The 228,820-nt window shown below is 61.5% G+C and carries 207 protein-coding genes, 4 tRNA genes, 5 rRNA genes, 1 other RNA gene, 1 pseudogene and 2 riboswitches (2 of these 220 only partly in view); of the genes and pseudogenes, 73 read left to right on the top strand and 145 right to left on the bottom strand.

The window, feature by feature from the left end; genetic code table 11:
- From AC3IQ7_RS05955 to AC3IQ7_RS05940, 4 genes are all read right to left on the bottom strand, one after another.
- Positions 1–1,283, bottom strand: a 23S ribosomal RNA gene (locus AC3IQ7_RS05955) (it extends 1,593 nt beyond the left edge of the window).
- A 238-nt stretch (positions 1,284–1,521) separates the two neighbouring features.
- Positions 1,522–1,597 (bottom strand) — tRNA-Ala (locus tag AC3IQ7_RS05950).
- 19 nt (positions 1,598–1,616) lie between these two features.
- Positions 1,617–1,693: transfer RNA gene (locus AC3IQ7_RS05945), tRNA-Ile, on the bottom strand.
- 98 nt (positions 1,694–1,791) lie between these two features.
- Positions 1,792–3,322 (bottom strand): 16S ribosomal RNA (locus AC3IQ7_RS05940).
- Together the 16S and 23S rRNA genes with 2 tRNA genes alongside form the textbook arrangement of a ribosomal RNA operon.
- A gap of 638 nt (positions 3,323–3,960) precedes the next feature.
- Between AC3IQ7_RS05940 and AC3IQ7_RS05935 the strand changes: the two genes are divergently transcribed.
- Positions 3,961–5,949 carry a sigma-54-dependent Fis family transcriptional regulator gene (locus tag AC3IQ7_RS05935; protein WP_233516386.1) on the top strand — a complete coding sequence of 663 codons (1,989 nt, stop codon included), beginning with the start codon at positions 3,961–3,963 and terminating at the stop codon, positions 5,947–5,949.
- Between the two features lies 1 nt (position 5,950).
- On the opposite strand, the gene AC3IQ7_RS05930 is transcribed toward AC3IQ7_RS05935, so the two are convergent.
- From AC3IQ7_RS05930 to AC3IQ7_RS05900, 7 genes are all read right to left on the bottom strand, one after another.
- Positions 5,951–6,961, bottom strand: a complete 1,011-nt coding sequence (locus AC3IQ7_RS05930) for an FAD:protein FMN transferase (protein WP_489208598.1) — start codon at positions 6,959–6,961, stop codon at positions 5,951–5,953.
- A complete protein-coding gene (locus tag AC3IQ7_RS05925) occupies positions 6,951–9,062 on the bottom strand; it encodes a 4Fe-4S binding protein (RefSeq protein ID WP_489208597.1) in 2,112 nt (703 codons plus the stop codon). Before AC3IQ7_RS05925 ends, AC3IQ7_RS05930 begins: the two co-directional genes overlap by 11 nt.
- Before the next feature lie 48 nt (positions 9,063–9,110).
- Positions 9,111–10,271 (bottom strand): porin, encoded by a 1,161-nt coding sequence (locus tag AC3IQ7_RS05920; RefSeq protein WP_233516385.1) that lies wholly within the window; start codon positions 10,269–10,271, stop codon positions 9,111–9,113.
- Between the two features lie 287 nt (positions 10,272–10,558).
- The gene (locus AC3IQ7_RS05915) at positions 10,559–12,295 is read right to left on the bottom strand and encodes a PQQ-dependent methanol/ethanol family dehydrogenase (protein WP_322429412.1); all 1,737 of its coding nucleotides are present in this window, start codon (positions 12,293–12,295) and stop codon (positions 10,559–10,561) included.
- Positions 12,296–12,346: 51 nt separating this feature from the next.
- A complete protein-coding gene (locus AC3IQ7_RS05910) occupies positions 12,347–12,736 on the bottom strand; it encodes a DUF779 domain-containing protein (RefSeq protein ID WP_034756816.1) in 390 nt (129 codons plus the stop codon).
- A 54-nt stretch (positions 12,737–12,790) separates the two neighbouring features.
- Entirely contained in the window at positions 12,791–14,311 is a 1,521-nt protein-coding gene (gene adh / locus AC3IQ7_RS05905) for an aldehyde dehydrogenase (protein ID WP_425252509.1), read from the bottom strand.
- Between the two features lie 344 nt (positions 14,312–14,655).
- The gene (locus tag AC3IQ7_RS05900) at positions 14,656–15,612 is read right to left on the bottom strand and encodes a beta-propeller fold lactonase family protein (protein ID WP_489208596.1); all 957 of its coding nucleotides are present in this window, start codon (positions 15,610–15,612) and stop codon (positions 14,656–14,658) included.
- Between the two features lie 204 nt (positions 15,613–15,816).
- On the opposite strand from AC3IQ7_RS05900, the gene AC3IQ7_RS05895 reads away from it, so the two are divergent.
- Positions 15,817–17,955 carry a TonB-dependent receptor family protein gene (locus tag AC3IQ7_RS05895; protein WP_489208595.1) on the top strand — a complete coding sequence of 713 codons (2,139 nt, stop codon included), beginning with the start codon at positions 15,817–15,819 and terminating at the stop codon, positions 17,953–17,955.
- 118 nt (positions 17,956–18,073) lie between these two features.
- Here the strand turns inward: AC3IQ7_RS05895 and AC3IQ7_RS05890 are convergent, their stop codons facing one another.
- From AC3IQ7_RS05890 to AC3IQ7_RS05870, 5 genes are all read right to left on the bottom strand, one after another.
- Positions 18,074–18,907, bottom strand: a complete 834-nt coding sequence (locus AC3IQ7_RS05890) for a substrate-binding periplasmic protein (RefSeq protein ID WP_489208594.1) — start codon at positions 18,905–18,907, stop codon at positions 18,074–18,076.
- Between the two features lie 25 nt (positions 18,908–18,932).
- Positions 18,933–19,418 (bottom strand): cytochrome c-550 PedF, encoded by a 486-nt coding sequence (pedF, locus tag AC3IQ7_RS05885; protein WP_035824926.1) that lies wholly within the window; start codon positions 19,416–19,418, stop codon positions 18,933–18,935.
- 130 nt (positions 19,419–19,548) lie between these two features.
- A complete protein-coding gene (gene rtcA, locus AC3IQ7_RS05880; protein ID WP_489208593.1) occupies positions 19,549–20,568 on the bottom strand; it encodes an RNA 3'-terminal phosphate cyclase in 1,020 nt (339 codons plus the stop codon).
- 16 nt (positions 20,569–20,584) lie between these two features.
- Positions 20,585–21,820 carry an RtcB family protein gene (locus AC3IQ7_RS05875; protein WP_489208592.1) on the bottom strand — a complete coding sequence of 412 codons (1,236 nt, stop codon included), beginning with the start codon at positions 21,818–21,820 and terminating at the stop codon, positions 20,585–20,587.
- A 201-nt stretch (positions 21,821–22,021) separates the two neighbouring features.
- On the bottom strand, positions 22,022–23,590 hold the full coding sequence (locus tag AC3IQ7_RS05870; RefSeq protein WP_489208591.1) for a vWA domain-containing protein: 1,569 nt from the start codon (positions 23,588–23,590) through the stop codon (positions 22,022–22,024).
- A gap of 206 nt (positions 23,591–23,796) precedes the next feature.
- Here AC3IQ7_RS05870 and rtcR point away from each other — a divergent pair, with 206 nt between their 5' ends.
- Positions 23,797–25,404, top strand: a complete 1,608-nt coding sequence (gene rtcR, locus AC3IQ7_RS05865; protein ID WP_489208590.1) for an RNA repair transcriptional activator RtcR — start codon at positions 23,797–23,799, stop codon at positions 25,402–25,404.
- Positions 25,405–25,572: 168 nt separating this feature from the next.
- Here the strand turns inward: rtcR and rrf are convergent.
- The 5 genes from rrf to AC3IQ7_RS05840 all read right to left on the bottom strand — a co-directional run bounded on the left by rrf (position 25,573) and on the right by AC3IQ7_RS05840 (position 30,727).
- A 5S ribosomal RNA gene (gene rrf / locus AC3IQ7_RS05860) occupies positions 25,573–25,685 on the bottom strand.
- A 138-nt stretch (positions 25,686–25,823) separates the two neighbouring features.
- Positions 25,824–28,699: ribosomal RNA gene (locus tag AC3IQ7_RS05855) — 23S ribosomal RNA — on the bottom strand.
- Between the two features lie 240 nt (positions 28,700–28,939).
- Positions 28,940–29,015: transfer RNA gene (locus tag AC3IQ7_RS05850), tRNA-Ala, on the bottom strand.
- Positions 29,016–29,040: 25 nt separating this feature from the next.
- A tRNA-Ile gene (locus tag AC3IQ7_RS05845) sits at positions 29,041–29,117 on the bottom strand.
- A gap of 79 nt (positions 29,118–29,196) precedes the next feature.
- A 16S ribosomal RNA gene (locus tag AC3IQ7_RS05840) occupies positions 29,197–30,727 on the bottom strand.
- Between the two features lie 464 nt (positions 30,728–31,191).
- Between AC3IQ7_RS05840 and cobT the strand changes: the two genes are divergently transcribed.
- The 12 genes from cobT (at position 31,192) to AC3IQ7_RS05780 (ending at position 43,250) form a co-directional block, all read left to right on the top strand.
- Positions 31,192–32,232: a nicotinate-nucleotide--dimethylbenzimidazole phosphoribosyltransferase gene (cobT, locus tag AC3IQ7_RS05835; protein ID WP_489208589.1), complete on the top strand. Its 1,041-nt coding sequence runs from the start codon at positions 31,192–31,194 to the stop codon at positions 32,230–32,232.
- A 4-nt stretch (positions 32,233–32,236) separates the two neighbouring features.
- Positions 32,237–33,043: an adenosylcobinamide-GDP ribazoletransferase gene (locus AC3IQ7_RS05830; RefSeq protein ID WP_489208588.1), complete on the top strand. Its 807-nt coding sequence runs from the start codon at positions 32,237–32,239 to the stop codon at positions 33,041–33,043.
- Positions 33,044–33,049: 6 nt separating this feature from the next.
- Positions 33,050–33,604, top strand: a complete 555-nt coding sequence (locus tag AC3IQ7_RS05825) for a histidine phosphatase family protein (protein ID WP_489208587.1) — start codon at positions 33,050–33,052, stop codon at positions 33,602–33,604.
- 44 nt (positions 33,605–33,648) lie between these two features.
- A riboswitch (cobalamin riboswitch) is annotated at positions 33,649–33,889 on the top strand.
- Between the two features lie 10 nt (positions 33,890–33,899).
- Entirely contained in the window at positions 33,900–35,879 is a 1,980-nt protein-coding gene (locus tag AC3IQ7_RS05820) for a TonB-dependent receptor domain-containing protein (RefSeq protein WP_489208586.1), read from the top strand.
- 88 nt (positions 35,880–35,967) lie between these two features.
- Complete coding sequence (locus AC3IQ7_RS05815; RefSeq protein ID WP_489208585.1) at positions 35,968–36,993, top strand: FecCD family ABC transporter permease; 1,026 nt, start codon at positions 35,968–35,970, stop codon at positions 36,991–36,993.
- A complete protein-coding gene (locus tag AC3IQ7_RS05810; RefSeq protein WP_322426444.1) occupies positions 36,990–37,757 on the top strand; it encodes an ABC transporter ATP-binding protein in 768 nt (255 codons plus the stop codon). The genes AC3IQ7_RS05815 and AC3IQ7_RS05810 overlap by 4 nt, the downstream gene beginning before the upstream one ends.
- Position 37,758: 1 nt before the next feature.
- The gene (gene cobO, locus AC3IQ7_RS05805) at positions 37,759–38,397 is read left to right on the top strand and encodes a cob(I)yrinic acid a,c-diamide adenosyltransferase (RefSeq protein WP_099379793.1); all 639 of its coding nucleotides are present in this window, start codon (positions 37,759–37,761) and stop codon (positions 38,395–38,397) included.
- Positions 38,398–38,404: 7 nt separating this feature from the next.
- Complete coding sequence (gene cobU / locus AC3IQ7_RS05800; RefSeq protein ID WP_322426445.1) at positions 38,405–38,971, top strand: bifunctional adenosylcobinamide kinase/adenosylcobinamide-phosphate guanylyltransferase; 567 nt, start codon at positions 38,405–38,407, stop codon at positions 38,969–38,971.
- Positions 38,965–39,918: an adenosylcobinamide-phosphate synthase CbiB gene (cbiB, locus tag AC3IQ7_RS05795; protein ID WP_322426446.1), complete on the top strand. Its 954-nt coding sequence runs from the start codon at positions 38,965–38,967 to the stop codon at positions 39,916–39,918. The genes cobU and cbiB overlap by 7 nt, the downstream gene beginning before the upstream one ends.
- Complete coding sequence (cobD, locus tag AC3IQ7_RS05790) at positions 39,911–40,897, top strand: threonine-phosphate decarboxylase CobD (RefSeq protein WP_099379790.1); 987 nt, start codon at positions 39,911–39,913, stop codon at positions 40,895–40,897. Before cbiB ends, cobD begins: the two co-directional genes overlap by 8 nt.
- Entirely contained in the window at positions 40,894–41,793 is a 900-nt protein-coding gene (locus AC3IQ7_RS05785) for a cobalamin-binding protein (RefSeq protein WP_099379789.1), read from the top strand. Before cobD ends, AC3IQ7_RS05785 begins: the two co-directional genes overlap by 4 nt.
- On the top strand, positions 41,790–43,250 hold the full coding sequence (locus tag AC3IQ7_RS05780; protein WP_489208584.1) for a cobyric acid synthase: 1,461 nt from the start codon (positions 41,790–41,792) through the stop codon (positions 43,248–43,250). Before AC3IQ7_RS05785 ends, AC3IQ7_RS05780 begins: the two co-directional genes overlap by 4 nt.
- Positions 43,251–43,253: 3 nt before the next feature.
- On the opposite strand, the gene AC3IQ7_RS05775 is transcribed toward AC3IQ7_RS05780, so the two are convergent.
- Positions 43,254–44,408 carry a hypothetical protein gene (locus AC3IQ7_RS05775; protein WP_489208583.1) on the bottom strand — a complete coding sequence of 385 codons (1,155 nt, stop codon included), beginning with the start codon at positions 44,406–44,408 and terminating at the stop codon, positions 43,254–43,256.
- Positions 44,409–44,614: 206 nt separating this feature from the next.
- Between AC3IQ7_RS05775 and AC3IQ7_RS05770 the strand changes: the two genes are divergently transcribed.
- Both AC3IQ7_RS05770 and AC3IQ7_RS05765 read left to right on the top strand, forming a co-directional pair.
- Complete coding sequence (locus AC3IQ7_RS05770) at positions 44,615–46,087, top strand: DHA2 family efflux MFS transporter permease subunit (protein WP_233516285.1); 1,473 nt, start codon at positions 44,615–44,617, stop codon at positions 46,085–46,087.
- 73 nt (positions 46,088–46,160) lie between these two features.
- Positions 46,161–47,357, top strand: a complete 1,197-nt coding sequence (locus AC3IQ7_RS05765) for a type II secretion system F family protein (protein WP_489208582.1) — start codon at positions 46,161–46,163, stop codon at positions 47,355–47,357.
- A 368-nt stretch (positions 47,358–47,725) separates the two neighbouring features.
- Here the strand turns inward: AC3IQ7_RS05765 and cap2-3 are convergent, their stop codons facing one another.
- Positions 47,726–49,969, bottom strand: a complete 2,244-nt coding sequence (gene cap2-3, locus AC3IQ7_RS05760; RefSeq protein ID WP_489208581.1) for an anti-phage 6A-MBL system cap2_3 protein — start codon at positions 49,967–49,969, stop codon at positions 47,726–47,728.
- A gap of 4 nt (positions 49,970–49,973) precedes the next feature.
- Positions 49,974–51,167 carry an anti-phage 6A-MBL system MBL-fold protein gene (gene mblB / locus AC3IQ7_RS05755; RefSeq protein ID WP_489208580.1) on the bottom strand — a complete coding sequence of 398 codons (1,194 nt, stop codon included), beginning with the start codon at positions 51,165–51,167 and terminating at the stop codon, positions 49,974–49,976.
- 82 nt (positions 51,168–51,249) lie between these two features.
- Between mblB and AC3IQ7_RS05750 the strand changes: the two genes are divergently transcribed.
- Positions 51,250–52,140: a helix-turn-helix transcriptional regulator gene (locus tag AC3IQ7_RS05750; protein WP_489208579.1), complete on the top strand. Its 891-nt coding sequence runs from the start codon at positions 51,250–51,252 to the stop codon at positions 52,138–52,140.
- 4 nt (positions 52,141–52,144) lie between these two features.
- On the opposite strand, the gene AC3IQ7_RS05745 is transcribed toward AC3IQ7_RS05750, so the two are convergent.
- From AC3IQ7_RS05745 to AC3IQ7_RS05735, 3 genes are all read right to left on the bottom strand, one after another.
- Positions 52,145–52,381 (bottom strand): hypothetical protein, encoded by a 237-nt coding sequence (locus AC3IQ7_RS05745; RefSeq protein ID WP_489208578.1) that lies wholly within the window; start codon positions 52,379–52,381, stop codon positions 52,145–52,147.
- A 355-nt stretch (positions 52,382–52,736) separates the two neighbouring features.
- Entirely contained in the window at positions 52,737–53,504 is a 768-nt protein-coding gene (locus AC3IQ7_RS05740) for a hypothetical protein (RefSeq protein ID WP_489208577.1), read from the bottom strand.
- Entirely contained in the window at positions 53,495–54,607 is a 1,113-nt protein-coding gene (locus AC3IQ7_RS05735) for a ComEC/Rec2 family competence protein (protein ID WP_489208576.1), read from the bottom strand. Before AC3IQ7_RS05735 ends, AC3IQ7_RS05740 begins: the two co-directional genes overlap by 10 nt.
- Before the next feature lie 436 nt (positions 54,608–55,043).
- Here AC3IQ7_RS05735 and AC3IQ7_RS05730 point away from each other — a divergent pair, with 436 nt between their 5' ends.
- The 4 genes from AC3IQ7_RS05730 to yacG all read left to right on the top strand — a co-directional run bounded on the left by AC3IQ7_RS05730 (position 55,044) and on the right by yacG (position 57,620).
- The gene (locus AC3IQ7_RS05730; RefSeq protein WP_489208575.1) at positions 55,044–55,913 is read left to right on the top strand and encodes a prepilin peptidase; all 870 of its coding nucleotides are present in this window, start codon (positions 55,044–55,046) and stop codon (positions 55,911–55,913) included.
- A 31-nt stretch (positions 55,914–55,944) separates the two neighbouring features.
- Positions 55,945–56,592, top strand: a complete 648-nt coding sequence (gene coaE / locus AC3IQ7_RS05725; RefSeq protein ID WP_489208574.1) for a dephospho-CoA kinase — start codon at positions 55,945–55,947, stop codon at positions 56,590–56,592.
- Between the two features lie 62 nt (positions 56,593–56,654).
- Positions 56,655–57,410, top strand: coding sequence for a cell division protein ZapD (zapD, locus tag AC3IQ7_RS05720; RefSeq protein WP_034748811.1), 756 nt, complete (start codon positions 56,655–56,657; stop codon positions 57,408–57,410).
- 18 nt (positions 57,411–57,428) lie between these two features.
- On the top strand, positions 57,429–57,620 hold the full coding sequence (yacG, locus tag AC3IQ7_RS05715) for a DNA gyrase inhibitor YacG (RefSeq protein WP_034748814.1): 192 nt from the start codon (positions 57,429–57,431) through the stop codon (positions 57,618–57,620).
- Between the two features lie 13 nt (positions 57,621–57,633).
- On the opposite strand, the gene AC3IQ7_RS05710 is transcribed toward yacG, so the two are convergent.
- The 6 genes from AC3IQ7_RS05710 to secA form a co-directional block, all read right to left on the bottom strand.
- Positions 57,634–58,050, bottom strand: coding sequence for a PIN domain-containing protein (locus tag AC3IQ7_RS05710; RefSeq protein WP_322426454.1), 417 nt, complete (start codon positions 58,048–58,050; stop codon positions 57,634–57,636).
- A 3-nt stretch (positions 58,051–58,053) separates the two neighbouring features.
- Entirely contained in the window at positions 58,054–58,263 is a 210-nt protein-coding gene (locus AC3IQ7_RS05705; protein WP_070219361.1) for a FitA-like ribbon-helix-helix domain-containing protein, read from the bottom strand.
- Between the two features lie 120 nt (positions 58,264–58,383).
- Positions 58,384–58,806: an NUDIX domain-containing protein gene (locus AC3IQ7_RS05700; protein WP_099379783.1), complete on the bottom strand. Its 423-nt coding sequence runs from the start codon at positions 58,804–58,806 to the stop codon at positions 58,384–58,386.
- On the bottom strand, positions 58,803–59,684 hold the full coding sequence (locus AC3IQ7_RS05695; protein ID WP_322426455.1) for an ATP-binding protein: 882 nt from the start codon (positions 59,682–59,684) through the stop codon (positions 58,803–58,805). Before AC3IQ7_RS05695 ends, AC3IQ7_RS05700 begins: the two co-directional genes overlap by 4 nt.
- A complete protein-coding gene (gene argJ / locus AC3IQ7_RS05690) occupies positions 59,681–60,919 on the bottom strand; it encodes a bifunctional glutamate N-acetyltransferase/amino-acid acetyltransferase ArgJ (protein WP_322426456.1) in 1,239 nt (412 codons plus the stop codon). Before argJ ends, AC3IQ7_RS05695 begins: the two co-directional genes overlap by 4 nt.
- A gap of 154 nt (positions 60,920–61,073) precedes the next feature.
- Entirely contained in the window at positions 61,074–63,842 is a 2,769-nt protein-coding gene (gene secA / locus AC3IQ7_RS05685) for a preprotein translocase subunit SecA (protein ID WP_099379780.1), read from the bottom strand.
- Positions 63,843–64,121: 279 nt separating this feature from the next.
- Between secA and AC3IQ7_RS05680 the strand changes: the two genes are divergently transcribed.
- Complete coding sequence (locus tag AC3IQ7_RS05680; protein WP_099379779.1) at positions 64,122–64,634, top strand: DciA family protein; 513 nt, start codon at positions 64,122–64,124, stop codon at positions 64,632–64,634.
- A gap of 127 nt (positions 64,635–64,761) precedes the next feature.
- On the opposite strand, the gene lpxC is transcribed toward AC3IQ7_RS05680, so the two are convergent.
- From lpxC to AC3IQ7_RS05665, 3 genes are all read right to left on the bottom strand, one after another.
- Entirely contained in the window at positions 64,762–65,697 is a 936-nt protein-coding gene (gene lpxC / locus AC3IQ7_RS05675) for a UDP-3-O-acyl-N-acetylglucosamine deacetylase (RefSeq protein WP_099379778.1), read from the bottom strand.
- Positions 65,698–65,772: 75 nt separating this feature from the next.
- Positions 65,773–66,615: a DMT family transporter gene (locus AC3IQ7_RS05670; RefSeq protein WP_489210396.1), complete on the bottom strand. Its 843-nt coding sequence runs from the start codon at positions 66,613–66,615 to the stop codon at positions 65,773–65,775.
- Between the two features lie 165 nt (positions 66,616–66,780).
- The gene (locus tag AC3IQ7_RS05665) at positions 66,781–67,551 is read right to left on the bottom strand and encodes a helix-turn-helix transcriptional regulator (protein WP_099379777.1); all 771 of its coding nucleotides are present in this window, start codon (positions 67,549–67,551) and stop codon (positions 66,781–66,783) included.
- A 104-nt stretch (positions 67,552–67,655) separates the two neighbouring features.
- Here AC3IQ7_RS05665 and AC3IQ7_RS05660 point away from each other — a divergent pair, with 104 nt between their 5' ends.
- Positions 67,656–68,423, top strand: coding sequence for a class I SAM-dependent methyltransferase (locus tag AC3IQ7_RS05660; RefSeq protein WP_322426459.1), 768 nt, complete (start codon positions 67,656–67,658; stop codon positions 68,421–68,423).
- A gap of 45 nt (positions 68,424–68,468) precedes the next feature.
- On the opposite strand, the gene AC3IQ7_RS05655 is transcribed toward AC3IQ7_RS05660, so the two are convergent.
- From AC3IQ7_RS05655 to rnpB, 17 genes are all read right to left on the bottom strand, one after another.
- Positions 68,469–68,975 (bottom strand): peroxiredoxin, encoded by a 507-nt coding sequence (locus AC3IQ7_RS05655; protein ID WP_099379775.1) that lies wholly within the window; start codon positions 68,973–68,975, stop codon positions 68,469–68,471.
- 184 nt (positions 68,976–69,159) lie between these two features.
- Positions 69,160–70,368 carry a cell division protein FtsZ gene (gene ftsZ / locus AC3IQ7_RS05650; protein WP_034784974.1) on the bottom strand — a complete coding sequence of 403 codons (1,209 nt, stop codon included), beginning with the start codon at positions 70,366–70,368 and terminating at the stop codon, positions 69,160–69,162.
- A gap of 154 nt (positions 70,369–70,522) precedes the next feature.
- On the bottom strand, positions 70,523–71,755 hold the full coding sequence (ftsA, locus tag AC3IQ7_RS05645; protein WP_010394955.1) for a cell division protein FtsA: 1,233 nt from the start codon (positions 71,753–71,755) through the stop codon (positions 70,523–70,525).
- 34 nt (positions 71,756–71,789) lie between these two features.
- Positions 71,790–72,602 carry a cell division protein FtsQ/DivIB gene (locus tag AC3IQ7_RS05640; RefSeq protein WP_034784973.1) on the bottom strand — a complete coding sequence of 271 codons (813 nt, stop codon included), beginning with the start codon at positions 72,600–72,602 and terminating at the stop codon, positions 71,790–71,792.
- A gap of 1 nt (position 72,603) precedes the next feature.
- Positions 72,604–73,572, bottom strand: coding sequence for a D-alanine--D-alanine ligase (locus AC3IQ7_RS05635; RefSeq protein ID WP_489208573.1), 969 nt, complete (start codon positions 73,570–73,572; stop codon positions 72,604–72,606).
- A gap of 1 nt (position 73,573) precedes the next feature.
- A complete protein-coding gene (gene murC / locus AC3IQ7_RS05630; protein WP_102295549.1) occupies positions 73,574–74,977 on the bottom strand; it encodes a UDP-N-acetylmuramate--L-alanine ligase in 1,404 nt (467 codons plus the stop codon).
- A gap of 10 nt (positions 74,978–74,987) precedes the next feature.
- A complete protein-coding gene (gene murG, locus AC3IQ7_RS05625) occupies positions 74,988–76,082 on the bottom strand; it encodes an undecaprenyldiphospho-muramoylpentapeptide beta-N-acetylglucosaminyltransferase (RefSeq protein ID WP_489208572.1) in 1,095 nt (364 codons plus the stop codon).
- Positions 76,079–77,290, bottom strand: coding sequence for a putative lipid II flippase FtsW (gene ftsW / locus AC3IQ7_RS05620; protein WP_035824835.1), 1,212 nt, complete (start codon positions 77,288–77,290; stop codon positions 76,079–76,081). The genes murG and ftsW overlap by 4 nt, the downstream gene beginning before the upstream one ends.
- A complete protein-coding gene (murD, locus tag AC3IQ7_RS05615; protein WP_489208571.1) occupies positions 77,290–78,846 on the bottom strand; it encodes a UDP-N-acetylmuramoyl-L-alanine--D-glutamate ligase in 1,557 nt (518 codons plus the stop codon). Before murD ends, ftsW begins: the two co-directional genes overlap by 1 nt.
- Entirely contained in the window at positions 78,846–80,021 is a 1,176-nt protein-coding gene (mraY, locus tag AC3IQ7_RS05610; RefSeq protein ID WP_035824830.1) for a phospho-N-acetylmuramoyl-pentapeptide-transferase, read from the bottom strand. Before mraY ends, murD begins: the two co-directional genes overlap by 1 nt.
- A gap of 2 nt (positions 80,022–80,023) precedes the next feature.
- Positions 80,024–81,454, bottom strand: coding sequence for a UDP-N-acetylmuramoyl-tripeptide--D-alanyl-D-alanine ligase (locus tag AC3IQ7_RS05605; protein WP_489210394.1), 1,431 nt, complete (start codon positions 81,452–81,454; stop codon positions 80,024–80,026).
- A gap of 11 nt (positions 81,455–81,465) precedes the next feature.
- A complete protein-coding gene (locus tag AC3IQ7_RS05600) occupies positions 81,466–82,974 on the bottom strand; it encodes a UDP-N-acetylmuramoyl-L-alanyl-D-glutamate--2,6-diaminopimelate ligase (protein WP_489208570.1) in 1,509 nt (502 codons plus the stop codon).
- Positions 82,975–82,982: 8 nt separating this feature from the next.
- The gene (locus AC3IQ7_RS05595; RefSeq protein WP_034748891.1) at positions 82,983–84,761 is read right to left on the bottom strand and encodes a peptidoglycan D,D-transpeptidase FtsI family protein; all 1,779 of its coding nucleotides are present in this window, start codon (positions 84,759–84,761) and stop codon (positions 82,983–82,985) included.
- A complete protein-coding gene (ftsL, locus tag AC3IQ7_RS05590) occupies positions 84,761–85,030 on the bottom strand; it encodes a cell division protein FtsL (RefSeq protein WP_034748894.1) in 270 nt (89 codons plus the stop codon). The genes AC3IQ7_RS05595 and ftsL overlap by 1 nt, the downstream gene beginning before the upstream one ends.
- Positions 85,027–85,998, bottom strand: a complete 972-nt coding sequence (rsmH, locus tag AC3IQ7_RS05585; protein ID WP_225243812.1) for a 16S rRNA (cytosine(1402)-N(4))-methyltransferase RsmH — start codon at positions 85,996–85,998, stop codon at positions 85,027–85,029. The genes ftsL and rsmH overlap by 4 nt, the downstream gene beginning before the upstream one ends.
- A gap of 9 nt (positions 85,999–86,007) precedes the next feature.
- The gene (gene mraZ, locus AC3IQ7_RS05580) at positions 86,008–86,436 is read right to left on the bottom strand and encodes a division/cell wall cluster transcriptional repressor MraZ (protein ID WP_034748899.1); all 429 of its coding nucleotides are present in this window, start codon (positions 86,434–86,436) and stop codon (positions 86,008–86,010) included.
- Positions 86,437–87,098: 662 nt separating this feature from the next.
- Positions 87,099–87,438, bottom strand: an RNA gene (rnpB, locus tag AC3IQ7_RS05575) — RNase P RNA component class A.
- A gap of 198 nt (positions 87,439–87,636) precedes the next feature.
- Here rnpB and AC3IQ7_RS05570 point away from each other — a divergent pair.
- Positions 87,637–89,340 (top strand): thiamine pyrophosphate-binding protein, encoded by a 1,704-nt coding sequence (locus tag AC3IQ7_RS05570; RefSeq protein WP_489208569.1) that lies wholly within the window; start codon positions 87,637–87,639, stop codon positions 89,338–89,340.
- Positions 89,341–89,413: 73 nt separating this feature from the next.
- Here the strand turns inward: AC3IQ7_RS05570 and AC3IQ7_RS05565 are convergent, their stop codons facing one another.
- From AC3IQ7_RS05565 to AC3IQ7_RS05520, 10 genes are all read right to left on the bottom strand, one after another.
- Entirely contained in the window at positions 89,414–89,956 is a 543-nt protein-coding gene (locus AC3IQ7_RS05565) for a hypothetical protein (protein ID WP_489208568.1), read from the bottom strand.
- Positions 89,957–90,107: 151 nt separating this feature from the next.
- Positions 90,108–91,193, bottom strand: a complete 1,086-nt coding sequence (locus AC3IQ7_RS05560) for a porin (protein WP_099379765.1) — start codon at positions 91,191–91,193, stop codon at positions 90,108–90,110.
- A gap of 975 nt (positions 91,194–92,168) precedes the next feature.
- The gene (locus tag AC3IQ7_RS05555) at positions 92,169–92,606 is read right to left on the bottom strand and encodes a nuclear transport factor 2 family protein (RefSeq protein WP_322426466.1); all 438 of its coding nucleotides are present in this window, start codon (positions 92,604–92,606) and stop codon (positions 92,169–92,171) included.
- A complete protein-coding gene (locus AC3IQ7_RS05550) occupies positions 92,603–93,370 on the bottom strand; it encodes an SDR family NAD(P)-dependent oxidoreductase (RefSeq protein ID WP_489208567.1) in 768 nt (255 codons plus the stop codon). The genes AC3IQ7_RS05555 and AC3IQ7_RS05550 overlap by 4 nt, the downstream gene beginning before the upstream one ends.
- The gene (locus AC3IQ7_RS05545; RefSeq protein WP_489208566.1) at positions 93,367–93,927 is read right to left on the bottom strand and encodes a DUF3833 domain-containing protein; all 561 of its coding nucleotides are present in this window, start codon (positions 93,925–93,927) and stop codon (positions 93,367–93,369) included. Before AC3IQ7_RS05545 ends, AC3IQ7_RS05550 begins: the two co-directional genes overlap by 4 nt.
- Positions 93,915–95,195, bottom strand: a complete 1,281-nt coding sequence (locus tag AC3IQ7_RS05540) for an MFS transporter (RefSeq protein WP_489208565.1) — start codon at positions 95,193–95,195, stop codon at positions 93,915–93,917. The genes AC3IQ7_RS05545 and AC3IQ7_RS05540 overlap by 13 nt, the downstream gene beginning before the upstream one ends.
- Positions 95,192–95,740 (bottom strand): chalcone isomerase family protein, encoded by a 549-nt coding sequence (locus tag AC3IQ7_RS05535; protein ID WP_322426470.1) that lies wholly within the window; start codon positions 95,738–95,740, stop codon positions 95,192–95,194. Before AC3IQ7_RS05535 ends, AC3IQ7_RS05540 begins: the two co-directional genes overlap by 4 nt.
- Positions 95,741–95,742: 2 nt before the next feature.
- Positions 95,743–96,984, bottom strand: coding sequence for a class I SAM-dependent methyltransferase (locus tag AC3IQ7_RS05530; protein WP_489208564.1), 1,242 nt, complete (start codon positions 96,982–96,984; stop codon positions 95,743–95,745).
- The gene (locus AC3IQ7_RS05525; protein WP_489208563.1) at positions 96,981–97,778 is read right to left on the bottom strand and encodes a DUF1365 domain-containing protein; all 798 of its coding nucleotides are present in this window, start codon (positions 97,776–97,778) and stop codon (positions 96,981–96,983) included. Before AC3IQ7_RS05525 ends, AC3IQ7_RS05530 begins: the two co-directional genes overlap by 4 nt.
- Complete coding sequence (locus AC3IQ7_RS05520) at positions 97,768–99,078, bottom strand: NAD(P)/FAD-dependent oxidoreductase (protein WP_489208562.1); 1,311 nt, start codon at positions 99,076–99,078, stop codon at positions 97,768–97,770. The genes AC3IQ7_RS05525 and AC3IQ7_RS05520 overlap by 11 nt, the downstream gene beginning before the upstream one ends.
- 204 nt (positions 99,079–99,282) lie before the next feature.
- Here AC3IQ7_RS05520 and AC3IQ7_RS05515 point away from each other — a divergent pair, with 204 nt between their 5' ends.
- The 5 genes from AC3IQ7_RS05515 (at position 99,283) to rpoH (ending at position 104,406) form a co-directional block, all read left to right on the top strand.
- Positions 99,283–100,224: a MerR family transcriptional regulator gene (locus tag AC3IQ7_RS05515; protein WP_489208561.1), complete on the top strand. Its 942-nt coding sequence runs from the start codon at positions 99,283–99,285 to the stop codon at positions 100,222–100,224.
- A gap of 164 nt (positions 100,225–100,388) precedes the next feature.
- The gene (ftsY, locus tag AC3IQ7_RS05510; RefSeq protein WP_489208560.1) at positions 100,389–101,447 is read left to right on the top strand and encodes a signal recognition particle-docking protein FtsY; all 1,059 of its coding nucleotides are present in this window, start codon (positions 100,389–100,391) and stop codon (positions 101,445–101,447) included.
- Positions 101,448–101,455: 8 nt separating this feature from the next.
- The gene (locus AC3IQ7_RS05505) at positions 101,456–102,193 is read left to right on the top strand and encodes a cell division ATP-binding protein FtsE (RefSeq protein ID WP_152257691.1); all 738 of its coding nucleotides are present in this window, start codon (positions 101,456–101,458) and stop codon (positions 102,191–102,193) included.
- Positions 102,190–103,110, top strand: coding sequence for a permease-like cell division protein FtsX (ftsX, locus tag AC3IQ7_RS05500; RefSeq protein ID WP_489208559.1), 921 nt, complete (start codon positions 102,190–102,192; stop codon positions 103,108–103,110). Before AC3IQ7_RS05505 ends, ftsX begins: the two co-directional genes overlap by 4 nt.
- 402 nt (positions 103,111–103,512) lie before the next feature.
- A complete protein-coding gene (gene rpoH / locus AC3IQ7_RS05495) occupies positions 103,513–104,406 on the top strand; it encodes an RNA polymerase sigma factor RpoH (RefSeq protein WP_035824784.1) in 894 nt (297 codons plus the stop codon).
- Positions 104,407–104,495: 89 nt separating this feature from the next.
- On the opposite strand, the gene AC3IQ7_RS05490 is transcribed toward rpoH, so the two are convergent.
- Positions 104,496–104,762: a hypothetical protein gene (locus tag AC3IQ7_RS05490; protein ID WP_071079406.1), complete on the bottom strand. Its 267-nt coding sequence runs from the start codon at positions 104,760–104,762 to the stop codon at positions 104,496–104,498.
- Positions 104,763–104,941: 179 nt separating this feature from the next.
- Here AC3IQ7_RS05490 and AC3IQ7_RS05485 point away from each other — a divergent pair, with 179 nt between their 5' ends.
- Positions 104,942–105,394, top strand: coding sequence for a hypothetical protein (locus AC3IQ7_RS05485; protein ID WP_489208558.1), 453 nt, complete (start codon positions 104,942–104,944; stop codon positions 105,392–105,394).
- Here the strand turns inward: AC3IQ7_RS05485 and AC3IQ7_RS05480 are convergent.
- Positions 105,369–105,737: an antibiotic biosynthesis monooxygenase family protein gene (locus tag AC3IQ7_RS05480; protein ID WP_489208557.1), complete on the bottom strand. Its 369-nt coding sequence runs from the start codon at positions 105,735–105,737 to the stop codon at positions 105,369–105,371. The two genes, AC3IQ7_RS05485 and AC3IQ7_RS05480, sit on opposite strands and share 26 nt — an antisense overlap.
- Entirely contained in the window at positions 105,734–106,849 is a 1,116-nt protein-coding gene (locus AC3IQ7_RS05475; protein WP_489208556.1) for a cytochrome P450, read from the bottom strand. The genes AC3IQ7_RS05480 and AC3IQ7_RS05475 overlap by 4 nt, the downstream gene beginning before the upstream one ends.
- A gap of 76 nt (positions 106,850–106,925) precedes the next feature.
- Between AC3IQ7_RS05475 and AC3IQ7_RS05470 the strand changes: the two genes are divergently transcribed.
- The 5 genes from AC3IQ7_RS05470 to AC3IQ7_RS05450 all read left to right on the top strand — a co-directional run bounded on the left by AC3IQ7_RS05470 (position 106,926) and on the right by AC3IQ7_RS05450 (position 113,477).
- Positions 106,926–107,630, top strand: coding sequence for an ArsR/SmtB family transcription factor (locus AC3IQ7_RS05470; RefSeq protein ID WP_489208555.1), 705 nt, complete (start codon positions 106,926–106,928; stop codon positions 107,628–107,630).
- 134 nt (positions 107,631–107,764) lie between these two features.
- The gene (locus AC3IQ7_RS05465; RefSeq protein WP_233516287.1) at positions 107,765–108,619 is read left to right on the top strand and encodes a DUF3667 domain-containing protein; all 855 of its coding nucleotides are present in this window, start codon (positions 107,765–107,767) and stop codon (positions 108,617–108,619) included.
- Between the two features lie 89 nt (positions 108,620–108,708).
- Positions 108,709–109,434 (top strand): ABC transporter ATP-binding protein, encoded by a 726-nt coding sequence (locus tag AC3IQ7_RS05460; RefSeq protein WP_099379749.1) that lies wholly within the window; start codon positions 108,709–108,711, stop codon positions 109,432–109,434.
- Positions 109,431–111,752, top strand: coding sequence for a CPBP family intramembrane glutamic endopeptidase (locus AC3IQ7_RS05455; protein ID WP_489208554.1), 2,322 nt, complete (start codon positions 109,431–109,433; stop codon positions 111,750–111,752). The genes AC3IQ7_RS05460 and AC3IQ7_RS05455 overlap by 4 nt, the downstream gene beginning before the upstream one ends.
- Positions 111,753–111,824: 72 nt before the next feature.
- Positions 111,825–113,477: a patatin-like phospholipase family protein gene (locus tag AC3IQ7_RS05450; protein WP_489208553.1), complete on the top strand. Its 1,653-nt coding sequence runs from the start codon at positions 111,825–111,827 to the stop codon at positions 113,475–113,477.
- Between the two features lie 70 nt (positions 113,478–113,547).
- Here the strand turns inward: AC3IQ7_RS05450 and AC3IQ7_RS05445 are convergent, their stop codons facing one another.
- From AC3IQ7_RS05445 to AC3IQ7_RS05425, 5 genes are all read right to left on the bottom strand, one after another.
- The gene (locus AC3IQ7_RS05445) at positions 113,548–113,766 is read right to left on the bottom strand and encodes a hypothetical protein (RefSeq protein WP_034784905.1); all 219 of its coding nucleotides are present in this window, start codon (positions 113,764–113,766) and stop codon (positions 113,548–113,550) included.
- An 80-nt stretch (positions 113,767–113,846) separates the two neighbouring features.
- A complete protein-coding gene (locus AC3IQ7_RS05440; protein ID WP_099379746.1) occupies positions 113,847–114,428 on the bottom strand; it encodes a TerD family protein in 582 nt (193 codons plus the stop codon).
- A gap of 33 nt (positions 114,429–114,461) precedes the next feature.
- Positions 114,462–115,157 (bottom strand): TIGR00266 family protein, encoded by a 696-nt coding sequence (locus tag AC3IQ7_RS05435; protein WP_219330112.1) that lies wholly within the window; start codon positions 115,155–115,157, stop codon positions 114,462–114,464.
- A gap of 185 nt (positions 115,158–115,342) precedes the next feature.
- The gene (locus tag AC3IQ7_RS05430) at positions 115,343–115,918 is read right to left on the bottom strand and encodes a TerD family protein (RefSeq protein WP_034784897.1); all 576 of its coding nucleotides are present in this window, start codon (positions 115,916–115,918) and stop codon (positions 115,343–115,345) included.
- A gap of 130 nt (positions 115,919–116,048) precedes the next feature.
- Positions 116,049–117,128, bottom strand: a complete 1,080-nt coding sequence (locus AC3IQ7_RS05425; RefSeq protein ID WP_099379744.1) for a DUF475 domain-containing protein — start codon at positions 117,126–117,128, stop codon at positions 116,049–116,051.
- Positions 117,129–117,243: 115 nt separating this feature from the next.
- Between AC3IQ7_RS05425 and nhaR the strand changes: the two genes are divergently transcribed.
- The 3 genes from nhaR (at position 117,244) to AC3IQ7_RS05410 (ending at position 121,088) form a co-directional block, all read left to right on the top strand.
- Positions 117,244–118,158 carry a transcriptional activator NhaR gene (nhaR, locus tag AC3IQ7_RS05420; RefSeq protein WP_489208552.1) on the top strand — a complete coding sequence of 305 codons (915 nt, stop codon included), beginning with the start codon at positions 117,244–117,246 and terminating at the stop codon, positions 118,156–118,158.
- A 123-nt stretch (positions 118,159–118,281) separates the two neighbouring features.
- On the top strand, positions 118,282–119,616 hold the full coding sequence (locus tag AC3IQ7_RS05415; protein WP_489208551.1) for an MFS transporter: 1,335 nt from the start codon (positions 118,282–118,284) through the stop codon (positions 119,614–119,616).
- Between the two features lie 131 nt (positions 119,617–119,747).
- Positions 119,748–121,088, top strand: a complete 1,341-nt coding sequence (locus AC3IQ7_RS05410) for a hemolysin family protein (protein WP_034785374.1) — start codon at positions 119,748–119,750, stop codon at positions 121,086–121,088.
- On the opposite strand, the gene AC3IQ7_RS05405 is transcribed toward AC3IQ7_RS05410, so the two are convergent.
- From AC3IQ7_RS05405 to AC3IQ7_RS05380, 6 genes are read right to left on the bottom strand one after another with little or no spacing between them, the layout of a single operon-like run.
- Positions 121,085–122,164 (bottom strand): AI-2E family transporter, encoded by a 1,080-nt coding sequence (locus tag AC3IQ7_RS05405; protein WP_099379740.1) that lies wholly within the window; start codon positions 122,162–122,164, stop codon positions 121,085–121,087. The genes AC3IQ7_RS05410 and AC3IQ7_RS05405 overlap by 4 nt on opposite strands.
- Before the next feature lie 43 nt (positions 122,165–122,207).
- A complete protein-coding gene (locus AC3IQ7_RS05400) occupies positions 122,208–122,801 on the bottom strand; it encodes an SCO family protein (RefSeq protein WP_489208550.1) in 594 nt (197 codons plus the stop codon).
- Positions 122,798–123,697 (bottom strand): heme o synthase, encoded by a 900-nt coding sequence (cyoE, locus tag AC3IQ7_RS05395; protein ID WP_070258805.1) that lies wholly within the window; start codon positions 123,695–123,697, stop codon positions 122,798–122,800. Before cyoE ends, AC3IQ7_RS05400 begins: the two co-directional genes overlap by 4 nt.
- Positions 123,698–124,873, bottom strand: coding sequence for a COX15/CtaA family protein (locus AC3IQ7_RS05390; protein WP_489210391.1), 1,176 nt, complete (start codon positions 124,871–124,873; stop codon positions 123,698–123,700).
- An 18-nt stretch (positions 124,874–124,891) separates the two neighbouring features.
- Positions 124,892–125,521 (bottom strand): SCO family protein, encoded by a 630-nt coding sequence (locus AC3IQ7_RS05385; RefSeq protein ID WP_099379737.1) that lies wholly within the window; start codon positions 125,519–125,521, stop codon positions 124,892–124,894.
- Positions 125,502–126,215, bottom strand: a complete 714-nt coding sequence (locus AC3IQ7_RS05380; RefSeq protein ID WP_322426485.1) for an SURF1 family protein — start codon at positions 126,213–126,215, stop codon at positions 125,502–125,504. The genes AC3IQ7_RS05385 and AC3IQ7_RS05380 overlap by 20 nt, the downstream gene beginning before the upstream one ends.
- Positions 126,216–126,293: 78 nt before the next feature.
- Between AC3IQ7_RS05380 and AC3IQ7_RS05375 the strand changes: the two genes are divergently transcribed.
- The gene (locus tag AC3IQ7_RS05375; RefSeq protein ID WP_034748996.1) at positions 126,294–126,494 is read left to right on the top strand and encodes a twin transmembrane helix small protein; all 201 of its coding nucleotides are present in this window, start codon (positions 126,294–126,296) and stop codon (positions 126,492–126,494) included.
- Positions 126,495–126,619: 125 nt separating this feature from the next.
- Here the strand turns inward: AC3IQ7_RS05375 and AC3IQ7_RS05370 are convergent, their stop codons facing one another.
- The 7 genes from AC3IQ7_RS05370 to AC3IQ7_RS05340 all read right to left on the bottom strand — a co-directional run bounded on the left by AC3IQ7_RS05370 (position 126,620) and on the right by AC3IQ7_RS05340 (position 132,690).
- Positions 126,620–127,480 carry a cytochrome c oxidase subunit 3 gene (locus AC3IQ7_RS05370; RefSeq protein WP_099379804.1) on the bottom strand — a complete coding sequence of 287 codons (861 nt, stop codon included), beginning with the start codon at positions 127,478–127,480 and terminating at the stop codon, positions 126,620–126,622.
- A 40-nt stretch (positions 127,481–127,520) separates the two neighbouring features.
- On the bottom strand, positions 127,521–127,727 hold the full coding sequence (locus AC3IQ7_RS05365; protein WP_034749002.1) for a DUF2970 domain-containing protein: 207 nt from the start codon (positions 127,725–127,727) through the stop codon (positions 127,521–127,523).
- Positions 127,728–127,736: 9 nt separating this feature from the next.
- Complete coding sequence (locus tag AC3IQ7_RS05360) at positions 127,737–128,309, bottom strand: cytochrome c oxidase assembly protein (RefSeq protein WP_081344910.1); 573 nt, start codon at positions 128,307–128,309, stop codon at positions 127,737–127,739.
- 1 nt (position 128,310) lies between these two features.
- Positions 128,311–128,427: a cytochrome oxidase small assembly protein gene (locus AC3IQ7_RS05355; protein ID WP_216350353.1), complete on the bottom strand. Its 117-nt coding sequence runs from the start codon at positions 128,425–128,427 to the stop codon at positions 128,311–128,313.
- Between the two features lie 53 nt (positions 128,428–128,480).
- On the bottom strand, positions 128,481–130,079 hold the full coding sequence (ctaD, locus tag AC3IQ7_RS05350; protein ID WP_034749009.1) for a cytochrome c oxidase subunit I: 1,599 nt from the start codon (positions 130,077–130,079) through the stop codon (positions 128,481–128,483).
- Between the two features lie 13 nt (positions 130,080–130,092).
- The gene (coxB, locus tag AC3IQ7_RS05345; protein WP_489208549.1) at positions 130,093–131,301 is read right to left on the bottom strand and encodes a cytochrome c oxidase subunit II; all 1,209 of its coding nucleotides are present in this window, start codon (positions 131,299–131,301) and stop codon (positions 130,093–130,095) included.
- A gap of 465 nt (positions 131,302–131,766) precedes the next feature.
- A complete protein-coding gene (locus AC3IQ7_RS05340; RefSeq protein ID WP_489208548.1) occupies positions 131,767–132,690 on the bottom strand; it encodes a methyltransferase domain-containing protein in 924 nt (307 codons plus the stop codon).
- A gap of 57 nt (positions 132,691–132,747) precedes the next feature.
- Between AC3IQ7_RS05340 and AC3IQ7_RS05335 the strand changes: the two genes are divergently transcribed.
- Both AC3IQ7_RS05335 and trmL read left to right on the top strand, forming a co-directional pair.
- The gene (locus AC3IQ7_RS05335; RefSeq protein ID WP_489208547.1) at positions 132,748–133,509 is read left to right on the top strand and encodes a phosphoribosyltransferase family protein; all 762 of its coding nucleotides are present in this window, start codon (positions 132,748–132,750) and stop codon (positions 133,507–133,509) included.
- 27 nt (positions 133,510–133,536) lie between these two features.
- Positions 133,537–134,007: a tRNA (uridine(34)/cytosine(34)/5-carboxymethylaminomethyluridine(34)-2'-O)-methyltransferase TrmL gene (trmL, locus tag AC3IQ7_RS05330; RefSeq protein ID WP_489208546.1), complete on the top strand. Its 471-nt coding sequence runs from the start codon at positions 133,537–133,539 to the stop codon at positions 134,005–134,007.
- Here trmL and AC3IQ7_RS05325 read toward each other — a convergent pair.
- The 8 genes from AC3IQ7_RS05325 to AC3IQ7_RS05290 all read right to left on the bottom strand — a co-directional run bounded on the left by AC3IQ7_RS05325 (position 134,004) and on the right by AC3IQ7_RS05290 (position 144,068).
- Positions 134,004–134,750: a hypothetical protein gene (locus AC3IQ7_RS05325; protein ID WP_158301311.1), complete on the bottom strand. Its 747-nt coding sequence runs from the start codon at positions 134,748–134,750 to the stop codon at positions 134,004–134,006. The genes trmL and AC3IQ7_RS05325 overlap by 4 nt on opposite strands.
- 17 nt (positions 134,751–134,767) lie before the next feature.
- Positions 134,768–135,976 carry a hypothetical protein gene (locus AC3IQ7_RS05320; protein ID WP_489208545.1) on the bottom strand — a complete coding sequence of 403 codons (1,209 nt, stop codon included), beginning with the start codon at positions 135,974–135,976 and terminating at the stop codon, positions 134,768–134,770.
- Positions 135,977–136,009: 33 nt separating this feature from the next.
- Positions 136,010–139,708 carry a tubulin-like doman-containing protein gene (locus tag AC3IQ7_RS05315; RefSeq protein ID WP_489208544.1) on the bottom strand — a complete coding sequence of 1,233 codons (3,699 nt, stop codon included), beginning with the start codon at positions 139,706–139,708 and terminating at the stop codon, positions 136,010–136,012.
- A gap of 36 nt (positions 139,709–139,744) precedes the next feature.
- Entirely contained in the window at positions 139,745–140,185 is a 441-nt protein-coding gene (locus AC3IQ7_RS05310; protein ID WP_099379728.1) for a hypothetical protein, read from the bottom strand.
- 44 nt (positions 140,186–140,229) lie between these two features.
- On the bottom strand, positions 140,230–141,705 hold the full coding sequence (locus tag AC3IQ7_RS05305; RefSeq protein WP_489208543.1) for a hypothetical protein: 1,476 nt from the start codon (positions 141,703–141,705) through the stop codon (positions 140,230–140,232).
- Complete coding sequence (locus AC3IQ7_RS05300) at positions 141,702–143,186, bottom strand: hypothetical protein (RefSeq protein WP_489208542.1); 1,485 nt, start codon at positions 143,184–143,186, stop codon at positions 141,702–141,704. Before AC3IQ7_RS05300 ends, AC3IQ7_RS05305 begins: the two co-directional genes overlap by 4 nt.
- Positions 143,187–143,312: 126 nt before the next feature.
- Positions 143,313–143,795 (bottom strand): D-glycero-beta-D-manno-heptose 1-phosphate adenylyltransferase, encoded by a 483-nt coding sequence (rfaE2, locus tag AC3IQ7_RS05295; RefSeq protein WP_489208541.1) that lies wholly within the window; start codon positions 143,793–143,795, stop codon positions 143,313–143,315.
- A 33-nt stretch (positions 143,796–143,828) separates the two neighbouring features.
- Positions 143,829–144,068: a DUF3717 domain-containing protein gene (locus AC3IQ7_RS05290; RefSeq protein WP_489208540.1), complete on the bottom strand. Its 240-nt coding sequence runs from the start codon at positions 144,066–144,068 to the stop codon at positions 143,829–143,831.
- A gap of 134 nt (positions 144,069–144,202) precedes the next feature.
- Here AC3IQ7_RS05290 and AC3IQ7_RS05285 point away from each other — a divergent pair, with 134 nt between their 5' ends.
- The 8 genes from AC3IQ7_RS05285 to AC3IQ7_RS05250 all read left to right on the top strand — a co-directional run bounded on the left by AC3IQ7_RS05285 (position 144,203) and on the right by AC3IQ7_RS05250 (position 149,323).
- A complete protein-coding gene (locus AC3IQ7_RS05285; protein WP_099379724.1) occupies positions 144,203–145,141 on the top strand; it encodes a hydrogen peroxide-inducible genes activator in 939 nt (312 codons plus the stop codon).
- Positions 145,142–145,218: 77 nt separating this feature from the next.
- The gene (gene ubiA, locus AC3IQ7_RS05280; RefSeq protein ID WP_489208539.1) at positions 145,219–146,073 is read left to right on the top strand and encodes a 4-hydroxybenzoate octaprenyltransferase; all 855 of its coding nucleotides are present in this window, start codon (positions 145,219–145,221) and stop codon (positions 146,071–146,073) included.
- 108 nt (positions 146,074–146,181) lie between these two features.
- The gene (locus tag AC3IQ7_RS05275; protein ID WP_046683402.1) at positions 146,182–146,538 is read left to right on the top strand and encodes an ElaB/YgaM/YqjD family protein; all 357 of its coding nucleotides are present in this window, start codon (positions 146,182–146,184) and stop codon (positions 146,536–146,538) included.
- 45 nt (positions 146,539–146,583) lie between these two features.
- A complete protein-coding gene (locus tag AC3IQ7_RS05270; RefSeq protein WP_046683403.1) occupies positions 146,584–146,970 on the top strand; it encodes a phage holin family protein in 387 nt (128 codons plus the stop codon).
- Positions 146,967–147,314 (top strand): hypothetical protein, encoded by a 348-nt coding sequence (locus AC3IQ7_RS05265; protein WP_322426497.1) that lies wholly within the window; start codon positions 146,967–146,969, stop codon positions 147,312–147,314. The genes AC3IQ7_RS05270 and AC3IQ7_RS05265 overlap by 4 nt, the downstream gene beginning before the upstream one ends.
- An 89-nt stretch (positions 147,315–147,403) precedes the next feature.
- Complete coding sequence (locus tag AC3IQ7_RS05260) at positions 147,404–147,961, top strand: DUF3455 domain-containing protein (protein WP_489208538.1); 558 nt, start codon at positions 147,404–147,406, stop codon at positions 147,959–147,961.
- Between the two features lie 91 nt (positions 147,962–148,052).
- Positions 148,053–148,610 (top strand): sigma-70 family RNA polymerase sigma factor, encoded by a 558-nt coding sequence (locus AC3IQ7_RS05255; protein WP_489208537.1) that lies wholly within the window; start codon positions 148,053–148,055, stop codon positions 148,608–148,610.
- Complete coding sequence (locus AC3IQ7_RS05250; RefSeq protein ID WP_489208536.1) at positions 148,607–149,323, top strand: anti-sigma factor; 717 nt, start codon at positions 148,607–148,609, stop codon at positions 149,321–149,323. The genes AC3IQ7_RS05255 and AC3IQ7_RS05250 overlap by 4 nt, the downstream gene beginning before the upstream one ends.
- On the opposite strand, the gene proC is transcribed toward AC3IQ7_RS05250, so the two are convergent.
- Together proC and AC3IQ7_RS05240 are read right to left on the bottom strand one after the other, a co-directional pair.
- Positions 149,324–150,154 (bottom strand): pyrroline-5-carboxylate reductase, encoded by an 831-nt coding sequence (proC, locus tag AC3IQ7_RS05245; RefSeq protein WP_489208535.1) that lies wholly within the window; start codon positions 150,152–150,154, stop codon positions 149,324–149,326.
- Between the two features lie 16 nt (positions 150,155–150,170).
- A complete protein-coding gene (locus AC3IQ7_RS05240; protein ID WP_322426502.1) occupies positions 150,171–150,872 on the bottom strand; it encodes a YggS family pyridoxal phosphate-dependent enzyme in 702 nt (233 codons plus the stop codon).
- Positions 150,873–150,942: 70 nt separating this feature from the next.
- On the opposite strand from AC3IQ7_RS05240, the gene AC3IQ7_RS05235 reads away from it, so the two are divergent.
- The 4 genes from AC3IQ7_RS05235 to AC3IQ7_RS05220 all read left to right on the top strand — a co-directional run bounded on the left by AC3IQ7_RS05235 (position 150,943) and on the right by AC3IQ7_RS05220 (position 155,914).
- A complete protein-coding gene (locus AC3IQ7_RS05235) occupies positions 150,943–151,986 on the top strand; it encodes a type IV pilus twitching motility protein PilT (RefSeq protein ID WP_322426503.1) in 1,044 nt (347 codons plus the stop codon).
- A 3-nt stretch (positions 151,987–151,989) separates the two neighbouring features.
- Entirely contained in the window at positions 151,990–153,129 is a 1,140-nt protein-coding gene (locus AC3IQ7_RS05230; protein WP_489208534.1) for a PilT/PilU family type 4a pilus ATPase, read from the top strand.
- Between the two features lies 1 nt (position 153,130).
- The gene (locus AC3IQ7_RS05225) at positions 153,131–153,616 is read left to right on the top strand and encodes a glutathione peroxidase (protein ID WP_489208533.1); all 486 of its coding nucleotides are present in this window, start codon (positions 153,131–153,133) and stop codon (positions 153,614–153,616) included.
- Positions 153,617–153,802: 186 nt separating this feature from the next.
- Complete coding sequence (locus AC3IQ7_RS05220) at positions 153,803–155,914, top strand: putative bifunctional diguanylate cyclase/phosphodiesterase (RefSeq protein ID WP_489208532.1); 2,112 nt, start codon at positions 153,803–153,805, stop codon at positions 155,912–155,914.
- On the opposite strand, the gene glcF is transcribed toward AC3IQ7_RS05220, so the two are convergent.
- Genes glcF through AC3IQ7_RS05205 form a run of 3 tightly spaced genes read right to left on the bottom strand, consistent with a single transcriptional unit; the run spans position 155,907 to position 159,720 of the window.
- Positions 155,907–157,136 (bottom strand): glycolate oxidase subunit GlcF, encoded by a 1,230-nt coding sequence (glcF, locus tag AC3IQ7_RS05215; protein WP_489208531.1) that lies wholly within the window; start codon positions 157,134–157,136, stop codon positions 155,907–155,909. The two genes, AC3IQ7_RS05220 and glcF, sit on opposite strands and share 8 nt — an antisense overlap.
- Before the next feature lie 6 nt (positions 157,137–157,142).
- The gene (gene glcE, locus AC3IQ7_RS05210) at positions 157,143–158,213 is read right to left on the bottom strand and encodes a glycolate oxidase subunit GlcE (RefSeq protein WP_489208530.1); all 1,071 of its coding nucleotides are present in this window, start codon (positions 158,211–158,213) and stop codon (positions 157,143–157,145) included.
- 16 nt (positions 158,214–158,229) lie between these two features.
- Positions 158,230–159,720 carry an FAD-linked oxidase C-terminal domain-containing protein gene (locus tag AC3IQ7_RS05205; protein WP_099379711.1) on the bottom strand — a complete coding sequence of 497 codons (1,491 nt, stop codon included), beginning with the start codon at positions 159,718–159,720 and terminating at the stop codon, positions 158,230–158,232.
- A 151-nt stretch (positions 159,721–159,871) separates the two neighbouring features.
- On the opposite strand from AC3IQ7_RS05205, the gene AC3IQ7_RS05200 reads away from it, so the two are divergent.
- Positions 159,872–160,426, top strand: a complete 555-nt coding sequence (locus AC3IQ7_RS05200; protein WP_489208529.1) for a cob(I)yrinic acid a,c-diamide adenosyltransferase — start codon at positions 159,872–159,874, stop codon at positions 160,424–160,426.
- 50 nt (positions 160,427–160,476) lie between these two features.
- Here the strand turns inward: AC3IQ7_RS05200 and AC3IQ7_RS05195 are convergent, their stop codons facing one another.
- From AC3IQ7_RS05195 to AC3IQ7_RS05150, 10 genes are all read right to left on the bottom strand, one after another.
- Positions 160,477–160,677: a hypothetical protein gene (locus AC3IQ7_RS05195; RefSeq protein ID WP_489208528.1), complete on the bottom strand. Its 201-nt coding sequence runs from the start codon at positions 160,675–160,677 to the stop codon at positions 160,477–160,479.
- A gap of 83 nt (positions 160,678–160,760) precedes the next feature.
- Positions 160,761–160,961: a hypothetical protein gene (locus tag AC3IQ7_RS05190; protein WP_489208527.1), complete on the bottom strand. Its 201-nt coding sequence runs from the start codon at positions 160,959–160,961 to the stop codon at positions 160,761–160,763.
- A 91-nt stretch (positions 160,962–161,052) separates the two neighbouring features.
- Positions 161,053–161,244 (bottom strand): hypothetical protein, encoded by a 192-nt coding sequence (locus tag AC3IQ7_RS05185; RefSeq protein ID WP_099379707.1) that lies wholly within the window; start codon positions 161,242–161,244, stop codon positions 161,053–161,055.
- 31 nt (positions 161,245–161,275) lie between these two features.
- Positions 161,276–161,656, bottom strand: a complete 381-nt coding sequence (locus AC3IQ7_RS05180) for a glutaredoxin family protein (RefSeq protein ID WP_322426511.1) — start codon at positions 161,654–161,656, stop codon at positions 161,276–161,278.
- Positions 161,657–161,737: 81 nt separating this feature from the next.
- Positions 161,738–161,923 (bottom strand): hypothetical protein, encoded by a 186-nt coding sequence (locus tag AC3IQ7_RS05175; RefSeq protein ID WP_489208526.1) that lies wholly within the window; start codon positions 161,921–161,923, stop codon positions 161,738–161,740.
- Between the two features lie 283 nt (positions 161,924–162,206).
- Positions 162,207–163,346, bottom strand: a complete 1,140-nt coding sequence (locus tag AC3IQ7_RS05170) for a cytochrome-c peroxidase (RefSeq protein WP_489208525.1) — start codon at positions 163,344–163,346, stop codon at positions 162,207–162,209.
- A gap of 86 nt (positions 163,347–163,432) precedes the next feature.
- Positions 163,433–165,508 carry an FUSC family protein gene (locus AC3IQ7_RS05165; protein WP_489208524.1) on the bottom strand — a complete coding sequence of 692 codons (2,076 nt, stop codon included), beginning with the start codon at positions 165,506–165,508 and terminating at the stop codon, positions 163,433–163,435.
- Between the two features lie 191 nt (positions 165,509–165,699).
- Positions 165,700–167,568 carry a 1-deoxy-D-xylulose-5-phosphate synthase gene (dxs, locus tag AC3IQ7_RS05160; protein ID WP_489208523.1) on the bottom strand — a complete coding sequence of 623 codons (1,869 nt, stop codon included), beginning with the start codon at positions 167,566–167,568 and terminating at the stop codon, positions 165,700–165,702.
- Positions 167,569–168,468 (bottom strand): polyprenyl synthetase family protein, encoded by a 900-nt coding sequence (locus AC3IQ7_RS05155; RefSeq protein WP_099379800.1) that lies wholly within the window; start codon positions 168,466–168,468, stop codon positions 167,569–167,571.
- An 8-nt stretch (positions 168,469–168,476) separates the two neighbouring features.
- Positions 168,477–168,728 (bottom strand): exodeoxyribonuclease VII small subunit, encoded by a 252-nt coding sequence (locus AC3IQ7_RS05150; protein ID WP_046683420.1) that lies wholly within the window; start codon positions 168,726–168,728, stop codon positions 168,477–168,479.
- Positions 168,729–169,134: 406 nt separating this feature from the next.
- On the opposite strand from AC3IQ7_RS05150, the gene AC3IQ7_RS05145 reads away from it, so the two are divergent.
- From AC3IQ7_RS05145 to AC3IQ7_RS05135, 3 genes are read left to right on the top strand one after another with little or no spacing between them, the layout of a single operon-like run.
- A complete protein-coding gene (locus tag AC3IQ7_RS05145; RefSeq protein WP_046683421.1) occupies positions 169,135–170,235 on the top strand; it encodes an aromatic ring-hydroxylating oxygenase subunit alpha in 1,101 nt (366 codons plus the stop codon).
- A 56-nt stretch (positions 170,236–170,291) separates the two neighbouring features.
- On the top strand, positions 170,292–171,215 hold the full coding sequence (locus AC3IQ7_RS05140) for a DMT family transporter (protein ID WP_035824654.1): 924 nt from the start codon (positions 170,292–170,294) through the stop codon (positions 171,213–171,215).
- Positions 171,216–171,228: 13 nt separating this feature from the next.
- Positions 171,229–172,080 carry a sulfurtransferase gene (locus AC3IQ7_RS05135; protein ID WP_489208522.1) on the top strand — a complete coding sequence of 284 codons (852 nt, stop codon included), beginning with the start codon at positions 171,229–171,231 and terminating at the stop codon, positions 172,078–172,080.
- A 44-nt stretch (positions 172,081–172,124) separates the two neighbouring features.
- Here AC3IQ7_RS05135 and AC3IQ7_RS05130 read toward each other — a convergent pair whose 3' ends face one another.
- A complete protein-coding gene (locus tag AC3IQ7_RS05130; RefSeq protein ID WP_489208521.1) occupies positions 172,125–173,861 on the bottom strand; it encodes an ABC-F family ATP-binding cassette domain-containing protein in 1,737 nt (578 codons plus the stop codon).
- A 276-nt stretch (positions 173,862–174,137) separates the two neighbouring features.
- Entirely contained in the window at positions 174,138–174,872 is a 735-nt protein-coding gene (locus tag AC3IQ7_RS05125; protein ID WP_034785349.1) for a ZIP family metal transporter, read from the bottom strand.
- Between AC3IQ7_RS05125 and AC3IQ7_RS05120 the strand changes: the two genes are divergently transcribed.
- Complete coding sequence (locus tag AC3IQ7_RS05120) at positions 174,784–175,008, top strand: hypothetical protein (RefSeq protein ID WP_233516289.1); 225 nt, start codon at positions 174,784–174,786, stop codon at positions 175,006–175,008. The two genes, AC3IQ7_RS05125 and AC3IQ7_RS05120, sit on opposite strands and share 89 nt — an antisense overlap.
- Before the next feature lie 133 nt (positions 175,009–175,141).
- On the opposite strand, the gene AC3IQ7_RS05115 is transcribed toward AC3IQ7_RS05120, so the two are convergent.
- Positions 175,142–176,026 (bottom strand): dienelactone hydrolase family protein, encoded by an 885-nt coding sequence (locus tag AC3IQ7_RS05115; protein WP_489208520.1) that lies wholly within the window; start codon positions 176,024–176,026, stop codon positions 175,142–175,144.
- Between the two features lie 163 nt (positions 176,027–176,189).
- On the bottom strand, positions 176,190–178,940 hold the full coding sequence (gene polA, locus AC3IQ7_RS05110) for a DNA polymerase I (RefSeq protein WP_489208519.1): 2,751 nt from the start codon (positions 178,938–178,940) through the stop codon (positions 176,190–176,192).
- 292 nt (positions 178,941–179,232) lie between these two features.
- On the opposite strand from polA, the gene AC3IQ7_RS05105 reads away from it, so the two are divergent.
- From AC3IQ7_RS05105 to AC3IQ7_RS05095, 3 genes are all read left to right on the top strand, one after another.
- On the top strand, positions 179,233–179,628 hold the full coding sequence (locus tag AC3IQ7_RS05105; RefSeq protein ID WP_035824640.1) for a hypothetical protein: 396 nt from the start codon (positions 179,233–179,235) through the stop codon (positions 179,626–179,628).
- An 83-nt stretch (positions 179,629–179,711) separates the two neighbouring features.
- Complete coding sequence (locus AC3IQ7_RS05100; protein WP_489208518.1) at positions 179,712–180,668, top strand: homoserine kinase; 957 nt, start codon at positions 179,712–179,714, stop codon at positions 180,666–180,668.
- Between the two features lie 2 nt (positions 180,669–180,670).
- Positions 180,671–181,462 (top strand): BPSS1780 family membrane protein, encoded by a 792-nt coding sequence (locus tag AC3IQ7_RS05095; RefSeq protein ID WP_099379697.1) that lies wholly within the window; start codon positions 180,671–180,673, stop codon positions 181,460–181,462.
- 74 nt (positions 181,463–181,536) lie between these two features.
- Here AC3IQ7_RS05095 and AC3IQ7_RS05090 read toward each other — a convergent pair whose 3' ends face one another.
- Positions 181,537–183,840, bottom strand: coding sequence for a UvrD-helicase domain-containing protein (locus AC3IQ7_RS05090; RefSeq protein ID WP_489208517.1), 2,304 nt, complete (start codon positions 183,838–183,840; stop codon positions 181,537–181,539).
- Positions 183,841–183,949: 109 nt separating this feature from the next.
- Here AC3IQ7_RS05090 and AC3IQ7_RS05085 point away from each other — a divergent pair, with 109 nt between their 5' ends.
- Both AC3IQ7_RS05085 and AC3IQ7_RS05080 read left to right on the top strand, forming a co-directional pair.
- The gene (locus AC3IQ7_RS05085; RefSeq protein ID WP_489208516.1) at positions 183,950–184,225 is read left to right on the top strand and encodes a hypothetical protein; all 276 of its coding nucleotides are present in this window, start codon (positions 183,950–183,952) and stop codon (positions 184,223–184,225) included.
- Positions 184,222–184,746 (top strand): GNAT family N-acetyltransferase, encoded by a 525-nt coding sequence (locus AC3IQ7_RS05080; RefSeq protein WP_489208515.1) that lies wholly within the window; start codon positions 184,222–184,224, stop codon positions 184,744–184,746. The genes AC3IQ7_RS05085 and AC3IQ7_RS05080 overlap by 4 nt, the downstream gene beginning before the upstream one ends.
- Before the next feature lie 13 nt (positions 184,747–184,759).
- On the opposite strand, the gene AC3IQ7_RS05075 is transcribed toward AC3IQ7_RS05080, so the two are convergent.
- The 13 genes and pseudogenes from AC3IQ7_RS05075 to AC3IQ7_RS05015 form a co-directional block, all read right to left on the bottom strand.
- On the bottom strand, positions 184,760–185,614 hold the full coding sequence (locus AC3IQ7_RS05075; protein WP_158301309.1) for a hypothetical protein: 855 nt from the start codon (positions 185,612–185,614) through the stop codon (positions 184,760–184,762).
- 139 nt (positions 185,615–185,753) lie between these two features.
- Positions 185,754–186,722: pseudogene (locus AC3IQ7_RS05070) on the bottom strand (IS1595 family transposase).
- A gap of 140 nt (positions 186,723–186,862) precedes the next feature.
- Positions 186,863–187,969 carry an S-(hydroxymethyl)glutathione dehydrogenase/class III alcohol dehydrogenase gene (locus AC3IQ7_RS05065; RefSeq protein ID WP_322429304.1) on the bottom strand — a complete coding sequence of 369 codons (1,107 nt, stop codon included), beginning with the start codon at positions 187,967–187,969 and terminating at the stop codon, positions 186,863–186,865.
- Positions 187,970–187,995: 26 nt separating this feature from the next.
- Positions 187,996–188,628, bottom strand: coding sequence for an ANTAR domain-containing response regulator (locus AC3IQ7_RS05060; protein ID WP_100875564.1), 633 nt, complete (start codon positions 188,626–188,628; stop codon positions 187,996–187,998).
- A gap of 67 nt (positions 188,629–188,695) precedes the next feature.
- Entirely contained in the window at positions 188,696–189,319 is a 624-nt protein-coding gene (gene thiE / locus AC3IQ7_RS05055) for a thiamine phosphate synthase (RefSeq protein WP_489208514.1), read from the bottom strand.
- A gap of 10 nt (positions 189,320–189,329) precedes the next feature.
- On the bottom strand, positions 189,330–190,085 hold the full coding sequence (gene thiD / locus AC3IQ7_RS05050) for a bifunctional hydroxymethylpyrimidine kinase/phosphomethylpyrimidine kinase (RefSeq protein ID WP_489208513.1): 756 nt from the start codon (positions 190,083–190,085) through the stop codon (positions 189,330–189,332).
- 8 nt (positions 190,086–190,093) lie between these two features.
- Positions 190,094–190,888 (bottom strand): thiazole synthase, encoded by a 795-nt coding sequence (locus tag AC3IQ7_RS05045; protein WP_058050911.1) that lies wholly within the window; start codon positions 190,886–190,888, stop codon positions 190,094–190,096.
- 25 nt (positions 190,889–190,913) lie between these two features.
- Positions 190,914–191,117: a sulfur carrier protein ThiS gene (gene thiS / locus AC3IQ7_RS05040; RefSeq protein WP_071079564.1), complete on the bottom strand. Its 204-nt coding sequence runs from the start codon at positions 191,115–191,117 to the stop codon at positions 190,914–190,916.
- Between the two features lie 20 nt (positions 191,118–191,137).
- Positions 191,138–193,051: a phosphomethylpyrimidine synthase ThiC gene (gene thiC / locus AC3IQ7_RS05035; RefSeq protein WP_099379926.1), complete on the bottom strand. Its 1,914-nt coding sequence runs from the start codon at positions 193,049–193,051 to the stop codon at positions 191,138–191,140.
- A gap of 79 nt (positions 193,052–193,130) precedes the next feature.
- Positions 193,131–193,246: riboswitch (TPP riboswitch) on the bottom strand.
- 83 nt (positions 193,247–193,329) lie between these two features.
- The gene (locus tag AC3IQ7_RS05030) at positions 193,330–193,599 is read right to left on the bottom strand and encodes a hypothetical protein (protein WP_489208512.1); all 270 of its coding nucleotides are present in this window, start codon (positions 193,597–193,599) and stop codon (positions 193,330–193,332) included.
- Positions 193,600–193,638: 39 nt separating this feature from the next.
- Positions 193,639–194,445 (bottom strand): response regulator, encoded by an 807-nt coding sequence (locus AC3IQ7_RS05025; protein ID WP_322429300.1) that lies wholly within the window; start codon positions 194,443–194,445, stop codon positions 193,639–193,641.
- A 28-nt stretch (positions 194,446–194,473) separates the two neighbouring features.
- Positions 194,474–196,378 (bottom strand): hybrid sensor histidine kinase/response regulator, encoded by a 1,905-nt coding sequence (locus AC3IQ7_RS05020; RefSeq protein ID WP_233516299.1) that lies wholly within the window; start codon positions 196,376–196,378, stop codon positions 194,474–194,476.
- Between the two features lie 49 nt (positions 196,379–196,427).
- Positions 196,428–197,168, bottom strand: coding sequence for a Crp/Fnr family transcriptional regulator (locus AC3IQ7_RS05015; protein WP_099379930.1), 741 nt, complete (start codon positions 197,166–197,168; stop codon positions 196,428–196,430).
- 235 nt (positions 197,169–197,403) lie between these two features.
- Between AC3IQ7_RS05015 and AC3IQ7_RS05010 the strand changes: the two genes are divergently transcribed.
- Positions 197,404–199,488 (top strand): putative bifunctional diguanylate cyclase/phosphodiesterase, encoded by a 2,085-nt coding sequence (locus tag AC3IQ7_RS05010; RefSeq protein ID WP_099379931.1) that lies wholly within the window; start codon positions 197,404–197,406, stop codon positions 199,486–199,488.
- Here the strand turns inward: AC3IQ7_RS05010 and AC3IQ7_RS05005 are convergent.
- Both AC3IQ7_RS05005 and AC3IQ7_RS05000 read right to left on the bottom strand, forming a co-directional pair.
- Positions 199,485–200,564 carry a porin gene (locus AC3IQ7_RS05005; protein ID WP_489208511.1) on the bottom strand — a complete coding sequence of 360 codons (1,080 nt, stop codon included), beginning with the start codon at positions 200,562–200,564 and terminating at the stop codon, positions 199,485–199,487. The two genes, AC3IQ7_RS05010 and AC3IQ7_RS05005, sit on opposite strands and share 4 nt — an antisense overlap.
- Positions 200,565–201,005: 441 nt before the next feature.
- Positions 201,006–204,827, bottom strand: a complete 3,822-nt coding sequence (locus AC3IQ7_RS05000; RefSeq protein ID WP_489208510.1) for an ankyrin repeat domain-containing protein — start codon at positions 204,825–204,827, stop codon at positions 201,006–201,008.
- A gap of 170 nt (positions 204,828–204,997) precedes the next feature.
- Between AC3IQ7_RS05000 and AC3IQ7_RS04995 the strand changes: the two genes are divergently transcribed.
- From AC3IQ7_RS04995 to AC3IQ7_RS04980, 4 genes are all read left to right on the top strand, one after another.
- Positions 204,998–207,805: a valine--tRNA ligase gene (locus tag AC3IQ7_RS04995; protein WP_099379934.1), complete on the top strand. Its 2,808-nt coding sequence runs from the start codon at positions 204,998–205,000 to the stop codon at positions 207,803–207,805.
- Between the two features lie 115 nt (positions 207,806–207,920).
- Entirely contained in the window at positions 207,921–208,376 is a 456-nt protein-coding gene (locus AC3IQ7_RS04990; protein ID WP_489208509.1) for a DUF2147 domain-containing protein, read from the top strand.
- A 275-nt stretch (positions 208,377–208,651) separates the two neighbouring features.
- Complete coding sequence (locus AC3IQ7_RS04985; RefSeq protein ID WP_489208508.1) at positions 208,652–210,169, top strand: ice-binding family protein; 1,518 nt, start codon at positions 208,652–208,654, stop codon at positions 210,167–210,169.
- 13 nt (positions 210,170–210,182) lie between these two features.
- Positions 210,183–211,322, top strand: a complete 1,140-nt coding sequence (locus AC3IQ7_RS04980; protein WP_489208507.1) for an OmpA family protein — start codon at positions 210,183–210,185, stop codon at positions 211,320–211,322.
- Positions 211,323–211,363: 41 nt separating this feature from the next.
- Here the strand turns inward: AC3IQ7_RS04980 and AC3IQ7_RS04975 are convergent, their stop codons facing one another.
- The 11 genes from AC3IQ7_RS04975 to tyrS form a co-directional block, all read right to left on the bottom strand.
- Positions 211,364–211,840 (bottom strand): YaiI/YqxD family protein, encoded by a 477-nt coding sequence (locus AC3IQ7_RS04975; protein ID WP_099380012.1) that lies wholly within the window; start codon positions 211,838–211,840, stop codon positions 211,364–211,366.
- 32 nt (positions 211,841–211,872) lie between these two features.
- Positions 211,873–212,928, bottom strand: coding sequence for a Holliday junction branch migration DNA helicase RuvB (gene ruvB / locus AC3IQ7_RS04970; protein WP_489208506.1), 1,056 nt, complete (start codon positions 212,926–212,928; stop codon positions 211,873–211,875).
- 6 nt (positions 212,929–212,934) lie between these two features.
- Complete coding sequence (gene ruvA, locus AC3IQ7_RS04965; RefSeq protein ID WP_099379938.1) at positions 212,935–213,513, bottom strand: Holliday junction branch migration protein RuvA; 579 nt, start codon at positions 213,511–213,513, stop codon at positions 212,935–212,937.
- A gap of 35 nt (positions 213,514–213,548) precedes the next feature.
- The gene (gene ruvC / locus AC3IQ7_RS04960) at positions 213,549–214,088 is read right to left on the bottom strand and encodes a crossover junction endodeoxyribonuclease RuvC (protein WP_099379939.1); all 540 of its coding nucleotides are present in this window, start codon (positions 214,086–214,088) and stop codon (positions 213,549–213,551) included.
- 98 nt (positions 214,089–214,186) lie between these two features.
- Entirely contained in the window at positions 214,187–215,773 is a 1,587-nt protein-coding gene (gene purH, locus AC3IQ7_RS04955; protein ID WP_489208505.1) for a bifunctional phosphoribosylaminoimidazolecarboxamide formyltransferase/IMP cyclohydrolase, read from the bottom strand.
- A 107-nt stretch (positions 215,774–215,880) separates the two neighbouring features.
- Entirely contained in the window at positions 215,881–216,114 is a 234-nt protein-coding gene (locus tag AC3IQ7_RS04950; protein ID WP_008445162.1) for a helix-turn-helix domain-containing protein, read from the bottom strand.
- A 168-nt stretch (positions 216,115–216,282) separates the two neighbouring features.
- Positions 216,283–217,335, bottom strand: a complete 1,053-nt coding sequence (gene dusB / locus AC3IQ7_RS04945) for a tRNA dihydrouridine synthase DusB (RefSeq protein WP_489208504.1) — start codon at positions 217,333–217,335, stop codon at positions 216,283–216,285.
- Between the two features lie 118 nt (positions 217,336–217,453).
- Positions 217,454–218,098: a histidine phosphatase family protein gene (locus tag AC3IQ7_RS04940; RefSeq protein ID WP_489208503.1), complete on the bottom strand. Its 645-nt coding sequence runs from the start codon at positions 218,096–218,098 to the stop codon at positions 217,454–217,456.
- 3 nt (positions 218,099–218,101) lie between these two features.
- Positions 218,102–218,740, bottom strand: a complete 639-nt coding sequence (locus AC3IQ7_RS04935) for a YbhB/YbcL family Raf kinase inhibitor-like protein (protein WP_322429292.1) — start codon at positions 218,738–218,740, stop codon at positions 218,102–218,104.
- 26 nt (positions 218,741–218,766) lie between these two features.
- Positions 218,767–219,216 (bottom strand): D-aminoacyl-tRNA deacylase, encoded by a 450-nt coding sequence (gene dtd, locus AC3IQ7_RS04930; protein WP_034784767.1) that lies wholly within the window; start codon positions 219,214–219,216, stop codon positions 218,767–218,769.
- On the bottom strand, positions 219,213–220,478 hold the full coding sequence (gene tyrS, locus AC3IQ7_RS04925; protein ID WP_322429291.1) for a tyrosine--tRNA ligase: 1,266 nt from the start codon (positions 220,476–220,478) through the stop codon (positions 219,213–219,215). Before tyrS ends, dtd begins: the two co-directional genes overlap by 4 nt.
- A gap of 154 nt (positions 220,479–220,632) precedes the next feature.
- On the opposite strand from tyrS, the gene AC3IQ7_RS04920 reads away from it, so the two are divergent.
- Positions 220,633–222,000: a M23 family metallopeptidase gene (locus tag AC3IQ7_RS04920; RefSeq protein ID WP_099379945.1), complete on the top strand. Its 1,368-nt coding sequence runs from the start codon at positions 220,633–220,635 to the stop codon at positions 221,998–222,000.
- Between the two features lie 122 nt (positions 222,001–222,122).
- On the top strand, positions 222,123–223,214 hold the full coding sequence (locus AC3IQ7_RS04915; RefSeq protein ID WP_489208502.1) for an anhydro-N-acetylmuramic acid kinase: 1,092 nt from the start codon (positions 222,123–222,125) through the stop codon (positions 223,212–223,214).
- A gap of 74 nt (positions 223,215–223,288) precedes the next feature.
- On the opposite strand, the gene erpA is transcribed toward AC3IQ7_RS04915, so the two are convergent.
- From erpA to rplM, 5 genes are all read right to left on the bottom strand, one after another.
- Positions 223,289–223,651, bottom strand: a complete 363-nt coding sequence (gene erpA / locus AC3IQ7_RS04910; protein ID WP_029496047.1) for an iron-sulfur cluster insertion protein ErpA — start codon at positions 223,649–223,651, stop codon at positions 223,289–223,291.
- A 98-nt stretch (positions 223,652–223,749) separates the two neighbouring features.
- Entirely contained in the window at positions 223,750–224,139 is a 390-nt protein-coding gene (locus AC3IQ7_RS04905) for a bactofilin family protein (RefSeq protein WP_035828615.1), read from the bottom strand.
- A 90-nt stretch (positions 224,140–224,229) separates the two neighbouring features.
- Positions 224,230–225,267, bottom strand: coding sequence for an N-acetyl-gamma-glutamyl-phosphate reductase (gene argC, locus AC3IQ7_RS04900; protein WP_322429289.1), 1,038 nt, complete (start codon positions 225,265–225,267; stop codon positions 224,230–224,232).
- 170 nt (positions 225,268–225,437) lie between these two features.
- Positions 225,438–225,830 (bottom strand): 30S ribosomal protein S9, encoded by a 393-nt coding sequence (gene rpsI / locus AC3IQ7_RS04895; protein WP_010393285.1) that lies wholly within the window; start codon positions 225,828–225,830, stop codon positions 225,438–225,440.
- A gap of 9 nt (positions 225,831–225,839) precedes the next feature.
- Positions 225,840–226,268, bottom strand: a complete 429-nt coding sequence (gene rplM / locus AC3IQ7_RS04890) for a 50S ribosomal protein L13 (protein ID WP_010393282.1) — start codon at positions 226,266–226,268, stop codon at positions 225,840–225,842.
- 225 nt (positions 226,269–226,493) lie between these two features.
- Here rplM and AC3IQ7_RS04885 point away from each other — a divergent pair, with 225 nt between their 5' ends.
- Entirely contained in the window at positions 226,494–226,916 is a 423-nt protein-coding gene (locus AC3IQ7_RS04885) for an OsmC family protein (RefSeq protein WP_034749235.1), read from the top strand.
- A 38-nt stretch (positions 226,917–226,954) separates the two neighbouring features.
- On the opposite strand, the gene coq7 is transcribed toward AC3IQ7_RS04885, so the two are convergent.
- Both coq7 and AC3IQ7_RS04875 read right to left on the bottom strand, forming a co-directional pair.
- Positions 226,955–227,599: a 2-polyprenyl-3-methyl-6-methoxy-1,4-benzoquinone monooxygenase gene (gene coq7, locus AC3IQ7_RS04880; RefSeq protein WP_489208501.1), complete on the bottom strand. Its 645-nt coding sequence runs from the start codon at positions 227,597–227,599 to the stop codon at positions 226,955–226,957.
- Between the two features lie 87 nt (positions 227,600–227,686).
- Positions 227,687–228,118: a hypothetical protein gene (locus AC3IQ7_RS04875; RefSeq protein ID WP_099379949.1), complete on the bottom strand. Its 432-nt coding sequence runs from the start codon at positions 228,116–228,118 to the stop codon at positions 227,687–227,689.
- Between the two features lie 148 nt (positions 228,119–228,266).
- On the opposite strand from AC3IQ7_RS04875, the gene AC3IQ7_RS04870 reads away from it, so the two are divergent.
- Positions 228,267–228,820, top strand: partial view of an ABC transporter ATP-binding protein gene (locus AC3IQ7_RS04870; RefSeq protein ID WP_322429288.1) — the 5' portion only. Its footprint extends 226 nt past the window's final position; only the first 554 of its 780 coding nucleotides appear in the window; the start codon lies at positions 228,267–228,269; its stop codon lies off the right edge, out of view.

Genomic DNA, 228,820 nt, shown 5'->3' with positions numbered 1-228,820 from the left:
TGGAGGCTTTTCACCCCCATTATCGCTACTCATGTCAGCATTCGCACTTCTGATACCTCCAGCATCCTTTACAAGACACCTTCGCAGGCTTACAGAACGCTCTCCTACCATATATATTGCTATATATCCGCAGCTTCGGTGACTGGCTTAGCCCCGTTACATCTTCCGCGCAGGACGACTCGATCAGTGAGCTATTACGCTTTCTTTAAATGATGGCTGCTTCTAAGCCAACATCCTGACTGTTTTAGCCTTCCCACTTCGTTTTCCACTTAGCCAATCTTTGGGACCTTAGCTGGCGGTCTGGGTTGTTTCCCTCTTGACGCCGGACGTTAGCACCCGACGTCTGTCTCCCAAGCTCGCACTCATCGGTATTCGGAGTTTGCAATGGTTTGGTAAGTCGCAATGACCCCCTAGCCATAACAGTGCTCTACCCCCGATGGTGATACTTGAGGCACTACCTAAATAGTTTTCGGAGAGAACCAGCTATTTCCAAGTTTGTTTAGCCTTTCACCCCTACCCACAGCTCATCCCCTAATTTTTCAACATTAGTGGGTTCGGACCTCCAGGGCGTGTTACCGCACCTTCATCCTGGCCATGAGTAGATCACTTGGTTTCGGGTCTACACCCAGCGACTGATCGCCCTATTCGGACTCGATTTCTCTACGGCTTCCCTATATGGTTAACCTTGCCACTGAATGTAAGTCGCTGACCCATTATACAAAAGGTACGCAGTCACGGAACAAGTCCGCTCCTACTGTTTGTATGCACACGGTTTCAGGATCTATTTCACTCCCCTTCCGGGGTTCTTTTCGCCTTTCCCTCACGGTACTGGTTCACTATCGGTCGATTACGAGTATTTAGCCTTGGAGGATGGTCCCCCCATATTCAGACAGGATGTCACGTGTCCCGCCCTACTTGTCGTACGCTTAGTATCACCGGTCCGATTTCACATACGGGGCTATCACCCACTATGGCTCCTATTTCCAGAGGATTCTGTTATCGGTCCGACTATCACGTACAGGCTCTTCCCATTTCGCTCGCCGCTACTTTGGGAATCTCGGTTGATTTCTTTTCCTGCAGCTACTTAGATGTTTCAGTTCGCCGCGTTCGCCTTGCATACCTATGTATTCAGTATGCAATACCCTAAAAGGGTGGGTTGCCCCATTCGGAAATCTGCGGATCAAAGTGTGTTTGCTCACTCCCCGCAGCTTATCGCAAGCTACTACGTCCTTCATCGCCTGTAATCGCCAAGGCATCCACCATGTGCACTTATTCGCTTGTCCCTATAACGTTAGCCTCTGATTACCTAAATAATCAAAGAGCGCTACAGGGATAAGAAAGTACAACGTTGTTGCTTGTTTGTTGATACATACAATCATTACCCATCGATTTACTTTTTACGGCAAACCGATCAATAAATAATCTTTACTTCTTCCAGATTGTTAAAGAACGAAACAGCTTTGATCGCTAAAAGATCAAATCTAAACCCACAGGCTTACATTTGTACTTTCGAGTAAAACGTGGTGGAGGATGACGGGATCGAACCGACGACCCCCTGCTTGCAAAGCAGGTGCTCTCCCAGCTGAGCTAATCCCCCTGAGATTTTACTAATTAGCTGGTAGGGCTGGTTGGACTCGAACCAACGACCCCCGCGTTATCAACACGGTGCTCTAACCAGCTGAGCTACAGCCCCAACGCGGAACTACTACGACTACTGTTTCTTCTTAATTAAACAGCCGATAAGTGTGAACATTTGATGCGTGAATCATTGCTGATTCGTGCAAACTCTAGAAAGGAGGTGATCCAGCCGCACCTTCCGATACGGCTACCTTGTTACGACTTCACCCCAGTCACGAATCCTACCGTGGTAAGCGCCCTCCTTACGGTTAAGCTACCTACTTCTGGTAAAACCCGCTCCCATGGTGTGACGGGCGGTGTGTACAAGACCCGGGAACGTATTCACCGCGACATGCTGATCCGCGATTACTAGCGATTCCAACTTCATGCAGTCGAGTTGCAGACTACAATCCGGACTACGATACACTTTCTGCGATTAGCTCCCCCTCGCGGGTTGGCGGCGCTCTGTATGTACCATTGTATGACGTGTGAAGCCCTACCCATAAGGGCCATGAGGACTTGACGTCATCCCCACCTTCCTCCGGTTTGTCACCGGCAGTCTCATTAGAGTGCCCTTTCGTAGCAACTAATGACAAGGGTTGCGCTCGTTGCGGGACTTAACCCAACATCTCACGACACGAGCTGACGACAGCCATGCAGCACCTGTGTACTGGTTCTCTTTCGAGCACTCCCCAATCTCTCGGGGATTCCAGCCATGTCAAGGGTAGGTAAGGTTTTTCGCGTTGCATCGAATTAATCCACATCATCCACCGCTTGTGCGGGTCCCCGTCAATTCCTTTGAGTTTTAATCTTGCGACCGTACTCCCCAGGCGGTCTACTTCACGCGTTAGCTGCGTTACCAAGTCAATTAAGACCCGACAACTAGTAGACATCGTTTAGGGCGTGGACTACCAGGGTATCTAATCCTGTTTGCTCCCCACGCTTTCGTGCATGAGCGTCAATCTTGACCCAGGGGGCTGCCTTCGCCATCGGTGTTCCTCCACATATCTACGCATTTCACTGCTACACGTGGAATTCTACCCCCCTCTGCCAGATTCTAGCCTTGCAGTCTCCAATGCAATTCCCAGGTTGAGCCCGGGGATTTCACATCAGACTTACAAAACCGCCTGCGCACGCTTTACGCCCAGTAATTCCGATTAACGCTTGCACCCTACGTATTACCGCGGCTGCTGGCACGTAGTTAGCCGGTGCTTATTCTTCAGGTACCGTCATTAGCAAGAGATATTAGCTCTCACCGTTTCTTCCCTGACAAAAGAGCTTTACAACCCGAAGGCCTTCTTCACTCACGCGGCATTGCTGGATCAGGCTTTCGCCCATTGTCCAAAATTCCCCACTGCTGCCTCCCGTAGGAGTCTGGACCGTGTCTCAGTTCCAGTGTGGCTGGTCGTCCTCTCAGACCAGCTACTGATCGATGCCTTGGTAGGCTTTTACCCTACCAACTAGCTAATCAGATATCGGCCGCTCCACGAGCATGAGGTCTTGCGATCCCCCACTTTCATCCTTAGATCGTATGCGGTATTAGCGTAACTTTCGCTACGTTATCCCCCACTCTAGGGTACGTTCCGATATATTACTCACCCGTTCGCCACTCGCCACCAGAGCAAGCTCCGTGCTGCCGTTCGACTTGCATGTGTAAGGCATGCCGCCAGCGTTCAATCTGAGCCAGGATCAAACTCTTCAGTTTAATCTCTGTTTAATGTCATTTCTGACAGGTCGGACAGTATCACTACCATCCAAATCTTTTGCATTGCAAAAGATTTGCTCACTCAAAAAACTGACAGGCTACTTCCGAAGAAGTATCCTATTTCATTATTTCTTGTGAACATTTGATATTTTAAGTTTTACGCCAATCCGAAGATTGACGCTGCACTTACATCAAATGCCCACACTTATCGACTGTTAATTGTTAAAGAACTGTATTCGGTTACTGTTTTCGCGCTATCGACAAAGCGTTGTGTTTGTCAGCTGCGAAGAAGGAAGAGTATGAAGCATTTCGCTAAATCCGTCAACTCCTTCTTTTTCTCGTCTCACTCGGCATTTGCATGCGTCGTTCAGCGAGGGGGCGAATTATAGCCCTGCCCCGCGCGCGCCGCAAGGGCTATTTTTTGTGCCAGATCAGATGCCATGGGCCTGGCACCGCACTTGCTTATACAACCCTATGCATTGTCCACTGAAAGGGGGCAACTCTGGGCCTGGCAACAACACTGGGGATAGCCCGGTTCGCTTTGCTTTGCTCCCATCTGTGACAGGTGCTACATTATGGAACACTCTCGATATTCAAAAGAGCGCCGCAGTACAGGGCCCAACGGAGGCAACGAGATCATGTATCAACCGTCAGCTACTTACCGTAGCGCACCGTTTTCGTCCATCGCGGACGCGAACATTTTGCCGGCAGGACAGGACAACGTCCCCGTCATCATTGAAACTTCCCATCAGCGTTCTGTCGCCTTTGGCCTGTCGCCCACGGCCACGCCCGACTTTACGCCTGCCGGCAAATCCGACCTCTCCTTGCTGATCGAGCAAAACCGCATGCTGCACACGCACGCGCTGCCGGCGATGGAAACCCTGTACCAGCAAATCGTCAATACGCACAATATGGTGATCTTGACGGATGCCAACGGCGTCATCGTGCATTCGCTGGGCGACGATGATTTCCTGGAGAAGGCCAACCGGGTGGCCCTGCAGCCAGGCGTGGCATGGTCGGAACAAAGCCGCGGCACGAATGCCATCGGCACGGCCATCACGGAGAAAGTGCCGACCCTGGTCCATGCGGACCAGCATTACCTGGCCGCTAATCATTTCCTGACGTGCTCCGCCGCCCCCATTACCGACCACCGGGGCAATGTCATCGGCGTGCTGGACGTGTCCAGCGACCAACGCAGTTTCCACAAGCATACGATGGCCCTCGTGCGCATGTCGGCGCTGATGATTGAAAACCAGCTGTTTTCCGCCACCTTCGAAGATGCCATCACCGTGCACTTCCACGCGCGGCCCGAATTCATCGGCACCTTGATGGAAGGCATCGCGTCGTTCACGCCGGGTGGACGGTTTTTATCGGCCAACAAAAATGGTCTGTTCCAGCTGGGCCTGTCATTTGCTGCGCTGCAATCGCACACGTTCAGTTCCCTGTTCGGCTTGCCCGTGTCCGCCCTGTACGACCATTACCGCACGGCCGCACCGGGTTTGCTGAACCTGTGCATGCACAGCGGCGTGCGCGTGTACGGGCGCGCACAGTTGCGCCTGTCCAATAGCGTCTTCCAGCACGGCTTTACTGCCAGCACCGACCATAGCGACATCAACGCCGTGCCGGCCCAGGTTCCCGCGTCGGCCAGCCATGCGGCCAACGCGGCGCGCCGCCTGTCCGGCTTGCGCTATCTGCGCACGGGCGACCCGCAGCTGGAACTCGTGATCGAAAAGGTCAACAAGGTATTGGGACGCGATATTCCCATCCTCGTCATGGGCGAAACGGGCACGGGCAAGGAATTGCTGGCACAAGCCATCCACAACGATTCACCGCGTGCCATGGGACCGTTTATCGCCGTCAACTGCGCCTCCATTCCGGAAACCTTGATCGAATCCGAACTATTCGGCTATGAAGACGGGGCATTTACGGGCGCGCGCAAGAAAGGGGCGATCGGCAAGATATTGCAAGCCAATGGCGGCACCCTGTTCCTCGACGAAATCGGCGACATGCCCTTCGGCTTGCAGGCGCGGCTGTTGCGCGTGTTACAGGAACGCATGGTCACGCCCTTGGGCAGCAGCAAATCGATCACAGTGAATGTGGAACTCATTTGTGCCACGAATCACAACTTGCGCGAACGCATGGCCAAAGGGTTGTTTCGCGAAGACTTGTATTACCGCCTGAATGGCCTAGTGGTAAAACTGCCGCCGCTGCGCGAGCGCACGGACCTGGACACGGTCGTCAAAAAAATCCTCGCAACGGAAGCGCCCGACACGCGTTACACAGTGGCGCCGGACATCCTGCGCATGTTCCATCAGCATAAATGGCCGGGCAATTTCCGCCAGCTGACCAATCTCTTGCGCACGGCCATCGTCATGGCGGGCGATGAACATGAAATCTGTTTGCGCCACATGCCTGATGATTTCCTCGACGATATTGAGATGACGCAAGCGACTGCCGCCAGCGCCAGCACGGACCGCATGATCGCGGCAGGCGCCAACCTGGAAGAAATGGAGCAAAGCGTCATTCTCAAGTCGCTCGATGCCCACGGCGGCAACGTCTCGGCCACGGCGCGAGCCCTGGGCGTGTCGCGCAACACGATCTATCGCAAAGTACCGCATCTGAAATAGCCTAGAGTAGACGGGAAAAGCCGGGCGACATCTCGCGCCGGCCGTGCTTGTCGATGGTCATCAGGTCGACGCCCTCCATTTGCGTGGCCATGGCATGCGCACGCGCCGCGCCCGTCACCATGAAGGTCGTGGACAAGCCATCAGCCAGCAAGCCCGTGGGCGCCAGCACGGTCACGCTCGCCAATTCACGCGGCGAATCGCCCTTCGCGGGGTCGAAGATGTGGTGATGCGCGAAGTCGGGCGTGAACGTACATTCGTAATCGCCCGACGTGGCCACGCTGCGCCCTTCCACTTTTAAGCTGGCCGCCAGGATTTCTGCGTCACGCGGATCCTGGATGCCCAGGGTCCACGGACGGCGCACGGAACGCTGTCCCCGCGCAACGAACTCGCCCGTGTCGAGCAGCGCGTGCCGTATGCCGCGTGCCTGCACGGCTGCCAGCGCCATGTCCGCCGCATAGCCTTGCGCCAGGCCATTCAAGGTCAGCGCCATGCCGGGTCGGAGAAAACGCACTTCCCGGCTATCCCACGCCAGTTGCCGCCAGCCTACCCGCGCCTGCGCTTCGCGCCGCAATGTGTCCGTCGGCAAGCTTACCTCGTCTGCCGCCGCGCGAAACAGCTGCCACAAGGGTTGCACGGTAATATCAAACGCGCCATCGCTCCATTGCGACAGGGCTTGCGCCTGCGCCAGCACGGCCAGTAAATGGGCGTCCGGCCGGGCCAGGCGGCCGTCGCGGTTCAGCTGAAAGACTTGGCTGGCGGGACTGTAAATGCTCATCAGGCGGTCGATATTCCTGGCCGCATGCAAGGCGTCTTCAATGGCCAGCTCGGCCTGGCGCTGATCGTGGTGCAACACGGTGACGGCGATCGTCGTGCCAAACGCCAGCGCGGCGCCTTGATAAGGGCACACGCCGGACGCCGTGGCCGTGCCGCGCGCCATGCTGCCAGGCAAAGACAAGCCCGCTATGCCGGCAACGCTGCCTATCGCTGCGGAAATAAAGGTTCTACGCTGCATTGCTGCTCTCCTCTGCCGTGGCCCGGACAATCGGGATGGTGCGGGCACGCTTGATTTCCAGCATCAAGGGTGCGCATTTTTCATCGCTGGCGTAAATCACCACGCAATCCATGCATTGGAAACACTCACCATAATCGACTTTCCCGCTGGGCGCGATGGCGTGATAATCGCAGCGGTGCCGGCAAGTCTGGCATGGCGTGCCGCATTCCTTGCGACGCGGAATCCAGTTGAACAGGCGAAACCGTCCCAGCAGCGCCAGCGCCGCGCCAAACGGGCACAGGTAGCGGCAAAAGAATTTGTAGGAAACACTACTCAGCAGCAGCAAGCCCATGGCATACGCGACAAACGGCCAGGCGCGCACGAAGTTCAGGGTAATGGCCGTCTTGAACGGTTCCAGCTCCACCAGCTTGTCCGTGACCTGGCTGGAAAAGATGCTGCTGCCAAGTATGGCCGCCAGCAAGCCATACTTGATCCATTTCAAGCGCCCGTCCAGGCGCGGCTTGATCTTCCACTGCGGCAAGTAAAGCCACTGGCCCAGCTTGCCCATGAATTCCTGCAGCGCACCAAACGGACACAGCCAGCCGCAAAACGTGCCGCGTCCCCAGATAAACAGCGTGAGCAGCACGAAAGCCCACAGGATCACCGTCATCGGATCGAACAGGAAGAAGCCCAGGGTGCGCCCCGCCAGCAGCGCCTGGAGGGCGCCCGTGATATTGACAATCGATAACTGCCCCTGCGCGTAATAACCAATAAAGCCGATGGTAAACAACAGGAACAGCCGGCGGAACCAGGCAAATTGGCGGCCATCGCGCACCAGGCGTTTCTGCCATGCCAATGCGCCGGCCAGCAGCGCCAGCCCGGCGAGCAAGAGCAGCAACTCAGCCTTGCGGTTTTTCCACGTGCCGCGCCACGTGGCATCGTCGCCTTGCGGCGTCATATAAAAATCAGCCGGCAAACGGTAGCTGAAATCGACGTTGCGCGCGATGCGTTCCGGATACACGATGCCCTTGCTGCGTGTGATCGGCATGGTAAAAGCCAGCGGACTGGCCGCATCGAGTCCCGCCTGGCTGATGATCCGAAACACGGCGACATTTTCCGTCGGCAACGTAGCCGTATCGGACAAGCTCAATTCCAGGTCCAGGTCGCGCATGTCGATGGGCAAGCCATCCTGCTTCAGCAACAAACGATCCGGCACGGTGCCGCGCACGAAATCGTCGCCCAGCACGCTGTAGCGCCCACGCGACGTGACGAGGATGGCGTGGTCACCTTCGTCTAGCCGGTTGCGCAATTTGTTCCAGCTGCGTTCCGTCAACAGGTTGCGTCCCACCGTGGGCACGGACACATAGGCCAGGTACAGGTCGATGAACACGCCGTCCGGCTCACGCGTCGCTTCCACATCGAGTCCCGCGCCGGGGCTGCCGGCAAACAGTCTCTCCACATCCTTGTTGCTCAGGCGCACGTGCTGGATCAAGCCCTGTTCGAGCATCTGCGTCACGCCGAGTTTCTCAAATACCTCCATGCGGATGCGGGCGATCTGGTCCGGATCGCGGCCTTGCGCAAACCCCAGTTTTTTGCGCGACACTTTCAAGGCCGAGGCCAGCACGCTCTGGTTGATGATGCGCACGGAAGCCGTCGCCTTCGACACGCCATCGATATCGGCATGGCTCGCATCTGGCGCGCGTTTGGTTCGCGCATCGATGGCGATATTCTGTTTCAGCGACAAGCCCTGGTACTGTTTGACGAATTGAAACAGGGGCGCTTCGCCCAAGCCATCGAGAAACACGGGTTCGTGTTGCGATAGAACAGACACATCCAGAAAACTGCCCTGCGGATTGATGGCGATCAATAAATTGACGGGCACGCCGGAAAAGCCGGGAATCGGTGCCAGGTCCACCGACTCAAACACGTAGCCGACCAGTTCCGTGGCCGTGGCGTTTTGCCGGAACAAGGGCCAGATGGGCAAGTCGGCCTCCTTGTCACCAACGATGATGGGAGCAGGAAAGCGTCGTGCCAGCTCGGCCTTGGTGAGCACGCCCGCCCACGCCTGTCCCAGGATAAACAGGAATAGCCAGCAGGCTATGAATAACCGCAGTATCCGCATGCATTGCACTCCATGCGGCGCCCTGTCGCAAGGCGCCGCATTTATTGGTTAGAAGAAAATGATGCCGCCCAGCGACACGCCATTCATCTTCGCTTCGCTGCCCGCAAAGCCTTTCGAGCGCGTCTGGCCCAGTTCGCCCACCAGGGTGATCGCGCTGTTGAGCGAGTAATACGCGCCCAGGGTCAGGTTGGCGTTCGACTTCAAGCCGCCCGTGCCGGCCGTGTTGTCGTCGTTCTTGCTGATGCCATAAGACAGGCCCAGCTTCAGCTTGTCCGTCGTTTTATACGTGCCTTGCAGCAACCAGTTCTTCGACTTGGTGTCGCCCTGGTCTGCATCGGACAAGATACCGAGCCCTTTGCCGCCCTGGAAGTTGACCAGCACGCCGGCCGGGCCCATCTGGTACGAGCCGCCCACTTCCACGCCGCGCATGGTCAGGTCATCGACACCTGGCGTTTTCGACGTGAATTTTTGCGACTTCACGCCGAGCCACGCCTTCAAGCCTTCCTGCGCATACGTCACTTGCGCCTGCACTTGCGGACTCGACTTCGAGGAATAGGTCGAGCCTGCCACGATGGGCGTATCGGAGACGGGGCTGACCAGCGCCACGTCGGCACCAAAGCCACCCGACTTCGGCGTGCTGTACATGATCTGGCCATAATTGCCCAGATACGTGTAGCCGGCGCCGATATGGCCCAGGGTCACCCTACCCCGCTGCGTCGCTTGCACGGGTGCGCCCGAGCCCAACAAGGTCATGTCGGACAAAATCGCGTTCGCGCCGAAGATGCCGTAGTCGCGGCCCAGCTTGAAAGTACCCATCTGCTCATTGCCGAACGTAAAGAAGGCCTGGCGCACATCGACCACGCTGTTCTGGCTGATGGCGCTGTCGGTGGCCGTCGAGTTGTAGATGCCGATCAAGGCTTTCACGTCGTACTCGCCCAGGCGCGAGCTTGCCGAAGTGATCAAGCCATTCGGCAGCAAGCCGTTGCCGATGGTGGTACGGTCCTTTTCGCCGCCGCAACCGAGCGCCTGGCCGCCCAGCGCCAGCCCGCCCACCGCATCGCCTGAACACGACACTTGCGTGTAATAGGCGTTGACGATGCCACCCACCGACACGGTCCAGTCGCCCGCCTTGATATCGACGGCTTGTGCCTGCCCCATCGCTGCGATTGTCATGACACCCAGGCTCCCCAGCTTGCTCAATGTGTTCATTGCGTCTCCTCTTTCTTCTCTGTTTTTAGTGTGCACACCAATGATTGATGTATCTCAAGCTTTGGCAATAAGCGTGCCCAGCACGGCTCAGAGGGAGAAAGAGAAAATATGTGTTTAACATGTGCAGCTGCGGATCAATCGCCACTGACAGTGTTCATTTTTTGACCGCAAGTATGCGTATCGGGCATCCAGGTAAACAAAAAACTGACGGCCTGGGCCGTCAGCAAAAAGAAAACACCCGGCGGACAGGGAGACACCCATCCGAGTGGCCCGGATGCTTCACCCCGTTACTTCGATGCCAGCTTGAAGACCCACACGGAACCGCCCTGCTCCAGGAAGTTGACTTTCTTCGCCACTTCGCCACCCCACAGCGGCACCGCGCCACCCCAGCCGGATACGACGGCCACATATTGCGTGTCGCCATCCTGCCAGGTGACGGGCGGCGCCACGACACCGGAGCCCGTCTGGAATTTCCACAGCTCCTTGCCCGTCTTCGCGTCGACGGCTTTCAGGAAACCTTCCGGCGTGCCGTAGAACACCAGGTTGCCGGCCGTGCTCATCACGCCGCCCCACAGCGGCGCGTTGTTCTTGATTTCCCAGACGATCTTGCCCGTCTTCGGATCGACGGCGCGCATGGCGCCGATGTAGTCGTCAAACAGGGGCTTGATGGTAAAACCGGCACCGAGGAAGGCGCCGCCCTTCTTGTAGCTGATCGGCTCGTTCCAGATGTCCATGCCCCATTCGTTCGCCGGCACATAGAACAGCTTGGTTTGCGGCGAGTACGCCATCGGCATCTGGTTTTTGGCGCCGAGGAAAGCGGGCGCGGCAAACACGGTCGTGCCCTTCTTGCCCTCCTCTCCCTTGGTCGGGTCGCCAGGACGGCCGGCGGCGATGTAGTTCGGCCGGCCCGTCTTCAGGTCGATGCTGCTGGCCCAGGTGATTTTCTTCACAAACGGAAAGGCGTTCTGCAGCTTGCCCGTGCTGGCGTCGATCACATAAAAGAAACCGTTGCGGTCGGCCTTGCCGCCGTAGCGTTTGCCATCCATGTCGAAGGTAACGAATTCGTTGGCGCCATCGAAATCCCAGGCATCGTTCGGCGTGTTTTGATACGCCCACTTGATCTGCCCCGTTTTCACGTCCAGCGCCACGGTGGACGACGAGTACAGGTTGTCGCCGGGACGCAAGTGGCTGTTCCACGGCGCCGGGTTGCCGGTGCCGAAATACGCCAGCTTGGTTTGCGGATCGTAGGTGCCGCCCATCCACGTCGAGGCGCCGCCCGTTTTCCAGAGGTCGCCCGGCCAGGTCTTGTTCACCGTTCCCGAAATGCCGTTATCGATGGCCTTGCCATCCTTGTCGTAGCGGTGGCCCATATGGCCCTCTACCGTCGGACGGCTCCACACGAGGTCGCCCGTCATCGGGTTGCGCGCCTCGACCCGGCCGACGATGCCGAATTCGCCACCCGACACGCCCGTCAGCAGCAAGCCTTCGGCGATCAGCGGTGCGGCCGTCATCGAGTAGCCTGCCGCATAATCGTCGACCTTTTCCTTCCAGACGATCTTGCCCGTGTTCTGGTCCAGCGCCACCAGATAGGCGTCGAGCGTGCCGAAAATCACCAGGTTGCCATACAGGGCGGCGCCGCGGTTGACCACGTCGCAGCAGGGCATGATGCCGTCCGGCAAGCGATGCTCATACTTCCACAGCTTGGCGCCCGTTTTCAAGTCGACGGCAAAGATGCGCGAATACGATGCCGTGACGAACATCTTGCCGTTATGAATCAGCGGCTGCGATTCCTGCCCACGCTGTTTTTCGCCGCCAAACGAGAACGACCAGGCCGGCACCAGCTTGGCCACGGTCTTGTCATTGATTTGCGTCAACGGCGAATAGCGCTGGCCCTGCGTGCCCATGCCAAACGACAGGACACTGGCCGGATTCTTCGCCGTGCTGTCGAGCATGGCATTCGTGACATTGCCCACGTCGGCCGCCTGAACCAACGAGGCGACACTCAAACCGACGACGATCCCCATGATTTTTTTCTGCACAATCATCTCCCTCTGTTTTATTAGTATGTGTGTGTATCAGGTCTTGCGGTGCTCATGCGGCTGGGCATGCAACAGCGCGCACTCTTCATCGGTGAACAGGCGCGAGCGCGTCAAAAAGCGCTTGCCCGTGCCGTTGTCGAGTGAAAACATGCCGCCATTGCCATCGACCACATCGATAATCAACTGGGTATGCTCCCAGTACTCGAATTGCTCGAGTCCCATGTAAAACGGTGTGCCATTCAAATTGCCGAGATAAATGTCGGTGTCGCTGACATCGAACTCGCCCAGCGCGTAGCACATGGGCGCGCTGCCATCGCAGCAGCCGCCCGACTGGAAAAACATCAGCGGGCCGTGACGCTGGCGCAACTTGTCCATCATTTCCAGCGCCGCATCGGTGGCGACCACCCGGGCGATTGCTGCACTCATGGCATCCCTTTCTGCGCGCCCCGCCCCGGTTGCAGGCGCGGCGCGTGTACCGGTTTAGAAGAAGCCCAGCGCTTTCGGGCTATAGCTCACCAGCAAGTTCTTCGTTTGCTGGTAGTGGTCGAGCATCATCTTGTGGTTTTCACGGCCGATACCCGACTGCTTGTAGCCACCGAACGCGGCGTGGGCTGGATACAGGTGGTAGCAATTGGTCCACACGCGGCCCGCCTGGATGGCGCGTCCCATGCGGAAGGCGCGCGAACCGTCGCGCGTCCACAAGCCGGCACCGAGGCCGTACAAGGTATCGTTGGCGATCGCCAGCGCTTCAGCCTCATCCTTGAAGGTGGTCACGGACACGACCGGCCCGAAAATCTCTTCCTGGAAGATGCGCATCTTGTTATTGCCCTTGAACACGGTCGGACGCACGTAGTAGCCGCCCTCCAGGTCGCCCGCCTGCGTGTTGCGTTCGCCGCCGGCCAGCACTTCCGCGCCTTCCTGGCGGCCGATGTCGAGGTAGGACAGGATTTTTTCCAGCTGCTCCTGCGACGCCTGCGCACCGATCATGGTGGACGAGTCGAGCGGATTGCCCTGCTTGATCGCGGCCACGCGCTTCAGGGCCCGTTCGATGAATTTCTCGTAGATCGATTCCTGGATCAGCACGCGCGATGGGCAGGTGCACACCTCGCCCTGGTTCAGCGCAAACATGGTGAAGCCTTCCAGGCACTTGTCGAAATACTCGTCGTCGGCATCCATCACGTCTTCAAAGAAGATGTTCGGCGACTTGCCGCCCAGCTCCAGGGTGACGGGAATCAGGTTTTGCGCGGCGTAACCCATGATCAGGCGGCCCGTGCCCGTTTCGCCCGTAAAGGCGATCTTGGCGATGCGCTTGCTCGACGCCAACGGCTTGCCCGCTTCCAGGCCGAAACCGTTGATGATATTCAGCACGCCCGGCGGCAGCAGATCACCGATCAGCTCGATCAACACCATGATGGATGCCGGCGTCTGCTCGGCTGGTTTCAAGACGACACAATTGCCGGCGGCCAGGGCTGGCGCCAGTTTCCACACGGCCATCAGAATCGGGAAATTCCACGGGATGATCTGCCCCACGACACCCAGCGGCTCATGGTAGTGATAGGCATAGGTTTCCGCATCGATTTGTGCGACGGAACCTTCCTGCGCGCGGATGCATCCGGCGAAGTAACGGAAATGGTCGATGGCCAGCGGAATGTCGGCATTCATCGTTTCGCGGATCGGCTTGCCGTTGTCGATGGTTTCCGCCGTGGCGATCAGGCTCAGGTTCTGTTCGATGCGGTCGGCGATGCGGTTCAGGATATTGGCGCGCTCGGCAGGCGAAGTCTTGCCCCAGGCATCCTTGGCGGCATGCGCGGCGTCCAGCGCCAGCTCGACGTCTTCGGCCGTGGAACGGGCGATTTCGCAAAACGGCAAGCCCGTGATCGGCGTAATGTTGGGAAAGTATTCACCTTTTACTGGTGCAACGAATTTGCCGCCGATGTAATTGTCATAGCGTTGTTTGAAGGGATTGGCTACGCCCAGTTTGCTGATGTCTGCGAGATTCATGTCGTCCTCTATCGGGTTAATTAGAATGGAATTACTTAATTAAAATCAAACGTCCTGGTACAGATGGGGGGAGTACACGGAGTCTTCCGCAAATGCCGTGCCAGCTCACCATCCCACTACAAACTTAGCCGGTTTTACCCTTGTTACAAGGGCGTGGCGTCAACACCGGCGCGCTTTTCAGCGCACGCCCCGGGCAAGAAGGCAGGCGTGGGTGTGTGTGCGTTTTGAACAAGGTGGCGCCGTCCTGTTCCAATCCGCGCCAGCCCTGCTGCACCGCTCCGTCGCCGCTGCACAATGGAACAGGTGTACCAGACTGGAACACCTGCGCCAGTGCCACCAAGGCATCAACGAATCACCACGCCCCAGGGCAATTCACCCACGGTAATATCGGCCACCTTCTGCGCGCTGGCCGTGTCGATGACGGAAACGCTGTTCGAACGGCCATTGGCCACGTACAGCTTGGCGCCATCGGGCGTGAGGGCCATATTCCACGGGCGCTTGCCGACGGGAATGGTGGCCGTCACCTTGTTGCTGGCCGTATCGATCACCATCACCGTGCCGTCGATGCCGTTCGAGACATACACCTGCCTGCCGCTGGGGTGGACGGCGATACCATTCGCATTCTTGCCAGCTGGAATGGTGGCAATCGCCTTGCGCGCGGCCATGTCGATCACATACACGGCATTGACCAGTTCACACGCCACATAGGCGCGGCCCGAGTCCGGACTGAAGCCGATGCCGCGCGGACGCAATCCCACGGCGATGGACGCCACCTGGCGGCGTTGCGCCACATCAATGACATCGACTTGCTCGGCCTCTTCCGCGCTGACCAGCAGCCAGCGCCCATCGGGGCTGAAGACGGCGTGTTCCGGATTGCGTCCCTGCACCTGGATGTCGGCGAGCAAGCTACCCGTATGGCCGTCGAGCAAGGCCACGCTATTGTTTTCCTCGACGGCCACGGCCACATGACTACCGTCTTGCGAGGCGCTGACGCCTTCGGGCGACTTGCCCAGCGCCACCGTGCGCACGGGCGCGCCGCCAGTGTTATCGATCAGCAGCAAGGCGCTGCTGGCTGCGTCAGTGACAAACAATTGCCGCCCGCTGGGGTCGGCGGCGATACCGCGCGGACGCTTGCCCGCCACGATCTGGCGCACGACCTGGTCGGTGGCCGTATCGATCACGCTCAAGGTGCCCGACTTTTCATTGGGAACATAGGCAAAGGGAGCGGCTTGGACGGCGGTGCTGGCGAGCGCCGGCAACAGCCAGCACACCTGGCGCAAGCGCGAGAAGAAGTTGGGCATAATCACCTTTTCAATGGAAAAACACAGGAAAAGCGCGCTGCATCGGCGCATCTGAACATTGCTGTATGCAAACGCCGTGCCACTGACACGCGTATAATTTCCGCCCACCAATGGAGACATGGCAGGCATATTGCTTGATACAACTATGCAGACCTGTGGCGCTCACGCGCTCAAGCAGGCTTTTATTCACATTGGAGAATCCGCATGCAGCATCGTTTCCGCCTGAACACCATCGCCAGCCTGTTTGTCGCCGGCAGCGCCACCCTGGCCCCCCACGTCTTTGCCGCCGAGGCAGCTGACCCGGCCAACGGGCAACTGATGGATACGGTAGTCGTCAGCGGCAGCCGCATCGCCCACCCCAGCCAGGAAGTGCCGGCGTCCATCGACGTGGTCGACAGCGCCCGCATCCAGGATGGGCAAATCCGCGTCAACGCGTCAGAAGCGCTGGCGGCCGTGCCGGGGCTGGTCGTGCAAAACCGCCAGAACTACGCGCAAGACTTGCAAATCTCGTCGCGCGGCTTCGGCGCACGCTCGGCCTTTGGCGTGCGCGGCGTCAAGCTGATCAGCGATGGCATTCCTGCCAGCATGCCGGACGGCCAGGGTCAGGCCGCCACCTTCAACCTCGATACGGCCGAGCGCATCGAAGTGCTGCGCGGACCGTTTTCTGCCATCTACGGCAACCATTCGGGCGGCGTGATCCAGCTGTTTTCCATGGATGGGCAAAATCCCCCGTCCGTCGAACTGAATGTCACGGGCGGCAGCTACGGCACCAGCAAGGTGGACTTGACGGCACAAGGCCAGGCAGGCGGCATTGGCTACGTGCTCGACGGCTCGCGTTTCCGCACGGACGGCTTCCGCGACCACAGCGCCGCCACGCGCGAACAGGCATTCGGCAAGATCACCGTCAAGCCCACGGCGGACAGCAAGCTGACCATCGTCGCCAACAGCCTGCATCAAGGCAACACGCAAGATCCGCTGGGTGCCACCTGGCCCACGTTTGCCGCCGATCCGCGCGCCGGCGAAATCGACGCGACGGATACGCAAAATCCGAAACGCACCCTGGCCGAACGCTACAACACGCGCAAGAGCATCGACCACCAGCAAATCGGGGCCACCTATGAACAATCGTTCGGCGATGACCGCCTGCATGTGATGGTGTATGGCGGCAACCGCGACGTGATCCAGTACCAGGCTTTTACCAAAGGCTTCCAGGCGCCGCCCAGCCATTCAGGCGGTGTGGTTGACTTCCAGCGACAGTTCTATGGCATCGATACCAACTGGCTGCATGTGAACCAGCTGGCTGGCGGCAAGCTGAGCACGACCATCGGCATCGACTATGGCCGCTCCAGCGATGATCGCACGGGCTATGAAAATTACGTCGGCAACACGTTTGGCGTAAAAGGCAAGCTGCGCCGCGACGAGCAGAATGTCGTCTCCAGCCTCGATCCCTATATCCAGGCGGAATGGCAAAGCGGCCCATGGCTGCTCAGCGCAGGTTTGCGCTACAGCAAGATGAAAGTGGCGGTCGATGACCACTATCTCAGCAATGGTGACGATAGTGGCAGCCTCGAGTTCAGCCATACGACGCCGGTGCTGGGCCTGCTGTACAAACTGACGCCGAACGTCAACGTCTACGCCAGCGCCGCGCGCGGCTTCGAGGCGCCTACCCTGAACGAACTGTTTTACTCGGGCACGGCCGGCGGCTTCAATTTCAACTTGAAACCGGCCACCAGCACCAACCTGGAAGCGGGTATCAAGGCCAGGATCAATAACAACACCCACGTGAACGCGGCCGTGTTCCAGATCAAGACCAGCGACGAACTGGTGGTCGACAAGTCCAGCGGCGGGCGCACCAGCTATCGCAATGCGGGTAAAACCTTGCGCCAGGGCATGGAAGTGTCGCTGGATTCGAACCTGCCGTATGGCTTCACGACAAAAGTGGCCCTCACCAGCCTGCACGCCGTGTATGACCAGGCGTTTGGCAGCGTGCGCGAAGGCAGCCGCTTGCCGGGCGTGCCCAGCGCCAACCTGTTCGCGGAACTGGCTTGGAAAGACACGTTCGACCGCTTTGGCGCGGCGCTGGAAAGCGTGGCAAGCAATCAGGTCTACGCGGAAGACAGCAACATCGAAAAACCGGCACCCGGCTATACGGTGTTCAATGCGCGCTTCAACGCCAAACAAAACGTGGGTAATTGGCGCTTCAAGGAATTTGCCCGCCTGAACAATCTTTTCGACAAGACCTACGTGGGTTCCGTCATCGTCGGCGACAGCAACAAACGCTACTATGAAGCGGCGCCGGGACGCAATTGGTTGCTAGGTGTCAGCGCCCAATACTCCTTTTAAGAACACCTGAGAAAAAGTCCATGGCGGCGTTGCATTGCCCTGAACATTTTTCAGGCGTTCTCATGAAAAAGCCCGTGCGTCTTCCGATGCGCGGGCTTGTAAACTCAAGCAAGCTACTTCAAGGCCGCGCTTCCTTCACGCCATATTTCTCAAAGATGGTTTTTAATTCGCCGCTGGCCGCCATCTCGTTCATGGCTGCCTGCAGCAATTTCGCCACGTCGAGCTGCTGACGGCTGACGGCAAGGCCAACGGCCCAGCCAGCACGCGGCAAGCGGGCGAACGCCACTTCGCTCATGGGGAAAGCGGGATCACTTTTCAGCACCGATTCGATTTCCGAACGGTTGGCCAGCACGGCGTCGAGCTGACCCGCCTGCAATTGCTGCAAGGCTTCGGCAGCCGTGTCGAAAATACGCACATCGTCGCGGTACTTGCCATTGTCTTCACCCAGCATCAGCATGGCCGCGATCGAGACCTTTTCCACGCCGATGCGCTTGCCAGCCAGCGAAGCGACGCCATCGAATTGCGGCACGGCTTGCGCACTGCGCGCCAGGCGCACGGTTTCCACGTAGTATGGCGCGAATATCTCGACCTTGTCGTTATCCGCCATCAACTTCTTGTCGACCGGCACATGCAGCATCACATCGGCGGGACCATAACCGAGGTAATGCCCCTTCCACACCATATTGCGCAAATCGTCGTTCAGGTTTTCGCCGGCGGGAAATGGCAGCAAGCTCAGTTTCAAGCCCAGCTTTTTCGCCAGCGCTTCGGCGATGTCGATATCGATGCCCGCCCCCTTGTCGGAAAATGGCGCGAACTCGTTGTACACAGCCACTTTCAGGCTGCCCGACTGCTGCACTTTTTGCCAGTCGGCGCGCGCCGGCGCGGCTGCGCACAGCGCCAGGCAAGCGAGCGAGATCATCGCGCGCGCACCCCGGAGTTGAAATGAACGCATGGGACTCCTTCGTGATCAATTCGACTTAATTAGATTCGCGGCGGGTTTCCAGATAGGTCTTGATGGCCCACATGGCTTCCTGGTTGAACACGCCTTCGAACGGCGGCATGTACACGGCGCCATTGCGTACTTTACCGTGGCGGATGGTGGTCAGGTAGTAATTGTCCGTCTCCTTGTAGCATGCCTGTTTCTTTGTCTCATTCTTGATACCGAAACAATCGCGGTCCAGCTGGCGCAAGTCCGGCGCGATACCGCCCGAGATGGCTTCGATGCCGTGGCAGCGGGCGCAATTCTGGTTGTAGGCCGAGGTGCCCACCGTCAAGGCCAGCTTGTTGCCCCGATACGGGTTTTGTTCGAGCCACTTGTCGCCCACCTTGGGCAAGCCCGTGGTGTCGACGCCTTGTGGCGTGACATTGCCGTGCGCATAGGCATGCGGCAAGGTCAGCAGGGAAGTGAGGGCAACGGCGCCGGCGGCCGCCACGCCGAGCAGGGTACGAATGGAATAGGTCATGCTGGTCTCCTTGGTTTTTTAGTCAATATCCAAGAAGAGCAAATGCCATGCCATGCACATATGCCCCACATCCGGCCGCCCATGTATCAATTTGGAACAGCTGCAACACGTAGTTGTGTCACCACGCGCGTCAGGCGGCGGTCACCGTGCAGATGCTGCCCCGCTCCTGCTGCTCGAAAGTGATGCGCACGGGCAAAAATCGGGCAATCACTTCCGCATTCGTCAGCGCATGCTGCGACACCTTGTTGCAACTGAAGCTACCGCCACCGGCCAGCGCCATCGGCAGCAAGAGCTGGTCAGCCAGGTGCTCGCCGACAGCCGCATCCGTCTTGAGATAGGCGCGCACCTCGTTCAACAGGCGCTTGGCCACCGATTCGGCCAGCAAGGACTTTTCGCCGAAAGAAGTAAACACTTCCGTGACATGCTCATGCTCGAGCGTCAACAGCAGGACATTGCCCGGTCCCTGCTCCGCCGGCAAGCCGACAAGGTGCAGCTGCTTGCCACTCCAGCCCATGACGCTGGCGACACGCTCGAGCTCGCGGTGCGCCACCTGCACATGCACGCCCGCCACCACGCTTTCCGCATACCCTGCCTTCCGTTCACCGCGCTGCAGCAACGCGATGGGCCGCAAGCGCTGGCACGGTTGCACGGTGGCCATCACCTCGCCGCCGCCGGCAGGATGAAAACCATAGCGTTGCAGCGTAATCTCCATCTCGGCGCCCATCTGTTCCAGGACACGGCCGTACGCACGCTGCAAAAAATGGACGGACGGCGCCATGGCATTGTGCGTGCCGCCACTGATGCGCACGGTGGATGGCCCATCCGCATGCAGCAGGGCCGGCAGCAAGGTTTGTAATACCAGAGTGCAACTACCGGCGCTGCCGATGGCAAAGCGGTAATCGCCGCCGCGAATGGGGCCCGGCGCGAATTCCAGGCTCGCTGCGCGCAGCGCCACCGGCGTCGTACGCGCCCCGCAAATGGCGGCTGCCGCCTGCACGGCCAGCAGATGCTGGCGCAGCAAGCCGGGCTTTTCCCGCCCCGCGCGGATATTCGTCAGCCGGAATGGCTGCCCCGTAATCATCGAAAGGCTTAGCGCCGAGCGCAAAATCTGTCCGCCGCCTTCGCCTTGCGCTCCATCAATTTCTATCATTTCTTCTTTCTCTCTATTAACCTTTGACGCAGACGACCTGCTTCAGGATATGCACGACATCAACCAGTTCGCGCTGCGCCAGCATTACCGCATCGATATCCTTGTAGGCCATCGGAATTTCATCGATCACGTTTTCATCCTTGCGGCATTCCACGCCTTGCGTGGCGCGGATCTGGTCGTCCAGGCTGAAGCGCCGCTTCGCTTCCGTGCGGCTCATCGTGCGTCCCGCACCGTGGCTGCAGCTATGGAAACTCTCCGCATTGCCCTTGCCGCGCACGATAAAACTCTTCGCGCCCATGGAACCGGGAATGATCCCCAGTTCGCCGGCGCGGGCCGACACGGCACCCTTGCGCGTGACCAGCACGTCCTTGCCAAAGTGGTGCTCCTTCTGCACATAGTTATGATGGCAGTTAACGGCTTCCACGTGCGTCTGGAACGGTTTATGGATGACCGTGCGCACGGCTGCGATCAGGTTCTGCATCATCACTTCGCGGTTGTTGCGCGCAAACCGCTGCGCCCAGCCAACCGCTTCCACGTAATCGTCGTAATGCTGCGTGCCTTCGGCCAGGTAAGCCAGATCTTGGTCGGGCAAGTTGATGAAGTGGGTGCGCATATCCTGCTTGGCCAGTTCGATGAAATGCATGCCGATGGCATTACCCACGCCGCGCGAACCGGAATGCAACATGAACCATACGGCACCCTGTTCATCGAGGCAGACTTCAATGAAATGGTTACCGCTGCCCAAAGTCCCCAGGTGACGATAATTATTCGTGTTCTTCAGCTTCGGCGTCTTCAGGCAGATTGCATCGAATTCGTCCTTCAATTGCAGCCACGCGGCATCGACCACGGAAGGCGGCGTATGCCAGGAACCCACGTCGCGGCCACGGTGGCCACGCGTCTTCGGCGACATCCCATGCGGAATGGCGCGTTCGATGGCGCTGCGCAGCGGCCCAAGATTATCGGGCAGATCATTCGCTGTCAGCGTGGTTTTCGCCGCCATCATGCCGCAACCGATGTCCACGCCCACGGCCGCCGGGATCACGGCGCCCAGGGTGGGAATCACGCTGCCGATGGTCGAGCCTTTACCCAGGTGGACGTCGGGCATGACGGCGATGTGCTTGTAAATGAACGGCAGGGTCGCCGTATTGCGCAATTGTTTTTTGGCCGCTTCTTCAACAGGCACGCCACGGGTCCACATTTTCACGGGACGGCTGCCTTCGGTATGCAGGACTTCGTATTCTTCTTTCTTCATCGCTTCTCTCATCTTGTATTTTAATCAGTAGGACAACCCGACAAGGTGGGACAGGATTTTCTGCCAGGCTCACTGCACCTGGCAGGCCGGTTTGACGCGGCTGATCGATGTAATCCTGTCGGCATTCGGGGCACTGCAGCGCATGACAAGGTTGGACAAGACGTCTGTTATGTAGTCTTGTCCGTATTCATGCACTTTACTTCAACAACCTGGCGCCATATCGATGGCGGCAATTTCTCCCGCCCAGTGAGCGGGGTCCAGCTGGCCGGAAGCAAAGGCGGCGATGATCTTGAAGACGTCATCGGAAAAACCGCCGATGTTCAGGATATCCTCGCGCTCCATTGCCTGCGTGGTGGCATGCGGCGAAATATCGATGCACACCAGCTTTGCCCACGGATTGCGCTGCTTGAAGACATTCCACTGTCCCATCGTCGCCGTGGCGCCGCTGCGTTTGGCATCGATCCACGATTCGTTATCGGACACATAAATCACCAGGTCCGCCAGCTCCTTCTTGCTGTTCATGCGCAGCAGCGGTGCGCTGCAATTGGTGCCGCCGCCACCGATGGCCGCCAGCCTGGCCGCGTTGGCCATCACGCTACCATGCGCATCGAGACCGCACTGCACCACGCTATGCTCGAACGGCAGCACCGTGGCATCCGGGTTCTTGCGCAGCATGGCCGCCGCCACAAGCGCCGCCACATCGATGCAGCGCACGCTCGACGTGGCGCTGCCGCGAAAACCGCTGACGGGCGAAGACATCGAGCCGGAAACGTCAGGACATACCACCACCTTGCCCGCGATCCGCGGCACGTTCAGCAGCGATATTTCCAGCGCCTGCTCCAGCGCATCGCGCACGATGGCCGGCACGTTCTCGCCGGCCGCGATGTAAGCCGACATCAGCTGATACGGAAACACCCGTGCCCGGCCAATCGCCTCGGGATCGCGCAGCTTGGCCGCAATCAGCTCAGGCATCCCGGCTATCGCATACACGCCATGGCGGCCAAAGGTATTCAGATTCATGCGCACCATCTGCCAGCTGCCCTGGGTCGCGATCTGCGCCCAATCCTGCGCGCTCAAGGGCAGCGCCGTCAGCATTTGGAATGGCACCTCCGGTATCGCTTGCGCCGGGTCTGCCTTGTACGCCTCGAACGCGGCCAGCGCAGACGGCAGTGCCTTGGCATCGTACGGCTTGCCGATCAGCCAGGCAAAGAAGGCCGCGCGCCACGCTTCCTGCGGTTTCGGATGCACCATCTTCACCACGTCGGCCAGCGATGGCGCGTTACCGACGGCGGCGGCCAGCAAAGCCTGTTCCGAAGCGCCGTTCAGCCATGCCTGTACCAGCTTTTTCGGACGCGATCCCAGCGACTTGCGGCCCACTGCGCCCGAGCGCATGATCTGCACGAAGTTACGCAGCATCTTGCCGTTGTTAATCACACGCTGGAAGGCCGGCGCGAACTCTGCAGCGCCCTGCCCCGCCAGCACGGCCACCAGCAGGGCCGGCATGTCTTTCATGTAGCCCCGTTCGCGGCAGTACACGGCCGTCTGCGCGATGAAGGCCGGCTCGACCGCCTGGCACAACTCGAGTACGTGTGCCAGTTGCGCTTCGGCACTGGCATAAAACGTCGTGTTCAGGCAGCCGGTGGCCGCATATTGCGCCAGCTGATGCCGGGGCGTCAGCGCGTAGGCTGGTGCGCCTTCGGCATTGCGTGCCAGGGCCGTTGGCACGGTTCCGGTCTGTTGCGCGTTCTGGAATAACTGGGCGTTGGCCATTTTTCGTTCCTCTCTGCTCTCTACGTTTATCTCGTTGCTATCTCCTCTATTGCAAGCGCTGTGCCAGCTTTCAATATTTCATCAAAAATAAACATAACCCATTGATTTTATTAAACAATAATCTAATACATGCTTTGCATCGAAAATATCCCTGTCATTGCGATTTAGAATACAATTATCTTTTTAGATAAATATTTATCTCATATATGCAAGCAAAACGTACCGTCGTCATCGGCTTTCTCGGCACACAGCTCGACAATGGCAGGGGAGCGGCACGCTGGGAAAAGTGGCGACCCAGCATCGCCCTGACCCAGCACGAGGACAAGATCATCGACCGCTTCGAGTTGCTGTACGCGGGCAGCCAGTTCGACAACCTGGTGCGCCAGGTATCGCAGGATATCGCCAGCGTCTCGCCCGAAACCAGGCTGATCACCCATGAACTGCCCATCAGCGATGCCTGGGACTTCGAGAATGTGTATGGCGCGCTCTATGATTTTGCCAACAGCTATCCCTTCGATCCGGACAAGGAAGACTACTGGATCCACATCACCACCGGCAGCCACGTGGTGCAAATCTGCATGTTCCTGATGACGGAAGCACGCTATTTTCCTGGCCGCCTCGTGCAAACGTCGCCGCCGAAGCGCCAGGCCACCGGCAATCCTGGCAGCTATGCATTGATCGACCTCGATCTGTCGCGCTACGACCAGATCGCCCAGCGCTTTACGCACGAGCAGGCCGAAGGCGTGGCCTTCCTGAAGTCCGGCATCGCCACGCGCAATGCGAAGTTCAACGGCATGATCGATGAAATCGAGCGCGTCGCCATCAAATCCAAAGCCCCCATGCTGCTGATGGGACCTACCGGCGCCGGCAAATCCTTCCTCGCGCGCCGCGTGTATGAACTGAAAAAATCGCGCCACCAGATCGATGGCAAATTCATCGACCTTAATTGCGCCACCCTGCATGGCGATGGCGCGGCCTCCACCCTGTTCGGCCATATCAAGGGCTCCTTCACGGGGGCAGGCTCAGATCGGCCGGGCTTGCTGCGCAGTGCGCACAAGGGCTTGCTGTTTCTCGATGAAATCGGTGAACTGGGGCTCGATGAACAGGCGATGCTGCTGAAAGCCATTGAAGAAAAGCGCTTCTTCCCCGTCGGTGCCGATACGGAGGTGCAGAGCGACTTCCAGCTGATCGCCGGCACCAACCGCGACCTGGGCAAAGAAGTGGCGGCCGGCCGCTTTCGGGAAGACCTGTATGCGCGCATTAATCTGTGGACGTACGAATTACCGGGCCTGGCGCAGCGCCCCGAAGACATCGAGCCGAACCTGGAATACCTGCTGGCACAATACAGTGCCGAAACGGGGGAAAGAGTGCGCTTCAACAAGGAGGCGCGCGAACGCTTCATGCGCTTTGCCACCTCGCCATCGGCCGCCTGGAAAGGCAATTTCCGCGATTTATCCGCCGCTGTCACGCGCTTGGCCACCTTGTCGGAAGCGGGACGCATCACGGATGACGTGGTCGACGAGGAAATCAAGCGCTTGAACCGGATGTGGCAGCATCATGGCGGACGAAGCGATAGTGTGGAAGTGGATCTGCCAGGGATCATGGGGGAGCAGGAGGCCGCGCAGCTCGACCTGTTTGATGCGCTGCAGCTGAGATCGGTAATTCAGGTATGCCAGCAATCGAACACTTTGTCCGATGCGGGCCGCAAGCTGTATGCCATATCGCGTGATGCGAAGGCCAAGCCGAATGACGCCGACAGGCTGAAAAAATACCTGACGAAGTTTGGCGTGAGCTGGGAAGACGTGAGTCGATAAAACCCAACAACAGCCAGAGTCAGTCCCTCGATGCCGCGAACGCCAGATGCGACGCCAACACGCGAGGGAGCTGCCCCCAGTCTTTGCTGTTTGCTTGGCCGCGCAAACCAGCAGACGAAAAAAAACCCGACCATTGCTGATCGGGTTTTTCTCTACTGCGAATAACAAGCCTGACGATAACCTACTTTCACACTGGTTGCAGCACTATCATCGGCGCAAAGTTGTTTCACGGTCCTGTTCGGGATGGGAAGGGGTGGGACCAACTTGCTATGGTCATCAGGCATAACTTGTACTGGCGTTTGTCCTCAATGGAGCGACAAAGCCTGAATCTGGAAGAAGCAAAGATTGGGGTAATGACTGGTAGTATCAACACACACGCAACGTTGTACCGTCTTATCCTCTGTACCTGCTAAGGTTATAGGGACAAGCCGTACGGGCAATTAGTACTGGTTAGCTTAATGCATTACTGCACTTCCACACCCAGCCTATCAACGTCCTGGTCTCGAACGACCCTTCAAAGAGCTCAAGGCTCTGGGAAATCTCATCTCAAGGCAAGTTTCCCGCTTAGATGCTTTCAGCGGTTATCTCTTCCGAACTTAGCTACCCGGCAATGCCACTGGCGTGACAACCGGTACACCAGAGGTTCGTCCACTCCGGTCCTCTCGTACTAGGAGCAGCCCCCTTCAAATTTCCAACGCCCACGGCAGATAGGGACCAAACTGTCTCACGACGTTTTAAACCCAGCTCACGTACCACTTTAAATGGCGAACAGCCATACCCTTGGGACCGGCTACAGCCCCAGGATGTGATGAGCCGACATCGAGGTGCCAAACTCCCCCGTCGATATGAACTCTTGGGAGGAATCAGCCTGTTATCCCCAGAGTACCTTTTATCCGTTGAGCGATGGCCCTTCCATACAGAACCACCGGATCACTATGTCCTACTTTCGTACCTGCTCGACTTGTCAGTCTCGCAGTTAAGCACGCTTATGCCATTGCACTATCAACACGATGTCCGACCGTATCTAGCGTACCTTCGAACTCCTCCGTTACACTTTAGGAGGAGACCGCCCCAGTCAAACTGCCTACCATGCACTGTCCCCGATCCGGATAACGGACCAAGGTTAGAACCTCAAACAAACCAGGGTGGTATTTCAAGGTTGGCTCCACGAGAACTAGCGTCCCCGCTTCAAAGCCTCCCACCTATCCTACACAGATTGGTTCAAAGTCCAATGCAAAGCTACAGTAAAGGTTCATGGGGTCTTTCCGTCTAGCCGCGGGTAGATTGCATCATCACAAACATTTCAACTTCGCTGAGTCTCGGGAGGAGACAGTGTGGCCATCGTTACGCCATTCGTGCAGGTCGGAACTTACCCGACAAGGAATTTCGCTACCTTAGGACCGTTATAGTTACGGCCGCCGTTTACTGGGACTTCAATCAAGAGCTTGCACCCCATCATTTAATCTTCCAGCACCGGGCAGGCGTCACACCCTATACGTCCACTTTCGTGTTTGCAGAGTGCTGTGTTTTTATTAAACAGTCGCAGCCACCAGTTTATTGCAACCCTTTCACCCTTCCACAGTAAAGTGGTCAAGCTACCGGGGCGTACCTTTTCCCGAAGTTACGGTACCAATTTGCCGAGTTCCTTCTCCCGAGTTCTCTCAAGCGCCTTAGAATACTCATCTCGCCCACCTGTGTCGGTTTGCGGTACGGTCTCGTATGACTGAAGCTTAGAGGCTTTTCTTGGAACCACTTCCGATTGCTTCGTGAACAAGTTCACTCGTCTCAACCCCTTGAATTCCGCGCCCGGATTTGCCTAAGCGCCTTCTATGAGCCAAAAACCAACTATTCCAACAGTTGGACAACCTTCCGCGATCCGTCCCCCCATCGCATCATACGACGGTGCAGGAATATTAACCTGCTTCCCATCAGCTACGCATCTCTGCCTCGCCTTAGGGGCCGACTCACCCTGCTCCGATGAACGTTGAACAGGAAACCTTGGGCTTACGGCGTGGAGGCTTTTCACCCCCATTATCGCTACTCATGTCAGCATTCGCACTTCTGATACCTCCAGCATCCTTTACAAGACACCTTCGCAGGCTTACAGAACGCTCTCCTACCATATATATTGCTATATATCCGCAGCTTCGGTGACTGGCTTAGCCCCGTTACATCTTCCGCGCAGGACGACTCGATCAGTGAGCTATTACGCTTTCTTTAAATGATGGCTGCTTCTAAGCCAACATCCTGACTGTTTTAGCCTTCCCACTTCGTTTTCCACTTAGCCAATCTTTGGGACCTTAGCTGGCGGTCTGGGTTGTTTCCCTCTTGACGCCGGACGTTAGCACCCGACGTCTGTCTCCCAAGCTCGCACTCATCGGTATTCGGAGTTTGCAATGGTTTGGTAAGTCGCAATGACCCCCTAGCCATAACAGTGCTCTACCCCCGATGGTGATACTTGAGGCACTACCTAAATAGTTTTCGGAGAGAACCAGCTATTTCCAAGTTTGTTTAGCCTTTCACCCCTACCCACAGCTCATCCCCTAATTTTTCAACATTAGTGGGTTCGGACCTCCAGGGCGTGTTACCGCACCTTCATCCTGGCCATGAGTAGATCACTTGGTTTCGGGTCTACACCCAGCGACTGATCGCCCTATTCGGACTCGATTTCTCTACGGCTTCCCTATGCGGTTAACCTTGCCACTGAATGTAAGTCGCTGACCCATTATACAAAAGGTACGCAGTCACGGAACAAGTCCGCTCCTACTGTTTGTATGCACACGGTTTCAGGATCTATTTCACTCCCCTTCCGGGGTTCTTTTCGCCTTTCCCTCACGGTACTGGTTCACTATCGGTCGATTACGAGTATTTAGCCTTGGAGGATGGTCCCCCCATATTCAGACAGGATGTCACGTGTCCCGCCCTACTTGTCGTACGCTTAGTATCACCGGTCTGATTTCGAATACGGGACTATCACCCGCTACGGTTCCTATTTCCAGAGGATTCTTCTATCAGTCCGACTATCACGTACAGGCTCTTCCCATTTCGCTCGCCGCTACTTTGGGAATCTCGGTTGATTTCTTTTCCTGCAGCTACTTAGATGTTTCAGTTCGCCGCGTTCGCCTTGCATACCTATGTATTCAGTATGCAATACCCTAAAAGGGTGGGTTGCCCCATTCGGAAATCTGCGGATCAAAGTGTGTTTGCTCACTCCCCGCAGCTTATCGCAAGCTACTACGTCCTTCATCGCCTGTAATCGCCAAGGCATCCACCATGTGCACTTATTCGCTTGTCCCTATAACGTTAGCCTCTTCATTCTTTCAAACGAAAAGAGCGCTACAGGGATAAGAAAGTACAACGTTGTTGCTTGTTTGTTGATACATACAATCATTACCCATCGATTTACCTTTTACGGCAAACCGATCAATAAATAATCTTTACTTCTTCCAGATTGTTAAAGAACATACAGCACTTGGTCTCGAAAAGACCAAACCTAAATTCAATCACCGATGTGATTAACTTACGTTTGAACTTTTGGTGGAGGATGACGGGATCGAACCGACGACCCCCTGCTTGCAAAGCAGGTGCTCTCCCAGCTGAGCTAATCCCCCTATGGGCAATACAGACTACAGAAACTGGTAGGGCTGGTTGGACTCGAACCAACGACCCCCGCGTTATCAACACGGTGCTCTAACCAGCTGAGCTACAGCCCCAAATGCTGTTCTTTATATTAACAGCCGATAAGTGTGAACATTTGATGCGTGAATCATTGCTGATTCGTGCAAACTCTAGAAAGGAGGTGATCCAGCCGCACCTTCCGATACGGCTACCTTGTTACGACTTCACCCCAGTCACGAATCCTACCGTGGTAAGCGCCCTCCTTACGGTTAAGCTACCTACTTCTGGTAAAACCCGCTCCCATGGTGTGACGGGCGGTGTGTACAAGACCCGGGAACGTATTCACCGCGACATGCTGATCCGCGATTACTAGCGATTCCAACTTCATGCAGTCGAGTTGCAGACTACAATCCGGACTACGATACACTTTCTGCGATTAGCTCCCCCTCGCGGGTTGGCGGCGCTCTGTATGTACCATTGTATGACGTGTGAAGCCCTACCCATAAGGGCCATGAGGACTTGACGTCATCCCCACCTTCCTCCGGTTTGTCACCGGCAGTCTCATTAGAGTGCCCTTTCGTAGCAACTAATGACAAGGGTTGCGCTCGTTGCGGGACTTAACCCAACATCTCACGACACGAGCTGACGACAGCCATGCAGCACCTGTGTACTGGTTCTCTTTCGAGCACTCCTCAATCTCTCGAGGATTCCAGCCATGTCAAGGGTAGGTAAGGTTTTTCGCGTTGCATCGAATTAATCCACATCATCCACCGCTTGTGCGGGTCCCCGTCAATTCCTTTGAGTTTTAATCTTGCGACCGTACTCCCCAGGCGGTCTACTTCACGCGTTAGCTGCGTTACCAAGTCAATTAAGACCCGACAACTAGTAGACATCGTTTAGGGCGTGGACTACCAGGGTATCTAATCCTGTTTGCTCCCCACGCTTTCGTGCATGAGCGTCAATCTTGACCCAGGGGGCTGCCTTCGCCATCGGTGTTCCTCCACATATCTACGCATTTCACTGCTACACGTGGAATTCTACCCCCCTCTGCCAGATTCTAGCCTTGCAGTCTCCAATGCAATTCCCAGGTTGAGCCCGGGGATTTCACATCAGACTTACAAAACCGCCTGCGCACGCTTTACGCCCAGTAATTCCGATTAACGCTTGCACCCTACGTATTACCGCGGCTGCTGGCACGTAGTTAGCCGGTGCTTATTCTTCAGGTACCGTCATTAGCAAGAGATATTAGCTCTCACCGTTTCTTCCCTGACAAAAGAGCTTTACAACCCGAAGGCCTTCTTCACTCACGCGGCATTGCTGGATCAGGCTTTCGCCCATTGTCCAAAATTCCCCACTGCTGCCTCCCGTAGGAGTCTGGACCGTGTCTCAGTTCCAGTGTGGCTGGTCGTCCTCTCAGACCAGCTACTGATCGATGCCTTGGTAGGCTTTTACCCTACCAACTAGCTAATCAGATATCGGCCGCTCCACGAGCATGAGGTCTTGCGATCCCCCACTTTCATCCTTAGATCGTATGCGGTATTAGCGTAACTTTCGCTACGTTATCCCCCACTCTAGGGTACGTTCCGATATATTACTCACCCGTTCGCCACTCGCCACCAGAGCAAGCTCCGTGCTGCCGTTCGACTTGCATGTGTAAGGCATGCCGCCAGCGTTCAATCTGAGCCAGGATCAAACTCTTCAGTTTAATCTCTGTTACTTTGCCCTTTTACAGGCACCATCATTGCTGATGGGTCGCTCACTCAAAAAACTGACAGGCTACTTCCGAAGAAGTATCCTATTTCATTATTTCTTGTGAACATTTGATATTTTAAGTTTTACGCCAATCCGAAGATTGACGCTGCACTTACATCAAATGCCCACACTTATCGACTGTTAATTGTTAAAGAACTGTATTCGGTTACTGCTTTCGCGCCATCGACAAAGCGTTGTGTTTGTCAGCTGCGAAGAAGGAAGAGTATGAAGCATTTCGCTAAATCCGTCAACTCCTTCTTTTTCTCGTCTCACTCGGCATTTGCATGCGTCGTTCAGCGAGGGGGCGAATTATAGCCCTGGCCCGAACTCCCCGCAAGCGCTATTTTGCATCTGGGCAAATATTGCTGTGTGATATCGTAGTGCCGACCATACCCAGCCTTATCCATATAGATTCCCATGCCTATCCCACACATTACCTCCACCGCCAATCCCGCCCTGTCCAGCGCACTCGAACACGCCATCAATAGCAAGACCAAGCCGCTGGGCAGCCTCGGCATGCTGGAAACCCTGGCCCTTCAGATCGGCCTGATCCAGCAAGGCACGCAACTGGCACTGCACCAGCCTGCCATCATCGTTTTCGCGGCTGACCACGGGGTCGTCGCCGAAGGCATTTCCGCCTATCCACAAAGCGTGACCTGGCAAATGGTGGAGAATTTCCTCGGCAACGGCGCCGCCATCAATGTCTTCGCCCGCCAGGCCGATTGTGCCCTCTATATAGTAGACGCTGGCGTGAACCATGATTTCGGCCCGCGCGACGGCTTGCTTGACCGCAAGCAAGGCCCCGGCACCCGCAACTTCGCCAAAGAGCCCGCCATGAGCAAAGAGCAATGCCTGGCCGCCATGCAAGCAGGGATGGACCTGGTCGCCACCCTGGATGGCAATGTGCTGGGCTTTGGCGAAATGGGTATCGGCAACACCACCGCTGCCGCTGCACTGATGCACAAGCTGACGGGCACGCCCGTCGCCGATTGCGTCGGCGCCGGCACCGGCCTGTCGAAAGATGGCGTGTTGCATAAACAACGAGTGATCGAAGCGGCCGCTGCCCATCACGCGGCAGTCAATGAGCCGCTCGACGTGCTGGCCACCTTTGGCGGCTTCGAGATCGCCATGATGGCCGGCGCCATGCTCAAGGCGGCCGAACGGCGCATGATTTTGCTGATCGATGGCTTCATCGTCAGCAGCGCCCTGCTGGTGGCGGCCCGTCTGCAGCCTGCCATCCTCGATTACTGTGTGTTTTCGCACTGCTCCGATGAAAACGGCCATCGCCAGTTGCTGGCCAGCCTGGGCGCGCGTCCGCTGCTGCACCTCGATTTGCGCCTCGGTGAAGGCACGGGTTCGGCGCTGGCCTTGCCGCTGCTGCACGCGGCCGTCAACTTCATGCGCGAGATGGCGACGTTTGCCTCGGCCCAGGTCAGCGAAAAGTCCACGCCAGACTAAGACGATGACCAATCCCGTTTCTGCCGCAGTCCACCAGTGCCGATTGTTCTTCATCGCGCTGCAGTTCTTCACGCGCCTGCCAATACCGCGCTGGGTGGGTTTCGAGCCGGCCTGGCTCCAGCACGCCTCGCGCTACTTTCCACTGGTCGGCGTGGTGGTGGCGGCCATCAGTGGCGCCGTGTATCTGGTGGCCAGCTGGCTCCTGCCCTCGGCGGTGGCCGTGCTGCTGGCCGTCGCCGCCGGCATCTACCTGACAGGAGCCTTCCATGAAGACGGTTTTGCCGACATGTGCGACGGTTTCGGCGGCGGCATGACGCGCGAGCGGGTGCTGGAAATCATGAAGGATTCGCGCATCGGCGCGTATGGCGCCATCGGCATCCTCTGCCTGCTGGCCATCAAGTGCGCGGCGCTCGCTTCGCTGCCGCCTGCCACAGTAGTGGCGACATTATTCATCGCCCACCCGCTCTCGCGCCTGGCTGCCGTGTCGCTGATCTGGCTCATGGACTACGCGCGCGACGAAGGCAAGGCCAAGCCGATGGCGCAGGAGATGACGACGAGAGAATTCATCATCGCCACCCTCTGCGGCCTGCTGCCCGCCACCGCCTGCGGCCTGCTGGGGATGTTTTACTGGGCCACGCTGGTCTTTGCAGTCGTAGCGGCGGCAGCTGCCGCATTCTGGCTGGGCCGCAAATGCCAGCACCGCCTGCAAGGCTACACGGGCGACTGCCTGGGCGCCGTGCAGCAGGTGGCGGAAGTGGCGATTTACTTGGCCATCCTGTCCAGCTTTCAACCTCCATTGCGCTTCTACTAAACAAGCATGCGCCTGATCCTCGTTCGCCACCCCACGCCGCAGGTAACCAGCGGCACCTGCTATGGCCGCAGCGACGTGGCGGTGGCGCCGCACGAAATGGCCGCCGTGCGCGCCAGCCTGCAAGCGACTTTGCCGGCCGGCGTGCCGCTCTACGCCAGTCCGCTGCGCCGCTGCGCCAGCCTGGCGTCAGCCTTGGCGCAAGACCTGCCTTCCAGCGCCCTGCGCCTTGACGCGAGGCTGGCCGAGATGGATTTCGGCGCGTGGGAAATGCAGCCCTGGCACGCGATTGCGCGCGCGGACATCGATGCCTGGGCGGCCGACCTGGCCTGGTACCGCCCCGGTGGAGGCGAGAATGTGCTGGCGATGGCCACCCGTGTCGATGCGTTTTTAGGCGATCTGTTGCGCGAACAACACGAAACGGCCATCCTCATCTGCCATGCGGGCACCATCCGCCTGCTATCGGCACTGCAAGCCCGGCTGCCATTGGAGGAAGCGGCCCTGCTGGCCGCCCGTTCCGCCCATAAAATCGCCTACGGTGCGACGGTCGTCGTCGATTTCTGATATCGAATCGTCCAGCCAGCCATTTCAGTCCACGCCTGCTGCACGTATAATGGCGGGGTTTTGGTGCCCGCGTTCATGTCCATGAGCGCAGTTAAACGGGAAACACGATGCCGCAGTCGCGGCGAACGTGTGCTGCCCCCGCAACGGTAAGCAAGTGTCCCCCTCCCGACAGGGAGCGGGCGACAAGCTATCTCTGACAACCACTGTGCTTGCAATCATCGAGCATGGGAAGGTGGGATAGCCGCACTTGCCAGCCCGGATACCGGCCAGGACAGGTGGAAGTGTGCGAACGGGGATGTTCGCGATCCGAATGGCCCATGGCCATCTTCGATCGTCATCTTCAGTTCCCACTTCTGTTCAATCTGGCCTACGGGGACGTCGGCTGGTTGCATATTACTTACTGAAAACTATCATGACCCATGCTGTTTCCCGCCACGCGGCGCTCACGTCGCTCGCGCTAGCCATTGCCGCGCCTGCCGCTTTCGCCCAAGCCACGCCGGACACCTTCGATCCCATCGTCGTTACCGCCAACCGTTACCCGCAGCACCTGAGCGAAGTATTGAGCGATACGCAGACCATCAGCTCGGAAGACATCGCGCGCTCGGGCGCCGGTACGCTGATCGATCTGCTACAAAAGCAGCGCGGCATTGAAGTCAATCGCTATGGCGGCCCAGGCACCGATTCGAGCGTATTCATCCGCGGTGCGAACGGCAACCAGAATATCGTGCTGGTCGATGGTGTACGTATCGGCTCCGCCACATCTGGCACTGCCAGCTGGAGCGCCCTGCCGCTGTCAAGCATCGACCACGTTGAAATCGTCTACGGCCCACTGAGCACCATGTATGGCGCCGATGCGGTCGGCGGCGTGATCCAGATCTTTACCAAGAAAGGCGACGGCGCGACGCGCTTTTCCGCCTTCGCCGGCTACGGCCGCGACAACACCCGCCAGCTGGAAGCCAGCGTTGCCGGCTCTACCGGTGGCAACAACAGTTTCAGCTACGCGCTGACTGCGGGCAAGGAAAAATCGGATGGAAATTCCGCCACCAAACCTGGTAATTTTTCCTATAACGGCGATAAAGACGGCTACGACAAGGAAAGCGTCAGCGGCCAGTTTGGCTACCAGATGGCCAAGGGACATGACGTCGGCCTGGTTTTCCTGAACAGCAAACTGGATGCACAATACGATGCGGGCTTGAACTTCGACGCGCGCAACGACAAGAAGCAGGAAAGCATTTCGGTCTTCACGAAGAACCAGTTCTTGCCGAACTGGACCAGCGAGCTGCGCTACGCAGAATCGAAGGACAAACTGACCGCAGTATCCGCCGCAGGCACCTCCGGCAGAAGCCAGTTCGACACCAAGCAAACTGACATCAGCTGGCAAAACGATATTCTCCTCGGCCGCGACACCCTGCAACTGCTGGGTGAATACCGTGACGAAGACGTCGTGAGCTCGCTCGAAGGCCTGTCCGGCGGACGCAATACAAAGTCTTTCGCGGCATCGTACAACCTGGTGCGCGGCGCTCACCTGGCCAGCATCAGCGGCCGTCGCGACGACAGCTCGGTGTACGGGACGCACAACACGGGCAGCGTCGCCTATGGCTACCGTTTCAGCAACGCTTTGCGCGCCAGCGCCAGCTATGGCACCAGCTTCCGCGCACCGTCCTTCAACGATCTGTACTACCCTGGTTTTGGCATCCCCACGAACAAGCCAGAAAAAGGCCGCAATGCTGAAATTGGATTGCACTACAACGACGGCCAATCGCAACTGAGCGCGATCTACTATCATAACAAGATTACCGATATGATCAACTACGTAGCGGCTTGCCCAGTTATTGGCTGGAAACCAGGCTATGGCTGCAGCACGAATGTCGACAAAGCTCTGCTCGAAGGCGTGACACTGGCTGGCGCGCATAAATTCGGTGCATTCAACGTCAGCGGCAATATCGACCTGCAAGATCCGCGCAATGAATCCATCGACAAGCAACTGGCGCTCCGCGCGAAAAAGCACGCCAATTTCGCTGTCGATTACACGACCGGTCCTTTGACCGCCGGTACGGAATGGCAGTTGTCGGGCAAACGTTTTGCAGATCCCGCCAACACAAGCACCCTCGGTGGCTATGGCTTGCTGAACCTGTACACCACCTACCAGTTCGCGCGTGACTGGTCGGTGCTGGCACGCTGGAACAACATCACCAACAAAGACTATGAACTGAGCCGTTTCTACGCGACGCCACGCTCGAACCTCTTCGTCGGTGTGCGCTACGGCATGAAATAAGCACGTAGTAATGATGTAAGCTGCGGGCGATGGCATGCCGCCGTCGCCCGCAGATGCAGTTCTGCAGTCCCCGTTTTTAAGGCAGTACATGCACCCATTTTTCCGCAATATGCGCCACCGCGCCACCGTGATCCTCACGGTGCTGATCGTGTGCGCGATTGCCAGCCTGATTTTCTCGGGCATGATCGGTTCGATCGCCATTCCGCTCGCCGACCTGCCTTCCGCCCTGTTCCATGTCGTGCAGGGCAAGACCGACACTCTCGCCGCCACCCTGCTCGACCTGCGCCTGGGCCGCGCGCTGACCGCGTTCGTCACCGGCGCGGCGCTGTCGCTGGCCGGCGTCATGATGCAGGCGCTGCTGCGCAATCCCCTGGCCGACCCGTACGTGCTGGGCATTTCCGCCGGCGCCTCCGTCGGCGCACTGGCCGCGCTGCTGTTCATGTGCGCGCTGTGGGTGGTCGATGCGGCCGCCTTTGCCGGCGCCGTCGGCGTATCGATGCTGCTGTACTTTTTTGCCCGGCGCGACCTGCGCGGCGGCACGGCGGCCGAAGGCGGCGCCTCGCTTTTGCTGCTGACGGGCGTGATCCTGGCCTCGGCCTGCATGGCCATCGTCACCCTGATGCTCTCGATTGCCCCGGAAAGCCGCTTGCGCAGCATGGTGTTCTGGATGATCGGCGACCTGTCCGGCGCACCGGCGCGGCTGATGCCATGGCTGGTCCTGACTGGCGCCCTGGTCTTCGCCTTGCGCTGCGCGCGCTCGCTGAACGTCATGGCGCTGCATGCGGAAGCGGCCAGCACCCTGGGCGTGCGCGTGGGCGCGCTGCGCAAGGGCCTGTTCTTCTGTTCCGGCCTGCTCACGGCCAGCGCCGTCACCAGCGCCGGCAGCGTGGGCTTCGTCGGCCTGATCGTGCCGCATGCGCTGCGCTTTGCCTGCGGCCCCGACCACCGCCTGCTGATACCGGCCGCCGCGCTGGCAGGCGGCACCTTCCTCGTGCTGGCCGATACCTTGGCGCGCACCGTGCTGGCGCCATTGCAGTTGCCCGTCGGCGTGGTAACAGCCATGATCGGTGCGCCCGTCTTCCTGTACCAATTGCACCGATTACGCCGCACATGATACGCACCTACCAACTAGGCCTGAAGGCGGGCACGCGCTGCCTCGTGGAAAACCTCATCTGGCACATCAGGGATGGCGAATGCTGGAGCGTGATCGGCCGCAATGGCGCCGGCAAAAGCACCTTGCTGCGCACCCTGGCCGGCTTGCGCGAACCGGATACGGGCCACGTGACGATACAGGGCCGCGCCCTGATCGACTGGCCGCTGGACGCACTGGCGCGCGAACGGGCTTTCCTGGCGCAGGCGCGCCACGACGCGTTCTCGTACCGCGTCATCGAAACCGTGCTGTCGGCGCGCCACCCGTATCACGACAACCATTACTGGGAAGGCAGCGACGACCAGCGCATCGCCCTGGCGGCGCTGGCCTCGATGGAAGTGGAACACCTGGCCGAGCGCGATGTGCGCAGCCTGTCCGGCGGTGAACGCCAGCGTGTGGCGATCGCCGCCATGCTGGCGCAGGACACGCCCTTGCTGCTGCTCGATGAACCGGCAAATGCGCTCGACCTGGCGCACCAGGTCAGCGTCATGGGCCTGCTGGCTAAGCTGTGCCGCGAACAGAATAAAACCGTGGTGATGGTGGGGCATGACCTGAACCTGGCGCACAGCGTTTCGACCCATGCGCTGCTGCTGATGGGCGACGGCGGCTGGCTGGCCGGTCCCGTGGCCGACGTGATGCAGGCATCCATCCTGAGCGACTACCTGGGCCACCCGATCGAGATCATCGATCACGGCAAACGCAAGATATTCATACCGAAAGAGGACTGACATGAGCGACAACATCGACGCGGACACCGCAGCCAATACCGCAGCTATCAACGAACGCCACCGCGTGCGCATGGAGCGCAAGAAGGCCATCATCGACGCGGCCATCGCCAAGGCCGACAAGGAAATCGGCATCATCATCGTCAACACGGGCAATGGCAAGGGCAAGAGTTCGAGCGGCTTCGGCATGGCCATCCGCGCCATGGGCCACGGCATGAAGGTAGGCGTGGTGCAGTTCATCAAGGGCGCCATGTCGACGGGCGAAGAAAAATTCCTGCGCCGCTTCCCCGACGAAATCAGTTTTCATGCGATGGGCGAAGGCTATACCTGGGAAACGCAGAACCGCGAGCGCGACATCGAAAAGGCCGAACTGGCCTGGGAACAGGCGAAGACCTTCCTGGCCGACCCAAGCTACGGCCTGGTGCTGTTCGACGAACTTAATATCGCCCTCAAATACAACTACCTCGACGTCCATAAAATCATCGCCGACCTGCTGGAACGCCCGGCCATGCAGCACGTGGTCATCACGGGCCGCGGCGCGCCGGACGAATTGATCGCGATCGCCGACACCGTTACCGAAATGGCCGTCGTCAAACATGCGTATGCGGCCGGCATCGGCGCGCAACTCGGTACCGAGTGGTAACAGCGCCATGACGCGCACACTGGTCTTCGGCGGCGCCCGTTCCGGCAAGAGCGCTTATGCGGAAACGCTGGCCCGCGAGTCCGGCAAGGAAGTACTCTACCTCGCCACGGCGCAGGCGGGTGACGGCGAGATGGCCACGCGTATCACGCATCACCGCGCGCAGCGCCCGGCCGGGTGGGTGACTATCGAAGAACCGCTGCGCCTGGGCGACGCCATCCTGCGGGAAGCCCGGCCCGGCAGGCTGCTGCTGGTCGACTGCCTGACCCTGTGGCTGACGAACCTGATGTTTTCCACTGGCGAGACGTATCCGGATGTGGGCGACATCACCCTGCCCGAACTGTTCCACAGCGAGCGCGCGCACCTGCTGTATGCGCTGGCGGAAATCGAAGACACAGCTTGCGACATTGTGCTGGTATCGAATGAAGTGGGCATGGGCATCGTGCCCTACGGCGCCATTTCGCGCTGCTTCACCGATGAAGCGGGCCGCTTGAACCAGGCCGTGGCGGCCGTTTGCGACAAGGCTGTCTTTGTCGCCGCCGGCCTGCCCCTGTACCTGAAAGGCGGTCCATGCTGAGCGGCTTGTCGCTGCCCATGCTGGCCGCCTTGATGACGGCCGGCGTGCTGCTCGACCTGCTGCTGGGAGAAACGCGCCGCTGGCATCCGCTGGTGGGTTTTGGCCGCTTCGCCAGCGCTCTGGAACGCCTGCTGAACCGGGGCCGTGGGCGTTTGCTGCGCGGTGCGCTGGCGTGGTTGCTGGCCGTGCTGCCCATCAGCTATGCCGCCTACTGGCTGTGCGGCCTGGCCGGCGCCGCCCTCCACGTCGTCCTGCTCTATCTTTGCCTGGGCCTGCGCAGCCTGCGCGACCACAATCAACCGATCGCCGACGCCCTGGCCATCGATGACCTGGACAACGCGCGCCTGCTGACGGCGCGCATCGTCAGCCGCGACACGGCCAATGCCGATGCGGCCAGCCTGGCCAAGGCCAGCACGGAATCCCTGCTGGAAAACGGCAACGACGCCGTCTTCGGCACACTGTTCTGGTTTGCCGTGGCGGGCGGCCCCGGCGCCGTGCTATTCCGCCTGTCGAATACGCTCGACGCCATGTGGGGCTACCGCAACGAGCGCTACGACTGGTTCGGCTGCTGCGCCGCACGCATCGACGACGTCTTGAATTACCTGCCGGCGCGCCTGACGGCCCTGTCGTATGTCATGCTGGGCAAGAACATGGCCGACAAAAAACGCGCCTGGCACTGCTGGCGCACGCAGGCGCCCAGCTGGGGCAGCCCGAACGCGGGACCCGTGATGGCCAGCGGCGCCGGCGCCCTGGGCCTGGCTTTGGGCGGCGACGCCATCTACGACGGTGAACTGGAACAGCGTCCGCCACTGGGTAGCGGACGCCCGGCCGAAGCGCGCGATATCGACCGCGCCTGGCGCCTGGTGGCCGAGACGGCCGTGTTGTGGCTGATCTGGATGGCACTGCTGGCGGGCCTGTTCTACCTGAAAGGGAAATACCTTGCTTGAACATGGCGGCAACCTGCGCGACGCCGCGCGCGAATATGGACGACCACTGGCCGACTGGATCGACCTGTCGACCGGCATCAATCCGCACGGCTATCCCGTGCCCGCCAGCAGCGCCAGCGCCTGGCACCGGCTGCCGGAAGCCGATCCTGCGCTGGCGGCAGCCGCCTGTGCCTATTACGGTGCACCAGCCATGCTGCCGATCGCCGGCACGCAAGCTGCCATCCAGGCCCTGCCCCGGCTGCGCGCGCCGTCGCGCGTGGTGGTCGCCGCGCCGTCGTATGCGGAACACGCGCACCACTGGGGCCAGCACGGTCACGAATTGCGACAAGTGCCGTATGCGCAGCTGGCCGATGCCATCGACCACTGCGACGTGCTGGTCATCTGCAATCCGAACAATCCCACCGGTGAGCGCATCGCTCCCGCACTGCTGCTGGAATGGTCGGGCAAGCTGGCCGCGCGCGGCGGCTGGCTGGTGGTCGATGAAGCGTTCGGCGACACGGAAGCGCAAGCAAGCCTCGGGCCGCACACAGGCCAGCCGGGCCTGATCGTGCTGCGCTCGGTGGGCAAATTCTTTGGCCTGGCGGGATTGCGCCTGGGTTTTGTCGCCGCCCATCCCGCCCTGCTGGTGCAACTGGCCGACATGCTTGGACCGTGGACCGTCAGCGGTCCGGCGCAGCAGGTGGCGCTGGCCGCCTTGAACGATACGCACTGGCAGGAGGCGATGCGCGAACGCCTGCGCGGCGATGGCGAGCGCCTGCGCCAGTTGTTGGCCGCGCACGGCATCGCCAGCAACGGCACGGCGCTGTTCCAGTGGTGGCCGGAAGCACGCGCCGAAGCGTTCTGGCGCCACATGGCAGAATCGGGCATCTGGGTGCGCCTGTTCCGCCACGCGGCCCATGGCATCCGCCTGGGCTTGCCCCCCGACGAACACGCCTGGCTGCGCCTGCAGCAAGCCCTCACCACATGGAAGCACACATGAACCACTTGAAAACAGCACTGCTGCTGGCCGGACTGGTCTCGCTGCAAACACACGCCGCCATCACCGTGCGCGACGACGACGGCAATACCGTCACTTTGGAAAAACCGGCGCAGCGCATCCTGGCGCTGGCGCCGCATGTGACGGAGCTGCTGTTCGCGGCCGGCGGCGGCGAGAAGATCGCCGGCGTCGTCAGCTACAGCGACTATCCGGAAGCGGCAAAGAAAATCACGCAAGTGGGCGACAACCGCCAGTACGACATGGAGCGCATCATTGCCTTGAAGCCGGACCTCATCGTCGTGTGGATGCATGGCAGTGCCGAACGTCAGATCGCCATGCTGCGCCAGCTGAAGGTGCCCATCTATCACAGCGAACCGCGCAAGCTGGCCGACATCCCCGACAGCATGGAGCGCCTGGGCCAGTTGATGGGCACGGAAAAAGTCGCCAAGCCGGCCGCCGCCCAGCTGCGCGCCAAGCTGGCCAGCTTGACGGCGCAATACGCGCAGCGCCCGCCCGTGCGCGTGTTTTACCAGGTATGGGACAAACCGTTATATACCTTGAGCGGCGCGAGCATCATCAGCGACTCCATGCGCGTATGCGGCGCGCAGAACATCTTTGCCGCGATGAAGGTGGTAGCGCCCGTCGTCACGCCGGAAGGTGTGCTGCAGGAAGACCCGGAAGTCATCTTCGGGACAAGCGAAAAAAGCGATCCGCGCAGCGAAGGCGGCCTGGCTATGTGGCGCGCCTTCCCGTCGATGACGGCCGTGCGCAAGAATAACCTGTTCCGCCTGAATGGCGACCTGCTGAACCGCGCCGGCCCGCGCATGATCGAAGGTACGGCCGCCATGTGCGAGCAGCTGGAAGCGGCCCGCCAGCACCGCACGAAAGCCGTCCCATGACGCAGCAAGTGCCGTTTCCAGCGCTGATGGTGCAAGGCACGACGTCGGATGCGGGCAAGAGCACCATCGTCGCGGCCCTGTGTCGATTGTTGAAACGCCGTGGCGTGATGGTAGCGCCGTTCAAGCCGCAAAACATGGCCTTGAATAGCGCCGTAACGAGCGACGGCGGCGAGATCGGCCGCGCGCAAGCCTTGCAGGCGCTGGCGTGCGGCATTGCGCCGCACACGGACATGAATCCGGTACTTTTGAAACCATCGTCGAACACGGGCGCGCAAGTGATCATCCACGGCAAGGTGCGCGCCGAGATGGATGCGCGCGACTACCAGCAATACAAGACCATCGCCATGGGCGCCGTGCTGGAATCCTACACGCGCTTGCGCCAGCAGTACGACGCAGTCGTCGTCGAAGGCGCGGGCAGTCCCGCCGAAGTCAATTTGCGCGCGCGCGACATCGCCAACATGGGCTTTGCCGAAGCCGTCGACTGTCCCGTGATCCTGGTGGCCGACATCGACCGGGGCGGCGTCTTCGCCCACATCATCGGCACCCTGGCCTGTCTGTCCGACAGTGAGCGGGCGCGCATCCTGGGCTTCGTCATCAACCGCTTCCGCGGCGACGTCTCGCTGCTCACGCCAGGCATCGAGTGGCTGGAACAGCAGACGGGCAAACCCGTGCTGGCCGTGCTGCCCTACCTGCAAGGCTTGTTCCTCGACGCGGAAGATGCCGTCGAAGCGATGCAGGCCGAACGCGGCGCCTTCAAGGTGGTGGTGCCGCAACTGCCGCGCATCAGCAACCACACGGATGTCGACGCGCTGCGCGCCCACCCCGATATCGACCTGCAATTCGTCCAGCAAGGGCAGCCGATTCCGCCGGCCGACCTGGTAATCCTGCCTGGCAGTAAAAACACGCGGGGCGACCTGGCCTGGCTGCAGCAGCAAGGCTGGCCCGCCTACCTGGCAAAACACCTGCGCTACGGCGGCAAGGTGCTCGGCATCTGTGGCGGCTTCCAGATGCTGGGGCAAAGCGTGCGCGATCCGCTGGGCGTGGAAGGCGCGGCGGGAGAGTCAACGGCGCTGGGATTGCTGGACATGGTGACGGAGCTGACGAGCGAAAAACGCCTGGAACAAGTGAGCGGCTACTGCGCGTTTTCCGGCGCGGCCGATGCGCCCGTGGCAGGCTATGAAATCCACATGGGACTCTCGCATGGCGCGGCGCTGGCGCAGCCGGCCTTTGTCATCGATGGGCGGCCGGAAGGAGCCATGTCGGGCGACGGGCAAATCCTCGGCAGCTATTTGCACGGCATGTTCGACACGCCCGCCGCGTGTTCGGCGCTGCTGCGCTGGGCGGGGCTGGACTCCGGCCACACGGTGGACACCGCCGCCCTGCGCGAGGCCAGCCTGGAGCGGATTGCCGATGCCGCCATACCGCTGCTGGCTGCGCTGGATCACATCAAACGCTAGCGACTAATTTTTCAAGCACATGCCCATGTACGAGCGGTCGGTCGAAAACTCAACCGCCATGCTCGACGACACAGGCATGAACATCGAATAATCTGCCGGCACGTCGGCCGGATCCTTGAACACGGCGATGCCATCGAAATCGACGGCCAGCGCGCCCAGGCCCAGCTTGTTGGTGGTGATGGTTTCGGCGTGCGTCTTGCCAGCGGTGTTGTTGGTGATGGTGGCGGTGCTGCCGGCAACGACGATGTTCGCGCTGATGCCCGACGCCGCACAAGCGTAACTGCCGGCGATTTCGGTGCCGATCTTTTGCTGTTTGGCCGCCACGATGGTGCCCACGCGCAGCACGTTCTGCTGGTTGCGGCTGTAGCGGTCGATGAACAGCGCCAGCCCCCGGTCCCCCGCATGCACGTGCACGATGCCGAAGTCCTGGTCACCCTGGCGGGCGACGAGCAAGCCGTTCTTCGCATCCTTGACCAGGGTCAGGCTGGCGTTTTCCGCTTCCAGCTGCGGCGATACCGCAGAACACACGCCTTGCGCATTGAACGCGCCGCCATTGCACAGTTGCGCGCTGCCATCGGCCGCCACCTTGAGACTGCCTTTCGGATTGAAACGTTCGCCGCCGTTCGAGGCATTGCGCATGGCGCCCAGGAAGATATAGCTGCCGGCCAGCTTGGCCACATCGCTCACCGCATAACCGGTGCCGCTGACGGTCGAGACCATATTACCCAATTTGATATTGCCCGACAGGAGACGCGTGCGCGCATCGACGGTGACGCTGAAATCCGTTGCCGTGTAGGTGGTGAGATTGCCAACGGTGGTGGCGCTGAACGTACCGCTGCGGTCGCTCAAGCCGAACTGCGTCGACAGCACGCGGATGGCGTAAGTTTTCTTGACGTTGTCGAAGGTGATGCGCCAGGTGTCGCCGATATCGGCGGCCACGTCATACACGCTTTCATCGGCGCTGGCGCCCGCAATGACGCTCAAGCCGGCCTCCTTGGCCACGGCGGCTGACGCCACGGCCACGCTGTCGACGGGTGTAACAGGAGGCGTGACCACGACGGGCGGGGTGATGGGCACCTCAGGCTTGCCGCCATCGCTGCTGCCACCACATGCGGACAGGGCCGCGCCCAGGACAAGGAACGTAAATGCATTTTTCATGTGGTGTGACTTTCGAGGAAAAGAGGCCGGAGCTGCCGGAAAACACATGTTAGCCTTGCCGGCAATCTATTGCCATGGAACAAATGTTCCATGGACTAAGCCCGCGGCACGCTGCCAAAATGAATGGCGTGGGCGGCACGCCTGCGCCATTTATGTGACAATTCGTCGTACTGTCGGCTCCGTTTTTTCTCCTCAGGCTCGCATCCATGACCAGTTCCCCGATCAAAAGCTACCTTCCCTGGGTGGTCGCCACCGCCCTGTTCATGGAGCAACTCGACTCCACCATCGTCAACACCGCCATCCCCGCCATGGCCGCCAGCCTGAACGTGACGCCACTGAGCCTGAAGGCCGTCGTCACCAGCTACATCCTGAGCCTGGCCGTGTGCATTCCCATCAGCGGCTGGATGGCCGACCGCTTCGGCACGCGGCGCGTGTTTTCCGCCGCCGTCGCCATCTTTACCCTCGCCTCCATCCTGTGCGGCCTGTCCGTGAATGCGCCCATGCTGGTGGCTGCGCGCCTGCTGCAAGGGGTGGGCGCGGCCATGATGATGCCGGTGGGCAGGCTCACCATCATCCGCACCTTTCCCAAGTCGCAATTGCTGGCGGCCATGAATTTCGTCATCATCCCCGCCCTGATCGGCCCCCTGCTGGGACCCACGGTGGGCGGGCTGATCGTGCACTGGCTGTCGTGGCGCGAGATTTTCTTCGTCAACGTACCTGTCGGCCTGGTGGCGCTGTACCTGGCGCACCGCTACATGCCCGATTACTATGGCGACAAGCCCCGTCCGCTGGACCTGATCGGCCTGGTGCTGTTCGGCACGGGCATCGCGCTGCTGTCGTGGCTGCTGGAAATCTTCGGCGAACACCGCATCGACGGCACCTCGTTTGCCGTGCTGCTGTTCATCTCCATCAGCCTGCTGGCCGCGTATGTCTGGCATTCGAGTGAAGTGCTGCATCCGCTGCTGCGCCTGACCCTGTTCAAGATCCGCACCTTCCGCGTCTCCGTCGTGGGCGGCTTCGTCACGCGCCTGGGCGTGGGCGGCCTGCCCTTCCTGCTGCCGCTGCTGTACCAGCTGGGCCTGGGCTTGCCCGCCTGGCAATCGGGCTTGCTGATGATGCCGTCGGCCGCGGCCGCCATGGGCATGAAATTCATTTCCGCGCGCGTGTTGGCACGCTTCGGCTACCGCCAGGTACTGATCGTCAACACCGTGCTGATCGGCGTCACCATCGCCATGTTTTCGCAGGTGGGCGTGGGGACGCCCCTGTACGTGATCGTCGCCATCAGCCTGTGCATGGGCTTTTTCAATTCGCTGCAGTTTTCCAGCATGAACACCATCGCGTATGCCGACGTCGACAAGAGCGATTCGAGCATGGCCAGCACCATCGCCAGCTCGATGCAGCAACTGTCGATGAGCTTTGGCCTCGCCTTCGGTTCGCTGATCACGGGCTGGTACCTGGGCGACATGCCGCAGTCGGACCGTGCAATGCTCAGCACGGCCCTGCACCACGCCTTTCTGACCCTGGCCGCGCTGACGGTGCTGTCCTCGCTGACCTTCTGGACCTTGCGCCGCGACGATGGCGAAAGCATCAGCAAGGGCACGGACAGCGACGAGGATGATGCGGCCGACGTGAAGGCCCAGGCCGTTGTGCAGACGGAAGTACAAACCACAAAAGGCTGAGCCACATCAAGCTTGCCGCCAGCGCCGCTGGTGCTTTTGCCCCACGCTGCTAACGTGACGGCAGGAGGTGCACATGGCGGCCGAGCGGCGCTTTGCGTGGAAGGGCACGGACCGCCATGGCAAGGCGGTCGATGGCGTCTTGCGCGCCGCCGACGCCAGCGCCGCCAAGGCCGCGCTACGACGCGAAGGCATCCTGGCTACACGTGTGCAGGCAGCGCGCAGCGCGCCCGGCAAGGCCATCACGCGCAAGGATATCGCCCTGTTCACGCGCCAGTTGTCGACCATGATGGCAGCCGGGGTGCCGCTGCTGCACGCCTTCGACATCGCCGGCAAGGGCCACGCCAAACCCGCCGTCACCGAGCTGATGCGCGACTTGCGCCACGATATCGAAGCGGGCAGCAGCCTGCAGCAGGCGTTCCGCAAGTTCCCCCTGCTGTTTGACGAACTGTATTGCAATCTGCTGGCGGCAGGCGAACAGGCCGGCATCGTGCAGGACTTGCTGGCGCGCCTGGCCACGCACCAGGAAAAGGCCATCGCCCTGCGACGGAAGGTACGCGGCGCGCTGATGTATCCGCTGGCCATCGTACTCGTCGCCATCGTTGTCACGGCCATCATCATGAGCGTGGTCGTGCCCGCTTTCCGCCAGGTCTTCGACAGCTTTGGCGCACCGTTGCCGCTGCCCACCCTGGTCGTCATGGGCGTGTCCGCCTTTGTTGTCCGCTACTGGCTGGCCTTGCTGGCGGCGCTGCTGCTCGCTTGCCTGCTGCTGCACCTGGCCTGGCGCCGCTATCCCGCGTGGCGGCGCAACACGCAACTACGGGCGCTGCGCCTGCCCGTCTTCGGCCCCCTCTTGCGCAAGGCGGCAATCGCCCGCTGGACGCGCACCCTGGCGGCCATGTTCGCCGCCGGCGTGCCACTGCTCGACTCTCTCGGCCTGGTGGGAGCCGCCTCCGGCCACGCGCTGTACCAGGAAGCGACGACGCGCATCGAACGCGAAATCCGCGCCGGCGGCAGCCTGGCCCTGGCCATGGAACACAGCGGCGTGTTTCCCCCGCTGCTGACGCAACTGACCCTGATCGGCGAGGAATCGGGCGCCCTCGACGCCATGCTGTCGCGCGCGGCCGACATCATCGAGGCCGACATCGACGCCACCGTGGCCGCCCTTTCCACGCTGCTGGAACCGGCGCTGATGGTGGTGCTGGGCGTGCTCGTCGGTTCCCTCGTGATCGCCCTGTATTTGCCGATTTTCAAGCTGGGGGCGGTGATTTGACTACGCGCCTGTAGGTTCTCAGTGATGAGACATGATGGAAGCGTTCGATGAGCCAGCACTCGGTGCAACATACCGTATCACGATGGGCGTTCGAAGCAGAGCTTAGACGTACCGATGCCCAAATCAATGTCGCCAGTCCTCATGCATCGCCAGGGCGACGGTGTCCCAATCGACTACGTAGCCGCAAGAATGTGGTTCTTACGAGCTACTGAGCAAGGCCATGCCGTCGCTTGATACAACTTAGGCTCACATGGCGCGTTGCCGCTCGGAATCAGCTAGCAACTTGGTTGTTTTCCAGCACCCATCGCTTAGCAAGGTAGTGACTTCTCTCCACATATTACGGCATCGCTCCTCCAGAGTCCGACAGATCACCACATCCCTACCTCGCCGATCAGGCCCTGTGGTGTCCAGACAAGCGAAACCATAGGCAAGCCGGGACTATTGATACATAGACGTGCGAGTGTTTCACGGTCCAATTCAGAGTGCCTGCCTCCCATCGGATGGCTGTGCCAGGATCCTACAAAGTGGAGGTGCCCAGCAGAGTCTGCATGCGCTGAACGAAGAATTTTCTCAAGATTCTCAACCCCCAGAACGAACTTGGCGTCTTCTCTAATACTGTCCAGCGGAGCTTCGATCACCGCTGCGATGATCATCGTTCGCGTAGCTTGATCGACGTGCCCGATAAGAGCGCCGCCAGTTTCGAGCGGATGCCACTTCGCCACATCTTTGTCGATTTCCGCGACTACAGTGTCCAGAACTCGAACTGTCCACCCGTCCTCAACTCTCGGTCGCAGGACGACCGTCGGGCCGGATAAGCGTTCAAACCAGGCTGCACCGATACCACCGGCATCCGCAATACTGAAGCACATCTGGCCCTGGTCAGGCAATCCGTCTTGCAACCATTGCTCGATCCGTATCGATACCATTGATGCCGCGCGCGAAACCAAACTATCTGGCATTGGGGTTGTCAGGGAGCTGCAATTATCTCCAACAAAAAGCCTTGTTGCATCCGCAGACTCTCCAACCACTGCTGCGCGTAGTTCCGGCGACTGGCGGCACTCGTTGAAAAATGCCGCCGTCAAGTCGTCCACGCGAGACGAACGGTGCCCCCCTTCAAGAAGTACAAGCGCACACCTACCCTGCCCGTACATGAGCGTCCGAATGAGGCGTGCTGGCGAGGAATCGAGAGGACCAGGAAGAGTCTCTGCCGTGAGTACGGCAAGTGATGCAGTAGCATCGATGAAAACTGCTTCGTCCATGCCACCGAGCTCGCGCAATGAAGCCTCATCGCGGAGCGCCTCGCCGAAATCCTTTACGAATGCTTCACAGTCCCGGTGCGACAGGATCGCAAAAGCCTCCTTCATTAACTCCGCTTTCTGTGGGATCCTCGTGGCGAAGTTATTGCTTAGCAGAGCATGGCGGGCCATATTATGAGGCGCCAACCAATCCGTGTCGACAAAACGAAAATTACCAAAGCCAGCACGTCCCATATGCATCCCGATCTTCGATCCTAAGCTGCCACATCCGGCCAGGATGATCGTTCGACGTGGATCAGTGCCCTTGAAGCCTGACGTACGCATCAGCAAGCTCGGCGACAAGGCGTAAGCGTGATAGGCCGCCTTCACATCGATCGTATACGCCCTCAGATTACCGAAAAAACGTACGACGTAGGGAATAAATTCAACATCGCGCTCTCTTGCGCCGACGAGCTCGACGGGACGCCGAGCTGCCAGAACGACCAGAGCGAAAATTTCATTGTCTGTCTCTCGATTGAACGAAATGGTTGAATCAGCCGCTTTTAGAAAGCCAACGACCGCAGCTTCCAATGCAGCGCCATCTATGCCCAGGGAAGTCGCACGTTCGACCAGCGAAGCGATATCGACAACGGTATCGGGTCTGTACTGATCGAAAACAGGGGCCTTCCCGTCTACATTCTGAGCACGTGCAATGAATGTAAGGGTGATCCCATGCGACCACCGCCCATCCGCGTTCTTGATTAACTCGGTACTCAGGCGAAACTCTTCTGGTCGGACCGCATCGTCGGCTAAAATCTGACCAAGGAGGAAACGCTCACTACCAAAATAGTTTGTGGACAGAGCAACAATGCCTCCATCAGTTGGCAGCCGAGACAGCAAATCGTCCGCATCAAAGACCAACTGTGCCGACACATCATCCCGCCTGGTTGGCTCCCATCCATGTTGATCATCGATCAGCTGCCCCGCCGCAGCCTTCTCAAGCCAGTCCACCAGTTGATCTAGTACCCCAGCCAAACCAAACCGACTTTGCAACTCGTCAATCGAGCCGTCAAAAAGGCAAGGCGACACAGGCTGCCCGGCACGATGCGGATTGATATGAGGAAAGTTGACGGGGAAATCCGGTCGCAACCTAATCCGCGGGGCGCGAAGTGGCCATTCGGCCGTGAAGGGAAACGTGCACCGTTCCACTGCACGTACCCCTGTCAAGGACTGCCCTATACGCACAGCGCGGCTAGGTAACGAGACAGCGACGTCCGCTTCCACCGTAAGAAACTGATCGTTGCGAGCAACTAACGTGAGGTTGCTGACAGCCTTGTGATTGCGGAGTTGCTCAAAAGCGATATCGAACAGGCTCATCAGCTCACCCGTGTGGCATCGGAACAGATGCCGTGCTTGCTAGGCCCGCCAGTTTTGCCGCCGCATCCTTGCCAGTCGGTTTTCTCGCCCCTTGCTCACTCACGGTCAGTACGTATGACTTAGTCGCCTGCGGATCCGGGTACTCGCCAGTACAGATGAAGGTACCGCCTGCCTCGTCCACAATGGCTTCATATTCGTCTTTCGCACCCATGCACGGTGGATCGCAATCGTCATCAGCGATCGGCTTGCAGCTCGCGACAACGATGGCGCCGTCGCGCGCTTGACTAAGGGCCTTGCGCGCGCTTTCGTCGACCTTCGCGTCTTTTTCTTTTTTTGACCAACTATCGTACGAAAGCGAGTGCCAAGAACAGTGATGCGGGGTTTGCAGCACATCGTATTCAAGTATCTCCGGGGTGTTCTTATATTGATCCCAGAGACGGCTCCAGATCAACACCTCAGCGTCGCCGCCGGTCAGGAATTTGACTCCATCTCGTTGCATTGCACCTGACCAGAGCATGAAGTTCATGATCACACTGGAATGGTTCTTTGAAAAAGCGGCTTCAAGCTCCGGATCATCTTCGGCGTCCAGCGGGGCCAACAACCGTGCTTTGAAATAGCTGGAGAAATCGCGTCCGCAGATCATGGATACCTCGTCGCCGACCTTCGTGACGATACCTGGAATCCCCTCAGTCTTTCCGTCAATGTCCTCCCCGAGGATCCGGACGCGATCGCCGTCCAATACCTGACACGAGGTTTGCTTGTTCAGGTTAACGCGTCGTTTGGCCTCCGTATTAAAAGCTGCGGCATCGTCGGACAGTTTATGCACGCTCGAGCGTCGGCGGAAGACAATCGGCGAGGACCAGATTTCACGGATCACGATTCTTTTCTCACTATCCGGTTTTTTATCGTCAGGATAATCCTCGAGCTTACCAAGGTGGAAGTGGCGCTCCAAGCCGCGGCAGTGATCAAGATCCGGGTGACTCAACATGAAGACGTCAACATAGGGGCGTCCCTTGGCATCCCTGTTGATCCTGGCACGCAAATCTACCATTACATCTGGCGTGTCATTATCATCAGGATTGTCTGCGGCAGTCCTGACGTTAACGTCAATGAGAATCGTCGTCGCTGCTTGGTCGAACAGTGTAATCAATGTCATATCCCCATTATCAACAGGGAAAAATGTTAAGGTGGTTGGCATTGGGGACACACTCCATGAGAATTAACGTACAATAACTATACGCCTATAATTTATACGCGTCTACTTATTAGATGGATTGTTTATGAAAGAAATGCAAGACCGGGGCCCTCAAGAAGGCAAACCGATTTCCAAAGTCCAAGAACGACGTCTACAGTTCATCGACTTTCGGCTGCGCTGGCAGGGGCAACTGAATCGCATGGACCTAATGGAGCACTTCGGCATTTCGACACCTCAGGCTTCTCTTGATGTTGCGCTCTACATAAGTCTTGCCACAGATAATCTTGAATACAACAAGACGTTGAGGGCCTATGTAGCTACCGAACACTTCCAGCCCCTATTTGGAAGAACTTCGGCCAGACGCTACCTGGCCGAACTCTTTGCGCTCAAAGAAGGAATACTTGAGCCGTCGGCTAGTTTCATCGGCAGTCAACCTGCATGCGAAATCGCCCCCTCACCTGCCCGTGTACTAGACGACCGCACGCTGGCGCGAATTAACAGGGCAATTCTGGAAGGAAAATCAGCGCATGTGCTGTATCAATCCATGTCATCGGTTGATCCATCAGAACGATGGATTACACCACATGCACTCGCTTATGACGGCTTTAGGTGGCATGTGCGCGCGTTCTGCCACAAGCGGGAGGAATACACGGATTTTGTTCTTGCCCGCATCCTTGACTTGATTGGAACCGACACGAAACCTGTACCGAAAACGGACCATCAATGGGATACGATCATCGATCTGATTCTTACCCCTCATCCCGATCTCAGTCTCGGCGCCAAGAAGGTAATCGAGCTCGACTACGGGATGACCGATGGAACTCTCAGCTTACCATGTAGGCAAGCATTGCTCTATTACACACTCAAGAGACATGGTCTTCTCGTATGCAATCCTACCGACTGTAGAGAATTTCAAATCATCTTGAAAAACCGCGCGGAAGTACAGCCATTCATCGATGCCGCACTTTCGCGCTAACGGGCTAGCTAGGTATGGAAGGCGTGCCAGTATTAACTGGCGTGCCGCCCTGTCGGGGATCTGAACCGCTCGCAGCCCGAGATTTTTCAATGCCCCACACAGCATAGGCGACACTCTCGATCTTTTGCACGAACTTATCGACGTTGAGTCCGGCGACAAACGCAAGGGCATAGAAGCCAACCTCTGTCGCGCCGCCTTGCGTTTTAGACTCAAGAACAAGCAGACCAGCTTTCAGAAACAAGCAGCTCGCTCCACCGCAAATGAAGCTTGCGAGAGGCCTAAGAAAGTACCACCAGTACCAATCTGGACTCCAATCGTTGCGGACAGCGCGACTAAGATACACGGCCCTCAAACAATACAATGCAATGCACCACCGATTCCGGCGGTCGCGGAGCAGGCCAAGCCAACGCGGATTGCCTCGTAAGCGGGAGTTACCTGGCCGAGAAGCGTGGCTGCAACAAACCAGGCACAAGCTGCGGTAATAACTAACAAATACACGACGATCATAAAAATCATATTTACCTCAAACTTTCATTGGGACGCGCGAGCCCTGCGGGCTTGCCTGCGCAGCAATCTGATCCTACCCAGGCAACCTGTTACCGCTTTTTGGGCAAGGTATCGCAGCTGCGAAGCAGGAAGTCGGCATAGCTGATGGATGAGGTCTTAACCGTCTCTTCCGTAAAAAACAACATCCATACTGCTATACTGACAACGGAAATAAGCATTGCAACATTCCCCCCTATGCCTAAGCGCAGAAGACTCTCCGCATGTAAACCAGTGTGATTCACAACATCGCGGGCGACAAGAATCCAAAGAATGCTGAGCAGGGAAATGCAGATCGCAATCCACCGAATGCCATAGCAGTTCCTCCGGAATCCATACGACACGTTTTCATTGAAGAGCATGGCGTATTTTATTTTGTCTCGCGTTTTTCCAAGAAGCCAGCGCACAGCGGCCTGATAAATTTCATCTGCGGCATCCGGGGCGGATCGCTCTTGCTCTGCAGTCGGAAAAGAGGAGTCTATCCAACGCTCCAGAAAACGGTGATAGCGTCCCTTTGTTGTCCCATCCAGGAACGTGTCAGTATGACGCAGTAGCCGGGTCGACGGCTTCCCACCCCACTTCTTGAAGAGGTGATCCTCATGCCGCTTTCCCATTTCCCTGCAAAGGTTGGCCAGAAAATAGAAGACGCCGAGAAATCCGAACAAGCTGAGCACCGCTACATTCAGTTTCATTTCAGCGTGATGTAGGCCGATGACGATCGCCACCACCGGAAGCAGCGCAAGTAAGGCCGGCGTGAGCCTGGCCCGAACATCGTAAGCGTCAGGAAGTCTTGTAAGCTTCGAAAAATAGTCTAGTCCCATGCCTGCACCTTTGTAGAGAACTGCATATGCTCCACGGCACGCCAACCATCGCGCCCTGGCATGTTCCGTTGGTGTCTGATCATCTTGCCCTTCGTTTGGACAACTTTGAACCCACGGCGAATGAAGGCATTCACGACTGTCGCGCGAGGATGCGTTTCCGATTCCTTGCTTGCCGAGACAAAGGCGATGCGGCGCGTCTCACCAGGTTGAGTGGCATGCGCAGGGCCGAAAATGCGATCCAGCACGGCACTCGTCACGTTGTTGCGGCTCCCGTGATGCGGAATTTGCGCGAACGTCACCAGCTTGCACAGATTCAGACCGACGTTTTCCGCATGCTCAGCGGCCGCAGTCAGCGCGCGAACCCCGGCGTCACCGGTCAATAGAACCCCACTAGAGCCAAACTGTCCGAACAAGATGACGCTACTTTCGTTCTCGGCACTTGTGCAGACGTCGCTACGCAAAGTCTCGACATCCCAAGTTTCATCAATCCATTCAGTTACTTTGGCGATAGCGGACTTGAACATATCGGCTATGCCAAATGCCTCGTTGGCTGCGGTGATTTTTTTCTGAGCCGGCGTCTTAGCAAATTCCTGAATCAGCTCATGCACATAGCAGTTCTTTTCGGGCGAGAGCACTGTGAACACACCAGCGATGGTTTGGCCCGCGAATGGCTCGTACACCCGTACCCCTTTTTTCAGTGCTAATACTTCAAGTTCGTGGGCAGCACTCATTTTTTCTTGAAAACGGCGCGCAAGACTCATATCAGTGATCCGCCCGTCGTGGAAATAGTTACGGATCTCTGCGCTGTATGCCCATGGCCGGTGTAACCAAAGTTCGCCGACATCGAGCTGCTCCAATACAACCGACAGTCCGGATGCGTGGTCTCCGTCAGGGTGCGAGTTCACCAGATAATCCACGCGTTCGACACCATAGTGCTTGCGGACATGGTCAACGATAGCCTGCCCCGAGGTTTTGGTGCCACCGTCATATACCAGCACCTTATAGTTACCTGGCGTGCCGAACCGTACTGAAATGGCATCGCCACTTCTCTTTCCCTCACCAACGGCGAAGAACTCAATCTCAATACCTATTTCAGTGTCCATGCTCCACCTTGCAATTTATTTAAGAAAATGCCCTTTAAGCAACTTTGGGCCGGAACTTTAATATTCAATAGGAAACTTTAATTTATTTTTAGCTATGCCAATTCACTCGCATAAATGAGGGCGCGCACGGCGCGATACTGCTTGAAAAATGGGTCTATGTTAGGTCATCGCCTAGAAGTTGTAATTGCACAAAATATTGCAAACATTAGATAGCATTCTTCAAACGCCATTGCTGAAAAAACTGCGAAATTTTATGAGAAGAAACACAGCGAGCCACCTAAGAACTACTTAGCAACAGGCAGGGAGGACACTGAGGGATATTGTGTTTTCCTACACGCCCTGCGCAAAACATCCCCATGCGCCAGCAGATGTTTTACACTGCGGCAGTGCCAGGCAATGTTTGCGCGGCAACATCATCACCTCAGACAAATCCACCATGCTGCAAGATACCCTGCTGTTCGCCGCGCCCGGCAATCTGCCCGTCGCCCTCGTCGCCGCCCTGTTCGGCCTGATCGTCGGCAGCTTCCTGAATGTGGTGATCCACCGCGTCCCGAAAATGATGCAGCGCGAATCTGATAATTATGTGGCGGAAGAAAGCGGCTTGCCCTTGCCGCACACGGACCGCTACAACCTGATGCTGCCGCACTCGAATTGCACCGCTTGCGGCCACCGCATCACGGCCATGGAAAATATCCCCGTCCTCAGCTATCTGCTGTTGCGTGGCAAGTGCAGCGCGTGCCAGGCGCCGATCTCCGTGCGCTATCCGCTGGTCGAGCTGCTGACTGGCGCGCTGTCGGCCCTGCTGGTCTGGCACTTCGGCAGCGGCTGGACGGGCCTGGCCACGCTCGTGTTTGCCTGGCTGCTGATCGCCATGACCTTCATCGATGCCGATACGCAAATGCTACCCGACGACCTCACCTTCCCCCTGCTGTGGGCGGGCTTGCTGGTCAATATCAACGGCACTTTCGTGCCCCTGCAGGAAGCCGTCATCGGCGCGGTCGCCGGCTACTTGGCCCTGTGGGCCGTGTACTGGGCCTTCAAACTGGCGACAGGCAAGGAGGGGATGGGCTATGGTGATTTCAAATTGCTGGCGGCGCTCGGTGCGTGGCTGGGCTGGACGATGCTGCCGACGATCATCTTATTATCGTCGCTGGTCGGCGCCGTGGTCGGCATCGGCCTGATCGTGTTTGCCAAGCGGGGGCGCGACAAACCGATTCCGTTCGGCCCCTACCTGGCGGCGGCTGGCCTGATCGCGCTGCTATACGGCACGCCCCTGTCGCGCCTCACAATGGGCCTGACCAGCTGACCCGCGCAGCAGCGCCCCTATGGATAAACACATGCAACTACACAACGTCCCTTATTTCAGCGTGGGTCTCACCGGCGGCATCGGCTGCGGCAAGAGCACGGTAGCTGACCTGTTCGCCGCGCGCGGCGCCTCCATCGTCGACACCGACCAGATCGCGCACAACCTGACGGCACCGAATGGCGCGGCCATGCCGGCCCTGGTGGCGGAGTTCGGCGCCGACTACGCCGATGCGCGCGGCGCCCTCGACCGCACAAAAATGCGCAACCTCGTGTTTGCCGACGCCGCCGCCAAGGCCAGACTGGAAGCCATCCTGCACCCGCGCATCCGCCAGGCCACTCTGGCGGCGGCCGCCGAGGCAACAGGCAGCTATGTGATCTTTGCCGTTCCCCTGCTCGTCGAGTCCGGTGGATGGGTGGAGCGGGTCAACCGGGTGCTGGTCATCGATTGCCTGGAAAGCCTGCAAGTATCGCGCGTGATGGCGCGCAATGGCTTATCGGAAGAACAAGTCAAAGCCATCATGGCCACACAGGCCACGCGCGCCATGCGCCTGGCGGCGGCGGACGATGTGATCGACAATAATGGCGATTTGGCCGCCCTGGCGCCGCAGATTGCCCAGTTGCACGATTTATATCTGACATTTTCAAAAAGAATGGCCGGAATCGGGTCGCAACGTTTGTAATTTGTCGACGCTTGGTTCAAAATCACGGGATTGTTTGCAGGTCCTTACTTAAGGGAATTATTTTGATTGTCTACGAATACCCTTTCAACGAACGCATACGTACCTTGTTGCGGCTGGAAGACCTGTACGACAAATTCAAGTTCTTCATCCAGCAAGAGCATGCAATGCAGCACCATGTTGCCTTGGCAACTATTTTCGATATGCTCGAAGTGGCCGGCCGCGCCGACCTGAAGTCCGACCTGCTGCAGGAACTCGAGCGTCAGCGCCAGAGCCTGCTCGGCTACCGCAGCAATCCCAACGTGGAACCGGAAACCCTCGATGCCATCCTCGGCGAACTCGACAGCGTCAGCGGCGCCCTGGTGGCGGCGCAAGGCAAGACGGGACAGAATATCCGCGACAATGAATGGCTGATGAGCATCCGCGGCCGCACCATCATTCCGGGCGGCGCCTGCGAATTCGACTTGCCGTCATACTTTGCCTGGCAAAAACGCAGCTCGGAACAGCGTCTGACCGATATCCACGCCTGGTTCGCCCCGCTGGCACCGCTGTTCGACGCGCTGGCCCTCGTATTGCGCCTGCTGCGCGATTCCGGCGGACCCGTTAAACTGATCGCCAATGGCGGCAGCTACCAGCAAATGCTGCAAGGCAAGGTCTACCAGATGCTGCGCCTGAGCCTGGATGAAAACAGCGGCGCCATCCCGGAAATTTCCGCCAACAAATACATGCTGTGGGTGCGCTTCACCACCCAGGGCGGCGACTTGAAACCCAAGCCGCTGGAAGAAGATGTCCCGTTCGAGCTCACGCTCTGTAATTTTTAATTGTTACTTATTTGCCCCATCATGACCGTCGTTAACTGCCCTACCTGTGCCGCCAAAGTCGAATGGACTGAAGCCAACAAATTCCGCCCCTTCTGCTCGGAGCGCTGCAAGCAGATCGACCTGGGTGCCTGGGCCGAAGAGAAATACACGATCCCCGCGGCCGACCCGTTCGAAGATCCCCTGGCAGACGAAGACAACAAGCCGCAATAAGCCGCAATTAGCTTCAATTAAACGGATTTTCCAGGCGCAGCCCCTGCGCCGCGAAACTGTCAAGCCTGCCACTGACCACCGTCAAGCCATAGGCGATGCCCATCGCCGCGATCTGTCCATCGATGCCATGCGCATGGCCGCGACCATGCAGGCGGGCGCACACGAGCGCGCAATCGAGGTCGAATTCCAGCAAGCGGGGCGCATACTCTGCCAGCACGGCTTCCAGCCAGCCTTCCAGCGCCAGTGCTTCCAGCGCCGCTTCGCGCCGCCAGCTGCGCTGTATGCCTGCGCGCAATTGCGCGATCACTTGCACCGGCACATAGCGCATCTCTGGCGTCACCCGCTCGAAGAAGGTAGCCACGCCTGCTGGCGCGGCGCCGCCCTTGCGCGCCGCAACGATCACATCCGTGTCGACCAGATAGACGGGCATGACTCAAGGGCGGCGCTCAAAATCCGCATCCAACCCCACGTCGGGCATGCCGCGCAGAATATCGTCGAGCGGGCGCTTCGGCAGCGGCCGCAAGGCGCTGCGCAAGATGTCGCGGTGCTCGTCCTCGATGCTGCGTCCATGCGCGCGGGCACGCTTGTGCAAGGCGGCGATCAGCAATTCATCGGTATCGGTAAAGGTCAGTGTCAGCGGCATGCGAGACTCCCCTGTGCGTGATGAAAGCACTGTAGCGCAAAGCGCCGACTATACAAGGAAAGTCACAGGAAAGCTTGCGCCAGCACGCAGCGTGATGCTGCCCGCTGGCACAAGTAAAGATTATGCAGGCGCCAGGGATTCGCGACGTACCTCATCTAACCATTCCAGCAGGGGAATGGTGGCCGGCAGCAAGGGTTCCACGCCGACCGTGCCTTGCCAGGCGAACGCCTGCCCTTCCAGGCTTTGCGGCTCGCCCCGCCATTCGCGGCTGATATAGAAATGCAGGCGCACATGAGCGTGCGGATACACATATTCGACGCCGCACCAGGGTTCTGCACTGTCGATATATAGCCCCAGCTCTTCGACAAACTCGCGCTTCAAGGCGTCAAGAATGGCTTCGCCGGCTTCGACTTTACCGCCAGGAAATTCCCAATAGCCGTCATACGGCTTGCCGGCCGGGCGCTGGCCCAGCAGCACGTCGCCGTTCGGCTTCATCAGGATGCCGACGGCGACATCCACCGGTGTAATTTTCACTTCGCTCATTGCGGCAACTTTCCCGCAGGAAGTTTCCCCGCATAGTCGCGCGCGAATTGCCACGCCACCCGGCCCGAACGGGAACCGCGCTGCAAGGCCCAGCGCAGGGCGTCGCCGCGTGCTGCCGCAATCTGTTCCGGCGTGCAGCCAAACGAGGCCAGCCAGTGCGCCGCGATATCGAGATAATCATCCTGCTTGAACGGGTAGAAAGACAACCACAGGCCGAAGCGCTCGGACAGCGAGATTTTCTCTTCCACCGTCTCGCCCGGATGCAGATCGCCATCGTCGTCCGTCTTGTAGCTGGTGTTATCCGACATGCGTTCCGGCATCAGGTGACGGCGGTTCGAGGTGGCGTAGATCAGCACATTGTCCGATTGCGCGGCGATGCTGCCGTCGAGCGCCACTTTCAGCGCCTTGTAGCCGCTCTCGCCCTCTTCGAACGACAGGTCGTCGCAAAAGATGATGAAACGCTCGGGGCGCGCCGCCACCAGGTCGACGATGTCGGGCAAGTCGGCCAGATCGGCCTTGTCGACTTCGATCAGGCGCAAGCCCTGGTCGGCGAACTGGTTCAGGCAAGCCTTGATCAAGGAGGACTTGCCCGTGCCGCGCGCCCCCGTCAGCAGCACATTGTTGGCGGGGCGGCTGGCAACGAACTGGCGCGTGTTCTGCTCGATCTGCGCCTTTTGTGTGCCGATATTGTGCAAGTCATCCAGAGCAATGGACGAGACATGCGCCACGGCCTGCAAATAAGGCAGCGCGCCCTGGCGCCGGCGCCAGCGGAAGGCAAAGCTGTTCCAGTCGGTAGCCGGCAAGGCCGGCGGCAAGATCGACTCGAGCCGCGCCAGCACCCGCTCGGCGCGGATCAGGAATTGATCGAGACTGGTCATGAGCGGTAGTCGGCGTTGATCGACACGTAGTCATGCGACAGGTCGCACGTCCACAAGGTGGCCGTGGCATCGCCGCGCGCCAGCTTGACGCGGATGGTGATTTCGCTTTGCTGCATCACGCGCTGGCCATCCTGTTCCTGGTAGTCCGGGTTGCGGCCGCCATTCTTGGCCACCCACACGTCGTCCAGGTACAGGTTCAATTGGCCCACGTCGAGGTCGTCCACACCGGCGTAGCCGATGGCGGCCAGGATGCGGCCCAGGTTCGGGTCGGAGGCGAAGAAGGCCGTTTTCACCAGCGGCGAATGGGCGATGGAATAGGCGATCTTGCGGCACTCTTCCACGTTGCGGCCGTCTTCCACGGTCACCGTCATGAACTTGGTCGCGCCTTCGCCGTCACGCACGATGGCTTGTGCCAGGAAGGTCGACAGTTCGGTGACGGCGGCCGACAGTTCCGCATAGTGCGGCGAGTCGATGGAATCGATCACCAGGCTGCCGGCGCCTGTTGCCACCAGCATGAACGAGTCATTGGTGGACGTGTCGCCGTCGATGGTGATGCAGTTGAACGATTTGTCGGCTGCCTGCTTCACCAGCTGGTCCAGCACCGGTTGCGCCACGGTGGCGTCAAACGCGAGGAAGCCCAGCATGGTGGCCATGTTCGGCTTGATCATGCCGGCGCCCTTGCTGATGCCTGTCAGGGTGACCGCGTGGCCACCGATGGTGACCGTGCGCGAGCCGGCTTTCGGCTGCGTGTCGGTGGTCATGATGGCTTCGGCGGCCGAGAACCAGTTGTCCGACGTCAGCGCTGCTACCGCTTGCGGCAAGCCGGCGACCAGGCGCTGCACAGGCAGCGGTTCGAGGATCACGCCGGTGGAAAACGGCAGGATTTGCTGCGGCGTGCAGCCCAGCAGCTCGGCCAGCGCGGCGCAGCTGGCCTGCGCGTCGGCCAGGCCCGATTCGCCCGTGCCCGCATTCGCGTTGCCCGTATTGACCAGCAGCGCGCGGATCGGCGCGGCGCCGGCCGTCACGGCCGCCAGGTTGGCTTTCGAGATTTGCACGGGCGCGGCGCAGAAGCGGTTCAAGGTGAACACGCCGGCCACGGTGGCCGTCGGCGCCAGTTTCAATACCAGCAAATCCTTGCGGTTGGGTTTCTTGATGCCTGCTTCGGCAACACCGATTTCAATGCCGGCGACGGCTTTCAAGTCGGCGGCGACGGGCTTGGGAGAATTGACGGCCATGGTGATTTCTTCTGCGAGGGAAAAGGGAAGCGCTATTGTAGCGCCTTCGCGGCGCCGGTGAACATGCGTGCCGGTAGATGCGCGCGCGCAAATTGAAAAGGCATAAAAAAACGGAGACCGCGGTCTCCGTTTTTTGTCAGGCAGTCAAACCGCCTTATGCCAGCTTGCCGTGGCAGGCCTTGTACTTTTTGCCGCTGCCGCAAGGGCATGGGTCGTTACGACCGACCTTGACACCCATGCTCACGCTCATGTCGTCGACGTTGTCCATGTTGCCGCCGGCAGTAGGCGCCAGCAGCTCTTCCGGCGCCGCGTTCGGGTCGAATTCGGCGTGCTGGTAGTGCACGTTTTCCACGTGCGACTGCTGCATCGCCTGTTCGGCCGCATCGACTTCTTCACGCGACTGGATGCGTACCGTCATCACGTGTTTCGTGACGTCGTTCTTGATCATGTCGAGCATCTGGCCAAACAGTTCAAACGCTTCGCGCTTGTATTCCTGTTTCGGGTTCTTCTGCGCATAACCGCGCAGGTGAATACCCTGGCGCAGGTGATCGAGCGCCGCCAGGTGTTCGCGCCAGTGGCTGTCCACGCTTTGCAGCATGACATTGCGTTCGAAGCCGCCAAACGATTCCTTGCCGACGATATCGATCTTCGACTGGTACACGGCATCGGCCGCGACCAGCACTTTTTCGAGGATCTCGTCGTCCGTCAGGGTCGCATCGGCTTCCAGCATTTGCTGCAGCGGCAAGTCGAGCTGCCATTCGCTGGCCAGGGTGTTTTCCAGACCCTTGATATCCCACTGCTCTTCCACCGATTCATGCGGCACATACTCGTGCACCAGGTCGGTGAACACGCCATGGCGCAGCGAGCCGATCATGTCGGAAATATCGGTCGTTTCCAGCAGCTCGTTACGCTGCTGGTAGATGACTTTACGCTGGTCGTTGGCGACGTCATCGTATTCCAGCAATTGCTTGCGGATGTCGAAGTTGCGCGCTTCGACCTTGCGCTGGGCCGATTCGATCGAACGCGAGACGATGCCTGCCTCGATCGGTTCGCCTTCCGGCATTTTCAGGCGGTCCATCACGGCGCGCACACGGTCGCCGGCGAAGATGCGCAGCAGCGCGTCGTCGAGCGACAGGTAGAAGCGCGACGACCCTGGATCACCCTGGCGGCCGGCACGGCCACGCAATTGATTATCAACGCGGCGCGATTCATGGCGTTCGGTGCCGATGATATGCAAGCCGCCCGCATTGACCACATGGTCGTGCAAGGATTGCCATTCATCGCGCAAGGTCTGCGACTGGGCTGCCTTGTCGGCGTCGCTCAGTTCAGCATTGGCTTCGATGAACTTGATCTGGTTTTCGACGTTACCGCCCAGCACAATGTCCGTACCGCGGCCAGCCATGTTGGTGGCGATGGTGATGGCTTTCGGACGACCTGCCTGGGCGATGATTTCCGCTTCGCGGGCATGCTGCTTCGCGTTCAGCACGTTGTGCGGCAAATCGGCCTTGGTCAGGATGCCCGACAGCAGTTCCGAGTTCTCGATCGAGGTCGTACCGACCAGCACGGGCTGGCCGCGCTCGTAGCAGTCGCGGATGTCGTTCAACATCGCGTTGTATTTTTCCGCCGACGATTTGTAGACCTGATCCTGGCGATCCTTGCGCTGCAGCGGACGGTTTTGCGGGATCACGACCGTTTCCAGGCCGTAGATTTCCTGGAATTCGTACGCTTCGGTATCGGCCGTACCGGTCATGCCGGCCAGCTTGGCGTACATGCGGAAGTAGTTCTGGAAGGTGATCGAGGCCAGGGTCTGGTTCTCGTTCTGGATCTTGACGCCTTCTTTCGCTTCGACGGCCTGGTGCAAGCCATCGGACCAGCGGCGGCCCGTCATCAGACGGCCCGTGAATTCATCGACGATCACCACTTCATTGTTCTGCACCACATAGTGCTGATCCTTGAAGTACAGCGCATGCGCGCGCAGGGCCGCATACAGGTGGTGCACGAGAGTGATGTTGGCCGAATCGTACAGCGACGCGCCTTCCGGCAGCAGGCCCATCTCCATCAGGATGCCTTCTGCCTTTTCGTGGCCGGCTTCCGTCAGCAGCACCTGGTGCGCCTTTTCATCCTTGGTGTAGTCGCCCGGCACGTCAACCTTGCCCTTGCCATCCGGCGTTTCTTCACCGATCTGCAAAGTCAACAACGCAGGCACTTCATTGATCTTGTGATACAGGTCCGTATGGTTCTCGGCCTGGCCCGAAATGATCAACGGCGTACGCGCTTCATCGATCAGGATCGAGTCGACTTCATCGACGATGCCGAAGTTCAGGCTGCGCTGTACGCGCTCGCGCGCTTCGTAGACCATGTTGTCGCGCAAGAAATCGAAACCGAATTCATTGTTCGTGCCATACGTGATGTCAGAGTTGTACGCCTGCTGCTTGGCGCTGTGCTCCATCTGCGACATGTTCACGCCCGTCGACAGTCCCAGCCAGGCATACAGGCGGCCCATGGTCTCGGCATCGCGCTGCGCCAGGTAATCATTGACGGTGACGATATGCACGCCCTTGCCCGACAGGGCATTCAGGTAGGCTGGCAAGGTTGCCATCAGGGTCTTGCCCTCGCCCGTGCCCATCTCCGCGATCTTACCGAAATGCAAGACCATGCCGCCGATCATCTGCACATCGAAATGGCGCATGCGCAGGACGCGCTTGCTGGCCTCGCGGCAGACGGCAAAGGCTTCCGGCAACAAGGCATCGAGCGATTCGCCAGCGGCGATGCGTTCCTTGAAGGCAGGCGTCTTCGCTTGCAGCTCGGCATCCGACAGCTTTTCGATGGCCGGCTCGAGCGCATTGATCTCGCGTACCGTTTTTTGGTATTGCTTGAGCAGCCGCTGGTTGCGGCTACCGAAAATCTGGGTCAGTAATGACATGCTTGAATTCTTGAAAAAACGCCGTTAAAAAAAGCTCGGTAGGGAACAACGAGGTAGGTATCGCGTCACCGCACGGAGTTCGACTATGGCAAAAGACGATGATTTTATCATGCGTTCCCGACATGGTTGGGGTAATGCGCCATATAACAATAGCTTAATGACAAACAAATGGCAGAAATTGCGGACATTTTCCATACTGTAAGGCAATACGGCCCGCCCGCCTGCGCCACACCCACCGCCGCACTCGTCATGCGCGGGCGAGTGTGCTATGTTTCGGCCATGCGATCTCCCATTTATTCTCCGGCACCGCGCCGCGGCTACGGCTTTGCCCGTTCAGGCCCGGCCGTCACGGGCGCAACCGATTTTCTGCGCGGCAACGCGACGATGGCCTCCCTGATGCCCACCGTCACGCGCCTGGCCGCCCTGCAAAAAGATTGCGCCAAGGCCCTGCCGGCCATGTTCGAGCATTGCGACATCCTGCAATTCGAGGGCGGCCAACTGGTGCTGGCCACGCCGAACGCGGCGCTGGCGGCCAAGCTCAAGCAGCAATTGCCGAAGTTACAAGGGGAACTGGAAAGAAAGGGCTGGCAGATTTCAGGCATCAAGCTGAAAGTGCAAGTCATCAAGAGCATCGCGCCCATCGTGCATACGCGGGCGCTGGTCTTGCCGGAAAAAGCCATGTCAGCCCTGGAAGAGCTGAGCACGGCCCTGCCGGCGTCGAAGCAGAACGAACAATTGATCGCGGCGCTGCGCAATATGGTCCGCCACCACCGCGAACCTGGGAACACCTGAGAAAAAGTCCATGGCGGCGTTGCATTGCCTGGCCGTACTATTCGTACTGCCTGCGGCAATGCGCCTTGCCCTGAACATTTTTCAGGTGCTCCCTAGCCCTAAAATTATTTAAAAACAGCAACGGCCGTCAAGTCAAGGACCACTCGCGTTCCATCTGGCGCAGGTAGGATTGCGGCGCCGCCTCGTTCGTGGCGAACGAGACGATTTCATAGGATTCCGGCTGTTCCAGCAGCGCCAGCAGCAGCTGGTTGTTCAGCGCGTGGCCGGACTTGTGCGCCGTGTAATAGGCCAGCAAAGGGTGGCCCACCAGGTACAGGTCGCCGATGGCGTCGAGTATCTTGTGGCGCACAAACTCGTCTTCATAGCGCAAGCCATCGGCGTTGAGGATGCGGTATTCGTCCATGACGATGGCGTTTTCCAGCGAACCGCCACGCGCCAGGCCCATGCCGCGCAGGCTTTCCACATCCTGCATGAAACCGAAGGTGCGCGCGCGCGCCACATCGTGCACGTACGACACGTCGCCGAAATCGACGGAAGCGCGCTGCATCGTGCCATCGACGGCCGGATGGTTGAACTCGATGAAGAAATCAAGCTTGAAGCCATCGTACGGCGACAGGCGCGCCCATTTCTCCGCGTCGCCCTTGCCGTGACGCACTTCCACGGGCTTGATGACCTTGATGAATTTCTTCGCCGCCTGCTGCTCTTCCACGCCAGCCTGCTGCAGCAGGTAGACGAAGGACGAGGCGGAACCATCCATGATGGGAATTTCTTCCGCATTCACGTCGATATACATATTGTCCACGCCGAGGCCAGCCGCGGCCGACATCAGATGTTCCACGGTAGAAACCCTGGCGCCGTCCTTGATCAGCACGGAAGCCATGCGCGTGTCGCCCACGGCCATGGCGCTGGCGGGGAACTCGACGATGGGATCGAGGTCGATGCGGCGAAACACGATGCCCGTGTCGATCGCGGCGGGACGCAGGATCAGCTCGACCTTGGTGCCGGAGTGCAAACCGACACCGATGGTGCGGACCTGTTGTTTGATGGTGCGTTGTTTTAACATCTGTCGATTATATCTATTTGCCGGATTTTCGTTGCGGCGCGGCATGGCTGACGCCAGAAATACCACAACCGCTCATTAAGGATGTTCGCTTTCCGCATGCACGGCTTCACGGCGCACCAGATAAATACCGCTGCCGATGATGATGGCCGCGCCGATCAGCGTGTACTGGTCGGGCAAGGCACGCCACAGCAGCCAGTCCAGGGCCATGCCCCAGGCCAGGGCCGAGTACTCGAACGGTGCCACGCTGGACGCCTTGCCATGGCGAAACGCCTCCGTGATGGCCAACTGGCCCAGGAAGCCACTCAGTGACAAGCCCGCCAGCAGCCACCAGTCTTCGCGGCGGATGCTCACCCACTCGTGCGCCGAGAGGGCCACGCCGCCAAGGGCCATCATCACCATCAGCCAGAAGACCATGCTTTCGCTGGCATCCGTGCGGCTCAGGATGCGGCCCGTGACGGCGGAAATGGCATAACAGGCGGCCGAACCCAGCACGGCCAGGCCGGCCAGCGAAAAGAATCCCGAACCGTCGGGGCGCAGCGCCACCAGCACGCCCAGCAGGCCCACGGCGATGGCGCACCAGCGCGCCAAGTCGACTCTTTCCTTCAGGATAAAAACCGACAGGACCGTAATCAGCAAGGGCGCGACGAAGAACAGCGAATATGCCTCGGCCAGCGACATGCGCTTCAAGCCATACGCAAACAGGGTAATCATCATCACGCCCAGGGCGCCGCGCAGCACGTGCAGCGGCCAGCGCACCTTCAGCACGTTATTGAAAGCGCCGCGGTACAGCAGGTACAGGCACACGAGCGGCAAGGACGACAGCGCGCGCAAAGCCGTCACCTGCATGGCGGGGTAGTGGGCGGACAGCAGCTTCATGGCCGTGTCCATCAGGGAAAACATGGCGACGGCGACCAGCATCACATAGATGCTGCGCAGGTTGGGATTGCGGGGTAACAGGACAGACTCCTGGCGAAAGAGCGGGACCGTCATCATGGCGACGGCCGGAGCCAGGACAGCATGGCAAGGCCACACTATCAAGCCGATTATAACAAGCGCAGCCGTTTTACATTTTCAAAGGAGCAACTACACAGGCAACAACATCACCAGTTTCAAGTCATGCTGGCGCGCCAGGTGCAAGGTCACCTGGTTGAATGCCAGCAAGCCCTGCTGCGCATGCCGGAACTGGCGCAAACCGCCATCGCGGCCCTGCACCTGCTGCGCGCCCCACCATTGGCGAAATTCAAGGCTGGCATCGGCCAGTTCGGCGATCAGGCCGGCCAGCGGCGCGTGGTCCGCCTGCCGGCCGATATCGGCGCGGAACTCCGCCACCAGGCGCCGCGCCCGTTCGGGCCAGCCGATGACCAGGTCACGTGCGCCCGCGTCCAGGAACATGAAGCGCAACTGGTTCGGCGCAGCCGCGTCACTGCACAGCCAGCCTGTAAACAAGGTGGACGCCGCCCCGTTCCACGCCACGGCACTCCATTCCCGGTCGAGGATGTACGCAGGCGCGTCGATGGCGGCGACGATGGCGGCCAGCTCGGCGCTAGCAGGCCCACTACCCTCGCCTGTGCCATGGCTGGGGTCATGCTTGTCGGCCACTTCGAACAGATAGGCACGCTCGGCTGCGCTCAGCTGCAGCACCTGCGCCAGGCGCGCCAGCATCTTGGCCGACGCCGACACGGGCCGCCCCTGCTCCAGCCACGTCAGCCAGGTGGGACTGACGTCGCACAGCTGCGCCAGCTCTTCGCGCCGCAAGCCCGGCGTGCGCCGCCGCCCGCCGCCGGGCAAGCCAGCCATGGCGGGAGTGACGGCTTCGCGCCGGGCGCGGATGAATTCAGCGAGCTTGTTCGACATGAGATGCCTGCATGGTAGTAGATATACCAGTATAAGTTATGGTCTTGTTACAGGATAATTTTATCCCTATTCTGCAGGAACTCACCCATCAACAGGAGAAAATCATGCAGCAGCACGATGTCGTTACCGAACAGTTTGGCAAGACGGCGAATGCCTACCTGAGCAGCGCAGTCCACGCGCAAGGCGCCGACCTGGTGCTGATGCAGGAATGCGCGCGCCGCCATGGCAAGCCGGTGGTACTGGACCTGGGCTGCGGCGCCGGCCACGCCAGCTTCGCCGTCGCCCCCGTGGCAGCATCCGTCGTCGCCTACGACCTGGCGCAACCCATGCTCGACGTCGTCGACCACGCGAAGGTGCAGCGCGGCTTGCACAACATCAGCACGCAACAGGGCGACGTAGCCCGCCTGCCATTTGCCGACGCCAGCTTCGACATGGTTGTCACGCGCTTTTCCGCGCACCACTGGAACGACGTGGCGGGAGCGCTGGCCGAAGCGTGGCGCGTGCTGCGTCCGAACGGCACCTTATTGGTGGTCGACATCGTCGCGCCGAAAACGGCCCTGTACGACAGCACCTTGCAGGCGGTGGAAATGCTGCGCGACGCGTCCCACGTGCGCGACTACCGCACCTGCGAATGGGGCGCCAAATTCAATAATGCGGGATTCACGCACAGCTTGCGCAGCGTGTGGAAACTGACGATGCAGTTCGACGAGTGGGTGGCGCGCATGCGCACGCCGAACGAGCGCGTGGCGGCCATCCGCAACCTGTTCGATGGCGCACCCGAGGAAGCGCGCCAGTATTTTGCGTTGCAGGACGATTATTCGTTCAGCATCGATGCGGCCATGTTCGAGGCGACGAAACCGCAGGTGCAATAAAAAAAACGGCGCCGATGGCGCCGTTTTCATGCAAGCAGAAAGCTCTTAAGCCAATTGGCCCAGCAAGGTTTCCGCATTCGACACTTCAAACTTGCCGCCTTGCTCGATGTTCAATTGCGTCACGACGCCATTGTCGACCAGCAGCGAGTAACGCTGCGAGCGCGTACCCATGCCGTGCTTGGAGAAATCGGCGTCCAGGCCCAGTGCCTTGCTGTAGGCGGCATTGCCGTCAGCCATCATGCGCACGATGCCGGTGGCTTTCTGATCGCGGCCCCAGGCGCCCATCACGAACGCGTCGTTGACGGAGATGCACCAGATTTCATCGACGCCTTTGGCTTTCAGGTCGGCAGCGTGCTGCACGTAGCCTGGCACGTGCTGTGCGGAGCAGGTCGGGGTGTAGGCGCCTGGCAGGCCGAAGATGGCGATCTTCTTGCCCTTGACCAGATCTTGCACGTTGAACGTGTTCGGGCCCAGTGCGCAACCTTCGGTTTCGCTTTCGATGAATTCGGCCAGGGTGCCTTCTGGCAGGGTGTCGCCGATCTTGATGGTCATGTTGACTCCTTGTGTACTGTCGGTTGAGGATGCTGCCGGCATGATGCCGACACTGCGCGATAGTATGCCTGACTTGCCGTATTTGTGCAGAAAATGGCCGGAAAGGCAAAGTCAAAAGTCAAAAGCCGGCAAAAAAAAACGGCGACCCTCAGGCCGCCGTCATCTTTACTGACATCGGATCACCTTAGTCGGCTTGCTTGCGCAGGAAGGCTGGAATGTCGTACGTCTCCATGCCATTCTTTTCCATCGCGCGCACTTGCTCGGAAGCCGATTCGCGGCGCCATACTGCCGGCGCCTTCATGCCGTCGAAACCGGCTGCCGGCGTGGCCACGCCAACCGTCGTCGTCGCCGCCTGCGCGCTACCCATGGCAGCCGATGGGGTCAACGGGCTGTTGTGGGTACCGGTGCGCAGCACTTGCTGCGGTACCAGCTGGATGTTTTTCTTCGCACGGCCCAAGCCCGTCGCCACCACGGTCACGCGGATGTCGTCGCCCATGGCGTCGTCGTAGGCGATACCCTGCGCGATCGACGCGTCCGGCGCGGCAAACGCGCGCACGGCAGCCATGACTTCCTTGATCTCTTTACCTTTCAAGCCACGGCTGGCCGTGACGTTGACCAGCACGCCGCGCGCGCCGGACAGATCGATACCGTCCAGCAGCGGCGAAGCGACAGCCTGTTCGGCGGCGATGCGCGCGCGGTCGACGCCGGACGCCGTCGCCGTGCCCATCATGGCCTTGCCCTGCTCGCCCATGATGGTTTTCACGTCGTTGAAGTCGACGTTGATATGGCCAGGCACGTTGATGATCTCGGCAATGCCGGCCACCGCGTTGTTGAGCACATCATCGGCGTGCTGCATCCATTCCAGCATGCTTTCGTCTTCGTAGATCTCTTCCAGTTTTTCATTGAGGATGATGATCAGCGAATCGACGTGCAGGGACAGCTGCTCCAGGCCTTCGTCGGCGATGTCCATGCACTTCTGGCCTTCGTACGAGAACGGTTTCGATACCACGGCCACCGTCAGCGCGCCCAGTTCCTTGGCCACTTCGGCCACGATAGGAGCGGCGCCCGTGCCCGTACCGCCGCCCATGCCGGCGGCGATGAAGACCATGTGCGCGCCGCGCAGCGAATCGGCGATGCGCGCGCGCGATTCTTCCGCCAGCTGGCGGCCGACGGCAGGCTTCATGCCGGCGCCCAGACCGGTATCGCCGATCTGGATGATGTTGTGGGCCTTCGATGTCGACAGGGCCTGTGCGTCGGTGTTGGCGGCAATGAACTCCACGCCCGACATGCCTTTGTTGATCATGTGTTGGACTGCATTGCCACCCGCACCGCCGACGCCGACGACCTTGATGACGGTACCTAAAGCTGTGTTATCGACCATATCGAACTCCATGATGTGCTCCTATCAGATGCGGTTTCCAAGCGCCAGGCCTCATATTGGTAGGAGAACTGGAGATTGAAAACTGCGGTTAAATATAAAATAAAGTTATGTGTGTGTACCTGCGATGCTGCCAAAAAACCTGTGCTGCCGGGCGTAAATCAAGCCCTTAAAAATTCCCTAAAAACCATTCCTTCATGCGCTGCCAGACTGCCTTCACCGAGCCGTCCTGACGCGTCACGATGTGGCCGCGCAGGTATTGCTTCTTCGCTTCCAGCAGCAGGCCCAATACCGTGGCATAGCGCGGACTGCGCACCACGTCGGCCAGCTGGCCCCGATACTCGGGCGTGCCCAGGCGCGCCGGTTTCAGGAAAATATCTTCCGCCATTTCCACCATACCGGGCATGATGGAGGTACCGCCCGTGAGCACGATGCCCGACGACAGCACGCCTTCATAACCGGATTCGCGCACCACCTGGTGCACCATGGCGAACAGCTCCTCGACGCGCGGCTCGATCACGGCCGCCAGCGCCTGGCGCGACAGGTTGCGCGGGCCGCGGTCGCCCAGGCCAGGCACTTCCAGCGATTCGCCGGGATCGGCCAGGACCTGCTTGGCCACGCCATAGCGGATCTTGATTTCTTCCGCTTCCGCGGTCGGGGTGCGCAAGGCCATGGCGATGTCGTTGGTGATCTGGTCGCCGGCGATGGGAATGACTGCCGTATGGCGGATCGCGCCATCGGAGAATACCGCCACATCGGTCGTGCCGCCGCCGATGTCGATCAGCACCACGCCCAGTTCCTTCTCGTCGGGCGTGAGCACCGCATCGGCCGACGCCATCGGCTGCAGGATCAGGTCCGACACCTCCAGGCCGCAGCGGCGCACGCACTTGACGATGTTCTGCACCGCCGACACGGCGCCGGTGACGATATGCACCTTCACCTCCAGGCGGATGCCGCTCATGCCGATAGGCTCGCGCACATCTTCCTGGCTGTCGACGATGAACTCTTGCGGCACCGTGTGCAGCAATTGCTGATCGGTCGGAATGTTAACCGCTTTTGCCGTCTCGATGACGCGCGCCACGTCGGTCGCCGTCACTTCCTTGTCCTTGATGGCCACCATGCCGCTGGAATTGAAGCTGCGGATATGGCTGCCCGCAATGCCCGCGTACACATTGCGGATCTTGCAATCAGCCATCAGCTCGGCCTCTTCCAGCGCGCGCTGGATGGACTCCACCGTGGCCTCGATATTGACCACCACGCCTTTTTTCAGGCCCTTCGATTCGTGCTGGCCCAGCCCGATCACTTCGTGGCGCCCGTCGGACATCACTTCGGCTACCACCGCCACCACTTTCGAGGTGCCGATGTCGAGGCCGACGATCAGGTTTTTCGCGTCTTTTGTCATTTCTGTCGCCTAATGTATGGGCTAAATTATTAAGTTAAGTCGGTTTTTTAATCGGACTGCTGTTTTTCTTCTTCATGACTGGCTTTCCATCCTTGCCTTCGGCCGGTATCACCAGGCCGGCGGAACTGAGCGCCAGGCCATTCTGGTAACGCATATCGATCGTGTCGATATTTTCCAGCCGGCTCGCCAGCTGCGGGTAAATGCCCACCAGCCGGTCGACCCGCGCCTTCAGGGTCGTATGATTCTGCTCGCGTCCCAGCGCCACGCTCATGCCGTTATCCAGTTTCACGGTCCACGCATAGCGGCTCGACAGCGACAGGGTTTCCGGCACCATCTTCAGCGGCGCAAACCACTTGGCCAGCTGCACGTAGGTAGCCAGTACTTCCTTTTCGCTGCCATCGGGGCCGGCAAACGCAGGCAATTCATGGTCGTCTTCGGCTTCGGCCACATTGGCCGTAAACACGTCGCCTTTGACCGACAACAGGCGTCCATCCTCGCCCCAGGTGCCCAGCGCCTCGTGCTCTTCCAGCGCCACGATCAGCTGGTTCGGCCACTCGCGCCGCACGCTGGCGCGGCGCACCCAGGGCACCGATTCAAACACGCCGCGCACGCTTTCCAGGTTGGTCGTGAAGAAATTGCCCTTGATGCGGCCCAGGGTGCCGCTACGCAGGGTCAGGTAATTCACGTGGCGCAGGCCCTTGTCGTCCGCGCTTTCCACCTTGATCGTGCGCAGGTCGAACATGGGACGCTGCGACACCCACCAGACGCCGGCGGCCACGCACACGACCAGAACCGCGGCCAGCAAGCCGTTGGCAGTCGTATTGAGGCTTTTAGCGTCATGCCACATATCAGCGCTGTCCCTTGTGCATTTTCAGACGCGCGCCAGCGACGATTTCCAGGCACAGGTCTTCATAGCTGATGCCCACCGCGCGCGCCGCCATCGGCACGAGCGAGTGGCCCGTCATGCCGGGCGAGGTATTTACTTCCAGCAGGAACAGCTTGCTGTCGGCCGCGCGCAGCAGCACGTCCACACGTCCCCAGCCTTCGCAGCCGAGGGCGCGGTAGGCTGCCACGGCGATGCTTTCCATCTCGGCGATGATCGCCGGGTCCAGCTGCGGCGGGCAAAAATACTGCGTATCGTCCGTGAAGTACTTGTTCTGGTAATCGTAATTGCCTTGCGGCGCGACGATTTCGATCGGCGGCAATGCGCGCGCCGTGGCGCCCTTGCCCAGGATCGCGACGGTGAATTCGCGGCCTTTGATGAATTCCTCGGCCAGCACCGAATCATCGAGACCGGCGGCGATATCGTAGGCCGCCTGGAAGGCCGATGCCTCGTTGACGGTGGTGATGCCGATGCTCGAGCCTTCATGCGGTGGCTTGACGATCAGCGGCAAGCCCAGTTGCGCGGCGACCTTGGCCAGATCGGAGCTGTCATCGAGCACCGCGTACTGTGGCGTCGGCAGCTGGTGCATCAGCCAGATCATCTTGGTGTAAACCTTGTCCATGCCCACCGCGCACGCCATCACGCCGCTGCCCGTGTAGGGAATGCCCAGCTGCTCCAGCGCACCCTGCAGGCTGCCGTCTTCGCCGAAGCGGCCGTGCAGCGCGATGAAGACGCGGTCGAATTGTTCAGCGGCCAGTTCGGCCAGGCTGCGTTCACCCGTGTCGAACGCGTGCGCGTCCACGCCGCGGCTTGTCAAAGCGGCCAGCACGCCCGTGCCGGACATCAGCGACACTTCGCGCTCGGCCGAACTGCCGCCGAACAGGACGCCGACCTTGCCCAATTGTTTTACATCGATAGCTGAAGCTTGGTTCACATCAGGCCTTTACAGTGTTGGATTGATACGTAGTCAGTTGTTGCGGGATGCCGCTGATGGAGCCCGCGCCCATGGTCAGCACGACGTCGCCGTCGCGCGCCACGCTCATGATGGTGTCGGCCATGTCCGTCATGGACTCGACGAAAATCGGTTCGATCTTGCCGCGCGCGCGCAGCGCATGCGCCAGAGCGCGGCCGTCGGCGGCGACGATAGGCGCTTCGCCCGCCGCATACACTTCGGACAGCAGCAACACGTCGGGCGCACCGAGCACCTTGACGAAATCTTCGAACAGGTCGCGCGTGCGGCTGTAGCGGTGCGGCTGGAACGCCAGCACCAGGCGGCGACCCGGATAGGCGGCGCGCGCGGCGGCCAGGGTCACTTCCGTTTCCACCGGGTGATGGCCGAAATCGTCGACCAGCGCGAAGCTGCCGCCGTTCGGCAGCGCCACGTCGCCATAGCGCGTAAAGCGACGGCCCACGCCGGAGAACTCGGCCAGGCCTTGCTGCGTGGCGCTGTCGGCGATGCCGATTTCGCGCGCGATGGCGATCGCCGAGCAGGCATTCTGCACATTGTGCATGCCAGGCTGGTTCAGCACGACGTCGAGGTCCGGATAGCCTTCCTGCAGCACGGTGAAATGCATTTCCAGGCCCACGGCGCGCGCATTGACGGCGCGCACTTGCGCGTCTTCCGCGAAACCATAGGTGGTGACCGGTTTGGTCACGGACGGGATGATGGCGCGCACGTGCGGATCGTCGATGCACAGCATGGCGCGGCCATAGAAGGGCAAGCGGTGCGTGAACTGCACGAAGGCCTGCTTGAGCTTTTCGAAATCGTGCTCGTAGGTGTCCATGTGATCGGCGTCGATATTCGTGATCACTTCGATCATCGGCGTCAGGTTCAGGAACGAGGCGTCCGATTCATCGGCTTCGGCCACCAGATAGTCGCCCGAGCCCAGCTTGGCGTTCGCGCCGGCGCTGGTCAAACGGCCGCCGATGACGAAAGTCGGATCGAGACCGCCCTGCGCCAGCACCGATGCCACCAGGCTGGTGGTCGTCGTCTTGCCGTGCGTGCCGGCGATGGCGATGCCGCGCTTCAAACGCATCAACTCGCCCAGCATCACGGCGCGCGGCACCAGCGGGATCTTGCGCGCACGCGCGGCCGCCACTTCCGGATTGTCTTGCGGGACGGCGCCCGACGTCACCACCGCATCGGCGTCGCCGATGTTCTCGGCCGCGTGGCCCAGCATGACGGTCGCGCCCAGGCTCGCCAGGCGCTGCGTCGCCGCATTGCTGCCCAGGTCGGAACCCGACACCTTGTAGCCCAGGTTGACCAGCACTTCGGCGATGCCGCTCATGCCGCTGCCGCCAATGCCGACAAAGTGGATATTGTTTACTTTATGCTTCACAGAGCTAACCTCATGCCAGTTTTTCCAATACGTGTGCGATCGCCTCATTGGCGTCGCGCTTGCCTGCTGCCAGCGCCGCCAGCGCCATCTGCTGGCAAGTGTCGCGGCTCAGCGACGCCAGCAAGGCGCTCAGCGACGCCGCACTCATTTCCGTCTGCGGCAGATGAATCGCCGCGCCTTGTTTTGCCATCCATTGCGCATTGTCGCGCTGGTGGCTGGTGGTCGACGCTACCAGCGGCACGAGCACGCTGGCCACGCCGGCCGCCGTCAATTCCGACAGGGTGATCGCGCCTGCGCGGCAAATCACCAGGTCCGCTTCCGTGTACGCCCTGGCCATGTCGTCGATGAAGTCGACCACATTGGCTTGCACGCCCGCCTGCGCATACGCGGCATGCAGGGCGTCGATATTCTTCTTGCCCGACTGGTGCGTCACCAGCGGGCGTTCGCCCTCCGGCATCAGGGCCAGCGCGGCAGGCAGGCTGTCGTTCAGCGCTTTCGCGCCCAGGCTGCCGCCCACCACGAGGATGCGCAGCGGTCCGCTGCGGCCCGCGAAGCGCGCGGCTGGCGGCGCCATCGCGAGGATCTCGGCGCGCACGGGATTGCCCGTGACGACGGCCTTGCCGGCGGCACTGCCGAAATCGGCGGGAAAGCCGAAGCACACCTGCTGCGCCAGCGGCACCAGGGTCTTGTTCGACAACAGCAGCGCCGCGTCGGCATTGACCAGCACCAGCGGCACGCCCTTCAGGCGCGCCATCAGGCCGCCCGGCACGGTGACGTAGCCGCCCATGCCCATCACCACATCCGGCTTGCGGCTGGCGATGAAACGGCGGATGGCAAAAAAACTGGCCAGCATCTTGAAGCCGCCCTTCACCGTGTGCGCCAGGCCTTTGCCGCGCATGCCGGAAAATGCAATGGCATCCATGGGAATGCCGCTTTTCGGCACCAGTTCCTGCTCCATGCCGTGGGTCGTGCCCAGCCAGCTCACTTCCCAGCCGCGCGCGCGCATCGTCTGCGCAATCGCCAGGCCCGGGAAAATATGGCCGCCGGTGCCGGCCGCCATGATCATCAGTCTTTTCGTCGTTTTCAAGTTCGTCACGTTGTTCATAGCCGGCCTCCCCGCATCAGGATCCGGTTTTCATAATCGATGCGCAGCAAAATCGCCAGGCCGATACAGTTAATCAGTACACCCGTGCCGCCATAACTCATCAAGGGCAAGGTCAGACCCTTGGTCGGCAGCAGGCCCAGGTTCACGCCCATGTTGATGAAGGTCTGCACGCCGATCCAGATGGCGATGCCCTTCGCCGTCAGTCCCGCGAAGGTCTGGTCGATGGCGATCGCCTGGCGGCCGATGTCGAACGCCCGCTTGATAATCCAGTAAAACATGCCGATCACGACCAGCACACCCACCAGGCCCAGTTCCTCGCCGATCACGGCCAGCAAGAAGTCCGTATGCGCTTCGGGCAGGTAATGCAGCTTTTCCACGCTGCCACCCAGGCCCACGCCAAACAGTTCGCCACGCCCGAAGGCGATCAGCGAGTGCGTCAGCTGGTAAGCCTTGTTCAGCGCATTGTCTTCCTGCCACGGATCGAGATACGCAAAAAACCGCTCGCGGCGGAATTTCGACAGGGCGATGATGGTGACGAAAATCGCCGTCAGCATGGCGCCGATGCCGCCGAACCAGATGGCATTGACGCCGCCCAGAAACAGGATGCCCATGGCGATGCAGACGATCACGCCGAAAGCACCGAGATCGGGCTCCATCAGCAGCAGCAGGCCGACGAAGCTGACGGCCAGCGCCATCGGCATGAAGCCCTTGGTCAGCTTGTGCATGTATTCCTGCTTGCGCACCGTGTAATCGGCCGCGTACAGCACCATCACCACTTTCATCAGCTCGGAAGGCTGCGGCCGCAGGCCCGGCAGGTTCAGCCAGCGGCGCCCGCCATTGACCGACACGCCCAGGCCCGGTATCAGCACCATCACCAGCAGCACCAGGGTGCCGATGAACAGCCACGGCGCCATCTTTTGCCAGGTGGCGACGGGGATGCGGAATACCAGCGCGCCGACAATGATCGAAATACCGATGAACAGCGCCTGGCGCACGACAAAATAATTGTTCGTGTAGGCGGCGAACTTGCGCGCATCGGACAGCGAAATCGACGCCGAATACACCATCACCATGCCCAGCAACATGAGCAGCAGGACGACCCACACCAGCGGCTTGTCGTAGTCCATCATCTTCGACTGCCGCGCGCGGCTATCCAGCGGCTTGGCAGCCGAGCCGGAACCAAAGCTGAAGGGCAGTTGAAAGGCCATCAGATATCCTGTCCGTTTTCCAGGGCGATGTCGCGCACGGCGTCGACAAATACCTGCGCGCGGTGCGCATAGTTCTTGAACATGTCCAGGCTGGCGCACGCGGGCGACAGCAACACGCAATCGCCGGCCAGCGCCAGGCTGCTGGCGCGCTTGACGGCTTCCGGCAAGGTGGCGCAGTCGACGATGTCCACGCCGGACGGTTCAAGCGCCGCGCGCAAGGCTGGCGCATCGCGGCCGATCAGCACCACCGCGCGCACGTAGCGCGATACGGGTTCAGCCAGCGGAGAGAAATCCTGCCCCTTGCCGTCGCCGCCGGCGATCAGCACCAGACGCTGTTCCGCGCCGCCAAACGCCTTGCCCAGGCCAAACAGGGCTGCCACTGTCGCACCCACGTTCGTGCCCTTGCTGTCGTCGTAATACTCGACTTCATTGACGGCCGTGATCAGCTCCACGCGGTGCGGCTCGCCCTGGTATTCGCGCAAGCCATGCAGCAGCGGCGCGAATGGCAAGCCGATGGCGCGGCACAGGGCCAGCGCCGCCAGCGCATTCGAGGCATTGTGCTGGCCGCGGATTTTCAGCGCGTCGGCCGGCATCAGTTTTTTCGCCATCGTCGGCACCGGTTCGGGCGCCGGATCGTTCTTCCTGCGTTTTTTCTCGATCACTTCTTCGCTAGGCACGGCTTGCGCCAGCCAGAAGATGCCCCGTTCATTCACCAGGCCAAAGCTGTCGACTTCCGCCGACTCGCCCGTGCCGAAGGTGATCGTCTCGGCCAGCGGATCAGCCATGTGCATCACAAGCGCATCGTCGCGGTTCAATATGCGCACGGTCTGCTCGCCGAAGATGCGCGCCTTGTCAGCGGCATACGCCGCCATGTCGCCATGCCAGTCCAGGTGGTCCTGCGACAGATTCAAGACCGTGGCCGCATCGGCCTGCAGGCTGAAGGTCGTGTGCAGCTGGAAGCTCGATAGCTCCAGGATCCACGCCTGCGGCAAGGTGCTGGCCACGGGTTCGGCGACTTCTTCGCCTTCAACCACAGGCTGCGGCGCCGGTTCGGCGTCCAGCACTTCGCGCAGCACGTCCAGCGCGGCCGGGCTGATATTGCCGGCTACGCGCGTTAGCAATCCCGCGCGTTCGCACAGCAAGCCTACCAGGCTGGTGACGGTCGTCTTGCCATTCGTGCCCGTGATGGCGATGACTTTCGGCGCATAGCCGCGTTCCGCCTTGAGCGCGGCCAGCGCCTGCGCGAACAGCTCGATCTCGCCCCATACGGGGATATTTTTTTCCAGAGCGGCAGGCGCGATTGCCGACAGTTCGCGGCTAGGTGCCAGGCCAGGACTGACGGCGACGAAGTCGACGCCATCGAGCAGGTCGGCCGTGAAGGCGCCGGCGATGAACTGCGCCTGCGGCACGGCGGCCTGCAAGGCTGCCAGGCGCTCGGGCGCCTCGCGCGTGTCGGCTACCCGCACGGTCGCACCGCTGCGGGCCAGCCACAGGGCCATGGCCAGGCCTGACTCCCCGAGGCCCAGTACCAGTGCGGTTTTAGCGTCGTACATCATCAGCGCAGCTTCAAGGTGGTCAGGCCGAGCAGCACCAGCATCATGGTGATGATCCAGAAACGCACGACAACCTGCGTCTCCTTCCAGCCTTTTTGTTCAAAATGGTGATGCAATGGCGCCATCAGGAAGACGCGGCGACCAACGCCAAAGCGCTTCTTGGTGTACTTGAACCAGACGACCTGGATGATCACGGACAGCGTTTCAACGACAAAGATGCCGCCCATGATGAACAGGACAATTTCCTGGCGCACGATGACGGCGACGGTACCCAATGCGCCGCCCAGTGCCAGCGCGCCCACGTCGCCCATGAACACTTTCGCGGGGTGCGTGTTATACCAGAGGAAAGCCAGGCCGGAACCGGCCAGCGCGCCACAGAAGATCACCAGCTCGCCGGCGCCAGGGATGTGCGGGATGAACAGGTAGCGCGCATACGTGGCGTTACCCGTCAGGTAGGCGAACAGGCCCAGGGCCGTGCCTACCATCACGGTCGGCATGATGGCCAGGCCATCGAGACCATCGGTGAAATTGACGGCGTTACTGGTGCCGACGATGACGCAATAGGTCAGCGCGATGAAGCCCCACACGCCCAGCGGATAGCTGATGGTCTTGAAGAACGGGACGATCAGGTCGGCCTTCGGCGGCAAGTCCATGGCGAAGCCCGATTGCACCCAGGCGTAGATCAGATTCCACACCTGGCCGGCATTGGGCTCGGAGATGGAGACGGAAAACGCCAGGTAAAACGCGGCGGCGAGGCCGATCAGCGACTGCCAGAAGTATTTTTCGCGCGAACGCATGCCTTCCGGGTCCTGGTGCACCACCTTGCGGTAGTCGTCGGCCCAGCCGACGGCGCCAAAGCCCAGGGTGACGATCAGCACGGGCCAGATGAAGCGGTTCGACAGGTCGGCCCACAGCAAGGTCGAAATGCCGATGGCGATGAGGATCAACACACCGCCCATGGTCGGGGTGCCGTGTTTTTTCAGATGCGTTTGCGGACCATCCGTACGCACGGCCTGGCCAACCTTCATGCGCGTGAGCATGCGGATCACGGCGGGACCAGCGCACAGGCCGATCAGGATCGCCGTCAGGGTGGCGAAGACGGCACGGAACGTGATGAAGTTAAAGACCCGCAGTGGGCCAATGTCGTCCTGGAAATAATGAGCGAGCCAGAGCAGCATGATTAGTGAGCTTCCTTGTTATTGTTGTTTGAACCAATCAAATGCTGCACGGCCCGCTCCATCTTCATGAAACGGGAGCCCTTGATTAATACTGTTGCATCCGAACGGCCGGACAAATGCGCATCGAGCGCCGCCAGCAAACCGTCGAACTGTTCGAAATACTCCACGACCGTGCCTGATTCCTGGCTCGCGGCTTCCTGCGCCGGATTGACCAGATGGCGCGCCAGGCCGCCCGTCGCCAGCACGTGTTCGATGCCTTTGGTGGCGGCGTAGGCGCCGATCTCTTCGTGGAACTGCTGCCCCTGCGTGCCGACTTCGCCCATCTCGCCCAACACCAGGATGCGCGGTGCCGCTGCCTGCGCCAGCACATCGATGGCCGCGCGCGCCGAATCAGGATTGGCGTTATACGTGTCATCGATGATGGTGGCGCCATTGGCGGCACGTTTTTTCTGCAGGCGGCCATTCACGGGAGAAAACGCCTCCAGGCCCTGCTTGATCTGTTCTGGCGCGATGCCGGCGCCGATCGCGCATGCCACGGCCGCCAGCGCATTGCGCACATTGTGTTCGCCGGCCGCCTGCAAGCCGACAAAAAACTGGCGCAAGCTGCCGTCCGGTGCGCGCACGCTGACGAACAGGTCGCTGCCAAAATCCTCGGCCGCGCGGTGCGTGCAACTGACGTCCGCCTCTTTCGACAGGCCGAAGGTGATGACGGCGCGCGCGCCGGCAAGTTCGCGCCACACGGGCGTATATTCATCGCCATGCGGGAAGACGGCCACGCCGTCATGCGCCAGGGCTGCCAGCGCGGCGCCGTTCTCGCGTGCCACCGCTTCCACCGTATGCATGAATTCCTGGTGTTCGCGCTGCGCGTTGTTGACCATCGCCAGGGTCGGCGCGGAAATCGCGGCCAAACGGGCAATCTCGCCAGGATGGTTCATGCCCATCTCGATGACGGCCGCCTTGTGCTGCTCGCTCAGGCGGAACAGGGTCAATGGCACGCCGATTTCATTATTCAGGTTGCCGCGCGTGGCCAGCCGGCCCTCTTCGCCAAAGGCTGCCGCGAGGATGGCCGAAATCATCTCCTTGACGGTGGTCTTGCCATTGCTGCCGGTGACGCCGATGACGGGTAAATTGAAACGGCCGCGCCAGTGGTTGGCGATGCGGCCCAGCGCCACCAGGGTATCGGCCACCACGATGGCCGGCACCTTGCCGCTGTCCCAGCCTTCAGGCAAGCGCTCGACCACCACGGCGGCGACGCCGCGCGCTGCCACTTGGCCCAGGAAATCGTGGGCGTCGAAACTCTCGCCGCGCAGGGCAACGAACAGCGAACCGGCCTGGGCGCTGCGGCTGTCGGTGGAGACGCCATCAAAGGATGCGTCGCCCGTCAACTGTGCGCCGTCCAGCGACGGCATCAGTTCTGCCAGGCTTGCGTGCATCAGGCGATCCATCAGTTCGTCCTCATCATCGTCAGGCGCGCGGACAGGGCCAGCTGCGCATGGTCGGCATCGGAGAACGGCAGTTTCTTGCCCTTGATTTCCTGGTACGGCTCATGGCCTTTGCCCGCCAACAGGATCACGTCCGGCTTGGCCGCGTGCTTGATGGCCGACAAAATGGCCCCGGCGCGGTCTTCGATGGCTTGCGGCTGCGGACCGTCGGCACGCATGCCGGCGACGATCTGCGCGATGATGGCGTGCGGGTCTTCGCTGCGCGGATTGTCGCTGGTGACCAGCACGTGATCGGCCAGCTGCGCGATGGCGCCCATCTGCGGACGCTTGCCCGGATCGCGGTCGCCGCCGCAGCCGAACACGCACCACAGCTGACCGCCCCGCTCCTGCGCCACCTGGCGCAAGGCGGCCAGGGTTTTTTCCAGCGCGTCCGGCGTATGCGCGTAATCAATGACGACCATCGGCGCTTCCTGGCCGCCCACCTGCTGCATGCGACCGGGGGCCGGTTGCAGCGATTCGATGCCGTCGATGGCGGCGCGCAGGCCGGTGCCGTGCGCCAGCAAGGCGCCCAGCACCGCCAGCGCGTTGCTGATATTGAAGTGGCCCACCAGCTGCATCTTGACCAGCGCCACGCCGAGCGCGCATTCGAGGTGGAAGTCGGTGCCGGCATGGCGGCTGCGGAACTGGCTGGCGCGCAGCATCAGTACGCCCGGCAGGTCGGGCAAGGCGGCCGCATCCTGCAAGGTGTAGCCGATGACGGGATATTCGCCGGCCAGCTTGCCCTCCACGTGGCGCGCCAGGCGCAGGCCCATGGCGTCATCGAGGTTGATGACGGCCGTTTTCAGGCCAGGCCAGTCGAACAGTTTTACCTTGGCCGCCTCGTAGGCCGCCATGTCGCCATGGTAGTCGAGGTGGTCGCGCGTCAAATTGGTAAACATGGCGACATCGAAATGCATGCCCGCCGCGCGATCCTGGTCCAGGCCGATCGACGACACTTCGATGGCGACGGCCTTGGCGCCGGCGTCTCGCATTGCGGCCAGTTTGCGCGCCAGCAGCACGGCGTCCGGCGTGGTGTAGCCGGTCACGTCGAATTCGATGGCGCCGCGCGGCTTGCACAGGCCCACGCCCAGGGTCCCGATGACGGAAGAGGTTTCACCGAGGCGCGCCAGGGCTTGCGCCAGCCACAGCGCGCACGAGGTCTTGCCATTCGTGCCCGTCACGCCGGCGCTGAACATGGCGCTGTCGGGCATGTCGTAAAACGCATGCGCCACGGGGCCGGCCAGGCGTTTCAGGTCGCTGACCAGCAGGTGCGGCACGCCCCATGCGGCGTTCCACTCCACGGCGTCATGCACGATGGCGGCGGCGCCCTGCTCGATGGCGGCGTCGATGAAATGCGTGGCGCCCGCATAGGCGAAAAACACGTCGCCGCGCTGCACGCGGCGCGAATCGGACGTCAGCTGCCCGGATGGGGCGGCCGCTTTGATCCACAAACTGATGTCTTGTATGGTCATGAGTGACTTCACATGGCCTCCGGGCCGGCATTGGCCGGGACCACGATTTCGGTAACGGAGGAATCGGGCGGTACGTTCATCGCGCGCAGCGCATTGGTCGCAATCGCCGCGAAAGCGGGAGCGGCAACCTGGCCACCATAGTGGGCCGGGCCGGTCGGTTCATCGATCATCACCGCAATGATGAAGCGCGGCGCCGACATCGGCACCATGCCAACGAACGAGCCGATATATTTGCGCGGCATCGCATAGCGGCCGTTTTCCACTTTATAGGCGGTGCCCGTCTTGCCGCCCACGCGGTAGCCGGCGACCTGGGCGCGCTTGGCCGAGCCGTGCGCGCCGGAGACCACCAGTTCGAGCATGGCGCGCATTTCGGCGGCCGTCTTCGGCTTGATCACTTGCTGGCCCACGGGCAGTTCATTGACCTTCTGGAACGACAGGGGAATCGTGTCGCCATCGCGCGCGAACATCATGTAAGAGCGCGCCAGCTGGATCAGCGACACGGAAATACCGTTACCGTAGCTCATGGTCGCCTGCTCCACCGGGCGCCACGATTTATACGGACGCACCCTGCCGGCCACGGCGCCGGGGAAACCCCATTTCGGCTGCTGGCCGAAGCCCACCTTGGTAAACATTTCCCACATTTCCTGCGACGGCATGCCCAGCGCGATTTTCGAGGTGCCGATATTCGACGACATCTCGATGATTTCGGAGACATTGATCACGCCATGCGGCTTGGTATCGGTGATCGTGCGGTCGGCGATGGTATAACGGCCCGGCCCCGTGTCGATCAGGGTGCCCGGCTTGACCCGGCCCGTGTCGAGCGCCAGGGAGACGGTGATCGGCTTGAGGGTCGAACCAGGCTCGAAGGTATCGGTCATGACGCGGTTGCGCAGTTGCTGGCCCGTGAGCTTGCGGCGGTCGTTCGGGTCGTAGCTGGGGTAATTTGCCAGGGCCAGCACTTCGCCCGTGTGCACGTCGAGCACCACGGCGCCGCCGGCTTTGGCATTGAATTTTTCCACCGCTTCCTTCAGCTGCGTGAAGGCGATGTACTGGATCTTGCTGTCGACGGACAGGGTCAGGTCCTTGCCGTCGTGAGGTTCGTGGATGAAGCCAATGTCTTCGACGATGTGGCCCAGGCGGTCCTTGATCACGCGGCGGCTGCCGGTAGTGCCGACGAGGGTTTTCTGCTGCGCCAGTTCCATGCTTTCCTGGCCCACGTCTTCCACGTTGGTAAAGCCCACCACGTGGGTCATCACTTCGCCCTGCGGATAGAAGCGCTTGTATTCCTTGCGCTCGTCGATGCCGTCGATGCCGAGCTTAGAGATCTTGTCGGCCACGTCCATCTCGACCTGGCGTTTCAGGTAGACGAAGCTGCGGTCCGAATCTAGCTTCTTGCGCAATTCGTTGACGTTCATTTCCAGCAGGCCGGCCAGCGCATTGATTTTTTCCGGCGACGCCTGCAGCACGTCGTCAGGGATGGCCCAGATGGCTTTCACAGGGACGGACGAAGCGAGCACCTGGCCGTTGCGGTCGGTGATCTTGCCGCGCGTGGCAGGCAATTCCAAGGTGCGTTCATAGCGCGCCTTGCCCTGCTTTTGCAGGAACTGCGTCGACACGCCCTGCAGCCACAGGGCGCGCGCGCCCAGGCCGGCGAAAGCGAAGAACAGCAGGAACAGCACGACGCGCGAACGCCAGACGGGCAGACGCACCGCCAGTACGGGGTTCTTCGAGAATGGCACGCCTTTCGATGCCGCCACCCGGCCGTTGCTGTTACCGCCCAACTTCATTATTCGCCCTCCGTCAGGTATTGCGTACGCGCCGCCGTCAGCGGCGTCATGCTCAGATCGCGCCGTGCGATCGATTCGATGCGTTCATGCTTGCCCAAAGTGGACTGGTCCAGCTGCAGTTGCGCCCAGTCGATGTCGAGCTGGCGCGACAGCGCTTGCGCGCGCTCCAGGTCGATCAACAGGTGGCGCGACTGGTACTGCGCATTCACCAGCGACAGGCCGCAGCACACCAGCAGGGCCGACAGCACGACACACAGCTTGCCAGTCATCGGGAGCCGCCACTGGCTGGAATGGGCAAGCGCTGCGCCACGCGCATCACGGCCGAACGCGAACGCGGGTTGCCCTCGATCTCGGCGTCGGACGGCTTCATCTTCGAAATCAGCTTCATTTCCGGCTGCGGCAAGTCGACCGCGCGGATCGGCAGGCGACGGTCAGGCTGCTCCACGTTCGCCTTCGAGGCGAAGAAGCGCTTGACCATGCGGTCTTCCAGCGAGTGAAAGCTGATCACGGCCATGCGCGCGCCGGGCGCCAGGCAGGCATACGCCTGGTTCAGGCCGATCTCGAGATCCTCGAGCTCTTTGTTAATGAAAATGCGTATGGCCTGAAAGGTGCGGGTAGCGGGGTCCTTACCCTTCTCGCGGGTCTTGACGGCGCCTGCCACGATGCCGGCAAGCTGTCGTGTGCTTGAAATTGGCTGGACTGCCCGGCCAGCAACAATCGCCTTTGCAATCTGAAAAGCAAACCGTTCTTCCCCATAATCGCGTATCACTTTCTCTAAATTCTGCTCGGTTTCCACCGCCAGCCATTCGGCTGCGGAGATGCCGCGCGTGGTATCCATGCGCATGTCCAGCGGTCCGTCGTTGCGGAAGCTGAAACCGCGCGCCGCGTCGTCGACTTGCGGCGACGAGATGCCCAGGTCGAGCAGGATGCCATCGACCTGCTGCACACCGCGTTCGGCCAGGCTGGCCGTCATGGTGGCAAAGCTGTCATGGACGATCTGGAAACGGGGGTCGGCGATCTGTTCGGCCGTGGCGATGGCTTGCAAGTCCTTGTCAAAGCCGATCAGGCGCGCGTCGGGCGCCAGGCGCGACAAAATCAATCGGCTATGGCCGCCGCGGCCAAACGTGCCATCGACGTAAACGCCGTGCGCGCGGTCGCCCGACAGGTCGAGCGCATCGACCGCTTCATCGAGCAGCACCGTGCGATGCTGAAATTCCGGCACCGTGAGTTGTGTCATTACGGAGCCTTAGAAAGAAAAATTGGAAAGTACATCGGGGGTGCCGGCATCGATCGCCTGCTGTTCTTTGTCAGCCAATTTGGCGGCATCCCATATTTCAAAGTGGCTGCCCATGCCGATCATCATGACTTCGCGCGCCAGTCCGACGGCGTTGCGCAATTCGGGCGAGATCAGCACGCGGCCGGCCGAGTCCAGCTCGACGTCGACGGCGTTGCCGAGGAAGATGCGCTGCCAGGCGCGCGCCGACATGGGCCAGGCGGCGATTTGCTGGCGGTGGCTTTCCCACACGGGACGGGGGAAAAACAGCAGGCAGCCATCGGGGTGTTTGGTCAAGGTCAAGCGGCCTTCGCATTGAATCGCCAGCGCGTCACGGTGCTTGGCAGGGATAGACATCCTGCCTTTGGCATCGAGATTGATTGCGGACGCGCCTTGAAACACGGAAGACCTTTTTTGAGCTTGGGTTGCGACGCTTGCGCATCACGATGAAAAGGGAAAATTTCCCACAAAAACACACTTTTTCACACAGTTGCCCACTTTAGAGGAAGCAAAGATAGTGGTCAAGCGGTTTCCGATTGGCAAAACAGGAATTTTATTAATGAAATTAAGGACTTAGCGCATATCGTTGAAGGAGTCTCAAATAAAAATATATCGATAAATTAGATACTTATGAAAGATAGTGAATGTGCTACCTCATCTGCACACATGTGTTTTCCTACCGTAAACATCGAAAAAAACGAAATCGAAAAATTGAATTTTTTACAGTTAGTTGACACATGACAATACTTTCGTCATCCAGACACAACAGCAATCAGCGGCCGCGAAAGACTTGGTTTAAAGCAAAAAATAATCGTCCAAGGCGCGTATCGCCCCTGTTTTCCGGGGCTGGCCTGACGCAGGAAAACTATTTTTGCAATGCAGCAATTAATTGTAGGTAGGAAACTTTAACCATTTGTTCATTTTTAGTTGTATATACAACTTTATCTTAAGTGCTATATTTTTAGAAACAAAAAAAGCCCCTTTACGGGGGCTTTTGAGTGGCGCGCAGCAGGCAAAGGCGCCGCGGCCGGGATGCTCCCTGGCAGACCAGGAAGCAGGAATTCAAGTGAAGCAGGCCGGTAGGCCGGATTTTGTTACGGCGCCTTCCCTTGCAGGTCGGCGCTATGACAGTCATTCCTCTAGGCGCCAGATTACTCGGACGCTCAAGCTTTCTACCCGCACGCTCCGCGAGCAGCATCATCGCGTGCCTATTTGAAATTGCACCAGGTGGAGGTTACCGCGTTTCACCGTAACTTAATACGCTCGTCTCTGTGGCCCTATTCCTCGCCTTATACCTTGCGGCTTTCAGCGGACGGCCGTTAACCGTCACCCCGCTCTATGGAGTCCGGACCTTCCTCCCGCCAGCGCATTGCTGCGCCGGCCAGCGACTGTCTGGCCTGCTTCACCCGCCATTGTACCGCGCCGCAGCAAGTTTCTGCAAAAACGCGGCGCGCCAGTCGGGGGATTGTGTAATTCGGTGTCGCCATTTCAAAAGCCGGGCCAAATCGGCTCACATAGAATGAGGCAAGCTGCTTGCATGCAGGCACATGCGCACCGCTTGCCCCATTTCTTTGCCACCCACTAGAATATAAAGAGCCGAACATGACGCAACAACCCCGTACCGGCGGCCAGATCCTGGTCGATGCCCTGCAGATCCACGGTGTCGACACCGCCTTTGGCGTGCCTGGCGAAAGCTACCTCGACGTGCTCGACGCCCTGCACGATTCGGGCATCCGCTTCATCATCAACCGCCAGGAAGGCGGCGCCGCCTTCATGGCCGAAGCCTACGGCAAACTGACGGGCAAGCCGGGCATCTGCTTCGTCACGCGCGGGCCGGGCGCCACCAACGCCTCGATCGGCGTGCACACGGCCTACCAGGATTCCACGCCGATGATCCTGTTCATCGGCCAGGTGGGCAATGATTTCGCCGACCGCGAAGCGTTCCAGGAAATCGACTACCGCCGCATGTACGGCCAGATGGCCAAGTGGGTGGCGCAGATTGACCGCGCCGAGCGCATTCCCGAATACCTGGCGCGCGCCTTCCAGGTGGCCACCAGCGGGCGCCCCGGCCCCGTCGTGCTGGCCCTGCCGGAAGACATGCTCATTTCCATGGCGACTGTCACCGACACGCGCGCCTACCAGCCCGTGCAGGCGGCGCCGTCCAGCGTCCAGCTGCAGCAGTTGCGCGGCATGCTGGCGACCGCCAAGCAGCCACTGGTCTTGCTGGGCGGCACCACCTGGACGCCGCAAGCGTGCGCCGACCTGCAGCAGTTCGCGGAAAGCAACCACCTGCCCGTCGCCTGCGCCTTCCGTTTCCAGGACTTGCTCGACAATGCCCACCCGAACTATATCGGCGACGTCGGCATCGGCATCAATCCGAAACTGGCAGCGCGCGTGAAAAATGCCGATCTGGTCATCGCCATCGGCCCGCGCCTGGGCGAAATGACGACGGGTGGCTATACCCTGTTCGATTCGCCCGTGCCGCGCCAGCGCCTGGTGCACATCCACACGGATGCCGAGGAACTGGGCAGCGTCTACCAGGCCGAACTGATGATCAACAGCGGCATGCCCCAAGTGTGCGCCATGCTGGCCGCCATGGCGCCCGTCGATGCGTCCGCCTGGCAGCATACGCCAGCCGAAGCGAAGGCCGAGCTTGCAGCCTACCAGGAGCAGCCGCCCATCTTCCAGGATGGCCAGGCGCCGCTGGACCTGTGGCAAGTGACGCAAGAGATCATGACGCAAGTGCCGGCCGACACGATCCTGACGAACGGCGCCGGTAACTACGCCTCGTGGGCGCACCGTTTTTACCGCTACGGCGGCCTGCGCACGCAGCTGGCGCCGACAAATGGCGCCATGGGCTACGGCGTGCCTTCGGGCGTGGCGGCGAAGATCGTACATCCCGAGCGTACCGTGATCACCTTCGCCGGCGATGGCGAATACATGATGAATGGCCAAGAACTGGCCACCGCCGTGCAATACCAGGCGGGCGTGGTCATCATCGTCTTCAATAATCAGATGTTCGGCACCATCCGCATGCACCAGGAACGCGATTATCCGGGCCGCGTGTCGGGTACGACCCTGCACAACCCGGATTTCGCGGCGCTGGCGCAAGCGTATGGCGCGCATGGCGAAGTGGTGAATACGACAGAAGAGTTCGCCCCTGCCCTGCAACGGGCGCTGGCGCACGCCAAGGCGCACAATCTTCCGGCCCTGATCGAGCTGCGCTACGACGGCAATCTGATCACGCCGAACGCGACGCTTGCCACCATCCGCGCCACGGCGGAAAAGGCGCAGGCGGTCAAATAAGTCCCTTGCAACGCTGAAAATGACAAAGGCCCGGTCGATACCGGGCCTTTTTCTTTTTGTCAGCGGCAATCGCTCAGGCGGCGGGCGCTGGCGCGCTTTCTTCGGCAGGCACTGTCTCGGCCGGCGCTTGTGGCATCGGCGGGCATGGCGTGCAGTTTTTCAGGGGACGGCCGAAATCGCGCACGCGGCTCAGTTTCATGGGCATGCGCACGTTGCCGCCGCAATAATCGCCTTCCAGGGTCAGGGTCTGCCCATCCTTCGAAAACTTGCCGACGATGGTGCGTTCTTCGCTGTCGGCACCGGCGATGGTGAAGTCGAAGGCGCCCGTGGCCGCGTCCAGATTGACGTCGTTGGCCACGATGGGCCAGCTCAGGGCGCCTGCCGTGAATTCATAGATGACTGAATCGGCCTCGGCAAAGCGGTGCAGGGTGATGCGCTGGCCGCCGATTTCGCCGCTATCCTTTTGCAGGCACAGGTCGGAATAGACGGCCACGCCGTAGCGCTCCAGTCCAGCCGGCTTCTTGCCCTTGACGGCCGCGACAGCGGTGCCCGTGGCGCCAGCAAGCAGCAGCGCGGCCAGCAAAGCGGCCAGGCGTGGCGAGGTGTATGAATACATGGCATTCCTTTACTTGAGTAACGGCGCCATTATAACTGGCGCCGCACATGCAAAAACGCGCCGCCAGGACTAGCCTGGAGACGCGTTTCCTTGCTTATCAGCATCCCCGAAGGGATGCTGGCAGCGGTACTAAGCTTCGCTTGCGCGAATATTAGAACGAGTGACGAACACCAACGTTGAACGCTTGGTCGCCCGAACCAACATTGCTGTTGTTACCAACGGTGTAACCAGCGTTGTTTTTGTTCGAGATCTTGGCGTACGAAGCGTAGGTGCTGGTGCGCTTCGACAGAGCGTACGAGTAGCCCAGTGCGAACTGGTTCGCATCGGCGTTGATGCCCGATTTGTCGTTGACGTGGATAACCGAAGCCATCACGGTGCCAGCTGGACCAACTGGTACGGTTGCGCCGATCAGGGCGGTGGTGCTGTCGTTGGTCAGACCACCGGTCGATGCGGTGTTGAACAAGTTACCAGCGTTGGCGTTGTTACGGATCGAGCTGTTGTCGCCTTTGTTGACGCCGTATGCAGCATACGCTTTCACAACGGTGAAGTCGTAGTTAGCGGCTACCAGCCAGTTACGTGCGCTGCCAGCATCGCTGATTGCGGTTTCGTTGCTGGTGGTGTTGTAAGCAACACGTGCGTTCAAAGGACCGTTAGCGTAGCCAACCGATGCGCCCATTTGGCGACCGATTTTGCTGGATACCAGGCTCTCTTGGCCGTTGCTGGCGGTGCTGTAAGCAACGTCAGCATCGAAACCGCTGAAGTTAGGCGAGGTGTACAGCACGGTGTTGCTGGTACGGGTGGTGTTCGCTGGGAACAAGTTCTTGGCCGAACCCGAGTAACCAACTGCGAATGGATCAGCAACTTTCGACAGGGTGTTGTACCAAGGGGTGTATTGACGACCCAGGGTTACGGTACCAGCCGTTTTGCTGCTCAGGCCAACGTAGGCTTGACGACCGAACAGGCCTTCGTTTGCATTTTGCGCGCCGGTGTCAACGTTGAAACCCGATTCCAGAACGAACAGTGCCGACAGGCCGCTGCCCAGATCTTCGGTGCCTTTGAAGCCGATACGCGAAGCCGAAGCAACGCCGCTATCGATTTTGTTGACGGTGCCGGCTTTGCCGCCGCGCTCGCTGACGAAACCAGCGTCAACGGTACCGTAGATAACAACGCTCGATTGAGCTTGGGCTACGCCAGTGGCTGCTGCCAGGACTGCCAGGGTGATCAGAGTTTTTTTCATTGCGATTTCCTTTAATTTTGAAGCAAAAAGTAATACAGCCTATGCATCTCGAGCTGCGCTCTAACAGAGCGCTTTTTATGAGTGAGGGCAAGGTCTCCACCTGCCACATTGCTGTTCCGGTCAGGGGAACAATTCATATCGGTATCGGCACGCTATTGCACCGATAAGCTTGAAGGCTGCAGAGCGACCGTATTTTCATGCGCCGGTTCGGTGCTCAAAGGGCACCGGAAGCGGCACTATAACGACCGTTTCACATTCCATCAAGTTCCAACATGTTACTTCCGGTACCAGGCCGAGTGCTTTTTCAGGCATCCCGGTCATCGCCAACCGTACTACGCGATAGAGCCAGTGCCCCTTGCCAACCAATGCATTGGCCTGATTGACCATTCCATCATAGCGCATGCCTTGTCGACACCCGTTGTATTAGTGCAACAGTATCAGGCGCATGATTAAAACATCAACATGCTTTACCCATCATTTGTCCTGCATCATTTACGCGACAAAGCGCACAATTTGTCAGGCGATAATGGATAAACGGGACGAAGCATACACGGCATCGCCAATGTTTGCTGCCGCACGCCCGAAAACGGGAAATATTGCGCCCTGTTTTGGTGCGTTGCCGCATTATTCAGGGGCGTAGACGGGATTTTCGACGTCGGCGCGCGCGCCAGGAAAATAGGCAGAGTAGCAACACAATTACTGACTTTCCGGTAATTTAAATTGCTCACATAGAAATGTTTTTCATGTTTTCCAGCATGCGGGTCGGGTGCCGGCCTGGAACGGATGAGGACGACTCTTGCTTGCAAATTCCGCATCAGTTGAAACAATTTCTTACAATGTTGCCTTCTCAATATTTTGAGATATTTGTGTCTGAAAAACGACACATTGACCGAAATCAAGTTTTTGCCAGCTCAATTCCACACAATTTACTTTTTCTTTTTCGCATTTTTTGCTTAAAAGCATCAGAAAACACGTTTAGCGCTGGCTTGCGCGCCGGAGCATGCGCATGAAAGCACCGAGCAGCGGCAATTTTTCATACAATTCTTCCGCCGCATCCCAATAATCGCGGTGCAATACCACCCGCCCCTGCCCATCGAAACGCACATGTGTTGCTCCGCGGATACATTGTTCGCCAGATACCAGGCGTTTCATGCGAAAGCGAAACTCCCACGTGAGGAAAGCTTGCTGCCCCTGTCCCAGGCTTTCCAGCACGACAAACCGGGGCGCATCGACTTGCACGAACATGTGCTCGAAGATGGCCAGGATGGCGGCATGCCCCTCCACCTCGTTAAACGGGTCCTTGAAATGGGCGTCTGGCGCGTACACGGCGCCCAGCTGGGCCAGGCTCTCGATGCTCAGGTGCTCGTAAAACGCCACCAGGCGCGCCAGCGCACCTTCCATGCTTGCGCTCATAAGCCCGTCACCTTGCGGATCAGCCAAAAATAGGCGCGGTACGGCAACAGCCGCGCCAGGCGCATGGTATTGGTAAAGCGTTTCGGAAAGTGGATGTGGAACTGGCCCCGCTCGATACCGTCGAGCATGGCAGCGGCCGCGTCCCGCGCCGTCATCAAGGCCGGCATGGTGAAATCGTTGCCCGCGGTCAAGGGCGTGGCGACAAAACCCGGGTTGATCTGATACACGCCGATGCCCCGCGGATGCAAATCCAGGTACAAGGATTCCGTCAGGTTGATCAGCGCCGCCTTGCTGGCGCCATACGCGAGCGCCTTGGGCAAGCCGCCATAGCCGGCCACCGAGCCGACGATGCCGATGCCGCCGCTGCCCTGGCGCAACAGCCACGGCAAAGCCTGCTCCAGGCAATTGAAGACGCCGCCCACATTCAGAGCCAGCAGACCCTGGGCCGCCGCGAGGTCAAAACTATCGGCGCGCATGGCCTGATAACCGCCAGCGACTACCAATATCAGGTCGATATGCGTCCACTGCCCCTGCAATTGCGCGCTGACGGCCCGCAGCTGCGCATGCTGGGTGATATCGAGCGGCAAGGCCAGCGCCAGCGGCTGCCCCTCGCATAACCGTTCGAGACTGGCGCGGTGGCGGGCAGACAAGGCTACGCTGGCGCCCTGCTCCAGCAGCAAGGTGGCGCACGCGGCGCCAATGCCGCTGGACGCGCCGATGATCCACACGCGCTTGCCGGCCCAGCTGGTGATCTTGCGGTTCATGGGACCGCCTGCGGACGCTTGCTGAACGACAAGGTGACGGAGCCCAGGCTGAAGCCGAACTTGCTCATGGCGGCGCGGTTGAGCATGACCTTGTCATCCATCAGGAACATCCAGTCCTCGAAGTCGACGTGGTAGACCGTGCCATCGACGGGCAAGGCCAGCACGTATTGCCAGCGCAGCGCATTGCCGGCCACTTCGCCGACGGCTTCCCCGATCACGTCGGGCGCCGTGCCGATGAAGCGCCCGGGCGCCGTCTTGCGCAAGGTCCACACGCGCCGTTGTTTGCTGCCGTCCGCATACGTGAAATCCTCGTCCAGGGTGCCAATATCGCCGACCCAGCTGGCCCGCATCACGACCGTGAAGCGCTTGACCACCTTGCCGGAGCGGTCCTGGAAAATGCCGTGGGCATCGAGCGTGCCATTGAAGTACTGTTGCAAGTCCAGTACGGGCAATTCCTGCGCGTACGTGGCCGGCGTGGGCGGCGTGGAACAGGCGGCCAGCGCCAGCAACAAGGCCGCCAGCGGCAAGCAACGTTGGCAATAGGTCATGAAACGCATGCGCGATTCTCCAGGTGGTCACTATATATATGTTGCAGGGGCGCGCGCCACAGCAATAACGCCGCCAGCAGTTTCAAAACACAGGGCAGCAAGGCGTAGGCGGCGGACAGGGCCGGCAAGCCGCCGCTGCCGCCCGGCACATAGCCGAGCCAGGCCAGCAGGGGCAAGGCGATGCCGGCCGCCAGCGCCAGGCTCATCTGCACGCCCCAGTTCCACCAGCCAAAATACGCGGCTTCATGCCGCCCGCCATGACCTGCCGCGCCGATCAGCCCTGCCAGCAGGGCCGGCGGCAAGGCCAGGTCGGCGCCCAGCGCCAGGCCCGACAGCAGGCAGATCGCGGCAAAACCCCAGGCCGCGCCCGCGCCCAGGCCGTACGCCCAGACAAACACGGTCGCGGCCAGCAGCATGGCGCCACCCCAGGCACGCGCCTCGCCAAAGCGGCGCGCCAGGGCCACCCACACGGGCATCGAGGCGGCCGCCGCGCAAAAATAGACGATCAGGAACGGCCCCGCGTATTGGCCCAGGCGCAAGTAGTCGGTGGCAAAGAACAGGAACAGGGTGGCGGGAATGGCGGCCGCCACGCCATTGACGAGCAGGACGGCGAACAGCCAGCGAAACGCGCACTGGCGAAATGGCAGGCGCCAGGCGCCGGCGGGCAGCGCCTCCGTGCCTTGGCGTAAAACCGGACGCGGCGCGCGCGCCAGCAGCAGAGCGCCCGCCGCCAGCAGGCAGACGGCAAAGGCCAGCGACAGACCGTCATAGCCGAGCACGGACGTCAGCCCCGCAGCCAGGATCACGCCCAGCAAGCCGCAGCCTTCGCGCATGGCCGCCACGCGCGCCCGCTGCCCGCGCGCCTGGGTCAGGGCCGCGCCCCAGCTCTGGTGCGCGATGCCGGCCAGGCCATAGGCGGCGTAGACGAGCAACAAGGCGGCCAGGAACCAGGCCAGGGTGGCCGCTTGCTGCATGGACGGCGGATGGAACAGGGCGCCAAAGCCCAGCAGCAGCAAGGGCAGCGAGACGGCGACCAGCACGGCATAGCTGCGCCCGTCACGCGCCATCCAGGCGCCGAGGACAGGATCGATGAAGGCGGCGGCGATGCGGGCCGCCAGAAGCACGGCGCCGATCTGCGCCAAATCAAGACTGCTGCGCTGCGCATAAAACGGCGCAACATATATATAGATGGGCAGCGCCAGCATGGCCAGCGGCAAGCCGAACAGGCCATAGCTGAACAAGGCAGGCAAGCTCAACGCGCTGGCCCCGGCGTTCATGGCAGTGGTGCCGCACTTTGCAGCAAGGCTGCGCGCAGCTTCGGCGCCGTGCTCGACGGCGACAGCCAGATGGCAAAGAAGGCGCGCGCGAAGTCGCCATCGTTCACGTCGGCCAGTACCTTGCCATCGAGATAAAAGCGCACGCCGGGCGCGATGCCAGCACGGTAGGCGCCCGCGATGCGCTGGTCTTCCTTGACGTCAGGAAAGATACGCTGCATGGTAGCCAGCCACGCCAGCCGCTGTGCTTCCGTGCCGGCGCCGATTTTCTGCATCTGTTCATAACTGGCTTCGGCGATTTTCCTGCCGTCGAGCGAACGCGCGTAGCGCAGTTCCAGTACAAACGGCGCGGTTGCCGATGCCGCGCCCTGGTAGCCTTGCGGGCCCACCCACAGTTGCGCCCGATAAATACGCATGCCGAACCACGTGTAGTCGCCCTCACCCGCCAGGCGGGCTTCGGGCACGTCGGCAGCGACAAAGGCAGGCGGCGCGGCCGCAGCGCCCAACATGGTCAAGGACAGCACAACAGTGGCAAGCAGGCGGCGCATGGTCAGTCCTTGATCAGGGTAAATTGCATCACATCTGTGTTGTGCGCCTGAAAGGCGGCCTCGCAATACGCGAGGTAAAATTCCCAGGTCAGCAGGAAACGGCCATCGAAACCCTGCTTTTCCAGCGCCGTGCGCTGGGCCAGGAAGCTGGCGCGCCACTGGCGCAAGGTTTCCGCGTAATCGAGGCCGAAGCTGAAGGCGTCTTCCACGCGCAAACCCTGCGCTTCGGCGGCGCGGCGAAACTCGGCCGGCGACGGCAACATGCCGCCCGGAAAAATGTACTGTTGAATGAAATCCGTGCTCTTGCTGTAACGCTCGAACAAGTCATCGGCGATGACGATGGTCTGGATGCAAGCGCGTCCGCCCTGCTTCAGGTTGCGCGCCACGCATTCGAAATAGCCGGGCCAGTAGCTTTGCCCCACGGCTTCGAACATCTCGATCGAGGCGATGGCGTCGTACTGGCCGGCGCTGTCGCGGTAATCGCACAGCTGCAGATCGGCCTGCCCTGCCAGCCCCGCGTCCTGCAGGCGCTGGCGCGCATAGGCGAGCTGTTCGGTCGACAAGGTCAGGCCCGTCACGTGCGCGCCGTAGCTGTGCGCCGCCGTTTCCGCAAAGCCGCCCCAGCCGCAGCCGATTTCCAGCACGCGCTGGCCCGGCTGCAGCTGCAGCTGATCCGCAATACGGCGGTACTTGGCCACTTGCGCCTGTTCCAGGCTGGCGCCTTCGGTGAACAGCGCGCTCGAATACGTCATCGACGGGTCCAGCCACAGCTGATAAAAGGCATTGCCGATGTCGTAATGGGCGTGGATATTCTTCTTGCTGCCGGCGCGCGAATTGCGATTGAGCAAATGCCGAACCTTGTAGACCAGGTTGCCCCACCAGTTACCGTAGATCAGCGATTCGATGTGCGCGCGGTTGCGTATCATCAGCTCGATCAAGCCCGGCAAATTGTCCGTGCGCCAGTCGCCGGCGATAAACGTTTCCGCAAAGCCAATGTCACCCGAGCGCAGCACGGCCGCACACAGGCGCCAGTTATGCAAGTCCAGGGTGACGGGGTGGCTGCCGTCGCCGTACAGCAAGATGCTGCCGTCAGGCGTGCGCAGGCGCAGGGCGCCATATTGCAATTTTTCCAGCAGGCGCACAATCATGCGCCCGGCGGCGGGCATGTCCAGGTGCGCATGCCCATGCAAGGGAGGGGAACTGCTGCGCGCATGCAGGCCGGTCGGCAGGGAATCGGAGCTCATCGGGACACCTTTTCTTGTGGGGGAAGGGGTTTGCTGAAAAACGGCACGCGGCGCAGCCACAGGCGCAAGGCTTGCCAATGAATGCGCGCCATCACGCCTAACGTCATCAGGGGATAGCGCAACAAAGCCCAGGCGATGGCGCCATCGCGCAGCGGCTGGGCCGTGCCGGATAAACTCGTCTGTAGCAGCGGACCGTCGAGGTCGTCGTAGTCGACTCTGGCCAGGTGGCGCTCATCGCCCTGTTCGCCATTGCGCAGGAAACGGAAGCGGTACCGGCCCTCCACCTTGCAAAATGGCGACACGTGGAAAATCTTCTGGGCGACCAGTTCGCTGCCATAGGTGATGGCGCCGCCCTGTTCGAGCAGGTACAGATGGCGCTCGCCGAAGGTATTGCGCACATCGCAGACCACGGCGCGCAGCGCGCCATCCGGGCGGTGGCAAAACCAGAAACTGACGGGATTGAAGACATAGCCGAACATGCGCGGCATGGTTTGCAGCCAAATTTCGCCGCCCGCGTCCGACACGCCATGCTGGCGCAGCAAGCCGTCGATCCAGTCCAGCAGCGGCGTCGCGCCATCGCCATGGTCGCTGTCGCGGAAGGACAGCACATTGGCGCCGTTGCGCGAAATCAACCTGGCAGGAAAATCGTGCGCGCCCAGGCTGCGCAGGGGCAGGCGCAGATAAAACATGCCATAACTAAAAGCATGCGCGCGCGGACGCAAGCGCGCATGGCGCACCAGTCCCAGGCACAGCTGGGGCTGCGGCTGGGATGGCTGGGTAGGATCACGCGGCATGGCCGAGCTCCGCCGCCGCCATGCTGTTCAGCGCTTCGGCCACCGCCAGGCCCGACTTCAAGCCGTCTTCATGGAAACCATATCCCGTCCAGGCGCCCGCGAACCACGTGTGCTGCGCGCCCTGGAAACCGGCCAGGCGCACCTGGGCGGCAATGGCCGCGCCATCGAACACGGGGTGGGCATACGAAAACTCGTCGATGATGCTGGCCGGAGCGGGCTCGTCGAGCGGATTGAGCGAAACGATGACGGGCGTGCTGAAGGGCAAGGGTTGCAGCTGGTTCAGCAGATAATGCACGCACACTTGCGGCGCCTCGCCGTGCGCGGCCGGCCGGCCCTGATAATTCCAGGCGGACCAGGCACGGCGGCGCTGCGGCAGGCAAGACGCATCCGTATGCAGCACAGCGCGATTCGGCTGGTAGCGCACGGCTTCGAGCACGGCGCGCTCGTCGTCGCGGATATCTCCCAGCAGGGCCAGCGACTGGTCACTGTGGCAAGCGAGCACGACATGATCGACATGCTCGACGCCGGCGGCCGTCTGCAGCTCGACCATGCGCGCGCCGCCGTGGGCCTGGCGGCGCACGGCCAGCACGGGGCACGCCAGGCGCTGCTGCGGGATGCCCGCCAGCAGTTTTTTCACGTACACGCGCGAGCCGCCGCGCACCGTGCGCCATTGCGGCCGGTCGCTCACTTGCAGCAAGCCATGGTTGTGGCAGAAACGGATGAAAGTAGCCAGCGGAAAGGCCAGCATCTGGCGCGCCGGGCATGACCAGATGCAGGCGGCCATCGGCAGCAGATACCAGTGCCGGAATTCGTCGCCATAGCCGTGCAGGTCGAGAAACTCGCCCAGCGACAGGGCCGGCGCCGGCACGCTGGCCGTGGCCAGGGCGCTGGCCTGGCGGTTGAAACGCAGAATATCGCGCAACATGCGCAGGAAGGCCGGGCGCAGCAGATTGCTGCGCTGGGCAAACACGGTATCCAGGTTGGCGCCGGCCCATTCCAGCACGCGGGCATCGGACGCCCTGCCCAAAGGCATCTTCACGGAAAACGACATGTCGCTGTCGGCCGCCTCGACGCCAAGTTCGTCAAACAGTTGCACCAGGTTCGGATACGTGGCGTGATTGAACACGAGAAAACCCGTGTCGACGCCATGCGTGACGCCATCGAGCGTCACATCGACCGTATGGCTGTGGCCGCCAAAATAATCGCCCGCCTCGTACAAGGTGACGTCCTGGCCGGCCTGCGCCAGGCGATAGGCACACGACAGACCTGCGATTCCTGCTCCGACGACGGCAATTTTCATGAATGCACCTGTATTTGGTTTGTCCTGGACAAATAGATCCTCATGGATAATCGATGAAATCTTGATTTGTGTCAATGAGCGCCCTCAGCCGTTCAAAAACTTATACGCCGGCAATTTCTAATCGGATTCAGCTATTTGGTATGGGGCAGCGGAAGGCGTAAAATGCACTCCACGTTCTTTTGGCATGCGAGCAAGCCCCCTGGTATGGATACTGACCTGCAACCTACTTCCGCCTTCAGCATCAGCGATGTCGAACGCGACACCGGGCTGGCCAAGGAAACCTTGCGCGTGTGGGAGCGCCGCTACGACTTTCCCCAGCCACGGCGCGACGCCTTTGGCGAGCGCAGCTACCCGGCCGAGCAGGTACAAAAGTTGCGCATGGTCAAGCGCCTGCTGGATCTCGGATTTCGTCCGGGAAAAATCATGCAGCACAGCACCGCGCAACTGCAGCAGCTGGCCAGCGCCGGCAGCGCGGCGCCATCCACGCCGGCCCCCCAGCTCGAACATTACCTGGCCCTGTGCCGTAGCCACCAGATGGCGGAACTGGGCGACGCCCTGCGCCAGGCGCTGGCCGTGCTGGGCCTGAAAGCGTTCACCATCGACGTGATCGCTCCCCTCACCGGCATGGTGGGCGAAGCGTGGGCTTGCGGCGAACTGGCCGTGTATGAAGAGCACCTGTATAGCGAAACCTTGCAAACGGTGATGCGCCACGCCATCTTTTCCCTGCCGCAAGCAAGCAGCCCATCCATGCGCTCACCGCGCATCGTCCTCAGCACCTTGCCGCAGGAGCGTCACGGCCTGGGGCTGCTGATGGCCGAAGCCCTGTGTGCGGCGGCCGGCGCCCATTGCATGTCGCTGGGCGTGGAAACACCGCTGACGGACATCGTCGCGGCCGCCCGCGCGCAGCGGGCCGATATCGTCGCGCTATCGTTTTCCAGCGCCAGCAAGCAAAGGCAGACGCGCGACAGCCTGCAGCAGCTGCATGCAAGCTTGCCTCCAAGCATGGAATTGTGGGCTGGCGGACGCAGTCCCGTGCTGACCAGGCAGCCGCCGCCCTTTTTGCATGTGCTGGACTTGCGGCAAGTCGACGAAAGCATCGCCGACTGGCGTCGCCGCCACCAGGCGCAGGCCCTGCAAACCCATTGATCCGACTGGAAAGCGCGGCAACTGCGGCGATCTTCGTGGATAGCGGCGCAATGTTGCCAATCGAACAGTAAAGCATGAAGGGCCGGGCGCGCTCTGGTAGAATAGCCCGTAACACAGTGTCCGGCGCCGCCGGGCCTTAGGTCAGCACCCGCCACCACACATCCATGTTTAGTTTCTTCAAGAAAAAACCCATCGCTCCCGAGGCTGCACCAGCCGAGCCCCTCGTCCTTCCCGCCGCCACGCCGCCTGTACCGCAGCCTGTCGCTACGCCCCTGAGCGGCGCGCCGGCCGAGCTCGTGCCCGTGATCGTGGCCGCCGAACCCGAGAAAAAATCGTGGATGACGCGCCTGAAGGCGGGCCTGTCGAAAACCTCGAACACTTTGTCCGTGCTGTTCGTCGGCGCGAAGATCGACGACGCCCTGTACGAAGAGCTGGAAGCGGCGCTGCTGATGTCCGACGCCGGCATCGACGCCACGGAATTCCTGCTCACGGAACTGAAGAAGAAGGTCAAGGAAGACAAGCTGCTCGACGCGGCCGCCGTCAAGGCCGCCCTGAAAGTGCTGCTGATCGACCTGCTCTCGCCGCTGGAAAAGCGCTTCGAGCTGGGCCGCCACAAACCGCTGGTGATGATGATTTCCGGCGTGAATGGCGCCGGCAAGACCACCACCATCGGCAAGCTGGCCAAGCACATGCAGTCGAACAACCAGTCCGTGCTGCTGGCTGCGGGCGACACCTTCCGCGCCGCCGCGCGCGAGCAGCTGATGGTCTGGGGCGAGCGCAACAACGTCACCGTGATTTCGCAGGAATCGGGCGACCCGGCCGCCGTGGCCTACGACTCCGTGCAATCGGCGAAAGCGCGCGGCATCGACGTGGTGATGGTCGACACGGCGGGCCGCTTGCCGACGCAGTTGCACCTGATGGAAGAATTGAAGAAAATCAAGCGCGTGATCGGCAAGGGCATGGAGGGCGCGCCGCATGAAACCCTGCTCGTCATCGACGGCAACACGGGCCAGAATGCCCTCACGCAAGTGAAAGCGTTTGATGATGCCCTGCAATTGAGCGGCCTGGTGATCACCAAGCTGGACGGCACCGCCAAGGGCGGCGTGCTGGCGGCGATTGCCCGCGTACGCCCTGTGCCCGTGTATTTCATCGGCATCGGTGAGAAAATTGAAGACTTGCAGCCTTTCGTGGCTGCCGAATTTGTCGAAGCGCTGCTCGGATAAGCCTATACATGATTGAATTTCAGCACGTCTCCAAGCAATACTCCCCCGATGCCGTGGCGCTCAGCGACATTTCGCTCAGTATTGCCAAGGGCGAGCTGGTGTTTCTGGCCGGCCCGTCCGGCGCCGGCAAATCCACCTTGCTGAAAATGATCGCCGCCATGGAACGCCCCACATCGGGCAAGCTGATCGTCAATGGCCAGGACATGGCGAAGATCAAGCCGGCCGGCGTGCCCTTCCTGCGCCGCAACATGGGCCTGATCTTCCAGCAGCAAAAGCTGCTCAACGACCGCTCCATCCTGGCCAACGTCATGCTGCCGCTGCTCGTCGTCGGCGCCCACAAGGCGGCCGCGGAACAGCGCGCGCGCGCCGCGCTCGACAAGGTGGGACTGCTGGACCGCGCCATGGCGCGCCCCCTGTCGCTGTCGGGCGGCGAGCAGCAGCGCGTGTCGATCGCGCGCGCCATCGTCAACCGGCCGCAAATCATCCTGGCCGACGAACCGACGGCCAACCTGGACCGCGCCAGCGCCAACAAGGTGCTCGACGCCCTGAAAGCATTCCACTCCGTGGGCGTGACCTGCCTCATTTCCAGCCATGACGAACAGATGCTCGACGCGGCCGCCCGCGTGATCCACCTGAAAAACGGCCAGCTGGTGGCCATCGACAAGGCCACGCAGGCGCCCGTCTTCGCCCCGCCCGATCCCGATTTCGCGCCCGGCCTGGATGACGGCGAAGGAGAACAGGCATGAGAGGCTGGTTCCGTCAACACCGCTTCGCCCTCGGTTCGGCGCTGATTCACTTGCGCAAGTCGCCGGGCGGCTTTCTCTTGAACGTCGTCGTCGTCGCCATCGCCCTGTCACTGCCATTCGCCGGCTTGACCATGCTCGACAATGTCCGCCCCATGTCGGAACAGATGTCCGTCGACCCGGAAATCAGCGTCTTCCTGAAGATCGACACGCCGCGCGAGCAAGCCGTGGCCCTGGCCAGTTCCATGCGCAAGATCGTCGGCGAGCAAAAGGCGAAGATCGTCTTCATCGCGCGCGAACAGGCGCTCGACACCCTGAAAAATAAAAATGGCCTGGCAGATGTACTGAGCACCCTGGGCGACAATCCCTTGCCCGACAGCTATGTGCTGAAACTTGACGCCTTCAGCAGCGCCAGCGAAGCGCAGGATGTCGATGCCGTGGCGGAACAGTTGCGCCACTTGCCAGGCGTGGAATCGGCGCAAGTCGATTCGGCCTGGGTCAAGCGCCTGGCGGCCCTGCTGGGCGTGCTGCGCCTGGTGCTGCTGTTGCTGGCCATTACCCTGGGCGTGGCCGTGATCGCTGTTGTCTTCAATACCATCCGCCTGCAAGTGATGCAGCAACGCGATGAAATCAGCATCTCGAAATTGATCGGCGCCACGGACACCTTCATCCACCGCCCCTTCTATTACACGGGCGCCCTGCTGGGCCTGTGCGCCGGCGCGCTGGCCCTGGGCGCCGTGGCGCTGGCCATGCAACCGCTGAATACGGCGATTGCCGAGTTTGCCCGCCTGTACGCATCCGAATTCCAGCTGGTGCCGCTGGCGCCGCTGCCGATGGCCGGCTTGCTGGCCGTCAGCGCCGGCCTGGGCCTGATCGGCGCCTTCCTCTGCGTGCAGCGCCACCTGGCGCGCCTGAACTGACCTTCCTTTCCATGGCGGCGCTCCGGCGCCGCCATGCGCCCCCGTATTGCTGTCATCTTGATATTAAGCAAGTATTCTTAAGGCTCGCTTCAGCCAGAGGCCGTAGACTAGCCCTGTTGTCGTGAAGCGCTATCGCGCGATGTACAGACATAGATATCAAGCATTCATTCGCCATAGTATTTAGGCTATCAGGACGATTAAATGTGCTGATTGGCACTCTCAAGCAGAGAGTGCTAATATAGGCACATACCAACAGCAGAACCGCCAAGGACGCCAGATGAAGATGGTGTCGCGATCTGCAAAGTGCAAGACCGAATACGCAAAACCGAACAGACAAACGGACCACGTCGCGTGACGTGGCCAACTGGAACAAAGCAAGACTACGAGGGAGAAAACATGACTATGATGTCCGCAACGTCCGCATTGGTTCCGACCAAAAGTAATGCGCTGGGCCTCGGGTTCACTGGCAATCTGGGTAATATCGACGCCTATATTTCGGCCGTGAACCGCCTGCCCATGTTGACCCACGACGAAGAAATTTCGCTGGCGACACGCCTGCGCGAAAAAAATGACCTGGCCGCCGCGCAAGAACTGGTGCTGTCGCACCTGCGCCTGGTGGTCTCGATTGCCCGCGGCTATCTGGGCTATGGCTTGCCGCACGCCGACCTGATTCAGGAAGGCAATATCGGCTTGATGAAAGCCGTGAAACGTTTCGATCCGGACCAGGGCGTGCGCCTGGTGTCGTACGCCATGCACTGGGTGAAAGCCGAGATGCATGAGTACATCCTGAAAAACTGGCGCCTGGTCAAGGTCGCGACGACGAAAGCACAGCGCAAGCTGTTCTTCAATCTGCGCAGCCACAAGACGGGCCTCGATGCGATGACGCCAAAGCAGATCGATGCGCTGGCCAAGCTGCTCGACGTGAAACGCGAAGAAGTGATCGAGATGGAAACGCGTTTGAGCGGCCGCGACATTGCGCTGGAATCGCCGACTGACGATGAAGATGACAAGTTTTCGCCGATTGCCTACCTGTCGTCGGAGCAAAGCGAACCGACCAAGGTGCTGGAAGCGGAACAAGTGACGCGTTTGCAATCGGAAGGCCTGGAAACGGCTTTGAGCAAGCTCGACGCCCGTTCGCGCCGCATCATCGAAGCGCGCTGGCTGGCCAACGACGACGGTTCCGGCGCCACCCTGCACGCGCTGGCAGAAGAGTTCGGCGTATCGGCCGAGCGCATCCGCCAGATCGAAGTGGCGGCGCTGAAAAAAATGAAGGGCGCGCTGGCCGCCTGGGTGTAATCGAAAGCAATGCCGCAATGCAAAAGGCGCCGCAAGGCGCCTTTTAGTTTTATAAATGATATTTATCAACAGATAAACATTGTCAGCCCTTACGCTGCAGCCAAGCCCTTGGTGATCAGCTCGGCGACCAATTCATTCAGATCCGCGTCGCGTTCCTTGGCCAGGGTCTGCAATTGCAAGACCAGATCGCTGTTCAATTTGACGGCGAATGGCACCAGGCCCAGGGCCTGATCGCGCTTGCGCTGCTCGCGGCGGTCGACGACCACCGCTTCCTTACCGAATGCACCGGCGCCGGGAACATTCATCTTTCCCATCAGTTTCTTGGCATCGCTTTTCGCCAGGGCAGTTTTTTTCATGGTTGTTTCCTGATTTTCAAAACAGCCATTCTACGCAGTAATCGGCGCGCCGCGTGGCCGGCGCATCAATTCATCGGCAGCACGCCAATAGTGCGCCGGAAAAATATCATTTTGTTACTATCATTTTTATCCTCCGCGTGAACAAGCACGCCGGGGACGCTCCACCTGAAAGGAAAACCATGTCTACTCTGAACCGCTCTTACCGTACCGTGCTGCTGCCCCTGCTCATCGCTTGCCTGGCCATGCTGGCTGGCTGCGGCGCGGCCGGCAGCGCCGGCGACGCGGAAAACACGCCGCGCAGCGTCACCCACGTGCTGTCGCCAGGCGAACAGGTGGCCATCACGGCCACCGACACTCTGAAACTGGAGCGCGTCAACGACAGCCGCTGCCGCAAGGGCGCCGTGTGCGTGTGGAAAGGCTACGTCAGCTACAGTTTCAGTTTGCTCAACAGTGCGGGCGCCGCCGACATCGTATTGTCCGATTCCATGCCCGGTGCCGCCAGTTCCGTCACCGTCAACCACCTGACGTTTACTTTGCTCGACGTCGACCCGGCCACGCCGCCGGCCCTGAATGCGGCCGAGCCCACTTACCGGGTCAAAGTGAAAATCACGCAGGGCGCGCTGCCCCGCTAACGCCGTGGCGCTGGCGGCTGTCGGCCGGCGCCTGTTGCCGCTCCAGCATGCCGTAATCGCGCACGACGGCGGCGATGCGCAGCCGGTAATCGTCAAACACGCCGTGCCGGCCGGCCGATTGGGCCACGCGGTGCGCTTCCAGTTGCCGCCACTGCGCCAGCGCCGCCTCGTCGCGAAAGAAGGATAGCGACAGCAATTTGCCTGGCTCGCTCAGGCTGCTGAAGCGCTCGATGGAAATGAAACCGTCCACTTCGTCGAGCAAGGGCCGCAGCGCGGCCGCCAGGTCAAGATATTGCTGGCGCCCCTCGGCGCTGGGCCAGACTTCGAAAATCACGGCAATCATGCACTGGTCCCTTCCATAAACACGGGGATGCGGGCGTTCAGCGACGGCAGATATTCCCACCTCAGCGGCATGCCTTCCAATGCATCGGTCCACGCCTGCAGGCACGCCGTGGCGATGGTCAGCGCGATGGACTGGCCTGGACAACCGTGGCGGCCATGGCCAAAGCCGAACTCCGCATCGCAGGCGCTGGCCAGCACGACGACGATCATCTGCCCGGCCGGCACGCGCACGCCATGCAATTCCACGGCATCGGCCGTGTAGCGGCGCGTGTTGTGGATGGCGGGATCGCGCTGGCTGACTTCACGCAACATGGCCGGCCATCGCTGGGGTGCGGCGCGCAGTGACGGCAGCAAGTCAGGCTGCGCGCGCAAGGCCGCGATGGCATTGCCCAGCAAGCCGGCCGTGGCGTCGCAGGTCTGCGACAGCAAGCCCACGAGATTGGCCAGCATGCCGCTCCCCATGGCATCGGCCTCTGTCACGATACTGGCCAGCAGGCTACCGGGCCTCGCGCTGCCCTCGCGCAGCAAAGCGGTAAAAGCTTGCAGCAAGGCATCGGCCGCCACTTGCGCGCCAGCCAGTTGGCCAGCATTGCTCAACGGCGACAAACAGGCGACAAAAGCGCGCGTCCAGCCGGCCAGCGCCGGCCATTGCGCTGGCGCAAAGCCCAGCAAGTCGGCCATGGCGAACAGGGGCAGTTGAAAAATTGCATCGTTCAGCTGGTCGGCGCTGGCGGGCACGCGGTCGCCGGCAAGACGTGCGACCTGTTCCTGCAGGCGCCCCAGGTCCACCTGGCCCAGCGCGCGCGCCAGCACTTGCTTCGGCACCGCATGCCGTTCGCCCTCATTCATGCGCACCAGCTCGGCAAAAATCGCGCCGCACGGCATGCCCGCCAGGTTGTGCGGCACGGCCAGGTCCGGCGGCCGCACGCGGCAGGCGGGATGCGCCAGCACGGCTTGCACGCCGGCCGCGCCCGTCGCCAGCCAGCAGTCGAGCGACGCCTCGAAACGCAGCGGCGGGCCATCCGCCAGGCGGCGATAGTAATCATACGGCGCCGCGTGGATGACGGCAGAGAAAGGATCGGCGGGGTCGATAACAAAGTCGGTGGGCGGCATGCGCATTCCATTGCAGTGAGGTAGGGACACGAGTATGCTGGCCCTTCCACCACAACACTTCGCCCACGGACGAATCATGGATGACAGCCCTCAACATCGCTCGGCCGACATGGGCCTGGCGCAACTGGCCGGCGCCATCGCCGAACCGGCGCGCGCGCGCATGCTGTGCAGCCTGCTCGATGGCCATGCGCGCACGGCCACGGAATTGGCGACCTTGGCCGAGGTAGGCGCCTCGACGGCCAGCGCCCATCTGGCGCGCTTGCGCGAGGATGGCTTGCTGTCGATGCTGGCGCAAGGCAAGCATCGCTATTACCGCCTGGCCAACGCCGAGGTGGGCCGGGCGCTGGAAGCACTGCTGGTGGTGGCCGGTGTGGCGGCAACGCCCTTTACCCCCACCACGCCCGACCGCCTGCGCCATGCGCGCACCTGCTACGACCACATGGCCGGCAGTGTTGCCGTCACCCTGCACGACCAGTTGCACGCGCAAGGCTGGCTGCTGGACGATGGCGGCGAAGGTGAGTATTGCCTGTCGGAAGCGGGCACGGCCGGCATGGCGACCCTGGGCATCGACGTGCCGCAATTGCAGCGCCAGCGCCGCCGCTTCGCCTGTGCCTGCCTGGACTGGAGCGAGCGACGCGCTCACCTGGGCGGTGCGTTGGGGGCCGCCATCCTGCAACTGGCCCTGCGCCAGCGCTGGGCCGAGCGCGAACTCGACAGCCGCGCCCTGCGCCTCACGCCCGCTGGCGAACGGCGCCTGCTGGCCGCCTTTGCTGGCGCCTGAACGGCGCAGGCATTTTGTATCTCGAAAGCAACTACACAGAGAAAAAATGTGCTTTTACCATTCTTTTCCTTCATCATAGGCTACGCCCTTGAGCGATCATTTTTTGGCCATGGAAAGAGTTCATCTTGAAAACAGTGTCATCCAGCACGAGTCCCGCCAGCACCTGCCATAACTGCAATACCGATGCGCCAGGCAACTTCTGCAGTGCCTGCGGCCAGGCAACGACCCTGCACGTACCGAGCGCGCGCGAATTCCTGCATGAATTTGTCGCCCATTATGTGGCGCTCGAAGGCAAGCTCTGGCGTACCCTGGCCCTGCTGCTGTTCCGTCCGGGTGCACTGAGCAATGAATACATCGCGGGGCGCCGCGTGCGTTACGTGGAGCCGCTGCGCGTCTACCTGACCTTCAGCATCCTGTTCTTTGCCATCCTCAAATTCAGCAGCCCCGACATGTTCCTCACCGTCCACGATCAGCCAGCCCAGGTGAGCGCCCACGGCCCCCGTCACATTCCGGAAAATACGACCTCGCCCATGCAGCTCAGCATTCTGGGCCAGACACCCACCCTGCCGCAGCAATGGCAAGACTTTGAGCAACTGCCCACGGCGGAGAAACAAAAACTCGTGGTGGACAGCTTTTACCATTACGCGCCGTACGCCATGTTTTGCCTGATGCCGCTGTTCGCCCTGTTCCTGAAAATTCTCTACCTGGGCAGCGGACGGCGCTATGGCGAACATTTCCTGTTCGCCCTGCATACGAATGCCTTCGCCTTCATCACGATGGCGCTGATGACCTTGATCCCCGTCAACATTGTCCGCCTCGTACTCGGCGCCTGGCTGCTGGCCTATCTGCCCTGGGCCATGTGGCGCGTGTATCGAAGCGGCAAACTCGCCACCGTCTGCCGCTGGCTGTTATTGATGGCAGCCTACGGCATCGCCATGAGCCTGGCGATCCTGGCCTGCATTGCCATCGGCGTGATGTTGCGACATTAAGTTAAGCCACTAAGTTACGCCACCCAGTAGCGCTCTGGCGGCGCTATATCCGGCTATCATCCTGCACGCTATCTTTTTTGGGATGCACGATGATTGCCTTCGAAGGTTTGTCCAAACAGTACGGCACGTTCGAGGCCGTCAAGCCGCTGACCTTGCAAGTGGGAAAAGGTGAAGTCTTCGGCTTCCTGGGCCCGAACGGGGCCGGCAAGACCACCACCATCCGCATGCTGATGGGCATCCTCGTGCCCAGCGCCGGCCGCGTGCTGGTCGATGGCCTCGATTGCCAGCGCGATGGCGCCGCCGTCAAGCGCAAGGTGGGCTACCTGCCCGACACCCCCATCTTTTACGACTATTTGCGGGGTCGTGAAATCCTGCAATTCGTGGCCGAAATGCATGGTTTTTCGCGCACGGAAGCGGCCGCCCGCGCCGCTCGCCTGCTGACGGAATTCGGCCTGGACGAGGCGAGCGAGGATTTCGCCGTCAATTACTCGCTGGGCATGAAGAAGAAACTGGGGCTGGCGTGCGCGCTGATCCACGATCCGGCCGTGCTGATCCTCGATGAACCGATCAACGGCCTCGACCCGCGAGCTTCGCGCGACGTGCAGGAACGCCTGCTGCGCCGCGCCGCCGCCGGCACCACGATCTTTGTGTCCACGCATTTGCTCGACATGGCGCAAAAGCTGTGCAGCCGGGTCGCCATCATCCACCGTGGCGCTCTGGTGGCCACAGGCAGCCTGGACGATATCCGCCAGCAACTGTCCAGCGATGGCAGCCTGGAAGAGCTCTTCTTGCAACTCACCGATGAAACCACATGACAGCGGCGCCGCCCACTGCCTGGCGCGCCGTCTGGCTGCTGACCCGCTTGCGCCTGCAGCGCCTGCTCAACGTGAGCGGCCGGGGCTTTTCCTTCAAGAAAAACAGTAATAGCCGCCCCGCCACGCCTGGCAAGCGCGGCGGACGCTGGCTGCTGGGCGCGCTGCTCTTGCTGCCCATGCTGTTGTCCTTCGGCAGCATCGCCCGCCACAGCGTACTGAACATGCATTGTTTGCTGGACCAGGTCGCCGCCTGCCAAGCGCGCGGCAGCCTGCATACGGGCAGCGGCCTGCTCGACCCCGTCATCGCGCAATGGATGGCGGAGCCCTTCAGCGCGGTGCTGATCGGTGGCCTGACCCTGCAGCTGGCGCTGTTGTGGCTGGTCAGCGTCCTGCTGCCGCTGGGCATGGGAGAATTGTCGAAACCGGACTGGGACCTGGAATGGCTGGTCACCCTGCCCGCCGAGAAAAGCACCTTGCTGTGGGCGCGCGTGCTCGAACGCACGCTCGTCAATCCGGCCGGTTTGCTGGCCCTGTGGCCCAGTACGACCGTGATCGCCTGGTACTCGGGCCAGGCCTGGCTTGCACCACTATCCGGCCTGCTCGCCAGCCTCGTCCTGCTGGCCCTGGCCGCCATGCTGCGCACCCTCGTCGACACGGGCTTGCGCCTGTCGCTCACGCCATCCCGGCTGGGCAACCTGCAGGCGGTGATTTCGCTGGCGGGCCTGTTTCCCATGTATCTGGGTATGTCCTTCGGCATGGGCATGGGAGGCTTCGCCTATGACTGGGCGGCCGCCATGCCCGCCTGGAGCCACTGGACGCCGCCGGGCCTGCTGGTGCGCGTGCTCAATGCCGATGGCGTGGCCGCCTTGCTGCCCGCTATCCTGCTGCTGGCACAAACGCTGTTGTTGATGCTGCTGGGCATGGCCGTGCTGCGCCGCCAGTTGCGCCACGGCGTCGTGGGCGCGGGCCAACGCGAAGCGGCGCGCAAGCCGGCAGCGGCGCCATCGCCCACGCAGCGGTGGCGCCCGCGCCTCGGCACGGCGATCCAGCGGCGCGAGCTGACGTTACTCTTGCGCGACCGCAATTTTCTCGTGCAAACCCTGCTGATGCCCTTGCTGATCCTCGGCGGGCAAGCCGTGGTGACGGGCCAGGCGCGCGACCTGCACGCGCTGCTGGATCATCCCGTCCTGCTGGCCTCCACCGGCTTTTTCCTCGGCACCTATGTGCTGCTGATGTCGGCTTTCCAGACCCTCAACAAGGAAGGCGGCGCGCTGTGGCTGCTGTACACGTTTCCCGTCTCCATCGAGCAGGCGCTGCGGCAAAAGGCGCAGCTGTGGGCCGTGCTGGCCCTGCTGTATCCATTGGTTCTGTTCGGCGTGGCGCTGGTCTGGCTGCCCGCCTGGTCGTGGCAGACGGCGGGCCTGATGCTGCTGGCCCTGGCCGGCATCCCCCTGTATGCGCTGATCGCCGTGGCGCTGGGCGTGTTTGCCAGCGATCCGCTGGCCGCCGAAACGACGGCAAAGCTGCGTCCCATCTATACGTATCTGTATTTGCTGCTCACCGGCCTGTACATTGCCGCCCTGGCCGCCGGCAGCCTGGTGCAGCAAATGGTGTTTGTCGTGCTCACGTGCGCGCTGACCGCGGCCCTGTGGCAAAAGGCGCGCGACGCGCTGCCCTACCTGCTCGACTCTGCCGCCTCGCCGCCAGCGAGAGTAACGGCGGCGGACGGCCTGATCGCCGCCATGCTGTTTTTCATCTTGCAAACACTGGCCTTGATCCTGCTCAAAGGTAGCAATGCGGCGCCGTTGGTACAGCTGGTCATCGCCTTCGGCGCGGCCGGCGCACTCACGTATGCGCTGCTGCGCCTCGTCTACTGGCGCGCCGGCACGGCCGGCGTGCCGCGCATCGGCCATGGCCGCGAACCGTGGCGCCGGGGAATCGCGGGCGCCTGTGCCGCGGCGCTGTTCGGCATCGCATATGCGGCCCTGTTGCCGCCAAGCGCTTCAACATTGATGCAGATCAATAGCGACGGACTGTGGCTGTTGGCCCTAGGCGTGCTGGCCGCGCCCCTGTGCGAGGAATTCCTCTTCCGCGGCTTGCTGCAGGGCGGCTTGCGCCGCTCCCTGCCCGCCTGGCAAGCGATCGGCCTCGCTGCCGCGCTGTTTGCCATCATGCATCCACCGGCCACCATGCTGCCCGCCTTCGTGCTGGGCCTGTGCGCGGGCCATGCCTACGAGCGCAGCGGCGCGCTGCTGGCGCCCATGCTCGTGCACGCGCTCTACAACGCGGCCCTGCTCGGCTGCCAGCTGAATAGGTGATTGTTGCCGAGTTTGCTAGAATCGCACACGTTTCCGTCCGTATCCCAACCCCTGACTACGCACAGATCACGCATGAATCCACGCTTGTTCGTCCCATTTATCCTCGTGGCGCTGCTGAGCGGCTGCACGGTACTCGCCCTGCGCCCCAACCGCGGCGTCGAAAACCGCACGTTTACCGTGCAGGAAACCCCGCGCCTGCGCATCGACGCGCCCAAGGCGCGCATCCAGAACCCGATGCCCAACGACCATTTCATCGGCATCGCCCTGTCCGGCGGGGGCAGCCGCGCCGCCAATTTCTCGGCCGCCTCGCTGGAGCAGCTGGAGCAGTTCGGCCTCGTCAGCGGCGCCTCGGCCATCTCCGGCGTCTCGGGCGGCGCCATCGCGGGCGGCTACTATGCGCTGCATGGCAAACAGACGGACTGGCCCTTGCTGCGCAGCAAACTGAAAACGGATTTCTTTGGCCAGACCATCTTGAAACCGGCCAACCTGACGACGATGTTGTTGACGAACAAAACGCGCACCTCGTTCCTGTCCGACGTGCTGGACGATGTGCTGTACGACAAGAAAACCTACCAGGACTTGCCGCACGACGGCCCCATCTTCCTGGCCAACGCGACGGACGCCACCGATGGCGGCAAGCGCGTGGTGTTTTCCTACGAGTATTTCTACAGCACCCTGCATTCACCGATCCAGGACATCCGCCTGGCCACGGCCGTGGCCACCTCGGCCGCCTTTCCCGGCGTGTTCGATTCCGTCACCTTCGAGCGCTTCCGCCCGAAAAACAGTTTCGTGCCGGAACTCGGTTCCGAGTCGCGCGAATCGCCGTCGTACGTGCATTTGTTCGATGGCGGCGCGGCCGACAACCTGGGCGTGGAAACCCTGTGGGACGTGGCCCTGACGCAGCTGTACGGCAACGACATGGCCGTCGTGCCGCCACGCCTGAACAGCAAGCCCTTCATCCTCATTTCCATCGACGCCAACGCGCCCAATTCCAGCGCCGTCTTTGAAAAGATGTCGGACGAGCGCCAGCCGCTGGACCGCATCTTCAACAAGAATATCTACGACGCCGTCGACGCCCTGTTTTCGCGCCAGCGCAAGGAAAACCTCGTCAAGATGGGCTTTGGGCAAGCCCGCTTCGATACCATCACGCATGAAAGCTTTGGCGACCTGAGCCAGAAATTCGTCAAGGGCAAGCGCACCTCGGCCTTTGCCATCCCCGTGCTGTGCCGCCCCCACCTGGGCCTGTACCGCTGCGAAGTCGATGCGGCCGATCCCTTGCCGGGCCAGATCCGCACGCGGCTGGAAGGCTTTGCCTGGCATATCTCCATCGACCAGATCGCCTCGCTGGCGCTGCGCCTGGCCAGCGAAGACGTGCACGTCGACAGTGCCCGCAAGGAAGAGCGCGCCGCCCTCGTCAAGCTGCAACGCCTGGCCACGCAAACGAAAACCCATCTGAAGCTGACGGGCCCGGAAAATTGCAGCCCGGAAGTCTTGCAATCGGCCCTGTACAGCGCCGCGCGCGTGCTGATCCTCGACGACGAGGAGTCGCGCTTCGCCCTGTGCGACTACATGCTGGCGGGCCAGCTGATCAATGACGACACCGTCTGCAAGCAGCGCTATGTCCACGCCGTGCCCCGCTTTGCCATCGAAAGCGAAGATTTGCAGTACCGTAACCTGAGTTCGGACGGCAATTCCGTGAACGTGCCGATACGCTGCAAGAAGTGAGCGCCCACAAAAAAGCCCGCACGATCGCTCGTGCAGGCTTTAGCGCAAGGATTCCAAGCGCCCGGTTGATCTAGATCAACCGACTACGCCTGCGCATGTAGCTGCGGCTTAACGCCCCTTCCAGTTCCTGCTCCGTTTTATGCTGGTTTACCGTGTACAGGGCCCACAGGGCCGCCGGCGCCCAGCCGATCACAGTGCACTGCAAGATCAAGGCGGCGGCACCGGCCAGCGGGCGCCCCAGCATGAAAAACGTGAGACACGGAAGTAGCAAGGCTATCAGCAATCGCATCACGACATACTCTCCTTCAATATAGAGCAGCGGACAAGGGCCGGTATCCGGTCCGTCCCCCGCCCGCTGCGTACTGCTCCTTATAGATGCACGGAGATTTGCGGCATCAAGTCGTCAAACGTGCGACCGTTGCCGTTTTCTCCGATGGCGTGCATCTTCCATTCGCCGTTATGGCGGTACAGCTTGGCCATGATCTGTGCCGTGTGGGAACCTTGCACAGACAGGTTAAAACGCGCGACTTCCTGGTTATTGCTGGCATTCAAGATGCGGCAATAAGCGTTTTCCACCTGCGAGAAGTTCTGGCCAGTAAAGCTGTTGACGGTGAAGACGAGGCTTTTCACGTTCGCCGGCACTTTCGACAGATCGACATTGATCTGTTCGTCGTCGCCATCGCCCGCGCCCGTGCGGTTGTCGCCCGTGTGATTGACGCTGCCATCCTTGCTTTTCAGCTGGCGGAACCAGACGATATCGGACGTGCTCTTGTTCTCATCGAACATGACGCACGACGCATCCAGGTCGACGGCTTCCGTCTTCGAACCGAAACCGAGGAAACCCTTGGTCTTGGCCGCATCCCAGCCCAGGCCCATGGTGATACGGGTCAGGGTGGTACCAGCTTCTTTGTCCAGAGAAATCTTCTGGCCTTTGCTCAAATTGACAGACATACGCATAGCTCCTGTTAAGTTTTTACTGCTTGATTACGCCGGCTTGCTTTGGGTCCAGGCGAGGAAGGCCGCGCGGTTGCGCGAGCACACGAGGATTTTTCCCGTGCCTGAAAACTTCAGCACCATGCCTTCGCCGCTGGTCTGGCTATTGATCAAATTGCCCAGAAAGCCGCCGCTGCTGCCGGTCGTCATGGAAATTTCGTATTGCAGGCGGTTATCCCAGCACACGACATGCGAGTTATCGATCACCACGTCCTTGCCAGGCGTCACTTCCAGTATCGACATCGCGCCAAAACCGGACACCGCCAACTGGCCGCTGCCTGCCGTCTCGGTGATGAAAAAACCACCGCTCTGGGCAAACAGCGCATTGCCAAGGCTTTGCGTGCGCACCTTCAATTCCACGCCGGCACTGGCTGCCACGAAGGCGCCGTCGCTGATCATGTATTGCTGGGCGCCAACCTCGAGCACCCGCATCGCGCCGGGTAAGGTGGGTGACAGCAGACAATCGCCGTCGCCCCGCATGGCCTCGATATGCTGCTGAAAGAACGATTCCCCGTTGGCAAAGGTGCGCATCAGCGCGGCGCCTATGCCGCCCGTCATCTTGCCTTTCAGCTCAAGATTGGTTTCCATCATCACCATCGCATTGGATTCGCAATAAATCTTCTCGCCCTTGGCAAGCGACACATGCAGGAACGGGTCGACGTCCCCGGTAATATTGAAAACTGGCATCTGACGATTCCTTCCTTGACGATGATGATGGTGTCGGGCTAAACCGCCCTTACTACACAATAACGGTGCCGCACAAAACCGTAGCGAGCGGATGTGATTTGTGGCCGAGAAGCGCAACCGTACTTTAGTACGGTGAGCATCGCCGGCCGCAAAGCGCACCGCGCAGTAGGTTTGGTGTGGCTACCTTATACGCCGACGCCGAACGAGGCAGCCAAAGGACCTAAACCGCCCTTGTAGCCCTGGCCGATGGCCTTGAATTTCCAATCGGCGCCATTGCGGTAGATTTCACCGAAGACCATGGCCGTTTCCGCCGAACCGTCTTCCGACAGGTCGAAGCGGGCGATTTCCGTGTTGCCGTTGGCATTCACGCAGCGTACGTACGCCTTCGATACCATACCAAAGTTTTGCTTGCGCGCTTCGGCATCGTGTATCGTCACGCAGACGGCGATCTTGTCGATCTCGGCTGGCACCGTGGCCAGGTCGACGATGACGGTTTCATCATCGCCATCGCCGGCGCCGGTGGTGTTGTCGCCCGAGTGGGTGACGGAGCCGTCGCTCGACTTCAGGTTGTTGTAGAAAATCATGTCGACGTCGGCGCGAACCTTGCCGTCGGCCTTCAACAGGAAGACGGAACCGTCGATATCGAACGCGGCGCCATCGGTGGCGCGGGCATCCCAGCCCAGGCCGATGATCATCTTCGAAATGCCAGGGGCTTCCTTGCTCAGGTTGACGTTGCCGCCTTTTTGCAGACTGATTGCCATGATGTATTTCTCCTATGTGGGTTGTGTATGACCAAACACCTGGCGCCCTCCACCGGCCTGACTCCCCAGGCCGGCGGCGACGCTTGCTACAACTTGCCGACAAACGGGTGTAGCGTTTGTCGCGCATTCTTTACACTGCTGTTGCCTTGACCGCTTCCAGCGCTTCCGTCTGGCCTTCTTCGAGGGCCATCCTGCGCTTGTAGCGGATCGACGACCACAGCGAGGCGAGAATGAAGGCCACCCCGATCAGACCCGTGAAGATCTCGGGAATGTGGAACTTCATGCTGACCAACATGATCACAGCCAGGATACCGATCGCATAGTGCGCGCCGTGCTCCAGATAAACGAACTCGTCGAGCGTACCCTTGCGCACCAGGAACACCGTCATCGACCGCACGAACATCGCGCCGATTGCCAGGCCCAGCATGATGATCACGACATCCTTGGTGATGGCAAACGCGCCGATCACGCCGTCAAAGCTGAACGAAGCGTCGAGCACTTCCAGGTACAGGAAGCCGCCAATACCGCCGCGCTTGACGATGTCGCCCACGTTGCCGTCGCCGTTATCGCCTTCCAGCAAGCCACTGACCACATCGACGCCCACGTAGGTCAAGATACCCCACAGGCCGGCCGTCAGCACCACCAGTTTCTGGCCTTCTTCGATCATCGACAGACTGGCCATCAGCGTACCCAGCGCAATCATCACGGAAATCGAGGAGATTTTGCCCAGTGCGCCCAGTTTTTCTTCAATACGGCCCAGCCAGTGCGTTTCTTTTTCCGAGTCAAGCAGGAAGTTCAGGAACACCAGCAGCAGGAAGATGCCGCCGAAGGCCGCCACTTCCGCATGGTGATTCGTCAGGTGCATCGAGTACTGCTCCGGATTGCTCAGTGCCAGATTCCACACTTCCATCAGTCCCAGGTCAGCCGCTTGCGCCACGATAACCAGCGGGAACACCAGGCGCATGCCGAAGACGGCAATGATGATACCGACGCCCAGGAACAGGCCCTGCCAGAACTTGTCCCAGTTCTTCAGCACCGAGGCGTTGACCACCGCGTTGTCAAACGACAGCGAGACTTCCATCACGCCCAGGATCACCGCGATACCAAGCGCTGCCAGCATCGTCTGCACGCCACCGTGCGTGTAACCCCACCAGGCGGAAATGCCCAGGCAGATAAATGTCACTAGAAATGACACTCTGAAATGTTTCATCGATAGTTCCCCTTTATCCAAATTCAATGGAACGTAGTATAAGGACATGTGACACATTTAAAAATGGAAGATAATGGAAGTATTACTTCGTAAAAACAGAAGATAGGATCACGCGATGAAAACCACGGGTTTTAATTACCGCCATTTGTACTTCTTTTGGGTCGTCGCCAAGGAAGGCGGCGTGACGCGCGCGGCCGAACGGCTGGGACTGGCCGTGCAAACCATCAGCACCCAGCTGGCCCTGCTGGAAAAGGAACTGGGCAAGTCCCTGCTGCAGCCACAGGGACGGCGTCTGGTGCCGACGGAAGCGGGCCGCCTGGCGCTCGGTTATGCGGACCAGATTTTTTTGCTGGGCGAACAGATGCAGGAAGCGCTGGCCGACACCGACGCGGAAAAGATGCGCCTGACGGTGGGCATTTCCGATTCCTTGCCGAAACTGATGGCCTACCGCATGCTCGACGCCACGCGCAGCCTGGACAAGCCCGTCAAGCTCGTCTGCCTGGAAGATGAATTCGAATCCTTGCTGGCCGACCTGGCCCTGCACAAGCTGGACCTGGTGCTGACAGACCGGGCCGTGCCAGCCGGCGCCAGCCTGCGCGTCTCCAGCCACCTGTGGGGCGAGAGCGCCATGAAACTGTTCGGCATTCCCGCGCTGGCGGAACAATACCGCGAGAATTTCCCGCACAGCCTGCACGGCGCGCCGTTTCTGCTCCCCGCGCGCAACAATGCCTTGCGCGGGCGCATCGACGAATGGATGGTGCAGCAAGGCGTGCGGCCCGACGTGGTCGGTGAATTCGAGGACAACGCCATGCTCAACGCCTTCGGCCGCAAGGGCCTGGGCCTGTTCTTCGCCTCGGCCAGCCTGGCGGCCGACATCGAGGAACAATTCGGCGCCGTGCTGGTCGGTGACGCCTCTTCCCTGCGCGAGCAGTTTTACGTCATTTCCAACGAGCGCAAGATCATGCACCCGGCGCTCGGTGTGATCCTGGCGGCCATCCAGGCTTCCCCGAAGATTCACAAGGAAACCTGATAAATCCATTCGAAAATAACGTTTGAATAATCAATCAAAAGCGATTGTAATGAAGCCTGAGACAAACACGCGCCTGTCCCTCGCTGGAAGGGCGCGATCACCATAAAAAACAGGAGCGGCACCATGTCCACGGCAGGCAAGACGATCGATATTCCCGATCTCATCAATAACAACAAGATCGGCTCCTTCCAGATCGGCATGCTGATCCTGTGCGGGCTGTGCGTCATCATGGATGGCTTCGACGTGCAGGCCATGGGTTATGTGGCACCGGCCATCATTGCCGACTGGCATGTCAGCAAGGCCAACCTGGGCCCCGTGTTTGGCGCGGGCCTGCTGGGCATGCTGGTCGGCTCGCTCGTCTTCAGCATCACGGCCGACAAGTTCGGCCGCCGTCCCGTGCTGATCGGCTCGACCATCTTCTTTTCGCTGTGCATGCTGGTCACGCCGCTGGCAACGAATATCGAGCAATTGCAGCTGATCCGTTTCATCACGGGTCTGGGCCTCGGTGCCGTGATGCCGAACGCCATGGCGCTGGCCGGCGAATACAGCCCCCTGCGCAAGAAAGTCACCCTGATGATGCTGGTCTCGTGCGGTTTCACCCTGGGCGCCGTGCTGGGCGGATTATTGTCCGCCGCGCTGATTCCCGCCTTCGGCTGGCAATCCGTGTTTTACGTGGGCGGCGTGGTGCCCCTGGTCATCGGCGTGCTGATGTTCTTCCTGCTGCCGGAATCGATGCAGTTCCTGGTGCTCAAGAAACGCAAGCTCGATAAAGTCGCCAAATGGCTGAAACGCATCGACCAGACGGTGACCATCACGGCCGACACGCAATACGTCGTGCATGAGAAGGAACACAAGGGCGCGCCCGTGCTGCAATTGTTTACGGGCGGCCGCGCCAAGATGACGATTTTGTTGTGGGTCATCAATTTCATGAACTTGCTGAACTTGTATTTCCTGTCGAACTGGTTGCCGACGATCGCCAGGGAAGCGGGCTTGTCGACGTCCAACGCCGTGCTGGCCGGCACGGCCCTGCAAGTGGGCGGCACCATCGGCACCCTCGTCATGGGCCAGCTGATCGACCGCTCCAGCTTCCGCCGCATCCTGCTGCCATGCTTTTTGGTTGCCGCAGTCGCCATTGCCCTGATCGGCCGTCCTGACGTGTCGCTGGCCTTCCTGTTCATCACGATCTTCATCGCCGGTTTTTGCGTGGTGGGCGGCCAGCCTGCCGTCAACGCCCTGGCGGCCAGCTACTATCCGACCACCCTGCGCTCGACGGGCATCGGCTGGAGCCTGGGCATCGGGCGCATCGGCTCCATCATCGGCCCCGTGCTCGGTGGCGAGCTGATCCGCCTGAACTGGCCCAACAGCACGATTTTCCTCGTCGTCGCCATCCCCGCCATCGTCTCGGCCGTCATGGTCTTTGCCATGCGCGGCGGGCCGCAAACGGCGGCCAAGGGCTGAAAATAGCTGAAAAAACGTGAAAAACCGGCCGCGCCCGCCCGCCTGCACAGGCGGCGGGCGCGGCTAAATTAGGCTATGGCGCCCTTCGTCGTTTAAGATGACGTTTTTACAGCCCATCTTTTTGCGCCCCCATGCACAATGTCTTGCTAGTCCTGCTCGCCCTCTTCCTGGTCGCGCTGAACGGTTTTTTTGTTGCCGCCGAATTTGGCATCGTCACCTTGCGGCGCACACGCATCCGCGCCATCGCCAAGACACAGGGACTACGGGGCCGCATCCTGGCCAAGGTGCATGGCCAGCTGGACGCCTACCTGTCCGCCTGCCAGCTGGGCATCACCCTCGCATCGCTGGGCCTGGGCTGGGTCGGCGAACCGGCGTTTGCCGGCTTGCTCGAGCCGCTGTTCGGCGCCATCGGCGTCACTTCGCAAGAGCTGATCCACGGCGTCTCGTTCGTCGTCGCCTTCAGCGTAATTTCCTTCCTGCATATCGTCGTGGGCGAACTGGCGCCCAAATCGATGGCCATCCGCAACCCGGAAGCCGTCGGCCTGTGGAGCGCGATTCCCCTGTACGGCTTTTACTGGGCCATGTACCCGGCCATCTACCTGCTCAACGCCAGCGCCAACTGGGTGCTGCGCATGGCGGGCCTGTCCGGCAAGGGCGGCCACGATGCGCATTATTCGTCCGAAGAATTGAAACTGATCCTGCGCACCAGCCAGCCGGGCGAAAAATTTACGCGCGACGAGCGCAACATCCTGGCGCAATCGCTCGATTTCGAGCAGATGACGGTGTCGGATCTGATGCGCCCGATCAATGAAGTGATCGCCCTGCACGCCTCGAACACCCTGGAAGAAAATCTCGACACGGTGCTGCGCAACCGCTTCAGCCGCTATCCGTATTTCGACATGAATGAAGACGACGTGCTGGGCGTGGTGCACCTGAAAGACCTGTTCTTTGCCCAGCAGGCGGGCAAACCGATCACCTCGCTCACGCCGTTTTTGCGTCCAGTGGACATCATTTCCGCGCGCACGCCGGCGCTGGAACTGTTCCGCCGCTTCCGCGACGGCGCGCCCCACTTCGCCCTGATCGGCGAGAAGGGCAAGCGCCCGCTGGGGTTCATTACCCTGGATAACTTGCTCGGCGCCATGGTCGGCGAAATTCGCGATGAATTCCGCCGCAATGAAAACGACTGGCTCAAGCAAAGCGACGGCACCCTGATCGGCAAGGCCAGCCTGCCCATCTTCTCGCTCGAACGCATCCTCGGCATCGATATCGAAAACGAGGAGCTGGGCCTGGATGACGTGGAATCGGTGGGCGGCTTGATCATGGTCAAGCTCGGTGACATTCCGAAGCAGGGCCAGCGCATCACCTTCGTCGACTTCGACATCGTCGTCAAGAAGATGAACGGACCCCGCATCGTGCTCATCAAGGTGATCCCGAAGCAGGAACGGGACCTGGATGCGGACTTGCGCGATTAATCTTTTTTCAAGGTCAGCGTATCTTTGCCCTGTGGCACGGTGGTTTCGCCCACCGTCCACGTTTGCAGCAAGCTGTACAGCACCGCCAGCAGGGTTGGCCCGATAAAGATGCCGACAAAGCCGAAGGCCAGCACGCCGCCCAGCACGCCCAGCAGCACCAGCAGGAACGGCAGGCTGCTGCCGCGGCTGATCAGCATGGGTTTGACGACGTTATCCACGCCGCTGATCAGCAGCGCGCCCCACACCAGCATGAAGATGCCCCAGCCCGTCTGCCCGTCGGTAAACAGCCAGATGGCGGCGCCGCCCCAGATCAGGGGCGGGCCCACGGGGATCAGCGAAAAGATGAAGGTGGCCACGCCCAGCAGCGCCACGGCCGGCACGCCGGCGATCAAAAAGCCCACCACGGCCACCAGCGCTTGCGCCAGCGCCGTGCCCAGCAAGCCGTACATGACGCCGCGCACGGTGCGGCTGATGGTCAGGCCCACGCCAGGCGCGCTGTCGCCGATGATGCGGCCGGCGCCCGTCATCAAGGCGCGGCTCAGCTGCTGGCCGTCGCGGTAGAGGAAGAAGCTGACGAACACGGCCAGGCTGGTCTGCGCCAGGCCCGTGCCCAGCAGGATGCCGCCGGAAGCGAGGAAGTGGCGCGCCGGTTCCAGCATGGTTTTACCCAAATTCAATAATTCCTCGCGGTCGGCGAGCAGGCGCTCCACATAGCCAGCGATGGTTTCGCCCACCACGGGAATGCTGGCCAGCCAGGCCGGCGGATGCAGGCCGCCCGATTCCAGCGCCGCGCGCAGCTGTTCATAGATGCGCGACACATTGTCGGCCAGGTTGTAGGTGACGAGAGCCAGCGGCAGCACGATGACCAGGATCAAGGACACGGTCATGATGGCGGCCGCCCAGTTGCGCCGGCCTTTCAGGCGCTCGAGCAGCAGCAGGTACAGGGGCCAGCTGGAAATGCCCACGCAGGCGGCAAACAGCATGGCCGCGAGGAAGGGCCGCAAGACGAAAAAGCAGCCGATCAACAGGAAGATGATGGCTGCCAGGCGGGCGTGCGGCTCGAAACGTTTATCCATGTACTGCGTATCCTGAAGATGGCGCCTTGAAGGCGCGACCGGGTCAGGATAGCAGAAGTTTAAGATCGTGCGCGATGGCGGCAGGCTTTTCGCCATGGCGCACGAACAGGCGGATCTTGCCTTCGCGGTCGAAGACATAGGTGCCGGCCGTGTGGTCGACCGTGTAGCTTGCGTCCGTCTCGCCCTCGACCTTGGCGTAATACACCTTGAATTCCTTGGCTACCCTGGCTGTCGCGGCCGCGTCGCCATACAGGCCCACGAAACGCTTGTCGAAGGCGGGCACGTACTGCGCCAGCAAGGCTTGCGTGTCGCGCTCGGGGTCGACGGTGACGAACAGCACTTGCACCTGCTCCGCCTGCGGACCCATCTCCTGCATCACCTGGGCCATGTCGGCCATGGTGGTGGGACAGACGTCCGGGCATTGCGTGTAGCCGAAGAACATCAGCACCAGCTTGCCCTTGTAGTCGGCCAGGGTGCGCGGGTGGCCCGTGTGGTCCGTCAGCGCGAACTCGCGCGCGTAGCCGAGGCCCGTCACGTCCGTATTCTTGAAGGCCAGCTTGGTCGCGGCAGGCTTGCCGCAGCCGGCCATGACGGCGACCAGCGCGGCCGCCAACAACAGAGTCAGGGTTTTTTTCATGTGCCGAGGGGAATGTAGTGGTCGACCAGCAATGCCGCGAACAGCAAGGCCAGGTAGATGATGGAAAACGTAAAGGCTTTGCGCGCGATCAAGTCCGTGTAGTGGCGGTACATCTTCCACGCGTAATACAGGAAGCCGGCGTTGAGCACCACGGCCGAAGCCAGGTAGATCAGGCCGCTCATGCGCACGGCGTACGGCAGCAAGGTGGTGGCGGCCAGCGCGATCGAGTACAGCCAGACGTGAAATTGCGTGAATTTCAAGCCGTGCGTGACGGGCAGCATGGGCAAGCCCGAGCGCGCGTAATCATCGCGGCGGTACATGGCCAGGGCCCAAAAATGCGGCGGAGTCCACACAAAAATGATCAGGACCAGCAGCCACGCCTGCATCGGCACGTCGTTGGCGACGGCGGCCCAGCCCAGCGCGGGCGGCATGGCGCCGGACAGGCCGCCGATGACGATGTTTTGCGGCGTAGCGGGTTTGAGCACCATGGTGTAGATCAGGGCGTAGCCGACAAAGGTGACAAAGGTCAGCCACATGGTCAGCGGATTGACGAGGTGGTACAGAATCGCCATGCCCAGGCCGCCGATCACCAGCGCGAACACCACCGTCTGCTTGACGGTGATGTCGCCCATGGCCATCGGGCGGCGCGCCGTGCGGGCCATACGCGCATCGATTTCGCGCTCGGCCAGGCAATTGACGGCAAACGCAGCGCCGGCCAGCAGCCAGATGCCGATGGTGCCGAACACCACCGCATGCCAGTCCGGCAACTCCTCGCTGGCCAGGAACATGCCGATGACGGCGCAAAACACGGCCAGTTGCGTCACGCGGGGCTTGGTCAGCGCCCAATACTGGGCGATGCGGGGGGATGGTTTACGGCTGATGGTCTGAGTAGTCATTTATGCGATACGGGAAGGACTGGCTGGTGCCGAGGGCACTGGCGCGGAGGCGCAAGCGCGCTTAACATTGCGCGCAACATCGAGTTGGAATTTAGCCTTGTAGTTTAACATGGTCAGCAATAACACGAGCAGCGCCGCCCCGCCGTTATGCATGACGGCAATCGACAAGGGCCAGCTCAGGTAGATGGTCGCCAGGCCCGTGGCCGCCTGCAGGGTCAGCACCAGCGCCACCCAGCGTGCCGTGCCGCGCAAGGACGGCAGCTTCCACGCGCGAAACACGGTATAGCCAATGCCGGCTGCCACGATGAAGGCGAAATTGCGGTGCACCCAGTGGATGGCCGTCAGCGCGGAAAACGGCAAATAGTGGCCGGCGGCCGTCTTGCCCAGCTCGCGCCACAGATGGAAACCATGCTCGAAATCCATCTCCGGAATCACCTTGCCGCCGCACAGGGGGAAATCCGTGCACGCCAGGGTGGCGTAGTTGGTGCTCACCCAGCCGCCCAGCGCGATCTGCACGGTCAACAGCACCAGCGAAAAAATGGCCAGCGCGCGCACGGGGCGCAGCACGGACTCTTCCGCATCGGCGCGCAGCACGGGTTGGACGGCATGGTCCTGGCGCCCGCCCAGCCACGTCAGCATGGCCAGCAAGCCCATGCCCAGCAACAAATGGATGGTGACGATCACCGGTTGCAACTTCAAGGTAACGGTCCAGGCGCCGAACGCGCCCTGCAGGCAGACGAACAAAAACAGCGCCGTCGGCAGCGCGGGCGCGAATTCCGCGCGTTTGCTTTTACGCCACTGGCGCCACGCCTGCACCATCATCGCCACGATCAGCACGCCAATGGCCATGGCCAGGTAGCGGTGCGTCATTTCGATCCAGGCCTTGACCACCGTGACGGGCCCCGTCGGCATCAGGGTTTCCGCCGCCACGATGTGCTCGTGCGCGAGGAAAGGATTGGCCGAGCCATAGCAGCCGGGCCAGTCAGGGCAGCCCAGGCCGGAATCGGACAGGCGCGTAAAGCCGCCAAACATGATCAGGTCGACCGTCAAAAAGACGGCGATCCACACGAGTTTGCGGTATTTATTGGCGTCCGCGGACACCCAGACCATGGTCAGCGGCAGCAACGCCACCAGCAAACCAGTCAGACCCAGCTGGGCCAGCGCGGAGAGATGCATCGTCGGCATGCAGACTCCTCAACCGATCGCCGAAGCTTTGAGCAGCTTGGCGATGTCTTTCTTGATCTTGTTCGGGTCCGCATCCTTCGGGAAGCGCATCATCAGATTGCCCAGCGGATCGATCAGGTAGAAATGGTCGCTGGTCTTGCCGCCCGGCTCCACGGGCAGCCAGGCTTTCAAGGCATCGTTATTCACGCGCAGCATGCTGGTGCCATCGAATTCGCGCATCACCAGGGTGTCGAGCGGCTGGGCGTCAGTCACCAGCCAGACCCGTTCCAGGCGTTCGCGCTCCTTGCCCTGCATGAGGCGCAGTTGTTGCATGTCAAACAATTGCTTCTTGCATGCTTCCTGGCAGTCGGACGGCCCCGTTTGCAGCAGCACCCACTTGCCCTTGAACTGGGCCAGCGGCGACGCCTTGCCATCGAGTTCCGTCACCTGCAGCTGGGCTTCCGGTATCGGATGCAAACGGGGATCGATCAGGGCGCCGTAATTGTTGCGGCCCGTGGGCTTGATGATGTAATACGTGAAATACGAAGCGATGATGGGAAAGGCGCACACGGCCACGACGGCCAGCAATTTCCACCGTCCCGTATTCTGTGCCTGTTTATTGCTGCTGTCTTGCGTTGCGTCAGGGTTGTTTGTTTGCACGTCGAAATCCTGTAAAGACAAAAAATAAAAAAGCCATCAGTGCCAGTGCGTACCACTGGAAGGCATAGCCGCGGTGCTTGTCGGCGCCCAGGTCGGGCGCCGGCCAGTCGCGCACGGGAAGCTGGCTGGACGCTGGCACCGCTGCTGAATCGACTGGATTGACTGTTTGTTCGAGGATGAAAGGTTGCAAGGCCAGGCCGCTGGCCTGGGCCAGCTGGCCGATATCGGCATTCTGCACGATGGCGTGCGGTGCCAGGGGCGGCGCCGTGCCCAGCTCCATCACATGGCCCGCGTTCAGGCGCGCGATGCCGGAAATCGTCACTGTGCCAGCCGGTGTAACGTAGTCGGGAATGCGCGTGCGCTCGGCATTGTTGCGCGGCAGCCAGCCCTGCGCCACCAGCACGTGCATGGGGGAGCCATCGATCTGAAATGGCGTGAGCACGTGGAAACCTGCCTGGCCCTTGTAAGGACGGTTATCCAGGTACACCGTCCAGGCGGGCACAAAGCGGCCCGTCACGGTGACGCGGCGATACTCGATCGCCTGCGCGTCGGCCGGCAGCATGGGGGCGGCGCTCAATGCCAGCGGCGCGGCTTGGTTGCCAGCTTCCAGCCGGGCGGCACGGGCGACTTTCTCGTCGCCACGGCGCTGCTGCCATTGCGCCAGCGACACGCCCAGGGCCACCAGTAGCAACATTACAACAAATGGAATCCATCTAAAATGGAAGCGGATACGCATTACAATGAAACCTCCTCAAGCCTGGCGCTACCATCCATGAAAATCCTCGTTGCCATTGCCTTCATCCTGATCCTGGGCAGCCTGGGCTCGGCCCTGTTCTTCCTCATGCGCGACAAGGGCAAGAGCAACCGCACCGTGCAGGCGCTGGCCCTGCGCGTGGGCTTGTCGATCACCCTGTTTTTACTGATCCTGCTGGCGCACAAGCTCGGCTATATCCAGCCGACGGGAATTCATTAAGGCTCGACATTGCCTGATTGGCAAATTCTTCACACTAAGAAAAAAGCCGTACCCAGGATCTCCCGGTACGGCTTTTTTTATGGTGCCGGCGCGCCCTTCAACCACGCGCGCCCCCTGCCCCGCCATTATAACCAATACACGACCACGTACAGGCCCAGCCAGACGACGTCGACAAAGTGCCAGTACCAGGCGGCGCCTTCAAAGCCGAAGTGGTGATCGGGCGTGAAGTGGCCTTTCAGCACGCGGTACAGGATGACGGACAGCATGATGGCGCCCAGGGTCACGTGGAAGCCGTGGAAGCCCGTCAGCATGAAGAAGGTGGCGCCGTAGATGCCGGACGTCAATTTCAAGTTCAGTTCGCTGTAGGCGTGCACGTATTCATACACCTGGAAGCCCATGAAGATGGCGCCCAGCAAAATCGTGGCGAACAGGAACAGGGCAGTCATGCCGCGGTGACCGGCGCGCAGCGCGTGGTGCGAGATGGTCAAGGTGACGCCCGACAGCAGCAGCAAGGCCGTATTGATGGTCGGAATCCAGAACGGCGTCATGGTGGTAAATTCCTGCACCGTGCCGGCCGGGCCCGTATTGCCCCAGTGGGCGGCGAAGTCGGGCCAGATCACCTTGTGGTCCAGGTCGGCCAGCCACGGCATCGAGATGCTGCGCGCATAGAACAGGGCGCCGAAGAAAGCGGCGAAGAACATGACTTCCGAAAAGATAAACCAGCTCATGCTCCAGCGGAAGGAGTGGTCGATGCGCTCGCTGTACAGGCCCTGCTCCGATTCGCTGATGGCGTCGCCGAACCAGAAATACAGCACCAGCAGGATGCCGGCGATGCCCAGGTAATTCACGTACGGGCCCCAGGAGACGTCGTTGACCCAGGCCGAGGCGCCGATCATGGTCAGCAGCAGGCTGGCGCCGCCCAGCATGGGCCAGCGCGACGGGCCGGGCACGAAATAATAAGGTACGGCGGCGTGGTTGGAACTCATCATCATCTCCTCAAAAACTTATAGGGTGGTTTTTTATAATTTATAAAACGACGAATTTAACAATTGAAATCAGGATGCCGATCAGGCAAGCCACCACCAGGAAGCCGGCGATGACGATGTGCACGGGGTTAAGCTTGGCCGAATCCGTGTCGAAATCGCTCTTGCGGCGCAGACCCGTGAATGACCACACGACGGCGCGCAGCGAATACAGGAACGACGCTTTTTCAGGCTGCTTGGATTCGCCCATGGCACTCTCCTATTGGACGGCCGGCGTCTGAGCCTGGCTCAGACCGGCAATCTCGAAAAACGTGTACGACAGGGTGATGGTTTTCACCTCTTTCGGCAGGGCCGGATCGAGGAAGAACACCACCGGCATCTGCCGCGCCTCGTGGGGTTTCAAGGTCTGCTGCTTGAAGCAGAAGCACTCGACCTTCTTGAAATGCGGCGTGGCGCTCTGCGGCGCGTAGCTGGGAATGGCTTGCGCATTGACGACGCGGTTTTGCGTGTTGACCACTTCATACATGACGGTCACCAGTTCGCCCGGATGCACCTGCATGCTCGACACGGTCGGACGGAAGCGCCATGGCCCCTGCGCATTGCCGTCGAACTCGACGGTAATGCTGCGCGTCGTGTCAACCTGCGTATTGTTGTCGTAAGCTACCGTGCCATCTTTTTGCGTCAGCACGTTAATGCCCATCACTTCGCAAATCTGCTTGTAGACGGGAATCAGGGCATAGCCAAAGCCAAACATCAGGACGGCAATGACGATCAGCTTGCCCAGCATCTTGCGGTTCAGGCCGCGTGTTTCCTGTTGGTGGGGCGTCGTCACGTCAGAGCCACATGCGCTTGACGAACACGGACAGGAAGAAGAAGGCCGCCAGGGCCCCCAGTATCAGCCCGGTACGCAGGTTGTTCGGTTTTTTACGCTCAGTTTTCACTTCGGTCATGACAGGCACTTTATTCAAGACGGGCCGCGCAACACGCCGGCCCGGGATACCCATTATTTCACTGTCGGCGGCGTTTCAAACGTGTGGAAAGGCGCCGGGCTCGGCACGGTCCATTCCAGGCCTTCCGCACCTTCCCATGGTTTCGCTGGCGCAGCCTTGCCGCCGCGGATGGTCGGCAAGACCACGAAGAACAGGAAGTACACCTGCATCAGGCCAAAACCGAAGCCGCCGATCGAGGCGATCATGTTGAAGTCGGTGAACTGCGCCGGATAGTCGGCGTAGCGGCGCGGCATGCCGGCCAGGCCCAGGAAGTGCATCGGGAAGAAGGTCACGTTGAACGTGATCAGCGACAGCCAGAAGTGGATCTTGCCGCGCGTCTCGTTGTACATGTGGCCCGTCCATTTCGGCGACCAGTAGTAGAAGCCGGCGAACAGGGCAAACAGCGAACCGGCCACCAGCACGTAGTGGAAATGCGCCACCACATAATAGGTATCCTGCAACTGGATGTCGATCGGCGTGACGGCCAGGATCAGGCCCGTGAAGCCGCCCATGGTAAACACGAAGATGAAGCCCACCGAGAACAGCATCGGCGTCTCGAACGTCATGGAACCCTTCCACATCGTGGCGATCCAGTTGAACACTTTCACGCCCGTCGGCACGGCGATCAGCATGGTCGCGTACATGAAGAACAGCTGGCTGGTCACCGGCATGCCGGTGGTAAACATGTGGTGCGCCCAGACGATGAAGGACAGGATCGCGATCGACGCCGTGGCGTACACCATCGAGGCATAGCCGAACAAGGGCTTCCGGGCAAACGCAGGCAGTATCTGCGAGACGATGCCAAAGGCTGGCAAGATCATGATGTAGACCTCGGGATGGCCGAAGAACCAGAAGATGTGCTGGTACATGACGGGGTCGCCGCCGCCTGCCGCGTTAAAGAAGGACGTGCCGAAATGGCGGTCCGTCAGGGTCATGGTAATGGCGCCGGCCAGCACGGGCATGACGGCGATCAACAGATACGCGGTAATCAGCCAGGTCCAGCAGAACATCGGCATTTTCATCAGGGTCATGCCAGGGGCGCGCATGTTCAGGATGGTAACGATGATATTGATCGAACCCATGATGGACGAGGCGCCCATCAGATGCATGGCAAAAATGGCCATGTCCATGCCAGGGCCCATCTGCGTCGACAGCGGCGCATACAGGGTCCAGCCGGCAGCCGTGGCGCCGCCCGGCACGAGAAAGGACGTGGCCAGCAGCAGCGCAGCCGGCGGCAGCAGCCAGAACGAGAAGTTGTTCATGCGAGCAAAGGCCATGTCGGAGGCGCCCACTTGCAACGGGATCATCCAGTTGGCATAGCCGACGAAGGCCGGCATGATGGCGCCAAACACCATCACCAGGCCGTGCATGGTGGTCAGTTGATTGAAAAATTCTGGGTGAAAAAATTGCAAGCCTGGGTGAAACAGTTCCGTACGGATCATCAGGGCCAGTACGCCGCCCGACAGCAACATGATGAACGAGAACCACAGGTACAAGGTACCGATATCTTTATGATTGGTGGCAAACAGCCAGCGGCGGTAGCCAGTCGGGTGGTCGTGGGCATGGTCGTGATCGTGACCGGCGTGGTCCAAGGTGCTCGTGCTAGTACTCATATGCGGCTCCTAATTACTTGCGTGCAGCCACGACTTCGGCTGGTTGAACGATGTTCTCTGCGGCCTTGTTCGACCAGGTATTGCGCGTGTAAGTGATCACTGCGGCAATTTCCGTGTCGGACAGCTGTTTCCAGGCTGGCATTTCAGCGGGATACTTGCCGCTCTTTTGCCCGTTCAGCAAGACGTGGATCTGATCCGCTTTCGGACCGTTCACCACGGCCGAGCCGTCCAGCGGCGCGAACGCACCGGGCACGCCCTTGCCGGTCGCCTGGTGGCAAACCACGCAGTTGGCCGCATACACTTTCTCGCCCTTGACCTTCAATTCGTCGATGGTCCACACTTTGCTTGGATCATCGGCCAATGCCGCCATTTCCTTTTGTTTTACATCAACCCAGGCCTTGTAGTCTTCGTTGGACACGACCTTGACGACGATGGGCATGAACGCGTGCTCCTTGCCGCACAGCTCGGCGCAATTGCCGCGGAAGGTGCCAATATGGTCAGCCTTGAACCACGTGTCGCGCACGAAACCGGGAATTGCATCCTGCTTGACGCCAAAGGCGGGCACGGACCAGGCGTGGATGACGTCGTTGGCCGTCAGCACCACGCGGATCTTCTTGTTGACCGGCACGACGACTTCATTGTCGACTTCAATCAGGTAGTTTTCGCCCCGTTTTTCCGTCGGCGGCACGCCAGGCGCACCCACTTGCGAGCGCGGCGTGGCCAGGTTGGAAAGGAAGGAAATGCCTTCGCCCTCGCCTTTCAGGTAGTCATAGCCCCATTTCCACTGCATGCCGGTGGCCTTGATGGTGATGTCGGCGTTCGAGGTATCCTTCATGCCGACCACGGTGCGCGTGGCAGGCAGGGCCATGCCGATGACGATCAGGAAAGGCACGACGGTCCAGGCGATCTCGACGGTGGTGCTTTCGTGGAAAGTGGCCGGCTTGTGGCCCAGGGACTTGCGGTGCTTGAAGATGGAATAAAACATGACGCCGAACACGGCCACGAAGATCACCAGGCAGATGATCATCATCAGGGTGTGCAAATCGTAGATTTCATGGGCGATCTGTGTCGCCGGCGGTTGCAGATTCATTTCGAACGGCACGGGACCGCCGGTGCCGGGATAGGTGCCGGCAGCCGGTGCCGCCGTGGCCCATCGCCCGATGCCAAACGCTGTCAAAGACAGCCCGAGCAGCAACGATTGAAGTCGCTTTGCATGTGTCATGTTTTCCCCAACCACCCAAAAATAATGATATTTTAAACGGCTGCGGACTTCTCCGTACTGGACCGCTGCCGCTCCTCCATGAAAGCAACACGGCCAGAATGCGGCCATGTGCGTCAAGCACCAGCGAATTCCATGCTGGCTGTCGACGCCAAAACGCTGACGGACAACCATGCTGGAACCCTGTTTTTCTTCCCCACACTGAAATGGCCTTGTGTGGAAGATGGTTACTATACTAATGCAGTAACTTCGAATTAGTCTTGCTTTGTTTTTTTTATTTTGTATGCAGCCCTTGTTTTTTCTACTTAACAAGCTGACAAACAATCAACGATTATAATCAAGTAAACTTGAATCCATCAAGCAATAATCGGCTTTGTGCGCGCCCTTCTCCCGGCCGCCGCGCGCTTTGCAACGGTTGCTGCAACATCCATGCGCGGATGGCGACCAAGTGTCGGTTTCTTTACGCTTTTATTTGGGTTTTCGCGGCAGGTCGAAGCGGATGATCGCCTCGCCATTGCGCGTCACGCGCGGCGCGGGACGGAAGGCGTGGCCATAGATCACCTCGAAACTCAGACCCAGCTTGCCATCGGGACGGCGCATCTTTTCCAGCGCGGCCAGCATGCGCTGCCAGGCCGCCTTGCCCATCAGACCGCGCCGCCGCGTGGTCAGCGGATTGCCGCCAAAGGCGCGCACGTCCGCCAGCAATTTTTCCGCCGTGTCGTAGGTGACAGTGATGATTTCCATGTCCAGCACGGGCGTGGAAAAACCCGTCTCGACCAGCATGTCGCCAAAGTCGTGCATGTCGACAAAGGGCAAGACATGCGGATATAAATCGGCCTCGGCAAAGGCGTCGCGCACTTCGCGGAAGGTGTCGGGACCGAAACAGGAAAACATCAGCAAGCCATCGAGACGCAGCGCGCGCCGCCATTCGGCAAACACACGGTCGGGCTGGGCATGCCAATGCAGCGCCAGGTTCGACCACACGAGGTCGATGCTGCCCTGCGCCAGCGGCAAATCGCCGAGGTCGCCGCACAATAAATCCACGCCCGCCTTGGCCGGCAGCAGTTTGCTGAGGAACTGGTTCAGGCTCGCCAGTTTCGACGCGGGCGCGCGCGCCGCCTGCATCATCGCTTGCGCTGCATCGAGACCGATAATCTGCGCAGCGGGATAATCCTTTTGCAACTGCGCCAGATCCGCGCCAGGCCCGCAGCCAGCGTCGAGCACGCGGTGCGGCGTGATTTTCACCAGCTCCAGGCGCTCGTGCATGCGTGCCGACACTTCGCGGCGCAGGAAGTCCGATGGCGCGACGCGCGCCGGACGGGAAAAGAAATCGCGTACTTGCACCGCATCGATGGGCGCACTCATTTTGGGCGGACTGGTGGGAACTGGCATGTTGAATCGGGTGAGGTGAGATAATGTCGGCAGTGTACATGGAACGACGCCATCGCGATGCGGACGGCCACCCAACTCCGCCTTGAGGCCGCCTGGCAGGCGCTGCGCCAGTGGCTGGGCGCCACGGTGCTGCCGGCCCAGTGCGCGCTGTGCGGCATCGGCTGCCCGCAAGTGCTGTGCCCGCCCTGCCGCGCGCAGTATCTGGGGCAAGGACGCGGACAACTGCGCCCCCGCTGCCGCCAGTGCGCCAATCCGCTCGACGATGTGGCAACACTGTGCGGACGCTGTCTGCGCCAGCGCCCCGCGTATGACGCCACCGTCACGGCGTTTGACTATACGGCGCCCGTCGACCAGCTACTGCTGCAACTGAAATTCGGCGCGCGCCTGGCGCTGGCGCCCCTGTTGGCGGAGCTGCTGTATGTTGCCATTCAGCAACAACCAGCTTGGGAGGCGCCGCAACTGCTATGTCCCGTGCCGCTGGGCCCGACCCGGCTGGCCGAACGGGGGTTTAATCAGGCGCTGGAAATTGCCCGCCCGCTGGCGCGCCTGATGGACGTGCCTTTACAGCCCCGCCTGGCGCAGCGGGTGCGCGAAACCCAGGCGCAAAGCGGCGTGGCGCCGCAGGAACGGCAAGCCAACCTGGCGCACGCGTTCGCCATCGCGCCGGAACACGCGCCGTCATTGCAAGGGTGCCATGTCGGCATCGTCGACGACGTGATGAGTAGCGGCCATACCGTCAACGCGCTGGCGGCCGCTTGCAAAAGCGCAGGCGCGGCCAGGGTCAGCATATTGGTGGTGGCGCGCACGCCGCCGCATTGAATTAGTTATATATATGAGGAGAGCATTTTGTTTCACGTTGTTTTGGTAGAACCTGAAATCCCGCCCAATACGGGCAACGTCATCCGCCTGTGCGCAAACACGGGCGCGCAGCTGCATCTGGTCGAACCGCTGGGCTTTCCGCTCGACGATGCCAAGATGAAGCGCGCCGGCCTCGATTACCACGATTACGCCAAGATGAAGGTGCACAAGAACTGGGACGCGTTCCTGGCCGATACCCAGCCCGACCCGGCCCGCATGTTCGCCATGACGACGCGCGGCTCGCGCCCGTTCGGCGACGTGCCCTTCCTCCCGGGCGACGTGTTCGTGTTCGGCTCGGAAACAAAAGGCCTCGATCCGGCCCTGCGCGACGGTTTTCCTGCCGAGCAACGCATCCGCCTGCCGATGCGCCCCGATAACCGCAGTTTGAATCTGTCGAATACGGTGGCCGTGGTCGTCTACGAGGCTTGGCGCCAGCACGGCTACTCTGGGGGAGCTTAACGCTGCGCTAACTGCGGCGCGGCACCGTCCGCATCCAGCATCACCAGTTGCGTGCGCAGGTCGCGCGTGGCGGCCAGCTTGCCGTTCACGTACAAATTCGTCTTGACGCCATACACGCCCTGCGACACGCCGGCCGGCAAGGTCAGCTCGAACGAGTTTTCAAAGCGCCCGCCCGACTTGTTGTTGCTGGCCAGGGATTTCGAACCGGACTTGAATGGCTGGCCTTGCGGGTCGAGCACCACCAGCTCTTCACGCACGTCGTTGACGCTTTGCGCGCTGCCGTTGACCAGCTCCACCACCGAATTCACCTTGAACGGCTGGCCGCGCTTGACGGTCGACGCGCTCAGCTGCGGCGTGTACGACACCACTTGCGGTTCGCGCGGCAGCGCGCCGCGTGTGCGGATGTAGTCGCGGTCCGCCTGCGCCGCCGTCTTGGTCTGGCGCGAATTGACATTGATGGCCAGGCAACCGGCCGCCGCCAGGCCGCCGCCGATGGCCGCGCCCTTCAGCGCGCCATTCTTGCCGCCGGCCAGCGCACCCAGCAGCGCCCCCACGGCCGCGCCGGCCGCGGCCGTCGTGCCTACGCTGCACGGGTCCTCATCCGTGGCCGCCTGGCTTCCACCTTGCGGATAGGAAGCGTCCTGGCGCACGCCGTTCGGGCTCATCGGCGCCGTGGCGCAGCCGGCCAGCATGGCCGCGATGGTCAGCGCAGCGGCCGTCCGCAAGGTGGTGTGATTCAGCATGATGATTTCCCAGATTTCTAATTGATCGTTGTTTCCGTCTGCAGCACTTGCCGTTCGCGCTCGCGGATGCGGCGCGACAGATTGTCGATGCGCGCATTACCCGGATCGACGCGACGCGCGCTTTCCAGATACGTCTTCGCCGCATCGAACTTACCTTCCAGCAAAGAACGCTCGGCGTCGCGCAAGAACGATTGCGCCATTTCGTTACGCATGGCCGCGCCGCTATCGACGGACGGCGTTTCCAGCGGACGGCGTTCGGCCACCGCTGGACGTTCGACCGCGCGCGCGGGCGCAGGTTCCGTTGGCACGACGCGGGCCGGTGCCGTTTCCACGGGTGCCGGGGCAGGCTCCGCTGCCGCAGACAGTGCCTGCACATCGGCCTTCAACTGCGGCAATTCCGCCGCTTCGCGGTCGATGGCTTCCAGCCGGGCGATGCCATTTCTTGCCGCCGTCGCATCCTTGCCATCGAGCGCCTGGCGCACGCCCACCAGCACGGACGCGGCTGCCGCCTGCTGGCGCGCCAGCTGCTTGCGCAAGGAATCCACGCTCGATGCGCCCTCGCAATCAACGTCAAGCCCGGCAATGCCCCTGGCGGCGCTTTGCAATTGATGCCCATCAATATTGCGCTCGATGGCGCGCACGCCGCGCTGGCAACCGCCCGATGCGGCGCCGGCCTTGCCGATCGCCGCCTGCAAATCGTCCGCCTTGGCGCTGGACTTGCCCGTACACACATTCTTTGCCGTCGCCAGCTTCTGGCGGGCGCCGTCCAGGCTGCCATTTGCCACCAGTTTCAGGCCGCTGTCGATGGCGTCATTGCAGGCCGATTCATTCTTGCCGCCCGGCTTGCCATTCATGTAGACGATGACGGCTGCCAGCACGGCAAGGCCGCCCAGCCAGCGCAGCCACTTGCGCGGCGGCGATGACCGTTCGGTTGATGCCGGTGGCGCTGCCGGCACGGGCTTCGGCACGGCTTTCGGCTGGGCCGGCTTAGGCGGCGCTGGCGGCGGTACGGCCGCCGGCGCGGACACCGGCACCGGCGGTGGTTTCGGCTTCGGCGCAGGCGCCACCGGCACGGGCGGCGGCTTGGACGCTACTGGCGGCGGCACGGGCAGCGGAGGTGGCACTGCCACAGCTGGCCTGGCCGCGCCAGCCACCGCGTGGCCACAGTACGGGCAATGGCTGACAACGGTCCACAGGCCCGTCTTGCATTTGTTGCAGATATCCAAAACTAATCCTTCATTCCAACGTCATTCCAGCGTTCACAGAGGCGGCGGCATCAACGGTGGCGGCGCGCTGAGGAACAAGGGCGCCAGTTCGGGGAACTGGGCCAGGTCGGCCCAGGCCGGCAAGCCGGCGCGCCACACCTTGGTGGTGGCTGGCACGACCTGTCCCGCCTGCACGTATTGCACGATCTGCTGGGCCGTGAACGGTCCCTGCTGCTGGCCGTTTATGCCCAGAAAATACTGGTATTCCACCAGCGGCGGCGGCATGCCGCCCAGCGGTGGCGGCGCCATGCCGAACGCGGTTGCCGCCGGGGCAGCGGCGGCGCCGGCCGGGCGCAGCAATTGCTCGAGGCGCCCCGCTTCCAGCATTTCCCCCTTGATCGCATATTTCAAACGGGGCTGGCCGTCCGCTTCCGGCTCGCGCACTTCCCAGTCGTAGGCATCGCTGTCGGAGTCGCCGATGACGTTCGCCCACTCCTTCAGGCGGCCCAGCAAGGCTTGCACCGTGCGGTCGAGCTCATCGCTGGCCATGCCCTTGCGGCGCGCCGACTCGCGCAGACGCGCGCCCACTTCGGCGGAAATGGCGCTGCCAAAGCCGATGTAGGGCAGCTGCGAGCCGTCGGCCTGCGCCACCAGCTTGGGCGCATACACGCCCCGCTCATAGTATTTTGCCAGCGCCGCCATGGCCGCCGTCTGCACGGCATCAAGCGCCGTCAATTTTTCCTCGATGCGCAGCGCGATATTTTTCTCGTACGAGGCGGGCATGCCGTTCTGGCGGACGGCCCGTTCATTGCCGATACGGCGCAAGTCGCCCGGCTCGACGGCAAACTGGTACTGGCCCGGCGGCACGACGCGTCCCGTGTGGCGCGTCAGCACGCCCAGCATGATCGCTTGCAGGAACTCGCCGAAGTCTTCCGCCAGGCGCTTCATCTCGTCCGTGTTCGGCGCGATCGGGTGCGTGAATTGCGTTGGATCGATGTGCGTGTGGGTCGGCGCCTTGTCGTTATCGCCTTCCTTGCGGTAACTGGTGCGCCAGCCTTCCAGGCCGCGCAGCACCGTCATCGGCACGCCGGCCAGCTCGCAATAGCAGACGGCGCGCCCGCGGATGCCCGTCTCGACGATTTCCAGCTGGCTCACCGTGATGCCCACCTGGGTCGGCACGCACGATTCGAGCTCGGCGCCGAATTTCGCCTTGAAGGCGGCTGCATTGGCCACACCGATCACGCACTTGAACTGGTCCGACACGACCGTGAAATCGCCCGCCATGTTGGCGTCGATCCATGGCATGGAGCAGGCCAGCAACTTGCGGAAGCGGTCCAGGCGTTCGGATACATCCATCTGTTCCAGCGCCTCGAACAGCGGGTCGGGCATGCTCGTCGCGCCTTCCGCCAAGCCGGCCGTAGCGATCATGTTCTCCGCCATGCGCGTGACCTTGGCCAGGATCAAGCCCCGCTGCGCCGGTTCGGCCAACATGGGGAACAGGGCTTTCGAGCCGCCCATGTCCTTGAACGCTTCATCGGCCCACTGGCGCAAGGTGGCCGCCGATGGCAGCGCAATGTCTTTTTCCGTGACGGGAATGACGATCAGGGTCGCGTGTTCCTTGTCCAGATCCTTTTGCAGGATGGTATTGGCCGTTTTGAGTTCCGCCAGCATGGCCAGCACGCCTTCGCGGCCCGTTTGCAGCTCGCCCACCAGGCCATTCCACTGCGCACGGCCTTGCGCGTCGACGCCGACCCGGTTGCCCAGCCAGCGCGACAGTTCGCCCAGCAGGATGACGGACTCGTCCGCCGCCTTGGCGCGCAAATGGAATTTCAGGGCATTCGCCATTTCCGTGCGCAAATGGTCCATCACCACGCCGGCCTGCTTTTCCCCATTGCTGAGGAAGCCGAAGGTGCTGCGCGTCTGTTCCAGGTTGTTCAGCAGGCGCTCGTACTCGCGCGAGCGCACGGCTTCCTTGATTTCGCGATAGCGCTCGGCATTATTGCCGATCTGCGCCGTCAAGCCGCTGCCCGGCGCCTCGATGCGGTCCTTGATCTGCTCCACCAGCGACAACACGTATTCCAGGCCGCCAAATTCCTTATTATCAAGATAGCCATACAGCTGGTCGCGCACGACTTTCTTGACGTCCTCCAGCACTTCGCGGCGGCGCTTGCTGATGCGGTCTTCCGTCGTGTCGGCCGTGGAATCCTGGTCGCGCACGGCGTCGCGTTCCAGGTGCTTCATGGCGTCGCGCACCTGCGCCGGCCATTCGCTGCGGTCAAAGCCCGTGCGGATATCGTTGATGCGCGTATTGACTCGGTTTTCCACGCCGGCCAGCAAATGGCCGTGGCGGTCTTCCAGCAATTCGTCGACGACGCGGAAATCGATGAAGTCGCCGCTGGAACGCTTCAGTTCGATGCTCTTGTCGGAAAACTCGGGGAAATCGCTGAACGGCGTGCCCTTCAGGAACATATTGGCAGCGAGGAAATTATCGCGCTGCGTATCCGTGGCCCGGTTGGCGCCCGCATCCGTACCGCCCACGCCAAAGAACGCTTGCAGCATGGCGCCGGCCCAGCGGTGGGCCCGCTCGTCGCGCGCCGCTTCCTGGCGCGTGTCGAGCACGGCCATGCCGAACGAGGAAAAGCGCTTCGAGAAATACAGGCGCATGTCGCCGAAGCGGTCTTGCGGCACGGGCGCGTTGTACAGCGAATTCTTGTGCTGCGCCTGGTTGACGGCGATCGAACGCTTGGCGCGCGCGAAGTCGGCCGAGGCAAAATCCTCGAACAGCGAATCGGCCACCATGTGGTAGACGTCGCTGACATCCTTGGTATGCTGCTGGGCAAGGTTGCCCGAATCGATCAGGTAAACCTCGCTGTACGGCTCGCGCGTCAGTTCCGGGCGGTCATACGCATCCCAGCGTCCCACATAGCCCTTGTTGCCCATCATCGCCGATTCCAGCTCCATCAGCGCCGCGTAGCCATTGGCCTCGACCCGGTCCTTGTTGGCCTTGGTGTAGCCGGTCGGCAAGAACAGCATCAGCTCGACGTCGGCCGCGCCCACTTCGCTGCGCGCCAGCCAGCGCGCCAGCAAGCCCATGTCGAGGAAGGAACCGGAACCCGTGCCGCCCGCGACGGAACCGACGATGACGATGCGGAAACGGTTCGTTTCCATGCGTAAACCCAGCTCGGCCAGCTGGCGCTCGTGCGACAGGCCCGCCTTCAACGCTTTCAGCTTCAAGCGGATCTTGTCGCGGATTTTTGCATATTTATCGAAGAAATACAGGCGCGACACGGCGCGGATCTGGCCGGCGCCGCTGCTCATGTCGAAACGTAATTCGCGGATGCGCTGCGGCGTCAGCGGCAGCCATTCCTTGATGTGCGGATACTTCTCCAGGGAATCTTCATCGCGGCTGTACTTGTCCATGTCGAACGATTCGACCACCTTGTCGTCGTCCGTGAACTTCACCTGGTCGAACTGCAAGTCCTTCGCCTGCGACTCGCCGCTTTCGATCACGGCGCCATTGTCGAGGTCGAAATGGATGAACTGCGCGATGGGAAAGTCGGCCAAGCCCTCGATGCGCGTGCGGTTGCCCGCGCCGCCCCACAGGGTATTGAGGATGCGCCGGCGCACGCGCATCAGCACCTGCATGCCCGTGCCGCCGATGCCGATGAACAGGGTCGGGCGCAGTTCGATGATCTTGTCCTGCTTGCGCTCGCTGGCGCCGCCGGTGATGGTTTGGTTCAGGTTCTCTGCCATGGTGGTTCCTTCGATGATGCGTGTTACGGCGTGCTCTTAGCGGCGGCTCGAGGTGAATGTCAGCAACAGGGCGACCAGACCCACCAGCACCAGCGGTCCCATGAACAGTGGCGCGAGGAATTTATGCGCGTTCACGGCGGCCAGCACGACACCGGTCGCCAGGCTGGCCAGGAAGATGAACAGCCACCAGCCCGAGGCATTGGCCTTGTTCGGCGGCACGCGCTTGGCCACCAGGCCATTCGCGTAGGCATTCTTGGCAAAGAAAAAAGCGATGAACAGCAGCAACAGCACGACGCCGCCGACCAGGGTGTCGCGCGACGAGGTATCGGTCGTGCTGACAGGATCGAGCGCGGGCGCAGGTTCGGTCGTTGCGGTGGTAGCGGCTGCGCTGGCCGCCGGTGCGTCCGCGGCGGGTGGAGCAGACGCCGGGGCCGGCAGGGTAAAACCAGTGTTGTCTTTTGGAGTCTCTTGCGCCATGGTATGCCTCTGGTGGATTTGAATAGTTTAAAAGGAAATCGTGATCAGGCCAGGCTCAGGGTATGGCCTTCGGCCACGCGCACGACGGCCGGCTTGCCCATACCCCGCTTGAGTTCGCCAATATCTCGGCCGTCATCATCGCGGATCTGCACGCTCTTGAATGGTTTCAACAGCACTTGCCGCTGCACGCCGTCGGCCAGCACCTTGTAGCGCGTGGCACGCGTGCTGACCAGGCCCAGCGCCAGCAAACCCAGCACCAGCGCGAGGACGCCACCCAGTATCACCAGCACGGGCAGCAGCGGATACTGGATGCGCACCAGCAGCGGGATCGTCGCCTGCGACGCGCGCACGCTGTCGGGCGGCGTGAACATGCTGGATATCGGGTCGCCCGGGAACAGTTCCTGCAAATCCTTGCCAAAACTGGACGCCAGCGCCAGCCGCTGTTCCGACAGGCCCACCTGCGCCTGCATCGGCAGCATCACTTGCTTGCCCATGGCGGCGATCGCCTGCGCCGACCACGGCGACGGAATCTGCGCCATCGGCAGCGCAAACTGTACCTGCACGGACTGGCTGGCGCCCGGCTGCAGCTGGCGGATTTGATCTGGCGCAACGTGCAGGGGCGCGTTCTGGCCCGCCAGGCTGGCGTGCACCCTGGCGCTGTCGATCACGTACGGGAAAAACATGTTTTGCAGGGACGCCTGCAGCACCACTTGCGGCACCAGGTTGGCCGCATCGACGTCGAGGACGATGGTGCGCCCATCGCGGCCCAGGCTGGCGTGCACATTGGCGCTGTTCTTGACGGACTGGGGCACGATGCGCACGGCATCCTGGTCCACCGGTTTCAGGCGCGCGGGCGGGCGCGTCAGCACTTGCGACAAGCGCCCTTCTGCCAGGATGCGTGTCAAAGCCTCGGACGCAGGCTGGCCATACGCGAGCGCATACACCATCAAGCCCTTGGCGCTGTACAGCTTGCCCTGCACGGGCATGCGCAACGGAAACACCACCGTCTTGGTGATCGACGGTTCCAGGTGCAGCAGGCGGTAAAAGTCGCGGTTGCGCTCGGCCGTCTGGCTGTCGTTGTTGGGGCTGTTCTTGTTATTGGTAAAAATCCACACGATGCCGGAGGCGGACTGGAACGGGCCCGTGATGGTCTTGGTGACGGCTTCCTGGAAATCCGTGTCGGCCAGCGCGCCGCCGGCGCTCTTGCGCGCCAGGCCCAGGCTGGCCAGCTGGCCCGCCACGCTGGCGCCACCCTGCCCTTGCCCCAGCAGCGACGGCGACACGTGCGCGCCGCTGCTCTGGCTGAAGGCCAGCGTGTAGACCTTGTCGGACGGGCTCGTGGCGGCCTGCGCCACGGCGCCCACCAGGGCTTTCAGTTGCGAATGCTCATCCGTGTAAAACGGCTCCATCCAGCCCGAGTTTTGCACGAGGAACGCTTGCTGGATGCCGGCCGCCTGCACGCTGGCGGTGGCGAAGGCGAGCAAGGCGGCGCCGGCCGCGATCAGGGCGCGCGTTTTCATGCCTGCAAGGCCCAGCCATCGATGCGCGACAACAAGGGGTGATACGCCCACAAGGTGCCTTCATGCACAAACAGGCGCACCCGCCACGGCTCGCTGACGGCAAAGGTATGAAACACGGTTTCGCGCAACTCATCGTCCTGCACCAGCTGGGCCGCCAGGCGCTCGTTCGAGCGCAGCACGCTCGACAGGCCGGCGCTGGTAGCGAACTTCACGCCAAAGACGCTGTTGCCACCGCTTGACTCCAGCAGCGGCATGACGGCCTGGTTCTTGCCGCCATCGTCGCCGTGTTCCGGCTCTTCCCACGGCGCCGTTTTCAGCTTGGTGGCGAAGCGGTAATTGAAGCTGCCCGAACACAGGCGCGGCGCCAGCGCATCGGCCCGCTCGGACTGCGCGCCCAGTTTCACGTAGACATAGGTGCCGCGGCTGCGCTCGAAGCACAGCTGCCACAGGCCGCCATCGCGCGACACGTACGGGCTGCCGAATTCGAAATGCGGCACCAGCCCTTCGGGCCACGGTGTGAACGAGGCGGCCACGTTGCCGTCCGGCTGCAATTGCAGGCGCAGCTGGCCGTTGGCGCAAGGCCACACGGCCATGCGGTTGTAGGCGACGGGGGCGCTGACGGTGCCCAGGTCAACCACGCCGTCGAGCAGCACGTCGCTGCCCGGCTTTTGTTGCGCATCAAGGTTGACGAAGCGGATGCGGCCATCGTCGTCGCGCAGGGGCGCCCACAGGCGGTTCTGGAACCAGACGGGCGCGGCCACGCATGGCGCGCCGCCCACATGTTCGACCACGTAAGTCAGCGAAGGCACGTCGGGGCGGATGCAGGCCAGGCCATGGCTGGTCGGCAAGACCAGCACACTATTGAACTCCGGCACCAGCTCGGCGCGCCAGGCGCCGTGGGCCAGGTCCGATTCGGCCAGCAGGCTGCCATAGTCGGGATCCAGCGCCAGCCAGCGTTTCGAGGCGGGCAGCCAGGCGTGCAAGACGGCCTTGCGCGGGTCGAGCGCCAGCAGCGCGGCAGCGCTGGTGCCGAACTGGGCGGAAAAGAATTCGTATTCGCCGGGCGGCGGCATGGGCAGCGAGGCATCGGCCTGCGCATGCTCTTCACGCGCGCGCTGGTCGGCCAGTTTCAGGGGTACGCTGGCCTGGCGCAAGCCGGCCGGGCCGGTTGGCGGCACGTCGCTGACGGGATAGGCGCCGTAGGGCGGCACCCAGGGCGACGTGGCGGCCGCGTCGGGCGGCACTTGCAAGGCCGCGCCCGAGGCGGGGTCGAACGCAAATTCGGGCGGAAACTGCCGCACAGGCACGCCGGCCGCTGCGGGCAAGCGCCGCGCATGCATCAGCTTGCCGATATCGGCATGGCTCACCAAGGGCGAGACGTTCTGGCCGTCCGCGCTGCGCTGCATGCTCCACGCGCCCTCGTCATCCACGTGCCAGGCGCCGGAGGGCAGTGGCCAATCCCCAGAAGTTTTATGATCCATTTATTTTCTATGACTAGCAATGCATTCAGACGGTGTAACGTGCTGGGGCTGTCGAAACGAAGTCGCAGCCCTGGCAGTTCTCATAGTAACGTCTTTTTATCTGTATGGAAACATTGACGAGCTTCCTCAGCCTTGCTGCGTCCGCACTTTCGTCAACAGCTTGGTGGTCGAGCGGTCGTGCTCGAAATCGATGGCCACGGCCTGGCCGCCATACGCGAGCACGGCCTTGCCTTCCGGAATGGCCGCCATGTCGTAGTCACCGCCCTTGGCATAGATTTCCGGTTTGATGTCCTGCACCACTTCCAGGGCGCTGTTTTCCGAGAACGGCACCACCAGGCTCACCGCTTCCAGCGCGGCCAGCACGGCCATGCGGTCTTCGCAGTTGTTCAGGGGGCGGTCATCGCCCTTGCCCAGGCGTTTCACCGAAGCATCGGTATTCACGGCAACGATCAGCGAGGCGCCCAGCGCGCGCGCCTGCGCCAGATACGTCACGTGGCCACGGTGCAAAATGTCGAACACGCCGTTCGTCACCACCACCGGTTTCGGCAGGGCCGCGGCGCGGGCGCGCAATTCGTCACGGCTGCACAGTTTGTTTTCAAAATCAGGCATGAATATCTCTTGTAGGGTTAAATATGGTCACGCTCAGGCGTGGCTATCGCCTTGGATGCCGCCGCCATCCCGGCGCCAGGCGTCGATCAAGGCCAGGATGGCCGGTTCCAGGCCCTCTTCGGCGATGCAATCTTGCCGGTAGTAAATCATCAGCGCATACACGCCGGCCAGGCGGCTGACGGGCGGCGACAGCGCATATTCATTGCCGCGCGCCGGTTGCCTGGCACGCCAATAATTGATTGCCGCTTCCAGCGCCTGCATCTGCAATTCCATCGCCGTCTCCCTTCGCTGCCCGGTCCCGCATTATAGGGGGCGATCCGCTACAATACGCCATCGGCGCCACAGTTTCACGTTTGCGCCACCTTTCATTCATTGCAAGTAAGCACTTCCTGTGTTTCAATCAACCTATGACACTGACTGAACTGAAATATATCGTTGCAGTCGCGCGAGCGAAGCACTTCGGCCATGCCGCCGAAGCCTGCTTCGTTGCCCAGCCCACCCTGTCAGTGGCCATCAAGAAACTCGAAGACGAATTGGGCGTGGTTCTGTTCGAACGGGGCGGCGCGGAAATCTCCGTCACGCCCCTGGGCGCGCAGATCATTGCGCAAGCCGAGCGCGTGCTGGAACAGACGGCCGCCATCAAGGAACTCGCCAAGCAGAACAAGGACCCGCTGGCCGGCCCCCTGCGCCTGGGCGTGATCTACACGATCGGCCCCTACCTGCTGCCGCCCCTGGTCAAGGCCATGATAGACCAGGTACCGCAGATGCCCTTGATCTTGCAGGAAAACTTCACGGTTCGCCTGCTCGAATTGCTGCGCCAGGGCGAGCTGGACGTGGCCATCATGGCCCTGCCCCTGCCCGACCATGGCATGGCCATGCAGGAACTGTATGACGAGCCGTTCGTCGTCGCCATGCCGCGCCAGCATCCGTGGACGGCGCGCGAGAAAATCGCCGCGCAAGACTTGAAATCGGAAACCATGCTGCTGCTGGGCAATGGTCACTGTTTCCGCGACCAGGTGCTGGAAGTGTGCCCCGAAATGGCGCGTTTTTCCTCGCCCGGCAACGGCATGCAGCGCACCTTCGAAGGTTCCTCGCTGGAAACTATCCGCCACATGGTGGCCAGCGGCATCGGCCTGACGGTCTTGCCGCGCGCCTCCGTCGCCAATATGCACGCCACCGACGGCATGCTCGAATACCGGCCCTTCGCCGCCCCCGTGCCATCGCGCCGGGTGGTCATGCTGTGGCGCAAGAGTTTTACGCGCAAGGCCGCCATCGACGCCCTGTGCGCGGCCATCGCCAGCTGCAACTTGCCTGGAATAACGCCGCTCTGCGAAGACGACGACTAGCGCCCCAGGCGCAAAATAGTACATTTACATACTATTTGCGATAATCGACATTTCTCTTCAACAAGATCGAGTCTTCCATGAACAAGCTGGCGCTGTATTTCCGCCTGATACGGCTGGACAAGCCTATCGGTACCGTATTGCTGCTGTGGCCGACCCTGTGCGCGCTGTGGCTGGCGCAGCAGGGCGTGCCGGACTGGCGGCTGCTGCTCATCTTCACTCTTGGCACTTTCCTGATGCGCTCGGCTGGCTGCGCCATCAACGACTACGCGGACCAGGATATCGACAAATTCGTCAAACGCACCGCCGAACGCCCCATCACCAGCGGACGCATCAGCGGCAAGGAAGCGCTGGCCGTGGCCGGCGTGCTGACCGTGCTGGCCTTTTGCCTGATCCTGCCCTTGAATGCGCTGACCAAGCAGCTATCGGTGGCCGCCGTCATCATCGCCGGCACCTATCCCTACTTCAAGCGCTTCTTTGCCATCCCGCAAGCGTATCTGGGTATCGCCTTCGGTTTCGGCATCCCCATGGGCTTTGCCGCCATCACGGATGCCGTGCCCGTCGTCGCCTGGCTGCTGCTGCTGGGCAATGTCTTCTGGGCCGTGGCCTACGATACGGAATACGCGATGGTCGACCGCGATGACGACTTAAAAATCGGCATCAAGACGTCAGCCATCACCTTTGGCCGCTACGACGTGGCCATCGTCATGTTCTGCTATGCCGTTTTCCTGCTGCTGTGGCTGGCCTGCGGCTGGTATCTGGGCTTGCGTTACTGGTTCGTCGCGGGCATGGTAGTTGCGGCCGGTTGCGCCGTTTACCACTACACCCTGATCCGCGCACGCGAGCGTATGCCGTGTTTTGCGGCATTCCGGCATAATAACTGGCTAGGAGCGGCGGTGTTTGCGGGCGTGGCACTGGACTTTGCTTTCCGTTAAGCAATGACCCTTGCGCCGCAGTAGCCCTTGAGGCGGCGCAAGACTAGCCTGGCCGCAGCTGCCTACACTGGTATTTCACTGTGCAGTTTCACTTCCATGAGGTAATACATGAGCTCGATACATACCGGAAAATCCAGCAGCGACAGCATCCTCGCCGACGCCGACAAGGCCCGCGACAAACTGGTCGGCGACTTGAAAACCGTCATCAATGAAGCGGAAGGCTGGCTCGATGGCGCCAAGGATCAGACGGGCGAGAATGTCAAAGCCGTCAAGGACAAGTTCATCGCCACGCTGGAAACGGCCAAGAAAGACTTGATCAAGCTGGAAGAAGACTTGCTCGAACGTACCAAGAAGGCGGCCAAGGCCACCGACGAATACGTGCAGGACAATCCCTGGAAAGCCGTGGGCGCGGGCGCCGTCGTCGGCGTGCTGTTCGGCCTGCTGCTTTCCTCGTCACGCCGCTAGACAGTACCGACGGCCTTGGCCGTCTCCTGACGCGAAAGGCAGCATATGGCTATCGTGCACCATGTCGCCCAAGTCGCAGCGACCCTCGCCGCCATCGTCCAGACCCGTCTGGCCCTGGCGGCCGTGGAAATGGAAGAAGAGTCGCTGCGCTTCCTGTCCTATCTGGCGCTGGCCATGCTGGCACTGCTGTGCCTATTTGTCGGCCTCGTATTGATCGTGTTCCTCGTCATCGTGCTGTTCTGGGATACGCACCGCATCGCCGCCATCGCCATCACGGCCGCCGTCTTCATCGTCGCCGCCATCGCCACCCTGCTGGGCGTACGCGCCAGTTTCCGCAGCAAGCCGAAACTGCTGTCCTTCACACTTTCCGAACTGAACAAAGACCTGGACGAGCTGCAATTGCTGGCGCGCCGGGGATCGGAGCGGCCATGACCACGCATCCCACCAAGTTGTCGCATGTGCACACGGCCGCCAGCCTGGCGCAGCGGCGCGACGCCCTGCTGGCCGAATGCGCGCTGCAGCGGCTGGCCCTGGGCGTGCAGACGCGCCAGTTGCTGGAACCGCTCACGGGCGGCAATCTGCGCCACACCCTGGCCACGCGCTTCAAAATTCCCCTGATGATAGGGGGCGCCGTGCTGGGCTTGCTGCTGGTGCGCCCGCGCCGTTTCCTGCCGCTGCTGCAGGCCAGCGGCGCGCTGCTCAAGCATGCCACCACCGCCCTGCCCGTCGTGATGGCGCTGATGCAGCGTTTCCGCAAGAAAGAAACGCCGGACTAAAATATTTTCAGCTGGCTGCATCCAAATGGCAGACCCATGTGTAGTAATGGTATCAACCAGCCGGTTGAGCCAACTACCAGGAGTTCGCCATGCTTGCCTTCACCGCCCCACGCCACGCCATTCCCGCCCTCACTGTGCTGGGCGCCGCCCTGCTGCTGAGCGCCTGCGCCCCCATGAGCGCACGCTATTCGCAGGAACAATTGCCGAACGCCGTCAAGGTGCCCGATGGCCACCAGGTTGCCATGCAAACGGTGGGCGTGGGCAAGATTGCCTACGAATGCAAGGCCAAGAAAGACATGACGGGCCATGAATGGGTCTTCGTGGGACCGGACGCGGCCTTGAACGACCGCAGTGGCATGCAAGTCGGCACCTATGTCGGCCCACCGGCCACCTGGGCCAACCTGGACGGCTCGAAAGTGACGGCAACACAAGTGGCCGTGGCGCCGGCCGGCGCGGGCAATATTCCTTATCAGCTGGTGAAAGCCAACCCTGCCACGGGCAGCGGCGCCATGCAGGGTGTCAGCTACATCCAGCGCGTGGCCACCAGCGGCGGCGTGGCGCCAAGCAGCCCCTGCGGCATGGAGTCCATCGGCGCCAGGCAATGGGTACCCTACCAGGCTGACTATATCTTTTGGAAAGCCGCATAAGTCAGTGAAAACGACGGTTGGCAAGCTGGTTTCTGGCCTATACTCGGTCTTGAAAACTTGCTAACCGTTAACTCCAACGATTGCGCCGACCTTGCCAACCCTAGCCACTCCGTTCGATTACGATGCCGCCCTGCGCGCCTGCGCCAGGGGCGAGCGGCAGGCATTGCATGGCCTGTACCAGCAGGAAAGCCGCTATCTGCTGGGCGTGGCCCTGCGCATCGTGCGCCAGCGGGACCTGGCCGAAGACGTGCTGCACGACGCCTTCCTGAATATCTGGCGCCGCGCCGGCAGTTTCGACGCCACGCGCGGCAGCGGCAAGGGCTGGATCTATGTGGTGGTGCGGCACCAGGCGCTGAACGTGGCGCGCGCCCGCGCCCATGAAGTATCGGCCGACGAGGATACCGTGGAAACCCTGCTGCACCAACGCCACGGCGACGACGCCGGCGACGCCTACGCCCTTCAGGCGAACATGGGCAAGCTGCACGATTGCCTGGGCCACCTGAACGAATCCAAGCGCAACAGCATCCTGTATGCCTACGTCGATGGCTGTTCCCACAGTGAAATCGCGCAGCGCCTGCAAGCGCCGCTGGGAACCGTCAAGGCCTGGGTCAAGCGGGGCCTGACCGCCTTGCGGGAGTGCATGGGATGATCAACAGCGACGAGGAATTGCACAGGCTGGCCAGCGAGTACGTGCTGGGCACATTGGAACTGGCCGAGCGCGCGGAAGTGGAACAGCGCCTGCCGCGCGACGCCGCCTTGCGCGACGCCGTCGATGCCTGGGAACAGCGCTTGCTGCCATTGACCACCCTGGCGCCGCCCGAAACGCCCTCGGCGCAACTGTGGCCGCGCATCAGCGCCAGCCTGTTCACGCCGAAAGCCGTGCGGCAAGCGGGCGGCTGGCAAGCGTGGTGGAACAGCCTGGCCTTCTGGCGAGTGCTGGCTGGCGGCGGACTGGCGGCAACGGCTGTGCTGGCCGTGCTGGTCAGCGTGCAACTGCAGGCGCCAGGCGGCCCCGGCTATCTGGTGGTGCTGGTGGCGCCGCAGGACAAATCGCCGGGCTGGATCGTGCAGGCGGGCGGACGCGGCGGCAAGAACCGCGACCTGAGCCTGATCCCGCTGGGGCCGACCACCGTGCCGCAGCAGAAAGCCCTGCAATTCTGGACCAAGGGAAAGGACTGGGGTGCGCCTGTCTCGCTGGGCCTGGTCAAGCCGGGGCAAAGCCTCAAGTTGACCCTGGACAAGCTGCCGCCGCTGCAGCCCGATCAACTGTTTGAAATCACGCTGGAGCCGGCAACCGGTTCGCCGACGGGCCGGCCGACGGGGCCGATCCTGTATATCGGCCGCGCCGTCAAGGTGATCTGATTACTTGGACAACTCGTCGCCCATCTCGCGTCCGCGCTGCGCGGCCGCCTTGATGCCCTTGACGATGGCTGCCTTCACGCCGCTCTCTTCCATGCTGGTGAGCGCCGCATACGTCGTGCCGCCTTTCGACGTGACCCTCTCGCGCAGCAAGGACACGGGTTCGCTGGAGTTCGCCGCCAGCTGCGCCGCACCCGTAAACGTGGCAATCGCCAGTTGCGTGCCTTGCTCGGGCGTCAAGCCCAGCTCGGCGGCCGCCTGCTGCATCGCTTCGATAAAGTAAAACACATAGGCGGGACCGCTGCCGGACACGGCCGTCACTGGGTCGATCTTGGCTTCGTCATCGAGCCAGACGGTCTGGCCGACGGCGCGCAGGATGGCGTCCGCCGTCTTTTTCTGTTCTTCGCTGACGCCGCTGCTGGCCACCATGCCCGTGATGCCCATGCCGATCAGGGCCGGCGTGTTCGGCATGCAGCGCACGATGGCGGGATAATCGCCGAGCCAGCGCGACAGGTCTTGCGCGCGGATGCCGGCCGCGATCGACAAGATCAATGGCGCCCGTTTCCCGTCGAGGAAAGGCAGCAATTGCGCCGCCACCTCGCGCATGCTTTGCGGCTTCACGGCCAGCACGATCACGTCCACGCCGCGCAGCGCGTCGCTGGCGGAGGTCGCCGTCGTCACGCCGAATTGCGCCTGCAATTTTTCCAGCGCGGGGGCGTGCGGGTCGATCACGTGGATGTTGCCGCCCAGGGTCAATTTGCCCGCCAGGCCGGCGATCAGGGCGGCCGCCATGTTGCCGCCGCCTACGAATGCGATATTCAGTTCTGTCGTCATGCTTGTTCTCTCTTTTTCAGGAATAGTTGCGGGAACCGAAAATGGCGCTGCCCACGCGCACGATGGTGGCGCCTTCCAGCACGGCGGCGCGCAAGTCGGCCGACATGCCCATCGACAAGGTGTCGAGCGCCAGCCCTTCGGCCTTCAATTGTTCGTACAACACGCGCAATTGCGCAAAGGCAGCGCGCTGCAGCGTGATATCCGTTTCCGGTTCGGGAATCGCCATCAGGCCGCGCAAGCGCAAACGGGGCAGCTGCGCCACGGCATGCGCCAGCGCCGGCAAGTCAAATGGCGTCACGCCGCTCTTGCTGGCTTCGCCGCTGATATTGACTTGCAGGCAGATATTCAGGTCCGGCAAGCCGGCCGGGCGCTGCTCGGACAGGCGCACGGCGATCTTTTCCCGCTCCACCGTATGCACCCAGTCAAAATGTTCGGCGATGGGACGCGTCTTGTTGCTCTGGATGGGGCCGATGAAATGCCAAACGGGTGCGCCTTGCGGCAGCGCAAGCTTGACGGCGCTAATCTTGTCGAGCGCTTCCTGCAGGTAGTTTTCGCCAAACGCCGTCTGTCCCGCGTGCATGGCTGCCAGCACGGCGTCCGCGCCGAAGGTTTTCGACACGGCCAGCAGGGTCACGTCGGTCGGGGCGCGCTGCGCGTCAGCGGCGGCCTGCGCAATACTGTCTCGCACGGCTTGCAAGTTCTGTTCGATTGTGGACATAATCATTTTCTAGTGTATAGGGGCGGCGGCACAGTGCGCCAACCCATCAATGCAGGCACAGGGATTATAAATGGACATTTCCGAACTACTCGCTTTCTCCGTCAGCAACAAGGCTTCCGACCTGCACCTGTCCTCCGGCCTGCCGCCGATGATACGGGTCAACGGCGACGTGCGCCGCCTGAACGTGGCGCCGCTCGAGCACAAGGAAGTGCACGGCATGATCTACGACATCATGAACGACAGCCAGCGCAAGGCGTATGAAGAAGCGCTGGAATGCGATTTCTCGTTCGAGATTCCCGGCCTGGCCCGCTTCCGCGTCAACGCCTACAACCAGGAACGGGGCGCCTCGGCCGTGCTGCGCACGATTCCGTCGAAAGTGCTGACCCTGGAAGAGCTGAACGCCCCGCGCATCTTCGGCGAGCTGGCCATGCGTCCGCGCGGCCTCGTGCTGGTGACGGGGCCGACGGGTTCCGGCAAGTCGACCACCCTGGCGGCGATGGTGAACCACGTCAACGAGCGCCTGCACCACCATATTCTGACCATCGAAGACCCGATCGAATTCGTGCATGAACCAAAGAAATGCCTGATCAACCAGCGCGAAGTCGGTTCGCACACGCATTCTTTCAGCAATGCGCTGCGCTCGGCCTTGCGCGAAGACCCGGACGTGATTTTAGTGGGCGAATTGCGCGACCTGGAAACCATCCGCCTGGCGCTGACGGCCGCCGAGACGGGCCACCTCGTGTTCGGCACCCTGCACACCTCGTCGGCGGCGAAATCGATCGACCGCATCATCGACGTCTTCCCCGCCGAGGAAAAGGAAATGGTGCGCGCCATGCTGTCCGAATCCTTGCAAGCCGTCATTTCGCAAAATTTGCTCAAAACCAAGGATGGCGCGGGCCGCGTGGCCGCGCATGAAATCATGCTGGCCACGCCGGCCGTGCGCAACCTGATCCGCGAAGCGAAAGTGGCGCAAATGTATTCGGCCATCCAGACGGGCAGCAATGTGGGCATGCAGACGCTGGACCAGTGCCTTTCCGACCTGGTGCGGCGCGGCACGATCTCGGCGGAAACGGCCCGCTCGGCCGCCAAGTCGCCTGAAAACTTCCCCGGATAAGCCATGCAGACGACGCACGAACACTATGGCGCCATGCACGCGCTGCTGGCGCAGATGCGCGCACGGGGCGGCTCCGACCTGTTCATCACGGCCGGCTTTCCTGCCGCCATCAAGCTCGACGGCAAGCTGACGCCGCTGGCCGGCGGCGCGCTAACCGCGCAGCAGGCGGCCGGCTATGTGCGCGCCGTCATGAACGAACGCCAGGCGGCCGAGTTCGAATCCAGCCGCGAAGCCAATTTCGCCATCAGCCCGGAGGGACTCGGGCGTTTCCGCGTATCCGCCTTCGTGCAGATGGGCCAGGCAGGCATGGTCTTGCGATTGATCAATACCGCCATCCCCACCCTCGATGGGCTCGGTTTGCCCGCCATCCTGCAAGACATCGTGATGAGCAAGCGCGGACTCGTCATCATGGTGGGCGCCACGGGCTGCGGCAAGTCGACCACCCTGGCGGCCATGGTGGGCCACCGCAACGCGCACAGCCACGGCCACATCATCACCATCGAAGACCCCGTGGAATTCATTCATCCGCACGGCAACTGCATCGTCACCCAGCGCGAAGTGGGCGTCGATACGGACGACTGGGCCACGGCCCTGAAAAACACCTTGCGCCAGGCGCCCGACGTGATCCAGATCGGAGAAATCCGCGACCGCGACACCATGGACCACGCCATCGCGTTCGCCGAGACGGGCCATCTGTGCCTGGCAACCTTGCACGCCAACAACGCCAACCAGGCGCTGGACCGCATCATCAATTTCTTCCCCGAAGAGCGGCGCCAACAGTTGCTGATGGACCTGTCGCTGAATTTGAAGGGCATGATTTCGCAGCGCCTGATCCCGAACAAGGACGGCGGCGGGCGCAAGGCGGCGCTGGAAATCCTGCTCAACTCGCCGCTGATGAGCGACCTGATCTTCAAGGGCCAGGTACACGAAATCAAGGAATTGATGAAAAAATCGCGCGAGCACGGCATGCAGACCTTCGACCAGGCCCTGTTCGACCTGCACGAAGCGGGCGCCATCAGCTATGAAGACGCGCTGCGCAATGCGGACTCCGTCAACGACCTGCGCCTGACGATCAAGCTCAAGGGCGCCACGGTGCCGGAACCAGCCCCGCAAGCGGGCGCCACCAAACTGGGACTCCTCTGACATGACCAGCATCCACGATTTCCAGGCCGAGGCATTGGACGGCACGCCGGTCGACCTGGCGCGCTACAAGGGCAAGGTGCTGCTGATCGTCAATACGGCCAGCGCCTGCGGTTTCACGCCGCAATACCAGGGGCTCGAAACGCTGTACCGCGAATTCCACGAGCAGGGCCTGGTCGTGCTGGGTTTTCCCTGCAATCAATTCCGCCAGCAGGAACCGGGATCGAATGAGGAAATCAAAGCCTTTTGCGAAAAAAACTTCGGCGTCACCTTTCCCCTGTTTGCCAAGGTCGACGTGAATGGCCCGCATGCCCATCCCGTATTTGCGCAATTAAAACAGGCGGCGCCCGGCATATTGAGCACGCAATCGATCAAATGGAATTTCACCAAGTTTTTAGTGCGCAAGGATGGCAGCGTATTTCGCCGCTACGCGACGGCCAGCAAACCGGCCAGCCTGGCGGCCGACATACGGCAGTTGCTACAAGAGTAGAAACGAAATACTTTGATTTAAGACAACAATCATGCGAAATCCATAAAACCGTATTTATTTCATGCTTGATATCAATATTGTGTTTCAAATAGCAAATATCGGTGATAATGTTTACATAATTATTCGCAGATATCGATCAAAAAAACGATGCCAGTCTTTGGGAAAATATTATCTTCATGGATGCGGATGGGCAGCTATTCCCGCCTCTTCATCCCTATTACCTTCCTGATACTCGCCGTTTCCGCCGTTCGCTATCACGCCCTGCTCGGTACGGAAACGGCGCTGGCCAATGCGCGCTACCAGAGCGACGCGCGGCAACTCGACCTGTTCCTCGCCAATAGCGTGCTGCCGCTGGCCGTGCATACGGACCGTGATGCGATGCACGACAGCGTGCGGCAAGTACTGCGCAGCGCCCTGCCGCTGAACCGCAGCCTCGTTTCCGTGCGCTGGGATACGGCTGGCGCGCATGTCGAAGTGCTGGCCGACAACAAACCGGCCGGCACACTGGCCGATGGCGTGCCGGCCTGGTTTACGCGCCTGGCGGGCATGGCGGCCATCCGCAGCCGCCTGACGGTGGCGCTGCCGGATGGCGGCGACGGCATCCTCGACGTGCATTACGCACCCGGCCTGCCCCTGACGCAAGTGTGGCAAAGAGTGCGCGGGCAAGCCGTCCTCAGCACCATCAATATCGTCCTCGTCTTCGTCCTGCTGGGCTTGATCCTGGCTTCGCACCGCAAGCTGCTGGCGCGACTCGTGCAAGCGACGGACCGCTTCCGCGATGGCAACTTCGCCGTGCGCCTGGCGGCCGGCGCCACGCCCGAGGCGCAAGCCGTGTCGCAATCGTTCAACGGCATGGCCGGCGATATCGAAGAACTGCTGACCTCGCTAAAGACCAGCCAGCGCCAACTGGGCGAGCAACTGAACGAAACCGTGCACATGCAGCAAGCGCTGCAAAAACTGTCCTGGCAAAACTACAATGATGTGCTGACGGGCCTGCCCAACCGGGCCGCGCTGGCCGCCCGCTTCGAGCAGGAACTGTTCCTGGCGCGCGAACGCCAGCGCCTGCTGGCCGTCTGCCTGTTCGACCTCGACCACTTCCAGTCCATCAACGACCGCTATGGCGCCGAGGCCGGCGATGAAATCCTCAAGCAGGTGGCCGGCCGCCTGCACGGCTTTACGGGCCAGATCCATTACGCGGCGCGCCTGGGCGGCGATGAATTCGTCCTGCTGCTGTGCGGCCAGGCCAGCATCGCCAGCATCGAACAGAACATCACGCAATTGATGCAGGAACTGAACCGCCCCTACCAGTGCGACCAGCAGGCGCTGCACGTGACGGCCAGCGTCGGCATCGCCGTCTACGCGGGCAAGGACTTGAATACGGAAAGCCTGCTGCGCCACGCCGACCACGCCGTCTACCAGGCGAAATTGACGGGGCGCAACCAGTACCACTTCTTCGACACCAACCTCGATGAGGAGGTGCGCACGCACCACAACCAGCGCACGGAAGTGCGCCAGGCCCTGATCAATGGCGAACTGCGGCTGTACTACCAGCCCAAGGTGAACATGCGCGCCGGCACGGTGGTGGGCATGGAAGCGCTGCTGCGCTGGCAGCATCCGCGCCGCGGCGTGCTGGCGCCCGCGCAATTCCTGCCGCTGGTGGAGCAAACGGATTTGATCATCGATATCGGTGAATGGGTGCTGCGCCAGGCCCTGTGGCAGATGCAGCGCTGGGTGGCTTGCGGCAAGCACTGGGTCGTCAGCGTGAATATCGCGGCGCGCCACTTCCAGCAACCGGATTTCGTCTCGCGCCTGGAAACCATCCTCGGCGAATTTCCCGGCGTGCGCGCCAGCATGCTGGAACTGGAAATCCTCGAATCGTCGGCGCTGCACGACATCGAAGACGTGCGCCGCATCATCCGCGCCTGCCAGGCGCTGGGCATCACGTTTGCGCTCGACGATTTCGGCACCGGCTACTCGTCGATGTCATATTTAAAACGCCTGCCGGCGAATATCGTCAAGATCGACCAGAGCTTCGTGCGCAACATGCTCAACGACCGCGACGACCTGCACCTGGTGCGCGCCGTCATCGGCCTGGCCCGTTCCTTCAGCTTGACGGTGATCGCCGAAGGCGTGGAAAGCGTCGAGCATGGCGCGCGCCTGATCCAGCTGGGATGCGACCTGGCGCAAGGCTACGGCATCGCCCGCCCCATGCCGGCGGACGCCGTGCTGGAATGGGCTGCCAACTTCGTGCCAGCCCCCCAATGGCGCATTGCGCAGTACAGCGAAGTACCTATTTGATCGGAGACAAAGCTGAATCAATCAGCTCGATCCAGTGCCGCACGGGCGTCTCCGTGCCCGACTGCAAATGGCTCAGGCAGCCGATATTCGCCGACACGATCATCTCCGGCTCGCACGCTTCCAGGTTCGCCACCTTGTTGTCGCGCAGCTGCTGCGACAGTGCCGGCTGCAGGATCGAATACGTGCCGGCCGACCCGCAGCACAGATGGCTATCGGCGCACAGGCGCACGTCGACGCCGACGGCGCGCAGCACCTGCTCCACCTTGCCACGGATTTGCTGGCCGTGCTGCAGGGTGCAGGGCGGGTGATACGCCACTTTTTTGCCGATGCGCCCTTTCAGCAACGCCACCAGCTCGTTTTCAAACGCCGGCATGATCTCGGACAAATCGCGCGTCAGCGCCGCGATGCGCCGCGCCTTGTCCGCATACTGTGCATCGTGCGCCAGCAGATGGCCATATTCCTTCACCGTGGCGCCGCAGCCGGACGCCGTCATGACGATGGCTTCGGCACTTTCCACGTATGGCCACCAGGCGTCGATATTGCGGCGCATGTCGTCCAGCGCCGCGTCCTGGTCGTTCAGGTGATGGCGCAGCGCGCCGCAGCAACCGGCCTTGGGCGCGACGATCAATTGCACGCCGAGCGCATCGAGCACGCGCGCCGTGGCCGCGTTGATGTTCGGCGACATGGCCGGCTGCACGCAACCGTCGAGCAGCAGCATGCTGCGCGCATGCTGGCGCGCGGGCCATGCACCGGCGGCGGCGCCCGGACGCAATTTATCCTGCAAGCTTTTCGAGAGGAGCGGGCGCAGCGCCTGCCCCGCCTTGTACACGGGCGTAAACAGCCAGCGGCGCGGCAAGGCTTCCTTCAGGGCGAAGCGCAGCGCGCGCTCGCGCAAGGGGCGCTGCACGCGCTGCTCGACGACGTTGCGGCCGATGTCGACCAAACGCCCGTACTGCACCCCCGAGGGACAGGTCGATTCGCAGTTGCGGCAGGTCAAACAGCGGTCCAGGTGGGTCTGCGTCTTGGCCGTGACGGGCGCGCCCTCCAATACCTGCTTGATCAGGTAGATACGTCCGCGCGGGCCATCGAGTTCGTCGCCCAGCAGCTGGTAGGTGGGACAGGTGGCCGTGCAAAAGCCGCAATGCACGCAGGCGCGCAAAATGGCTTCGGCTTCGTCGCCTGCCGGCGTATTCTTGATGAAATCGGCGAGATTGGTTTGCATGCGCGCTCAATACATTCTGTGCGGGTTGAAGATGCCGGCAGGGTCGAACGCCTGCCGCAGGCGCTGGTGGATGGTGGCAATGGCCGGCGCCAGCGGGTGGAACACGCCCACGGCCTTGTCGTCGCCGCGAAACAGCGTGGCGTGGCCGCCGGCGGCCGCCACGGCCTGGCGGATGTGCCGCGCGCTGTCGGCATCGGCGTCGCCATCGAGCTTGAGCCAGCGCTGCGCCCCGCCCCACTCGATCAACTGGCGCCCCTTTAAAATCATGGCGCTGGCGTGCGGCGGCAGAGATAAGCGCCACAGGCTGCCCGCGCCCGCGAAGAATGTGTGCGTCTGCTCGCGCACGGCCAGCCAGAAGGCGGCCGCGTCATCGGCTGCCAGGGACTCGCCCCCCAGCGATTGCAGGGCCGCCGACACGGCCGCCTCGGCGCCGGACAGGCGCACCGTCAACACGCCATCGTGCCAGCAGCTGGCCGATATCGGCAGCGGCTTGCCCGCCCATTCATTGAGCATGCGCAAGGCGGCGATTTCCGCGCACGGCAAGCGGAACGTCGCTTCGCGCAGCGGCAAGGGCAGCACCTTCAGCGACACTTCCAGGATCAGGCCCAGTGTCCCCAGGGATCCCGCCAGCAGGCGCGAGACATCGTAGCCGGCCACGTTCTTCATCACTTGCCCGCCAAACGCCAGGCGTTCGCCATGGCCATCCATCAGCACGGCGCCCAGCACAAAATCACGCAGCGCGCCCGCGCTGGCCCGGCGCGGGCCGGACAAGGCGCTGGCGACGACGCCACCCACCGTGGCGCCGGGGCCGAAGTGCGGCGGCTCGAAGGCCAGCATCTGGTTGCGGGCGGCCAGCGCCGCCTCGATCTCGGCCAGCGGCGTGCCGCAGCGGGCCGTGATCACCAGCTCCGTCGGTTCATAGTCGATGATGCCCGTATACGCGCGCGTATCGAGCACCTCGCCTGTCAGCTGCTGTCCATACCAGTCTTTCGTGCCCCCGCCGCGCAGGCGCAAGGGGCTGCCCGCCGCGCTGGCCACCAGGATCTGCTGCCTGAATTGTTCCACGATTGCTTGCAAAGGAGTCTCCGGCAGATTAAAAACGGGGCAGGTTGGCGAACGGCAGCCGCCCCGCCGTCACATGCATCTTGCCGAATTCGGCGCAGCGGTTCAAGGTGGGGATCGCCTTGTCCGGGTTCAGCAAGGTATGCGGATCGAAGGCGCGCTTGACGGCAAAAAAGGCATCGAGTTCGGCGCGTGTAAATTGCACGCACATGGAATTGATCTTTTCCATGCCCACGCCATGTTCGCCCGTGATGGTGCCGCCCACGGCCACGCACAGGGCCAGGATGTCGGCGCCGAACGCTTCGGCGCGTTCGAATTCGCCGGGCATATTGGCGTCAAACAGGATCAAGGGGTGCAGATTGCCGTCGCCCGCGTGGAATACGTTGGCGCAGCGCAAGCCATGCGTCGTTTCCATGGCGGCGATGCCCGTCAGCACTTCCGCCAGTTTTTTTCGCGGGATGGTGCCATCCATGCAGTAGTAGTCGGGCGAGATGCGCCCGGCGGCGGGAAAGGCGTTCTTGCGGCCGGACCAGAATTTCATGCGTTCCGCTTCCGACTGCGAGACGGCAATCGCGCTGGCGCCCGCCCCTTCCAGCACGGCCGTCATGCGGGCGATTTCCTCTTCCACTTCCTCGTGCGTGCCATCCGCTTCGCACAGCAAAATGGCGGCCGCGTCGATGTCGTAGCCGGCCTTGACGAACGGTTCGACCATGCGCGACGACGTCTGGTCCATCATTTCCAGCCCGGCCGGGATGATGCCGGCGGCGATCACGTTGGCCACGGCGTTGCCGCCCGTGACGACGTCATCGAACGAGGCCATGATGACTCTGGCCGTGGCCGGCTTCGGTATCAGTTTCACCGTCACTTCCGTGACAATGCCCAGCATGCCTTCGGAGCCGATGAAGACGGCCAGCAGGTCGAGACCAGGCGAGTCCAGGCATTCGCCGCCCAGTTCCAGCACGTCGCCATCAATAGTAACAACGCGCACGCGCAGCACATTGTGCACGGTCAAGCCGTATTTCAGGCAATGCACGCCGCCCGAGTTTTCCGCCACGTTGCCGCCGATGCTGCAGGCGATCTGCGAGGATGGATCGGGCGCGTAATACAAGGCATATTGCGCCGCCGCCTCGGAAATGGCCAGGTTGCGCACGCCCGGCTGCACCACGGCGATGCGCGCATACGCGTCGACGCGCACGATGCGGTTCAAACGCGCCGTCGACAGCACCACGCCATCGGCGATCGGCAAGGCGCCGCCCGACAGGCCCGTGCCGGCGCCGCGCGGCACGATCGGCACCTTCAACTCGCGGCAGACGCCGAGGATGGCGATGACCTGTTCTTCCGTGTCCGGCAAGGTCACCACCATCGGCAACTGGCGGTAGGCGGCCAGGCCATCGCATTCATACGGGCGCGTATCTTCCGCGTCGGACAGCACGCAGCGGGCCGGCAGCACGGCCAGCAGGGCCGCGACGACGGCTTGCTGGCGCGCGGCGGTCAATCCGGATTCAGGGGCAGCATTGAGCATAAGATGGGAGGCAAATGGGCATGGGCGTGCAACGATTGTAAGCACAAAAGTGGCGCGCAGCGCATTTTTTGTCACAATGGCGGGCAAATGCGGGGCCAGGCGGCGCGCGGTGTCGTATGCTGCCCCCATTCTTCTTTACAGGATCGACATCATGGGCAACCGACTTTCGAAAATCGCCACGCGCACGGGCGACAATGGCAGCACCGGCCTGGGCGACGGCAGCCGCACCAGCAAGGACAGCGCCCGCATCCACGCCATGGGCGACGTGGACGAACTCAATTCGAATCTGGGACTGCTGCTGTGCGAAGCCATGCCCGACGCCTTGCGCGAGGAGCTGGTGGCCATCCAGCACGATCTGTTCGACCTGGGCGGAGAAATCTGCATTCCCGGCTACCAGCTGATCAAGGAAGAGCACGTGCTGCGCCTCGACGATTTGCTGGCGAAATACAATGCGGACTTGCCAGCCTTGAGTGAATTCATCCTGCCGGCCGGCTCGCGCGCCGCCTCGCTGGCGCATGTATGCCGCACCGTGTGCCGCCGCGCCGAGCGCAGCATCGTCGCGCTGGCCAATGCGGAAGCCCTCCACGAGCATCCGCGCCAGTACGTGAACCGCCTGTCCGACCTGCTGTTCGTGCTGTCGCGCGTGCTGAACCGCTTTGCCGGCGGCAGCGACGTGTTGTGGCGGCATGACCGAACGCGGGGTTAAAGCCGCCTATGCCGGTCTGGCCAGCGTAATGGCCAGCCGGCAATCATCATTTACGGCAAGATCGGATCGCAGCTTTTAGTGCACATCCGGTGAATCTTGGTGCACGCGCCTGGCGCCGTCGGATGATCCGTCATGCACTGCTCCAGATCGTCGTCACACTGCGCATAGCATTCCGGCTCGCCGCCGCCGGCGATCGCATACGAGGCGCTGACGCCCATGGCAAACAAAAAGAAACCCAGCTTTTTGAACATAAGTACTCCTTTGTGGAAACGAGGGACTGCGGATGGATGATTTGATTCAGCCAGACCTGCCAGGATACTGGCAAGCCGGTAATTTACGGCAAGTCTGGAGCGCAGCGGTCATTGCACAGCATGTATGCCTTATTGCAGATACCAGGCGACATCGGATTTTTAATCATGCACTGTTCCAGATTGTCATCGCAGGCGAGATAGCATTCCAAATCGCCGCCGCCAGCGATCGCATACGAGGCGCTGACGCCCATGGCAAACAAAAAGAAACCCAGTTTTTTGAACATAAGCACTCCTGTTGAATTGACAGACGATGAACAACAGCCATGGCGCGCCGTCTCTTACGCGCCATCCATAAGCGGATACTGCCGCCGCGCGTCAATTACGCGGTGGGCGCAGGCATTCCTTCTGGCAAGCCTGGTAATTTTCCATACAGGCCGGCTGGCCGAATTCCACGCAATCGAGCAGGTTGCGTTCGCAGACAAAGGTGCAGTCAGGGCCAAATGCCTGGGCACTGAAGGACAGGGCGGCACCGGCGGCAAACAGGAACGCGGCAATTTTTTTGAACATGGTCAGCCTTTCAAGTTGACAAGTTGAAACGTCAGATTTTCTTCAGCGCCGCTTCCAGCGCGCCCGTATTGAAACCCTGGATCTTGCGGTTGCCGATCAACACCACGGGCACGCCGCCTCCGCCCAGTTCTTCATGGGCTTTTCTTGCTTCCGGGGATTTTTCAATATCGAGATCGACGAAATCGATCTTGTTCTCCTTGAAGTACGCGCGCGTCTTAGCGCAATAGCCGCACCAGTCCGTGCCGTACAACACCACCTTTGCCTGGGCATTCGGGAAATACGCGGCGTAATTGCCCTCGGTGTAATTCGACTTGAGCAAGCCGGGCAACAAGGACAGGCCATAACCGCTGCCCAGGCCGGCGGCCAGGATCAAGCCATACATGGCGATGGTTTTAATTTTTTTCTGCATCATAAGTATTGTCAGAGGCTTCAATGATCGAAGGCGGCGGATGCAGCATGCGCTGGGCGGCCGCCTGGCAATGCAAAACGGCTATCAGGCGCCGGCTTGGCAGCCTCTCAGGCAGCCTTTATAACTGCTGTTGCAGAATGGGGATCTGTCGCCATACATCATCTGGCATTCCCGCAATTCCTCCTCGCAGCTGTAACAGCTGTTATCCGAAGCGATGGCATAGGAAGCGCTCAAACCCAGGGTAAAAATAAACGCGGCAATCTTTTTCATTTACTACTCTCCATGTTAGCGATTGCACCAGGCAAACCAGGCAATCGCATCAGACCAGTCGTAAAAATCCATACAGATTTCGTCTTTGCTTGCTACGAAAACGACTATAGACCGCACTTATTTTAGAGTCAACGTTTCCTTCCGATAAATTTTCAGTTTGGAAAATATATCGGGAAAGCCCATGAAATGTGGAATTTGGAGAGATTGGGAGACGCCAAACGTCTATACAATATCGGCGCCGCAAGCAAGTAAAGGCCGGTTGCGGGCGCAGCCGGCCGAGCGGCTACAGCACTTCAAGAAAACTCTTCAGCGCGATGATTTCATCGGACGTCAGCTGCAAACGCTGCAGCAGCGACGAGGTGACGGGAAACTTCGGATCGGCCGCCTGCTGTGCGTTGTGCGGCTCGGGGCGCGACATGCCCGCGTTGTACATGTTCAGCATGCCCACCATCTGCCCGAACGCGCCATTGTGCATCCACGGCCCCGATTGCGCCACGCCGCGCAAGCCCGGCGTGCGGAACTTGCCCACATCCTCATTCTTGCCCGTCACCAGGTAGCGCCCCAGGTCTTCATACTTGCGGCTGCCGTAATTGCTCAGCCCGAGATTGTGGAATTGCTGGTCCGTCAGCAAGGCGCCGCTGTGGCACGTCATGCAGCGCGCCTTGGTGCGGAACAGGTGCAGGCCCAGCAGCTCGCGGTCGTTCAGGGCCGTGCGTTCGCCTTCCAGGAAGGTATCGAAGCGCGTGACGGGCGGCAGCAGGGTACGCTGGTAATCGGCCAGCGCCGTCAAAATGCGCGGCAAGGTCACGCCATCTTCCTTGCCGAAAGCCGCCTCGAACTGTGCCGGGTAGTCATCGAGCGCGGCCAGCTTGGCGGGCAATTGCGCAGCCACGGCCGCCATTTCATCCGGATGCTGCAAGGGCCCCAGCGCCTGCTCTTCCAGGGTGCTGGCGCGGCCATCCCAGAACAGCGGTGTGAGCTGTCCCACGCCCAGCAAGCCCGGCACATTGCGCTGGCCCAGCCGCCCTTCGTGTCCCACGGAAACACGCTTGCTGTCGGCGAAGCTGTGCGCCGGACTGTGGCAACTGAGGCAAGCCACCGCGTTCGAGCGCGACAAACGGGGATCGTTGAACAGGCGCTGCCCCAGCGCCACGATGGCCGGCGCCACGGCCGGTACGGGCATGGCCGAGACGGGCGCCATTTCCGCTGCGGTCACGCCATCGGGCAGTTGCGGACGGGGCCAGCTGCTGACCGGTTGCGCGTAGGTCTGGCGCAGGCAGGCGAAATTCCAGCCATCCGGCGTGGCGCAAGCGACGGCATCGGCTTCGCGCGCCGCCGCATCCCCTCCTGCCGGCCATCCCACGGCCATGGCCAGCACGGCAGTGGCCACCCATCCATTCTTGCTTACTGTAAATCTATACACGTCGCCCATTCCTGTTTTGCACGCTGACATCGACAAATGATAACCATCAACATGGCAGCGGCACAGCGAAACCGGGCAAACGTTATCTATTCGGCGACCTGCGTCAATTTTTCCGCCTTCCCCTGCGCTTGCACATGCGCGCGCAGCAAGCCGCGCAGCAACTGCACCTGGGCCACGGCGTCGGCTTGCAGGGCTGTCAAGCCATCGCTGGCACAGGAGCCAGGCGTCGGGGCGCCGGACTCGCCGCGCAGCAAGGCATCGATTTCCCCGCTGACCTCGGCAATCCACCGTTGCAATGCGGGCGGCGCCGGCTCTGCCTCGGGACTCAGGCTGATGCGCGCCGTGCTGCCCGCCACGCGGCGCAGCAGCGGCAAGGTGCGCAGCGCCGCCAGGCCCACGCCGCTGCTGCGGTCCAGCCGGCGCTCGATGCGCAAGCGCTGCAAGACCTGTTCCGCATTATTGCTGGCCAGTCCCGCCTCGCGGCGCAGGCGCGCAATGGCGCTGTCCCATTTACCGCCGGCCGCCAGCACGGCCAGCAGGTATTTCAGGTTGGCCGACACGGCTTTCGCCAGGCGCTGGTCCAGGTCGTCCGCCTCGCGGTCGGGCCACAGGAAAAACGTGGCCAGCAAGGCCAGCACGCAGCCCAGCACATTGTTGCCGAGGCGACTCATCGCATACACCATCTCGCTGGCGGGCGCCGCATAGTCGGCCACCAGCACGAAGGCGGGCGTCATGAACAGCACATGCAGGCTGTAGCTGACGCGGCGCAAGGCCATGGTGGCGACGATCAGGGGAAACACCACCAGCGAGATGCCCAGCGGCGTGTAAATGACCAGGCCGATCAGCACGGCCAGCACGGCGCCCAGCACGCTGCCCGCGACCCGTTCGATGCCGCGCGGCCAGGTGGTCGACACGGACGGCTGCAGTATCAACAAGGTCGCCATCGTGGCCCAGTAGCCGAACGGAATGTGCAGCGCCTCGACCAGCAGGAAGCCGGCCGTCGTCGCCAGCGATACGCGCGCCGCATGGCGCCAGCTCAGCGACTGCGGCGTGGCGTTGACTTTCGCCGTTTGCCACGCCTGCCCCAGCGCCAGGAAAGCCGCCTCGCGCCACGGCAGCTGCGCCGCGCGCGGCAAACCCAGTTCCATGAAGTCCACATTCAGGCGCAGCGGCAGCAAGGCGCCCAGCGCCCCTTCCAGGCGCCGTCCACAGCCAGCCAGGCGGCGCTGCAAGGCCAAAGGCGGCGTTTCCGGCTGGCGCTGCAGGGCTTGCCCCAGGCGACGCAGCAGCACGGCCATCACTTCCAGGCTGCGCCGCGCGCGCGGGTCCTGGCGCAGGCGCTGCTGCTCGCGCTCGCACGTATGCGTGACGGCGATCAGATAAGCGAAGATGCGCTCGGCGTCGCTGAGCGCCAGCAGCAGGTTGTCGTACAGGGCACTGCGTCCCGCGCGCGCCGGCGGCACGGCGGCCAGCGCCACCCGCGCCGCTTCCAGCGCGGCGCGCGCCTGCGAACGGTAGCTGGCGCCATGCGCGGCAACACCCGCTTTCGCGGCGTCATGTTCGAGGAAGCGCGCATTGTCGCGCGCGATGCCGGCCAGGCGCGAATACGCGGCGCGGATGGCGCGTCTGGCGGGGCTGAACGGGTGGATGCGCCAGACGGTAAAACTGAGCACGGTGGCGAACAGGCAACCGAACATGTACAGGCCCAGGAAAGGCGCCGTCTGCGTCATCGATTCCAATGGGTGCGTGACCATCACCACGCAGGCCGTGGCGGCCAGGATGGCCACCTGCGCCGTGGCCGCGCCCCAGATGCGCGCCAGCGCGCCGGCCCAGGAAAACAGCAACACGGCGATGGCCGCCGCCGCCACGCCATGCCCGGCCGCCAGCGCCGTCAGGCCGCCAGCGACCGTCGACAGCAAGCCGAAGCCCACCATCGAGACAAAGCGCATGCGCCGCGTGCCAGCCGCGTCAGCCAGGCAGGTCCAGAAGGCGCCGATGGCGGCCCAGGAAAAATCGGGATGGTCGAATAGCAGGCCCAGCAGCAGCATGGCGCTGGAAGCGCAGGCGGCCCGCAAGCCCTCGGACAGATTCGTTTCGTCGATAGCCAGGCTGACCATCCACAGGGGACGGCGCTGTGCCAGGGTATCGGTATAGGAGTGCATGCCCGTCAGCCAGCGGCCGGCCAGTGCGCGTGTACGGCGGTGAAGTTTCCTGAAATGCAAGTTGGACTTTGAGAAGGTATCAAAGCGTCATCGTAGCATTCCCCGGCAGAAAATGTTGCAGTGCAACGTAAAATCCCGACAGGCGAAAAAAAAGCGGCACCGCAGTGCCGCTTCTCTGTCTGCAGGCAAACTTAGCTGACGACGGCCAGGCGCGGCTGGGTGCCGCCAAAACGCTGCTCGATCGACGCGGCGATGCCGGTGGCGTCCAGACCCACGCTTTTCAGCAACTGCACGGGGTCGCCATGATCGATAAAGGTGTCGGGCAAGCCCAGCATCAGGATCGGCTTGACGATGCCTTCCGCCGCCAGGGCTTCGGCCACGGCCGAGCCGGCGCCGCCCATGATGCAGCCCTCTTCCACCGTCACCAGGTAATCGTGCTCGGCGGCAAGCTGCTTCACCAACGCCACGTCGAGCGGCTTGACGAAGCGCATGTTGGCCACCGTCGCGTCGAGCTTCTCGCCCGCCGCCACGCTCGGCGCCACCATCGAGCCGAAGGCCAGAATGGCAATGCGCTTGCCCTGGCGCTTGATCTCGCCCTTGCCGATCTCGATGCTGGTCAGTTCCGGCACGATCGCCGCGCCGGCACCGGCGCCGCGCGGATAGCGGATGGCGGCCGGACCCGGATAGTGGTAACCCGTGGTCAGCATTTGGCGGCACTCGTTTTCGTCCGACGCGGCCATGACGACCATGTTCGGGATGCAGCGCAGGAACGCCATGTCGTAGTTGCCCGCGTGCGTGGCGCCGTCGGCGCCCACCAGGCCGGCACGGTCCAGGGCGAACGTCACGTCCAGGTTCTGCAGGGCCACGTCGTGGATCAGCTGGTCGTAGGCGCGCTGCAGGAACGTGGAATAGATGGCCACGACGGGTTTGAGGCCTTCGCAGGCCAGGCCGGCGCCAAACGTCACGGAATGCTGCTCGGCGATGCCGACATCGAAATAGCGGTTCGGGAATTGCTGTTCGAACTTGACCATGCCCGAGCCTTCGCGCATGGCTGGCGTGATGCCCACCAGGCGCTTGTCGTGGGCGGCCATGTCGCACAGCCAGTTGCCGAACACTTCCGTGTACGTCATCTTGCCAGGCGCCGTGGCCGGCTTGATGCCCTCGGCCGGATTGAATTTCGGCGTGCCATGGTAGAGGATCGGTTCCGCTTCGGCCAGCTTGTAACCTTGCCCCTTCTTGGTCACCACGTGCAGGAATTGCGGGCCCTTCAGTTGCTTGATATTTTGCAAGGTCGGGATCAGCGAATCGAGGTCGTGGCCATCGATGGGGCCGATATAGTTAAAACCGAATTCCTCGAACATGGTGGCGGGCACGACCATGCCTTTGGCGTGCTCTTCAAAGCGCTTCGCCAGTTCCAGCACGGGGCCGGGCAGGACGGACTTGCCGACATTTTTGGCGGCCGCATAGAACTGGCCCGACATCAAGCGCGCCAGGTGGCGGTTCAGCGCGCCGACGGGTGGCGAGATCGACATGTCGTTGTCGTTCAGGATCACCAGCAGGTTGACGTCTTCTTGCACGCCAGCATTGTTCATCGCCTCGAAGGCCATGCCGGCCGTCATCGAGCCGTCGCCGATCACAGCGATCGCGTGCAGCGGGTCGCCCTTGATTTTGGCGGCCTGCGCCATGCCCAGCGCGGCCGAGATCGACGTCGACGAGTGCGCCGTGCCGAAGGTGTCGTACTCGCTCTCGTCGCGCTTCGGGAAGCCGGAAATGCCGTCTTTCTGGCGCAAGGTGTGCATGCGCTCGCGGCGACCGGTCAGTATCTTGTGCGAATAGGTCTGGTGGCCCACGTCCCACACGATGCGGTCGTGCGGCGTGTTGAACACGTAATGCAGCGCGACGGTCAGCTCGACGGTGCCCAGGTTGGACGACAAGTGGCCGCCCGTCTTGGAAACGGAATCGAGCAGGAAGCTGCGCAATTCCTGCGCCAGCGGCACCAGTTGCGAGCGGGCCAGCTTGCGCACTTGCGCTGGTTCATTGATGGTTTCTAACAGTTTCATTTATGCCTTCCGCTGCACGACCAGGTCCGCCAGCTCGCGCAAACGGCGTGCCTTGTCCCCGAATGGCGCCAGCGCCGCATGGGCGTCGCACCGCAATTGTTCTGCCAGGGCTCTCGATGGTTCCAGCCCCAGTATCGATACGTAAGTAGGCTTGTTGGCGGCCGCATCCTTGCCTGCCGTCTTGCCCAGGGTGGCCGAATCGGCCGTGGCGTCGAGCACATCGTCGACCACCTGGAAGGCCAGTCCGACGGCGCGCGCATACGCGTTCAGCGCCGTCATATCGTCCGCCGTCAAGTCCTTGCCGGCCAGCGCGCCGAGAATCACGGCCGCGCGCAGCAAGGCGCCCGTTTTCAGTTGATGCATCTGTTCCAGCTGCGGCAAGGTCAAGGCCAGGCCGACGCTGTCGAGGTCGATCGCCTGGCCGCCGCACATGCCGGCCGAACCGGATGCGTGCGCCAGCAGCTTGAGCATCGCCATTTGCCGCGCAGGTGGAATGGCCGCGCCGTCGGCCAGCAGCATGAAGGCCTGCGATTGCAGCGCGTCGCCGACCAGCAGGGCCGTCGCTTCATCGTAGGCGATGTGCACGGTGGGCTTGCCACGGCGCAAGGCATCGTCATCCATGCATGGCATGTCGTCATGCACGAGCGAATACACGTGAATCATTTCCAGCGCACAAGCAGCGCGCGCGAGGGTGTCTTGATCCGCATCAAACAATTCGCCAGCCGCCATCACCAGCAGCGGACGCACGCGCTTGCCGCCGCCCAGCAGCGCATAACGCATGGCGGCATGCAGCTTGTGCGGCACCGCATCCGCCGAAGGCAGGAACTGGTCGAGCCGGCCTTCCACGCCCGACTGGGTGCTTTGCATCCAGTCGCCGAAGGTCACGCTGTCTTGTTGCATGTTCGCCATCATTGGGCGGCCTCGCCGGCATCCACGAACGGTTTCAACATGTCGCCTTCCAATACTTTCACCTGCGCTTCGACACTGTCGAGCTGGGTGGCGCAATACTTGACCAGTTCCGAGCCGCGCTGATACGCCGCGACCGATGCTTCCAGCGGCAACTGGCCCGCTTCCATTTGCGTTACCAGCTGCGCCAGTTCCGCCATTGCCTCTTCAAACGAGGCCGGCGCTGCGGCAGCGGCAGTTAATTTCTTCGACATAGACTCAGATCTCTTCGTGGCACGAGGGGCTTGTAGGGAGACGCCGGGGATTCCCGGCCAGCATAGAAGCGTTATTTTAGAACAAACCACACTATTAAGTGAAAACTTAAGCGCAATCGACGCGCTCAAAGTCAATAGCGTTGCCAGCTTGTCAGTGGATTTTAGCCGAATCGCCCCTCTCCGCCGGAAATTGCGCGCCAAATGACAATGTTTCTCATTAATAGCCTATTTGCCGGGGGGGTTTTGATAATGCCGAGGCCGATCCGCGCTATAATCGCCGGTTCTGTCCGAAATACCGTTTCAACAAATTTGAATTCAGGTCTTTGCGGATTCTTTCTCTCTGTAGCGGTTGCCCAGGGAATGGCCTGGGGCACTGCTGACCGTTGTACATTTATGGGGGGTTGGGATGTCCGATCTGGCTACTCACGCCAAGCTGGCGCGTTCAAACGCGCAACTTCCGGTCCACGTCTATTTTGACGAAACGCTGTTGCAGCGTGAAATGCAGCAATTGTTCCAAGCCGGCCCGCGCTATGTCGGGCATGCGTTGATGGTGCCGGAAACCGGCGATTTTGCGACCCTGGCGTCTGAGAACGAAGGGCGCATGCTCGTGCGCAACGCCAATGGCATCGAAGTACTGTCCAACGTGTGCCGCCACCGGCAGGCGCTGATGTTCAATGGCCGCGGCAATGCGAACCATATCGTCTGCCCGCTGCACCGCTGGACCTACGACCTCAAGGGTGAATTGATCGGCGCGCCGCATTTCCCCGAGACGCCGTGCCTGAACCTGTCGAAAACGCCGCTGCAAAGCTGGAATGGCTTGCTGTTCGAGCAAAATGGCTACAACGTGATGGAAAAATTGAAAGATTTGTCCGTCTCGAAAGACCTCGATTTTTCCGGCTATATGTTCGACCACGTGGAAATCCACGAGTGCGACTACAACTGGAAGACCTTCATCGAAGTCTATCTGGAAGACTATCACGTGGAACCGTTCCACCCGGGCCTGGGCAGCTTCGTCAGCTGCGACGACCTGCGCTGGGAATTCGGCAAGGATTACAGCGTGCAAACGGTGGGCGTGCACCGCGGCTTGCAGCAGGCCGGTTCGCCTGCCTACAAGAAATGGCAGGAGCAGGTGCTGCAATTCCGTGGCGGCGAAGCGCCGCCGTATGGCGCCATCTGGCTGACCCTGTATCCGAACATCATGGTCGAATGGTATCCGCACGTGCTGGTCGTCTCGACCCTGTGGCCCGATGGCCCGCAAAAGACGCGCAACGTGGTGGAGTTTTATTACCCAGAAGAAATTGTGTTGTTCGAGCGCGACTTCGTCGAAGCGGAACGGGCTGCCTACATGGAAACCTGCGTCGAGGACGATGAAATCGCCCAGCGCATGGATGCCGGCCGCAAGGCCCTGATGGCGCGCGGCGTGAGCGAAGTGGGGCCTTACCAGTCGCCGATGGAAGATGGCATGCAGCATTTCCACGAGTGGTACCGCAACAATATCGAACTGTAACTCCCTCAAGGGCCGCCTCATGCGGCCTTTTTCATTTTCATCACCAGGATTTACTCATGCAATCGCTTTGGATGTTATTCGCCAGTTTCATGTTCGCCATCATGGGCGTGTGCGTCAAATTGGCGTCGGATATGTATTCGACCTCCGAAATCGTCATGTACCGCGGCATCATCGGCATGACCGTCATGAGCTGCACGATTTTGTACCAGGGCGGCAGCTTTAAAACCACGATGCCGGGCCAGCATCTGTGGCGCGGCGTGGTGGGCGTGATCGCCCTGTGGCTGTGGTTTTATGCCATCGCCATCCTGCCGCTGGCCACGGCCATGACGCTCAATTACATGGCGCCCATCTGGATCGCCGTGATCCTGCTGGCCGGCGGCTGGTGGAAAGCGACGAAGCAAGTCGAGTGGCCGCTGGTGGCGGCCATTGCCATGAGCTTTGTCGGCGTGACCCTGCTGCTGCAACCCGTGTTCGAGACGGACCAGGCGGCCGGCGCCATCACGGCCTTGATTTCCGGCATGCTGTCGGCCCTCGCCTATTTGCAGGTGCGCAAGCTGGGCTTGCTGGGCGAACCCGAATACCGGGTCGTGTTTTATTTCTCGGTCGTCAACTTCCTGGCCGGCGTGATCGGCCACGTGGCCAGCGCCGGCGGCGGCCCCGTCGTCTGGCACGCACACACGAGCGGCTATGGCATCGGCTTGCTGGCCGCCATCGGCCTGTGCGCCACCATGGCGCAGATGGCCATGACGCGCGCCTATCGCCTGGGCAAGACCCTTGTGGTTGCCAATTTGCAATACACGGGCATCGTCTTTTCCAGCTTCTGGGGCGTGGTGATCTTTGGCGACCTGTTCGACTGGCATGGCTGGGCCGGCATCGGCATCATTCTCGCTTCCGGCATCGCGGCAACCTATTACAATACCCGCAACACGGCCCGAGGCGCGGCGATAGCGCGCACGGATCCGATTGCCAGCGAAGTGTAAAGGAGCGTTCCTGATGTACACCACCTTGTTACAGGCCAGCGAACTGGCCAGCCACCTGAATGACAGCAACTGGGTCATCCTCGATTGCCGCCACGATTTGCTCAACCCGACGGCCGGCAGCGACGCGTTTGCCGCCGGCCACATCCAGAACGCGCAGTTTGCCGATATCGACACGGCCCTGTCCAGCCGCAAGACGGCGCGCGGCCCGGCCTTTACGGGACGGCATCCCTTGCCCGAGCGCAACGCCCTGCTGGCCACCCTGCGCGGCTGGGGCATCAATGACGACACGCAAGTGGTCGCCTACGACGGCCAGGGCGGCATGTTCGCCGCCCGTGTGTGGTGGCTGCTGCGCTGGCTCGGCCATCCGAATGTGGCCGTGCTCGACGGCGGCCTGGCCACCTGGCAGGCGCAAGGCTTGCCGCTGGTCACGCCCGTGGCGCCCCGCCCTGTCGGCACCCTGACGGAAAAAGCCAGCCTGACACGCACGGTCAGCGTGCAGGACGTCATCGCCAACCTGGAAACCCAGGCGCTGACGGTGATCGACGCGCGCGCTCCCGACCGTTATCGGGGCGAGAACGAAACCATCGACCCCGTCGGTGGCCACATCCCCGGCGCTAAAAACCGTTTTTTCAAAGATAACTTGCAGGCGGATGGCCGCTTCAAGAGCGCGGACGAACTGCAGCGCGATTTCAGCGCATTGTTTGACGCACCGCAAGCGGCCATCCTGCAGTGCGGCTCCGGCGTGACGGCTTGCCACAACCTGCTGGCCCTGGAAGTGGCAGGTTTACCTGGCGCGGCCCTGTATCCGGGCTCGTGGAGCGAATGGTGCGCCGATCCGGCGCGGCCCGTGGCGACAGGAAATTAAAAAATGGCGGACCAGATGGTCCGCCATTTTTTACCAGTGGATAACTACGACGTTATCCCCAGCGATTGATTCAAGCGCTCCAGCTCCGCCTGCCATGCCAGCTGGCTGGCCGGCTTCTGGTGGCGCGGCTTGCGGGCCAGATCCTCGGCCAGCAATTGCTCCAGTTCGCACAAGCGCTCCAGCTGCACGTCGATGTCCGTCAGGACCGCAGACGCATGCTCCACGCGCGGCGCGGGCGTCAACGCTTGCCCATCTTCCGCGCTCAGCCGTGCATACGCGCTGGCCGCGTCAGGCCACTCTTCCAGTCCGCCATCGGCCACCACCCAAAACCGGTTGCACGCCGTCTCGATCAGGTCACGGTCGTGCGACACCAATAAACAGCCGCCGGCAAAGCCGCGCAAGGCTAGTCCCAGTTCCGCCTTGCCCTGCATGTCCAGGTGGTTGCTGGGCTCGTCCAGCAGCAGCAAGTGGTAACTGGCCATGGACAGCCCCAGAAACAGCAGCCGCGCCCGCTCGCCGCCACTCAGGGTAGCGACTGTCTGGCCATGGCGCGCATACGGAAAGCCAGCCGCAATCAACGCCTGCTTGCGCGCCACCTGGCTGCGCGCAGCCTCGTTTTGCACGGCAAACGGGTAGAGGGCGTCGGCCAGATCAGCCGTATCGGCCAGTTGCTTGAGCGACTGGTCGTAATAGCCGATGTTTGCCGCCTTGTGGTAGCGCAAGTCGCCCCGTTCCTCCTGTGCCTGGATCGCTTGCCAGCACAGGCGCAGCAAGGACGACTTGCCGCTGCCGTTGGCGCCCAGCAAGGCGATGCGATCGCCCGGTTTCAGCCACAGCTGGCCCACGTGGAACAGCAGCGGCGAGGCAGGCACGGCGCGCACGTCCAGGGCATCCAGCGCCAGCAGCTGGTCGGCCGCCAGCGCCTTGCCGCGCAGGCTCAAGCGCCACGGCGCGCCGTCGCTGACGAAGGACTGTTCATCCTGCAGCTTGTCGATGCGCCGCTGCATGCTCTTCGCCTTGCGCGCCATGCCGACGTTATCGTATATCTTGCCCCACAGGGCCAGGCGGGTGCTGCTCACGGCCAGGCGGTCGATTTCCTTCTGTTCGGCCGCATGGCGGGCGGCCGCGGCAAGATCGGCTTCGGCCAGCGCCGCCAGCGCGGGGCCGCACGGCAAGTCGAAGTCGTACAGGCGGCTATCGCGCAAGATCCAGCTGCGCGTGGCCACATTGTCGAGCAAGCGCTGGTCGTGCGAGACGAGGATGAAGGCGCCGCGCCAGGCCAGCAGGAATTGCTCCAGCCACAGCAGCGACGGCAAGTCCAGGTGATTGCTCGGCTCATCGAGCAACAGCACGTTCGGCTCCTGCAGCAGGGCGCGCCCCAGCAGCAGCCGCGTGTGCTGGCCGCCGGATAAGGAATGCACGGGTACTTGCGCCGTCTCGTGCTCGAAGCCTAACTCGGCCAGCAGGCTGTCGACGCGCCAATGCAGCTCAGGCTGGTCCAGCACGGGCGCCAGCAAGGCGTCGTACAGGCTCAGGCTGGCAAGTTCCGCCGGCAAATGCTGTTCCACATGCTGCAAGCGGCAGGCACGGGCGTAGTGGATGGTGCCGGCAGTGGCTTCCCGCGTGCCGCTGAGCAATCCCAGCAAGGTGGATTTGCCGCAGCCATTGTGGCCGATCAGGCCGATGCGGTCGCCCTGGCGCAAGGTAAAGGCGAGTTCATTGAAGAGGAAACCGTCGTGGGTATCCAGTTGTAAAGCTTGTGTCGAGATAAGGGTAGTCATGGCTCTTGTCTTTATTCAGGATGCAAGCATCCGCGTTAACAGGAGCGCTAACGACAACGGAGTACCAGGAAAGGACTCGTGTAGGAGGGTAACTTTGCTCTGGCCGGGTTATCGCAGCGCGATAGAACGTGGGCAAGAGCTGGCAAATGCGCTTAAAGAGCGTGCGCGCCACAAGGCGAGCAACAAATTTTCTTCCATGATATTTTCCTCCTTTCTGTGCAAGTTAGTCAGAAAGACAATATAGCATAGGTGGCACTGCGCCGACAGAACGGCGTATCAACCGCCGTGGCGCTTGTGCGTCAAAAACAGCACGATGCACACACCCAGCGCGATCAACAGCACTTGCGGGATGGTTTCGCGCAAGGTGGCGCGGCGCTGCATCTGCGGCATCAAGTCGGACAGAGCTATATAAATGAAGCCGGACGAGGCGAACACGAGCACGTACGGGATCAAATTGCTGGCGCGGTCCAGGGTGAAATAGCCGAGCAAGCCGCCCGCCACCGCCATCAGGCTGCACAGCAGATTGAAGATGTAGGCGCGCAAGCGCGAGAAGCCGGCATTGAGCAGTACGATGAAGTCGCCGATTTCCTGCGGGATTTCATGCGCGATGATGGCCAGGCCCGTCACCAGGCCCAGCTTCGGGTCGGCCAGGAAGGCGGCGGCGATCAGGATGCCGTCCGTAAAGTTGTGCATGCCGTCGCCGACGAGAATCATCCAGCCGGCCTTGCCCGCTTCGTGCTTGTCGTGGCCGTGCGCGTGGTGGTGGCCATCGCCTTCGTGGTGGTGCGAATGGCGCAGGATGGCGAATTTTTCCAGCATGAAAAAGGCCAGCAAGCCCGCCAGCAAGGTGGCGAACAGGCTGCGCGGATCCGCCTGCGATTCAAACGCTTCGGGCAAGGCGTGCAGCAAGGACGTCGACAGCATGATGCCAACGGACAAGCTGACCATGCGCTCAACCACTTTGGAGAGGAATGCAAACGAAAAGATCGCCGCCGCGGTAATGCTGAACACGCCCGCGATCGTGGTCGCGAGCAAAATGGATATAAGGACGGGATCGATGATTTTCTTACCTCAAAATGGCGCCGGGTCACTGGCGCCCGCGATGCTGGCGTCTGGCCTGATGAATGCGTTGTTATCTATTGTTTAATTTTTTGCGCGTCTGGCGGCAGCGTAGCGCGATGAAGATGCAATTGTACTGCATTGGCGCGCACCGGGCATTTTACAGCCCGGTGCGCCTTTCGCGCCAACTTCTGGAAGATGGGGTATTTTTCTGTTGCGGATCACGCCACGCCGTGGCGCTTGAACCAGGCTAAACAACGCGCATAGCCGTCCTTCGCATCGGCCGCCACATAGCTGGAGCGATAATCGGCATTGAAGGCATGGCCCGCATCGGGATACACGACAAATTCCGACTTGTTGCCGCCCTTGGCCAGCGCATCCTTCATCTTGCCGATCGATTCCTGGCTGATGCCCGTATCCTTGCCGCCATACAAGCCCAGCACGGGGACCTTCAAGGTAACAGCAATATCGATGGGATTGCTCGGCTGCAAGGGAGTCGGCTCGCCCACCAGGCGGCCATACCAGGCCACGCCCGCCTTGAGGGCCGGATTGTGCGCCGCGTACAACCACGTGATGCGCCCGCCCCAGCAAAAGCCCGTGATGCCCAGGCGGCTCGTGTCGCCGCCATTCTGTTTCGCCCACGCAACAACAGCATCGAGGTCCGCCATCACTTGCGCATCCGGCGTCTTGGCGATGATGCCTTTCATCAACTCAGGGATGCTGGCCACCTTGGTGGGATCGCCCTGGCGCACGAACAAATCGGGCGCCAGCGCCAGATAGCCCTGCTTGGCGAAGCGGCGCGCCATGTCAGCGATATGTTCATGCACGCCAAAGATTTCCGAAATGACCAGTACCACGGGCAATCCCGTCTTGCCTTCCGGCTGGGCCGCATACACGGGCACGGCCTGGCCATCGACCATCACCGACATGCTGCCCGTGACGAGACCGGCGGAATCCGTCTTGATGACGTTTTGCGCCGCCACGGGCAGCACGGCCACGGCAAAACCCGCGCCCAGCGCCACCTTCAGGAAACCACGCCGGCCATCCGGCCCGGACACACTGCTCTGGCCCAGCAAACTTTCACAATCGGTGATCATGTCGCTCATGCGTTTCTCCTGAAAATGTTGCATTAAGTGAAGTCAAATCTCTGGACCCAGACAAAATCGTAGCGAGCGGCCCCGAGTTCTGGCCGAGAAGCGCAACTGTGCCAGGGCACAGTGAGCATCGCAGGCCGGAAATCGCGCCGCGCAGTAGATTTGGTCTGGCGTCCTAGTGCGCTTCGTCCCAATTCTTACCAATACCGACTTCAGCCGTCAGCGGCACCTTCAGCGCGGCCACGCCGGCCATCAGTTCCGGCAGCTTGCGCTTGACCAGTTCCAGTTCCGCGTCCGGCACTTCCAGCACCAGTTCATCGTGCACCTGCATGATCATCTTCGTCTGCAAGCCATCCGTTTCCAGCCAGCCTTGCACGGCGATCATGGCCAGCTTGATCAGGTCGGCCGCCGTGCCCTGCATCGGCGCGTTGATCGCCGCCCGTTCCGCGCCCTGGCGGCGCGGGCCGTTCGGCGAATTGATTTCCGGCAGCCACAAACGGCGGCCGAACACGGTTTCCACGTAGCCGCGCGCCTTCGCTTGCTGGCGCGTGTCTTCCATATACTGTTTCACGCCGGAAAAACGGGCGAAATATCGGTCGATATAGCTTTGCGCGGCCGTGCGGTCCACGCCCAGGTTACCGGCCAGGCCGAATGCGCTCATGCCGTAGATCAAGCCGAAGTTGATGACCTTGGCGTAGCGGCGCTGCTCGCTCTGCACTTCCGCGGCCGGCACGCCAAATATCTCGGCGGCCGTGGCGCGGTGAATGTCGATGCCGTCGGCAAACGCGCGCAGCATGGCTTCATCGCCCGAGATGTGCGCCATGATGCGCAATTCGATCTGCGAATAGTCGGCCGAAACGATGTGGCTGCCCGGCGGGGCAATAAACGCTTCGCGGATGCGGCGCCCTTCCGCGCTGCGGATGGGAATATTCTGCAAGTTCGGGTCATTCGACGCCAAACGCCCCGTCACGGCCACGGCTTGCGCATAATTCGTGTGCACGCGTCCCGTCGTGACGTTGATCATCTTCGGCAATTTATCCGTGTAGGTCGACTTCAGCTTGGCCATGCCCCGGTATTCGAGCAGGACTTTCGGCAGCGGATAATCCTCGGCCAGCTTTTGCAGCACTTCCTCGTCCGTCGAAGGCGCGCCCGTCGGGGTTTTCTTAATTACCGGCAGTTTCAATTTCTCAAAGAAAATTTCACCGATCTGCTTGGGCGAACCGAGGTTGAACGGCTGCTCGGCCAGCTCATACGCCTTCTTTTCCAGCTCGAGAATTTTCACGGCCAGCTCGGCGGACTGGATGTTAAGCAACTCGTCATCGATCAGCACGCCGTTGCGCTCGATCTTTTGCAAGACCACAGCCGTCGGCATTTCAATCTTTTCATAGATGAAGGTGAGTTTTTCATCGTTCGCCACATTGCCCCACATGGCATTGTGCAGGCGCAAGGTGACATCGGCATCCTCGGCCGCATACTTGGCCGCCTGCTCCACTTCCACCTGGTTGAACGTGATCTGCTTGGCGCCCTTGCCGCACACATCCTCGAACGGAATCGTCGTGTAGTTCAGGTGGCGCAGGGCCAGGCTGTCCATGTCGTGCTTCTTGTGCGACTCGAACACATACGATTCAAGCAGGGTATCGTGGGCGATGCCGCGCAACGTCACGCCGTGGTTGGCGAAGATGTGGCTGTCATATTTCAGGTTCTGGCCCAGCTTGGGCTTGTTGGCATCTTCCAGCCACGGGCGCAGTTTCGCCAGCACGTGTTCGCGCGTCAACTGTTCCGGCGCGCCCGCGTAATCGTGGGCCAGCGGGATGTAGCAGGCGGCGTGCTCTGCAACGGAGAGGGAAATGCCGACCATTTGCGCAGTCATCGGTTCCAGCGACGTGGTTTCCGTGTCGACAGCCGTCAGGGCAGCCGCATCGATCAGCGCGATCCATTTGTCCAGCTGCTCATCGGTCAGCACGGTTTCATACACGGCCTCGACTGCTGGCACGGCATCGGCGAACATGTCGCCGGTCGTATTGCTCGTCGCTATCGGTGCGCCAACAGGCGACATCGGCGGCGGCGTGGCGCCCAGTTCGCGCAGCAGGGCCTTGAAGCCGTAGCGGTTGAAGAAGGCCAGCAGCGCTTCCTTGTCTTCGTGTTTTGCCACGAGCGAGTCGGCGATGGTTGTCATGTGTTGCGACAAATCGCAATCGGTCTTGACAGTGATCAAGGCGCGCGCCTGCGGCAGCCATGGCAGGGCCGTGCGCAGGTTTTCACCGACGGCGCCGCCCACACTGGCCGCGTTTTCCATCACGCCTTCCAGGCTGTCGTACAAGGTCAGCCATTTGACGGCCGTCTTCGGGCCGCATTTCGACACGCCCGGCACGTTGTCGACCGTATCGCCGATCAGCGACAGATAATCGATGATGCGGTTCGGCGGCACGCCGAATTTGACCAGCACGGCCGCTTCGTCGAGCTTTTCATTGCTCATGGTATTGATCAGCATCACCTGGCTGTTGACCAGCTGCGCCAGATCCTTGTCGCCCGTGGACACCACCACGTTCATGCCGGCACTAGCGGCCTGCACGGCCAAAGTACCAATCACGTCGTCCGCTTCCACGCCGTCGACCATCAGGATCGGCCAGCCCATGGCGCGCACGGCTTCGTGGATCGGCTCGATCTGCAGGCGCAAGTCGTCCGGCATCGAGGCGCGCGTGGCCTTGTATTCGGGATACATGTCGTCGCGGAAAGTTTTACCTTTGGCATCGAACACGCAGGCGATGTAAGCGGCCGGGAAATCGGCGCGCAAACGGCGCAGCATGTTGACCATGCCGTGCATGGCGCCCGTGGGATAGCCGTCCGGGCTGCGCAGATCGGGCAGCGCATGGAAGGCACGATAAAGATAACTGGAACCGTCGACTAACAGCAGGGTGTTTTGCATAATGCCAATAAAATAAGGTGAGCCGCGCCAGCCGGGAAGACACAGCGGCGAACGGGCGGAATATCGCACAATTATCGCAGAGTTTAGGGCCGCGCCACCGGCCGCCACGCGTGCCGTTCCTGGTGTTTTTGCCACCCTGGCGGCCCCGTGCGGGCGCGCAGGCAGCCACTGCGGGCCATTTCGCCTCATTTAAACAGCATTGCCTACCAGTTTGTTACAATGCCTTATAGATAAATTGACGGCATTACACCACTGCACGCGCTGCAGTCCCACACATGGAAGCGAACCCATCATGATGCGTACATCGACACTCTGGACATTCCTCGCCCTGCCCCTGCTGGCATGTTCGGCCCTTGCCAGCGCCCAGACGCCGGCCAAACCGAGCGACGCGCCGCCACAGCTCGAACGTATCGAGGAAATGGGCGAAGCGCCCATCACCGTGGCGCCAGCCGCGGCCAAGCAGCAGATTACCGAAAAACGCGAAGCGGGCGTGACGTCCGAAGTGAAAGTCACGAGCGGCGGCAGCACGTATTACATGAAGCCGGCCGCTGGCGCCGACCAGGCCCACGGCGGCGCCCTGCGCGGCCCGCAATGGAAAGTGCTGGAATTTGACCTGGGCAAGAAGAAACAGAAACAACGCGATGAAGAGGCAGCGGACGCACCAGCGCCGCCCGCACCAGCGAAGTAAGCAGCCACTCTCTTCTGCCCTGCCCCGGCCACCTGCGGGGCAGCCGGCTTTTTTTGACCTTTTAGACCATTCCCCTCTTTCCCATGGCAGTTTTTACCGCGCTACACCTGGACGATATCGGCCAGTGGATCACGCAATTTCCACTCGGCAAACCTCTGGCGCTCAAGGGCATCGCGTCCGGCATCGAAAACAGCAATTTCTTCCTGAGCACGGAGCGCGGCGAGTATGTGCTGACGATCTTTGAAAACCTCAGCTTCGAGCAATTGCCGTTTTATCTGCAACTGATGCGCCATTTGGCGGACCGGGGCGTGCTGGTGCCGGCGCCGATCGCCAATGCCGACGGCGAACTGGTGACGGCCCTGCAAGGCAAGCCTGCCGCCATCGTCAGCAAACTCGACGGCAGCTCGCAGATGGCGCCGCAAGCCGTGCATTGCGCGGCTGTCGGCGCCATGCTGGCAAAAATGCACCTGGCGGCGCAGGACTTCCCCCTGCAGCAGCCGAATCTGCGCGGTCTGGACTGGTGGAACACCACCACGCCGCTGGTCTTGCCGCACCTCGACGATGCCAAGGCGCATCTGCTGCGCGCGGAAATCCATTTCCAGGACGCCTTTGCTGCCTGCGATACCTATAAAGCCATCCCGCGCGGTCCCGTGCATGCCGACTTGTTCCGCAACAACGTCATGTTTGACGGCGAACAACTGACGGGTTTTTTCGACTTTTACTTTGCCGGCTGCGACACCTGGCTGTTCGACGTGGCCGTCACCGTCAACGACTGGTGCGTGGACCTGGCCACGGGTGTGCTCGACACGGCAAGAGTGCGCGCCCTGCTCGACGCCTACCAGGCCGTGCGCCCGTTTACGCATGAAGAACAGACGGCATGGCAACCGATGCTGCGCGCCGCCGCGCTGCGCTTCTGGCTGTCGCGCCTGTACGATTATTACCAGCCGCGCGAAGCGGAAATGCTGACCCCGCACGACCCCACGCATTTCGAACGCATTCTGCGCGAACGTATCGCCACACCTGCCCCGGAACTGTTTTAAACATGGAAAAATTACCTGCAAGTACAGGTTGGCAATGGGTGAAACAAGGCTTCGCCCTGTTTCGCAAGCAACCTGGCGGCATGTCGATGCTGTTTCTCGGCTATATGTTCTGCATGCTGGCCGTCAGCATCGTGCCCGTGCTCGGCCAATTGCTGCCCGTCATCCTGGTGCCCGTGTTTTCCGTCGCCTTCGTGCAAGGCTGCCTGAATATCGACCAGGGCAAGCGCGTCCTGCCCAGCCTGCTGATCTCGGGCTTCCGCAAGCCGGCCTTTCCTTCCCTGTTCGGCCTGGGCGTGCTGTACATCCTGATGGCCATCGTCGCCATTGGCGCCTCGACCCTGGTCGATGATGGCTTGCTGTGGCAACTGGTCACCGGGCAATTGACGGAGGAGGCGGCGCGCACCGCCATCCCCGAATCGCGCCTGGGCCTGGGCATCCTGCTGGCCATCGTGCTGTACGTGCCGGCCGCCATGGCCTTCTGCTTTGCCGCACCGCTGATCTACTGGAAACAAACGGGGCTGGGCAAGGCGCTGTTCTTCAGCTTTTTCGCCGTCTGGCGCTCGCTGTCGGCCTTCATCGTCTTCGCCGCCACCTGGTTCGCCATCAGCGTCGTCACCAGCCAGTTGCTGGCCGTCATCTTCGGCCGCACGCCGCTGATGATGCAACTGATGATGCCGCTGTCGATGATCTTGACCATCATCATGCATTGCTCGTTCTATGCCGCCTACCGCCAGATCTTCGGCCTACCCGTCGATGAGAGCAAGACGGTGTCGCTGGACAAGACCGGCGAGTGATCGCCGGCCAGATGTAAAAAGGGGCAGCCTGCGCAGGCTGCCCCTTTTTTATGGCCGCTGATTGTATATCAGCGTCACAGTCGTTCCAATTTGGCGATACCCAGGTCCAGCACCTTCATGCCGTGCTGTCCGAAATTGATCTGCGCGCGCGCATTGCCGCCGCCGCCTTCGATATTGACGATCACGCCTTCGCCGAACTTGGCGTGCGCCACGGATTCACCGATGCGCCAGCCGCCGCCCGTGGCTTTTTGCGCGATCTTTTGCGCGATCGCATTGTCCGAACCCAGGCTGGCCACGCGCGGCGCCTCGTCCCAGGCCGACTTGCGGTTGCCGAACCAATTCGCCTGCACCTTCGGCGACAGCCATTTCAGCGCTTCTTCCGGCAATTCGTCAAAGAAACGCGACTTCATGTTGTAGCGCGTCTGGCCGTGCAGCATGCGCGTCTGCGAAAAGCTCATGTACAGCCGCTTGCGCGCGCGCGTGATGGCCACGTACATCAGCCGGCGTTCTTCTTCCACGCCATTGTCTTCCTTCGAACTGCTTTCGTGCGGGAACAAGCCCTCTTCCAGGCCCGTGATGAACACATTGTCGAATTCCAGGCCCTTGGCCGAGTGCACCGTCATCATCTGCAGCGCATCCTGGCCCGCCTGCGCCTGGTTGTCGCCCGCTTCCAGCGACGCGTGCGACAGGAAAGCGGACAGCGGCGACATGACGGCCGGCAGCGGCGCGTCCGCATCGAGGATTTCGATGCCATCCTGGTTCACGACGGGCACGCCCGACTGCGCCTGGGCGGCTGGCCCAAGATGGGCTGGTGCCCCCTGGCCAAAACCCTCTTCGGAAATGAACTGGCTGGCCGCGCTGACCATCTGCTCAAGATTCTCGATACGGTCGGCGCCTTCCTTTTCATTCTGGTAATGCTGCAGCAAGGTACTCGCTTCCAGCACCACTCTGACCATTTCCGGCAAGGACAATTGCTGCGTTTCGAAACGCACGCCTTCGATCAATTTCACGAAACCGGCCAGCACGCTTCCCGCCTTGCCGGCCACATACGGCACGGATGCGTACAGGGAAATGCCGTACTGTTCCGAGGCGGCCTGCAATTGCTCGATCGAGCGCATGCCGATGCCGCGCGTGGGGAAGTTGACCACGCGCAAGAAGGCCGAATCGTTGTGCGGATTGTCCATCAATTGCAAGTAAGCAATGGCGTGCTTGACTTCGGCGCGCTGGAAGTAGCGCTGGCCGCCATACACGTGATACGGAATGCTGGCTGAAAACAACGCGTGCTCGATCACGCGTGACTGCGCGTTCGAGCGGTACAGGATGGCGATTTCACTGCGCGAAGCGCCATCGGCGATCAGGCTTTTCGCCTCTTCGATGATCCACTGCGCTTCCTGCAAATCGGAACTGGCTTCATACACGCGCACCTGCTCGCCATGGCCCGCATCCGTGCGCAGATTCTTGCCCAGGCGCTTGCTATTGTTCGCGATCAACACGTTGGCACTGTCGAGGATGTGGCCATGCGAGCGGTAGTTCTGCTCCAGCTTGATCAAGTTCTTCACCTGGAACTCGTGCTCGAAGGCGCTCATATTGCCCACGTTGGCGCCGCGGAAGGCGTAGATGCTCTGGTCATCGTCGCCGACGGCAAACAGGGCGCCGCCATCGCGGCTGCCGTGGCCAGCCAGCAATTTCAACCAGTTGTATTGCAAATTATTCGTATCCTGGAACTCGTCCACCAGAATGTGGCGGAAGCGCGCCTGGTAGTGTTCGCGCAGGGGCTGGTTGCGGCTCAGTAATTCATACGTGCGCAGCAGCAATTCGGCAAAATCGACGACGCCTTCGCGCTGGCACTGGTCGTCGTACAGCTGGTACAGCTCGACCATCTTGCGCTCGTGCGCGTCGTACGCTTCCACGTCCGTGGCGCGCAAGCCCTGGTCCTTGGCATTGTTGATGAAATACATCACCGTCTTCGGCGGGAATTTTTCATCATCGATGTTGTTTGCCTTCAACAAGCGCTTAATCACGGACAATTGATCCTGGGAATCGAGAATCTGGAACGTTTGCGGCAAGGCCGCGTCGCGGTAGTGCGTGCGCAGCAAGCGGTTGCACAGGCCGTGGAAGGTACCGATCCACATGCCGCGCGTGTTGATCGGCAGCATGGCCGACAAGCGCGTGAGCATTTCCTTGGCGGCTTTATTCGTAAACGTCACGGCCAGGATGCCGGGCGGCGATACCTGCTGGGTCTGGATCAGCCACGCGATGCGGGTGGTCAGCACGCGGGTCTTGCCAGAACCGGCGCCAGCCAGGATCAGCGCATGTTGTGCCGGCAAGGTGACGGCAGCCAATTGTTCGGGATTGAGGTTGTGAAGAAGATTTTGCATCCCGTGATTATACCGGCATGGCTAAAAATACTGTGCATTTGTCCAGCGGTCGCGCCAGTTTTTCATGTGCGCGCTACAATCGGCGTCCCGACACAGCGGCCTGTATCCCATGACACCACCCACTCACCTCGACGGCGCCCGCGTACTGGCCTGGGCCTGGTCCGACCTGCCCTTCGGCCATGTCGCCGATGCGCACGACACCGCCCCCATCGCCATCCACGGCCTGGCCGTGTGTCGCTACGGGGACGAAGCGCAAGTCTACCGTTTCAGCTGCGATGCGCGCTGGGAGACCGTACAGGATGACGTGTATGCCAGCGAGAATGAGGCCAGGGAGCAGTTGCCGGCACAATACCGCGCCGTGGCCGCCGCGTGGAACACGCCATGAGCAACACCATCCGCGCGGCCACTCGCGCCGACCTGCCGTTGCTGGCCCAGGTCGAGCGCAGCGCCGCAACCCTGTTTGCCCAGGCCGGCCCCGACCTGGCCTGGCTGGCGCATGGCGAACCCTTGCCACTGGACACCTTGCAGGCGCTGCAGCAGGATGGCGGCGTGTGGGTGGCCGCCGATGGACAGGACGCGCCAGCGGGTTTCCTGGCCGCCCAGCCGCTCGACGGCCAGTTGTTCATCGTGGAATTGTCCGTTGCACTGCCGCAGCAACGGCAGGGACTGGGCGCGCGCCTGCTCGACGCGGCGGCGGCCCATGCCCGGGCGCTGGGCTGCGCCTGGCTGACACTGAGCACGTATCGCCACCTGCCGTGGAACGCGCCCTACTATGCGCGCCATGGCTTCAGCGAAATCGAGGCCGTGGCGCTGGGCGCTGGGCATGCGCTCAAGCTGGCGCGCGAAGTGCAGGACGGGCACGATCCGGCGCTGCGCTGCCTGATGCGCAAGCCGCTGGTCCGCTGATTCGGCACGGCACTCAGCGCACCAGTTTTGCCTTGCCTTCGCTGAGCGCCTGGGCGATCACCTGGCGCGTGGTCTTGTCGGCGATCTTGACGACTTTTTCCTGCTGGCGGCCCAGGTCGCCCATTTGCTTGCCCAGCGCTTCCATCGGCTTGCTGCGCTGCTCCATCTGGCGCGACATCTGCTCCGCTTTCTCGGCCTCGCGCTCGTGCACGTCGGCAATGCGGTCGTTGATCTCTTCCATCTCTTCCTGTGCATCTTCCATCTGCTGCTGCAGGCGCTCCACGTCGCGCTCGGCCGCGCGGCGCGCCGTGTCGCTCGTTGCCAGCGCCTGGCGGCGCGAGGCGTCGCCAAGCTTGCGGCCCAGTTCCTGCTGCTGGCGGCCCAGCGCACGCAGCTGCTCCGACTCGCGCGCGCTGCCTTTTTCCAGGCTGCGGGCACCCATCTTGCGGCCCATTTCGCCCATGGCCTTGCCATGCGCGCCCATTTGATCGCCGAGCGCGCTCATTTCCTTGCTGAGCTGTCTCGATGGCTGCCATGCCGTGCGCACCTTGCCCAGCAAGGCCGCATCCTGCAGCACATAGGCCTGGCCCTGGTCGCGGAACCACAGGAACGGGCCCTTGATCGAGCGCTTGAGCTTTTCCACCTGCTGCGAGTGGATATCGCTGTCGACGACGATGACGCCCTCGCTATCCGTGGCGCCATCGACGAGCGCATAGCTTTCGCCCTTGTCGAGCGAACGGCTGACCTGCACGCTGGGTGCGGCTGGCGGGGCCGGTGGCGCGGGCGGCTGCGGCGGCTGCACGGCCAGCGCGCTGCCGCCAAGCAGGATACCGGCCAGGCTGAGGATCAAACGGTGGGAAGTGGACATGGCTGCCTCGTCGCAAAAGTAGTGGAGCATTGACTGTAGCGGCAACGGGACCTGGCCTCCAGCGCGCTGCGACAGGCTGCAAAAAGACCTGCCTGGATGGCAAACATGGACGATGGATGGCAAGCGGGCAAAAAAAAGGCTATGTCACCATCAAATGTGGGAATGCTCCCAGCGTTGCTTTCAATAACGTTTCTGGTGAACGGATGCGCCCGGCGTCGAGTATCCAGCGCCAGCCCAGGTAATTTGGCAGGTAGCGCGTCGCCACGCCATGAAACGGACGCAGCCATTGCCGCAAGCGGCTGTGATACGCATTGACGTTCTGCACGTGAGCGGCACCTTGTACACGGATGCCTGCGCGCAAGTTGACGGCCTCGTGGCTGATGCGCGCTTCCCTCGCAAACGCCCGGTAGGCCGCATGGCCATCCGTTACCAGCAGAACATCCTTGTCGATAACGGGCAACAAACATCGGTGCAGCTGCGCCTTCGTCAACGCGCCTTTGCCCGTGACGAAATCGAGGGTCTGGCCCGTGCGGTCGCGCGCCACTAGGATGCAGACTTGCTCATTCGAGATACCACGTTTAAAGGCATGGCCGCCACGACGGCGGGCCGGACGCGTCATCTACCTCGATCCCTTTTCCGATTCCAGCACGTAGAGTTCATCGGCCTCGGCGATGCCATGCAGGCCATGCGGCCGGTCCGTCTTCGCCACGCTGAGAAAGCGGTGGCGCCAGCGAAACGTGGTGTTGCGGTGTAATCCCAGCTGCTGAGCGGCCTGGCGCACCGACCTGGAATCAAGCAGGCAATCGGCATACGCGATCCATAGCGCCTTGTGACGCAAGCGGGCGAGCGGCGTGCCCGTCAAGGCATTGAAAGTGCGCCCGCAAGGCACGCAGCGGTAGCGCTGCAAGCCGTGCGCATGGCCATGCCGGTGCAGGTGAGGCGAGCGGCAGGCGGGACAGGCCAATCGCGGCTGCGCCACGCTTTCCAGCAACGCGACGGTCGCGTCGTGCGGTGCGTTGCCACGCAGCAGGGCGATGCCTGTCTGCCGCTGGCGTCGGTTCAGGTGAGCAAACTGGGTGATAAAACGGATCCATTCGGCTGGCTGCATGATCTGCTCCCTGTGTGGTAAGTATGCAGAGTCAGACAGCAATGCCAAGGGAAGATTCCGGCAGTTCCCCTATTTACCGATGACAGAGCCAAAAAAAACGGAGGCCGCAGCCTCCGCAAAAACGCCGGGGTACGGCGTAATTAATACAGTACGACGGAGCGGATCGATTCACCGCTCTTCATCAGGTCGAAACCCTGGTTGATATCGTCGAGCTTCAGCCTGTGCGTGATCAAATCGTCGATATTGAGCTTGCCTTCCATATACCAGTCGACGATCTTCGGCACGTCCGTGCGGCCGCGCGCGCCGCCAAAGGCGGAACCTTTCCACACGCGTCCCGTCACCAGCTGGAATGGACGCGTGGAAATTTCCTGGCCGGCCGCCGCCACGCCGATGATGATGGACTGGCCCCAGCCCTTGTGGCAGCACTCGAGCGACTGGCGCATGGTGGTGGTGTTGCCGATGCATTCAAACGAATAGTCGGCGCCGCCGTCCGTCAGTTGCACGATGGTGTCGACCACGTTTTCCACCTCGTTGGCGTTGACGAAATGCGTCATGCCAAACTTGCGCGCAATGTCCTGGCGCGCCGGGTTGATGTCGACGCCGATGATCTTGTCCGCGCCGACCATCCTGGCCGCCTGGATCACGTTCAAGCCGATGCCGCCCAGACCGAATACGACCACGTTGGCGCCCGCCTCGACCTTGGCCGTGAACAGCACGGCGCCCACGCCCGTGGTGACGCCGCAGCCGATGTAGCAGACCTTGTCGAAGGGCGCATCTTCGCGGATCTTCGCCAGGGCGATTTCCGGCACGACGATGTAATTGGAAAAGGTGGAGGTGCCCATGTAATGGAAGATGGGCTTGCCGTCGATGGAAAAGCGCGAGGTGGCGTCCGGCATCAGGCCGCGGCCCTGGGTCGAGCGGATCGACTGGCACAGGTTGGTCTTTTGCGACAGGCAGAATTTGCACTGGCGGCATTCCGGCGTGTACAGGGGGATGACGTGATCATCCTTTTTCAGGCTTTTCACGCCCGGCCCCACGTCGACGACGATGCCGGCCCCTTCATGGCCGAGGATGGACGGGAAGATGCCTTCCGGATCGGCGCCCGACAAGGTGTAGTAATCGGTGTGGCAAATGCCGGTGGCCTTGATTTCGACCAATACCTCGCCCTCGCGCGGGCCCGCCAGGTCGACTTCTTCGATGGTCAAAGGCGCGCCCGCCTTCCATGCAATCGCTGCTTTGGTTTTCATGTGTGTCCTGTGTATGGTTGAAACGCTTACTTGGCTTTCGCGCGGTTGAGGAAGGCGCCGTGCAGGCCGTTCAAGGTTTCCTCGGCCAGCAGCAGCTGGCTGGCGATTTCATTGATCTTGCGGCGGCTGGACCGGGCGTGGTCGCGCAACACTTCGAAAGCCGTGTTGCGATCCGTTTGGAACTTGCCCATCAGCAAACCGACGGCCAGGCTCGTTTCGCGGCCCGCGGCCAGGGCCGCGTTCAGGTTCAGCTCGGTGCGGCGCAGCTGGCGGATTTCGTCGGCACGGGCCAGGCCCGCTTCGAACGCGGGCATCAAGCGGCCTTCATCGACGGGTTTGACGACATAGCCGACAGCGCCGTAGGCGGCCGCCTGCTTGCCCGATTCGCTGTCGCCGCTGCCGGACAGGAACATGAATGGCACGGCCGTTTCGCCATGCAGGCGCTTGGCCAGTTCCAGCCCGGACATGCCCGGCATGTGGATATCGAGCAAGGCCAGGTCCGGCTCGCGCTGGGCAATCAGCTGCAGCGCCACTTCGGCCGAATGGGCCAGGGCTGTCTCGTAGCCGGCATGGCGCAGGACTTCGCCGAGGAATTCCAACAGGAGCTGGTCATCGTCAACGATCAGGATAAGGCGTTTCGCGGCGGCTGGCTGACTCATGGGCAAAGGGACCTCGGTAATGAATGATGCTCATATTATATGCCGATTATTCGCCAAATCCGTCCCCTCACGCCTCCCCTGCATGCGCAAATAGCAGATTGAATTGCTGCATCGCAATATCCACATCGTCTGCTTGATAGACGCTAGTGATGGCCGCCACCATGTCGGCGCCACGCGCAACCAGCGGCGCCGCGTTCTCCGGCGTCATGCCGCCGATCACCACGCAGGGCAAGGCAATCTCGCGCTTGGCTTGCAGCACGATATCCAGGGGCGTCGTGACCGGATACTTTTTTACCAGCGACGGATAAAAGCCACCGAAGGCCACGTAGCTGGCGCCGCCCGCCTCGGCCGTCCGTGCCAGGGCAAGGTCGCCATAACAGGAAGCGCCGACGATCTTGTCAGTGCCCAGGCGCGCGCGCACCTGCGCCACGGACGCATCCGTGCCGCCCACGTGCACGCCGTCCGCGTCGAGCTCTTCGCACAGCTCGATAAAATCATTGATGATGAAAGGCACGCCATATTTGCGGGCCAGCGCCAGCAAGGCGCCCGCCTGTTCGCGCCGCTGCTCCGCCTCGGCGCTCTTGTGGCGGTATTGCAGCAGGGCCACGCCTTCCTGCAAAGCTTGCTCGCTCACGTCGAGCAGGCGGTCGGTGTCGTCCCAGTTCGGGGTGACCAGATACAGTCCACGCATGATGTTTTCCTTATTGAATGAATCGTTGCGGCATGAGTTGACCTGGCGCAATCGCATACGCACCGGCCAGGGCCGCATGGCAATAGCGTTGCGCCAGATCAAGCGCTTCAGGCAATGTCTGTCCCAGTGCCAGGCGCGCAGCGATGGCGGACGCCAAAGTGCAGCCGCTGCCGTGGAATTCACCGGGCAGGCGCGGCCAGCGCCACTCGCGCTCGCCGCCAGCGCCGTCAAACCAGCGGTTGACGATCACCTCGCCGTCGCCATGGCCGCCCGTCACCAGCACATTGGCGCAACCTTGCGCGCGCAAGTTTTCTGCGCCACCCAGGGCCAGCGCTTCCGGCCCGTTCGGTACGATGACGGTCGTCACCGGCAGCAAGGGCGCCAGCGCCAGCACGGCGTCGTCCCGGCTGAGCACGTCGCCATGGCCGCTGGCCAGCACGGGGTCGAGCACGACAGGCAAGCTTGGGCGGGCCAGCCGCAATTGCGCGATCAGTTGCGCAATGACGGCCGCATTCGCGGCGCTGCCGGGAATGCCGATCTTCACCGCATCGATGGCGATCTTGTCGATCAGCGCCAGCGCCTGGCGGCGCAGCAATTCCGGCGCCACCGCTTCCACGCCAAAAACCCTGTCGTTGTCCTGCACCGTCAAGGCCGTGATGACGGGCAGCGCATGCGCGCCCTGCGCGGCAATCGCCACGATATCGGCGACGATGCCGGCGCCACCCGACGGGTCGGCGCCGGCAAACACCAGCACAGTGCGGCGCATCGGTACCATCACGCCAGGCGACCCGCCATCGGCGACGACGGCGACGCGGCGAATTTACGCGGCATGCGGCCGGCCAAAAACGCTTCGCGCCCGGCCCGCACGGCCAGCTTCATCGCATGCGCCATGCGCACGGGGTCGCGCGCGCCGGCAATGGCCGTATTCATCAGCACGCCATCGCAGCCGAGCTCCATGGCAATGGCCGCATCCGACGCCGTGCCCACGCCCGCGTCGACCAGCACGGGCACCTTCGCCTGGTCGATGATCAGCGACAAGTTCCACGGATTCAAAATGCCCATGCCCGAGCCGATCAGGGAAGCGAGCGGCATGACGGCCACGCAGCCAATGTCTTCCAGTATCTTCGCCTGGATGGGATCGTCGCTGCAATAGACCATCACGTCAAAGCCATCCTTGACGAGCGCTTCGGCCGCGACCAGGGTTTCTGGCATGTGCGGAAACAGGGTCTTTTCATCGCCCAGCACTTCCAGTTTCACCAGATTGCGCCCGCCCAGCAGTTCGCGCGCCAGCTGCAGGGTGTAGACGGCGTCTTTGGCGTTGTAGCAGCCGGCCGTGTTCGGGAGAATCGTGTACTGGTCGGGCGGCACGAAATCGAGCAGGCTGGGCGCGTTCGGGTCCTGGCCAATATTCACCCTGCGGATCGCCACCGTGATGATCTGCGCCTCGGCCGCATCCGTCGCTTCGCGCGTCTGCGGCAAATCCTTGTACTTGCCGCTGCCCACCAGCAAGCGCGATTGATACTGTTTGCCTGCGATGGTCAGCAGGTCGTTATGTGTTGCGGTATTCATGTGTTCTTCCTTGTCTATTCTGAACTTAGCCGCCGCCGATGGCGCGTACGATCTCAACCTGGTCTTGTACTTGCAAGACCTGTCCCGGCCACGCCTTGCGCGGCACGACATTGCGGTTGACGGCCAGCGCCAGCGCCTGGTTTTCCAGCGACAGCGCGGCGATCAGCTGGTCCAGGGTTTGCCCCGGCGGCACCTGGTGCGGCGCGCCGTTGAGCGTGATGGATATCAATACAGGCATCACGCTCTCCTTCAGACCTTGCGGTACAGCTCGGCGCCGTTCTTGATGAATTCGATAGCCTTGATTTCCATGCCCTGCTTGAGCGCCTTGTCTTCCGCGATGCCCATGCCGGCCGCATATTCGCGCACTTCCTGCGTGATCTTCATCGAGCAGAAGTGGGGGCCGCACATGGAGCAGAAATGCGCCACCTTGGCCGAATCCTTGGGCAGGGTTTCATCGTGGAATTCGCGCGCCTTGTCCGGGTCCAGGCCGATGTTGAACTGGTCGTCCCAGCGGAATTCAAAGCGGGCTTTTGACAGGGCGTTGTCGCGGATTTGCGCACCCGGATGGCCCTTGGCCAGGTCGGCCGCGTGCGCCGCAATCTTGTAGGTGATGATGCCATCCTTGACGTCCGCCTTGTTGGGCAGGCCCAGGTGTTCCTTCGGCGTCACGTAGCACAGCATGGCAGTGCCGTACCAGCCGATCATGGCCGCGCCGATGCCCGAGGTGATGTGGTCGTAGCCGGGCGCGATATCGGTGGTCAGCGGTCCCAGGGTGTAGAACGGCGCTTCGCCGCACTGTTCCAGCTGCAAGTCCATGTTTTCCTTGATCAACTGCATCGGCACGTGGCCCGGGCCTTCGATCATCACTTGCACGTCGTGCTTCCAGGCAACTTGCGTCAGCTCGCCCAGGGTTTTCAGTTCGCCCAGCTGCGCTTCGTCGTTGGCGTCATAGATGGAGCCGGGACGCAAGCCGTCGCCCAGCGAGAACGACACGTCATACGCCTTCATGATTTCGCAAATGTCTTCGAAATGCGTGTACAGGAACGATTCCTGGTGGTGCGCCAGGCACCATTTCGCCATGATGGAGCCGCCGCGCGAAACGATGCCCGTCAGGCGCTTGGCCGTCATCGGCACATAGCGCAGCAGCACGCCTGCATGGATGGTGAAATAGTCGACGCCCTGCTCGGCCTGCTCGATCAGGGTGTCGCGGAAGATTTCCCACGTCAAATCTTCGGCCTTGCCATTCACCTTTTCCAGCGCCTGGTAGATGGGCACGGTGCCGATCGGCACGGGACTGTTGCGCACGATCCATTCACGCGTTTCGTGGATATGCTTGCCCGTGGACAAGTCCATCACGTTATCGCCGCCCCAGCGGATGGCCCAGGTCATCTTTTCCACTTCCTCGCCGATCGACGAGGTGACGGCCGAATTGCCAATATTCGCGTTAATTTTCACCAGGAAATTGCGGCCGATGATCATCGGCTCGACTTCCGGGTGATTGATGTTGGCGGGAATGATGGCGCGGCCGCGGGCGATTTCTTCGCGCACGAATTCCGGCGTGATCTCGGCCGGGATGCTGGCGCCAAACGACTGGCCCGGATGCTGGCGGCCCATCAGCTCGGCCAGGCGCTCGCCCATGGGGCCGGAGGCTTTCAGCTCTTGCAGATACTCCTGGCGACGCATGTTTTCGCGGATGGCGACGAACTCCATTTCCGGCGTGATAATGCCGCGCCTCGCGTAATGCATTTGCGTCACGTTCTTGCCGGCCATGGCGCGGCGCGGCTTGCGGTGCAAATTGAAGCGCAGCTCGGCCAGCTTCGGGTCTGCCAGGCGGGCAATGCCGTAGTCTGAGGTCGGGCCGGGCAATTCTTCCGTGTCGGCCCGCTCCATAATCCACGGCAAACGCGGCGTATCGAGGCCGGAGCGGATGTCGATCTGCACGTCCGGATCCGTGTACGGGCCGGAGGTGTCGTAGACGTAGATCGGCGGATTCTTTTCGCCGCCGAACGACGCTTCCGTGTCGGACTGGCTGATCTCGCGCATGGGCACACGGATGTCGGGACGGCTGCCTTCAACATATATTTTGCGCGAATTGGGCAGCGGCGCGATGGCGGCTTCGTCGACCGTGGCGGTGGCGGAGAGGAATTTCGGGTTGGCGTTCATTTTGGCTCCTTGGCTAGACTATTTTTAAGCCTGGAGCCAGCTAAGGAGGTTCGGAATTACGCACGCGGAAAGGCGGGGTGCGTTCATCCTAAAGCTTCCCTTCGCTGGCATTATCCAGATCAGGTTCGGAGGGTATTTCTCACCCGCGCTTGCACCGTGTTTCCACAGCGAAAGGCAGGACCCCTAGCGTTTGCCGCCTTGCGGCAGCGAGCCAATTATACGCGGTTCACGCCGCGCGGCCAGATGATTTCTTGCAGGTGTCGTCTTTGTACATCGCGCTACTTCTTCTTGCCCCAGCGCCAGGTGGTCGGTTCGCCCTTCATCTGGCAGATGAAAATGAGCACGGCAACGATGGCCGCTTCATAGATGATGTACCGCGCCAGCGAGTCTTGCGGCGGGAACAGGAAGGCGCCGCAGGCGAACAGCGCCAGCGCGCTCAAAAAGACCAGCCAGCCCTGCCAGGTGATGGGCAAGCCCCAGCCCCAGCCATAGGTCTTGGCGGGGAACCAGTATTGCTGCGGCGTTGCCGGGGGCGATTTGTCAGCCATGATGCTTTCCTTGTGGATATGGATAGCAGCAAGTATAAATCAGGCGCTGCGATGGCGCTCCGTGACATCGAGGCCGATGCCGCGGTAGCCGATGAAGCGGCTGCCCGTGTCGAACATCGGTTCACCGCTCACCTGCAAGTACTGCGTGCTGCCGTCGAGGTTGGCGCGGCTGTAGATAAAATCGAGAAACGGTTCGCGCGCTGCGATTTTTGCATCGAGCAAGGCGCGCTCGGTGGCGTTCCAGCGCTGCGGCTCTTCCTCGCTGCCGATGCCCAGCATTTCAGCCACGGGGCCGGAAAAGCGCGTCAGGTTACCCTGCGCATCTTGCTCCCAGTACCAGTCGGACGACAGTTCCGTGAAGCGCTGGAAACGCGCTTCGCTTTCGCGCAACTCCGCCGTGCGCTCTTCCACCATCTGCTCCAGCGACTTGTTGTATTCGGCCAGCTTCTGGTACAGCAGGCGCACTTCCAGCATGTTATGGATGCGCGTCTTGACTTCCACCAGGTCGAAGGGCTTGCTGACGAAATCCTTGGCGCCGGCCTGCAGCGCGCGCAGCTTGTGGCCCGGCTGTGCCGTGATCACCAGCACGGGCAGATAGCTGCCCGCCTCGATGTCGCGCAAGCCTTCCATGACTTCAAAACCATCCATTTCCGGCATCTGCAAGTCGAGCAGGATCAGGTCATAGCGGTGCTGCTGGTGCAACGCGCGCACGGCTTGCGGATCCATGGTGGACGTGATGCGCGTATAGCCGGCATTGCGCAGCACCTGTTCCAGCAGCATGACGTTCGCCTCCTGGTCATCAACGATGAGGATGCTGGCGTTCAGGATCTCGGTGGCTTGAAGCATGGCGGTATTCCTAAAAATAAGTGCTGAATTAGCGTATTACGTGAGAGTCATCGGCCAGGCCGAGCGCGGCCGCGTGGTGCAGGGCCACATCGAGCGCATCCATGAATTCGACGACCTTGATCGGCTTGGTCAGGTAGCGGAAGAAACCCGCTTCCAGGCCTTTCTCGATGTCACGCGGCACGGCGTTGGCCGACAGCGCCATCACGGGAATGTGGCTGGTGAGCGGGTCGTTGTGCAGGATATGCAAGGCGCCGAAGCCGCTGATACCGGGCAGGTTGATGTCCATCAAGATCACGTCCGGCTGATACGTGCGCGCCAGGTCGATACCCAGGTGCGCATCGATGGCCGTGAGCAACTTCAAATCGCTGCGGCGGGCGATCAATTGCTCCACCAGCGCCAGATTGGCGGGATTGTCTTCCACGTACAGCAAGGTACGCTGGCTTTCCTGCGCTTCCGGCACCTGCGGCAGCGCGTCGCCGCGCCCCAGTACCAGTGCCGGCGCGCTGGTGGCGGCCAGCTCGAACCAGAACGTGGTGCCCACGCCGACCGTGCTGTCGACGCCGATGGTGCCGCCCATCAATTCGATCAGCTGCTTGGTGACGACGAGGCCGATGCCCGTGCCCTCTTCCGTGCTGTTTTCCTGTCCCAGGCGGTTGAAGGGTTGGAACAGCTGGGCAACCTGTCCCGCATCGAGGCCGGCGCCGCTGTCGCGCACGCTGACCCGTACCTTGGCGCCGCGCTGGCTGCAGTCGACAGTGACGGAACCGCCACCCTGGTTGTATTTGATGGCGTTCGACAACAGGTTGATCATCACCTGTTTCACGCGCGTGCGGTCCGCATGCACGAAATAGGCTTCGCCGCAGCGGGGGAAATGCAGGCTGATGCCGCGCTTTTCCGCCTGCGGCGCGATCATCGCCTGGCAATCCTGCAGCACGTCAAGCAGGGACATCGCTTCCTGCGACAAGGTAACCTTGCCCGATTCGATCATGGCCAGGTCGAGGATTTCATTGATCAAACGCAAGAGATACCAGCCGCCCTTGAGGATCTGTTCGATCGAGCGTTGTTGCGGCACGGTGGGCGGCGGCACGTCGGACGCCATCAGCTGCGCAAAGCCCAGCACGGCATTCAGGGGCGTGCGCAATTCGTGGCTCATGCTCGACAGGAATTCGGACTTGGCGCGGTTGGCCTTTTCCGCCACCAGGCGCGCCTTCTTCAGTTCGGCATTGTTGGTCTCGACCAGCGAGCGCGTGTACGCCTGCTGTTCGCGCAGGCGCTGGTCCAGCAGCGCCTGTTCCGCCTCGACCTGCTTGCGTGCCGTATTGTCAGTGCCGATCAGCAAGTAACCGATGACCTTGTTCTGCACGTCGCGCAAGGCCGTCACGGAAACGATGGCGGGGAAGCGGCTGCCATCCTTGCGGATGTAGGTCAGTTCATAAATGTCTTCGATGCCGCGCGTGGCCTTGAAGACGAGCGCTTCCACGCCGGGCGTGATGACCCTGTCGAGTTCGGCACTGAGGGCCGCCGCGCGCGCGACGATTTCTTGCGCATCGGAAATGCCGGCCGGCGTCAGCTTGTCGACCACGTCGCTCGCTTCATAGCCGAGCATGCGTTCGGCGCCCACATTGAAAATCTGGATCACGCCCTGCGCATCGGTGGCGATGCAGGAGAAATTGGCGCTGTTGAAAATCGCATCCTGCAAGGCGCCCGCCTTGAGCAGCTGGCGCGGCAGGCTGGCCGCCAGGGTGCGCCGGTATAGCGCCACGAGCAGCATCAGCAGCAAAAAGACCAGCGCGTCGATGGCGCAGGCCGTCTCGAACGGCGCGCGCCAGGCCAGCAGGCCGATGGCCAGCAGCACGATGGCGCTGAAGGAAAACGCCAGCGCCATGGGCCAGCGCGACGGTGCGCGCGGAGGAATTTTTTCGACAGATTGCATGGGGTAGCCCGGGCTGTGACAACGATAAGAATAAGAGGGAGTGCCGTGCTCAAGAAGCCTGGCGCTGGCGCACGTCCGACAGCAGGCGCGCGAATTCCTTTTTGACCACGCCATAGCATTCGCACACATGGCCTTCGAGGCCGCTGCGGTCCAGCACGGAAATATGGCCGCGCCGGTAACTGATGAAGCCGCGCGTCTGCAGGCGCCCGGCCGCTTCCGTCACGCCTTCGCGGCGCACGCCCAGCATGTTGGCAATGAGTTCCTGCGTCATGGTCAGCTCGCGGTTCGGCAGGCGGTCCATGGTCAGCAGCAGCCAGCGGCACAATTGTTGCTCCACCGTATGGTGGCGGTTGCACACGGCCGTCTGCGACATTTGCGTGATCAGGGCTTGCGTATAGCGCAGCAGCAAGCGCATGACGGGACCGGCGCGGTCGAATTCTTCCATCAGCAGATGCGCCTTCAGGCGGTAGCCGACGCCACCCGTCTGCACGACGGCGCGGCTCGGCGTCGAATTGCCACCCATGAACAGCGACACGCCCACGACGCCTTCATTGCCGACGCCGGCAATTTCCGACGAGCCGCCGTTTTCCAGCAGGTAGTGAATGGAAACGATGGCCGTGGTGGGGAAATACACATGCTGCAGCTTGTCGCCCGAATCGTAGATCACGTCACCGAGCAGCATCGACACTTGCTCCAGGTGGGGGGCCAGGCGCGCGAAATCGGCGTCGAGCATGGCGGCGAGCAAATGGTTTTGATTCGGGTTGTGCAGCTGGGCATGCGGACTCGACATGGGCAGGTTTCCTGGTTTCCAGTCGTCAGCTAGGGGGTCGATGAAAGGCGTCCGAACGAGGGCCGCCATGTGGTGCAGCGTAACACAGCGCTGGCACGGTGCCCCGACTATATTTCTTGCTGGCATGGCCGTCCGTTCGGTAGCGAACGGAGACATTTCGCCATGCGCCCTACAGTCAGTCACTGCCCGGCCTGCCTGATCATGGATCGGCACCGGCGCTGCCACGGGACTCACCATGCAATCATTCTTCAAGCGCATCTCCATTTCCGTTTCCACTTCGGCCCTGCTCACCCTGGCGTGCGGACTGTGCCTGACGGCCCTGTGCTACGCCTCTGCGCGCCAGATCGAAGCGGAAAGCGCCCGGCTGCTGCTGCAGTACCACGCCAGCGGGCACACCTTGGGCGCCGCCCTGCTGCCGGCCAAAGGCATGGGCCTGGACGCCAGCCATCGCGGCTCGCTGTATGTGCTGCTGGGTGGAATGCTGTCGAGCCTGCTGGCGGCCGCGTATGTGTATCAGCTGGTGTCGCGCAATTCCGTGATTGCCCGCATCACGGGCGAGCGCACGGCGGCGCTGCAGTTTGCCAATTTGCGCCTGTCCGAAGACATCGCCGCGCGCATGCACAATGAAAAGTCGCTGCGTTTGCGCGAACGCATCATCGAAGTGTCGGCCAATGCCATCATCCTGTGCAGTGCCGACGCGCCCGGCTACCTGATCGAATACGTCAATCCCGCCTTCGAACGCATCACCGGCTATGCGGCAAGCGAAGTCATCGGCCAGCGCCTGGAAGACTTGCAGGGTCCCGAGCAGGGCCGGCAAGACATGCACGCCATTACGGCGGCCCTGCGCGAACAGCGCGAAGGCAAGGCCATCGTGCGCAATTTCCGCAAGGATGGCAGCTGCTACTGGAGCGAGCTGTTCGTCGCCCCCGTGCGCGACGATGGCGATGGCGCACTCAGCCACTTTGTCGTGGCGCAATACGACATCAGCACCGTCATGCGTTTCGAACAGGAACTGGAATTCCAGGCCCGGCACGATATCCTGACGGGCCTCGCCAACCGGGCCCTGCTGCGCGAACGGCTGGAGCAGGCGATGGCCGTGACGCGGCGCAGCGGGCTGCCCCTGTGGGTGGTGTTCATCGACCTCGACCGCTTTAAATTCGTCAACGATACCCTGGGCCACGATGCGGGCGACCTGGTGCTGAAAAGCGTGGCCGAGCGCCTGCGCGACGCGACGCGCGAAGTCGACACGGTAGCGCGCCTGGGCGGCGATGAATTCGTGCTGCTGCTGCCCCAGCATGGCAATGGCGAACCGGGCGCGGCCATCCTGCAGCGCATCTTGGACGCCGTGGCGCAGCCGCTGCAACTGGGTGAATATGAATTTTTTCTCAGCTGCTGCATGGGCGTGGCCGTGTATCCCGACGATGGCGACGATGCCGACACCCTGATCAAGCACGCCGACATCGCCATGTACCGCGCCAAGGAACAGGGACGGGGCCACTGGCAATTCTATGCCTCGAGCATGAATGCGGGCACCCTGGAACGGCTGGGACTGGAGAGCGAGTTGCGCCACGCCCTGGAGCGGGGGCAATTCCACCTCGAATACCAGCCCCAGCTGGACCTGGCCAGCGGCGAAGTGGTGGGCATGGAAGCGCTGCTGCGCTGGCAACATCCGCAGCTGGGACGCATTCCGCCTGCCAGTTTCATCGGCCTGGCCGAGGAAATGGGCTTGATCACGCCCATCGGCGACTGGGTGCTGCGCACGGCATGCGCGCAGGCACGGGCTTGGCAACTGGCCGGCCATGGCCCGCTGCGCCTGGCCGTCAACCTGTCGGCGCGGCAATTCAAGCAAAAGAATCTGCTGCACGCGGTGGCGCAGGCACTGGCGGAAACGGGACTCGCCGCGGCCCACCTGGAACTGGAATTGACGGAAAGCATGGTCATGCATGACGTGGAGCAAGCCACGGCCATCATGGCCAACCTGAAGGCGCTGGGCGTGCAACTGTCCATCGATGACTTCGGCACCGGCTATTCCAGCCTGGCCTATCTGCGCCACTTCCCCATCGACGTATTGAAAATCGACAAAACTTTCGTCAGCGACATCACGCACAGCGACGATGACGCGGCCATCGTGCGCGCCATCATTTCGCTGGCGCACAGCTTGCGCCTGAAAGTCATCGCCGAAGGCGTGGAAACGGCGCAGCAACTGGCCTTCCTGCGCCAGCACGGCTGCGACCAGATGCAGGGCTATTTGTTCAGCCGACCGCTGGCCGCCGACGCATTCGAAACATTGCTGCTCGAAGGCAGCATGCTGCCCGCTTAAAACGCGTGGCGCAGGCCGACGTTGAAGGCGCGGTTGCCGCTGCCCACTTCGGTTGCATTACCCACCATGTAGGCGGCGTCGTTGCGGTTGCGGATATGCGCGTAGGCAACATACACCTTGCTGCGCTTGGACAGAGCATACGTGGCGCCGATGGCCAGCTGTTGCGCGTCGCGGTTGGCCGCATCGCGGTCATCCTTGTGGACGTACGAGGCGAGCAAGGTCGTCGCGCCGAGCGGCACGGACACGCCGACGATGGCGTCGCGGCTGTCGCTGGACTGGGCCGGCGCCTGCGCCGCGCCGTACGGATTCTCGGCAAAGAACATGCTGCTGCCATCGCCCGTGTTGCGGCCATAACCGGCAAACGCCGTGGCCACGCCGAAGTTGTAATTGCCGGCCAGAATGGTGTTGTTCACGTCGGCCTTGCCGGGTTCGCCAGCACGGCTCTGGCGCGCCAGGCGCAAGGTCAATGGACCGTTGACGTAGCCGAGGGCCAGGCCCAGCGAACGTTGATCTGCCGCAATCGCCGTGTGTTCGCCGGTACCATACATGACGGTGGCCGTCACGCCGCGCCATTCCGGCGAGGTATAGCGCACGGTATTGTCGATGCGCGTGGCCGAATAGCCGGCCAGGTTGGTCGCCGCGCCGGCCAGACCGCCCTCGAATGGATCGGCCACGTCGGTCAGCGCCTGGCTTTGCAGGTTGTACTGGCGGCCCACGGTCAGCATGCCCAGCGGACTGTTGAGGCCGACAAACGCCTGGCGGCCGAACAATTGGCCCGCCTGGTCCGAGCGGCCCGTGTCGCTCAGGACACCCGCTTCCAGGGTGAACACGGCTTGCAAGCCATTGCCCAGCGATTCCGTGCCGCGCAAGCCCAGGCGCGAGCCGGCCGAGACGCCGCTGGTGAGCTTGCTGACGCCGCCTTCCTGCACCAGGCCCGCATCCATCAAGCCATACAAGGTGACTGACGACGGGGTGACTGAAGACGGGTCGACGGACGACTGGGCGTGGGCGGCAGGCAAGGCGCCCATAGTGGCGATGGTCGAAACAAGGCCGACGGTGATCGAGATTTTTTTCATGCTGGTTTCCTTGTCAAGGCAAAACCGGGAAAGCGCGCGGCCATGGCGCAGCCACAGGCGCCAAAGGCGCGCTGGGGAGTGCCGTATCGAAAGACGACTGGCCAGGCAACGTGATTCCTGGCGAAGCTGTGGCGGCAGCGGCGTGCAATGACGCCGCTTTGATTCCGCCGTGAATGGTGCACCGCTGGCGGTGCGCGTGGCTCAGGCGCCCGGCCCGAAGGGGACGCTCTGAAGGTGGCTGGCATCGCGGATGCGCTGGCCTTGAGACGCGGACGAGTGCTGGATATGCAACGTGAATACAACCGCGTCTGCTGGCGCCGTCCGCAAGGATGAGGCAGGAAGCGCCGAGGCCGGCATTATAGCATCGGCGCCGCCCCTATCCCCGTTCTGTTGCGGGAAAACGACTCGCCAGGCCGCCAAAACACGGCCATACGGCCGCGTTCACTTCACCTTGTCGTATGACAGCATTTGCCCGTCGCGATCCCAGGCCAGTGCGCCATCCTCGATGCCAATGACGGCGTGGAAATCACGCATGCCCGAGCGCGGCGGATACAGCGCAAAACGCAACAGGCCTTGACGGGCCGGCAGCGTTACCGTGGCAAAGCCCGCTTCCGGATGGGACAGCGCCAGATGGCGCAGCGGCCCGGCAAACGGCACCTGCCACGGCTGTGTCCCGCTGACGCCTTTGGCAAACGCGGGTGCATCGCCGAGCGCCGCCAGGCCGATATCGGGCACGGCCTCGTTGCGATATTCGACGATGATGCGGGCCGGGCCGGTGGTGGTGTCGCCGGAGCGCGGCGGCAACAGCGCAAAGGGAGCGTCGGGCGACTTCCCGTCGCCCTGCAGCAGCAGTGCGCCGTCCCGCACCGACCAGCGTCCCTGCGCCGCTTGCTCATCGGCGCCGTACACCATCTGATAACTGAAACGCCCGTCGGCGCGCAGCACGATCTGCGACGCGACCTCGGTCCGGCGCCCCATGGTGTAGCGTCCCGGCAAGCGCTGTTGCAGCGCCAGGTCGGCTGCCTTGTCCTTGTGTGCGGGCGCAGCCGCAAGCTGCGCAGGCGGCACCCGCCAGCCGCCGGCCGCCAGGATGGCCAGCATGTCGGCGCGTCCCGCGGCTCGCAGCGCGCTCCAGTCCTGCGGCGCGAGTTGCCGCAGGCTGCCAGCCAGGCGCGGCAGGCGCGCGGCAAAGCGCTGGCCCAGCCAGCCGGCCAGGATCAACCCCGGTTCCTCGGCAAAGGCGGTGATCAGGCGCGGCGCCATGGCGTGCTCGCACTGCGGCGGCGCGCTGGAAAATCCATGCTTGAGCAGCAAGTCCCAGTACGCATCGGACGCGTTCATGACGATGTCGATCAGGTTCGGCGTGTCCGGCAGGCAGACCTTGTCCAGCGACAGCGTCCAGTCGCGCGTGACGAGCGCCAGCATATCGGTATTGAGACTGGCGGCGGCCAGGTCCAGCGCGCCACCCCATGCGTGCTCCGTGCCGTCATCGATCCGCGCGCCGCGCGCGAGGAACAGGCGCACGGCCTCGGTATTGCCATTGACGATGGCCTGCTCCAGCGCGCTCTTCTGATTGGCGCCGCGCCAGTTCGGGTCCAGCCCCAGGTCCAGCAGACGCGGCAGCAGATCGCCGCGCTGCGCCCGCAGCGCCTGCCGCAGCACCACCGCATCGCCCGGCGCGCGCCGCACACCGTCGGCGCGCCGCAACATGCCGTGCTCCAGCAACAGCGGCGCCAGTGCGCGCTGCGGCGACTGTACGGCGAGCACGGCGGCGTTGTTGCCCAACTGGCTGGCCGGCAGGCCGGCCGCCAGCATCAGGCGTACCCGCTCGACGCCGGCCGCATCGCGCACGGAACGCAGCGCCTCGTCCAGCGGCGACCACTTGATGTCTGCCAGCGGCTGGCGCGCCGCAACGGCCGCCAGCAGCAAGGTCAGCACGGTATTGTTTTCCGGCGTCGGCTTCAGTTTCAGCGCCATCCTCAAGACGGGGAACTCGCCGCCCAGCGGGTCGGCGCCCAGGCCCAGCAGCAGCTTGACCATCGCCGCGTCACTATTTTCGACGGCCGCCAGCAAGGGCGGACGATAGCCATCGCTGACGACGGGCGCGCCCATCGCGGCCAGGCGGGCGACCCAGTCGTGCCGCTGGCTGCGCACCGCATGCCACAGCAGTGTCTCCTTTTCCAGACGCCGCGAATCGAGCGCCGCCTGCTGTCCCTGGTAAGACTCTTCGGCAGCGGGTCCGACTTGCTGCCATGGCATGCCGGACACCACCAGTTGGCGCAGCACGTCCTCGGACGCCGGCTGGTAGTTGTACATGGCGCGCATCGCAGCGTCGAGCCAGCGGTCCTTTCCCTTCGCGTCATGCCGGGGCACGCGCTGCTTGAGCCAGTCCAGCGCGCCGGCGTTGCCCGCTTCGGCGGCGTAGGCGTACAGCGACTTGCCCTGTTCGTAGATCTCGGGCGTGGTGCCGGTGGCCAGCATTTTATCGAGCACTTCGGTGCCGCGCGTCAGGCCCAGCAAGCGCCCCCAGAGCATGTGATCAGCCAGCGGCCGTTCGGCTGGCGGCGCCGCGCCGTCTTTCGCCGTCTTTTTCTCTGCCTGGCGCAGCTCTGCCATGCGCTGGTCACCCACCAGATAGGGCAGGCCCGAACCAGCGTCCAGCAAGGCGATCATGTTTGCCGTGCGTTCATCCGCGTCGAGCAATTCCGGCAGCATGTCCGCGTCTTCCTGCTGCAGCGCGTATTCCAGCGGCGCCAGCGTTTCATTTCCGGCGCCGTAGTGCCGCACATCGGCGCCATGGGCCAGCAACAGGCGCACCATCGCGGCGTTGCCGTACATGGCCGCCAGATGCAGGGGCGCGACGCTATTGCCCCCGGTGCCTTCGCCGACCGGCACGCCGCGCTGCAACAGCAGCGTCATCATGCGCAGCCTGGCCGGCAGCAGCGCCGCGTGCCGCTCGCGTTGCGCCTCGCGGTGCGCCCGCCGCTGCACTTGTTGCAGCAGATGATCGTCCAGACGCGGCTGCGCCTTCTGCCATGCCGATTCGGCTTCGACCAGGCTGTACGCGGGCAAGATCAAGGTGTGCAGCAGGGTGCTCGAGCCGCTTCGGTAGGCGCCCGGCAGGGCGACGCCGGCGAGCAGCTGGCCGAAGGCGGCTTCATCGCCCTCGCTGGCGGCATCGAACAGCGCCCGCACTTCGGGCGTCGGCGGCAGCTTGTCGCGCGCCACGCGCACATAATGGATCATGCGTTCCATGCCGTGCACCGAGACCTGCGGCAGCGGCATGCCCACCTTCCACGCCCGCGCCAGCTGATCCGCCTCGGCGTTTTGCGCCGCGTTCATCGCCTTTGCCCAGCCTGCCACGCTGGCGGCGGCCCCCGGCTCCCCGCCCGCCGCCGCCAGCTGGCTCAGCATGGAGGCGAGCACATAGTCCTGCGGCACGCCCCAACCCATGCCGTACACCTTGACCAGTTGCAACTGGGCCTTGGCGTTGCCGCTTTCGGCCGCCTTGCGCAGCCAGCGGGCGGCCTGCATTTCATCCAGGCCGTCTGCTCCGTTGCAACACAGCATGCCCAGCTGGTAGGCGGCGTCCATGTCGCCGCCCTCGGCGGCGCGGAGGTACCAGTCCTGCGGCGAGCGCCGCCCCGTCAGCGACGTCGCCGGCAAGGGCATGCCGCGCCGCCAAAGGCCGGCCAGGCGCACGGCTTCGTCGACCTGGTCCGGCGACATCGCGTTGCGGCGTGCCGGCAGATACCTTTCCAGCTCGGCCGCGCCGCGCCATTCCTTGTCCTGCAGCGCCAGCAGTCTGAGCGCATACGACAACACCTTGTCGGCCGGCACGCCTTCGCCCTGTTCATACATTTTCGCCATTTGGGCCATCGGCTCGCCGGCGCCCTGCGACGCCAGGCTGCGCAGCCAGGGCAGCGCGCGCGCGGGATTGCGCATGCTGCCCAACATGATCGTATACAGAGAAACAAGTTCCTCCTGAGCAACGCGGTCGCCGCGCTTGGCCGCCAGCAGATACCAGCGCACGGCATCGGCATCGCTGCGCGCCACATCCGAACACCGCTCCGCGCCCGCGTAGATATCGCCGAGAACCTTTTGCGCCTTGATATTGCCGCCCAGCGCAGGTCCGCGCAATTGGGCCACGGCGTCAACGCAGCGCCCGCGCTGGAAAGACGCCATTCCTTCCGGAACGCCGGCGCACGCGCCACCGGCAGCCCATCCTGCGCCGAGCACGGCCAATTGCCACAATTTTTTCATGATTGCCTAAGCTTTCAAATAATGTTGCAAAGATGATAGCTTAGAAAAAATACAATGCAGCAATATTGCGCAATTGTGCGCGGCTTTTCGGGTCATCCAGGCCCGCTATTTGCTGCGCATGCTTTATGCACCCCTTATAATGGTTCCTTTTGCCAATCACACGCCAAATCATGGAATTAGCCAAGTCTTTCGAGCCCGCCGACATTGAACAATTCTGGCGCACCGAGTGGGAACAGCGCGGTTACTTCACCGCCACCCTCGATGCCGGAAAACCTTCCTTCAGCATCCAGTTGCCGCCGCCGAACGTCACCGGCACCCTGCACATGGGCCATGCGTTCAACCAGACCATCATGGATGGCCTGACCCGTTACCACCGCATGCTGGGCCACAACACGGCCTGGATTCCCGGCACCGACCACGCGGGCATCGCCACGCAAATCGTCGTGCAACGCCAGCTGGACGCGCAAAAGATTTCGCGTCATGACCTGGGCCGCGAGAAATTCGTGGAAAAAGTGTGGGAATGGAAAGAAAAATCCGGTTCCATCATCACCGGCCAGATGCGCCGCCTGGGCGCCTCGGCCGACTGGAAGCGCGAATACTTCACGATGGACGAGCCGCGCTCGAAAGTCGTCACCGACGTCTTCGTGCGCCTGTTCGAGCAAGGCCTGATCTACCGCGGCAAGCGCCTGGTCAACTGGGACCCCGTGCTGGGCACGGCTGTATCCGACCTGGAAGTGGTGTCCGAGGAAGAGGACGGTTCCATGTGGTACATCAAGTACCCGCTGGCCGACGGCAGCGGTTTCCTGACGGTGGCCACCACCCGTCCTGAAACCATGCTGGGCGATGTGGCCGTGGCCGTCGATCCGACGGACGAGCGCTATCTGCCGCTGGTGGGCAAGATGCTGAAACTGCCTTTGAGCGACCGCGAAATCCCCATCATCGCCGACGAATACGTCGACAAGGAATTCGGCACGGGCTGCGTCAAGATTACTCCTGCGCACGACATGAACGATTACGCCGTCGGCCAGCGCCATAAACTGGCACAGATCGTCATCCTGACCCTGGACGCGAAGATCACCGACGACGCGCCCGAAGCCTACCGCGGCATGGACCGCTTTGCCGCGCGCAAGCAGATCGTCGCCGACCTCGACGCGCAAGGTTTGCTCGAGCAAGTCAAGCCGCATAAACTGATGGTGCCGCGCGGCGACCGCACGGGCGTCGTCATCGAGCCGATGCTGACGGACCAGTGGTTTGTCGCCATGAGCAAACCGGCCCCGGAAGGCACCTTCTTCCCAGGCAAATCGATCGCCGAAACGGCGCTGGACAAGGTCGCCAACGGCGAAATCAAGTTCGTGCCGGAAAACTGGAGCACCACCTACAACCAATGGCTCAACAACATCCAGGACTGGTGCATCTCGCGCCAGCTGTGGTGGGGCCATCAAATCCCGGCGTGGTACGACGACGCCGGCAATATCTTCGTTGCCAAGACGGAAGCCGAGGCACAAGCCAAGGCGCAGGCGGCCGGCAGCACGGGCCCGTTGAAGCGCGACGACGACGTGCTCGACACGTGGTTCTCGTCCGCCCTGGTGCCGTTCTCGACCATGGGTTGGCCGGAAGAAACGCCGGACATGAAGGCGTTCCTGCCATCGTCCGTGCTGGTGACGGGTTTCGACATCATCTTCTTCTGGGTAGCGCGCATGGTCATGATGACGGCGCACTTCACGGGCAAGGTGCCGTTTGAAACCGTCTACGTGCACGGCCTGGTGCGCGATTCGACGGGACAGAAAATGTCCAAGTCGAAAGGCAACACCCTGGACCCGATCGACCTGATCGACGGCATCGACCTGGAAGGCTTGATCGTCAAGCGCACCACGGGCCTGATGAACCCGCGCGACGCGGAAAAAATCACCAAGGCGACGCGCAAGGAATTCCCGGAAGGCATTTCGGCCTACGGCACGGACGCCGTGCGCTTCACCATGGCCAGCTATGCCTCGCTGGGCCGCAACATCAATTTCGACCTGGGCCGCTGCGAAGGCTACCGCAACTTCTGCAACAAGATGTGGAACGCCACCCGTTTCGTCATGATGAATACGGAAGGCAAGGATTGCACGCCGAACGACGCCGACCTGTCGCAAGCGGACAAGTGGATCATTTCCCTGCTGCAAAAGGCGGAACTGGACGTGGCCAAGGGCTTTGAAGACTTCCGTTTCGACAATATCGCCGCATCGATCTACAAATTCGTCTGGGACGAGTATTGCGACTGGTACCTGGAAGTGGCCAAGGTGCAAGTACAACAGGGCACGGAAGGCCAGCAGCGCGCCACCCGTCACACCCTGCTGCGCGTGCTGGAAGTCGTGCTGCGCCTGGCCCATCCGATCATTCCGTTCGTCACGGAAGCCCTGTGGCAAACCGTGGCGCCTTTGGCCGGCAAGACATTGAAGGCGGAAGGCGATTCGATCATGATGCAACCGTATCCGATCGCCAACACCGACAAGATCGATGAGTCGGCCGAAGCGTGGATGCAGCAGCTGAAAGCCTTGACGGATGCGACGCGCAACCTGCGCGGCGAAATGCAAATCTCGCCTTCCGTGCGCGTGCCGCTGATCGTCGAAGCGGGCAATGCCAGCGAGAAAGAAGCACTGGCGTCGTACGCACCGTACATCCAGTCGCTGGGCAAGCTGGCCGACGTGCAGATCGTCGATGCGCTGCCGGACTCGCCAGCGGCCGTCGCCATCGTCGGCACCACCAAGCTGATGCTGAAAGTGGAAATCGACGTGGCGGCCGAACGCGAGCGCCTGGGCAAGGAAATCGCCCGCATCGAAGCGGAAATTGCCAAAGTAAATAGCAAATTAGGCAATGAAAGCTTCGTCGCGCGCGCCCCTGCCGCCATCGTTGCGCAAGAAAACGAGCGTTTGCTCAGTTTTTCGGCCACAATTGAAAAATTGCGCGAACAGTTTGCTAAACTAGCCAGCGCATAAGGCAAGTTTGGAAGGATTGCGCGGCCGTCCCCCGTGACGCCGCGCAATACCGCTGGTCTTGCCTTGGTATACACACTGTTCGTGATCCGATCAAAAAAACCAATGGAGACTAGCGATGCATAAAATATTCAAAGCAAGTGTACTGGTGGCCGCCCTGGCCATCGCCGGCAGCGCCACCGCGCGCGACGATAACCACACCCCCGTGGGTACGTGGAAAACTATCGACGACGCCAGCGGCAAGCCGAAATCCCTCGTTGTCATCACGGAAAACAATGGCGTCTTGCAAGGCAAGATCGAAAAGCTGTTCCGTGGCCCGAATGAAGATCAGAACCCCAAGTGCGACAAGTGCACGGGCGCCAACAAGGACCAGCCCATCATCGGCTTGGTCATCCTGACGGGTTTGAAAAAAGACGGCGATGCATGGACAGGCGGTGAAATCACGGACCCGGCCAGCGGCAAGGTCTACAAGAGCAAGGCCGAACTGCAGGAAGGCGGCACCAAGCTGCAAGTGCGCGGCTATGTCGGCGTGCCGATGTTTGGCCGCTCGCAGACGTGGGTGCGCGAAGAGTAAGCGACGCACGCCCTGCCCTGATGAAGCCGGCCCTGCGCCGGCTTTTTTGCGCCTGCGCTCCGCACACGGCCGTTGTTTTTCAGGCCGAATCGCACCCTTTGGAACCCATTTCCAGTCTAAGACAAGCTATGCGCGCCACCGAACATACTTGAAGTTTCCTAAATGAAATAGTGCATGCCTGTGACGCCATCGCCTGTAGCGACGGGCGGCATGGCTCTGCCGGATGACCTCATCCGCGGATGCCCGGCAATGACTGCCATGCACAAAGGAACACTATGAATCTCTTCAAGCGATATCTGAACCCGCTGCTCGTCTCGGCAGGTCTGCTGGCCATGGCCGCCCTCGCCGGCTGCGGCGGCGGTGACCAGGGGCGCGATCCCATCCTCGGCTTGCCGGGCGCTACGCTGTCCAGCCTGGCCGTCACGCCAGCCACTGCCACGGTCGCCATCGGCGCGGGCCAGCAATTCACGGCCATCGCCACGTATAGCGACGGCTCCTCGCAAGACGTCAGCGCCAAGTCGGCCTGGACGTCGGCCACGCCGGCCAGCGCGACCGTCAATGCCGCCACAGGCTTGAGCACCGGCATCGCTGCCGGCAGCAGCAGCATCAGCGCCGCGTTTGGCGGCAAGAGCGTCAGCGCCGTGCTGACCGTCACGCCTGCGACCTTGCTGTCGATCGCCGTCGCGCCGCAGAACCCCATCATCCCCGTCGCCGCGACGCGCCAGCTGGCCGTGCTTGCCACGTATTCGGATAACAGCACCGCTGACGTCACGGCCGGCAGCAGCTTCGTTTCTGCTACGCCCGCTGTCGCCACGGTCGCCAGCGGCGGCCTGGTTACCGGCGTTGCCTTTGGTAGCAGCGTCATGAATGCCAGCTTCAACGGCAAGACGGCCAGCACCACCGCCACCGTGCCTGCTGCCACCATCGTCAGCATCGCCGTCACGCCAGCCACCGCCAGCATCGCTGTCGGCGCCACGCAACAGTTCATTGCCACCGCAACGTATTCGGACAGCTCGAACGCCATCATCACCAACGGCGCCATCTGGACGTCAGGCACCGTTGCCAACGCCAGCGTGCTGAACACGGGCGTCGCTACCGGCATCGCCGTCGGCACCAGCAGCATCACGGCCACAGCCGGCGGCCAGTCGGGCAGCGCGCTGCTGACCGTCACGGCCGTCGCCATCCCGCCCGTCCTGAACCCGATCATCCTGGGCCGCGCGGCACCGTTCGGCGTGCTGGCCGGCACTTCGATCACGAATAATTCGGGCGGGACGACCCTGATCACGGGCGACGTCGGTGCGCCGTCGCAGACCACCGATCCGACCCAGGCGGCCGGCTTTACCAACTACAAGTCAGGTGCCATCCTGGCCGGTGCCATGACGGATCTGCAAGCGGCGATCACGGACGGCAACAGCCGTACCTGCGACGTCAGCTTTGCCGGCGGCATCGACCTCGGTGGCCAGACCTTCGGACCCGGCGTGTATTGCTACGCGGGCGCCATCAGCATCACGGGTAGCCTGACACTGAACGGTCCCGGCGTGTACATCTTCCGCACGGCATTGACGCTCGATTCGACCGTCAATTCGGTAGTTGCCCTGAACAATGGCGCCACGGCCGACAACGTCAGCTGGCTGCCCGTCGGCCCCACCACCTTGGCCGCGAACAGCGTCTTCAAGGGCAATATCCTGGGCCAGTCGGCCGCCATCACGGTGGGCGACAACACGACCCTGCTCAATGGCCGCGTGCTGACGGCTGCCGCCGTTACCCTGCGCAACAACCAGATCACCAAGTAACCGGGACATGACCATGACTATCGCACACACACTGGGCGCCCTGAGCGTCATCACCGGCGCCTTGCTGGCAGCCCAATCGGCGCAAGCGCAGGACAACACGTTCATCAACCCGGACTGGGCCAACAGCGCCTGGTATATCGGCGCGGGCGTGGGCCAGTCGCGCGCCACCATCGACGAGCCGCGCCTGCGCGCCAGCCTGGCCGCCAACGGCGAAACCGTCACCGGTTTCAGCAAGGACCAGCGCGATACCGGCTATAAACTGTTTGTCGGACGGCAACTGAACCAGTATGTCGCCGTGGAAGCGGGCTACTTTGACCTGGGCAAGTTCGATTTCCAGTCGACCACCAGCGGCAACGGCGTGCTGAACGGTCAAGCGGCCTTTCGCGGCGTGAACCTGGACTTGCTGGGCCAGCTGCCGCTGTCGCAGCGTTTGTCCCTGCTGGGCCGTGTCGGCATGCACTACACCAAGACCAACACGGAGTTCAGCGGCAATCGCCTGCTGGGTTCGACCAATATGCATGCCAGCGAGCGCAAGCTCAACGCCAAGCTGGGCCTGGGCCTGGAATACAAGTTCAGCGAAGCGCTGGCCTTGCGCGGCGAAGTCGAGCGTTATCGCCTGAACGACGCCGTCGGCAACCGCGGCGATGCGGACCTGTATTCCGTCAGCCTCGTGTATAAGCTGGGCCGCCCGACCAGCGCCGCGCCCGCCTACCAGCCGGCGCCCGAAGTCGCCCCGGTCGTCGCGATGCCGGCGCCGCTGATCGAAGCCAAGCCCGCACCGGTGCCCGTGGCGGAAAAAGTGTCGTTTGCTTCGGAGGCATTGTTTGATTTCGATCAATCGACGCTCAAGCCGCAAGGCAAGGCGGCGCTGGACCAGTTGCTCGGTCAGTTGAAGGGCATGGATCTGGAAGTCATCGTCACGGTCGGCCATACGGATGCCGTCGGCCCGGACGCCTACAATCAGAAACTGTCGCAGCGCCGCGCCGAAGCCGTCAAGGCCTATCTGGTGGCGCAAGGCGTGGAAACGAACCGCGTCTACACGGAAGGCAAGGGAGAAACGCAGCCCGTGGCCGACAACACGAGTGCCGCCGGCCGCGCCAAGAACCGCCGCGTGACGGTGGAAGTGGTGGGCACAAGAAAAGTGCTGCGCTAGATCAAACTGACGCGTAAAAAAACCGGCTTGCGCCGGTTTTTTTACGTCTGGCGCAAGACCGCCGCCGGCTTGCGGTGATGCTTGCTCAGATGCCGGTCCAGGCTGTTGGCGAACTGCTGCCGGTCGGACTGGCTGAAGGCGGCCGGGCCGCCCGTGTCGACGCCGCCGCTGCGCAATTCTTCCATGAAGGCGCGCATCGTCAGTTGCTGGGCGATATTATCCTTCGTGTAAAACTCGCCGCGCGGGTTCAGCGCAAAACCGCCCTTGGTCAGCACGTCGGCGGCCAGCGGGATGTCGCCCGTGATGACGAGGTCGCCAGGATTCAACAGGCGCACGATTTCCTGGTCGGCCACGTCGGCGCCGGACGGCACTTGCACGGTACGGATGAAACGCGAGGGCGGCACGCGCAAGCCCTGGTTGGCGACCAGGGTCAAGGGCAACTCCAGGCGGTCGGCGACTCTATACAAAATTTCCTTGATGACAACGGGACAGGCATCGGCGTCGATCCAGATCTGCATCCCCGGCGTGGCCTGCTGGCTGCCGTCCGCCATCACAGTTCCCACGCTTCGCCGCCAGGACCCATGCGCGGCGCGCTGACGCCGAAGTGCAGGTAGGCGGCTGGCGTGGCGACACGGCCACGCGGCGTGCGCTGCAAAAAGCCTTGCTGGATCAGATACGGTTCCAGCACGTCTTCGATGGTATCGGCCACCTCGCCGATAGCAGCCGCCAGGTTGCCAATGCCGACGGGGCCGCCGCCGAACTTGAACAGCACGGCTTCGAGCAGCTTGCGGTCCATCACGTCAAAGCCAGCGGAATCGACGTCGAGCATGGCCAGCGCGCGGTCGGCCACCACCTTGGTGATCTCGCCATTGCTTTTGACTTCCGCGAAATCGCGCACGCGACGCAGCAGGCGGTTGGCGATGCGGGGCGTGCCGCGCGCGCGCTGGGCGATCTCGTGCGCGCCTTCCGGGTCGATCGGTGCTTTCAGCAAGGCCGCGCTGCGCGTGACGATCTTCGTCAGTTCGCCCGTGTTGTAGAACTCCAGGCGCGCGACGATGCCGAAGCGGTCGCGCAGCGGGTTGGTCAGCATGCCGGCGCGCGTGGTGGCGCCCACCAATGTAAACGGTTGCAGATCGAGTTTCACGGAACGGGCGGCCGGGCCTTCGCCGATCATGATATCGATCTGATAATCCTCAAGCGCCGGATACAGAATTTCTTCCACGACGGGCGACAGCCGGTGGATTTCATCGATGAACAGGACGTCGTTCGCTTCCAGGTTCGTCAAGATCGCCGCCAGGTCGCCCGGGCGTTCCAGCACGGGGCCGGAAGTCTGGCGCAAATTGACGCCCATTTCGCGCGCGATGATGTGCGCCAGGGTCGTCTTGCCCAGGCCCGGCGGACCGAACAACAAAGTATGGTCGAGCGCTTCCTTGCGCTGGCGCGCGGCCGTGATGAAGATTTCCAGCTGGTCGCGGATCTTTTCCTGCCCCACATACTCGTCGAGCTGCTTCGGACGCAAGGCCCGTTCGATGGCCTCTTCGTTGTGCGAGATGGGCGCCGCGTCGATGATGCGCTGTTCCGTGAAGCTGTCGGTCTGGATGCTCATGCCCTATCAGCCTTTCGACAGCGCTTTCAGCGCCAGTTTGATGCCGTCCGACACGCCGGTGCCTGCCGGCACGTTTTTCACGGCGGCCAGCGCTTCCTTGTCCGAATAGCCGAGCGCGACCAGGGCATTCAAAATGTCCGATTGCGCATCCGGCGCCGCATGCGCGCCGCCGGCGCCGATATCGGCCCCCAGCTTGCCTTTCAATTCCAGCAGCAGGCGTTCGGCCGTCTTCTTGCCGATGCCGGGCACTTTCACGAGGCGGCCAGAATCCTGCAGGGTAATGGCTTGGGCCAGGTCGGCGATCGTCATGCCGGAGAGAATCGACAAGGCCATGCGCGCGCCCACGCCCGTGATCTTGATCAACTGGCGGAATACGGCCCGCTCGGCCGTATTGCCAAAGCCAAACAGCAAATGCGCATCTTCGCGGATGGCCTGGTGCGTGAACAGCACGACTTTTTCACCCACGTGGGGCAAGTTGTAAAAGGTGCTCATCGGCACGTCGACTTCATAGCCGACGCCCTGGCAATCGACCAGCAATTGTGGCGGATTCTTTTCAAGCAAAATACCGGAGAGACGGCCTATCATCGCGTGTTCCTAATGTTAAATTTCAGAGTGATGCCTTATCCAACGAGGCGGCCGCGCTTCATGCGCAAGCCCTGCAGTTGCGGCGCCAGCGCGCCGAGCATGGCCAGCGCGTCGAGGCTGTTGGCGTGGCAAATAGCCACGCCCAGGGCATCGGCCGCATCCGTGCCAGGCAAGCCAGGCAAGGACAGCAGCCGGGACACCATGTCCTGCACCTGCTCCTTGGCTGCCTTGCCATGGCCCGTGACGGCCTGTTTCACTTGCAGCGCCGTGTATTCGGCCACCGACAGGTCGGCGTTGACCAGCGCGCAAATGGCCGCGCCACGCGCCTGGCCCAGCAGCAAGGTCGATTGGGGATTGACGTTGACAAACACTTTTTCGATGGCCGCGCAATCGGGCTGGTAGGTGCCGACGATTTCGCTCACGCCCTGTAGGATGATCTTCAGGCGCGGCGGCAATTCCCCTTCGGAACCCGTCTTGACGGTACCCGAAGCGATATAGCGCAGCTTGTTGCCGTGTTTTTCAATGACCCCAAAGCCGGTCGTGCGCAGGCCAGGATCGATGCCAAGAATAATCATCGCCAGATTCTATAATGAATACGGCAGGCACCGGTGAATAACCGGTGCCTGCCGCTGAGTTACTGCTGGCCGAGTATGGAATCCCGGCCTGTTCCAGATCAATGACGGAAGTGACGCGTTCCGGTATAAAGCATTACGACGCCGCGCTCGTCCGCCGCATCGATCACTTCCTGGTCGCGCATGGAGCCGCCCGGGTGGATCACGCAGGTTGCGCCCGAGTCGACGACGACGTCGAGGCCGTCGCGGAACGGGAAGAAGGCGTCCGACGCCACCACGGAACCGGTCAGGCTCAGGCCGGCGTTTTGCGCCTTGATGGAAGCGATGCGGGCCGAGTCGATACGGCTCATCTGGCCTGCGCCCACGCCCAGGGTCATGTTATTGCCGCAGAAGACGATGGCGTTCGACTTGACGAATTTCGCCACTTTCCAGGCGAACATCAGATCGGCCAGTTGCTGCGGCGTTGGCTGCAGCTTGCTGACCACGCGCAAGTCGCCGATACCGACGTTTTTCGCGTCAGGCGATTGCACCAGCAAGCCGCCACCGACGCGCTTGAAGTCCATGGCATGCACGCCGCTGCCCAGCGGGATTTCCAGCATGCGCACGTTTTGCTTGCTCGACAGAATCTGTTTCGCTTCGGCGGAGAACGACGGGGCGATCAGCACTTCCACGAACAGCTTGGCGATTTCGCCGGCGGTAGCGCCATCGAGTTCCGTGTTGAAGGCGATGATGCCGCCAAATGCCGAGGTCGGGTCCGTCTGCAGGGCGCGCGCATACGCTTCCGCCGCATTCTTGCCCAGGGCCACGCCGCATGGGTTCGCGTGCTTGACGATGACGCAAGCGGCGCTCTGCTCGAAGCCGCCCATGCTCTTCACGCATTCCCAGGCCGCATCAGCGTCGGCGATGTTGTTGTACGACAATTCCTTACCTTGCAGCTGGCGATAGTTGGCCAGCGCGCCGTCGGTGGTGACGAGGTCGCGGTAGAAGGCGGCGCTCTGGTGCGGGTTTTCACCGTAGCGCATGTCTTGCACTTTTTCAAAGGCCACGTTCAGGATTTGCGGATAAGCGCCGCGCTCGGCGTGCACTTTCGTCGGGCCCAGGCTGGTCAGGTAGTTGGTGATGGCGCCATCGTATTGCGCCGTGTGCGCAAAGACTTTTTTCGCCAGCATGAATTTGGTGTCATAGCTGACGTCGCCTGCCTTGCCGTCGGCCGAGCGCATTTCCGCCAGCACCGCGTCGTAGTCGGTCGGATCGCAAATGACAACCACGTCCTTGTGGTTCTTGGCAGCCGAACGCAGCATGGTCGGGCCGCCGATATCGATGTTTTCGATCGCGTCTTCCAGGGTGCAATCGGCCTTGGCGACCGTGCCCTGGAACGGGTAAAGATTCACCACCACCATGTCGATGGTCGGCATGTCGTGCTCGACCAGTTTCGACATGTGCTCAGGGAAATCGCGGCGCGCCAGGATACCGCCGTGCACTTTCGGGTGCAGGGTTTTCACACGGCCATCGAGCATCTCCGGGAAACCCGTGTAATCGGCAACTTCCGTCACAGGAACACCGTTGTCTGCCAGCAATTTGGCGGTGCCGCCCGTGGACAGGAGGTTGACGCCGAGGGCGGACAGGGCGCGGGCGAATTCGAGAACGCCGGTCTTGTCGGAAACGGAGAGGAGAGCTTGTTTGATCATGGCTGTGGCTAGGTGGTTAAGTGTTCTTGGCGAATGGCGCAGCGGTCAGCTAACAGGCTGGGCCCGCTGCGGCGGATTCAAATCTTGGCGTCACTTGCATGCCGGCATTACAGCAAACCGTGCTCCTGCAATTTCTTGCGCAGGGTATTGCGGTTGATGCCCAGCATCTGCGCGGCGTGCGACTGGTTGCCATCGGCGCGTGTCATCACGACTTCCAGGATGGGCTTTTCCACGGTCAGTACGACCATGTCATAGATATTCGATGCTTGCTGTTCGCCCAGGTCATTGAAGTAATCTTCTAGACTTTTCTGTACGACTTCCTGAATGCTTTCTTTGCTCATTTTTATGCTTCAACCGGCTGAACACCTGGCTATCCGGTGCCGCGTCGCTCATGCGGTCCGCGTGCTGCCCTCTTGCCTCGGTGTTGTAATTAATATTGCATGACGCTCTGTATAGGCGCTCGCCCTTGTACTGCTGGTAACTGATTTACCCTGCTTGTTGCTATCTGCTCATGCTGCCGTGGCCATCGGTTTGATCACATCGATCAGGCCACTTTCACTGGATTCGGAGAGGCGGTATTGTAACCGTTCGCCAAATTTCCATTGCGACTCAAAAAATTGATCGACGGCCAGCAACTGCGCGTCCGTCGACTCCAGCAAGTTCATTTGCTGCCGGAACGCTTCGCCGCCTTCCAGATCCTTGACATACCAGCCGATGTGCTTGCGCGCCGTGCGCACGCCGAGAAATTCCCCATAAAACGCGTAATGGGCGCGCAAATGCTCATCCATCAGGCTACGCACTTCATCCACGTACGGCGCCGGCAGCAAGGTGCCGGTGCGCAAAAAATGGTCGATTTCGCGGCAAATCCACGGCCTGCCCTGCGCCGCGCGGCCGATCATGACGGCATCGGCGCCCGTTTGATCCAGCACAAAACGGGCCTTTTCCGGGCTGGTAATGTCGCCATTGGCCACCACGGGAATGCCCACCGATGCTTTCACAGCGGCAATGGTTTCATATTCGGCATCGCCCTTGTAGCCATCGGCGCGCGTGCGGCCATGCAGGGTCAGCATCTGGATGCCGGCTTGCTCGGCAATGCGGGCGATTTTCAGGGCGTTCTTGTTTTCGCGGTTCCAGCCCGTGCGAAATTTCAGGGTGACGGGCACGTCAACGGCGTTGACGACGGCGTGCAAGATCTTTTCGACCAGACTTTCGTTTTGCAGCAGGGCCGAACCACACCAGTTGTTGCACACCTTTTTGACTGGGCAGCCCATGTTGATGTCGATGATCTGCGCGCCCCGGTCCACATTGAACTTGGCGCAGTCGGCCAGGTCTTGCGGATCGGCGCCGGCGATCTGCACGGCTTTCGGTTCCATTTCGCCTTCATGGTCCGTGCGGCGCGAGCTTTTTTCCGTCGCCCACAGGCGCGGATTCGACGCCGCCATCTCCGACACGGCGTAACCGGCACCCAACTGCTTGCACAACTGGCGGAAAGGCCGATCCGTCACGCCCGCCATGGGAGCGACGAAAACGTTGTTGCGCAGAATGTGAGGGCCGATTTGCACTGAAGAACCTGGAATGGACGGAGGAACCTGCTATTTTAACCGATTCCCTGCCTAATTAATAAGCACTATTTTTTTAGCTCAGTGCGTCAGAGTGACGATGAGGCCGCTTGGAGCGCTCTTAGCCCAGATCGTCCATCGCGGGCGCGCTCAGGTGTTCGATATTTCCCCAGTGCACTAAATGCAGTTTGCCGTCGGCGTAAGAAAAACGGTTGACGCTGGCATTTTTGACCTGGAAGTCGCGCGGACTGTCGAGCGTCATGCCGACCGCCTCGCGGTAAGCGCACTCAAGCACGCCGCCGTGGGCCACGATGGCGATCGTCTGGCCGTCGTACTGCCGGGCCCAGCGGGCGATGGCGCCATTCGCGCGCGCATAAAACTGGCGGAAACTTTCGGCCTGGCGCTCGCCCGACGGCATCACGGCATCGATCTGGCGCGATTGCCACTGCGCATACTCGTGCGGATAGCGCGCGGCAATATCCGCATACAGCAAGCCTTCGAAGGCGCCATAACAGCGCTCGCGCAGCAAGGGATCCGTTTGCACGGGTAAATCTTTCACGTCGGCCACGGCTTGCGCCGTCTGCTGCGCGCGCTGCAAATCGCTGGCGAGGATGGCGGCCAGCGGTTCGTCCGCCAGCGCCTGCCCCAGCGCGGCCGCTTGCGCCAGGCCCGCCTCGTTCAAGGCGATGTCGATATGGCCCTGCAGGCGGCGGCCCGCATTCCAGGCCGTTTCGCCATGGCGTATCAGTAAGATCGTGGTGCTCATGCTTTATTTCTTCAGGGTAAGTGCCAAATCGGGATTGAGAGAATAGGCGACGACGAGCTGGGCTTCGTCGAGGATGTGGCCGTACAGGGCGGCATGCGCTTGCTGCCCCGTAAAACGCTCGGGCAAGGCCAACTGTGGCACGTCGAGCGCGTACAGACGGAAGATATAGTGATGGATGCGCTCGTCGTTCCACGGCGGGCACGGGCCATCATAACCGTAATAATCGCCGGCCATGGCCGCATCGCCGGCAAACCAGGCCGTGTAGTCGTTGAGGCCCTGACGCAGCCCTGTACCAGTGCCGGCAGCCTTGCCGCGCGGGGTGATGCCGCTGGAAAATTCTCCGGCGGCAATAACCCGCATGGCAGGCGGCAAGTCGAGCAAGCTCCAGTGATAAAAGTCGCCGCGCAGCGCCGTCAGCGGCAACGCCTGGTCATCGCGGTTGGCCAGGCTGGCGTCTTGCGGCGCATCGGGGTCGATGCAGAACAGGGCGAGCGACTCGGTACCGTTGGGCACCTCATCCCAGGCCAGATGGGGATTGCGGTTGCCTGCGAGGCGCACGCGGCTGGCCGGATCGATCTCGGCAAAAGTATATTCGGCCGGCATCAGGCCGCCATCACGAAACGTCTCGCTCCACAATTTCATCGCTTGCTCCTCTTTATAGTTTTTATTTATTGCTTGGCATTCACTTGCAGCCAGAAGGTCACCGGGCCGTCGTTCGTCAGCGACACTTGCATGTCGGCACCAAACTGCCCCGTTTGCACGGTCGCATGGCGGCTGCGCGCCTGGTCCACGAAATGCGTGAACAGGCGCAAGCCGTCCTGCGGCGCGGCCGCCGGCGTGAACGACGGGCGCGTGCCGGACTTGGTGTCGGCCGCCAAGGTGAACTGCGGCACCAGCAGCAGGCCGCCGGCCACGTCCGTCACGCTGCGGTTCATCTTGCCCGCCTCGTCGGCAAACACGCGGTAGCCGAGCAGCTTGGCCAGCAGGGCGTCTGCCTCCTTCTCGGTATCACCCCGCTCCGCGCACACGAGCACCATCAGGCCAGCGTCGATGGCGCCGATGGTGGCGCCGGCAACATCGACCTTCGCCTGCGTAACGCGCTGCAACAGCGCGATCATGCCGTCAAGGTGACGCGCGCGAAACTGCGCTTGCCAACTTGCAACACGAACTGGCCGGCGTCCACTTGCAAGCCCTTGTCGCTGATGACGGCGCCATCGATGCGCACGCCGCCCTGGTCGATCTTGCGCATGGCTTCCGACGTCGACGGACACAGGCCAGCCTGTTTCAGCAACTGCGGGATGCCCAGCGGTGCGCCGGCCAAGGTCACTTGCGGGATATCGTCGGGGATGCCGCCCTTCGAGCGGTTGACGAAGTCGGCCAGCGCATCTTCCGCCGCCTGCTGCGAGTGGAAGCGGGCGACGATCTCTTGCGCCAGCGCAACCTTGGCGTCGCGCGGATTGCGGCCTTCCTCGACTTCACGCTTCAGCTGCGCCAGTTCGGCGATCGAGCGCCACGACAGCAGCTCGTAGTAGCGCCACATCATGACGTCGGAAATGCTCATCAGCTTGGCGAACATGGTGTTGCCAGGTTCCGTGATGCCGATGTAGTTATTCTTCGACTTGGACATCTTTTCCACGCCGTCCAAACCTTCCAGCAGCGGCATGGTCAAAATACACTGCTGCTCCTGTCCGTACTGCTTTTGCAGTTCGCGGCCCACCAGCAGGTTGAACTTCTGGTCCGTGCCGCCCAGTTCCAGGTCCGATTTCAGGGCCACCGAGTCGTAACCCTGCATCAGCGGGTACAGGAATTCATGGACGGAAATAGGAATGCCGCCCTGGAAGCGCTTGGTGAAGTCGTCGCGCTCGATCATGCGCGCCACCGTGTAGTGGGAAGCGAGTTGGATGATGCCGCGCGCGCCCAGCGGATCGCACCACTCGGAGTTATAGCGGATTTCGGTCTTGCTGGCGTCCAGCACCAAAGATGCTTGCGCGAAATACGTCATCGCGTTAATCTCGATCTGTTCCTTGGTCAACGGCGGGCGCGTGACATTGCGGCCCGAAGGGTCGCCGATCATGGACGTGAAGTCGCCGATGAGGAAAATGACTTGATGACCGAGGTTTTGCAGCTGGCGCATCTTGTTCAGCACGACAGTGTGGCCCAGATGCAAGTCGGGTGCGGTCGGGTCCAGGCCCAGTTTGATGCGCAGTGGAACACCGGTTTTCTCGGAGCGTGCTAATTTTTGCGCAAATTCGCTTTCGATCAAGAGTTCGTCGACGCCACGCTTGGTAATCGCGAGGGCTTCTTGTACTCTGTCCGACAGCGGAAGCGCGGTCTGAGCGGCGTTAGCCTTTGTAGGCGATGCGGTGGTGTTGATTTCCATAAAATTTGACTGTAGATCTCAAAATGGTAGTAGGTTTGCGGAGTTTGCTATAATGCTCGATCCCATCAATCTTGCCGTATGAAAACGAACCAAAATAACAATAACAAAGAGCACTAGTTCACGAATCGTTCAAGGGCAAATTTTAACTGATTGCATGAACCCTATACATAAAATCACAGGCTCACGCTTGTACACACAGCTGACGACGACACGCAAGGCACGCATTATCGGCGCGTCCGCAGTGCTGCTCGCCGTGGCCGCCTTCGGCGCGGTCGCTGTGTCGCCCATGGCGCCCGATGCGTCTGACTTGCCAGTCACGTCCATCGCCCAGAACCTGGAAATGCCTGATCTCGCCTCGCAAATTTCCGCGATGGAACAGGTAGACCAGAATTTCACCCACGAAGAAAAAGTCCGCGCTGGCGATACCCTCGCCACCCTGCTGACACGTCTCGGTGTGGATGATCCTGTGGCCGCCAATTTCATCAAAACCGACAAGATCGCGCGCGGCGTGATGTTGCTGAAATCGGGCAAGCGCGTGCAAGCGCAAACGTCCGAAAACGGCGACCTCAACTGGATGCGCGCCACCCTCGTCGACGGCACGGACAAATCGGTCAAGAACATCCTGATCACCCGCAAGGGCGACAAGTTCGTGGCCACGGAAGTGGCAGCCCAACTGGAACGCCGCGTTGAAATGCACGCGCGCAAGATTACTTCCACCCTGTTCGCCGCCACCGACTCCAGCCTGGACGGCACCCGCCTGCCAGACTCGATTTCCGCGCAAATCGTGGAAATGTTCTCCACCAATATCGACTTCCGCTCCGACCTGAAACGCGGCGACTCGTTCAATGTTGTCTACGAAACATTCTGGCAAGATGGTGAATTTGTCCGAGCGGGCCGCATCCTGGCCGGTGAATTCACCAACCGCGGCACGACTTACCAGTCCGTTTGGTTCGAAGACCCAGCCAGCAAGCAAGGTGGCGGTTACTACAGTTTCGACGGCAAGTCCCTCAAAAAAGCCTTCCTGAAATCCCCCCTCGAATTCTCCCGCATCTCGTCCGGCTTCTCCATGCGCGTGCACCCGATTTCCGGCAACTGGAAAGCGCACAAGGGCATCGATTTCGCTGCAGCAACGGGCACCCCTATCCGCGCTTCGGGCGACGGCGTGGTCGATTCCGTTGGCAGCCAAAACGGTTACGGCAATGTTGTTGTCCTGAAACACTGGGCCAACTACACCACCGCCTATGCGCACATGAGCCGCTTCGCTTCGGGCCTGAAAAAAGGTCAAAAAGTCAGCCAGGGCGATGTGATCGGCTACGTCGGCACCACCGGCTGGTCCACGGGCGCCCATTTGCACTATGAATTCCGCGTCGGCGGCGTGGCACAAGACCCAAGCAAGCTGAACGTACAAGCCCAGGCGCCATTGACGGCTGCCGAGCTGAGCCGCTTCCGCATGGTGTCCAATGACATGATGCACCGCTTCACCCTGCTGCGTCCGAACGACACGGCGCTGGCGTCGCGTTAAGCAACACTGCCTTCGGGCAATATATAAAGGCACCGCCCATGCAGATGGCCGGTGCCTTTGTTTTATGTGCGCAGGAAAATGCGGCACAATGCATCCATCACTTACGCACGCGAGGAAACACCATGCTGTATATCGGTTTAATGTCGGGCACCAGCCTGGACGGCGTCGACGGCGCGCTGGTCGACTTTTCCGACGAGGGCACGCGCAGCCTGGGCGATGCGTACATTCCCTTCCCCGCCAGCCTGCGCGCCGACCTGATGGCGTTGCAAAGTGCCGGCCAGAATGAAATCGAACGTGAAGCGCTGGCGGCAAACCAACTCGTGCGCCATTACGCCGATTGCGTCGCCATGCTTTTAGGCAACGCGGGCATAGTCGCGGACGCCATCGTCGCCATCGGCGCGCATGGCCAGACCATCCGCCACCGCCCCGAGCTGGGCTTTACGCGCCAGCTGAACAACCCGGCCCTGCTGGCTGAACTGACGGGCATCGACGTCATCGCCGACTTGCGCAGCCGCGACGTGGCGGCCGGCGGCCAGGGCGCGCCGCTGGTGCCCGCTTTTCACCAAGCCATTTTCAATTTGCCCGGCCACACGCGCGTGCTGGCCAATATCGGCGGCATCAGCAATATCAGCGTGCTGCACGCGGACGGCACGGTGACGGGCTACGACACGGGTCCCGGCAATGCGCTGATGGATGGCTGGGTGCTGCAGCACCTGGGCCAGCCCTACGATGCCAACGGCGCCTGGGCAGCGACAGGCCAGGTCATCCCTGCCCTGCTGGCGGAATTGCTCAACGACCCGTATTTTGACTTGCCCGCGCCAAAAAGCACGGGGCGCGACCTGTTCCATGCCGACTGGCTGAATAGCAAGCTGAGCAACTATCCGCTGACCAAGCCTGCCGACGTACAGGCGACCCTGACGCAGCTGACGGCCGCCAGCCTGGCGCACGCCATCTTGCGCGACGGGGCACAGGCGGAAACGGTCTATGTATGTGGCGGCGGCGCGCAGAACGCCAGCCTGATGGCGGCGCTGGCCCGGCAATTGCCGGGCATGGCGGTGGAATCGACTGCAGCCCTGGGTGTGGCGCCGAGCCAGGTCGAGGCGCTGGCGTTCGCCTGGCTGGCCTGGCGTTTTACGCAACGCAAGCCGGGCAATTTACCTACGGTGACGGGTGCGCAGGGGCTGCGGGTACTGGGAGCGCTGTACCCACGTTGACATGGAATAACTATTCCAGAAACACAAATAGCGGATCATCGATCCGCTATTTTCTTGCTTGCCCAGTTTAGTACTTAAACGGAGAAAGACGAACCGCAACCGCAGGTCGACGTTGCTGTTGGGTTTTTAATCACGAACTGCGCGCCTTCCAGGTCATCCTTGTAGTCGATTTCCGCGCCGACCAGGTACTGGTAGCTCATGGAATCGATCAACAGCTGGACGCCGTTCTTGACCATGGTGGTGTCATCTTCGTTGACGATTTCGTCGAAGGTGAAACCGTACTGGAAACCGGAGCAGCCGCCACCCTGCACGAAGACGCGCAATTTCAGGTCGGGATTGCCTTCTTCTTCGATCAGCTGCGCGACTTTTTCAGCGGCGCTATCGGTAAAGATAATAGGGGAAGGGATCACATCTTGCATTTCAGCGACGGCATTCATATCAGGCACTCCTACTAGAAAACATTAAGTCATTATAGACTGTTGGCGCAACTCGCGCTGCGGCCGCCGCTGATGCGGCTGGACGGTGTTGTTCCTGCTCACATTTCCGATACGGCCAGGTGCAGCACGGGGTCGGCGCTGTCGTGCCGGCTGAGCTTGCCCTGCACCAGGGCGCCGCTGTGCATTTCCAGCACCTTGTAATAGACCTCTCCTACAATGCGGGCTTTTGGCTGGATTTCAAGCATTTCGGACACATACACGGGGCCATTGATCTCGCCGCTGACGACCAGGCTCGAGCAGCGCACCTCGCCATCGATGCGGCCCGCCTCGCCCAGCACCACATACGTGGGCTCGCCCGGCTCGCCCGTGACATTGCCGCGCACATGGCCGTCGATGCGCAGGCCGCCGCAAAACAGCAAGTCGCCCTCGATCCGCGTGGCAGCGCCGATCAGGGTATCGATGGGGTTTTTCGCGTTGCGCTCGAACATGAACGTCATCCTGTCGGGGTACGTGGCAGTCCAATTTATCACAGGTCCGGCAAAAAGGCGCCGGACCTGCGCAAGCACAGTCGCGTATCGTTACGGCAGCAGGGCGATGTGTTGCAAACCGGCCGTTTCTTTCAAGCCAAACATCAAGTTCATGCATTGCACGGCCTGGCCGGACGCGCCCTTGACCAGATTGTCCTGCACCACCAGCACGATGACGGTATTGCCGCCTTCAGGACGGTGCAAGGCCAGGCGCAACATGTTCGAACCGCGCGTGGAGCGGGTTTCCGGATGCGAGCCGAAAGGCATCACGTCGACGAAAGGCTCGTCCTTGTATTGCTCTTCGAACAATGCTTGCAGCTCTTCATTGCTGACATCCTTGTTCAGCTGCGCGTACAGGGTCGAATGCATGCCGCGGATCATCGGCACCAAGTGCGGCGTGAAGGTCAGCGCCACTTTCTCATCCGTGAAACGCTGCAATTGCGCCGTCGTTTCCGGCAGGTGGCGGTGGCCGGCCACGCCATAGGCCTTGAAGCTGTCGCTGCTTTCCGAGAACAGGATACCGATTTCCGCCTTGCGGCCGGCGCCCGACACGCCCGACTTGCAGTCAGCGATCAAGCCGCCCGCGTTGACCAGGCCCGCCTTGAGCAGCGGGTAAAAACCCAGCTGCATGGTGGTCGGGTAGCAACCGGGGTTGGCGATCAGCTTCGCTTGCTTGATGTCTTCACGGTTCAGCTCCGGCAAACCGTACACGGCTTGCTCGATCAACTCTGGCGCCGTATGGGGAATCTTGTACCACTGCTCGAACTTGGCCTGGTCTTTCAGACGGAAGTCGGCGGCCAGGTCGATGACTTTCACGCCGGCGGCCAGCAGGGCTGGTGCTTGCGCCATCGCAACACCATGCGGGGTGGCAAAGAAAACCACGTCGCACTGCTCCAGATTGGCTTTATCGGGCGAGGAAAACGCCAGTTTCACGTGGCCACGCAGGGAAGGATACATGTCAGCAACGGGCAAGCCATCTTCCTTGCGCGAGGTAATCGCCGTCAACTCGACATCTGGATGGGTAGCGAGCAAGCGCAGCAATTCCACGCCCGTGTATCCAGTGCCGCCGACGATGCCAACTTTGATCATGTTCTTTCCTTGTGTATAGAGTGCATAAAGATGAGGGGAAATGCTCCCCCTGCGGGTTTTCCGCGTATTTTACAGCGCAACGGCGTATCCCGCTGAAATGCAAAAAAGCCGCGAGACCGAAGTCCAGCGGCTTTTCGACCAGCACCCCGGAAGGTGCTGTAGCGTAGAAATTAACGCTTCGAGAATTGCTTTGCGCGACGTGCTTTGCGCAGACCAACTTTTTTACGCTCGACTTCACGTGCATCGCGGGTCACGAAGCCGGCTTTCGCCAGTTCCGGTTTCAACGCTGCATCGTAGTCGATCAGAGCGCGGGTGATGCCGTGACGAACTGCACCAGCCTGGCCCGACTCACCGCCGCCATGGACGTTGACTTTGATGTCGAAACGCTCGACATTGCCGGTCAGTTCCAGTGGTTGACGGATGACCATCAGACCCGTTTCGCGCGAAAAGTATTCGTTTGCTGGTTTGCCGTTAACAACGATCAAGCCTGTGCCAACTTTGATAAAAACCCGAGCCACTGCACTTTTGCGACGGCCGGTTCCATAATTGTAATTACCGATCATGTCAGTTCCTTAGAGAACAAGTGCTTTAGGTTGCTGAGCAGCGTGCGGATGGGAACCTTCCGCGTACACTTTCAGCTTCTTGATCATTGCGTAGCCGAGTGGGCCTTTAGGCAGCATGCCCTTGACCGCTTTCTCAAGCGCGCGACCTGGAAAACGCTGTTGCATTTTCTGGAAGTTGGTTTCGTAGATGCCGCCTGGATAGCCAGAGTGACGGTAGTAAATTTTCTCAGTAGCTTTGGTACCGGTCACACGCAGTTTGCCTGCGTTGATGACGACGATAAAGTCGCCGGTATCGACGTGAGGAGTAAATTCTGGTTTGTGTTTGCCGCGCAGTCGGAGTGCCACTTCGCTGGCAACACGTCCGAGGACTTTGTCCGTCGCGTCAACCACGAACCAATCGCGCTGGACTTCATGTCCTTTAGCGGAAAATGTTTTCATGTTGACTTCCTAATAGATTACACGCTCAAATGGTGGTTCCGCCGATGCTGCTATGCGGACTCTGCCTTATTTACTTTTCCTGAGCGAACGGAAAGCCGACAAGTATAAGCGGCTTTGGCTCGCCGCGTCAAGCCGAAATCGAGGCCGGCTGCGGGCCGGCGGGCGGCACATGGATGGGCATTCCTCTATTACAATACAAAACGCTTACAATTTTCGGAGAGTACGATGGAATGCAAAGTCAGCTGGAATGGCCCGTCGGGCATGAGTTTTCGGGCAGAAACGGGTTCCGGCCACCTGGTGACCATGGATGGCGCGCCCGATGGCGGCGGCCACAACCTGGCGCCACGCCCCATGGAAATGGTCTTGCTGGGCACGGGCGGCTGCACTGCCTATGACGTGGTGCTGATCCTGAAACGCGGACGCGAAGCCGTCAGTGGCTGCGAAGTGACCCTGAAGGCCGACCGCGCCGACACCGATCCGAAAGTGTTTACCAAGATCCACTTCCACTTCACCGTGCGCGGCAAGGCCCTGAAACCGACGGCCGTGGAACGGGCCGTGGCCTTGTCGCATGACAAATATTGCTCGGCGTCGATCATGCTGGCCAAGACGGCGGAGATTACACATTCCTTTGAAATCATCGAGGAATAATGCAGGGCGCTCCACGGAGCGCCTTTTTTATCGCTTATTTATATGTAATACGCGGTTTTCGTCATCACTTTACCCATGATGCCCATCAGCGCCTTGACGGGCGCCGGCGTATCGATGGCGCCCAGCCGCTGGGCGGCGGCGCCGTGCTCCACTTCGTCGATGGCCATCTGTTTCACGATGGCGCGCGACTTGGCGTCCTGCGGCGGCAATTCCTGCAAGTGGCTGGCCAGGTGCGCTTCCACCTGGCGTTCCGTTTCCACCACGAAACCCAGGCTGCGGTCGTCGCCCATGCGCGCGGCGATGGTGCCCAGCGCAAACGAACCCGCATACCACAGGGGATTGAGCAGGCTCAAACGCGAGCCCAGCTCCGTCAGGCGCTGCGCCGTCCAGGCCAAATGATCTTCCTCTTCGCGTCCCGCTTCGTCGAACTGGGCGCGGATGGCCGGGCTATGCGCATAGCGCGCCTGCGAGTTGTACAGGGCTTGCGCGCACACTTCGCCCACATGGTTGACGCGCATCAAGCCGGCGCTGTGGCGCTGTTCGGCCGGGCTCAGCTGCGCATCGGGCGCATGTGCGGCCGGCGTGGGGCGCGAAGCGGAGGCCACGCCAGCCATGACGCGCAGGGCCTTGTCGGCGCCAACAATCAAACGATCCAGGGGGTCAAAGTGGCGGTTCGCGGTCATCGTGGCTATGCTCATGAGTAGTAAAGCATGAATTATAGGACGATCAGGGCCAGCAGTCCCCACGCCGCGCGCAGGGTGAACGGGGCTTTATTGACTTGTGCGCGCTTTTTCCTGCTCGATCCAGTCCACCACGGGACCGACGGCGTCCAGGCCGGACAGGCTTTTCGCCACGCCCAGGTTCAGTGAAATCAGGAAAGAAATGCTATCGACGGGAATGTCCGGGCAGTATTCGGCAAACGCGGCGCGAAAACGCTCCGATTGCAGCACGCGCAAGACTTTCTCACCGCTCATGAATTGCAGCACGCTGGCAATGCTGTGCCCGCCACCCAGCGAGTGGTAGATAAAACGGTTGTACTTCGCGTCGATCTGCTTGAAATCGAGGGTTTCCTCCGTCATCAGGCCGGCCAGGTAGTACAGCCCCAGGCTGACGCGGAAGAAACCGATGGCTTCGGCACTGGTCATGCCGGCGCGCGCCACGGCCAGTACCTTGTCCTGCATCGCCTGATCGATCGTTTGCATTGCGCTCTCCCGCGCCGTCCGCCGGCGCCCACCGGGCCAGCTTGCATGAAGATGCTGTTTTTTTCAATAGACCAAACGATATTTCCACCTTGCAAGTTACATTTTTTGCATGCTACTCTCGTTCTTCACCGTTAAATGGATGAAGCACATGATTGAGGTCAAGCACCTGGCAAAACGTTTCCGCATGCCGCCCCACAAAGGCAAGGCCGTCCACGTCAGCGATCCGCGCGAACATGAGGGCTGGTTTCACGCCGTGCGTGACGTCAGTTTCAGCTGCGCTCCCGGCGAAGTGCTGGGCCTGCTGGGCCCGAATGGCGCCGGCAAGACGACCACCCTGCGCCTGCTGTCGACGGCCTTGCAAGCGGACGCGGGCAGCGCCCTCGTCAACGGCGTCGACGTGCTGCGCCAGCCGCTGGTGGCGCGCCAGAGCATCGGTTTCCTGTCCGGTTCGACAGGCTTGTATGGCCGCCTGACGGCGCGCGAGAACGTGGAATATTTTGGCCGCCTGCATGGCATGCCGGCCGACAAGCTGAAACGCCGCTGCGACGAACTGTTTTCCCTGCTGCAGATGGAGGAATACGGCGGCAAGCGGGCCGATCAATTGTCGACGGGCATGAAACAGAAGTGCGCGATCGCCCGCACCGTCGTGCACGAGCCGCAGGTGGTGATCCTCGACGAGCCGACCTCGGGCCTGGACGTGAT

The sequence above is a fragment of the Janthinobacterium sp. GL_088 genome (genome assembly GCF_057837845.1).
This window is presented reverse-complemented; position numbering and strand designations above follow the sequence as displayed.

Bases quoted from the DNA above. Each gene is read 5' to 3' on its own strand.
- AC3IQ7_RS05935 (WP_233516386.1), top strand. From the start codon at position 3,961: ATGTATCAACCGTCAGCTACTTACCGTAGCGCACCGTTTTCGTCCATC.
- AC3IQ7_RS05930 (WP_489208598.1), bottom strand. From the start codon at position 6,961: ATGCAGCGTAGAACCTTTATTTCCGCAGCGATAGGCAGCGTTGCCGGC.
- AC3IQ7_RS05925 (WP_489208597.1), bottom strand. From the start codon at position 9,062: ATGCGGATACTGCGGTTATTCATAGCCTGCTGGCTATTCCTGTTTATC.
- AC3IQ7_RS05920 (WP_233516385.1), bottom strand. From the start codon at position 10,271: ATGAACACATTGAGCAAGCTGGGGAGCCTGGGTGTCATGACAATCGCA.
- AC3IQ7_RS05915 (WP_322429412.1), bottom strand. From the start codon at position 12,295: ATGGGGATCGTCGTCGGTTTGAGTGTCGCCTCGTTGGTTCAGGCGGCC.
- AC3IQ7_RS05910 (WP_034756816.1), bottom strand. From the start codon at position 12,736: ATGAGTGCAGCAATCGCCCGGGTGGTCGCCACCGATGCGGCGCTGGAA.
- adh (WP_425252509.1), bottom strand. From the start codon at position 14,311: ATGAATCTCGCAGACATCAGCAAACTGGGCGTAGCCAATCCCTTCAAA.
- AC3IQ7_RS05900 (WP_489208596.1), bottom strand. From the start codon at position 15,612: ATGCCCAACTTCTTCTCGCGCTTGCGCCAGGTGTGCTGGCTGTTGCCG.
- AC3IQ7_RS05895 (WP_489208595.1), top strand. From the start codon at position 15,817: ATGCAGCATCGTTTCCGCCTGAACACCATCGCCAGCCTGTTTGTCGCC.
- AC3IQ7_RS05890 (WP_489208594.1), bottom strand. From the start codon at position 18,907: ATGCGTTCATTTCAACTCCGGGGTGCGCGCGCGATGATCTCGCTCGCT.
- pedF (WP_035824926.1), bottom strand. From the start codon at position 19,418: ATGACCTATTCCATTCGTACCCTGCTCGGCGTGGCGGCCGCCGGCGCC.
- rtcA (WP_489208593.1), bottom strand. From the start codon at position 20,568: ATGATAGAAATTGATGGAGCGCAAGGCGAAGGCGGCGGACAGATTTTG.
- AC3IQ7_RS05875 (WP_489208592.1), bottom strand. From the start codon at position 21,820: ATGAAGAAAGAAGAATACGAAGTCCTGCATACCGAAGGCAGCCGTCCC.
- AC3IQ7_RS05870 (WP_489208591.1), bottom strand. From the start codon at position 23,590: ATGGCCAACGCCCAGTTATTCCAGAACGCGCAACAGACCGGAACCGTG.
- rtcR (WP_489208590.1), top strand. From the start codon at position 23,797: ATGCAAGCAAAACGTACCGTCGTCATCGGCTTTCTCGGCACACAGCTC.
- cobT (WP_489208589.1), top strand. From the start codon at position 31,192: ATGCCTATCCCACACATTACCTCCACCGCCAATCCCGCCCTGTCCAGC.
- AC3IQ7_RS05830 (WP_489208588.1), top strand. From the start codon at position 32,237: ATGACCAATCCCGTTTCTGCCGCAGTCCACCAGTGCCGATTGTTCTTC.
- AC3IQ7_RS05825 (WP_489208587.1), top strand. From the start codon at position 33,050: ATGCGCCTGATCCTCGTTCGCCACCCCACGCCGCAGGTAACCAGCGGC.
- AC3IQ7_RS05820 (WP_489208586.1), top strand. From the start codon at position 33,900: ATGTTCGCGATCCGAATGGCCCATGGCCATCTTCGATCGTCATCTTCA.
- AC3IQ7_RS05815 (WP_489208585.1), top strand. From the start codon at position 35,968: ATGCACCCATTTTTCCGCAATATGCGCCACCGCGCCACCGTGATCCTC.
- AC3IQ7_RS05810 (WP_322426444.1), top strand. From the start codon at position 36,990: ATGATACGCACCTACCAACTAGGCCTGAAGGCGGGCACGCGCTGCCTC.
- cobO (WP_099379793.1), top strand. From the start codon at position 37,759: ATGAGCGACAACATCGACGCGGACACCGCAGCCAATACCGCAGCTATC.
- cobU (WP_322426445.1), top strand. From the start codon at position 38,405: ATGACGCGCACACTGGTCTTCGGCGGCGCCCGTTCCGGCAAGAGCGCT.
- cbiB (WP_322426446.1), top strand. From the start codon at position 38,965: ATGCTGAGCGGCTTGTCGCTGCCCATGCTGGCCGCCTTGATGACGGCC.
- AC3IQ7_RS05785 (WP_099379789.1), top strand. From the start codon at position 40,894: ATGAACCACTTGAAAACAGCACTGCTGCTGGCCGGACTGGTCTCGCTG.
- AC3IQ7_RS05780 (WP_489208584.1), top strand. From the start codon at position 41,790: ATGACGCAGCAAGTGCCGTTTCCAGCGCTGATGGTGCAAGGCACGACG.
- AC3IQ7_RS05775 (WP_489208583.1), bottom strand. From the start codon at position 44,408: ATGAAAAATGCATTTACGTTCCTTGTCCTGGGCGCGGCCCTGTCCGCA.
- AC3IQ7_RS05770 (WP_233516285.1), top strand. From the start codon at position 44,615: ATGACCAGTTCCCCGATCAAAAGCTACCTTCCCTGGGTGGTCGCCACC.
- AC3IQ7_RS05765 (WP_489208582.1), top strand. From the start codon at position 46,161: ATGGCGGCCGAGCGGCGCTTTGCGTGGAAGGGCACGGACCGCCATGGC.
- cap2-3 (WP_489208581.1), bottom strand. From the start codon at position 49,969: ATGAGCCTGTTCGATATCGCTTTTGAGCAACTCCGCAATCACAAGGCT.
- mblB (WP_489208580.1), bottom strand. From the start codon at position 51,167: ATGCCAACCACCTTAACATTTTTCCCTGTTGATAATGGGGATATGACA.
- AC3IQ7_RS05750 (WP_489208579.1), top strand. From the start codon at position 51,250: ATGAAAGAAATGCAAGACCGGGGCCCTCAAGAAGGCAAACCGATTTCC.
- AC3IQ7_RS05740 (WP_489208577.1), bottom strand. From the start codon at position 53,504: ATGGGACTAGACTATTTTTCGAAGCTTACAAGACTTCCTGACGCTTAC.
- AC3IQ7_RS05735 (WP_489208576.1), bottom strand. From the start codon at position 54,607: ATGGACACTGAAATAGGTATTGAGATTGAGTTCTTCGCCGTTGGTGAG.
- AC3IQ7_RS05730 (WP_489208575.1), top strand. From the start codon at position 55,044: ATGCTGCAAGATACCCTGCTGTTCGCCGCGCCCGGCAATCTGCCCGTC.
- coaE (WP_489208574.1), top strand. From the start codon at position 55,945: ATGCAACTACACAACGTCCCTTATTTCAGCGTGGGTCTCACCGGCGGC.
- AC3IQ7_RS05710 (WP_322426454.1), bottom strand. From the start codon at position 58,050: ATGCCCGTCTATCTGGTCGACACGGATGTGATCGTTGCGGCGCGCAAG.
- AC3IQ7_RS05705 (WP_070219361.1), bottom strand. From the start codon at position 58,263: ATGCCGCTGACACTGACCTTTACCGATACCGATGAATTGCTGATCGCC.
- AC3IQ7_RS05700 (WP_099379783.1), bottom strand. From the start codon at position 58,806: ATGAGCGAAGTGAAAATTACACCGGTGGATGTCGCCGTCGGCATCCTG.
- AC3IQ7_RS05695 (WP_322426455.1), bottom strand. From the start codon at position 59,684: ATGACCAGTCTCGATCAATTCCTGATCCGCGCCGAGCGGGTGCTGGCG.
- argJ (WP_322426456.1), bottom strand. From the start codon at position 60,919: ATGGCCGTCAATTCTCCCAAGCCCGTCGCCGCCGACTTGAAAGCCGTC.
- secA (WP_099379780.1), bottom strand. From the start codon at position 63,842: ATGTCATTACTGACCCAGATTTTCGGTAGCCGCAACCAGCGGCTGCTC.
- AC3IQ7_RS05680 (WP_099379779.1), top strand. From the start codon at position 64,122: ATGCGATCTCCCATTTATTCTCCGGCACCGCGCCGCGGCTACGGCTTT.
- lpxC (WP_099379778.1), bottom strand. From the start codon at position 65,697: ATGTTAAAACAACGCACCATCAAACAACAGGTCCGCACCATCGGTGTC.
- AC3IQ7_RS05670 (WP_489210396.1), bottom strand. From the start codon at position 66,615: ATGCTGGTCGCCGTCGCCATGTTTTCCCTGATGGACACGGCCATGAAG.
- AC3IQ7_RS05665 (WP_099379777.1), bottom strand. From the start codon at position 67,551: ATGTCGAACAAGCTCGCTGAATTCATCCGCGCCCGGCGCGAAGCCGTC.
- AC3IQ7_RS05660 (WP_322426459.1), top strand. From the start codon at position 67,656: ATGCAGCAGCACGATGTCGTTACCGAACAGTTTGGCAAGACGGCGAAT.
- AC3IQ7_RS05655 (WP_099379775.1), bottom strand. From the start codon at position 68,975: ATGACCATCAAGATCGGCGACACCCTGCCAGAAGGCACCCTGGCCGAA.
- ftsZ (WP_034784974.1), bottom strand. From the start codon at position 70,368: ATGGAGTTCGATATGGTCGATAACACAGCTTTAGGTACCGTCATCAAG.
- ftsA (WP_010394955.1), bottom strand. From the start codon at position 71,755: ATGACAAAAGACGCGAAAAACCTGATCGTCGGCCTCGACATCGGCACC.
- AC3IQ7_RS05640 (WP_034784973.1), bottom strand. From the start codon at position 72,602: ATGTGGCATGACGCTAAAAGCCTCAATACGACTGCCAACGGCTTGCTG.
- murG (WP_489208572.1), bottom strand. From the start codon at position 76,082: ATGAACAACGTGACGAACTTGAAAACGACGAAAAGACTGATGATCATG.
- ftsW (WP_035824835.1), bottom strand. From the start codon at position 77,290: ATGGCCTTTCAACTGCCCTTCAGCTTTGGTTCCGGCTCGGCTGCCAAG.
- murD (WP_489208571.1), bottom strand. From the start codon at position 78,846: ATGATGTACGACGCTAAAACCGCACTGGTACTGGGCCTCGGGGAGTCA.
- mraY (WP_035824830.1), bottom strand. From the start codon at position 80,021: ATGCTGCTCTGGCTCGCTCATTATTTCCAGGACGACATTGGCCCACTG.
- AC3IQ7_RS05605 (WP_489210394.1), bottom strand. From the start codon at position 81,454: ATGCACGCAAGCCTGGCAGAACTGATGCCGTCGCTGGACGGCGCACAG.
- AC3IQ7_RS05600 (WP_489208570.1), bottom strand. From the start codon at position 82,974: ATGACCATACAAGACATCAGTTTGTGGATCAAAGCGGCCGCCCCATCC.
- AC3IQ7_RS05595 (WP_034748891.1), bottom strand. From the start codon at position 84,761: ATGAAGTTGGGCGGTAACAGCAACGGCCGGGTGGCGGCATCGAAAGGC.
- ftsL (WP_034748894.1), bottom strand. From the start codon at position 85,030: ATGACTGGCAAGCTGTGTGTCGTGCTGTCGGCCCTGCTGGTGTGCTGC.
- rsmH (WP_225243812.1), bottom strand. From the start codon at position 85,998: ATGACACAACTCACGGTGCCGGAATTTCAGCATCGCACGGTGCTGCTC.
- AC3IQ7_RS05570 (WP_489208569.1), top strand. From the start codon at position 87,637: ATGACGCAACAACCCCGTACCGGCGGCCAGATCCTGGTCGATGCCCTG.
- AC3IQ7_RS05565 (WP_489208568.1), bottom strand. From the start codon at position 89,956: ATGTATTCATACACCTCGCCACGCCTGGCCGCTTTGCTGGCCGCGCTG.
- AC3IQ7_RS05560 (WP_099379765.1), bottom strand. From the start codon at position 91,193: ATGAAAAAAACTCTGATCACCCTGGCAGTCCTGGCAGCAGCCACTGGC.
- AC3IQ7_RS05555 (WP_322426466.1), bottom strand. From the start codon at position 92,606: ATGAGCGCAAGCATGGAAGGTGCGCTGGCGCGCCTGGTGGCGTTTTAC.
- AC3IQ7_RS05550 (WP_489208567.1), bottom strand. From the start codon at position 93,370: ATGAACCGCAAGATCACCAGCTGGGCCGGCAAGCGCGTGTGGATCATC.
- AC3IQ7_RS05545 (WP_489208566.1), bottom strand. From the start codon at position 93,927: ATGCGTTTCATGACCTATTGCCAACGTTGCTTGCCGCTGGCGGCCTTG.
- AC3IQ7_RS05540 (WP_489208565.1), bottom strand. From the start codon at position 95,195: ATGAACGCCGGGGCCAGCGCGTTGAGCTTGCCTGCCTTGTTCAGCTAT.
- AC3IQ7_RS05535 (WP_322426470.1), bottom strand. From the start codon at position 95,740: ATGCGCCGCCTGCTTGCCACTGTTGTGCTGTCCTTGACCATGTTGGGC.
- AC3IQ7_RS05530 (WP_489208564.1), bottom strand. From the start codon at position 96,984: ATGAGCTCCGATTCCCTGCCGACCGGCCTGCATGCGCGCAGCAGTTCC.
- AC3IQ7_RS05525 (WP_489208563.1), bottom strand. From the start codon at position 97,778: ATGCCGCGTGATCCTACCCAGCCATCCCAGCCGCAGCCCCAGCTGTGC.
- AC3IQ7_RS05520 (WP_489208562.1), bottom strand. From the start codon at position 99,078: ATGAAAATTGCCGTCGTCGGAGCAGGAATCGCAGGTCTGTCGTGTGCC.
- AC3IQ7_RS05515 (WP_489208561.1), top strand. From the start codon at position 99,283: ATGGATACTGACCTGCAACCTACTTCCGCCTTCAGCATCAGCGATGTC.
- ftsY (WP_489208560.1), top strand. From the start codon at position 100,389: ATGTTTAGTTTCTTCAAGAAAAAACCCATCGCTCCCGAGGCTGCACCA.
- AC3IQ7_RS05505 (WP_152257691.1), top strand. From the start codon at position 101,456: ATGATTGAATTTCAGCACGTCTCCAAGCAATACTCCCCCGATGCCGTG.
- ftsX (WP_489208559.1), top strand. From the start codon at position 102,190: ATGAGAGGCTGGTTCCGTCAACACCGCTTCGCCCTCGGTTCGGCGCTG.
- rpoH (WP_035824784.1), top strand. From the start codon at position 103,513: ATGATGTCCGCAACGTCCGCATTGGTTCCGACCAAAAGTAATGCGCTG.
- AC3IQ7_RS05490 (WP_071079406.1), bottom strand. From the start codon at position 104,762: ATGAAAAAAACTGCCCTGGCGAAAAGCGATGCCAAGAAACTGATGGGA.
- AC3IQ7_RS05485 (WP_489208558.1), top strand. From the start codon at position 104,942: ATGTCTACTCTGAACCGCTCTTACCGTACCGTGCTGCTGCCCCTGCTC.
- AC3IQ7_RS05480 (WP_489208557.1), bottom strand. From the start codon at position 105,737: ATGATTGCCGTGATTTTCGAAGTCTGGCCCAGCGCCGAGGGGCGCCAG.
- AC3IQ7_RS05475 (WP_489208556.1), bottom strand. From the start codon at position 106,849: ATGCCGCCCACCGACTTTGTTATCGACCCCGCCGATCCTTTCTCTGCC.
- AC3IQ7_RS05470 (WP_489208555.1), top strand. From the start codon at position 106,926: ATGGATGACAGCCCTCAACATCGCTCGGCCGACATGGGCCTGGCGCAA.
- AC3IQ7_RS05460 (WP_099379749.1), top strand. From the start codon at position 108,709: ATGATTGCCTTCGAAGGTTTGTCCAAACAGTACGGCACGTTCGAGGCC.
- AC3IQ7_RS05455 (WP_489208554.1), top strand. From the start codon at position 109,431: ATGACAGCGGCGCCGCCCACTGCCTGGCGCGCCGTCTGGCTGCTGACC.
- AC3IQ7_RS05450 (WP_489208553.1), top strand. From the start codon at position 111,825: ATGAATCCACGCTTGTTCGTCCCATTTATCCTCGTGGCGCTGCTGAGC.
- AC3IQ7_RS05445 (WP_034784905.1), bottom strand. From the start codon at position 113,766: ATGCGATTGCTGATAGCCTTGCTACTTCCGTGTCTCACGTTTTTCATG.
- AC3IQ7_RS05440 (WP_099379746.1), bottom strand. From the start codon at position 114,428: ATGTCTGTCAATTTGAGCAAAGGCCAGAAGATTTCTCTGGACAAAGAA.
- AC3IQ7_RS05435 (WP_219330112.1), bottom strand. From the start codon at position 115,157: ATGCCAGTTTTCAATATTACCGGGGACGTCGACCCGTTCCTGCATGTG.
- AC3IQ7_RS05430 (WP_034784897.1), bottom strand. From the start codon at position 115,918: ATGGCAATCAGTCTGCAAAAAGGCGGCAACGTCAACCTGAGCAAGGAA.
- AC3IQ7_RS05425 (WP_099379744.1), bottom strand. From the start codon at position 117,128: ATGAAACATTTCAGAGTGTCATTTCTAGTGACATTTATCTGCCTGGGC.
- nhaR (WP_489208552.1), top strand. From the start codon at position 117,244: ATGAAAACCACGGGTTTTAATTACCGCCATTTGTACTTCTTTTGGGTC.
- AC3IQ7_RS05415 (WP_489208551.1), top strand. From the start codon at position 118,282: ATGTCCACGGCAGGCAAGACGATCGATATTCCCGATCTCATCAATAAC.
- AC3IQ7_RS05410 (WP_034785374.1), top strand. From the start codon at position 119,748: ATGCACAATGTCTTGCTAGTCCTGCTCGCCCTCTTCCTGGTCGCGCTG.
- AC3IQ7_RS05405 (WP_099379740.1), bottom strand. From the start codon at position 122,164: ATGGATAAACGTTTCGAGCCGCACGCCCGCCTGGCAGCCATCATCTTC.
- AC3IQ7_RS05400 (WP_489208550.1), bottom strand. From the start codon at position 122,801: ATGAAAAAAACCCTGACTCTGTTGTTGGCGGCCGCGCTGGTCGCCGTC.
- cyoE (WP_070258805.1), bottom strand. From the start codon at position 123,697: ATGACTACTCAGACCATCAGCCGTAAACCATCCCCCCGCATCGCCCAG.
- AC3IQ7_RS05390 (WP_489210391.1), bottom strand. From the start codon at position 124,873: ATGCATCTCTCCGCGCTGGCCCAGCTGGGTCTGACTGGTTTGCTGGTG.
- AC3IQ7_RS05380 (WP_322426485.1), bottom strand. From the start codon at position 126,215: ATGTTGCTACTGGTGGCCCTGGGCGTGTCGCTGGCGCAATGGCAGCAG.
- AC3IQ7_RS05375 (WP_034748996.1), top strand. From the start codon at position 126,294: ATGAAAATCCTCGTTGCCATTGCCTTCATCCTGATCCTGGGCAGCCTG.
- AC3IQ7_RS05370 (WP_099379804.1), bottom strand. From the start codon at position 127,480: ATGAGTTCCAACCACGCCGCCGTACCTTATTATTTCGTGCCCGGCCCG.
- AC3IQ7_RS05365 (WP_034749002.1), bottom strand. From the start codon at position 127,727: ATGGGCGAATCCAAGCAGCCTGAAAAAGCGTCGTTCCTGTATTCGCTG.
- AC3IQ7_RS05355 (WP_216350353.1), bottom strand. From the start codon at position 128,427: ATGACCGAAGTGAAAACTGAGCGTAAAAAACCGAACAACCTGCGTACC.
- ctaD (WP_034749009.1), bottom strand. From the start codon at position 130,079: ATGAGTACTAGCACGAGCACCTTGGACCACGCCGGTCACGATCACGAC.
- coxB (WP_489208549.1), bottom strand. From the start codon at position 131,301: ATGACACATGCAAAGCGACTTCAATCGTTGCTGCTCGGGCTGTCTTTG.
- AC3IQ7_RS05340 (WP_489208548.1), bottom strand. From the start codon at position 132,690: ATGCCAGTTCCCACCAGTCCGCCCAAAATGAGTGCGCCCATCGATGCG.
- AC3IQ7_RS05335 (WP_489208547.1), top strand. From the start codon at position 132,748: ATGCGGACGGCCACCCAACTCCGCCTTGAGGCCGCCTGGCAGGCGCTG.
- AC3IQ7_RS05325 (WP_158301311.1), bottom strand. From the start codon at position 134,750: ATGCTGAATCACACCACCTTGCGGACGGCCGCTGCGCTGACCATCGCG.
- AC3IQ7_RS05315 (WP_489208544.1), bottom strand. From the start codon at position 139,708: ATGGCAGAGAACCTGAACCAAACCATCACCGGCGGCGCCAGCGAGCGC.
- AC3IQ7_RS05310 (WP_099379728.1), bottom strand. From the start codon at position 140,185: ATGGCGCAAGAGACTCCAAAAGACAACACTGGTTTTACCCTGCCGGCC.
- AC3IQ7_RS05305 (WP_489208543.1), bottom strand. From the start codon at position 141,705: ATGAAAACGCGCGCCCTGATCGCGGCCGGCGCCGCCTTGCTCGCCTTC.
- AC3IQ7_RS05300 (WP_489208542.1), bottom strand. From the start codon at position 143,186: ATGGATCATAAAACTTCTGGGGATTGGCCACTGCCCTCCGGCGCCTGG.
- rfaE2 (WP_489208541.1), bottom strand. From the start codon at position 143,795: ATGCCTGATTTTGAAAACAAACTGTGCAGCCGTGACGAATTGCGCGCC.
- AC3IQ7_RS05290 (WP_489208540.1), bottom strand. From the start codon at position 144,068: ATGGAATTGCAGATGCAGGCGCTGGAAGCGGCAATCAATTATTGGCGT.
- AC3IQ7_RS05285 (WP_099379724.1), top strand. From the start codon at position 144,203: ATGACACTGACTGAACTGAAATATATCGTTGCAGTCGCGCGAGCGAAG.
- ubiA (WP_489208539.1), top strand. From the start codon at position 145,219: ATGAACAAGCTGGCGCTGTATTTCCGCCTGATACGGCTGGACAAGCCT.
- AC3IQ7_RS05275 (WP_046683402.1), top strand. From the start codon at position 146,182: ATGAGCTCGATACATACCGGAAAATCCAGCAGCGACAGCATCCTCGCC.
- AC3IQ7_RS05270 (WP_046683403.1), top strand. From the start codon at position 146,584: ATGGCTATCGTGCACCATGTCGCCCAAGTCGCAGCGACCCTCGCCGCC.
- AC3IQ7_RS05265 (WP_322426497.1), top strand. From the start codon at position 146,967: ATGACCACGCATCCCACCAAGTTGTCGCATGTGCACACGGCCGCCAGC.
- AC3IQ7_RS05260 (WP_489208538.1), top strand. From the start codon at position 147,404: ATGCTTGCCTTCACCGCCCCACGCCACGCCATTCCCGCCCTCACTGTG.
- AC3IQ7_RS05250 (WP_489208536.1), top strand. From the start codon at position 148,607: ATGATCAACAGCGACGAGGAATTGCACAGGCTGGCCAGCGAGTACGTG.
- proC (WP_489208535.1), bottom strand. From the start codon at position 150,154: ATGACGACAGAACTGAATATCGCATTCGTAGGCGGCGGCAACATGGCG.
- AC3IQ7_RS05240 (WP_322426502.1), bottom strand. From the start codon at position 150,872: ATGTCCACAATCGAACAGAACTTGCAAGCCGTGCGAGACAGTATTGCG.
- AC3IQ7_RS05235 (WP_322426503.1), top strand. From the start codon at position 150,943: ATGGACATTTCCGAACTACTCGCTTTCTCCGTCAGCAACAAGGCTTCC.
- AC3IQ7_RS05230 (WP_489208534.1), top strand. From the start codon at position 151,990: ATGCAGACGACGCACGAACACTATGGCGCCATGCACGCGCTGCTGGCG.
- AC3IQ7_RS05225 (WP_489208533.1), top strand. From the start codon at position 153,131: ATGACCAGCATCCACGATTTCCAGGCCGAGGCATTGGACGGCACGCCG.
- AC3IQ7_RS05220 (WP_489208532.1), top strand. From the start codon at position 153,803: ATGGGCAGCTATTCCCGCCTCTTCATCCCTATTACCTTCCTGATACTC.
- glcF (WP_489208531.1), bottom strand. From the start codon at position 157,136: ATGCAAACCAATCTCGCCGATTTCATCAAGAATACGCCGGCAGGCGAC.
- AC3IQ7_RS05205 (WP_099379711.1), bottom strand. From the start codon at position 159,720: ATGCTCAATGCTGCCCCTGAATCCGGATTGACCGCCGCGCGCCAGCAA.
- AC3IQ7_RS05200 (WP_489208529.1), top strand. From the start codon at position 159,872: ATGGGCAACCGACTTTCGAAAATCGCCACGCGCACGGGCGACAATGGC.
- AC3IQ7_RS05195 (WP_489208528.1), bottom strand. From the start codon at position 160,677: ATGTTCAAAAAGCTGGGTTTCTTTTTGTTTGCCATGGGCGTCAGCGCC.
- AC3IQ7_RS05190 (WP_489208527.1), bottom strand. From the start codon at position 160,961: ATGTTCAAAAAACTGGGTTTCTTTTTGTTTGCCATGGGCGTCAGCGCC.
- AC3IQ7_RS05185 (WP_099379707.1), bottom strand. From the start codon at position 161,244: ATGTTCAAAAAAATTGCCGCGTTCCTGTTTGCCGCCGGTGCCGCCCTG.
- AC3IQ7_RS05180 (WP_322426511.1), bottom strand. From the start codon at position 161,656: ATGATGCAGAAAAAAATTAAAACCATCGCCATGTATGGCTTGATCCTG.
- AC3IQ7_RS05175 (WP_489208526.1), bottom strand. From the start codon at position 161,923: ATGAAAAAGATTGCCGCGTTTATTTTTACCCTGGGTTTGAGCGCTTCC.
- AC3IQ7_RS05165 (WP_489208524.1), bottom strand. From the start codon at position 165,508: ATGCACTCCTATACCGATACCCTGGCACAGCGCCGTCCCCTGTGGATG.
- dxs (WP_489208523.1), bottom strand. From the start codon at position 167,568: ATGAAACTGTTAGAAACCATCAATGAACCAGCGCAAGTGCGCAAGCTG.
- AC3IQ7_RS05155 (WP_099379800.1), bottom strand. From the start codon at position 168,468: ATGCAACAAGACAGCGTGACCTTCGGCGACTGGATGCAAAGCACCCAG.
- AC3IQ7_RS05150 (WP_046683420.1), bottom strand. From the start codon at position 168,728: ATGTCGAAGAAATTAACTGCCGCTGCCGCAGCGCCGGCCTCGTTTGAA.
- AC3IQ7_RS05145 (WP_046683421.1), top strand. From the start codon at position 169,135: ATGTCCGATCTGGCTACTCACGCCAAGCTGGCGCGTTCAAACGCGCAA.
- AC3IQ7_RS05140 (WP_035824654.1), top strand. From the start codon at position 170,292: ATGCAATCGCTTTGGATGTTATTCGCCAGTTTCATGTTCGCCATCATG.
- AC3IQ7_RS05135 (WP_489208522.1), top strand. From the start codon at position 171,229: ATGTACACCACCTTGTTACAGGCCAGCGAACTGGCCAGCCACCTGAAT.
- AC3IQ7_RS05130 (WP_489208521.1), bottom strand. From the start codon at position 173,861: ATGACTACCCTTATCTCGACACAAGCTTTACAACTGGATACCCACGAC.
- AC3IQ7_RS05120 (WP_233516289.1), top strand. From the start codon at position 174,784: ATGATGCCAACGGACAAGCTGACCATGCGCTCAACCACTTTGGAGAGG.
- AC3IQ7_RS05115 (WP_489208520.1), bottom strand. From the start codon at position 176,026: ATGAGCGACATGATCACCGATTGTGAAAGTTTGCTGGGCCAGAGCAGT.
- polA (WP_489208519.1), bottom strand. From the start codon at position 178,940: ATGCAAAACACCCTGCTGTTAGTCGACGGTTCCAGTTATCTTTATCGT.
- AC3IQ7_RS05105 (WP_035824640.1), top strand. From the start codon at position 179,233: ATGATGCGTACATCGACACTCTGGACATTCCTCGCCCTGCCCCTGCTG.
- AC3IQ7_RS05100 (WP_489208518.1), top strand. From the start codon at position 179,712: ATGGCAGTTTTTACCGCGCTACACCTGGACGATATCGGCCAGTGGATC.
- AC3IQ7_RS05095 (WP_099379697.1), top strand. From the start codon at position 180,671: ATGGAAAAATTACCTGCAAGTACAGGTTGGCAATGGGTGAAACAAGGC.
- AC3IQ7_RS05090 (WP_489208517.1), bottom strand. From the start codon at position 183,840: ATGCAAAATCTTCTTCACAACCTCAATCCCGAACAATTGGCTGCCGTC.
- AC3IQ7_RS05085 (WP_489208516.1), top strand. From the start codon at position 183,950: ATGACACCACCCACTCACCTCGACGGCGCCCGCGTACTGGCCTGGGCC.
- AC3IQ7_RS05080 (WP_489208515.1), top strand. From the start codon at position 184,222: ATGAGCAACACCATCCGCGCGGCCACTCGCGCCGACCTGCCGTTGCTG.
- AC3IQ7_RS05075 (WP_158301309.1), bottom strand. From the start codon at position 185,614: ATGTCCACTTCCCACCGTTTGATCCTCAGCCTGGCCGGTATCCTGCTT.
- AC3IQ7_RS05065 (WP_322429304.1), bottom strand. From the start codon at position 187,969: ATGAAAACCAAAGCAGCGATTGCATGGAAGGCGGGCGCGCCTTTGACC.
- AC3IQ7_RS05060 (WP_100875564.1), bottom strand. From the start codon at position 188,628: ATGAGTCAGCCAGCCGCCGCGAAACGCCTTATCCTGATCGTTGACGAT.
- thiE (WP_489208514.1), bottom strand. From the start codon at position 189,319: ATGCGTGGACTGTATCTGGTCACCCCGAACTGGGACGACACCGACCGC.
- thiD (WP_489208513.1), bottom strand. From the start codon at position 190,085: ATGCGCCGCACTGTGCTGGTGTTTGCCGGCGCCGACCCGTCGGGTGGC.
- AC3IQ7_RS05045 (WP_058050911.1), bottom strand. From the start codon at position 190,888: ATGAATACCGCAACACATAACGACCTGCTGACCATCGCAGGCAAACAG.
- thiC (WP_099379926.1), bottom strand. From the start codon at position 193,051: ATGAACGCCAACCCGAAATTCCTCTCCGCCACCGCCACGGTCGACGAA.
- AC3IQ7_RS05030 (WP_489208512.1), bottom strand. From the start codon at position 193,599: ATGGCTGACAAATCGCCCCCGGCAACGCCGCAGCAATACTGGTTCCCC.
- AC3IQ7_RS05025 (WP_322429300.1), bottom strand. From the start codon at position 194,445: ATGCTTCAAGCCACCGAGATCCTGAACGCCAGCATCCTCATCGTTGAT.
- AC3IQ7_RS05020 (WP_233516299.1), bottom strand. From the start codon at position 196,378: ATGCAATCTGTCGAAAAAATTCCTCCGCGCGCACCGTCGCGCTGGCCC.
- AC3IQ7_RS05015 (WP_099379930.1), bottom strand. From the start codon at position 197,168: ATGTCGAGTCCGCATGCCCAGCTGCACAACCCGAATCAAAACCATTTG.
- AC3IQ7_RS05010 (WP_099379931.1), top strand. From the start codon at position 197,404: ATGCAATCATTCTTCAAGCGCATCTCCATTTCCGTTTCCACTTCGGCC.
- AC3IQ7_RS05005 (WP_489208511.1), bottom strand. From the start codon at position 200,564: ATGAAAAAAATCTCGATCACCGTCGGCCTTGTTTCGACCATCGCCACT.
- AC3IQ7_RS05000 (WP_489208510.1), bottom strand. From the start codon at position 204,827: ATGAAAAAATTGTGGCAATTGGCCGTGCTCGGCGCAGGATGGGCTGCC.
- AC3IQ7_RS04995 (WP_099379934.1), top strand. From the start codon at position 204,998: ATGGAATTAGCCAAGTCTTTCGAGCCCGCCGACATTGAACAATTCTGG.
- AC3IQ7_RS04990 (WP_489208509.1), top strand. From the start codon at position 207,921: ATGCATAAAATATTCAAAGCAAGTGTACTGGTGGCCGCCCTGGCCATC.
- AC3IQ7_RS04985 (WP_489208508.1), top strand. From the start codon at position 208,652: ATGAATCTCTTCAAGCGATATCTGAACCCGCTGCTCGTCTCGGCAGGT.
- AC3IQ7_RS04980 (WP_489208507.1), top strand. From the start codon at position 210,183: ATGACTATCGCACACACACTGGGCGCCCTGAGCGTCATCACCGGCGCC.
- AC3IQ7_RS04975 (WP_099380012.1), bottom strand. From the start codon at position 211,840: ATGCAGATCTGGATCGACGCCGATGCCTGTCCCGTTGTCATCAAGGAA.
- ruvB (WP_489208506.1), bottom strand. From the start codon at position 212,928: ATGAGCATCCAGACCGACAGCTTCACGGAACAGCGCATCATCGACGCG.
- ruvA (WP_099379938.1), bottom strand. From the start codon at position 213,513: ATGATAGGCCGTCTCTCCGGTATTTTGCTTGAAAAGAATCCGCCACAA.
- ruvC (WP_099379939.1), bottom strand. From the start codon at position 214,088: ATGATTATTCTTGGCATCGATCCTGGCCTGCGCACGACCGGCTTTGGG.
- purH (WP_489208505.1), bottom strand. From the start codon at position 215,773: ATGATCAAACAAGCTCTCCTCTCCGTTTCCGACAAGACCGGCGTTCTC.
- AC3IQ7_RS04950 (WP_008445162.1), bottom strand. From the start codon at position 216,114: ATGAGCAAAGAAAGCATTCAGGAAGTCGTACAGAAAAGTCTAGAAGAT.
- AC3IQ7_RS04940 (WP_489208503.1), bottom strand. From the start codon at position 218,098: ATGAGCACCACGATCTTACTGATACGCCATGGCGAAACGGCCTGGAAT.
- AC3IQ7_RS04935 (WP_322429292.1), bottom strand. From the start codon at position 218,740: ATGAAATTGTGGAGCGAGACGTTTCGTGATGGCGGCCTGATGCCGGCC.
- dtd (WP_034784767.1), bottom strand. From the start codon at position 219,216: ATGATCGCGCTGTTGCAGCGCGTTACGCAGGCGAAGGTCGATGTTGCC.
- tyrS (WP_322429291.1), bottom strand. From the start codon at position 220,478: ATGGAAATCAACACCACCGCATCGCCTACAAAGGCTAACGCCGCTCAG.
- AC3IQ7_RS04920 (WP_099379945.1), top strand. From the start codon at position 220,633: ATGAACCCTATACATAAAATCACAGGCTCACGCTTGTACACACAGCTG.
- AC3IQ7_RS04915 (WP_489208502.1), top strand. From the start codon at position 222,123: ATGCTGTATATCGGTTTAATGTCGGGCACCAGCCTGGACGGCGTCGAC.
- erpA (WP_029496047.1), bottom strand. From the start codon at position 223,651: ATGAATGCCGTCGCTGAAATGCAAGATGTGATCCCTTCCCCTATTATC.
- AC3IQ7_RS04905 (WP_035828615.1), bottom strand. From the start codon at position 224,139: ATGTTCGAGCGCAACGCGAAAAACCCCATCGATACCCTGATCGGCGCT.
- argC (WP_322429289.1), bottom strand. From the start codon at position 225,267: ATGATCAAAGTTGGCATCGTCGGCGGCACTGGATACACGGGCGTGGAA.
- rpsI (WP_010393285.1), bottom strand. From the start codon at position 225,830: ATGATCGGTAATTACAATTATGGAACCGGCCGTCGCAAAAGTGCAGTG.
- rplM (WP_010393282.1), bottom strand. From the start codon at position 226,268: ATGAAAACATTTTCCGCTAAAGGACATGAAGTCCAGCGCGATTGGTTC.
- AC3IQ7_RS04885 (WP_034749235.1), top strand. From the start codon at position 226,494: ATGGAATGCAAAGTCAGCTGGAATGGCCCGTCGGGCATGAGTTTTCGG.
- coq7 (WP_489208501.1), bottom strand. From the start codon at position 227,599: ATGACCGCGAACCGCCACTTTGACCCCCTGGATCGTTTGATTGTTGGC.
- AC3IQ7_RS04875 (WP_099379949.1), bottom strand. From the start codon at position 228,118: ATGCAAACGATCGATCAGGCGATGCAGGACAAGGTACTGGCCGTGGCG.